Origin of the sequence: Citrobacter sp. CtB7.12 (assembly GCF_001297795.1) — a bacterium.
GTDB lineage: Bacteria > Pseudomonadota > Gammaproteobacteria > Enterobacterales > Enterobacteriaceae > Citrobacter_A > Citrobacter_A amalonaticus.
In genome coordinates, this window is record NZ_LIFT01000002.1 from 115,344 (window position 1) to 346,029 (window position 230,686).

Consider the following 230,686-nt stretch of genomic DNA (forward strand, 5'->3'; position numbering starts at 1 on the left):
AGGTTGATGTACATCATCATGTTGCCGCCCATATCGTTGGTAAAGAAATGGGTGCCCAGATAACGATCCAGGGTAAGCAACGCGACGGTAACCGTCAGAATCGGGAAGGAGGCGATAATCAGGATGTTTGCGCATAGCGATGCCCAGGTAAAGACCGGCATCTTGAACATGGTCATGCCTGGCGCGCGCATCTTAATGATAGTCACAAAGAAGTTGATACCGGTCAGGGTTGTACCAATACCGGACAACTGGACTGCCCATATCCAATAGTCGACCCCGACGCTTGGACTGTACTCAATTCCCGAGAGCGGCGGGTACGCCAGCCAACCGGTCTGCGCGAATTCACCCACACCCAGAGACAGGTTAACCAGGATAACGCCGACAACGGTGAACCAGAAGCTCAGGTTGTTCAGGAATGGGAACGCAACGTCACGCGCACCAATCTGCAGTGGAACCACCAGGTTCATCAGACCGATAACAAATGGCATTGCCACGAAGAAGATCATGATCACGCCGTGAGCCGTGAATATCTGATCGTAGTGGTGAGGCGGCAGGAAGCCCGCTTCACCTGCAGACGCCAGCGCTTGCTGACTACGCATCATGATGGCGTCAGCAAAGCCACGAACCAACATGACGATAGCGACGATGACATACATGATGCCAAGGCGTTTGTGGTCAACCGAAGTTAGCCACTCTTTCCACAGGTAGGTCCACTTACCAAAGTAAGTAATCAGGCCAAGTAAAGCCGCACCACCGATGATAATTGCAGCGATCGTAACCATGACGATGGGTTCATGGAACGGAACTGCATCCAGTGTCAATTTTCCGAACATCGTATTCTTCCTCAGCCCCTTGAGTTGGCGGCTTCCGCGTGGCTCATGTCCATGCCTTCCATTCCTTCGTGCGAGCTGTGCTCACCTTCCGGTTGGGTCATGTCCATGCTCTGACCGTGAGCCATAAATTTGTTAATCACGTCTTTAAACAAATCGGGTTTCACGTTGGAGAAGTATTCCACCTGGTTGTATTCGCTTGGCACAGCCACTTTCTCGAACGCAGCCATGTCGCTCATGGTGTTCGGTGACTGTTTCGCTTTAGCAACCCATTGGTCGAATGCGGCGCGGTCCTCTGTTGCGATAGCCTTGAACTTCATACCGGAGAAGCCAGGTCCGCTATAGCTTGCGGAGATACCGTCATAGGTACCGGCTTCATTGGCGATCAGATGCAGGCGAGTCTGCATACCGGCCATGGCATAAATCTGGCTGCCCAGACGTGGGATGAAGAAGGAGTTCATCACGGAGTTAGAGGTCACTTTGAAGTACACCGGAGTGTTCGCCGGGAAGGCGATTTCATTCACGGTAGCAATGCCCTGTTCCGGGTAGATGAAGAACCATTTCCAGTCCATGGAAACCACTTCGATGGTAATGGGCTTCTCGTCATGCGCCAGCGGCTTGCTTGGCTCAAGAGCGTGAGTGGTTTTCCAGGTCAGCACGGCAAGGAAAATGATGATTAAGATAGGAACCGTCCAGACCACCGCTTCCACTTTATTGGAGTGTGACCAGTTCGGGCTATACTTCGCATCTTTATTGCTTGCACGGTACTTCCAGGCAAAACCTACAGCCATCAAGATTGCAGGAATAACGACGATCAACATCAGGCCAAATGCCGTCAGTATCAGCGAACGTTGCTCCAGTCCAATCTGTCCTTTGGGATCTAACAGCGCAGAATTACAGCCACTGAGTAATGCAGTGCCTGCAATTAATGACAACCATCCCAAACTTTTATTGTATTTCCTGAGTCTCATTTAACGACCTCAATTCCACGGGACCGGGTGGCGTTTAAAGTGTGTGGGCATTTTACGGGAAGGTTACATTACTGTAAACATCATTGGATCTGTGTTACCGGGTTCTGCCGCACGTGTCACATATGTTGCAAGATATGTCGTTTCAGCATTAAGAACCTGTTGCAACATCACGTTATAACGAAAGGGGACTTCAGGGAGGCGACGCGAGGGTAATTGGTATAACCAATGTAAAAATAAAACAATTGGTTAACAAGTGGTTATCAATAAAGAGACAAATAAAATACAAAAAATAAATGTGTTTCGGCTGAATCGAGTAAGGAAAATAAAACCTATAAAAGGCGTCAATAATTTCCAGATTCTATTGCGCACAAAACAACAAATATTAATTTTTTCAGTTGTTGTTTATTTAGCCGATATAATTACGCAAGGTGATTACAACGGCTAAATAAAGGGGCGCTTACACCAGCCGCGTTTTGCGTAGCGCCAGATAGTCGAGCAAGCCGCCAAACACGATGCCGAAAATGGCGATAGTCACTGCGACTTCCAGCAGTCCGGCGAGGAAGGAGAAGTTAGTGAACGCCAGCGCGTTCAGCGACAGCAACAGCAGCCAGACGGCAAGCAACACGCATCCCGCCATCAAAATCCATAACGCCAGACGGTAGGCCGAACGGAATTCTGTTCGCGGCAGGAAACTTTCGCTCTGTCGCGTGTACTCCAGCGTTTGCCGACACACCAGCAGCAATATCAGGCCCGGAACGGCGGCCACGACGGAGAAAAGATAAAACGTCGACCAGCCATGCGCCTCGACAAACCAACCGGCAACCGGGCCAACATAGACGCGCCCCACGGCAGAAAGCGCTGACAGCAGGGCAAACTGGGTGGCGGAAAATGACTTATTACACAGCGTCATCAGTAGCGCGACGAACGCTGACGTCCCCATTCCCCCGCACAGGTTCTCGAAAAACACCGCCGCAGCCATGCTGAACATGTGCTTGTCGGTCACCGACAGGAGCCAGTATCCGGCGTTAGAGACGCCCTGCAGAATGCCGAAAATCAGTAAAGCGCGAAACAGCGTCAGCCGTTGCATCAACACCCCGCCGTACAGCGCGCCAATAATCGTGGCGATAAGCCCCAGCGTTTTATTGACGACGCCCACTTCTCCGGCGTCAAAGCCCACACCACGAATCAAAAAGGTGGTGGTCAGGCTCATGGCGAAGGCATCACCCAGCTTATAAAGGATGATGAGCAGCAAAATCAGCCAGGCGTTGTTACGTCCGAAGAAATCGCGTAGCGGGGCTGCGACTGCCTGCTCCAGCGTTTTTGGCACCGGAATGCTGTCGGTCGGTTCGGGGGCGAGCAGAGTGGAAATAATACAAGGGATCAGTAATGCTGCCATCAGCCAGTACATGCCTTGCCAGCCGAGCCAGCGGTCGGCCATCCACAGCGCCAGTCCACCGGACACCAGCATGCCGAGGCGATAGCCGAGCACGCTGATTGCCGCACCGGTTCCGCGCTCTTCTGCGGCTAAGACGTCCGTTTTCCAGGCGTCAAACACAATATCTTGCGACGCTGAACAAAAGGCGATCACTACCGCCAGCGCCGCCATCCATCGCAACTGGCTACCGGGCTCCAGAAAACCCATCGCAGCGATGGAGACCAGCAACAAACATTGCGTCGTCAGCAACCAGCCACGACGACGACCTAAAAAGGGCGGTGTGTAGCGGTCCATGACCGGAGACCAGAGAAATTTAAAGACGTAAGCCTGACCGACCAGCGAAAAGAAACCGATGGTTTTCAGGTCGATATTCTCGACGGTCATCCATGCCTGAAGCGTACCGGAGGTCAACGCGAGCGGCAGGCCGGAGGCAAAACCTAACATCAGCAAAATGGCTGATTTCGGTTGTTGAAAAATGCGTAAGTAGTGACTAGGCATGGGCATATAAAGCTGACCCGGCGCGGAGCCGGGTCAGGGGGCAGAAATTAACGAGCGTTCTGTTTGATGAAGTCGTGGACGCTAGTGTCCTGAGACATATCAGTAATCGTATCGGTCAGCACGCTGTTAACCGCGTTGGCGATATTCTTGTTGGTCGCCTGGAACGCGCCTTCAACGGAGTAGCTGGCGCGGTAGTTTTTGGTCATCTTGTTGCCGTTGGCCGCCGTCGCGATGATCGCGATATCGGCCTTGGTGGCGATGTTATAACGCACGTTGCCCTGAGACACATCCGCGTATAGCTGGTTAACAATGATCTGCAGGTTCACCGCACCGTTCGGGCCAACCATATAACCGCGCGAGGTCATCTGTTTTTCCAGTACTTCTTGTAACAGGAAGCGCAGATCGCGGGAGGCCGTCAGTGTCACCAACTGATTGTCGCGGGTCACTTTTGCCAGCGCCTGGTCCGGACGCTGATCGGCGCCGTTGATGCTAACGGTCACGCCCATCAGGCTAGGATCCTGTTGTGGGAGCGTGATTTTAGGCGAAACGTCAATCGTGGTTGGTGGTGTCGCACAGCCCGCCAGCATGAAAAGCGCGATTAACGGGAAGAGGATTTTTTTTAACATGTTCGTGCTCTCAGTAACTCTTAATCATATGGATAGAGAAAAATTCCCGCCATCATAACATCGCCAACGGCGAGGGGAAGTGGGTAACGCATGTAAATTCATCATGTTGTCGGAATAATGAAGTTATAGAGACCAAATTGGGCATTTATGCCATCCCCCAACGGGTTGAATCAGTAAACTTCATCGCGTTGATGGCGAAAATCAGACGAAGGCTAAATTTTTGTTGTAATGGTGCAATGGAACCGGTAAAAGCGGCTAATATTTAAAGGGATGGGTGACATCTCAGCGCCGTTTGAGGAGATATATCATGATGATACGTGAGCAAATAGAAGAAAAATTAAGGGCAGCGTTCCAACCCGTGTTCCTCGAGGTCGTGGATGAAAGCTATCGTCATAATGTCCCGGCTGGCTCAGAAAGCCACTTTAAGGTCGTTCTGGTTAGCGATCGCTTTACCGGCGAGCGTTTTTTGAATCGTCATCGGATGATCTACGGTACATTAACCGCAGAACTGTCTACGACGGTTCACGCGCTGGCTCTGCATACTTATACCATTAAAGAGTGGGAAGGGTTGCAGGATACGATCTTTGCGTCACCTCCCTGTCGTGGTGCGGGAAGCATCGCGTAAAAACGCATTTGCAACTGCTGGCGTTTTTCCAGTATGTTGCTAAAGATTATGTGAAAACGGCCTGCGGGCCGTTTTGTTTTGTCTGAATTTTGCACGAGTCAAACCCTTTTCAGGGCAAGAATAGCCGGGAATTGTGAAAAATGCCGCAGCAACGCGTAATAACCGTTCTCGACTCATAAAAGTGATGCCGCTATAATGCCGCGTCTTATTTGAATGTCTTCGGGATGATTCTGACGACAGGGAATGTGATTGATTAAGAGAACATCCCGGTTCCGCGAAGCTAATAATCTGTGCTTGCGGAGTAGAGTTGACCGAGCACTGTGATTTTTTGAGGTAACAAGATGCAAGTTTCAGTTGAAACCACTCAAGGCCTTGGCCGCCGTGTAACGATTACTATCGCTGCTGACAGCATCGAGACCGCTGTTAAAAGCGAGCTGGTCAACGTAGCGAAGAAAGTGCGTATTGACGGCTTCCGTAAAGGCAAAGTACCGATGAATGTTGTTGCTCAGCGTTATGGCGCGTCCGTTCGCCAGGACGTTCTGGGTGACCTGATGAGCCGCAACTTCGTTGATGCCATCATCAAAGAAAAAATCAATCCGGCTGGCGCACCGAACTACGTTCCGGGCGAATACAAACTGGGTGAAGATTTCACCTACGCGGTAGAATTCGAAGTCTATCCGGAAGTTGAACTGACCGGCCTGGACACAATCGAAGTTGAAAAACCGGTTGTTGAAGTCACCGATGCGGATGTTGACGTGATGCTGGATACCCTGCGCAAACAGCAGGCGACCTGGAAAGATAAAGACGGCGCCGCGGATGCAGAAGACCGCGTTACCCTCGACTTCACCGGTTCTGTAGACGGCGAAGAGTTCGAAGGCGGTAAAGCGTCTGATTTCGTACTGGCGATGGGCCAGGGTCGTATGATCCCGGGCTTTGAAGACGGTATCAAAGGTCACAAAGCGGGCGAAGAGTTCACCATCGACGTGACTTTCCCGGAAGACTACCACGCTGAAAACCTGAAAGGTAAAGCGGCGAAATTCGCCATCAACCTGAAGAAAGTGGAAGAGCGTGAGCTGCCGGAACTGACTGAAGAATTCATCAAACGTTTTGGCGTTGAAGATGGTTCCGTTGCCGGTCTGCGTACTGAAGTCCGTAAAAACATGGAACGCGAGCTGAAAGGCGCGGTGCGTAACCGTGTTAAATCTCAGGCAATCGACGGTCTGGTGAAAGCGAACGACATCGACGTTCCTGCTGCACTGATTGACAGCGAAATCGACGTTCTGCGTCGTCAGGCTGCTCAGCGTTTCGGTGGTAACGAGAAACAAGCGCTGGAACTGCCGCGTGAACTGTTCGAAGAACAGGCTAAGCGTCGCGTAGTTGTGGGTCTGCTGCTGGGCGAAGTGATTCGTACCAATGAACTGAAAGCGGATGAAGATCGCGTGAAGGGCCTGATCGAAGAGATGGCTTCTGCTTACGAAGATCCGAAAGAAGTGATCGAGTTCTACAGCAAAAATAAAGAGCTGATGGACAACATGCGTAACGTCGCTCTGGAAGAGCAGGCGGTTGAAGCGGTTCTGGCGAAAGCCAAAGTGACTGAAAAAGCCACGACCTTCAATGAGCTGATGAACCAGCAGGCGTAATTCCGCTTAAACGCGCGAATTTCGCTCAAAGGCCCGTCACCGTCAGGTGGCGGGTCTTTTTTTTGTCATGACTTTTGCATGGAAGCGTGCGAAAAAGCCCTTTTCGGTGTTAGCGTTCAGGCAAAAGATTGTTATGCTTGAATTATGGCGATGCCGTACCCATAACAGAGGGACTAGCTGATAATCCGTCCATAAGGTTACAATCGGTACAGCAGGTTTTTTCATTTTTTATCCAGGAGACGGAAATGTCATACAGCGGCGAACGAGATAACTTTGCACCCCATATGGCGCTGGTGCCGATGGTCATTGAACAGACCTCACGTGGTGAGCGCTCTTTTGATATCTACTCTCGTCTACTTAAGGAACGTGTCATTTTTCTGACCGGCCAGGTCGAAGATCATATGGCTAACCTGATTGTGGCGCAGATGCTGTTCCTGGAAGCCGAAAACCCGGAAAAAGATATCTACCTGTACATTAACTCTCCGGGCGGCGTAATTACCGCAGGCATGTCGATTTATGACACCATGCAGTTTATTAAGCCAGACGTCAGCACCATTTGTATGGGCCAGGCGGCCTCAATGGGCGCGTTCTTGCTGACGGCCGGGGCGAAAGGTAAACGTTTCTGCCTGCCGAACTCCCGCGTAATGATTCATCAGCCGTTGGGCGGTTACCAGGGCCAGGCAACGGATATTGAAATTCACGCCCGTGAAATCCTGAAAGTTAAAGGGCGCATGAACGAACTTATGGCACACCATACGGGTCAATCTCTTGAGCAGATTGAGCGTGATACTGAGCGCGATCGCTTCCTCTCTGCCGCTGAGGCAGTTGAGTATGGCTTAGTCGACTCGATTTTGACCCATCGTAATTGATGCCCGGGGCGCAACTGTGCCGCTATACTTACCAGGGGCGGCACAACGCGACAAAGCGAGTTGCGCCTGAGAATGGCATTTTGCGTCGTCGTGTGCGGCACAAAGAACAAAGAAGAGGTTTTGACTCATGACAGATAAACGCAAAGATGGCTCGGGCAAATTGTTGTACTGCTCTTTTTGCGGCAAAAGCCAGCATGAAGTGCGTAAGCTCATCGCCGGTCCATCCGTGTATATCTGCGATGAATGTGTCGATCTGTGTAACGACATCATTCGCGAAGAGATTAAGGAAGTAGCACCGCATCGTGAACGCAGTGCGCTGCCGACGCCACACGAAATTCGTAACCATCTTGACGATTACGTCATCGGTCAGGAACAGGCCAAGAAAGTGCTGGCGGTCGCGGTATACAACCACTACAAACGTCTGCGCAACGGCGACACCAGTAATGGCGTCGAGTTGGGCAAAAGTAATATTCTGCTGATCGGTCCGACCGGCTCCGGTAAAACGCTGTTGGCGGAAACGCTGGCGCGCCTGCTGGATGTTCCGTTCACGATGGCGGATGCCACCACGCTGACCGAAGCGGGTTACGTGGGTGAGGACGTTGAGAACATCATCCAGAAACTGTTGCAGAAGTGCGACTACGATGTGCAGAAAGCGCAGCGTGGTATTGTCTATATCGATGAAATTGACAAGATTTCCCGTAAGTCTGACAACCCGTCGATCACCCGTGACGTTTCCGGTGAAGGCGTACAGCAGGCGCTGCTGAAACTGATCGAAGGGACGGTTGCTGCCGTTCCGCCGCAGGGTGGACGTAAACATCCGCAGCAGGAATTCTTGCAGGTGGATACCTCTAAGATCCTGTTCATCTGTGGCGGTGCGTTTGCCGGCCTGGATAAAGTGATCGCCAACCGCGTTGAAACCGGCTCCGGCATTGGTTTTGGTGCAACGGTGAAAGCGAAATCCGACAAGGCCAGCGAAGGCGAACTGCTCTCGCAGGTTGAGCCGGAAGATTTGATCAAGTTTGGTCTGATTCCTGAGTTTATTGGTCGTCTGCCGGTTGTGGCAACGCTGAGCGAACTGAGCGAAGAAGCGCTGATCCAGATCCTGAAAGAGCCGAAAAACGCGCTGACCAAGCAGTATCAGGCGCTGTTCAATCTGGAAGGCGTTGACCTGGAGTTCCGCGACGAAGCGCTGGATGCGATTGCCCGCAAAGCCATGGCGCGTAAAACCGGTGCCCGTGGTCTGCGTTCCATCGTAGAAGCCGCGCTGCTGGATACCATGTATGATCTGCCTTCGATGGAAGACGTCGAAAAAGTGGTGATTGATGAGTCGGTGATCGGCGGTCAGAGCAAGCCATTACTGATTTACGGCAAGCCGGAAGCCCAGCAGGCATCTGGTGAATAATTAGCCAATCCATACAATCAGTTAATCAAAAAGGGGGGATTTTATCTCCCCTTTACTTTTTCCGTAATCATGGCGTTGAATGTGTGGGAAACATCCCCATATACTGACATACATGTTAAAGGTGGCATGAAGCACAGCTATGCCATCTGATTACCTGGCGGACACTAAACTAAGAGAGAGCTCTATGAATCCTGAGCGTTCTGAACGCATTGAAATCCCCGTATTGCCGTTGCGCGATGTGGTGGTTTATCCGCACATGGTCATACCCTTGTTTGTAGGGCGGGAAAAATCTATCCGTTGTCTGGAAGCGGCTATGGACCATGATAAAAAAATCATGCTGGTCGCCCAGAAGGAAGCATCAACGGATGAGCCGGGTGTAAACGATCTTTTCACCGTCGGGACCGTGGCCTCTATTTTGCAGATGCTGAAACTGCCTGACGGCACCGTCAAAGTGCTGGTCGAAGGGTTACAGCGTGCGCGTATTTCTGCGCTGTCTGATAACGGCGAGCACTTCTCTGCGAAAGCGGAATACCTTGATTCGCCTGCTATTGACGAGCGCGAACAGGAAGTGCTGGTACGCACGGCGATCAGCCAGTTCGAAGGCTACATCAAGCTGAACAAGAAAATCCCACCAGAAGTACTGACGTCGCTCAATAGCATTGACGATCCGGCGCGTCTGGCGGACACCATCGCTGCCCATATGCCGCTGAAGCTGGCGGATAAGCAGTCCGTACTGGAGATGTCAGACGTGAACGAGCGTCTGGAGTATCTGATGGCGATGATGGAGTCTGAAATCGATCTGCTGCAGGTTGAGAAGCGCATTCGCAACCGCGTGAAAAAGCAGATGGAGAAATCTCAGCGTGAGTACTATCTGAATGAGCAGATGAAGGCGATTCAGAAAGAACTCGGCGAAATGGACGATGCGCCGGACGAAAACGAAGCGCTGAAGCGGAAGATCGACGCGGCAAAAATGCCGAAAGAGGCGAAAGAGAAAGCCGAAGCTGAACTGCAGAAGCTGAAAATGATGTCGCCGATGTCAGCGGAAGCGACCGTCGTGCGTGGTTACATCGACTGGATGGTTCAGGTGCCGTGGAATGCGCGTAGCAAGGTTAAAAAAGACCTGCGTCAAGCGCAGGAAATCCTTGATACCGACCATTATGGTCTGGAGCGTGTGAAAGACCGCATCCTTGAGTATCTCGCGGTACAAAGCCGTGTGAACAAAATCAAGGGGCCGATCCTGTGCCTGGTGGGACCGCCGGGGGTAGGTAAAACCTCTCTGGGTCAGTCCATCGCCAAAGCGACCGGGCGTAAATACATCCGTATGGCGCTGGGCGGCGTGCGTGATGAAGCGGAAATTCGTGGCCACCGTCGGACATACATCGGTTCAATGCCGGGTAAACTGATCCAGAAAATGGCGAAAGTGGGCGTGAAAAACCCGCTGTTCCTGCTCGATGAGATCGACAAAATGTCTTCCGACATGCGTGGCGATCCGGCATCTGCACTGCTTGAGGTGCTGGATCCCGAGCAGAACGTGGCCTTCAGCGATCACTACCTGGAAGTGGACTACGATCTCAGCGACGTGATGTTTGTCGCGACCTCCAACTCCATGAACATTCCAGCGCCGCTGCTGGATCGTATGGAAGTGATCCGTCTGTCCGGGTATACCGAAGACGAGAAGCTGAACATTGCCAAACAGCACCTGTTGCCGAAGCAGATTGAGCGTAACGCGCTGAAGAAAGGCGAGCTGACGGTCGACGACAGCGCCATTATCGGCATTATTCGTTACTACACTCGTGAGGCTGGCGTGCGTAGTCTGGAACGTGAAATTTCCAAACTGTGCCGGAAAGCGGTTAAGCAGTTGCTGCTGGATAAGTCACTGAAACACATTGTGATCAATGGCGATAACCTGCACGACTACCTGGGTGTACAGCGCTTTGACTATGGTCGCGCGGACAATGAAAACCGCGTAGGCCAGGTGACAGGTCTGGCGTGGACGGAAGTGGGCGGCGATCTGCTGACCATCGAAACCGCCTGCGTGCCTGGCAAAGGCAAGCTGACCTACACCGGTTCGCTGGGTGAAGTGATGCAGGAGTCCATTCAGGCTGCATTGACCGTGGTGCGTGCGCGTGCGGAAAAACTGGGTATTAATCCGGACTTTTACGAAAAACGCGACATTCACGTTCACGTTCCTGAAGGGGCGACGCCGAAAGACGGTCCGAGCGCCGGTATTGCGATGTGTACCGCACTGGTTTCCTGCCTGACCGGTAACCCGGTGCGTGCCGATGTGGCGATGACCGGTGAGATCACCCTGCGTGGTCAGGTGCTGCCGATCGGTGGGTTAAAAGAAAAACTTCTGGCTGCGCACCGTGGTGGTATTAAAACGGTCTTAATTCCGGATGAAAACAAACGCGACCTGGAAGAGATTCCGGACAATGTTATTGCCGATTTGGACATCCATCCGGTGAAACGCATTGAAGAGGTTCTGACGCTCGCATTGCAAAATGAACCCTCTGGAATGCAGGTTGTGACGGCAAAATAGTGACCTCGCGCAAAGAGCACTAATAAAAACAGGGCTGGCAGGCCATTTCGTACTTGCCAGCCTTTTTTTGTATAGCTAATTTAGATGACGGATTGGGCTTGCCATCATTATCGGGTGTTGTAAGGGCATGGCAGGCCTGATATAACTGCTGCGCGGTCGCACTTTGAAGGATTCTGGTGCGATATAAATTATAATGAGGAAGAGAAGAGTGAATAAATCTCAACTGATCGACAAAATTGCTGCAGGGGCTGATATCTCCAAAGCTGCGGCAGGGCGTGCGTTAGACGCAATTATTGCTTCTGTTACCGAATCTCTGAAAGAAGGGGATGACGTTGCGCTGGTAGGTTTTGGTACTTTTGCTGTTAAAGAGCGTGCTGCCCGTACTGGCCGCAACCCGCAAACAGGTAAAGAGATCGCCATTGCTGCCGCCAAAGTACCTGGTTTCCGTGCAGGTAAAGCACTGAAAGACGCAGTAAACTAAGCGTGATCCCCTTCCGGGGACAGGACTCAGTACAAGGGCGCATCAATTGATGTGCCTTTTTTGTTTTTGCAGCGATTTTCTACATGTTGTGGGCTGACAATCGCCCCTGTTTCTTGTCACAATAGGCCTTTATGCGCAGCGTTCAGGAAACGCTATGCTGCGTAACGCGTATATACACAAGGCATTCACGTTTCATCGGGGCAGTTAACGACGAGGCCGCGTGAAAGATGCCGTGTATAGTCACCTACAGCGGAGTGTGGTTACACCATGATGGACAGCTTACGCACGGCTGCTAACAGTCTCGTGCTCAAGATTATTTTCGGAATCATTATCGTGTCGTTCATTCTGACCGGCGTGAGTGGTTACCTGATTGGCGGAGGCAACAACTACGCCGCTAAAGTGAATGACCAGGAAATCAGCCGTGGGCAGTTTGAGAATGCGTTCAACAGCGAACGTAATCGCATGCAGCAACAGTTGGGCGATCAGTACTCTGAGCTTGCGGCAAACGAAGGTTACATGAAAACCCTGCGCCAGCAGACGCTTAATCGTCTGATTGATGAAGCGCTGCTTGATCAGTATGCCCGCGAACTCAAACTGGGCATCAGCGACGAGCAGGTGAAGCAGGCGATTTTCTCCACGCCGGCATTCCAGGTCGATGGCAAATTTGATAACAACCGTTATAACGCGATTGTTAATCAGATGGGGATGACCGCTGACCAGTATGCGCAAGCCTTGCGTAACCAACTGACTACACAGCAGCTTATCAGCGGCGTCGCGGGCACCGATTTTATGCTCAAGGGTGAGACTGATGAGCTGGCGGCGCTGGTTGCACAGCAACGTGTCGTCCGTGAAGCCACGATTGACGTCAATGCTCTTGCAGCGAAGCAGTCGGTGACGGATCAGGAAGTGGCCAGCTACTACGAGCAGCACAAAAACAGCTTCATGACTCCGGAACAGTTCCGCGTCAGCTACATCAAGCTGGACGCCGCCTCGATGCAAAAGCCGGTTAGCGATGAAGATATCCAGTCTTATTACGATCAGCATCAGGATCAGTTCACCCAGGCACAGCGTAGCCGTTACAGCATCATCCAGACTAAAACGGAAGATGAAGCGAAAGCGGTACTCGACGCGCTGAACAAAGGTGGTGATTTTGCTGCGCTGGCGAAAGAGAAATCGGCCGACATCATCTCTGCCCGCAACGGCGGCGATATGGGTTGGCTGGAAGACGCCACCACGCCGGAAGAGCTGAAAAATGCCGGGCTGAAAGAGAAGGGCCAGCTTTCTGGCGTGATTAAATCCTCTGTTGGCTTTCTGGTTGTGCGTCTGGACGACATTCAGCCGGCGGTTGTGAAGCCGCTGAACGAAGTCCGTGATGACATCGCAGCGAAAGTGAAACAGGAAAAAGCGCTGGATGCTTACTTTGCTTTACAGCAGAAAGTGAGCGATGCGGCGAACAATGATACGGAATCTCTGGCGGGTGCCGAACAGGCAGCTGGCGCGAAAGCGGTACAGACGGGCTGGTTCAGTCACGAGAACCTGCCGGAAGAGCTGAATTTCAAACCGGTATCAGACGCCATTTTTGATGGTGCTCTGATGGGTGAAAACGGCGCGCCGGGCAGAAACTCCGATATCATCACCGTCGATGGCGATCGCGCGTTTGTTCTGCGTATCAGCGATCACAAGGCAGAGGCCGTGAAGCCGCTGTCTGAGGTGAAAGATCAGGTTACGGCGCTGGTTAAGCACAACAAGGCAGAGCAGCAGGCTAAACTGGATGCGGAAAAACTGCTGGTTGAGCTGAAGGCGGGTAAAGGCGCAGAAGCGATGAAAGCCGCTGGTCTGAGCTTTGGAGAGTCTAAAACGCTGAGCCGTACGGGCCAGGATCCGGTTAGCCAGGCGGCGTTTGGTCTGAGCCTGCCGGCGAAAGATAAGCCGAGCTATGGCATTGCCAACGATATGCAGGGCAATGTGGTTTTGCTGGCTCTGGACGACGTGAAAGCGGGCTCCATGCCGGAAGATCAGAAGAAAGCGATGGTTCAGGGGATCACCCAGAACAATGCGCAGATTGTCTTTGAGGCATTGATGAGTAACCTGCGTAAATCGGCGAAAATCAAAATCGGCGATGCGATGGATCAACAGCCGTAATCGTCGAGACGTCTCGCAAATCATTGCACAACCGTTGTAACACCTGAAGGCCGCTTTCGCGGCCTTTTCCATTTCTGACATTTGCCATTTGTTCGTTGGTTTTAACCTCGTTATCGTGATTCCACTGTTCACTAACAAGGAGAAAACAGTATGAAACATGGAATCAAAGCGTTACTTATCACCCTTTCCTTCGCCTGCGCGGGTATGACGCAAAGCGCGCTGGCGGCGTCATCGACAGCGGCAGTGAAAAGCCCGGCGGTGGAGACCAGCGCACAAGCACCGGTTGCAGGGCAAAACAAATCCGCGGTTCCGGCGAAAGCCAGCACCGAAGAGGGCACCAGGGTCAGCATCAATACCGCATCGGCAGAAGAGCTGGCGCGCGCGATGAACGGTGTTGGCCTGAAGAAAGCACAGGCGATCGTCAGCTATCGTGATGAGTACGGTCCGTTTAAAACGGTGGAAGATCTCAAACAAGTACCGGGGATGGGCAACGCGTTAGTGGAGCGCAATCTGTCTGCTTTAACACTTTAATCACTTGCGCACTGGCAAATATTTGCCAGACTGAGAGAGGTCATACCAGTTATGACCTCTCTACTCCTGTCTCTCTATAACAAAAACGTAAGGTCTCTGCGCTATGCAAACACAGATTAAGGTTCGTGGTTATCATCTTGATGTCTACCAGCACGTGAATAATGCCCGCTATCTTGAGTTTCTGGAGGAAGCCCGCTGGGATGGCCTGGAGAGCAGCGATAGCTTTCAATGGATGACTGCCCACAATATCGCTTTCGTGGTGGTCAACATCAATATTAACTATCGCCGTCCGGCGGTTCTGAGTGATCTGCTAACCGTCACCAGTCAGGTGCAACAGCTAAACGGGAAAAGCGGTATTCTAAGCCAGGTGATTACGCTGGAACCGGAAGGACAGGTGGTGGCTGATGCGCTTATTACGTTCGTCTGTATTGATCTGAAATCGCAAAAAGCGCTGCCGCTGGAAGGGGAGTTACGCGAAAAGCTGGAGCAGATGGTGAAGTAGGGGTGGATGATCCAACTGTTGGCCGGATAAGGTGCCAGGCACCGCCATCCGGCGAAACCCGCAATTATTTCAAGCCGGTCTTCTGCTTCATTGCCGCCATTATGACCGGTTTATCTGCCAGGTAATGATTCAGGCCATTTGCGCGTAGATTACAGGCCGCGCAGTGGCCGCAACCGTCGCCCTTGATGCCGTTATAGCAGGTCAGCGTTTCTTCACGTACCAGATCCAGCTTGCCCCAATAATCTGCCAGCGCCCAGGTTTCGGCTTTATCAATCCACATCAGTGGCGTTTCAAAGCGGATATCTTTCGCCATCCCCAGTTTAATGGCGTGATTCAGCGCCTCGACAAAATCATTGCGGCAGTCAGGGTAACCAGAGAAATCGGTCTCGCAGACGCCGGTAATCACCGCTTCTGCTTTTACCTGATAAGCATAAATCGCCGCCAGGGTCAGAAACAGAATATTACGTCCAGGGACAAAGGTATTCGGGATCCCATCGGCATCCGGTTCATAATCCGGAACCGGGATGTTGTCACGGGTCAGGCTGCTGACTGCCAGTTCACTCAGCAGCGTCACGTCCAGTACTTTGTGTGCACGTGCACCCAGTTTCAGGGCCAGATCACGTGCAACATCAATCTCCGCGCGATGGCGCTGACCATAATCAAAGGTCACGCAATGCACTTCATCATACTGATGCAGCGCCTGCACCAGACAGGTGGTGGAGTCCTGGCCTCCACTGAATACTACGACGGCACGTTTCATGGTTAATCCTGATAAGTTACTGTACACAAAGCCATTCAAATTGCATCGAGACGAAAAGTCTGAGAATCTCCTGGAGTTTACATAAGTAAATGACAGGGGTGAACAGACGTAGCCGACAAAGAGGCAGTTTGAAGAATGACGTGTATAAAGCCGCTATGGTAGCGCCAGAGTTGCCTGGCGACCAGCTTCTTCACGACGCGGGTGGTGGTAGCCAGGCTTCGGTGAACTCAAACCAGCCGCGCGGATTCAACCGCACCCCGTTCACACCAGGCGGTGCGCTGATGCGATAGTGATAGTTAAACAGCGGCGTCAGCGTCGCGTCATCCATCAGGCTGGCGAAAACTTGCCGCAGCGCGGCATAGCGATGATCCTCTTCCGGTCTGATTTGCAGCGCATCCAGCGTGGCCTGAAGATGTGAGAATGTTGGTGCATCAAGCACGTGCGGCCAAAGTGAATCACAGCGTAGCCACTGTTCGAGTGTATATTCGGGCGCTTCGCCAATCAGGCGGTCTCCCATCAGCAGATCCGCTTCGGCAAGCCGTTGGCAGCCGTCCCAGGTTTTCGCGTTATGAAAAATCAGCGTCAGTTCGCAGCCGAGGGCGGCCAGCGTGTGGCGCAGGTGTTCTGCCATAGTATGCAGTTCCACCGGCAGGTGATAAACCAGCGTCATTTTTTTCGGTAGTTCAACTGATTCCAGCCCCTCCCACTGCGGAATGGCCCAGCCAGGCAACAATTCGTTGCAGGGCGTAATCAGGTTTTCTCTCACATCCAGCGTTTGCAGCAGTGAAGAACGATGAATAAGGCTGACCAGCCGACGAGCCTGCAGTGGCGTCAGGTGGGCGCTTTTTTTCAGCGCGAGATAGCAAAAGCCGAGACTGATGCCGGTACTTACCGGGCTCACCGTGGCGAGCTCTTCGGGTTTGCCAATGGTTATCTGCACCGGATGGCGACAACTGGTGCCGAGATCTTGCTCAAAAAGCTGAGGGGTGATCCAGTATTCAATGGCTTTGAGCAGTGGATGTACGAGATGGTAATGGTCATGGCTTTCCAGACGTACCAGTTCGGGCGTAAACAGCGTCAGACGAAAAGGTCCCGTTCCGATGACGGGGTGTTCCGGATGTGCCAGCAGGCTGCCGTAGCTTGCCAGCCGGTGCGCCAGCCAGAAATCCGGGCGGTGCAGGATAAACGTCAGGCACTGCGGATGCGTCACCTCAATGTGCTTTACGCTGATAAACAGCCGGTTCAGTGCCGGGAGTTTGCGCAACATCAGCAGTCGCTGATGAAGCTGTGTGGTTTCTACCGCGTCACCGTTGTGCCAGAACAGCGTCGAGCGGATATAGAAGTCCCAGCGCAACCCGTCGGCGGAAATATCCCAGTGGTGGGCTAAATCCCCGCAGGGCCGCTGCGTCTGGCTGTCAAAACGGGTCAGTCCGGAGAAAATCTGCCCTGCGAGATGTTGCTCGGCGCGACCGGGAAGAAAACCAGAATGCAGCGGTTCAAGCTGACGGTAATAGGGAATACGCAGCGTGGGCGTGTCGTTTTGCCATTGACCCCCCATAAAGGGCTGCAGCATGGCCCGCAGTTCACCGGGTGCCAGTTGCGCCAGCTCCAGTACGCTAAGCTGTTGGCCCTTCTCCAGCGCCTGTTCCATCATCGCCGTGCGCAATGATTCCGGGGCCACCAGAAAACGCAGTTGCCCGCGCTTACCGCGTCCGGACTGCGCCTCCCAGACCAGCCAACCTGATTCCTGCGCCTGGCGCAACAACGTGCGGACGTGCCGCTCACTACAGAAGCAGCGTTCAGCCAGTTCCCCGACGGTCACGTGCTGCGGTTCGCCGTTAGAAGGCTGCCAGAGTCGCTGGTACTGATTAAGCCGATTGAGAAGTCGCATATAAACCCGGAACAATTTCTTTTATCTATTCACTATTACTTCCGTATATCTCAGGTAATACTGAATCACAAGTTAATCCGTCACCGAGTGGAGAAAGAGATGGCACGCCTGGCTGCATTTGATATGGATGGCACCCTGTTGATGCCAAATCACCTTTTGGGTGATGAAACGCTCTCTACTCTGGCGCGTCTGCGCGAACGTGACATTACCCTGACGTTTGCCACCGGACGCCATGTACTGGAAATGCGCCATATTCTCGGCACTTTTTCTCTCGATGCTTTTCTGATCACCGGTAACGGGACACGCATTCACTCGCTGGAAGGCGAGGTGCTGCACCGTCAGGATCTGGATCCGGCTGTTGCTGAGATCGTCCTGCATCAGCACTGGGACACACAGGCGAGTATGCATGTCTTCAACGATAACGGCTGGTTTACCGGACAAGAGATCCCCGAGATGCTGCACGCCCACGTCTATAGCGGTTTTCGCTATCAGATTGTGGATGTCGCGCGTATTCCGGCAGATCGGGTGACTAAAGTTTGCTTCTGTGGCGATCATGACGATTTGACGCGGCTGAAAATTCAGCTTGAAGAGGTACTGGGCGCACGAGCCCATCTTTGTTACTCGGCGATCGATTGCCTGGAAGTACTGCCGGTAGGCTGTAACAAAGGTTCTGCACTGGAGGTCCTGAGCGGACATCTGGGGCTGTCGCTGGCGGAATGTATGGCGTTTGGTGACGCGATGAACGATCGCGAAATGCTTGGCAGCGTCGGCCGTGGCCTGATCATGGGCAATGCCATGCCGCAGCTTATTGCCGAACTTCCCCATTTACCGGTGATTGGTCATTGTCGCAACCAGGCGGTATCACACTTTTTGACACATTGGCTGGACTATCCAAATCTTCCTTATTCCCCCGAATGAGAGACCCTACCAGCACCGGGCGTTCAGCCCGGTTTTTTTTGATTTAATGCGTATTCAGCAACCGCACCAGCTCTGCTTTCGCCGCGCGAAGATCGCCAATATGGGCGCTCACCCATTCAGCATGGTAGTAGGTGTCCAGATAGCGTTCGCCGCTGTCGCACAGTAGCGTCACCAGCGAACCGGTTTCTCCGGCTTCGCGCATGCGGGCGGCCAGTTGCAACATTCCCCACATATTGGTGCCCGTAGAGGCGCCGACTTTGCGGCCCAGTTGTGTTTCCAGCCAGTGCGCGGTCGCCACGCTGGCGGCATCCGGTACGCGCAGCATCTCATCGACCACGTCGGCAATGAATGACGGTTCGACGCGCGGGCGTCCAATTCCTTCAATTTTGCTGCCGACAGGGCTACGCAGCGTAGCATCACGCGACTGCCAGAAAGGCAGGAAGACGGAGTTTTCCGGGTCCACCACCATCAATTTTGTATCGTAACCCTGGCAGCGGATGTAGCGGCCAATGGTCGCGGAGGTCCCGCCGGTTCCGGCGCTCATCACAATGTGTTTCGGTACGGGATGCGGTTCACACTGCATCTGGCGGAAGATGCTGTCGGCGATATTGTTGTTACCGCGCCAGTCGGTGGCGCGTTCGGCATAGGTGAACTGATCCATATAATGGCCGTTCAACTCATGCGCCAGTTGTTCTGACGCCGCATAAATCTCGCAGGCGCTGTCCACGAAATGACAGCGACCACCGTAAAATTCAATCTGTTCGATTTTCCGTTTGGCCGTGCAGGCGGGCATGACGGCGATAAACGGCAGCCCCAGCAGGCGCGCGAAATAGGCTTCGGAGACTGCCGTTGAACCGGAAGAGGATTCGATAATAGTTGTGCCTTCCTTAATCCAGCCATTGCACAACCCATAGAGGAACAGCGAACGCGCCAGCCGGTGCTTCAGGCTACCGGTCGGGTGGGTGCTTTCATCTTTCAGATAGAGCTGGATATCCGGAAATACCGGTAATGGCAGGCGGATAAGATGAGTATCCGCCGAGCGCTGATAATCCGCGTTAATCTCATTGATGGCATTTTTAACCCAGGTGCTGTTCATCATTAATATCCATTTGTCATTTTGTGCCAAGAGTAGCGAAAAGCACGGAAAAAATTGTTGCCATTTAGCCTTTAAAATAGAATGTAAGGAGAAAATTCTTCTCTGAGGTGCCGGTATGTTAGATAAAATTGACCGTAAGCTGCTTGCATTGTTGCAACAGGACTGCACCCTCTCTTTGCAGGCGCTGGCGGATGCCGTTAATCTGACCACCACACCCTGCTGGAAACGCCTCAAACGACTGGAAGATGAGGGAATTCTGGTCGGTAAAGTCGCACTGCTGGATCCGGAAAAACTGGGGCTGGGATTAACTGCCTTTGTGCTCATTAAAACCCAGCATCACAGCAGTGACTGGTATTGCCGCTTCGTGACGGTGGTCAGTGAGATGCCGGAGGTGTTGGGCTTCTGGCGCATGGCCGGGGAGTACGACTACCTGATGCGGGTTCAGGTGGCCGACATGAAGCGCTATGACGACTTCTATAAACGTCTGGTCAATAGCGTTCCCGGTCTGTCGGACGTCACGTCGAGCTTTGCCATGGAACAGATTAAATACACCACTGCGCTGCCAATCGAATAACTCTCCCGGCACGATTTGCCGGAAAATCAGGTCAGGACATAATACGTGCGATTATTTGCTCAATTAAGCTGGTATTTTCGCCGGGAGTGGCGTCGCTACCTCGGGGCGGTTGCCTTGCTTATCCTCATCGCTATTCTGCAACTCATTCCACCAAAAGTGGTCGGTATTGTGGTGGATGGCGTATCTACACAACGCTTTACGCCGCAACAGATCATGCTGTGGATTGGCACCATCGCCCTGATTGCCGTGGTGGTCTATCTGTTGCGCTATGTCTGGCGCGTGCTGCTGTTTGGTGCGTCTTACCAACTGGCGGTGGAGCTACGCGAAGATTATTACCGCCAACTCAGCCGCCAGCATCCTGAATTTTATCTGCGCCACCGCACTGGTGATCTCATGGCGCGCGCCACCAATGATGTCGACCGCGTGGTCTTTGCCGCCGGGGAAGGGGTTCTGACGCTGGTGGATTCGCTGGTGATGGGCTGTGCGGTGCTGATTGTGATGTCCACGCAGATCAGCTGGCAGCTTACGCTGTTTGCTCTACTGCCGATGCCGGTAATGGCGCTGATGATCAAACGCTACGGCGATCGTCTGCATGATCGTTTCAGACTGGCACAGGCGGCGTTCTCCAGTCTCAATGACCGTACCCAGGAGAGCCTGACCAGTATTCGTATGATCAAAGCCTTTGGTCTGGAGGATCGGCAGTCCGCACTGTTTGCGGCTGATGCGGAAGATACCGGGAAGAAAAACATGCGCGTGGCGCGTATTGATGCCCGTTTTGATCCGACGATTTATATCGCCATCGGCACGGCGAACCTGCTGGCTATCGGTGGCGGCAGTTGGATGGTCGTACAAGGTTCGCTGACGCTGGGACAACTGACCAGCTTCATGATGTACCTCGGGCTGATGATTTGGCCGATGCTGGCGCTGGCGTGGATGTTTAACATCGTGGAACGCGGTAGCGCCGCTTACGGTCGTATTCGCGCGATGCTGGCCGAAGCGCCGGTGGTGAATGATGGCAGCGAACCGGTGCCGGAAGGGCGGGGCGAACTGGCGGTGGCGATCCGTGCGTTCTGCTATCCGCAAACCACGCACCCGACGCTGGAAAACGTCAATTTTCAGCTTAAGCCTGGGCAGATGCTCGGCATCTGCGGGCCGACAGGCGCGGGTAAAAGTACTGTGTTGTCGCTGATTCAGCGCCATTTCGATATCACCGAGGGGGATATCCGCTTTCATGACATCCCTCTGCCACGCCTGCAACTGGATAGCTGGCGCAGTCGGCTGGCGGTGGTCAGTCAGACGCCATTCCTGTTTTCAGATACCGTGGCGAATAACATTGCGCTGGGCTGCCCCAGCGCCACGCAACAGGATATTGAACATGTGGCGCGTTTAGCCAGCGTACATGAGGATATTCTTCGTCTGCCGCAGGGCTACGATACCGAGGTCGGCGAGCGCGGCGTGATGCTTTCTGGCGGACAGAAACAGCGTATCTCCATTGCGCGGGCGCTGTTGCTGAATGCCGAAATCCTGGTCCTGGACGACGCCCTGTCGGCGGTGGACGGGCGAACGGAGCATCAGATCTTGCACAATCTGCGCCAGTGGGGAGAAGGGCGAACGGTGATTATCAGCGCGCACCGCCTCTCGGCGCTGACTGAAGCGAGCGAAATCATCGTGATGCAGCATGGGCATATCGCGCAGCGCGGCGATCACGAGGCGCTGGTGCAGCAGGCGGGGTGGTATCGCGATATGTACCGTTATCAGCAACTGGAAGCGGCGCTTGATGATGCACCGGAAAATAACGAGGAGGCGGCAAATGCGTAGTTTTGGGCAGTTATGGCCGACCCTCAAACGCCTGCTGGCCTATGGATCGCCATGGCGAAAACCATTAGGCGTTGCAGTGATTATGCTGTGGGTCGCGGCGGCCGCAGAAGTCAGCGGGCCGCTACTGATAAGCTACTTCATCGACAACATGGTGGCTAAAAATAATCTGCCGCTGGGGAGGGTGACCGGACTCATTGCCGCCTATCTTGGGCTGCAGATTCTCGCCGCCAGTCTGCACTATGCTCAGTCGCTGTTGTTTAACCGCGCAGCGGTCGGCGTGGTGCAGCAATTGCGTACCGACGTGATGGATGCCGCGCTGCGCCAGCCGTTGAGTGAATTTGACACGCAGCCCGTCGGACAGCTCATTTCGCGCGTCACCAACGATACCGAAGTGATCCGCGATCTGTATGTCACGGTAGTCGCGACAGTTCTGCGCAGCGCGGCCCTGATTGGCGCGATGCTGGTGGCAATGTTCAGTCTCGACTGGCGCATGGCGCTGGTGGCGATCCTGATTTTCCCGGCGGTGCTGGTGGTGATGATTATCTATCAGCGTTACAGCACGCCGATAGTCCGCCGCGTGCGGGCTTATCTCGCCGATATTAATGACGGTTTCAACGAAGTGATCAACGGCATGAGCGTGATCCAGCAGTTTCGCCAGCAGGCGCGCTTTGGCGAGAGGATGGGGGAAGCCAGCCGCTCGCATTATCTGGCGCGTATGCAGACGTTGCGTTTAGATGGCTTCTTATTACGGCCTCTGCTGAGCCTGTTTTCCGCGCTCATTCTCTGCGGTCTGTTGATGTTGTTCAGTTTTACGTCGGCAGGGACAATAGAAGTCGGGGTGCTCTACGCCTTTATCAGTTATCTGGGACGCCTGAATGAACCGCTGATCGAACTGACCACTCAGCAGTCGATGCTGCAACAGGCCGTGGTGGCCGGGGAGCGCGTGTTTGAACTGATGGACGGGCCGCGCCAGCGTTACGGGCAGGACCCGCGACCGCTGGCGTCCGGGCAGATTGACGTTGAGGATGTGTCGTTCGCCTACCGCGATGATAATCTGGTGCTGCAAAATGTCAGCCTTTCCGTACCGTCCCGCAGTTTTGTTGCACTGGTTGGGCATACCGGCAGCGGTAAAAGTACGCTTGCCAGTCTGCTGATGGGCTATTACCCACTGAGTCAGGGGGAGATTCGCCTTGACGGGCGTCCATTACGTTCACTGAGTCACAGCGCGTTGCGTCAGGGCGTCGCGATGGTGCAACAGGATCCGGTGGTCATGGCGGATTCATTCCTGGCAAACGTGACGCTGGGGCGGGATATCTCTGAAGAACAAGTGTGGCAAGCCCTGGAGACGGTGCAACTGGCGGAACTGGCTCGCGGGATGAGCGAAGGCATTCATACCCAACTTGGTGAGCAGGGGAACAATCTCTCCGTCGGGCAGAAACAGCTGCTGGCGCTGGCGCGGGTGCTGGTGGCAACGCCGCAAATTTTGATCCTCGACGAAGCGACTGCCAGTATCGATTCCGGTACCGAGCAGGCCATTCAACATGCGCTGGCCGCCGTGCGCGAACACACCACGCTGGTGGTGATTGCGCACCGACTGTCGACCATTGTTGAGGCGGACACCATTCTGGTGCTTCATCGTGGACAGGCGGTAGAGCGTGGTACTCATCAGCAACTGCTTGCGGCGCAAGGGCGCTACTGGCAGATGTATCAGCTCCAGCTCGCTGGCGAAGAGCTTGCCGCCAGCGTTCGCGAGGAGTCGCTTCCCGCCTGATGCACCGCCACTGCCGGGTCGCTTCGGCGGTGGTGCAAAAATGTAACGCATCATGCACTGCCATGGTGCGTTTTTCTTTTCCCGTTCCGTTTTCCATTCTGAATCGCCCGTCAGACGGCCTGTAGAACAGACATCGGCCCCGCTTTTTCAATTCTGGCATACCCCTTGCAATACCTCAGTCGTGTAGTCGCACCATATGCCGAATTCTGACTGGAGGGGATCTATGAAGCTGGTTACCGTGGTAATCAAACCGTTCAAACTGGAAGACGTTCGCGAAGCGCTCTCTTCTATTGGTATTCAAGGGCTGACCGTCACCGAAGTGAAAGGGTTCGGACGTCAGAAGGGTCATGCCGAGTTATATCGGGGTGCAGAGTACAGCGTCAACTTCCTGCCTAAAGTGAAGATTGATGTGGCCATTGCCGACGACCAACTGGATGAAGTGATCGATGTCATCAGCAAGGCGGCCTACACCGGAAAAATTGGCGACGGCAAAATTTTCGTCGCGGAGCTGCAACGCGTCATTCGTATTCGCACCGGCGAAGCTGACGAAGCGGCGCTGTAAAGCCTGGCACACAGTAACGGGAAACGACAAAATGAAGATAGCAACGATGAAAACGGGCCTTGCTTCGCTGGCGCTGCTGCCAGGTCTCGCGATGGCTGCTCCGGCAGTGGCGGATAAAGCCGATAACGCCTTTATGATGATTTGTACCGCGCTGGTGCTGTTTATGACCATACCGGGTATCGCCCTGTTTTACGGCGGTTTGATCCGCGGGAAGAACGTCCTGTCGATGCTGACGCAGGTCACCGTCACCTTTGCGCTGGTGTGCATCATATGGGTGGTGTTTGGTTATTCACTGGCATTCGGCGAAGGGAACAGCTTCTTCGGTAACTTCAACTGGGTGATGCTGAAAAACATTGAACTGACCGCCGTAATGGGCAGTATCTACCAGTATATTCACGTTGCTTTCCAGGGATCGTTTGCCTGTATTACTGTCGGCCTGATCGTCGGTTCGCTGGCGGAACGCATCCGTTTCTCGGCCGTCCTGATCTTCGTGGTGGTCTGGCTGACCCTCTCCTACATTCCGATTGCTCATATGGTGTGGGGCGGCGGCCTGTTGGGATCGCACGGTGCGCTGGACTTTGCCGGCGGTACCGTCGTGCATATCAACGCCGCCATCGCTGGCCTGGTGGGGGCCTACCTGATTGGCAAACGTGTGGGCTTCGGCAAAGAGGCGTTCAAACCGCATAACCTGCCGATGGTCTTTACTGGTACGGCGATCCTCTATATCGGTTGGTTCGGCTTTAACGCCGGTTCCGCAGGGACGGCGAACGAAATTGCTGCGCTGGCCTTTGTGAACACCGTTGTTGCCACGGCCGCCGCGATCCTCGGCTGGATCTTCGGCGAGTGGGCGTTGCGCGGTAAACCGTCTCTGCTGGGGGCATGCTCAGGGGCGATTGCCGGTCTGGTTGGCGTGACGCCTGCCTGTGGTTACATCGGTGTCGGTGGCGCGTTAATCATTGGCGTGGTGGCTGGCGTGGCCGGGCTGTGGGGCGTGACAATGCTCAAACGTCTGCTGCGCGTTGATGACCCGTGTGATGTGTTTGGCGTTCACGGTGTCTGCGGGATTGTCGGTTGTATTCTTACCGGGGTCTTTGCCTCAAGCGCACTGGGCGGTGTGGGCTTTGCTGAAGGGGTGACGATGGGGCATCAGCTGCTGGTTCAGCTTGAGAGCATCGCCATCACGATCGTCTGGTCTGGCGTCGTGGCCTTCATCGGCTACAAGCTGGCGGATATGACCGTTGGTCTGCGCGTCCCGGAAGAGCAAGAGCGCGAAGGGCTGGATGTGAACAGTCACGGCGAGAATGCCTACAACGCATAACAGAAAAATGCCCGGTGAACTTAACCGGGCAACGCGGGATATCGCCGGATGCGCAGCAATGCCATCCGGTTTTTTATTCGTTGTGATTACGCATTACCCCTTCCTGCACGGTCGAGGCCACCAGTTTGCCATCCTGCGTGTAGAACTCGCCGCGAACAAATCCGCGCGCGCTGGAGGCCGACGTGCTTTCCACGCTGTACAGCAGCCATTCATTCAAATCAAACGGACGGTGGAACCACATGGAATGGTCGATCGTGGCAATCTGAATCCCTTTTTCCAGGAAACCAATGCCGTGAGGTTGCAGGGCAACCGGCAGGAAATTGAGATCGGAGGCGTAGCCCAACAGATACTGATGGACGCGAATGTCGTTGGGTAACGTACCGTTCGCGCGGATCCACACCTGGCGCGTGGGTTCTGCCACATGGCCTTTTAACGGGTTATGAAACTCAACGGGACGCACTTCCAGCGGGCGATCGCAGAGAAATTTATCTTTTAAAATCGGCGGCAACTGATGCGCGACTGACCGGGCAATGTCGGTTTCTGATGTTAATCCTTCCGGCGCGGGGGCGTGCGGCATGGTTTTTTGATGTTCGAAACCGGGCTCTGGCGCCTGGAATGAAGCGGTCATATAAAAAATAGGCTTTCCGTTCTGAATAGCGGCAACGCGGCGAGCGCTGAAGCTGTTGCCGTCGCGCAGAACTTCCACGTCATAAATAATCGGTCGCTGGCTATCACCAGGGCGTAAAAAATAGCTATGAAACGAGTGGACCAGGCGTTCTTCTGGTACCGTTTCTTTCGCTGCATACAGCGCCTGACCGACGACCTGTCCACCAAATACCTGGCGCAGCCCTAAGTCTTCACTTTGGCCCCGAAAGAGTCCTTCCTCAATTTTTTCCAGATTCAACAATGTCAGCAAATTGTTCAGTGCCTGACTCATACATGCTCTCCAGGTAACAACGACGCCGAAGCGAGATAGGCAGAGTATAACGCAATTTTGGAAGTGGTCCGATGGGTGCAATAGTCTGAAAAACTGGCCAATTCCAGGCAAAAATAAGTGATATGTGCCACACTTAGCTACGTTACGTTTTTGTTAACCACTCTTCCGGCGGGAGGAAAACCCGCTGGTGCAGAGATGATAAGGAGAATTTAATGAAGCTCATGCACATGGTAAGTGGTTTAGCGGTTGCGGTTGCTCTGGCCGCCTGCGCGGATAAAAGCGCGGATATCCAGACGCCAGCGCCAAACCCAAACACTTCAGCAACGGCCACACAGCCTGCTATTCAGCAACCTAATGTCTCGGGTACCGTATGGATCCGTCAGAAAGTGGCATTGCCGCCTGACGCCGTGCTTACCGTGACCCTGTCGGATGCGTCGCTCGCCGACGCCCCGTCGAAAGTGTTGTCCCAGAAAGCGGTTCGTACCGAAGGGAAACAGGCGCCATTTAGCTTCGTTCTGCCGTTTAACCCGGCTGACGTGCAGCCGAATGCCCGCATTTTGCTGAGTGCGGCAATTACGGTGAATGACAAACTGGTGTTCATTACCGATACCGTTCAGCCGGTCATCAACCAGGGCGGCACGAAAGCCGATCTGACTCTGGTGCCGGTCCAGCAAACGGAAGTGCCTGTACAGGCAAGCGGTGGGGCAGCGACAACGGTGCCTTCAACTTCGCCAACGCAGGTCAACCCGTCTTCAGCGGTGCCTGCTCCGACACAGTACTAAGGCCTGTCTGACCCTCTCCATCCGGAGAGGGTCAATAATTCCAGCGATACCGTTGCAAATCAATCAGCCCGCTCCCTGATACCACAATACCTTCCGCCAGTAATGCCTGCCGTTGTCGCTGTAGATCGGGACCGGTGAGTGAAATCGCGCCGTGCCGATTCACCACCCGATGCCAGGGCAGGGTGCTGCCTTCGGGTAAACGTTTGAGTACGCCGCCAACCTGTCTGGCCGCGCGCGGAGAACCTGCTAGCAATGCGATGTCGCCATAAGTGGTGACACAGCCTTCGGGAATGGAGGCAACAATTTGCCAGACGCGCTGAGGGAAAGTGTCTTGTCTGTCCATGGTCTCTTCCTGCGGTAATCCTTCAGCATAATCTGGAATGGCGGGCGCGGGAAGTTCCATTGCGCAAGAAACCAGCATCTGACCGCCGATGGCTTGCAATTACAGGGGGCAGCAGTGATAATGCGCCTGCGCGTTGGTTAACAACGCTCTCAATGGGGGCTCTGTTGGTTCTCCCGCAACGCTACTCTGTTTACCAGGTCAGGTCCGGAAGGAAGCAGCCAAGGCAGATGACGCGTGTGCCGGGATGTAGCTGGCAGGGCCCCCACCCATTTGTGCCATCTGGCATCACATCTTCGTTTTTCTTCTTGTTGTTGTCATAGTTTTGTCATTTTTTTGTCATCAAATGCTGGCAAAGTGTTTTTGGGATGTTAAATCCTGGCGCTCAATTCGCTTATCACGCCATGGCGATCCTGTCGTCGCCGGAACCGTGCTTTTGCCTGTCCACAAGGATTCTTACGATGGCTACTGCAGTACTGAATGTCAAAATTGATGAGACGTTAAAAGAAAAACTTCGTCATTACGCTGAACTGAATAATGAGAATTTAAGCGTCACGACAGAAAAACTGCTGCTGATTGCCTTCGACGTTGCGGCAGAGGCGGGGGTCTCGGCTGGCGATATCGATAGCCAACACACGGAAGAGTCGTTTGTTGAGCCACTGACTCCTAAAGAAATCAAAGGATTGCGCAGACTACTGAAGAAGAAAAAATGAAACAGCAAACGCTCTCCATCGCCAGTAACTATGGCGAAGCCTGTGAACTGCTCCGCTCGGGTTATGTTAAGCATGTTTGCCTGAGCTGGAACGTCGGTAGTGATGAATTTTTCCGTATAGCCTCTGACTGGTGCGATGCCGGTGCCAAAATAAAGAAAGAGGGCGATAATTTTGTGATTTCCCTCAAGGGGTTTCCGGTTCCTCGTCAGCATTAAATAATCTTACGCACCTTAGCGTTGCCGGACTGCAGACGCAGTGTTTCCCAGATCGGTTCCAGGGTGTTAAACGCCGCGCGCAGAGGCTCTTCCGGTAAGGCAAACGGCATACGTAAGAAACGATCAAACGCGCCCGCGAGCCCAAAACGGGTGCCTGTTCCGAGTTGGATCCCGACGCTTTCCGCCCGCGTGGCGAAAAGCGTCGCCAGCGTATCCGGCAGTTCTACCCAGAAGGATAATCCGCCCTGTGGTTGCTGATAGCGCCACTCGGGAAAGTGTTTGCGCATCAGGGTGTCGCAGAGTGCGCGCCGCGCGGCGAGCTGTTGTCTGCGCTGCGGCAAAAATGAATCAGCATTATCAAGGAGCCACGTGGTGGCAAGTTGTTCGATGACCGGCGAGCCCAAATCGACCGTATCCCGTGTTTGCACCAGCGCGGCGATGGTAAGTGATGGCGCCCGCACCCAGCCCAGACGCAGTCCTCCCCAGAAACTCTTGCCCGCTGAACCCAGCATAATTACCGGGGCGTCGCAGTGATACGCCGCCAGTGGCGGGGGCGGTGGGGCGTCGTACCAGAGGTTCACCATCGTTTCGTCAATCACTAGCGTTGTACGCGTACGGGCAGCGATATCCACGATGACGTGCCGCGTCTCATCATCCATACACCGCCCGGTGGGATTATGAAAATCCGGCATCAGATAGGCCATTCTCGGTGAGGTCTGGGCGATGGTTGCGGCCAGTCCATCCGTATCCCAACCCTGTTCGGGTAATGACACGCCCACCGGTCGACAGGAGGCGCCCTGAATGGCCGCAATTGCCAGCGGGTACGTCGGATGATCGACCACTACCCGATCGCCGGGGCCAGTCAATAAGCGCAGGATCAGCGCCAGACCACTGACCGCGCCGTTGACCACCATGATTTCATCCGCCGTTGTCGGCAGGCCTCGCGCACAGTAATGACGGGCGAGCGATTCACGCAAGCCGAGTAATCCCTGTGGTTGATAGCCCGACGTCAGCAAATGCGGTGGCATCGCAATCAGCGCCTGTTGATAAGCCTGATGGATTTCAGGTCCCGCACTGAGGGCAGCGGTGGAGAGATCCAATGCCATCGTGGTACCGGTTCGCGTCGGCACTTCGCGGATATGACCTGGCAGAACCACACGCGACCCACTGCCGTGCCGACTCTCCAGATATCCCTCTTCCCGCAATTGCGCCAGCGCGCTGGCCACGGTGGTCCGGCTGACGTCGAGTACCGCAGCCAGTTCGCGTTCTCCGGGCAAACGGCTGTCGAGTGCCAGACGCCCGTCGAGGATCAGCAGACGCAACGCTTCTGCCAGTTGCCGCCAGAGCGGAGTTCTTGCGGCGCTGTCCTGCCAGTGCCCAAGCAGGCGCTGGAGAGATTGACTTCCATAACGACGTGATGACATTGCAGTCCACTTTTTCAAAACTGGTCATTAATCATAGTGCCAATTACAGAGATGATGAAGACTATCTGAACGGGGAGGGTGAAAATGGGACGTCGTCTGGTTCAACTTTATTTTGGGCTGGCTTTGTATGGGGTATCAACCGCGATGTTTGTGCGCGCGGATTTAGGTGCCGATCCGTGGAACGTGTTCCATCTGGGGCTGGCGAATCTGTTGTCGATGAAGATTGGCGTGGTGATGATTATTGTCGGCGCGCTGGTACTCCTGCTGTGGCTCCCCCTGCGTCAGCGCCCAGGATTGGGGACGCTCAGTAACGTGATTGTGATCGGGCTTGCCGCCGATGCCGCGCTGGCGATGATACCAACGTTTTCCTCTCTCGCGGTGCGTAGCCTTGTGCTGGTGGCGGCCGTGGTAGTGAACGCCCTGGCGACGGGGATGTACATTGGCGCGGGGTTTGGCGCCGGGCCGAGAGACGGTCTGATGACCGGTATTCACGCCCGCACGGGATGGTCGGTGCGTACGATCCGAACGGCGATTGAAGTTTCTGTTTTACTGAGCGGTTGGCTGCTCGGCGGTACGCTTGGCGTCGGAACCGTGCTGTATGCGCTGGCGATTGGACCGCTGATCCAGATCTGCCTGCCGTGGTTTCGCTACAAACCCAGGGCGCGGATTCATACGGCGTAGACAGGAGAGGGCGACTAAACTTATTCACGACTGACGCGGCTGGAATAGGCTTGTCGCGCGGTGGACTTCGGAGGTTTTTCTCATGAAGTACGTGGATGGATTTGTCCTTGCCGTACCTGCCGAAAACAAGGAGGCTTATAAGGCGATGGCGGCAAAAGCAGCACCGCTGTTCAAGGAATTTGGCGCGCTCCGCATTGTGGAATGTTGGGCCGAGGATGTGCCCGATGGCAAACTCACCGATTTTCGTATGGCGGTGAAAGCCGAGGAGCACGAAGAAGTGGTATTCAGTTGGATTGAATACCCGTCGAAAGAAGTGCGGGATGCGGCGAATCAGAAGATGATGAACGATCCGCGCATGAAAGCGTTCAGTGAGTCGATGCCGTTTGATGGTAAACGTATGATTTACGGCGGATTCTCCCCCATTATCGACGATTAGCGTGACTGGCTGTGCGGCGTGCCGCCAGCCATCTTTGCGTTATAAGCGTTTTTCCGCCCACAGAATAAATGCTTCTTTGGGCAGTGCTTTGCTGTAAAGCCAGCCCTGCCCATAATGGACGCCGTGCTGGCGCAACCAGTCTTCCTGATTAGCCGTTTCAATTCCTTCCGCCACCATTTTCAGCTTCAGCGTTTTGGCCATTTCGATGATATGCGGCGTCACGTTTTTATATTCGAGCGCATCGACAAACGATTTGTCGATTTTCAGGATATCTACGTCCAGATTCTGCAAATAACTAAGACTGGAATAGCCGGTGCCAAAATCATCAATATAGATAGCATGCCCCGCCTTACGATAGCGGGCGACAATGGGTGAACTGGTTTTCGGATCGGCAAATCCCCGTTCCGTCAGTTCCAGCGCAATCTGTGAGGGGGCAAGCTGATACCGGTTAAGCCGTTTACTGAGCAACGTCGGGAGCTTTTCAGAGGCGAGATCCGCCGCTTCAACATTTATGGAAATATGCTGTTCGGGATGCTGCTTCAGCCATTTCCCCATATCCTCAAATACCGTTTCAATGATTAAGCGGGTGAGAGGTTCGGTAAGACCAGTCTCTTCGGCCAGAGTGATGAAAATGTCGGGCGACAGGTCGCTGCCGTCAGTTTGCGGCCAGCGCGCCAGCGCTTCCGCCCCTACGATTTTGCCGGTGCTGAGTGACACAATAGGCTGATAATGGACCTTAATATCGCGGTTATTGATGGCATCCTGCAATCGGTGATGGGGTGACTGGAGACGGCGCAGAATGCGCAAAATAAAGGCGGCGGCCAGCAGACCGATCAGAGTGCCGGCGGGAACCCAGATCAGCGCCTGCCGGTACCAGATTTTTTGTAGTGGGAGGGTCGACGCCCAACTGACAATGGTAATGCCCATCTCCGGGAAAGGGCGAATCTCATAAATAATGCCATGACTTTCCATGTGGCGAGGCGTGGTTTCCTGAGTAAATTGCAGAATATTCGGTGCGAGCGCGCTGCTGCTGGCAATGACGGTATTGCGTTTTACGCCAATAATCGCGACATCGATCTGCCAGGCGCCAAAAGGAACCACGTCGATAAAAGAGGCGGGATCAATCATCACGATATAGTCGCCATAGCCCAGTGCTGCCATGTAACGCTCGATCCCCAGATCGTTATGCGCGGTAAACCAGGCGCGGTAGCCATCGTTAGTGATTTTCATGGGCGGCGGGAAGGCCGAGGTATAACTTTCCTGCTCCAGAGAGGAACAGCGTGGTATGTTGTTTCGCAGATACAGTACTTCCTGGACATAGCGATAGCTGAAGGAAAGTCTCCGCATCGCCAGTAAGTGTTCACGCGAGCACGGTGCGCTGTTCACGGCGTTAATCTGCTGTAATGCCTGTTTTGCCTGGGCCACCACGCGTTCAGTACGTTCAGAGACGCGCGATGAGTAGGTATCCAGCTCCTCGATGAATTTCTTTTCGACCTGGCGATGAGCGAGCCAGACACTCAAACCGACCGGAACCAATACGGCGAGGATAAGCACTCCTGTTACCAGACTGACCAGATGTCGTGTTCTCACGCAAATATCCTTAATAACGCATTGTAGAGAAAGTATATCCGATCGGGAAAAAAGCCCTGTAAATGATGTCGTTAATCTGCAGAATTTTTTGTGGGGAGTCCGACTTTTCGCCGTCTTCAATGCAAAAGAACGCGCGTTAATGCGGAAAGGATTGAACTGTCATGCGTTCAGCGATAAAGTAATGTTATATTATAACATAATATCAACGATGATGAGGATATCATGCAGGTCTTGAATTCATTACGTAGCGCAAAGCAGCGCCATCCCGACTGTCAGATCGTAAAGCGGAAAGGGCGTTTATATGTGATTTGTAAGAGCAACCCGCGTTTCAAAGCGGTACAGGGAAGGAAAAAACGACGTTAGAGAGAAGAGGGCCGGATAGAGGGAAAGTCTATCCGGCAATACCAATTGGCTATGGTGTGGCTTCTGCGCGGGCAAGAGTGAAGATATCGTAAAACGACAGTTCGCCTTTACGCGTCAGCATCTTCTGTAATTGCGCCTTACGTTCATCGTCAACGTCCGGGGAGTGAAGGATGGTGCTAATCAGTGTAGGAGGCACAAAGCGGGTGTTGTACCACTCGCCGTTGTAACACACCCTGAAATCCAGTACGTCGATATCTTCATAGCGATAGCGCGGGGCGACATCAAAAAAGAAAAAACCGTTGAGGATGACAAACAGCACCACCAGCAGCCAGACGGAGTCAACCAGCGTTTCTGATTGCAGCATGACCGCCAGCGTGGCAAACCACGCAACATACATCCCGATAAACAGGCCTGGATGTTTACGAATAAAGCTGATGCTAAAGCGGGGCTTATTATCGCGCTTCTCACGCACATTTAGATCGTCGATGGTTTCAGTGAGCAGGCGTTGTATTTCTGTCATTTTTTGCCTTCGTGATTTCGCAACTTACAGGGGAACGCCCTATTTTAAGTGGGCGATTAGCCTGAAAAAAGTAACAGATTAACCACAATTTAGCATAACAGTTACAATTCTATTTACAGTGTTTTAATAATCCGTGCTGGATTACCCCCCACCACGACGTTGGCGGGTACGCTTTTGGTCACTACGGCGCCGGAGGCAACCACCACATTGTCACCAATGCTGACGCCGGGATTAATGACCGCACGCCCACCAATCCAGACATTGTTGCCAATCGTGACGGGTTTGCCGAACTCCAGTCCGCTATTGCGTTCTGTCGCATCCAGCGGATGCGTGGCGGTATAGATATGAACGCCGGGAGCCAGCATGCAGTTATCACCAATAATAATGGGGCAGACGTCGAGCATGACGCAGTCGAAGTTGGCGTAGAAGTCTTTACCCAGGAAGATATTGTAACCGTAGTCACAGCGAAATGAAGGCTCGATGTAGGGGCGGTCGCACTGACCTAACAGGGCGTGGAGAATAGCCTGGCGTTCGGCCTTTTCATCCGGGGCGGTGTGATTGTAGCGGTGAACGAACCGACGCGCCTGCAATCGGTCATGGCGCAGAGTCTCATCTGCCGGGTGATACCGTTCACCCGCTATCATTTTACGCTTCTCTTCACTCATTCTGCGCTCTCTGCCTGTTCACTGGTGAGGCAATACAGTAGAGGGTCTGCGTTAATCAGGGAACGATCCCTGAACTATACCGTGACAGAAGTCACAATAGCCATGCTATTGTTATTGCAAATAAGATAAATGTTCTCCAGGAAAACATCCGTATTTCCTGATATTCAGTAATCAAATTAACGAATGAATTTCCAGACGGAGGAGGGGATCTTGTCGTAAAGTTTATTCATCGTCAATTCTGCAAGACGGTGATCGGCGGCTGAGTAAAATACAGCCAATTCATTGTCAGATAATTCATATTTATTTTTCTCAATCACGCGTTCAAGTGTGTCAATTGTCTGACAGCGTCGCAAGCGCATCAAATAATCAGTTTTAGTTAATGGTTTATCAGACATAAATCTTACCTATGATTGTAATAATTTTTAACAAGACAAACTAACAGGGTTAGCTCTGGTGGCATTCACAAAGCAGCGGAACAAGCGATTACCTGATTTCCGCCATTTCTGCAGATCCTGCGCATTAATGCCATAACTGCTGAACAACATAAATGTGTCGTCCAGATATTCATCAATCTGCTCAATCAGCTTATTGTCCTCATTATACTTAATTTTATAATTAAGTGCGAAGGTTGCAATATGCTCTATCAGTTCGTTGAGTTGAAGGTTGATCGCCGAGGTTGGGTCGTTTACCCAGCCATGATTGCTTTCTTCAAGGTTTGCAAGACAGTCGTGATAAAGCGTTTCACAAAGAAATTTAAGCTGCGCTATATCATGTCTTTTGGGTGAGTATTCATCCATAACGCATCCCCTTCTTAGTGGCTTGAACTAACCGAACACCTTTCGGGATGGGTACAACTAACTGACCTGGTACTTGCCTTCTACGCTTGATGATTTAACTATAATCTACTCTAAAAAAGATTTCATCGTTATATTACGAAAAATTACAATTAATGTAATATGAGAGAAAGTGAAGGTTTGTGGATTTTTCTCATTATAGCATGTCGCCAACCCATACCGAAATGAGATAATTACGTGATTATTTTGAAATTCATCAGATTATCCTCTCTTTCCATCCTCGTCGCTTACCTCCGGCACGAAACCAGAAACGGATGCCCCCCAGGAATTGTCTTAATAATGAGTGGTTAAGCAGGGAATAAGCCATAAGCCAAATGGCCAGAAATAGCCTTCATCCTCTTGTGGATTATAACCTTTATTATCTACAACCAAAAGTCAACAAGGTATCAATAAGCCCTTTTGCTGATTTCATTCGAAAAAAAGGCCGCTTGCGCGGCCTTTTATCAGATGAGCATCAGCGATGTTCTACGGAATGGCTGTGTTCAATATCTTCACTTTTCCGGCTGAAGCGGCGGCGTACCACCACAAAGAAGACCGGGACGAAGAAGATAGCCAGAACCGTTGCGGTGACCATCCCGCCCATAACGCCGGTACCTACGGCGTTCTGCGCGCCGGAACCGGCACCGGAGCTGATAACCAGTGGCATAACGCCCAGAATGAACGCCAGAGAGGTCATCAGGATCGGACGTAAACGCATACGAACCGCATCCAGCGTCGCTTCAATCAGGCCTTTGCCCTCTTTATCCATCAGATCTTTGGCGAATTCGACGATCAGTATCGCGTTCTTCGCCGACAACCCAATGGTGGTGAGCAGGCCCACCTGGAAGTAAACGTCGTTGGTCAGACCGCGGAAAGTGGCCGCTAACAGCGCACCAATTACCCCCAGCGGAACCACCAGCATAACGGAGAACGGAATCGACCAGCTCTCATACAACGCCGCCAGACACAGGAAGACGACAATCAGTGAGATGGCATACAGGGCAGGGGCCTGGTTACCGGACAGACGTTCCTGGTAGGACATCCCCGTCCAGTCGTAGCCGATACCGGATGGCAGCTTACTGGCCAACTGCTCCATCATTGCCATCGCTTCACCGGTACTCTTACCCGGTGCCGCCTGACCTAAGATCTCCATAGAAGGCAGACCGTTATAGCGTTCCAGACGCGGTGAACCGTATTCCCAGCGTGAAGACGAGAAGGCTGAGAACGGCACCATTTGACCATCGCTGCCGCGCACATACCAGTTACCGATATCTTCCGGCAACATACGGTATTTGGCTTCGGACATGACGTAAACTTTCTTCACACGACCGCGGTCGATAAAGTCGTTCACATAGCTTCCGCCCCATGCGGCACCCAGCGTGGTATTAATGTCGCTAATGGAAACACCTAGCGCCTGTGCTTTTTCCTGGTCGATATCAATCTTGAACTGCGGCGTATCTTCCAGACCGTTCGGACGAACGCCGACCAGCAGATCCGGATGTTTTGCCACTTCACCGAACAACTGGTTACGCGCCTGGGTCAGTTTTTCGTGACCGAGTCCCGCCTGGTCAATCAACTGGAAGTCAAAACCAGTCGCGGTTCCCAGTTCCACAATCGCGGGCAGGTTAAAGGCGAATACCATGGCGTCTTTAATCTGCGAGAAGGCGGCTGAAGCGCGTTGGGTAATGGCTTCAACCTTGTTCTCTTCACCCGGACGGTCAGCCCAGTCTTTCAATGAGACGAACGCGATACCGGTGTTCTGACCACGACCTGCAAAGCCGAAGCCGTTAACCGCAAACACCGATTCAACGTTGTTCTTCTCTTTGGTAAGGAAGTAGTCGGTCATCTCATCAAGCACTTTCTGCGTCCGTTCCTGGGTCGCACCAGCAGGCAACTGGGCCATGCTCAGGAATACGCCCTGGTCTTCGTCCGGCAGGAAGGAGCTTGGCAGACGGACGAACAGGAACGCCATGCCGACGACGATGATCAGATACAGCAGCAGATAACGACCGGTGCTGCGCAGAATATTACCCACGCTGTCGGTGTAATGGTGCGTGCTCTTATCGAACATGCGGTTAAACCAGCCGAAGAAGCCTTTCTTGCCTTCACCGTGGTCGCCTTTAGCAACCGGTTTAAGCATGGTGGCGCACAGCGCCGGCGTCAGGATCAACGCAACCAGTACGGACAGCGCCATTGCGGACACAATGGTGATGGAGAACTGACGATAAATCGCACCGGTAGATCCGCCAAAGAAAGCCATCGGGATAAATACCGCAGACAGCACCATCGCAATACCCACCAGTGCGCCCTGAATCTGGCCCATGGATTTACGCGTGGCTTCTTTCGGCGGTAGCCCCTCTTCGGACATGACACGTTCGACGTTCTCGACCACCACGATGGCGTCATCTACCAACAGGCCGATGGCGAGCACCATCCCGAACATCGTCAGGGTGTTTATCGAGAAGCCAAAAGCGGCAAGCACCGCAAAGGTCCCCAACAGAACGACCGGTACTGCAATAGTCGGGATCAGCGTCGCGCGGAAGTTCTGCAGGAACAGATACATCACGAGGAACACGAGGATGATCGCTTCCGCCAGCGTTTTCACCACTTCGTGAATAGAGATTTTCACGAATGGGGTAGTGTCATACGGGTAAACGATTTTCAGGCCTGACGGGAAGAAAGGTTCCATCTTCACCAGTTCGGCACGGATCGCCGCGGCGGTATCCAGCGCGTTCGCGCCGGTCGCCAGTTTGATCCCCAGACCGGAGGCCGGTTTACCGTTGAACTTCGCGATGATGTCGTAGTTCTCGCCGCCCAGTTCAATTTTCGCGACGTCACGCAGGCGAACCTGAGAGCCGTCCTGGTTCACTTTCAGCAGGATTTTGCCGAACTCGTCGGTTGACGTCAGACGGGTCTGGGCAATAATCGATGCGTTAAGCTGCTGGCCTTTCACCGGCGGCGTACCGCCTAACTGACCGGCAGCTACCTGGGCGTTCTGCGCTTTGATAGCCGCAATGACATCGACCGGGGTCAACTGATACTTGTTGAGTTCGGTCGGGTCCATCCAGATACGCATCGCATACTGCGAACCAAACAGCTGAACGTCACCCACGCCGGAAGTACGGCTGATGGTGTCTTTCATGTTGGCGGCGACGTAATCCGAAATATCTTCCTGCGTCATGGTGCCGTCGGTATTGATAACCCCGACAACCATCAGGAAGCTACTGGACGACTTCTCAACGCTCACACCCTGTTGTTGTACTTCCTGCGGCAGTAACGGCATCGCCAGCTGCAGTTTGTTCTGCACCTGAACCTGCGCGATATCTGCATCCGTACCGGATTCAAACGTCAGGGTGATCTGCACGGTACCAGTGGAGTCACTGTTTGAGGACATGTACATCAGGTTATCGATACCGTTCATATTCTGTTCGATAACCTGCGTGACCGTATCCTGCACGGTTTTGGCATCAGCGCCAGGGTAGGTTGCGGAGATCGTCACTGCGGGCGGCGCAATCGTCGGATATTGCGCGACCGGCAGCTTGAGGATCGCAAGCCCCCCTGCCAACATGATGATGATGGCGATCACCCATGCAAATATGGGGCGATCGATAAAGAAATTAGGCATGTCTTAACGGCTCCTGTTTAAGTTAAGACTTAGACTGCTCAGGCTGGCTACCGCTAGCGGCTTGCTGGTTGTTCTCTGCGGTAATCTCTTGTGCTTTCACCTGCGCACCAGGACGCACTTTCTGCAGCCCACTGATAATGACGCGTTCGCCTGCTTTCAGACCACTGGTCACCAGCCATTTGTTGCCAATCGCCTGACTGGCCACGATTTGACGGTTTTCCACTTTGTCATCCGCACCCACAACCAGCACGGTAGCATCGCCGCGCGGCGTACGGGTCACGCCTTGTTGCGGCACCAGTAACGCAGTAGGGTTGGTTCCTTCTTCCAGACGCGCGCGAACAAACATTCCCGGCAATAAGGTGTGATCCGGGTTAGGGAAGACGGCGCGGATGGTGATAGAACCGGTAGTCTGATCGACGGTCACGTCTGAAAACTCAAGTGTACCGGTCTGCGGGAATTTGATGCCGTCGCTGGTCACCAGCTCGACTTTCGCCTTGCCGTTTTCCTGCTTCAACGTTCCATTAGCCAGTTCTTGTTTCAGACGCAGGAAGTCGTTGCTCGACTGCGTCACGTCAACATAGATAGGATCGAGCTGCTGCACGGTTGCCAGCGCTGTCGCCTGACCGTTTTGCACCAGCGCGCCTTCCGTCACGGCAGATTTACCAATACGGCCGCTAATCGGAGAGGTTACTTTGGTGTACGCCAGGTTAATGCGCGCGGTTTCAACCGCGGCTTTCGCGGCAACGACAGCGGCATTCGCCTGTTGCGCATCGGCCAGCGCCTGATCGTAATCTTGTTGACTGATGTACTGCGTGCCGAGCAGCTTTTTATAACGGTTAACCGTTACCTGAGCGATGCTGGCAGCGGCCTGGGCTTTCGCCAGATCGCCTTTCGCGCTTTCATAAGTGGCTTGATACGTCGCAGGATCAATCTGATAGAGAGACACTCCTGCTTCGATATCACTACCTTCCTCGAAATTACGCTTCAGGATAATCCCGCTTACCTGAGGACGAACTTCCGCAATACGGAAAGCACTGGTGCGACCCGGCAGTTCAGTTGTGATCTGTAGAGGTTCGGTTTTGAGCGTCACAACCCCAACTTCTGGCATCTGCTGGCCCCCTTGTTGGGCCTGTTTGTCGTCACATCCTGTAAGCGCTAAGCTGCCTGAGAGCATCAGAACGACCGCCAGAGGCGTAAACCCTCTGTTTTTGTTCATATGTAAACCTCGAGTGTCCGATTTCAAATTGATCAATGGTCAAAAGTCCACAAACCCATTGCTGCGTTTATATTATCGTCGTGCTATGGTACATACATCCATAAATGTATGTAAATCTAACACCTGTAAATTCACCGACATATGGCACGAAAAACCAAACAACAAGCGCAGGAAACACGACAACACATCCTGGATGTAGCGCTACGGTTGTTCTCGCAACAAGGGGTATCTTCCACCTCGCTGGCGGAGATTGCAAAAGCCGCTGGCGTAACTCGCGGTGCAATCTATTGGCATTTCAAAAACAAGTCGGATTTATTTAGTGAAATCTGGGAACTATCAGAATCCAGTATTGGTGAGCTTGAGACTGAGTATCAGGCAAAATTCCCCGACGATCCACTATCAGTGTTAAGAGAAATACTCGTTCATCTCCTTGAATCTACCGTGACAGAAGAACGGCGACGTTTATTGATGGAGATTATATTCCACAAATGTGAATTTGTGGGAGAAATGACTATAGTTCAGCAGGCGCAAAGAAACATCTGTCTCGAAAGCTATGATCGGATTGAACAAACTTTAGATCATTGTATTCATTCAAAAATGTTGCCTGCAAATTTGATTACGCGGCGGGCGGCGGTGATGATGCGCGCCATGATTTCAGGTCTGATGGAAAACTGGCTTTTTGCCCCCCAATCGTTTGATCTCAAAAAAGAAGCGCGGGATTACGTCGCCGTTTTGCTGGAAATGTTAACATTTTGTCCCACCTTACAGTCGACGGGGCCTGACGCCGTATCCTGACGCTACTCCAGGAATAATCCTGGTCGGTTTCGCTGCCGCTATTCTGTCTGACAGAGCCGTGATATTCTTGCGCGTTGACTATTTTCGGTCGTCTTTTCGGTTCAGAAACCTTCATTCACATGACTATGTTGCCGCTCTATAAACGTGCTCAGCACCGAGTTTTTATCACGGTGGCTGTTTTCATCTTAATGCTGTTCTGCCAGTCTCTGGCGCTTGCTCGCGCATCGTCAAACAGCGATCTGCCCTCGAAGGCGGATGTGCAAAGCCAACTGGATACGCTCAATAAGCAAAAAGACCTCTCCGCGCAGGATAAACTGGTTCAGCAGGATCTCGTCGAGACCATTGCAACGCTTGAGAAAATCGAGCGGGTGAAAGACGAGACGACCCAGCTCCGTCAGCGCGTGGCGCAGGCACCAGAAAAAATGCGTCAGGCGACAGAGGCGCTGAGTGCGCTCAGCGATGTGGATAATGATGATGAAACGCGTAAGACGCTCAGTACGCTTTCATTACGCCAGTTAGAACTGCGCGTGGCGCAGGTTCTGGATGATTTGCAGAACGCGCAAAACGATCTCGCCACCTATAACAGCCAGCTCGTTTCCCTGCAAACACAGCCCGAGCGTGTACAAAATGCGATGTATACGGCTTCTCAGCAGCTTCAGCAGATTCGCAACCGACTGGACGGCACCAGCGTGGGCGAAGCGGCGTTACGACCGACTCAGCAGGTGCTTTTACAGGCCCAGCAGACGTTACTGAACGCCCAGATCGATCAACAACGTAAAAGCCTGGAAGGCAATACGGTGTTGCAGGACACCCTGCAAAAGCAGCGTGACTATATTACGGCAAACAGCAACCGGCTCGAGCACCAGTTACAGTTACTGCAGGAAGCGGTCAACAGCAAGCGTCTGACCTTAACGGAAAAAACGGCGCAGGAGGCCATTTCCCCGGATGAAACCGCGCGGATCCAGGCCAACCCACTGGTGAAACAGGAGCTGGAGATCAACCATCAGCTCAGCCAGCGCCTGATCACCGCGACGGAAAATGGCAACTCGCTGATGCAGCAAAACATTAGGGTCAAAAACTGGCTGGACCGCGCGCTGCAATCTGAACGCAATATCAAAGAACAAATCGCGGTGCTGAAGGGCAGTCTGCTGCTGTCGCGTATTCTCTATCAACAGCAGCAAACGCTGCCGTCGGCGGATGAACTCTCGGACATGACCAACCGCATTGCGGACCTGCGTCTGGAGCAGTTCGAAATTAACCAGCAGCGTGACGCGTTGTTCCAGAACGATGCGTTCGTGGCTAAGCTGGAAGAAGGCCACAGCAACGAAGTGAATGACGAAGTCCACGATGCGCTGCTACAGGTTGTCGATATGCGCCGTGAACTGCTGGACCAGTTGAACAAGCAACTGGGTAATCAGCTCATGATGGCCATTAATCTGCAAATTAATCAGCAGCAGTTAATGAGCGTCTCGAAAAGCCTGAAAGAGATCCTGACCCAGCAAATCTTCTGGGTAAACAGCAACCGGCCAATGGACTGGGACTGGATCAAAGCCTTCCCGCAGTCGCTGAAAGATCAGTTCAAGTCGATGAAAATCACGGTGAACTGGGAAAAAGCGTGGCCAGCGGTGTTTATCGCCTTCCTGGCCGGGTTGCCGCTACTGCTCATTGCCGGGTTGATTCGCTGGCGTCTGAAGTGGCTGAAAGCCTGGCAGCAGCAACTCGCCGCCGCGGTGGGATCGCTGCGCAATGACAGTCAGCTAAACACACCGAAAGCGATTCTGATCGATCTGATTCGCGCGCTGCCAGTATGTCTGCTGATTCTGGCGGTCGGCCTGATTTTGCTGACCATGCAGTTAAACATCAGCGATCTGCTGTGGGCATTCAGTAAAAAACTGGCAATCTTCTGGCTGGTTTTCGGACTGTGCTGGAAAGTGCTCGAAAAAGACGGGGTGGCGATTCGCCATTTTGGTATGCCTGCGCAACTGACCAGCCACTGGCGTCGCCAGATTGTGCGCATCAGCCTGGCGCTACTGCCGCTGCATTTCTGGTCAGTCGTGGCAGAGCTTTCTCCCTTGCATCTGATGGACGATGTGCTGGGGCAGGCGATGATTTTCCTCAACCTGCTGCTGATCGCGTTTCTGGTCTGGCCGATGTGCCGCGAAAGCTGGCGTGATAAAGAGTCACATGGCCTGCGCCTGGTGACGATCACCATCCTGTCTATCATCCCGATTGCGCTGATGGTGCTGACGGCAACTGGCTACTTTTACACCACGCTGCGCCTGTCGGGCCGCTGGATTGAAACCGTTTATCTGGTCATCATCTGGAACCTGCTCTATCAGACGGTGCTGCGCGGTTTAAGCGTCGCGGCGCGGCGTATCGCCTGGCGTCGTGCACTGGCGCGTCGGCAGAATCTGGTGAAAGAGGGGGCCGAAGGAGCGGAACCACAGGAAGAACCCACCATCGCGCTGGAGCAGGTGAACCAGCAAACGTTACGCATTACGATGCTGCTGATGATTTCACTGTTTGCGGTGGTGTTCTGGGCGATTTGGTCCGATCTGATCACCGTGTTCAGCTATCTCGACAGCATTACGCTCTGGCACTACAACGGCACCGAAGCGGGCGCAGCGGTAGTGAAAAGCGTGACGATGGGCAGCCTGCTGTTTGCCATTATCGCGTCGATGGTCGCCTGGGCGTTGATCCGTAACCTGCCGGGTCTGCTGGAAGTGCTGGTGCTGTCGCGTCTTAAAATGCGCCAGGGCGCCTCGTACGCCATCACCACGATCCTGAACTACATCATCATTGCCGTCGGGGCGATGACGGTCTTCGGTTCGCTCGGCGTGTCGTGGGATAAACTGCAATGGCTGGCGGCGGCCTTATCGGTCGGTCTCGGTTTCGGCTTGCAGGAGATTTTCGGTAACTTTGTCTCGGGTTTGATCATTTTGTTCGAACGCCCGGTGCGGATTGGCGATACGGTGACGATCGGCACATTCTCCGGTACCGTCAGCAAGATCCGTATCCGCGCAACCACCATTACCGATTTCGATCGCAAAGAGGTGATCATCCCGAACAAGGCGTTTGTAACCGAGCGCCTGATCAACTGGTCGCTGTCTGATACCACCACCCGTCTGGTGATCCGCATTGGCGTGGCGTACGGTTCGGATCTGGATAAAGTGAAGAAAGTCCTGCTTCAGGCCGCGATGGAGCATCCGAAGGTGATGCACGATCCTGAGCCGGCGGTGTTCTTCACTACCTTCGGCGCCAGTACCCTGGATCATGAACTGCGTCTGTACGTGCGTGAACTTCGCGATCGTAGCCACACGGTTGATGAACTGAACCGATCAATCGATCGTCTGTGCCGTGAAAACAACATTGATATCGCCTTTAACCAGCTTGAAGTGCATCTGCGCAACGAGAAGGGCGATGAGGTCACAGAGGTGAAACGCGAGATCAAAGGCGACGATCCGACGCCTGCGGTTTAATCAAACGATCGCATGCCTGATGGCGTCACTTGCGTCTTAATCCGGCCTACAACGCAGGGTAAATTCCAATACCCGCTCAGAAATGTAGGCCTGATAAGCGCAGCGCCATCAGGCAAAAATCAATCAAGTTTGTCAGCAGTTTGAGCCACTTTTTTTTCATAGTCCCGTTTAACCATTTCCAGCGCTTTCAAGACGGTATCCGGGGCGACATGGTTTTCTTCCAGCAATACAATCAAATCGACGGCCAGTTTGACCTCATCCGGGGCGTTTTCAAGTGACATAGCGTCTCCAGGGATTAGCGAGTTAAACGCGCCAGGACACGTTCAATATTGTCCAGCGCCTTACGACAGCGCGCCAGACGACCTTCATAGATTTCCACTTCGCGTTGCAGCGTTTGTTGTTCGTCCAGACGGGTGACCTGAGCCAGCCGCGCTTTGCGCTGCGCGGTCATTTCCTGCAAACGTCGCTCAAATTCCTGATGCTGGATGCGTCTGCGTTGCCAGTGTGCCAGACCCGGCGAGGCGCTGTCCCACTCCCGCAGCGACCAGCTGGCGGTTTCGCGGGAGATTGCTTCCAGTTGCGACGCCAGATGTTCCGCCAGCCAGGCCACTTGCGGCAGTTGCTGCTGTTCAACCGCCTGACGTAGCGCCTGAAGGTGGCCTTCAGCTTCATCCAGACAGGCCTGGAGCAGGGTGCTACGCGTCTGAAAAAGATGGCGATCGAAACGGGCGCTGATCGTGGCATGCTGCGCCACCGGCGCACAGCGTTGGCGCAGGAGGGCGAGCTGATCTTCCAGCTTTTGCAGCAGCATGGCGGTTTTCACTGTAACACTCCGATGAAAATGATAACTGTTATGCTAAAGTAACGTTCTGGTTTGCGATATGCCTTTATTATGCAACGAATCCTTTTAATCATCACGGGTTGGCTGGCGGTTGTATTGGGGACGCTGGGTGTCGTGTTGCCTGTATTGCCGACGACACCGTTTATCCTGCTGGCTGCCTGGTGCTTTGCCCGCTCATCGCCGCGTTTCCATAACTGGTTACTCTACCGCTCGTGGTTTGGCAGCTATTTGCGATTCTGGCAGAAATATAAGGCTATGCCGCCGGGCGTTAAGCCCCGCGCGATCGTAATGATCCTCATCACCTTCGCCGTATCGCTGTGGTTGACCCCGATGTGGTGGGTGCGGATCCTGCTGCTGGTGATCCTGGCTTGCCTGCTGGTATTTATGTGGCGAATACCTGTGATTGACGAAAAGCAACAAAAGCACTGAAGCATAATAATCGCGGTTGCAATTGCGAGCGGTAGCCAGTAAATTCGACCGTTTTCGAGCACAGGCGCACTGGGTCAAATTAATGCAGCCAATAAAGAGGCCGCTTGAAGGATGAAGTGTATAGTGCGCCGTGAAGTAACACCGTATTAATCAGGCACAAACTTATGACCGCAACTGCACAGCAGCTTGAGTTTCTCAAAAATAGCATTAAAAGCATTCAGGACTACCCGAAACCGGGCATTCTTTTCCGTGATGTCACCAGCTTACTGGAAGATCCGAAAGCTTACGCACTCAGCATCGAATTGCTGGTTGAGCGTTACAAAAATGCAGGCATCACCAAAGTTGTCGGTACCGAAGCTCGCGGCTTTCTGTTTGGCGCGCCGGTAGCGTTGGGTCTGGGCGTTGGCTTTGTGCCGGTGCGTAAACCGCGCAAGCTGCCGCGTGAAACGATCGCTGAAAGCTACGAACTGGAATACGGCACCGATCAACTGGAAATCCACCTTGATGCGATCCACGCCGGTGATAAAGTGCTGGTGGTTGACGATCTGCTGGCAACCGGCGGTACGATTGAAGCGACCGTGAAACTGATCCGTCGTCTGGGCGGCGAAGTGACCGATGCGGCGTTCATCATCAACCTGTTTGACCTCGGCGGCGAACAGCGTCTGGCGCAGCAGGGCATCAACTGTTATAGCCTGGTTCCTTTCCCGGGGCACTAATCGGCTCAACAGCACCTGACGTATTAGCTGAAGACATGACCTCGCTGAATTAGTGAGGTTGTGTTAGCATTCCCCCCTATGAATCCACCTTCCAGCGTTTCAGAGCCAGCCAATGAGTTATCAGGTTTTAGCCCGAAAATGGCGCCCACAAACCTTTGCTGACGTCGTCGGCCAGGAACATGTGCTGACCGCACTGGCGAACGGCTTGTCGTTAGGGCGTATTCACCATGCATATCTTTTTTCCGGTACCCGGGGTGTCGGTAAAACCTCCATTGCCCGTCTGCTGGCAAAGGGACTGAATTGCGAAACCGGCATTACCGCCACGCCGTGCGGCGTGTGTGATAACTGCCGTGAAATCGAACAGGGGCGATTTGTCGATCTGATTGAGATCGATGCTGCCTCGCGCACTAAAGTTGAAGACACCCGGGATCTGCTGGATAACGTCCAGTACGCCCCGGCGCGCGGTCGATTCAAAGTTTATCTGATCGACGAAGTGCATATGCTGTCTCGCCACAGTTTTAACGCGCTGCTCAAAACGCTTGAAGAGCCGCCGTCGCACGTCAAATTCCTGCTGGCGACAACCGATCCGCAGAAGCTGCCGGTGACCATTCTGTCCCGCTGCCTGCAGTTCCATCTTAAGGCGCTGGATGTCGACCAGATCCGCCATCAGCTTGAACACATTCTTAACGAAGAGCAGATAGCCCACGAGCCGCGCGCACTGCAACTGCTTTCCCGTGCGGCCGATGGCAGTCTGCGTGACGCGCTGAGTCTGACCGATCAGGCGATAGCCAGCGGTGATGGCCAGGTTTCCACCCAGGCGGTGAGCGCGATGCTCGGCACGCTGGATGACGATCAGGCGCTGTCGCTGGTGGAGGCGGTAATCGCTGCCGACGGTGAACGGGTGATGACGCTGGTCAACGAGGCCGCAGCGCGGGGAATTGAGTGGGAAGCACTGCTGGTCGAAATGCTTGGTCTGCTACACCGTATTGCATTGGTCCAGTTGTCTCCTGCCGCACTCGGCGGCGACATGGCGACGATCGAAGTGCGCATGCGTGAACTGGCGCGCACCGTGCCGCCAGCGGACGTTCAGCTTTATTACCAGACGTTATTGATTGGCCGTAAAGAACTGCCGTACGCGCCAGACAGACGCATGGGCGTTGAAATGACCTTACTGCGGGCGCTGGCGTTTCATCCGCGTATGCCGCTACCAGAACCTGAGGTTCCGCGACAATCATTTGCCCCTGTCGCGCCAACGGCGGTAATGACGCCGACCCAGGTGCCGCAGCAGTCTGCACCCGCGCAACCGGCCCCGGCAGCACCGCTACCGGAATCCACCAGTCAGGTGCTGGCGGCGCGCAACCAACTGCAACGTGCGCAGGGAGCAACCAAAGCAAAAAAGAGTGAACCGGCAGCCGCACCCCGCGCGCGGCCGGTGAATAACGCTGCGCTGGAAAGACTGGCTTCGGTATCAGAACGCGTACAGGCTCGTCCTGCACCGTCTGCGCTCGAGCAGGCGCCGGCGAAGAAAGAGGCCTATCGCTGGAAGGCGACCACGCCGGTTGCTGAAGTGAAAGAGGTGGTGGCGACACCGAAGGCGCTGAAGAAAGCGCTGGAGCATGAGAAAACGCCGGAACTGGCAGCTAAGCTTGCCGCAGAAGCGATTGAACGCGATCCGTGGGCGGCGCAGGTCAGCCAGCTCTCGCTGCCAAAACTGGTTGAGCAGGTCGCGCTCAACGCCTGGAAAGAAGAGAACGATAATGCGGTCTGTCTGCATTTGCGTTCCAGCCAGCGTCACCTGAATTCCAGCGGTGCACAACAAAAGCTGGCGGAAGCACTGAGTCAGCTTGCGGGCTCAACGGTTGAACTGACCATCGTAGAAGATGATAATCCGGCGGTGCGAACGCCGCTGGAGTGGCGTCAGGCGATTTATGAAGAGAAACTTGCGCAGGCGCGTGAGTCGATAGTTGCGGATAACAACATCCAGACCCTGCGTCGGTTCTTCGATGCGGATCTGGATGAAGAGAGTATCCGCCCCATTTGATCGTAAGCGACGCTTATGATTGTCATCCCTTAACGTGATTGAGAGAGAAGCCTATGTTTGGTAAAGGCGGTCTGGGTAACCTGATGAAGCAGGCCCAGCAGATGCAGGAAAAAATGCAGCAGATGCAGGAAGAAATCGCGAAGCTGGAAGTGACCGGTGAATCCGGTGCGGGTCTGGTGAAAGTGACCATTAACGGCGCGCATAACTGCCGTCGCGTGGAGATCGACCCAAGCCTGCTCGAAGATGACAAAGAGATGCTGGAAGATCTGGTTGCTGCTGCGTTTAACGATGCTGCCCGTCGCATTGAAGAGACCCAGAAAGAAAAAATGGCCTCTGTCTCCTCCGGTATGCAACTGCCGCCAGGCTTTAAGATGCCGTTCTGATGCAAACCAGCCCGCTGTTAACTCAGCTTATGGAAGCACTGCGTTGCCTGCCGGGCGTTGGCCCGAAGTCGGCGCAGCGCATGGCGTTTACGCTGCTTCAGCGTGACCGCAGCGGCGGGATGCGTCTGGCGCAAGCGCTCACCCGGGCGATGTCGGAAATCGGTCACTGCGCCGATTGCCGCACCTTCACCGAGCAAGAGGTTTGCAATATCTGTTCAAATCCGCGTCGTCAGGAAAATGGCCAGATTTGCGTGGTCGAGAGTCCTGCGGATATCTATGCGATTGAACAGACCGGGCAGTTTTCCGGGCGCTACTTCGTGCTGATGGGGCATTTGTCGCCGCTCGACGGCATCGGGCCAGATGATATCGGTCTCGACAGACTTGAGCAGCGCCTGTCCTGCGAGCAACTCAGTGAAGTGATCCTCGCGACCAACCCGACGGTCGAAGGGGAAGCCACGGCGAACTACATTGCTGAACTCTGCGCGCAATATGGCGTTGACGCCAGCCGTATCGCACACGGCGTGCCGGTCGGCGGTGAACTGGAGATGGTGGACGGTACCACGCTGTCGCATTCTCTGGCAGGACGCCACAAGATTAAATTCTGAACAAACGGAGGCTGTGCTCGCGGCCTCCGCTTGAAATCCCCCCCGGTTGTCCCCATTTCACCCTCAACGTGTTTTTACCATTGAAAATGGCATTGTTGAGGTAGATCTACATGAAAGGACAAGAAACTCGTGGTTTTCAGTCAGAAGTAAAACAGCTTCTGCATCTGATGATCCATTCTCTGTATTCCAATAAAGAAATCTTCCTGCGTGAGCTTATCTCTAACGCCTCCGATGCGGCAGACAAGCTGCGTTTTCGCGCGCTGTCGAACCCGGACCTCTATGAAGGCGACGGTGAACTGCGTGTACGCGTCTCCTTCGATAAAGATAAGCGTACGTTGACCATCGCCGATAACGGCGTGGGGATGAACCGTGATGACGTGATCGATCATCTGGGGACCATCGCGAAGTCCGGGACCAAATCCTTCCTTGAATCCATGGGCTCCGATCAGGCGAAAGACAGCCAACTGATTGGTCAGTTTGGCGTAGGCTTCTATTCGGCCTTTATTGTCGCGGATAAAGTCACAGTCCGCACTCGTGCCGCAGGCGACAAGCCGGAGAACGGCGTGTTCTGGGAATCAGCGGGCGAAGGTGAATACACCGTTGCCGATATCACCAAAGACGATCGCGGAACGGAAATCACGCTGCATCTGCGTGAAGGCGAAGACGAGTTCCTCGATGACTGGCGCGTACGTTCCATCATCAGCAAATATTCCGACCATATCGCCCTGCCGGTTGAGATAGAAAAACAGGAAGAGAAAGACGGTGAAACCGTCGTTACCTGGGAGAAAATCAACAAGGCGCAGGCGCTGTGGACCCGTAACAAGTCGGAAATCAAAGATGACGAGTACAACGAGTTTTACAAGCATATCGCGCACGATTTTACCGATCCACTGACCTGGAGCCACAACCGCGTAGAAGGGAAGCAGGAGTACACCAGTCTGCTGTACATCCCGTCGCGGGCACCGTGGGACATGTGGAACCGCGATCACAAACATGGCCTGAAGCTGTACGTCCAGCGCGTCTTTATCATGGACGACGCCGAGCAGTTCATGCCGAACTATTTGCGCTTCGTGCGAGGGCTTATTGATTCCAACGATCTGCCGCTGAACGTTTCTCGTGAGATCCTGCAGGACAGCACCGTCACCCGCAACCTGCGTAGCGCACTGACTAAGCGTGTTCTGCAGATGCTGGAAAAACTGGCGAAAGAGGATGTGGAAAAATACCAGACGTTCTGGCAGCAGTTTGGTCTGGTGATGAAAGAAGGGCCGGCGGAAGATCATGCTAACCAGGAAACCATCGCCAAACTGATGCGTTTCGCGTCGACGCATACTGACTCTTCTGCGCAGACCGTCTCTCTGGAAGACTACGTCTCTCGCATGAAAGAAGGGCAGGAGAAGATTTACTACATTACCGCTGACAGCTATGCGGCAGCGAAGAGCAGCCCGCACCTGGAACTGCTGCGTAAGAAAGGCATCGAAGTGCTGTTGCTCTCCGATCGCATTGACGAGTGGATGATGAACTACCTCACCGAGTTTGACGGTAAGGCGTTCCAGTCCGTCGCCAAAGCGGACGAGTCTATCGACAAGCTGGCCGATGAGGTTGATGAAAGCGCGAAAGAAGCGGAAAAAGCGCTGACACCGTTTGTTGAGCGCGTGAAAAACCTGCTGGGCGACCGGGTGAAAGACGTACGTCTGACGCACCGTCTGACCGATACGCCGGCGATTGTCACCACCGACGCGGACGAAATGAGCACCCAGATGGCAAAACTGTTTGCCGCAGCGGGTCAGAACGTACCGGAAGTGAAATACATCTTTGAACTCAATCCGGACCACGTGCTGGTGAAACGCACGGCGGATACCCAGGATGAAGCGCAATTCAACGAGTGGGTTGAACTGCTGCTGGATCAGGCGCTGTTTGCCGAGCGTGGCACGCTCGAAGATCCAAACCAGTTCATCCGCCGCATGAACCAACTGCTGGTTTCCTGATAACTGCGATGTGAATGCCGGATAAGCGTGATTGCAATCCGGCATTTCTTTTAATCGCCTCTCTTTTCTAAATTTTCCCTCATTAACCGTTTCAGCGCTGGCACCTTCCTTGAGACAAATGCGTGATGGTGGTATCGTTTAGCGCTTTTTTAAAAATATCGACAACCTTTAAGGGGATTTTCGTAATGCGTATCATTCTGCTTGGCGCTCCGGGCGCGGGTAAAGGAACTCAGGCTCAGTTCATCATGGAGAAGTATGGTATTCCGCAAATCTCCACCGGTGATATGCTGCGTGCCGCCGTGAAATCTGGCTCCGAGCTGGGCAAACAAGCGAAAGACATCATGGACGCCGGTAAGCTGGTGACGGATGAGCTGGTGATCGCGCTGGTAAAAGAGCGTATCGCGCAGGAAGATTGCCGTAACGGTTTTCTGTTAGATGGTTTCCCGCGCACGATTCCGCAGGCTGACGCCATGAAAGAAGCCGGTATCGTGGTAGATTATGTTCTCGAATTCGACGTACCGGATGAGCTGATCGTTGACCGTATCGTTGGTCGTCGCGTACACGCTGCGTCTGGCCGCGTTTACCACATCAAATTCAACCCGCCTAAGGTTGAAGGTAAAGACGACGTGACCGGCGAAGAGCTGACCACCCGTAAAGACGACCAGGAAGAGACCGTGCGTAAGCGTCTGGTGGAATACCATCAGATGACGGCGCCGCTGATTGGTTACTACCAGAAAGAAGCGGCAGCAGGTAACACGCAATACGCGAAAGTTGACGGGACTCAGGCCGTTGCTGACGTGCGCGCCGCGCTGGAAAAAATCCTCGGTTAAGTTTTTCGCGTAGTGAACCTTTTATCAGGCCTGCCATTATCGCGTAGGCCTGATAAGCGTAGCGCCATCAGGCAAATTCTCGTTTTACCTCTCACAGCAATTAGTTCTTCTTACTCACTTTTCCGCTACAATTATCAACAATTTGAATCGATAAGAGGCGGTAATGCGTCAGACGAAAACCGGTATCCTGCTGGCAAATCTTGGCACTCCCGATGCCCCCACTCCGGCGGCAGTAACACGCTATCTCCGGCAATTCTTAAGCGATACACGCGTTGTCGATACGCCCCGCGTGTTGTGGTGGCCGCTGCTGCGCGGCGTGATTTTGCCGCTTCGCGCCCCGCGTGTGGCAAAGCTTTATCAGTCTGTCTGGATGGAAGGCGGCTCTCCGTTAATGGTCTACAGCCGTCAACAGCAGCAGGCGCTTGCTGCGCGCCTGGCGGACACGCCCGTCGCGCTGGGCATGAGCTATGGCTCGCCGTCACTGGAAAGCGCGGTGGACGAGCTGCTGGCGAACCACGTGGATCATATCGTCGTGCTGCCGCTGTACCCGCAATATTCCTGCTCAACGGTTGCTGCGGTCTGGGATGAGCTGGCGCGCATTCTGGCGCGTAAACGTCGTATTCCCGGCATTTCGTTTATTCGCGATTACGCCGACGATCGCGCTTATATTGACGCGCTGGCGAACAGTGCGCGGGCTTCGTTCGCCGAACACGGCGAACCGGATTTGCTGCTGTTGTCCTACCACGGCATTCCGCAGCGCTTTGCTGATGAAGGCGACGACTATCCGCAGCGCTGTCGTGATACCACCCGTGAGCTGGTCTCAGCGCTCGGTCTGCCACCAGAAAAAGTAATGATGACCTTCCAGTCGCGTTTTGGTCGTGAACCGTGGCTGACGCCCTACACTGATGAAACGCTGAAGATGTTAGGCGAGAAGGGAACGGGCCATATTCAGGTGATGTGTCCGGGCTTCGCGGCGGATTGTCTGGAGACGCTGGAAGAAATTGCGGTGCAGAATAAAGAGATCTTCCTCGAAGCGGGCGGTAAAAAGTATGAATATATTCCGGCGCTAAATGCCGCGCCGGAACATATCGATATGATGCTGAAACTGACAGCCCCGTACCGCTAACGTGCAGCGTTAATCTGCTGAGTGAAGAAACGCGCACCATCGCGTAAGGCGTCATCGGCAGATTTCATCATGCGTGAGTAGTGCAGAAAGGCGTGTAGCGTGCCGGGATACATTTTGTATTCGCAGGGCTGTTGGTGCGCCTGAAGCGTCTCGAAGAGCAGACGGCTGTCGTCGATCAGCGGGTCAAACTCCGCACCGGCGATAAAGCAGGGCGGCACGTCGCGCGTCAGGTCGTTGTTGAACAGGCAATAGTACGGCGACTCGCGATCGTCGGCATCACGCAGATACATTCTTTCGTACATCTCCAAATCCTGGCGGCTGAGGCCGTCCCACTCACCGCCCATCAGCCGACGACTTACCGAGTCCTGCAAGCCATACAGGCCGTACCACAACAGCACGCCTGCCACCTTTCCACAAAATATGTGCTTATCGCGCAGCCACAGCGCGCTGGCGAGCGACAGCATCGCGCCAGCGGAATCACCGGCAAAGCCAATGTGCGTCATATTCAACTGATAGTCGTCCGCCTGCTGATAAAAGAACTGACAGGCGGCAATGGTCTCTTCAATGGCCTGCGGAAAGCGCGCCTCAGGTGAGAGTGAATAGTCGACGCCGATTACCGTGCACTGGGTATAGCTTGCCAGCAGACGCATGATTCGGTCATGGGTATCCAGATTCCCGAGAATACAACCGCCACCGTGCAGGTAAAACAGCGTGGCCTGACTGTCTGGCGTTGGGCTGTACAGGCGCGTTGTCACCTCTCCCCAGGGCGTGGGGAGGGCATATTCCCGCGTTGGCATTTGCGGTGCATCCGCATTCCAGAAGCGCCGTTCAAGAATGTAGTGTTGGCGCATCGCTGGCACATCATCGGCGGCAGGCCAGGGAGGCAAATCGTCCTGCCGGACATTCAGCACCGCGCGCATCTCGTCTGAAATGCTGGCCAGTACGGGAAGTTTATTCTCTGGTTTCATAAAACGCTCCTTGTGAAATCGACCCATTGTAAAAGCTTCCGTCGTGGAAACTGCGATCCGTTCGTCTGTTATTGAAACTCTGTCGTCCAGAGGGGAATGTGCTACCATGCACCGCTCAGTTATCCACCTGTAAAAACAGCTATGAAATTTCCCGGTAAACGCAAATCCAAACACTATTTCCCTGTCAACGCACGCGATCCACTGCTGCAACAAATCCAGCCTGAAAATGAAACCAGCGCCGCATGGGTGGTGGGGATCGATCAAACGCTGGTCGATATTGAAGCGAAAGTGGATGACGCGTTTGTACAACGTTATGGACTGAGTGCCGGGCATTCACTGGTGATTGAAGACGATGTGGCCGAAGCGCTGTATCAGGAACTGGTGCGTGACAATCTGATCACCCATCAGTTTGCCGGTGGCACGATTGGTAACACCATGCACAACTACTCCGTGCTGGCCGATGACCGTTCGGTGTTGCTGGGCGTGATGTGCAGCAACATCGAAATTGGCAGCTACGCTTACCGCTATTTGTGCAACACCTCCAGCCGGACCGACCTCAACTATCTGCAGGGCGTTGACGGGCCGATTGGCCGCTGCTTTACCCTGATAGGCGAATCCGGTGAGCGTACCTTCGCCATCAGCCCAGGGCACATGAACCAGCTGCGCGCGGAAAGCATTCCGGAAACGGTGATTGCCGGGGCATCGGCGCTGGTGCTGACCTCCTATCTGGTACGCTGCAAGCCGGGCGAGCCGATGCCGGAAGCCACCATGAAGGCCATTGAGTACGCTAAAAAGCACAATGTGCCCGTGGTGCTGACGCTTGGGACCAAATTCGTGATCGCCGATAACCCGCAATGGTGGCAGGGTTTCCTGAAAGAGAACGTCTCAATCCTGGCAATGAATGAAGAAGAGGCCGAAGCGCTGACCGGTGAAAACGATCCGCTGCTGGCATCTGATAAAGCGCTGGACTGGGTCGATCTGGTGTTGTGTACCGCCGGACCGGTAGGGCTGTACATGGCGGGCTTTACCGAAGAGGAAGCCAAACGCAAAACTCAACACCCGTTGTTGCCTGGGGCGATTGCCGAATTTAACCAATATGAGTTCAGCCGCGCGATGCGCCATAAAGACTGTCGCAATCCGCTGCGCGTCTATTCCCATATCGCGCCGTATATGGGCGGTCCGGAAAAGATCATGAACACCAATGGCGCAGGTGACGGCGCGCTGGCGGCGCTGCTGCACGATATTACCGCCAACAGCTATCACCGTTCGAACGTGCCGAATTCCAGTAAGCACAAGTTCACCTGGCTGACCTATTCGTCATTAGCTCAGGTGTGTAAATATGCCAATCGTGTGAGTTATCAGGTACTGAACCAGCACTCTCCGCGTCTGACGCGTGGACTGCCGGAGCGTGAGGATAGCCTCGAAGAGTCGTACTGGGATCGTTAAGTCATTATGCCGGATGGCGACGTAAACGTCCTATCCGGCCTGGCGTAACCATCATCTGTGTCATCACGTAGGCCTGATAAGCGAAGCGCCATCAGGCAAACGAGCCGATGCCACGACGATCACCCGGTCACGATTTCACCCGCAGGGGGTGTTTCCAGCAATTCCAGCATCGTACGGGCGATTTCACGCTCGCCCATCACGACCTGATTAGCGCCGCGTTCGGTAATGTACTCGACCTCATCGTCATAATGCGCACGAGCAATAATCTCAATATTCGGGCATTTCTCGCGGGCAGACGCAACAATTTCACCGGCCTCATAGCCGTTCGGAATCGTGAGGATTAGCCAGCGGGCGCAGTCCAGATGCGCCAGATTCATAATCTCTTCATTGGCGGCATTCCCCAGCACCGCGCGGATCCCGCGCTCGCGTAGCTCATCCACTCGTGTCCGCGACGTTTCGATAACCACTAACGGCATCCCGGCCGCCATCAGTTTTTCACCGAGCAGACTGCCGACACGGCCAAAACCGACCAGCAGCGCGTGGTTGCAGATATCCACCGGAATTTGTTTCTCTTCCTCGATAGCCTCTTCCAGCGTTTGTTCTTCCAGCGTCTCGGTTTTTGCCAGATATTTTTCCAGCAGAGCAAACAGCACCGGGTTGAGCATAATCGACAGAATCGCCCCTGCCAGCACCAGATTTTGCCCTTCCTGCGGCAGCAGGTTCAGCGCCATCCCCAGACCGGCGAGAATAAAGGCGAATTCACCAATCTGCGCCAGGCTGGCGGCGATGGTCAGTGCGGTGCGCGGCGAGTGGCCAAACAGACGCACCAGGAAAAAGGCGGCGACCGACTTACCAAAGATAATGATGGCAAGCGTTGCCAGCACGGCCAGCGGTTGTTGGATCAGAATCAGCGGATCAAACAGCATACCGACGGAGACAAAGAACAGGACGGCAAACGCGTCGCGCAGCGGCAGGGTATCGTGGGCCGCGCGGTGGCTCAGTTCCGATTCATTCAGTACCATCCCGGCAAAGAACGCGCCCAGCGCGAAGGAGACATCAAACAGTTCCACCGCGCCGAAAGCGATACCTAATGCCAGCGCCAGTACGGAAAGGGTAAACAGTTCGCGGGAGCCGGTTGCCGCGCTGCGCGCCATAATCCACGGTACCAGACGGCGGCCAACCAGCATCATAATGGCGATAAAGGCGATAACTTTACCGATGGTAATGCCCATGTCGACGGCCAGCGAGGCGAAGCCGACGTTACCTTTTTCCACCATTCCGGCGACGGCTGGCAGCAGAACCAGCGTCAGTACCATTACCAGATCTTCAACAATCAGCCAGCCGATGGCAATCTGCCCTCGCTGACTGTCGACCAGTTGTCGTTCTTCAAGCGCGCGCAGCAGCACCACGGTACTGGCGGTTGAAAGACATAAACCAAAGACGATACCGGTCATCAGCGACCAGCCCAGCATGGCGGAAAGGGCCATACCCAACAGCGTCGCCACGGCTATCTGGGCGATCGCGCCGGGAATGGCTATCGACTTTACCGCCATCAAATCCTTCAGTGAAAAGTGCAAACCGACGCCGAACATCAGCAGAATAACGCCAAGCTCAGCGAGCTCCGGCGCAAGTTTGGTATCAGCCACAAAGCCTGGCGTAAAAGGACCGGCCAGAACGCCCGCTAACAGATATCCCACCAGAGGAGAAATACGCAGTTTATTGGCAAGCATGCCGAGTATAAAAGCGAGCACAAGGCCGCCAACAATGGTGGTGATAAGCGGGGTGGCGTGATGCATTCCGTCTCCTTTGGTAGCTGATTTCCAAAATTCCAGGTAATAGTTTATGACAATTTTGACTATTATGTTTATGAATAATTATTGAATTTTGAAGAAAACTGCAATTTGAGCTGAAAAAAGCACGGATCGGAAAACGAATGGGTTGTAGACAGAGCAAAGGCTTATGGCAGCAGGCTGAGAGGGCGGCTAAAGTTTAGCTTTAGCCGCAAAAACTCAGGCTTTATGCCGGTTATCAGGTAGGAATATGGTCAAGATCCCCAGAAGTGGCAGGAAAGCACAGATTTTATAGACTAACTCGATGCTGGTATGGTCAGCGAGCAGACCTAACACCGCGGCTCCCAGGCCACCCATCCCAAAGGCAAAACCAAAAAACAGACCAGAAACCATGCCGATACGACCCGGCAGTAGCTCCTGGGCATACACCAGAATGGCGGAAAACGCCGAGGCGAGAATAAAACCAATGATCACCGTTAAAATGCCGGTCCAGTGCAGGGTGGCATAAGGTAAAATCAGCGTAAACGGCGCGACGCCGAGGATAGAGCCCCAAATGACATATTTTCTGCCAATCTTATCGCCTAAAGGCCCGCCAATTACCGTTCCTGCAGCAACCGCAAACAGGAAAGCAAAGAGGTGAAATTGCGCGTTTTGTACCGATAATCCGAATTTTTGCATCAGATAAAAGGTGTAATAGCTGCTGATGCTCGCCATATAGAAGTATTTCGAGAAAATCAGGATCAGCAGGACGCTGACCGCAAGCACCACCTTATTGCGCGGCAGTGGATTGATAATCGTTGCTTTTGGTTTCCCCTTGCTCATTCGATGCTGCGCGGCATACCAGCGGCTGATTTGCGCCAGCACGACAATGGCCAGCAGCGCCGCAAGAACGAACCAGGCCACATTACCTTTGCCGTAAGGGGCGATAATCACTGCCGCCAACAACGGACCGAGGGAGCTACCAAAATTACCGCCCACCTGGAAGATGGACTGGGCAAGACCGTGGCGTCCGCCTGAGGCCATACGCGCCACACGGGACGATTCCGGGTGGAATACCGAAGAACCGGTGCCGACCAGCGCGGCAGCCAACAGCACGGTGCCAAAACTGCCGGCCATTGCCAACAGCACCAGACCGCTTAGCGTAAAGCACATGCCAATCGGCAGCGACCACGGCATCGGGTACTTATCGGTCCAGTAACCAACCACCGGTTGTAGTAGCGAAGAGGCCAACTGGAAGGTCAGGGTGATCATCCCTATCTGCATAAAGGTCAGTGAAAATTCGGACTGTAATAGCGGATAGATCGCCAGAATTAACGACTGAATCATATCGTTAAGCAGATGTGAAAGGCTGATCGCGCCTAAAATGCCGAACGACGTGCGTGCCTTAGCGACTGGCGCGGACGCACCAGGTGCTGGCTGGGTTTGTTCACTCATTGCCATAGAAAGTCACTTCTGTCTGATTTGCGATGTATGCGCTTTATCCTTCACGCTACCCGGATGCAACGTGAATGATGTTGCGCACAGGGGAATATCGTCATTGTGATTATTACCTGACTAACATACCTGCGGATGAGGTTTGAAGGAAGTCTCAATTCTGAAAACTTATTCGACTATTATTTCAGATAATTGTAATTTCAGCCGAGTGAAGGAATCAGGGAGAGAAACATGAAATTTTTGAAACGGGGTGTGGCGCTGGCACTGTTCGCCGCATTCACGCTGGCAAGTCAGCCTGCTCAGGCTTATGAAAAAGATAAAACCTATAAAATCACCATTCTGCATACCAACGATCACCATGGCCATTTCTGGCGCAGCGAATACGGCGAGTACGGTCTCTCAGCGCAAAAAACGCTGGTAGACGGGATTCGTCGCGAGGTGGCTGCCGAAGGGGGCAGCGTCCTGCTGCTGTCCGGCGGTGACATCAACACCGGCGTACCCGAATCGGATCTACAGGATGCTGAGCCCGACTTTCGCGGGATGAACCTGATTGGTTATGACGCGATGGCGGTCGGTAACCACGAATTTGATAATCCGCTCACCGTCCTGCGTCAGCAGGAGAAGTGGGCGAAGTTCCCGTTTCTCTCAGCCAATATTTACCAGAAAAGTACCGGCGAGCGCCTGTTTAAACCCTGGGCCATTTTTAAACGCCAGGATTTGAAAATCGCGGTGATCGGTTTGACCACCGACGACACGGCGAAAATCGGTAACCCTGAGTTCTTCACCGATATTGAATTTCGCAAACCAGCGGAAGAGGCAAAGGTGGTGATTCAGGAATTGCAGATGAATGAAAAGCCGGACGTCATGATTGCCACCACTCATATGGGGCATTACGACAACGGCAACCACGGTTCGAACGCGCCGGGCGACGTTGAAATGGCGCGCAGTCTGCCGGAGGGCGCGCTGGCGATGATTGTGGGTGGTCACTCACAGGACCCGGTGTGCATGGCGGCGGAAAATAAGAAACAGGTGGATTACGTTCCCGGTACGCCGTGTGCACCGGACAAACAGAATGGTATCTGGATCGTGCAGGCTCATGAGTGGGGGAAATACGTGGGTCGCGCGGACTTTGAGTTCCGTAACGGCGAGATGAAAATGGTCAACTATCAGCTGATTCCGGTGAACCTGAAGAAGAAAGTGACCTGGGAAGACGGGAAAAGTGAGCACGTACTTTACACCCCGGAAATCGCGGAGAATGCGCAGATGCTCTCGCTGTTGTCACCGTTCCAGAATAAAGGAAAAGCGCAGCTGGATGTGAAAATTGGTGCGGTGAATGACCGACTGGAAGGCGATCGCAGCAAGGTCCGTTTTGTACAAACCAACATGGGGCATTTGATTCTGGCTGCGCAAATGGCGCGCACCGGTGCCGATTTTGGCGTCATGAGCGGCGGCGGCATTCGTGACTCGATTGACGGCGGGGATATCACCTATAAAAGCGTGCTGAAGGTTCAGCCATTCGGCAACGTTGTCGTATATGCCGACATGAACGGTAAGGATGTGACGGATTATCTGACGGCCGTGGCGCAAATGAAACCGGACTCCGGCGCCTATCCGCAGTTTGCCAGGGTTAGCTTTGTGGCAAAAGAGGGCAAGCTCAACGATTTGAAAATCAACGGCGAGCCGGTTGACCCGGCAAAAACCTACCGTATGGCGACGCTCAGCTTTAACGCGACCGGCGGCGACGGCTATCCGCGTATTGATAACAAACCGGGGTACGTCAACACCGGGTTTATTGATGCGGAAGTGCTGAAGGAATACATTCAGAAAAACTCACCGCTGGATGCCAGTGCGTATGAGCCGAAGGGGGAAGTTAGCTGGCAGTAACAGGGCGGAGTGCCGGATGGCGGTGCGGGCACCTTATCCGGCCTACAGGTTAGTGCGGTTTCCTGGCCTGATAAGCGTCGCGCTATCAGGCCATCATTCTATAATCACTTAATCCCGGCGGGCGATATCGGCGAATTCAGCCTCCAGAATCGCGGCTAAATCAACCGCCGCCAGTTCAATATCCAGCCCGCGTTTGCCGCCAGAGACAAAAATGGTGTCAAACGTCCGGGCTGGCGCATCAATCAGCGTCGGTAGACGTTTTTTTTGTCCCAGTGGGCTAATGCCGCCGACCAGATACCCGGTCGTGCGTTGCGCAACCAGCGGATCGGCCATATCGACCTTTTTCGCGCCGAGTGCTTTGGCGACTTTTTTCAGATCCAGTTGTCCGGCCACGGGCGTGACTGCAACCGCCAGATGTTTCATATCGCCATTCACCGCCACCAGCAGCGTTTTGTACACCTGATCGGCATTCAGCCCTAACTTGCGCACCACCTCATCGCCGAAGTTGGTCTCGGCGGGATCGTGGTCGTAGGTATGGATCCTGAACGTAATTTTGTTTTTTTCGAGTAATTTAACGGCGGGTGTCATAGCTATTTTTCCTGGCTAAACCAAATGACGAGTCAAGCATATCTCTAACGAATGTTCGAAATATAGTACCATCTTGCGCAATTATGTTGGCAGGATGCAGAGTTTGAGCGACAATCGACATACACCGTCGCATTAAGCGGCGGCATAATAATAATGATGAAATTCCTCTTTGACGGGCCAATAGAAATATTGGCCACTTTTTTTATCGCATCAGCTCCGGTAGATTTCCCTCTCCATAAAGGTGCAGCGCGCCGACGGCCACCACATAGCGACCCGCAGGCAGTGCCGCCAGACGATCCCGCCAGGCGATATTGCGTTGATGCATCAGCACATCGTACAGCGACTGACTGAAGGTGTTGGGAAGCGTCAGGTGATTGTCCTGCGGCGGGGAGTCAAGCCACCAGCTCATCATCTGTTGCAGTAGCCGGGCGTTGGTGTGCCAGTGCGTTAGTGTGTCCTCCAGCAGCGCCAGGCCGTTGTCTGGCAGTTCACACAACAGTGCAATCTGGCTGGCGGCACCTTCCAGTTCAATCACCGGTTTTTCTGCCTTTTTCGCGGCCTGCAACAGCTGATAATCAATACCGTATTCCGGGCGTAATCCCAACTGTTGCGCCTGGGTGGCCTGCAACACCATCGCGATTTGCCACAGCGGTTGTGTGGAAAACAGCGTCGGAGAGATCCCCAATTCATCGGTCGCGCGATGCAGATTGCGCAACTGCTCCTCGCTGATGCGCTCTTCCAGTGCGGCAAATTCGGGTAGATCGGCAAAAGGGCTGTCATTGCCGGAGACGTCGGCCTCAACAATTAGTGCATCGGCGCTGTTAAGCTTTTTGAGCAGTCTGGCAGGGAGAGGGGACATATCGCGACTGCCCATATGAATACTGCCAATCAGGTGGAAATGGCGGTTGCCGGGCAACGAAACATCAATGGCGGGCCAGGTATAGCGATTGCCGGATAGCGTAGCGAAGAATGTTTTTACCCGGTAAAACAGATCCATGCGACCTCCCTAATCAGAAGCCCATGCTAACGCGTGGCCCAGGGGTGTGCAATGTGTGAATTGCCGGATGGCGGCGCTAAAACGCCATCCGGCATCGCTTACTCTTTCGGTTTAAAGCGCAGCAGTCGGTTCGCGTTGCTCACCACGGTAATGGACGAGAGCGCCATCGCCGCACCGGCAACCACCGGGTTCAGCAACGTACCGGTAAACGGCCACAGAATACCGGCTGCAACAGGAATACCGATGCTGTTGTAGATGAATGCGCCAAGCAGGTTTTGCTTCATGTTTCGAAGCGTTGCGCGGGAAATAGACAGTGCATCTGCCACGCCCATCAGGCTATGACGCATCAGGGTAATTGCAGCGGTTTCGATAGCCACATCGCTGCCGCCGCCCATTGCGATCCCGACATCGGCTTGCGCCAGCGCCGGTGCATCATTGATGCCGTCACCGACCATCGCCACCTGACGCCCCTGGCTTTGCAGACGTTTAATGGCATCGGCTTTACCGTCCGGCAGAACGCCGGCAATCACCTCATCAATTCCCGCCTCTTTGGCGATGGCGTTAGCCGTCGTCGGGTTATCGCCGGTTAACATCACCAGACGATAGCCGGCGCGGTGCAGTCGCTGAAGGGCGGCCACGCTGTCGCTACGCAACGGATCGCGCACGGCCAGCAGCGCTGCCGCTTTACCATCAATCGCCAGCAGCACCGGCGTAGCGCCCTGAGAAGCCTGGGCCGATATCTCGGTTTCCAGTTCGCGAGTGTCAACCTGCTGCTCGTTCAGCAGGGCCTGGTTGCCCAACAACAGCGTATGCCCTTCGGCTTCACCGCTAACGCCTAATCCACGCAGGGTGCGGAAACCGTTGACCTGCGGCAGTGCACCATCACCGGCTTTGTCGAGAATCGCTCGCGCCAGAGGGTGGCTGGAGCCTTGCTCAAGCGCCGCCGCCAGACGCAGCACCTGCGCCTCGTCAGTCTCGCCTACGGTTTTAATCGCCACCACCTGGGGTTTGCCTTCGGTCAGTGTCCCGGTTTTGTCGAAGACCACGGTATCCAGAGTGCTGGCGCGCTGCAGCGCATCGGCATCACGCACCAGTACGCCAAACTCAGCCGCACGACCCACGCCGGAAATAATAGACATTGGTGTTGCCAGACCCAGCGCACACGGACAGGCAATAATCAGTACTGTGGTTGCAATCACCAGGGTGTAGACAATTTGTGGCGCCGGGCCAAAGAAGTACCAGATACCCGCGCTGACCAGCGCAATCACGACCACAACCGGAACAAACACGGCGGAAATCTTATCGGCCATCTGACCGATTTCCGGCTTACTGCTCTGGGCCTGGCGCACCATACGGATAATGCGCGACAGCGTAGTATGGCTGCCGACTGCGCTGGCGCGGAACAACACGCTGCCATCCTGCACAACGGTACCGGCATGCACACTGTCGCCTTCACCTTTTTGCTGTGGGATAGGTTCGCCGGTAAGCATCGCCTCATCCAGCCAGGCTTCGCCCTGGGTGATTTCACCGTCAACCGGTACGCGGTCGCCGGTGGTCAGACGCAACAGCATCCCCGGTTGAACCTCTGCCAGCGGTACGCTCTTTTCACCGTCTTCTGTCACCACTCGCGCCGTTGGCGGCGTGAGATCGAGTAATTTTTCCAGCGCCTTAGACGAGCGCTGACGCGCGCGGGCTTCCAGCATGTGTCCGAGGTTAATCAGACCAATGATCATCGCGCTGGCTTCATAATAAAGATGACGCGCTTCCATCGGGAACCACTGCGGCCACAGGTTGACGCTCATCGAGTACAACCAGGCTACGCCGGTGCCCAGCGCCACCAGGGTGTCCATCGTGGCGGTGCCGTTCATCAGGCTCTTCCACGCGCTGCGATAAAAATGGCCGCCGGCAAAAACCATCACGGCGAGCGTCGCCAGACCTATCGCCAGCCACAGGCTGCGGTTGTCGGCGGTCACCATCATGTTATCGCCCATCATCCCCCAGACCATCACCGGCACACCCACCAGCAGGGCGACAATCGCCTGCCAGCGGAAGCGTTTCATTGTCGCGACGGCGGTTTCCTGCTGGCGCTCACGGCGTTTGAGATCGTCTTCAATCGCTTCCGCGCCATAGCCGGCTTTTTCCACCGCCTGGACTAAATCGGCGGCGGACGCACTGCCCATCACCAGCGCAGTACGTTCCGCGAGGTTTACCCGTGCCTGCGTGACCCCGGGAACGCTTTGCAGCGCATTTTGTACCCGGGAAACACAGCTGGCGCAGCTCATGCCGCTTAACAGCAGCTGTTGGCTCTCATCTTCAGCCGTCGCTGCCGGAAGCTCAGGAGGGACCGCTGCCAGTGCTTCCGACGGGATTGATGACTCCGCCAGCGGTTTAGCCTTTGGGTGGCTTAACTCTGCGCCGTAACCGGCTTGTTTGATGGTGTCGATAAGCGCTTCGGCGCTGGCAGTGCCGGTGACGTGCGCTTCAGTCACGGTAACCTCAGCCTGTTCAACATCCGGGCGTTGTTCAAGACTCTCTTTTACGCGTTTGACGCAGTGACCGCAGGACAGGCCGTCCAGGGTCAGGTCGATAGTGTGAGACATCACTTCACTCCTTTATTACAGGGATTAATTGACTGTGATAAAGGTTAAACCTTCCAGCAAGGGGAAGGTCAAGGGATTTGTTTTCACCCTGTTTTTTTAATGTTCCAGTGCGATGGCGCAGACATGTTCGAGGGTGGAAAGGTTGTTGTAAAGTTCCGGTAAGGTCATTTTTTTTCTAATCACGACTTTAAGATTAACCTCTATTTTCCCCTTTTTGACATCGCGGATGGTGATAGCTTCAATAATGTTTTTTTGCTGATTAATACTTTCCACCAGTGTTTGTAGCCCTGATTTTTCGTCAAGAATAATGCGAATCTTAACTTTACCGGGCAATTGATTTTTAGTTTGTAAAAAGATGACAAAATAGCTGAGCTTTATGGCCAGCAGGAACAAGCCTGTGGCAAGAAGCGCATGCATATAAAAACCGGCGCCACTGGTAATTCCCACTCCCGCAGAAGCCCATACAATGGCTGCGGTTGTCAGCCCGGAGATGGCGTCGTCATGGCGATGAAGGATAACACCTGCACCGAGAAAGCCTACGCCGCTGATAATTTGTGCGGCCAGGCGCATCGGATCGCTACGTATATTCATCGAGATTTCCGCGTAATACTCCGCTGACTGAATAGAGACGATGGTCAGAACGCAGCTGGCGACGGAAATAATGACGCACGTTTTAAATCCGACAGGCTTTCCTTTCGATTCTCTTTCAAGACCGATGATCCCGCCGAGGATAAAAGCGACGCAAATTTTGCCCAGCGTAATTAACAGAGATTCTCCTTCACCGGATAAGAGGAAGGATAACGTATTCATATTTCCTCCGGAAAACTCACCTCAAACAGCGTAAAAAGGTCTCCTTTTCTGACCCGTAACGCTAGGCGCGGTAGGTATGGATATAGTGCTCAATCAGCGAAAGAAGACGCCGGTTATCGATGCTCTGCAGAATTTTTACCCGCGCACCTTTTGGTTCAGGGATCCCTACATTGAGACGCAACGTGTCACGTCCATAGCGACAGGTCATACCGCGCGTGATGCCTTCCAGTGAGACATCCAGGTAATCTTCCTCCATTGTTGCCAGAGAGGGATCCAGTAACCAGGCAACGGTTAACGCATCATGGATCCAACATCCGGGCAGATGGCGGGTTTGCATAGAGTAGGTGATCCACGGACGAATGGTTTGCGCCAGATAACGGCTAAGCCCGTTTTCTGTTTTTGCCAGACGATCCAAATCGGCGTGAAGCATTTGAGTTTTCGTTGTCACATCCATCGGGACCAGCGTGACGGGCGCGCCGCTGGTAAGCACCGCATGAGCCGCCTCAGGATCCAGACCAAAATTGGTATCTTTCAGGTAGCCCGGCACATTGAATACGCCGCCCATAACAACGATATTTTTGACCGCGTGAACAATCTGCGGGTAAAGCTGCAGGGCAATGGCCACATTGGTGAGGGGACCGGTAGCAACCAACGTGATTTCACCAGGGTTATTACAGATGAGTTCACCTATCGCCTCGGGTGCATGGGGGGGCACCTGCTGGCACAATGCCGGGGCAGGAACTTCCGACCAGAGTTGCCGTAAGCCAAACTGATCGACACCCTGATCCAGTTTTTCACGCCAGGGAAGCGGATCTTCCCGGAGCGCACGCGAGGCTCCACGGTAAACAGAAACGGGAATAGCCAATTGCGCAATGAGATCTTTAGCGACGGCATATCCCACATCTGCTGGCGTATTTCCTGCGACAGTAGTGATCATCTCCAGAGTGATTTGCGGAGCGGCAATCGCCAGCGCTAGCGCCAGGCCGTCATCAATATTCGCGCCGGGAATGCCATTGCCTGGATCGCAGTCAATTATGATACGCATCGATGTATTTTCACGTTGTCTCGGGTTGTACTTCATGTCCCTGGCAGCCACACGATTCTCCTGTTCGTAAATAAAACTCAAATTCAACGCGGCGAACCTCTCCATCCCAATTTTTCAGCATGTCAATTGCCGCACGGGCCATCTTATCGACCGGTTGCAGAACGGCGGTCAAAGAAGGGACGTTGTAAGCCGATTCATGTGTTGCGTTAAAACAGACCAGTGCAACATCTTCAGGGACGCGCAGCCCATGTTCCGCCAGGGCGCGTAAGCAACCCAGTGCCTGCTGTTCATTCGTCGCGAACAACGCGCGCGGTGGCTGGCGTTGCAGCATACGTTTTGTCGCCTCGTAACCTCCGGCGCGGGTATAGTTGGTCGAAAAAATCCATGAAGGATTGACCATTAGCGATGAGGCTTCCAGCGCCTGCTGCCAGCCCCGGATACGATCCTGAGTATTCAGCATTTCACGCGGGCCACAGATGATGCCGATGTCGCGATATCCGTGATCAATCAGATGTTGGGTTACCTGCATCGCCGCCTGTTGTTCATCAACCTGGATAACGCTGACGTTAAGTCCAGGATCCACGCGATCGAGCATAACGCAGGGCGTACCGCTCTCCTGAATCAAATTGATATAAGGATGGCGATCCACACTGGTGTAGATCAGCCCGTCAACCTGGCGGTGCAACATATTATTAATCAGTTCACGTTCACGGCAGCTGCTGTCGCCCGCATCACCCAGCAGGAGTACTTTGCCATCAGCAAATGCTTCGTGTTGCAGAGCATGAGCCATAGAGGCGATAAACGGGTTCGAGATATCCGGTGCGACAAGCCCATAAGTTTGTGTACTCCCTGAAGCCAGCGCACGCGCGATGCCATTGGGTCGATAGCCGGTTTTCTTAATGGCCTGTAGTACACGTTGCCGGGTCGCTTCGGCAACGGGACGTGGACCATTATTAATAACGTAACTAACGACAGCGACGGACGTTCCCGCTTCTTTTGCCACGTCAGAACGTGTTACGCGTTGCGAATGTGATTGAGTCACGAGGCACCTACCTGATTGCGTTCAGAGTGATTTTTTCCAGACAGCATAAGGCGTTATGACCCAAAAATCTTTGGTAAAGAACGCGCATCTCACGTTCTCTGGCCTCAAATTGCATCCTCGGGTAAGTTAAGATCCCGTCCACGGGTTTCTGGTGCAAAGAACGTGGTTACCAGTCCAATTGTGGCCATCAGAGCGAAATAGAGAGCGATTGGCCACCAGTGCCCATAAAACGAGAGCAATGCCGAGGCGATAAGTGGCGCTGTCCCGCCAGACATAATCGAACCGAGCTCTTTTGCAAATGCCATTTTGGTATAACGATTCTTGACACCGAAAAGCTCAACGCCCCATGCAGCCTGAACACCAAAAATACCCAGTGACGCGATTCCCATCCCGGTAATGATCGTTGGGATGACAATCCATGGCTCACGAGAATCCAGCAGCATGAATGCCGGAAAAGCATACAGGATCAGTAACAAGCAGAACCAACGATAGACGATCCGTCTGCCGAATCGATCGGAAAGCCAGCCCGCCAGAGGAATAATGGCAAATCCCAGAACCGATGCGATAAACACCGCCACGGTCGGCACTGATTTATCCACCATCAGCACTTTAGCGACATAGCCAATGATAAATCCCTGTGCCAGGTAGGAGGGGCCATTCTCGCCAATGCGTAAGCCGACCATGGTCCAGAACGCACGGGTCCGTTTCCAGAAGCTACGTGTATCATGCTGTTGCTGCGCTTTTCCCTCGCGAAGAACTTTTTCTCGCTCGGCCTGCAGGAGGGCCTTTTGACGTTCAAAAACGGGCGTTTCACGCATATGGCGACGAATGAATAGCGCAGCAGCGGCGATAAGAATGCTGCAAAGAAAAGGAATACGCCATCCCCAGCTTAATAAGTCATCTTTGTCCATTTGCAGGACGATGAGCCAAACCAACGAAGCCAGTAATGTTCCGCTGTTTGAGCCCAGCGCGATAATCGAGGAAACCAGCCCACGGCGTTTAACGGGAGCATATTCACCGAGCATCACGGTACCCCCTGAAAGTTCCGCTCCGGCCCCCAGGCCCTGAGAAAATCGAAGGATAACCAGGCATACCGGCGCCCAGACGCCAATCTGGGCGTAGCTGGGGATCAAACCTATTAACATGGTCGACATGCCCATCAATCCAATCGTGATAACCATGACAATCTTCCGACCATGTTTATCGCCTATCCAGCCAAACAGAAGCGCACCGATGGGGCGAGCAATAAACCCAACGGAATAGGCGGCAAAGCTGGAAAGTAACGCCATGACAGGTGTCGCTTCCGGAAAAAAGACATCGCCAAAGATAATGCCTGCGGCAAGACCGTACAGGGCAAAATCGGCATACTCCATCGTGGTGCCTAACCAGCAGGAAAATGTCGCTCGCCAAAATTCGCGGCGTCCTTCGGGGGTTTCCAGCCGCTCCTGAGCGGCTTGTTGGTTATCCGTCAGGGGAACAGAGGATGAATGCGTGTTCATAAGAACTCCTTGAAGTTATCTGTCGACATACGTCGCAGGCTTGTGCTCTTCACGTTCTACTCGCGTAGATATTATATTTTTACCGGAGATTAATAAATCTACCCGCGTAGAATGATCAAGGAAAAGAGTTAAAATTGCGAAAGCGATCACTTATAACAGGCAATTGTTACAAAAAAAGGTACGCCTGCTTCGATGTTCTTCACTGTTTATGAAGTACGAACGTTCGACGGTTCCGGAAATGTGAAAGTGGCAGTGGTAACGCCCGCGACCTGTGAAGTGACAGGAGGTTACTGGCATCTATTGGATGGGTGTGTGGTGTCAGCCACAAGTACGTTATAATGACACCATGCCACAGCTTAAGGTGCGGAGGACGTGTGAATATCAGCGATGTAGCAAAAAAAACCGGTTTAACCAGTAAAGCGATCCGCTTTTATGAAGAAAAAGGGCTGGTCACGCCGCCGCTGCGTGGTGAAAACGGTTATCGCACCTACGGGCAACAGCATCTCAATGAACTGACGCTGCTGCGCCAGGCGCGCCAGGTCGGATTCAACCTTGAAGAGTGCGGTGAACTGGTAAATCTGTTCAACGATCCGGGGCGTCACAGCGCGGATGTCAAAAAGCGGACGCTGGAGAAAGTGGCTGAAATTGAGCGCCATATCAGCGAATTACAGTCAATGCGCGTACAGTTGCTGGCGCTGGCGGAGTCGTGTCCGGGCGATGACAGCGCGGAATGCCCTATTATTGATAACCTTTCTGGCTGTTGCCACCACAAGGCGCAGGTTTAACGCGCGTCGGGATTAAGCATAAAGACCACCGTGCCGCGATACCACGGGGATGTGCGTAACTGCGCTTCCGCCTGGCTGTCCCGCTTACCGTGCTGTACCAGACCAAGCTTAAAGGGAATTCGCAAGCGGGAGAGGGCGGGCAGGTAGTCCTGATAATTCGTCACCGTGTGCCGTCCCTGATAGCTCTGCACTACCAGTTCATCGATTGGCAGCGCGTTCAGCGTTGCAATGTCACCGGTTTTCGCCCAGTCCAGCAATCCGGTTACCCCAAGAGCAAAATCGGGTGGCAGTTGTTGGCGCAATACCCGCAGAAAGCGGGCGTAGTCGGCGAGTTGATGCGTCTCGGCGTCAAAATCGACCTGTAGCCCTACCACCTGATTTCCCGCCCCCTGCCAGCGCTGCATCAGCCGCACGATGCGTGCCGGAATCGCGTCCGGAACGTCGAGCGTGGTAAAGCGCACGGTAAGCCAGATGGACGGAAACGTCAGGCGGCTGACGGGAAGCCCCAGACGCTGAAACTCCGCGCCCTTTGCCCGCATCAATACTTCCCCCTGATGCAGATAGACCGTTTGGGCGCCTCTCAGTTCATCGCTGGCTTTCACCCCTGACCAGAGCCAGAAGGCGGGATGTTCGCGGGCGATAACCGTCTCATCCGCCTGCGCCTGTCCCGCCAGTAGCGCGATTACCAGTAGTATTTGAGTTTTTGCGCCCACGGACTGCCCGGATACTGGGTTTTCAACTGCGTGAACCAGCCTTTGCGCTGCTGTTTGTCCACCTCTTCTCCGCCACACTCATTCGTGCCGGACGGGGCGTAACACATGATGGCGCGATACAGTGCGTAACTTCTGTCTTCGTGCTCGGCTTTTGGCGAGGTGATGACCTGCTGGTAGTAACTCTGGCGATCATACTGCCCAACCGGACGCTTGCGGTCGATAGCGGTCTCCAGCACGCCATTCCCTGCGCTGTCTTTCCACAAATCGACATGGGTTTGTGACGTGCGGAAGAACTCACCCAGACAGTTCAGCGCATGGGCATCATCGGGATTTTTGCTCAGCGTGCCGACGGTCTCATTGAGGCTGCGGCACACGTAACCGACTTCAGCGGCGTCACCGTTCCAGTCAAACGTGCTCAGATTGACGTCGTCGAATGCTTCGCCGATCACCGGCTGTGTGATGGCGCTGGCGAGTTTGCGGTCCTGCAGCCAGTCGCTAAAGCGGTTTTCTGTGAGATCGCGCACCAGCAGCGTATGCAGCGCGATAGTGCGTTCTTCGTTATTCGGTCCCTGGCTGACCTGCTGACGCAACTGTTCAGGCGTCGCCACGGTTTTCAGTACCCGGGAACGATAACGCAGGTTGGTGACCGCGCTGTCCGGGGCAAAAACCGCCTCCGTATCGCCACTGTACACCAGCGTGGCCGCCAGTTTTGCCTGCACATACTGCTGCTGTTCGTTATCCTGGCTCAGCTTCAGCAATGTCGACCAGAAATCACGCGCTTCTGACCACTGCTTTTGACCCATCAGCGCGTTACCGTAGAGAACCTGTTCGCTGAAAGCGAGGATATCGTGAGCCGGAAGTTGTTTCGCCGGGGTAACCGCCTGAAGAATCGCAGCATTGTTTTCTGTCGCCAGCCACAGGTTGAGTTGCAGATCGCGCCACAGCGGCAGTTTTCCGCTTTTTTCAAAAACCGGTTTGCTGGCATCCAGGTTAGCCTGCGTCAGGGTTGGCTTCTGGTCGCTGTTCAGACGAAGGGCGCGTAGCATCTCGGTATAGCTGACGAGAGGGGCGTCGGCGAACGCCTCCTGTACCGATTGATCGTAAAACTGCCTGCCATAGACATTATCGTATTCAATCACCCGGTTTCGCAGCGTCTGCGCATCGGCGGCCTGCCGGAATGCCTGCTCATACAATCCTGCAAGCGACGCCCAGTCCTGCAAATACCAGTGGATGCGACGCAGCATGCCGTGTGCGGAATCGGCATAGCGGCCTTCAGGCCAGCGCTGAAGATAGGTCTGCGCCTCTTTTTTCGCGCGTAAGGCGTCTTCACGATTTATTCGTGCGATATCAAAATCGCCATATTCGCCGACGCTGTTTTGGCTGCTTTTGTTCAGCGCCGTGCGCATCAGCATATATTGCGCGGTTTCCGCCAGCCACGGGCGATCGCTCTTAAGCAGCGACGTGAAAACCTGCGCCGCGCTTTCGTATTCACCCGCGTAAAAATGGGCTGCGGCGATCAGATAGGTTTTATACGCCAGGGCAGGTGAGTCCGCCGGGAGCGTAGTGAGAGAGGCCGTGATTTGCTCTGCGCTGGCCCCGGAATAGAGTCCCAGACGTGCCTGCGCCAGCGCCTGCTTTTGTTCTGCTGTCAGCGTAGCATCGCTCAGTAGCGCGGCAAAAAACTGACTGACGCTGTCGGCATTATTGGAGACAAAACGGTTTTCCTGCTCACCGTCGTGGTTGAATTCAACCGCCGCTACCTGCAGCGTTGCCATCTGCTGGGCGAGTGTATTGGGTGCATTCTGCGTTTGTGCAGGCGAGTCCGTGCGGACATCATCGTCATCCCATTGCGGGTGATAAGCAAAATAGAAATCGCGTGAGCGGGTGATATCCGCAGGCATCGACTGAACGGGCACAGCAAACGACTTTGCCTCACTCAGCAGACGCAACAGGTTATCGCGTGAATCATTATCGGGCGTCAGAATAGGGGCGCCTTTTAGCAGACAGCGCGCGTCGCTCCAGGTGCAGTCTGCGATATCAAACGAGGCGAATGCCTGAGGGGCGGCGCTCGCCAGTAATGCACAAAAGCTAAATGCCAGAGGCGTCTTCCTGACCATCATGCGATTCCTGTCATCGATTTTATCGGGTAAGGGGTCTGATATAGAGCGTGATGCCTTCAACGGCAATCACTTCAACGTGCGTGCCGGCGGGCAGATCGTCGCTGGCGTTGACCGGCCATGAACTGTCGCCAACCCGCATGTGTCCACGACCATTGACCAGAGACGACTCCAGGACAAACCGACGGCCGACCAGTTGCTGGCCGCGCTGGTTGAGCTGACTGTCTACCGGTTTTTGTTCACGAACGCGTTTCGCCATCCACTTCCACCAGAACCAGGCGGCAAGCAGCGTTAAGACGGCAAAGATAACACCCTGCCATTCCCAGTCGACGGGCAACAGCCAGACCAGAATGCCGGTAATGACCGCCGCGACGCCGCTCCACAACAGATAACCGTTGCCGCCCAACATCTCAGCGGCCAGAAGCAGACCGCCAAGGCTGAGCCAGAAAATATGGGGATGCCCCACAATCATCTCGATCATTATTTATTCCGTTCGCTGGCGCTGTCCTTGATCAGTTCAGTGATCCCGGCAATGGAACCCATCAGGCTGCTGGCATCCAGTGGCATCATCACCACTTTACTGTTACTGGACGAGCCGATTTGCTGTAGCGCTTCGGTATATTTCTGCGCCACAAAGTAATTCACCGCCTGAATATCACCGGAGGCGATCGCTTCAGACACCATTTTGGTCGCGCGGGCTTCCGCTTCAGCGGAACGTTCGCGGGCTTCTGCCTGTAAGAAGGCGGATTGACGTTCCCCTTCAGCTTTCAGGATCTGCGACTGTTTTTCCCCTTCGGCCTTAAGGATTTCTGCCTGGCGCACCCCTTCGGCTTCCAGAATATACGCACGTTTAGTACGTTCCGCTTTCATCTGGGCGTTCATGGAGGAGATCAGTTCAGCCGGTGGGCGGACATCGCGAATCTCGATACGCGTGACTTTAATGCCCCAGGGATTGGTGGCCTCATCGACGATATGCAGCAGTCGGGTATTGATGCTGTCACGCTGGGAGAGCATTTCATCGAGCTCCATCGACCCCAGAACGGTACGGATGTTGGTCATGGTGAGGTTGATGATCGCCAGTTCCAGATTGCTGACCTCATAGGCTGCACGCGGCGCGTCAATCACCTGAATAAAGCAGACGGCATCAATGGTGACGTTGGCGTTATCTTTCGAGATCACTTCCTGCGAGGGAATATCCAGCACCTGCTCCATCATATTGATTTTGCGTCCAATCCGGTCCATGAACGGCACAACGATGCTTAAGCCCGGTTGCAGCGTTTTGGTATAGCGGCCAAATCGCTCTACCGTCCACTGATACCCCTGGGGAACAATTTTCACGCCGGCGCCGACGATGACCAGCGCGACAAAAATGAGAATAGGAATAACAATAAGCATTGAAAAACCTCCTGTTGAACTGTCCATGATGTCGAGATTGGCGATGTTACTCTTGAAATTATACCTGATTCATTAAAGAGAGTTCCCCTCCTGTTAATTAGAGGGATACACTATTTTGCGATAAAACGCGAAAACAGGATAGATAATGCGTGAAAATAGCAGGTTGTTGCAGGTAAACAATGTGGGTTACCAGGTCGGGACCATCAAAATTCTGAATAACATCAGTTTTGACTTACGTCCTGGTGAATTTAAATTAATCACCGGCCCTTCCGGCTGCGGAAAAAGTACCTTACTGAAGATTATTGCGTCGTTGCTCAGTCCGAATAGCGGTGAGATCCGCTTTGGTGGAGAGGATATCGCTACTCTCAACCCGGAGCATTATCGTCAACAGGTTTCGTATTGCGCCCAGACGCCCGCGCTGTTTGGTGATACGGTCTACGATAATCTGATCTTCCCCTGGCAAATCCGTAACCAGCGTCCAGATCCTGGGGCTTTTCTGGCGGACCTGGCCCGCTTTCAACTGCCGGAGTCGATTCTGGCGAAAAATATCAATGCGCTCTCCGGCGGAGAGAAACAGCGCATTTCCCTGATCCGCAATTTACAGTTTTTGCCGCAGGTTTTACTGCTTGATGAAATCACCAGCGCACTGGATGAAAGCAATAAGCGCAATGTGAATGAGATTATTCATCACTATGCTCGCGATAAGCAGATAGGGGTGTTGTGGGTGACTCACGATAAAGACGAAATTAATCATGCGGATGAAATAATCACTCTGATGCCGCATGCCGGAGAAATGCAGGAAGCGCGTAATGAATGAACATAATATTACTAACGAGTCACTGGCATTAGCGATGATGCTGGTGGTGGTGGCGATGCTGATAAGCCATAAAGAGAAACTGGCGCTGGAGAAAGATATTCTCTGGAGCGTCGCTCGCGCCGTGGTTCAACTTATTATCGTCGGCTATGTCCTGAAATATATCTTCGCGGTCAATCATGCTGTCCTGACGTTAGTGATGGTGTTATTCATCTGTTTTAACGCCGCGTATAACGCGCAGAAGCGCAGTAAATATATTGATAAAGCGTTTGTTTCCTCGTTTATTGCCATCACGACGGGGGCAGGGTTAACGCTGGCGGTGCTGGTGCTGTCGGGGTCGATTGAATTTATCCCGATGCAGGTGATCCCCATTTCCGGGATGATCGCTGGTAATGCGATGGTGGCCGTCGGATTGTGCTACAACAATCTCGGTCAGCGTTTCAGCAGCGAACAACAGCAGATTCAGGAAAAACTCAGTCTTGGCGCCACGCCGAAAATGGCGTCTGCGGGCTTGATCCGCGACAGTATTCGCGCCTCGCTGATCCCAACGATCGACTCCGCGAAAACGGTCGGACTGGTGAGTTTGCCGGGGATGATGTCAGGGCTGATCTTTGCCGGTATCGATCCGGTCAAAGCGATTAAATATCAGATTATGGTGACCTTTATGTTGCTCTCAACGGCGAGCCTGTCGACCATCATTGCTTGCTATTTAACCTATCGGAAGTTTTACAACTCGCGCCACCAACTGGTGGTGACGCGTTTGAAGAAATCGTAACCAGCGACTTGCGTAGGCCCGATAAGCGTAGCGCCATCGGGCAACGTAAATCAGTACAACAGCGCGTAGAGCTGACGACGATATTTCGACGCCAGCGCGTCGCCGGTACCCAGCGCGGCAAGAATTTCCTGGAACGTTTTACGTGCCTGACCGTCTGCGGCGGCAAGATCTTTTTTCAGATGACTGAACAGCAGTTCCAGTGCTTCTTCGTTGCGTCCCACCTGATGCAGTTGCAGCGCCAGCTGTGCGGCCAGTCCGGCGTCCTGCGGATTTTCCGCCACCTGTTGTTGCAGTAGCTGAATCTCTGGCGTATCCGCCGCCTGTTTCAACAGTTCAATTTGCGCGACCAGCCCCTGATAACGGGTGTCCTGATCCTGAAGCGGAATGGTTTTCAGCACGGCTTCTGCATCTTCAGAGCGGTTGAGGGCAATCTGCGTTTCCGCCAGTAGCAGGCCGATTTCACTGCTCTGGTTAGATAGCTGCCAGGCGTCTTTCAACAGCGGCAGCGCTTCAATGTAGTTGTCTTCCTGCATCAGCTGCATGGCCTGTTGCGCTTTTAGCTCTTCTTCACGCGGCAGCACTTTGTCGAGCAGGGCGCGAATCACCTCTTCAGGCTGCGGTCCCTGGAAGCCGTCAACCGGCTGACCGTTCTGGAACAAATAGACGGTTGGAATAGCGCGCAGACCGAACTGAGAGGCAATCATCTGCTCGGCATCGCAGTCGAGCTTCGCCAGAATGAACTGGCCGTTGTACTGTGCGGCAAGGCTTTCCAGCACCGGCGTCAGTTGCAGGCAGTGCTGGCTGCGTTCAGACCAGAAGTAGAACAGGACCGGCGTGGTCATCGACAGTTCTAAGGTCTGCTGCAGGTTCGCTTCGTTAATGTTGACAATATTCTGTGTGGACATGGAGTCACTCTCTTGTGTCGATTTCTTTTTTACATGGGGGCTGACGCGTGCGCTTCAACTCATCCGTGCAAAATTTTGTCCATCAGGCGTCCCGGCAGCAGACGTTTGAGCAGCATGACGGCCCAGGTTACCAGCGTGACGGGATAGCGGAGTTTGGGTTTATCGCTGATAAAAGCATGGCGCACTTTGGCGACGACGGCTTCAGGATCGAGCGTAAAACGTGCGGCAATACCGGGGTTTTCCACCGGTTTGTCGTTCTGGGTCTGGTTAACGTTTTCCGTAAAGCGCGTGCGAATAGGGCCGGGTTCAATCAGGCTGACCTTAATTCCGCTGTGACGTAGCTCCATGCGTAACGCATCTGACCAGGCTTCCAGCGCGTATTTACTGGCCGCGTAGGCGCCGCGTCCGGGTGTGGAGATAAGCCCCATCACCGAGGAGGTCATCACGATCCGACCTTCGCCGTGCGGCAGCATGGCCGGTAACAGACGCATCGTGAGCTGATGAGCGCCAAAGAAATTGGCGGAAAATTGCTGCTCCATCTGCGCGCGGCTGATGGTGGGCAGCGGACCGTAGACGCCGTACCCGGCATTGTTAAAGATCCCGTATAAGCAGTTATCGGTCAGGGCGATCACCTCGTCAGCGGCGCGATCCACGCTCTCAGGCGAGTCGAGGTCGATCAATACGCCGGTGAATCCCATATTATTCATGCGCGTGACATCGTCGGGTTTGCGGCAGCCGGCGAGAACCTGAAAACCCTGACGCTTCAGCTCAAGCGCGCTTTCCAGGCCGATACCGCTGGAACATCCTGTTATTAAGACCGATTTTTGCATAACTTTACCTGTCAGGATCTCCGTTGAATTAAGACTCGTGTTTTACTAAAGGACTCAGCTGCTTCGCCATCCAGTCAGCGATAAACGGCTGGGCATCGCGGTTAGGGTGAATACCATCATCCTGCATCCACTGCGGTTTTAGATAGACCTCTTCCATAAAAAAGGGTAACAGAGGAATATCAAATTCTTTGGCGAGCTTTGGATAGAGCGCGCTAAAGGTTTCATTATACCGACGGCCATAGTTTGCGGGCAGGCGAATTTGCATCAGCAACGGCTCGGCGTTCGCCGCCTTCACGTCCTGCACGATGGTACGCAGCGTTTGTTCGGTCTGTTGCGGCGCAAAGCCGCGTAGCCCGTCGTTGCCGCCCAGCTCAACCAGCACCCAGCGCGGTTGATGCTGTTTGAGTAGCGCAGGCAGGCGCGCCAGCGCTTGCTGGGAGGTGTCGCCGCTGATGCTTGCGTTCACCACGGTGGTTTTGCTCTGCCATTTGTCGTTGAGCAGTGCAGGCCAGGCGGCACTGGCGGACATTCGGTACCCGGCGCTCAGGCTGTCGCCGAGGATTAACAACGTGTCAGCCGCAGCGGCCCGACAGGTAAACAGGATCAGGAACAGGAAAGGCAAATGCCAGCGGAAAACATTGTTGAAGTTCATCATCTTAAGAAGTCCGTCGGTCAGGGGGAGCACGAGCTTTCCATCCTTACCGGAGTTGACCTGGTTGTCAAACGCGCCGAGACCATTGCGCTGATTGGCGAGTCGGGTTCAGGGAAATCTACGCTACTGGCGATCCTCGCCGGACTGGACGATGGCACCGACGGCGCCGTCAATTTGGTGGGGAAACCGTTGCATCAGATGGATGAAGAGGCCCGGGCTCAACTGCGTGCACAGCATGTCGGTTTTGTCTTTCAGTCATTTATGTTGATTCCCACGCTGAATGCACTGGAAAACGTCGAACTTCCCGCACTACTGCGCGGCGAAAACAGCGGACAAAGTAAAGCGGGAGCGAAAGCCCTGCTGGAACAACTGGGTCTGGGCAAGCGTCTGGACCATCTTCCGGCGCAGCTTTCCGGTGGTGAGCAGCAGCGCGTGGCGTTGGCGCGCGCTTTTAATGGTCGCCCGGACGTCCTGTTTGCCGATGAACCAACGGGGAACCTCGACCGGCAGACCGGTGAAAAAATTGCCGATCTGCTCTTTTCGCTTAACCGCGAACACGGCACCACGCTGATTCTGGTGACTCACGATCCGCAACTGGCGGCGCGCTGCAACCGACGACTGCGCCTGGTGAATGGACAGTTGCAGGAGGAGGCATGATCGCACGCTGGTTCTGGCGCGAATGGCGCTCGCCGTCGCTGTTGATTGTCTGGCTGGCGCTGAGTCTGGCGGTGGCCTGCGTGTTGGCGCTGGGCAACATCAGCGACCGGATGGAAAAAGGGTTAAGTCAGCAAAGCCGCGAGTTCATGGCGGGGGACCGGGCACTGCGCAGCTCACGCGAGGTGCCGCAGGCGTGGATTGACGATGCGCGTCAGCGCGGTCTGAAGGTCGGAGAACAACTGACCTTTGCCACCATGACCTTTGCTGGCGATACGCCACAGCTGGCGAACGTCAAAGCGGTCGATGACATCTATCCGATGTACGGCGAGCTGGAAACCAATCCGCCGGGGCTCAAACCACAGCAGGGAACGGTACTGTTGGCGCCGCGACTGATGGCGTTGCTGAACCTGAAAATCGGCGACATTATTGATGTCGGCGACGCCACGCTGCGCATTGCTGGGGAAGTGGTGCAGGAGCCAGACTCCGGCTTTAACCCCTTCCAGATGGCGCCGCGTCTGTTAATGAATACAGTGGATGTTGCGAAAACCGGTGCCGTGCAGCCCGGCAGTCGCGTCACGTGGCGCTATAAATTTGGTGGCACGCCGCAACAGCTTGACGGCTATGAAAAGTGGCTACTACCGCAGCTGAAGCCGGAACATCGCTGGTACGGACTTGAACAGGACGACGGCGCGCTAGGCAAATCCCTGGAGCGTTCGCAACAATTTCTTCTTCTTTCGGCACTGTTAACACTGCTGCTGGCCGTCGCTGCCGTGGCGGTGGCGATGAATCACTACTGTCGCAGTCGTTATGATCTGGTGGCGATTCTGAAAACGCTCGGTGCGGGCAGGGCACAACTGCGAAAACTGATTGTCGGGCAGTGGCTGATGGTACTGGCGCTTTCCGCCGTGACGGGCGGGGCTATCGGCCTGTTATTCGAAAAGATGCTAATGGTACTGCTTAAACCGGTGCTGCCCGCCGCGCTGCCGCCTGCCAGTTTCTGGCCGTGGATCTGGGCGTTGGGCACCATGACGGTGATCTCGCTGCTGGTCGGTTTGCGTCCCTATCGCTTGTTATTAGCTACCCAGCCGCTGCGCGTCTTGCGTCGTGACGTGGTGGCCAACGTCTGGCCGCTGAAATTCTATTTGCCGATCGTGACCGTGGTGGTGGTGGTGTTACTGGCCGGGTTAATGGGCGGCAGTCCACTGCTGTGGGCGGTGCTGGCGGGGGCGGTCGTGCTGGCGCTGCTGTGCGGCGTGTTGGGCTGGATGCTGCTGAACGTTCTGCGTGGGATGACGCTGTCGTCGTTGCCGCTGCGCCTCGCGGTAAGTCGTCTGTTACGTCAGCCGTGGTCGACGCTGAGCCAGCTGTCAGCGTTTTCGCTGTCGTTTATGCTACTGGCACTGCTGCTGGTTTTACGCGGTGATCTGCTGGATCGCTGGCAGCAGCAGCTTCCGCCGGAAAGTCCCAATTATTTTCTGATCAACATTGCCCCGGAGCAGGTGCCGCAGGTGAAGGCATTTCTCTCCGAGCATCAGGTGATCCCGGAAGCGTTCTACCCGATCGTGCGGGCGCGGTTGACGGCGATAAACAACACGCCGACAGAAGGGGGACAAGATGAGTCTCTGAATCGTGAGCTGAATCTGACCTGGCAGGATACCCGTCCGGATCACAACCCCATCACCGCCGGTAACTGGCCGCCAGGAAAAGGCGAGGTATCGATGGAAGAGGGGCTGGCAAAACGGTTGAACGTTTCACTCGGCGACAGCGTCACTTTTATGGGTGACACTCAGGCGTTCAGTGCGAAGGTGACCAGTTTGCGCCGGGTCGACTGGGAAAGCCTGCGCCCTAACTTTTTCTTTATCTTTCCGTCCGGCGCGCTGGATGGTCAGCCGCAAAGCTGGCTGACCAGCTTCCGCTGGGAAAACGGCAACGGCATGCTGACGCAACTTAATCGTGAGTTCCCGACGATTAGCCTGTTAGACATCGGCGCGATCCTTAAGCAGGTAGGGCAGGTGCTGGAGCAGGTTAGCCGGGCGCTGGAGGTCATGGTTGTGCTGGTAACCGCCTGCGGCATGCTGTTGCTACTGGCGCAGGTGCAGGTCGGCATGCGCCAGCGCCATCAGGAACTGGTGGTCTGGCGTACGTTAGGCGCGGGCAAAAAACTCCTGCGCACTACGCTGTGGTGTGAATTTGCCATGCTGGGGCTGGTCTCCGGGCTGGTGGCGTCCATCGGCGCGGAAACCGCGCTGGCGGTGCTGCAAACGCAGGTGTTTGACTTCCCGTGGGAACCTGACTGGCGCTTGTGGATTGTCCTGCCTCTTTGCGGCGCGCTTTTACTTTCTCTTTGCGGGGGCTGGCTCGGTGTCCGTCTGCTGAAAGGGAAAGCGTTGTTCCGTCAGTTTACTGTTTAATCCCGTGATAATGACGCGCCGGTTTTTATGCTGGCGCGTACTTTCTTAGTAGCATAAATTGATAACCCCTCGCTGTTTAACGGCACAGATCATTAAAAACCCGCCAACACGTCAGTGTTAATACCAGTTAATATTCAAGCGCTGAATAATTAGCAGGAAATCTATCAAGGAAAAATAATGACTATAAAAACAACAGCGCTGGCGGCATCGATCGGCGCAGCAGTGGCATTAACGTCTTTCGCCTCTCAGGCGGAAATCACCGTTCTGAAACAAGATCCGCAGGCGGGCAATCCGCTGAGCCGTCTCAACTTTACCGTTGGCGGGAGTATTCGTCCTCAGTTCCAGAACATGACGGGCGATGACGGCGCAAATGGCTATAAACGTAATGGCTTCGACGGCGGTACCCGTTTCCGCTTCGCGGCAGATTACTATCTGTTTGATGACATCAGTTGGATCAGCTTCTACGAGCTGGGCGTTAACATTCCGGCGCAGTTCAACTGGGACAATCACTATGCTGACGGCGCGCATGACACCACGCGTCGTATGCTTTACACCGGTCTGAAGAGCGATACCTGGGGTACGCTGACCTTCGGTCAACAGAACAGCATCTACTACGATGTGGTCGGTGCGAAAACCGATATCTGGGACTACGACATGATTGGTCAGGCACCGGGTAACGGGATTAACGGCGACTATGATGGTTCTTACCGTTCCCGCAAAATGCTGAAATATAAGAAAACGGTTGGTGATGTTGATCTCTACGCATCTTATCTGTTCAGCGACGACTACAACCCGAATAATGGCCTGAACTACAAGCGTAAAGGCGGTGGTTCACTGGGTGCGGATTATCACATTACTGACGATCTGAGCTGGGGTACGGCGTGGAACTACACCCGTGCGGAAATGCGCGGTAACGGCAGCAAAACGTACGATCAGAACATCGTGGGTACTGCCCTGAGCTGGACCCCGGATAGCTGGACCTTCTCACTGGGCGGCGGCTGGTACCAGAACTTTATGACCACCAAAAAAGTGTCTGTTAACGACTACTTTGCCGGTGATGCGTGGGGTCTGGAATACTTTGCGGGCTATACATTCCCAATCAACCAGTATGCGTTGAAATCCGTTCAGCCGTACTTCATGGGTGACCGTATTGAATACGTGAATGGTCGCAACTACCTGCGTACCGACAACGGCGTGGGTATCAGTTTCCAGCTGGATTATGGTTTCCGTGTTGATTACGAACACGTCTTTACCTCCAGCACCGATAACCTGGGTGATATGAACCTGGTGCGTCTGCGTTACGACTTCTGAGTCTGATGCTGTGCCCGGTGACGCTAACGCTTACCGGGCCTACAAATCATCACCCTCCGGCGTTTTTCAACCGCGCAACCACGCCTCAACCTCTTCAAATGTTCCACGAAAGGCAATCTGTCCGGCTTTCTTTTCCAGTTGATAGCGATACATCGGATCGTAATATTCTTCCAGCAGCGGCACTAACCAACTGAAATGCACTTCGGTGCTGCCGGTCTGACGCTGTGCCTCCAGCGCCACGTCCAGCCTGGCGGTTAACTCGTTAAACCGCTGCAAACCCAGACGCCGTTGAATTGCAAAAAGCCCATGATGCAGATAGTTGCTGTATTCCTGCCATCCCGGCTCTTCGCCATACGCATGGGTGAAATCATGATGCATCCGCACGAAATACTCTTCCCGCAGGCGCTCAAGACGGCGCCCGAACGGATCGTCAATCACGGCGATAGCGGCCTGCGTCATGCGTTCGCGCAGGCATTCCGGCAGATGGTTAGCGCCGATCATCCGGCCTTCATCTTCCAGCACCCAGCGCGTGGCCTGCTTTTTGAGCAGCGTCACCGCCAGCAGATTTTCAAAACTGGCCTGACTGAGCTGGGGTTCCAGCGTGCGCCCAAAAGAGGAGCCGCGATGGTGGGCTAATCCCTCAAGATCTACGCCGCTTTCCTGCTTTTGCACCAGTTGCGTTTTGCCATTGCCGGTACAGCCGCCAATCAGCACGATCGGTTTTTGGACCTGTTCTTCCGTGGCGGCAATCGCGGCCTGGCGTAGCGCTTTGTAGCCACCGTTGATCAACGGGTAATCCACGCCGGATTCACGTAGCCACTGCTGGACAATGTGCGAACGCTGACCGCCCCGGGCGCAGCAGAGATAGCCCTGCGGGTGTTGCTGGCAGGCTTTGCGCCAGGCAGCCAGACGCTGCTGGCGAATCTCGCCGCTGACCAGTTGATGGCCGAGCTCAAGTGCAGCTTCTGGCCCCTGGCGTTTATAGCAGGTACCCACGGCGGCACGCTCGTCATCATTCATTAAGGGTAAATTTATCGCGCCCGGTATGGCACCTTGCTGAAATTCAACCGGCGCGCGGACATCGATTAAGGGCGTATCGGCGGTAAGGATCGCGCGATAGTCCGTTCCATCGTTCATGAGAAATCCTGAAGAAGACAAACAGCAATGGACGGGATTTTACGCGCGGAACGAGAGGGCGGGGAAGTATAAGTTAAACTTCCCCGCATTTTAGGCTTACTTGAGCTGAGTTTGCGCCCAGAGGATACCGCTGGCGTATTCCGGCGGCAGCAGCGGCGCGAGGGCTTCCAGCGTGGCGCTCAGGCGCGCAGTATCGCTGTCGGTCAGATTCAGATGACCCACTTTACGCCCCGGACGCACCTCTTTGTCGTACCAGTGCAGGTGCACTAACGGCAGTTTCAACCAGTCGTAGTTCAGATCGCTGCCAATCAGATTCACCATTACCGACGGACTGTCCACCACCGGTGACGGCAGCGGCAGGCCGGTAATCGCCCGCAGATGCAGCTCAAACTGGCTGATGCTGGCGCCGTTTTGCGTCCAGTGACCGCTATTGTGCACGCGCGGGGCCAGTTCGTTGATCAGCAGACCTTCCGGCGTAACAAAGCACTCCATCGCCATCACGCCAACGTAACCCAGCTCCTGCATGATGGCCGAAAGCATGGCTTCGGCCTGTGCCTGTTGCTTCGCGTCGGCTCGAGGGAAGGCGACGCTGGTGCGCAGAATACCGTCCTGATGCAGGTTACGCGTCAGCGGGTAGAACACCGTGCTGCCGTCATGCGCGCGTGCGCCAACGAGCGACACTTCACCCGAGAAATTTATGCCTTGCTCAACAATGCATTCGCCGTAGTTGTCGTCAGGCAGTTGATTGGTTTCACTGGCGCGTAAACGCCACTGACCACGACCGTCATAACCACCGACACGACGTTTCACGATCGCCAGTTCGCCTAAACGCTGAAAGACAGCAGGCCATTCGCTTTTGTCGGCCAGCAACTGCCATGGCGCGGTCGCCAGGCCGAGCTTATCGAAAAGCTGTTTTTGCGTCAGGCGATCAGCAATAATTGGGAATACATCACGGTTAACGAAAGCCGGATGACGCGCCAGTTCACGTGTTAACGCAGTTTCCGGCCAGCGCTCGATTTCTGCGGTAATCACGCTTTGCTGAAAAGGCACGGCAGCCGGTTCCGCATCCAGCCCCACCGGCCAGACGGCGATACCCAGCGGTTCACCGGCCTGACGGAGCATCCGGCCTAACTGCCCGTTGCCCAGTACGCAAACCTGTTTCATGCCGCACCTCGCGGATCCGGATTCTCCAACACCTCATCCGTTTGCGCCTTGCGCCAGTCGTTCAGGCGCTGATGCAATGCCTTATCATGCGTCGCCAGAATCTGCGCCGCCAGCAGCGCCGCGTTAGCCGCGCCCGCTTTACCAATTGCCAGTGTACCGACCGGAATACCGCGCGGCATCTGCACGATCGAGTACAGGCTATCGACGCCGCTCAGCGCCGCGCTTTGTACCGGAACGCCCAATACCGGCACCAGCGTTTTCGCCGCAATCATACCTGGAAGATGGGCAGCGCCACCTGCGCCAGCAATAATTACCTGATAGCCGTTCTCTTCGGCGCTTTCGGCAAAGCTAAACAGTTTATCGGGGGTGCGGTGGGCAGAAACCACTTCTACGTGATGTGGGACATCCAGGATTTCAAAGATTTCGGCGGCGAACTGCATGGTAGCCCAGTCGCTTTTGGACCCCATCACGATGGCGACACGCGCCGGATTATTGCGGGAAGACATGCGTCTGAAAACTCCTGTGGTGCGGGACACGCTGCTTTTGAGGCCACAGAGAATAGCACGATACAACGCCAAGGAAAACGGTTGCGTAGCTGGATTTTAAGGCTTCCTGCGATGTCAAAAGAGATTTCGCTGGAAACGTACCGGTTCTAACAGAAGCGGATCAACCCCCTCTGTGCCCCCTGACAAAAAGGGACTCTGTGGATCATGCGTTTTGAAATTGCTGTTGGCTTGATGTTGATTGTAAGTCGCGTAGCAATATTGACATCCACTCACTGTTGAAAGCGGGTATATCGGTGCGACGGCTGGCACTAATGATCATCGCGAGTATTCCAGTCAATAATGAGGGGGCTTTTTCTCAAAACGGGAAAGCGATCAGTTCCACATCGTCCGGCGTGACTTTAACCATCGATCCTTCCGTATGCCAGGCACCTAACACGACGCGAAAGGCGGGTTCGCCATTAGCCGTGAGCGGGTGGACATCAGGACGGTGAGTATGGCCGTGAATCAGCCACTGGACATGATGTTTTTCCATCTCCGCGATCACCGCATGTGGGTTGACGTCCATGATTTCCAGCGATTTGCTGCGGTTAGCGGCTTTACTGTCGGCACGCATTCGGGCAGCCACGCGTTTGCGAATACACAGCGGCAGGGCGAGGAACAGCGTTTGCAGCCAGCGTTGATGGACTTTTGCGCGAAATGCCTGATAACCCGCGTCATCGGTGCACAGCGTATCGCCGTGCAGGATAAGCACCCGGCGACCGTACAGATTGAGTACTTTTTCCTCGGGGAGCAACGTCATGCCGCTTTCGCAGGCGAAGCGTTTGCCAATCAGGAAGTCACGATTACCGTGGATGAAGAAACAGGGGACGCCGGAATCAACAACCGCTTTAATGGCGGTGGCGATTTCACGATGTAACGGGTTGGGATCGTCATCGCCAATCCACGCTTCGAACAGGTCGCCCAGGATATACAGGGCGTCAGCCTGACGGGCTTCACCCGCTAAAAAACGCAGAAAACCGGCGGTGATCGCCGGTTCTTCCGTGCAGAGATGAAGATCTGCAATAAACAGTGTCGTCACGATTACTCGCTGACGGTCACGTTTTCGATAATGACGTCTTCTTTCGGTACGTCCTGGTGCATGCCGCTGCGACCGGTAGAAACGCCCTTGATTTTGTCAACCACGTCCATCCCTTCAACCACTTCCGCAAAGACGCAGTAGCCCCAGCCCTGCATGCTTTCGGCGGAGAAGTTCAGGAAGTCGTTGTCGGCAACGTTGATGAAGAACTGCGCCGTTGCGGAGTGCGGAGCCTGAGTACGCGCCATTGCCAGCGTACCACGGGTGTTTTTCAGACCGTTGTTGGCTTCGTTTTTGATAGCGTCTTTGGTGGCTTTCTGTTTCATGCCAGGCTCAAAACCGCCGCCCTGAATCATAAAACCATTGATCACACGGTGGAAAATGGTGTTGTTGTAAAAACCTTCGCGGCAGTAGTCCAGGAAGTTTTTAACTGTTTCAGGCGCTTTATCATCAAACGTTTTGATTACGATATCGCCGTGATTAGTGTGGAAAGTAACCATTTTTGCATCCTGTTCCGATATAGTAGTGCTTTAACCCAACTAAGGGTCAGAGTTAGGGAGGTGTTATAGCATAACCGCACGCTGCGATCACCTCGCAAAGTGTGCTGCTTCCCGTCCGAATTATGGGTATTATACAGACTTTGTTATCCACACACGTCTTACACGGAATCTTCGATGTTAAAAATCTTTAATACACTGACGCGCCAAAAAGAGGAATTCAAACCCATTCATGCCGGGGAAGTCGGCATGTACGTGTGTGGTATTACCGTTTACGATCTCTGTCATATTGGTCATGGCCGTACGTTTGTGGCGTTTGACGTGGTGGCGCGCTATCTGCGCTTTCTGGGCTACAAGCTGAAGTACGTGCGTAACATCACCGATATTGACGATAAAATCATTAAACGCGCAAATGAAAACGGCGAAAGCTTTGTCGCGCTGGTGGATCGTATGATCGCCGAAATGCACAACGACTTTGATGCGCTAAATATTCTGCGTCCGGATCTGGAGCCGCGCGCGACTCACCATATCGCTGAAATCATTGAAATCACTGAACAGCTGATTGCCAAAGGTCACGCCTATGTGGCGGACAATGGCGACGTGATGTTCGATGTCCCGACCGACCCAAACTACGGTCAATTGTCGCGCCAGGATCTGGATCAACTGCAGGCCGGCGCGCGCGTGGATGTGGTCGATGTGAAACGTAACCCGATGGACTTCGTGCTGTGGAAAATGTCCAAAGAGGGCGAGCCGAGCTGGCCGTCACCGTGGGGCGCAGGCCGTCCTGGCTGGCATATTGAATGTTCCGCGATGAATTGCAAACAGCTGGGTAATCACTTTGATATCCACGGCGGCGGTTCTGATCTGATGTTCCCGCACCACGAAAACGAAATTGCCCAGTCCACCTGTGCGCATGACGGTGAGTACGTGAATTACTGGATGCACTCCGGGATGGTGATGGTTGACCGCGAAAAGATGTCCAAATCGCTGGGTAACTTCTTTACCGTACGCGACGTGCTGAAGTATTACGACGCGGAAACCGTGCGCTACTTCCTGATGTCCGGCCACTATCGCAGCCAGTTGAACTACAGTGAAGAGAACCTGAAGCAGGCGCGTTCTGCGCTGGAGCGCTTGTACACCGCGCTGCGCGGGACGGATACGTCGGTCGCGCCAGCCGGTGGCGAGGCGTTTGAAGCGCGCTTTGTTGAGGCGATGAATGACGATTTCAACACCCCGGAAGCCTATTCCGTACTGTTCGACATGGCGCGCGAAGTGAATCGTCTGAAAGGCGAAGACATGGCCGCCGCGAACGCGATGGCCTCACATCTGCGTAAGATTTCTGGCGTGCTGGGACTGCTGGAGCAGGATCCGGAAGCGTTTCTGCAAAGCGGTGCGCAGGCGGATGACGGTGAAGTCGCGGAAATTGAAGCGCTGATTCAACAGCGCCTGGATGCTCGTAAAGCCAAAGACTGGGCGGCGGCGGATGCGGCGCGTGACCGTCTGAACGAAATGGGCATCGTGCTGGAAGATGGCCCGCAGGGGACGACCTGGCGTCGTAAGTAACGTTCTTGCCGGATGGCGGCTAACGCCTTATCCGGTCGACAACATACCTGAGCCGTGCCGGATAAAACGTTTTGCGTCGTTATCCGGCAATTCAATGCTTCCGGTACCACCGCAGCATCCCCATCAGCAGTACACCCGGCAACCACACCCACAGTAACTCGGACATAATCACCTGATGCCCATACGGCGTGGTGTAGCGCGACAGGGCAAACGGCGCGACTTTTATCACCTGCCATGGTGCGAAAAAGCGCTCGTCCGACCACGGCCACAGCCAGCCAACTCCTTTGCCGCCGGTAGTGATTGCGTCCAGCAGACTGTGCGACAGCAGCGAAACCGTCAAAAACAACCAGCAGCGCATTAACCCGGCTTTAAACCATCGCCGCCCCATCCACACGCAGAGCAGCGGAACCACCAACGCAAACAGTAGCGAATGGGTAAACCCTCGGTGTCCGAACACGTTCCCGTAGGACACGCCGAGTTTGAATGAAAGGACGTCGGCATCCGGTAGCATTGCCAGCGCGATCCCGGCAAACAGTAAACGTGGAGGAATGACTTTCAGTCCCAGACCCAGCCCAAGGCAAATCGGGACGGCGGCGTGCGTGATAACGGTAGGCATTGTCATTATCCCTGGCAAATCATAGCAATATAGCAGTGGCAAGCGGGGAGAGGAGGCGGGTGAATTCCGAATTTACGCCGATTCGCGCACGACCAGTTGACCGGAAAGGGTAATGCGCTGGATTTGTAGCGCCGGCTCTTTCAGTTTGCGCATCATAAGGACTGCCGCCTGGCGTCCGGTCTCTTCACTGGCGGATGAAACATAGGTCAATGACGGCGAGGTCAGATTCACGTGGAGCATGTCTTCGAACCCAATCAGGGCAACCTGTTGCGTGAGGAAAACATCTTTCCCGACCGTGCGCCCAACCTGATGAATGCCGGAGAACGAGCCAATCATCGCGGCGGGAGAATGGCAAAGCAGGGCGGTGAAGGTGTTGTTTTTTTCCAGTAACTGGCGTGTGGCGAGCCCCGCCGCCTGAGTGTCGTCACTACAGGCTGGTGCGGACTCTTCGCGATACACCAGGCCGTTCTGCGTCATCGCGCTGCGAAAACCCAGCAGTCGTTGCTCACGAATGTGGCAGCCTTCCTGACCGCCGATATAGGCGATATTACGGTGCCCGCGCTCGATGAGGTAGCGGGTCGCCAGATTCGCGGCCTGGCGATTATCGCGCATCACCAGATCGCATTTGTCTTCCAGCAGCGACTGAGACACCACCACCAGCGGTAGCGGGCAGTGGCGGATTTTCTCTGGCAATGTTGAGGCGCGATTATCAGAGGCGAGGTAAATCACCCCGGCGACGCCCTGCTGCTTAAACGACAGCAGACAGCGCTCCAGGTGATCGCCATCGTTAAGCGGTTGGCCGAGAAAAACCATAAAACCGTTTTTTTCCAGTTCCTGAACAATGCTTGCCATTACCTTGATGGAAAAGCTGTCGCTAAAATCGCGCAGGATCAGGCCGATCAAATTAGAGGTGTTAGCGCGAAGATTCGCCGCGGCGATGTTATGGACATAGCCAAGCGTATTGATGGCGGCATGAACCTTCTCAATGGTTGCCTCTGAGATTTTCCCTTTCTGGCGTAACACCAGCGAAACGGTTGAGACCGAAACGCCCGCCAGCTTTGCCACATCAATAATGCTGACTTTCTTCAAAATCGCTCCCTGAAAATTACCGGTTATCAGCCTGATACAACAACGTCTCCCAGCGTACAGGAGACGTGTCACTCAGACATCTTATTATTTGCCGATCATCGTGGACATGGTCTGGGCGATAAACTGTGCTCTGGCACCGAAAATCACCTGGATACCGTTGTCGCCGACAAAGACCACGCCGCGCGCGCCGAGGCCGTTGAGACCGTCTTTATCGACCACGTCGCTTTTCGCCACTTCCAGACGCAGACGGGTGATGCAGGAGCCGACGGAGTCGATATTTTGCGCACCGCCCAGCAGGCCGATGATTTCAGTGGCAATTTCCGTATCCGTCTTGTCGTTGGCATTGGCGGTCACTTCGGTTCGACCTGGCGTTTTGATATCGAAACGGCGAATGACAAAGCGGAAGGTAAAGTAGTAAATCAGCGCCATCGGCACACCGATGATAATGGCGTTCAGGAAGTTGGTCTGATAACCATTGAAGGACGGCAGAATGCCAAACGACAGGTAGTCGATGAAACCGGCGGAGAACGATTTGGCAATATGCGCATGCAGCAGGTACATGGTCATATAGGCCAGACCCGCCATCACGGCGTTGAAGACGTACAGAATCGGTGCCACGAAGATAAAGGTGAACTCAACCGGCTCGGTGATCCCTGTCAGGAAGCAGGTGAGTGCCGCCGAGAACAGAATACCGGCGGCAATTTTCTTATTCTTCGTGTGTGCTTCGTGATACATCGCCAGACATGCCGCAGGCAGCGCGAACAGCATCAGTGGGAACTCGCCCTGCATAAACTTACCGGCGTTTTGATAGGTATCGCTACTGAAGGATTTGACCCCTTCCTCCAGCATTTTGAACCAGATGGTCTGATCGCCGTGGATCACCTGGCCGGCCTGAGTGGTGTAATCTCCAAAGGAATACCAGAAAGAGGGATACCAGATGTGATGTAAACCGAGCGGGATCAGCGCGCGTTCAACCAGGCCAAAGATAAAGGTTGAGACCGCTTGATTATCGCCGTTAACCACCACCGAGAGCGCATCGATACCGGACTGAATATGTTGCCAGACGTAGGGCAGCAGCAGACCGAGTACGAAGGAGAGAAACGCGGTGGCGATGGCCACAAAACGTTTACCAGAGAAGAAACCGAGGAATTCCGGCAACTGCATGGTGTGAAAGCGGTTGTAACACCAGGCGGCGAGAATACCGCAGATCAGACCGCCAAAGACGCCCATCTGCAGGGTCGGGATTCCGACCACCATCGCGTATTTGCCGCCCTGGGAGGCCATCTCCGGCGTGATGCTCAGCACCGTACTGATGGTGATATTGGTGACAAACACGGAGACCGCCGCCGACAGCGCGGCAATACCCGATTCTGAAGCGAGACCGACGGCAGAGCCGATAGCAAACAACATCGGCAGGTTATCAAAGATAACGCCGCCTGCGTTCATCATCAGCGGCAGATGGAATTTATCTCCGAAGGCCAGCAGCAGGCCCGCAGCAGGAAGTAGTGAAATTGGCAGCATTAAAGCGCGACCAATCATTGATAATTTAGACAACGATTTAACAAACCCTGATATCAGACTCATGCTGATTCCCCCGAGTAGCGTTTTTATTGACGCTGTTATTGTAAGTAGAACGTTATAGTAGAACGTTATAGTAGAACGTTCTACTTATCGTGATGAAGGCGTGGATTTTGCGCAACTGAAATTTCACGCTTCATCAAATGAAATCGTGATTCTTTGAAGTTGATCGATAATTAACCGCTATGGTCCTAGGGTGATAGGGGAGGAGAAGGGGAGCCTCAACCCGACATCTCCGAAAGAGAGATCGGGTTGAGGTGTCAGACCGCTCAGGCTGTTACGGTGATGGTCTGTCCGGCAAAACTCACGGTTTGGCCGGCCACGATTTTACAGCGCTTGCGGGTTTCTACCGCGCCGTCAACTTTTACCTGACCTTCGGCAATCGCCATTTTCGCCTGGGCGCCGCTTTCACTCCAGCCTTCCAGTTTCAGCAAATCGCACAGTTCAACGTGAGGATGCTTGCCTAAAGAAAAGGTTGCCATATTAATTGTCCTGAGGATCGTGATATTCAACGCACGCCTGTAGCGTGTTTTCGATAAGTGTGGCGACCGTCATTGGCCCCACGCCGCCCGGTACGGGCGTAATGTACGAGGCACGTGCGGCAGCGTCTTCAAATACCACGTCGCCGACGACTTTTCCATTTTCCAGACGGTTGATGCCGACATCAACCACGATCGCGCCTTCTTTGATCCACTCACCTGGAATAAAGCCCGGTTTCCCGACGGCAACGATCAGCAGATCGGCATGCTCAACGTGATGACGCAGATTTTTGGTGAAACGGTGGGTCACCGTAGTGGTACAACCGGCCAGTAGCAGTTCCATACTCATGGGACGACCCACGATGTTAGAGGCACCGATCACGACCGCATTCAGACCATAGAGATCGATGTTGTAACGTTCGAGCAGGGTGACAATCCCGCGCGGCGTGCAGGGGCGCAAACGCGGGGCGCGCTGGCACAGGCGACCGACGTTGTAAGGATGGAAACCGTCCACGTCTTTATCCGGATCAATTCGTTCCAGCACTTTGACATTATCGATGCCTGCCGGAAGTGGCAACTGCACCAGAATACCGTCGATAGTGTTGTCGGCGTTGAGCGTATCAATCAGCTCAAGCAGTTCCGCCTCGCTGGTGGTTTCCGGCAGGTCATACGAGCGGGAGACGAATCCCACTTCGTCACAGGCTTTACGCTTGCTTGCCACATAAATCTGCGAAGCCGGGTTGCTGCCTACCAGCACTACCGCCAGGCCAGGGGCTCGACGCCCGGCCTCAATACGCGCCTGAACTTTTTGAGCAACCTCAGAGCGCACCTGCTGCGCAATCGTTTTACCGTCAATAATCTTTGCTGCCATCAGAGAGAGGATTCCATCTGTTACTTCACGTCAAAGGGGATGGCGCTATTTTGTCAGAAGTGAAGGCGGTTGTCAGTTACCGCTTACTATTGGCGTTGTTTTAGAGGGTTATCTGAAGGGGATTTGCCCTGCAAACAGACGGGATGCTCATAACTCAAGCAGTTGAGAGGAAAGCCATTGACCGCTAAGGTTGTGAACGTATAATACCGACCAGTTTTGTGTCAGTCCGCATTACAGTTCAATGCTCCCTTAGCTCAGCTGGATAGAGCAACGGCCTTCTAAGCCGTCGGTCACAGGTTCGAATCCTGTAGGGGGCGCCATTTCGAAGTCAATACACCTCTACTGAATTCGCTTTTTATCCGTTATATTCCCTGAAATGAGAAAAAATTCCCTGTCGGTGTTAATCCTGATATATCTCTGGATGAGGCTCGCTTGAAGCGAGAGGATGCCCGGAAGATATAAAAAAACCACCTCTTTTTTAACGAACCAGCGACCATACGGCTGCCGGCACTTTGTCATACAGGGTGTTCGTTATTATCTCCGCCAGTCGGTGGTCGGCTGCTGCGTAAAAATTCGCCAGTTCATCTTCTGCCAGTTCATCGTTATTTTTTTCGATGACTTTATCCAGCGTCGCCTGACAGGTACATTTCCTTAACTGGAAAAGCCATTCCTGCTTTGTTTTTGACATCATCTCTCTTCCTGATAAATGCATATTCCTGATTACGGCTCCGGTGATTTCACGAAAAACGGAGCCGGGTTTCCCGGCTCCGCCTATTTCAGACACATGACTTACCAGCTGTATTTTACCCCCACCATGCCCTGGGTATCACTGTAGCCTTTATCGCCCATCTGCACACCCACGTTGCCCCACACGCTCAGATGGTCGTTCAGCTTGCCTTCCACCCCGGTGCGGACTTCGCCCAGATTACGCGCGCCATCGCGGCTGACTTTTGTCCCGTCCATCTTCACGCCCCAGGTTTCCGTATTGTGGATCCAGTTCACTTCCACGAATGGCTGGAAGGTACGCTGTTTACCGTCATCCATTTTGTGGTGACTGCTCAGATACGTTCTCACCCCGAGGCGAGTCTGAATATTGCCGTCGCCCTGCGTTTCGATGCGGGTTCCGTCTTTACGGCGATGCGCATCATCTTTCACGCCCATCCAGGTGACCTGCGCCTGCGGCTGCACATACCAGGTGTTCAGTGTGCCCTCGCTGCCGTAAAACTCTCCGGCTTTCAGGGTATAACCCGCTTCGACGGATGCGGTCAGACCTTTCGATTTGTAGCTGTCGCTGTCCCGGTGGTCTGATTCCACGCTGCTGTCAAACCAGTTGTACAGCATCCAACTGTCCACATACATGCCGGTTTTGTCCGCATCGTTCTGGTACCAGGTGCCGTACAGACCGGCGCTGTAGCCGCTGACGCGTCCGTCAGAGCCGTAGCCAACACGGTCGCTGCGGGTGTTGCTGTGCTCGTTCGCATAGCCGCCCATCACGCCCAGGTGCCAGCGGTCCAGTCCGTCAGAACTCCACTGCGCGATGTCGCCACCAATCTGCAGCACATAGCGGTTGCTCTGTGTTTGCAGCTGGCCGTCACCGGAAGATGAACGTTCGTGACCGCCGACGTGGCGCATCCACATGCTGCTGACGTTCTCCTCACCGTTATACAGCGCATCGGTGTACTGCGGTTCACCGAGACGGTCGTGCAGGCGGTGGTGAAACAGCGTGTTGGCTGCCGCGATATTGCTGATATAGCTGCCGGCTTCCGGGCGCAGCGCGTCCGGGGCGGTCGGATCGACTACCGGTGGTGTCGGTTCCGACGGGTCAACGTCAATCGGATCTGGCTCATCCTGCGGCGGTGTGCTGTCTTTCCATTTACTGGTCAGGTACCAGTTCTTCGCCGCTGCTCCGGCCCCTTTCGCCAGGGTATAGACGTAGGCCCCGGCTTCCACGGTCCCGGTGGTCAGGGCGAAGCTCCCCGCTGAGTTGCCGTCGACCTGGATGACCTCGATACCGTTCACCGTCTGTGCACCGGTCCCGCCGGTATTGGTCACGCTGACACGGGTATTGCCAGCCGTGTCGCCCTCTACCGTCAGTTTGTCCGTCACTGAGCTGTCATCGCCAAGTACGGTGTTGAGCGCCAGCAGACCGTTGTTCCCGGTGTAGTTGCCGTTCACCGTCAGGGTGTTACCCGGCGTTCCGTCTTCACGGGTCAGCAGGACTGAGCCGCTGTTGGTCAGGCTGCCGCCGACCAGAAAATCGGTCATCTGCATGGTACCGCCCTGCATGACGTTCACATCCCCGGCGGTGCTGCCGTAACCGGTGAAGGTGCCTCCGTTGTGCACGTTCACCAGACCACTCGCCATATCCACGGCGGAGTCCGCGTCACTGCCCAGCGCCAGTTCACCGGCGTTAATGCCGGTGGCGCCGGTGTACGCCGCAGCGTCCTGTGTTAGGGTCAGGGTGCCGGTACCGGCTTTGGTCAGGTCACCGCTGCCGCTGACACTGTTACTGAGTGTCCAGTCGCTGCCGGTGTTCACGGTCAGCAGACCGTTATCGTTGACGGATGCGGTACCGAGGTGGTTCTGTTTGTTGACGGTCAGGTTGCTGCCGTCATCAATGTTAAACAGGCCGCTGAAGCCGCTGTTGTCACGGGTGACGGCGGCGTTTGTGGTGTTAGTCGCGTCAACATGACCAGTACCGCTGATATTATTTGCCAGTGTGCCGGTTGCACCGTCCAGCGTCAGGGTCCCTTCATCGGCGATGGCCCCGGTACCCGCACCCTGAGCATCGTTGATGACGACTTCCGCACCGCTGCTGATGGTGGTGGTGGCGCTCAGGTTGCTGTTGGCACCGTCGATGGCCAGCACGCCGCCGTCCACGTTCAGCTTACCGCTGCCGGTCAGGCTGCCATTGCTGTAGCCGCCGTTTGCCAGGCTCAGCGAGCCGCCGTTAACATCAAGGACTGAACTGACATCGCCGGCCAGCTCGCCTGCGGTCTGGGCGGTGCCGTTCAGGTCCGCTTTCGCGTCGCTGTTAATCGCCAGTTTTGCGGTGTCGCCCAGCGCGCCGTCCACGTCGGTACGCAGGGTGCCGCCCACCACGGTGGTGCTGCCGGTGTAATCGTTGCTGCTGTTCGACAGCGACAGCACGTCGCTATCGGTGGTGCTGACAGCCAGATTACCGCTGCCGGTGATGCGGGCGGACTGGTCTGCCGCCGCGCCGGTGGCCCCCGGGGTTCCGTCAAGGGTCAGGGTCTGGTCCTGCAGCAACTCAAGCTCTGTCAGGCCGTAGTTCACGTACAGGCCGTCACCTGGTGCGGTGGTCAGGCGGTAATCGTAGGTACCTTTCGCCACGGTGTTCCCGCCCTGGGCAATATCGACCTGCATCGCAGCCGGGATGTCGAGGCCGTACTGGTCCACAAGTGTCAGGTTACCCCCGCTGCCGGTGACGTTCGCTGCGCTGACCAGTTGTACACCAACGTTGGCGTCATCCTGGGTCATCAGGGACGAGGTGGTGTCCGTCGCTATTTCCGGTACATACGGGTCGGGAATGTTCACCTGTACCGTGCCGCTGCCTGAGGCATCCAGCGTGTTCACCGTCACATGGCTGGCGGCCACGATGTCATGCGGCGCGGTGGCGTTAAAGGCCATATTGCCGCCCTCAAAACTGAGCCCGCCAATCGCCTGTTCACCGTCACCCACCGTGGTGAAGCTGCCGGTATTCACGTTCAGGGTGGCATTCGTCATGGCCGTGGTGTTCACACCGTCAAGCGACAGGGCCGCATTGCTCAGGTCCACGGTCCCGGCAAAGGCACTGCCGGTGGTGGTGGCAAAGTTAAACGCCGACCCGCTGGCATCCACCGCCATGGTCCCGGTGCCGGTCAGTTTATTGGTGAAGGTACGGGCTGCCGGACTGTTCACCGCCAGAACCGAGGTGGCATCAATATCAAACGCCGCCCCGCCTGCCGGTTTACCGCCCAGCGCGTAGCCACTGGCCAGCGTGAACAGGGATGCCTCACGCAGGTTCACCAGGTTGTAGTTGTTGATTCGCGCACCGGTGCCGTCCATGGTGAAGCCTTCGGTCACCCCTTTAAAGGCTACCGTGGCGTTACCTGTGCCACCGTTCAGGGCGTTAAAGGTGTTGCCGTTGCCCAGTACGGTGACCGTATCCACACCCGCAGAGCCGCTGACGGTGTTCACATCCGCGCCGTTTGTCAGCAGGACGGTGTTGGTGCCGCTGCCGTTGAGCGCAATGTTGCCGCCCACGGTACCCGCATCCACCGTCACCGCATTATTGCCGGTGCTCGTGGTGATGTTGTTCGTGACGGTGCCGGTGTTGTTCACCGTGGCATTCGCCCCGTTCATCACCACGTCACCGTTAATCAGCCCGGCGTTGTTCATCGTGGCATTCGCCGCGCTCATCGCCAGCGTCGGTGTGCCGGAGGCGGAGGCGGTAATCACCCCGGTGTCCGCGTTGGTGAAGGTGGTGGCATTCGCCGTATCAACCGTGGAGGCCGTGGCACTGGCCGATTCCAGTATGCCGCGGTTGGTGGCAGACGTGACGCCGCTGCCCAGTTTCAGGGCAGGGCCGCCCGCCGCGTTGCCCACGGTGACGTACGCCGCCGTGTCCACAGTGCCGGTGGTGTTGGCATAAATGCCGGTACCGCCCGCGCCGGTGACGTTAATGGTCAGGCCGGAGGAGCCGGACAGGTCGAGGTTACCGGTGGTGGCGCTGCCGTCGGCATTTTCGAACGCAATCCCCTCACCGTTACCGCTGACGGTGATGAGACCGCTGTTGGTTTTGTCGATGGTCACCGAGGTACGCACCCCGGCACCGTTCGCCACGTCAATGGTGGTGTTCGTCAGTTGCAGGTCGGTCAGGTTCGCGGCGTTCTCAATACCGTTCCCCGTGGCGCCTGCCGCGTTAACGATGATGTGTGCCCCGTTCACATCAAGCCCGGTGGCACCGGTGCTTACCAGCACACCATCAGCCGTGCCGCGGGCTTCAACCGTGCCCACGCCGCTGCCGACCAGGTTCAGCGCCCCGGCGGCCAGGTTGATGGCTGCAGTCCCGTCCGTTGCCAGCACGGTTCCGCTGTTGGTCACCGAAGAGGCCTGCCCCTGGTCACCGGCACCGACATACAGTGCGGTACCGTTAGCGGTGATATTGCCGCTGTTACCGACTTCACCGCCCAGCACCTTCACCGCCGTTGATCCGGTACCAGTGAGGACAATGTCGCCGCTGTTATCAAGGGTACCGCTGTTCTGCGCGGTAAAGGCAGTGGCACCGTTGACCGAAGAGGTGATGGTGGCCGCGTTGTTCAGTACTGCCCCACTGTTGGTGGAAATCAGCGAACCGTCAGAACCGTAGGTGTTGCCGTCCACAATCCCGGCGCGTGCGCCGGTGCCGGTCAGGGCAAGCGAGGCACCGCTTTCGATGTCAATGGTGGCCTCGCCGGAGGCAATCACCCCCGTGGCGCCTGCGCCGCTGATATCCAGCGCACTGCCGCTGCCGATCGTGGCGTGGGTTCCGGGGCCGGTGGCATAGAGCGCCGTCGCTTCCTGGCCGCTGGCCGCCACCTGGATATCGCCGTCCATTGTCGCCCCGTCTTCGAGACGGAACAGGGTGGAACGCGTTCCGGATGCATCCAGGATTGTACTGGCCGGTACATCAGTATTAATGATGGAGCCAGCACCGGAAATGGCAAACAGGATCTGGTCGGTGGCCGACTCAGAGAAGTCCGGCGTGGCGGTGCCGGACAGGTTCACCGTCGCCCCGTCAGAGGCGCGGACCCCGATGGCGCCATCGCCGTTGAGGGTCACGGTGCCGCCGGTCATATTCACGGTGGTTTGTGCGCCGCTGGCACGGATGCCGGTGGTACGGTTTGCTACATCGCCGCCGTTAAGCACAATATTGCCCGAGTTGTTGACCACGGTGGTGTGGGTGCCGGTTGCATCCTTCGCCACGATACCGGTGCCGCCTGCACCGATGGTGATGCTGCCGGTATTCCCCCCACGGGCACCCGCTTCAACCAGCAGGCCGGTGGTGTCTTCACCGGTGAAGGTGATGTTGCCGGCGTTGCTGATTTCAGCGCCATTACGGGCAATAAACCCGGTCACCGCATCCAGCGCGGAGTTGAGTGCGGCTTCCGTGACCAGCAGGGTGCCGGTCCCGAAGCCCGCGGCCCCTGCTGCCAGCGCCGCATTGGCCAGTACGCCGGAAACAGGCGTGCCCAGCGCGTTACCGTTGATATCATAGCCCTGGCCGTCAACAATCCCCGCCACTGCGCCTTCGGCAGTCATGTTGATGATGGCGTTCGAAGTGATTTTGCCCTGCGCACCGCCCTGGACCAGCACGCCGGTGGAGTCTTCACCGGACAGGTTGAGGGTCATGCCGCCGGAATTAAAGGCAGACACATTGCCGCTGGTCGCGTCTTTACCATTGGCAACAATCGTGGTTGACCCCTGACCAGAGGCAGTCAGTTCCGAGGCTGCACCCGCACCACCGGTGAAGTCAGCCCCGCCGTCCACGCGGAACAGCACGGATTCCTGGGTGCTGACATTCTGGGCACCAGTGCCGTTGTTGATGATAGAGGCAGTGGGGCCGTAGACATAATAGCCGAGTTGGTTGGTGCCACCGGCAAAGTTAATATCTCCGCTGCCGGATAACGTAACAGAGCCACCATCACGGGCATGAACACCTATTGCACCATCACCGCTCATATTGATCTGGCCAGAAATATCGACCTGAGAACCGTTACCTTCTGACCAGACGCCATAGTTGCGCAGGCCGGTTGAGGTATCTGCTCCGCCAGCAATATTAATATCGCCTGATAAAGAAGCTTTACCGCCGGTAAGCGCTTTAATACCGGTATTATTAACGCCGTTTAGGTTGATAGTACCTGAGCTGGCTACGGTACCTGCAGTTTTACTGAGGGAATAAATACCAATACTTTCAGAAGGAACAAATTCACCGTCACCGCCGTTGCTGTTAACGTCAATCACGCCGCTATTTTGCAGCAATGTCGTTCCATTGACCGCATACAGGCCATAAACACCATTGGCGGTAGTACTAAGTGTTATCGTCCCCTGGTTTTCGCCACTGCCTCCAGATTCGGTACGAATACCGGCACTTTCAGTATTTAGATAGGCTTTGCTACTTCCGTCCTGGGTATAACCTAAATTGATATGGCCCGTCGAGGTATTAACGAATGTAGTTCCGTTGAACGTTCTGGCAACATAAACATTACCGGACTGGAGCTTGTCGATTGAATTCGCCCAGTAACCAGTATTAATGATTCCCTCGTTTTCAGCGGAGGCACCGTTTGTTGTCGTTATTCCTGATACATAAGAGTTCTGGGCTTTATTCGTATAGTTATAACGTGGAGATACAGTGTATATCCCTTGCGCACTATTTTTAAACTGACTATTAGTGCCATCAACCTGGATACTAACATTTTGATATTCACCAGTTAAGACATTACCACCCAGACTCAAGAAACCATTGTTAATAAAGGATGAACCACTATTGACTTGGGCGATTTTACTGGTGCTCATCGCCGTGCCGTTATTGATAAATGTGGCGTTATGATCCAGTTGAATAAGTTTAAACGCAGGAGTGCTACTAACACTCACATCGATCGAGCCTCCTTCAGCAATAGTAATTAGAGCATTCTGACCATCTGCACGGAAGAACGCTGTATCAGGGTTTCCATAAACAGAAACATCAAATCCATCCGGAGACTGGGAGACCTGGTAAGACTGCGTGGTGGATATGTATGCTTTTTGCAGTTCACTCTGATAACTGGCGTAGGCTAATTCTCCTGATGACAATTTACTGACAAGCCAGTCATTCCATACTTTAAAGTCCGACAGGGAACTGACAGTATGTGATGTACCATCAAACGCGGTAAAAGTACCTGAATAACTGTCGCTCTGAATGTCTACTATGCTCGGTGTCGAATACCCAGATAAATCATCTACAAATCTGGCCTGGATTTTCTGTTGTGAAACCCAGTTAGCAGTAGATTTATTTGCTGTAGTACCGTCAACAAATACGAGGGAACTGTCCCTTACTTCGCCAATGTTATACTCATTCTGATTCAATGCAATATTTGCAACGCCATTGGTGACCGTTGCCAGTCGGGTATCAATATAGGGGGTTGCATTCGGCAAAACAAACCTCATACCTGGACTAAAGGTATAGGCATCCCGTTCGTTAAATGCCTCAGAACTGTAAACCATGACAGTTTTGTTACTTGCGGTAATAGGATCATACACTGTCACTGCGGTGGTCAAACCGGGATAAATAAGTTTGTTTCCGACATAAGGTAATGACGTTACCGCAGAACCGCCGAGCGTTACGTTATAACCAGCGTCAATAATTTCTTGAAGGGTGGAAATTATCTGAAATGTGGCGCCTCCTGCTGTCCATGTGTTTACACCGGCAACAGACCACGTATTCCAGTCAGAAATGACAGCAGCCCCGTTCTGGTTATTATCTGTAGTTGGGGTCCATGCAGCACCAAGCTGACAATTAAAGGTGGCAACATCACAGGTGGCAGCAAAAGCTCCCGCTGACATTGCAGCCATCAAACCCGCCGCTTTCACTGACTTATTAACTGCACGTTTAATTTTTCCACGGCCTAACTCAGAGGTGACAACCCACTGCATCAGTGTGCTGTTCCATATAACGCGATAAATTTTGTTCATAATGGACACCTCTTATACCGTGCCAATACTGACTACACAGGTGTCGGCTCTGTCACTGTACTGAGCCTTCCCTGTACCACTACGCATCATTGGCGCAGTCTTTTTATTTGTCCGGATGAGATTATTGCCTCTTCCAGAGTAATTCTCCGGTACTGAAATCAGCCCCCAAGAATTATTGATATTGCGAATTTTAAGTTGTTCCATGCTATATACTCGTTGGTGATTTTTTATGTTTTTTTTGTTGTTCAAGCGAATGCTTTCTTTTCCGTAAGAGCGATAAAAGACTTCCGGTGCCTCTCAATATCTGAAGCACGAAAAAAATAATCTTAGAGAGGGTAGTTATATTTCCTATTACCTACATTAAGGTTTTATATAAGGGGTAATGAAATGACATTACTGCCCTTACAGGCACCTGAACGGTGCCTGGTCGGCAAATATAACTACTCATTACGTATTGCAGTCTGCTGACAAACTGCATTCTCGGAGAATGGTCTACATTTCTACGACCTCTGTAAAATAAAACAACAAGGGAACAAATAAGAAAGTATCATAAAGACATTTTCTTTTTCTGTTTATGATATCGACACACTACCAGTTGAAATGGTTTTATGGATCTGTCCTTTTGCTATTCCCCAATAGCAGTTTTGCACTGTGTTAAAAGAGAGTCAAGCAGCGCTAAAATGTTAAAAAAGTAATATTAACGCAGCTGGACAAACCAGTTATATAATTCCTGGTGGTCGTTTTAAATGAGGGGCGTCTTTTCAGGAAATATCACTCACTTGCTCTTTTGAGGTTGAGATATTTGCATCTGACAATAAGAATATTACAAACATTAGATGAGGCTGGAAGTAGTCACCCGAGAGCACAATTTGCTAAAAAGTAATGGGCGTGGTTTGTAATTTTAATTTAAGTGATTGTATATAATAATATTTTTCTAAGTTGTTGTTATAATTTAATAATCTCCATTTTTATATCATTTAAAAAACACAACTTTATGATTGTATTATTGTTTTTTTGTTTTTTCGTTAGATATGAAAATTTGTTAAAAAAACAGTGTTACGAGAGGGTAGCAGCCGTAATTCGTAATCTGACCGGGTAAATTTTATAAAATTCAGATTTTTCTTTCTGAACAATAACCTGATAAAGGGGGACGTATCAGTAAATTAGCCTTATGCCATGCCCATTTTTTTTGTGTATTAAGCGTTTCTCATTGTTTCGTGTCTCTGCAACCCAGAACATTTCCATCCCGTTAGATAAATGGATGGATCATCAAGTCAGAAACCTCGGACAAAAAAGCTGGTGCGGTTCACCGGATCCCGTTCTTTGCAGGCCAGCAGCACACGTCCGAATCCGCGCGAGAGGGAGATAATCCCTATTGCAACCAGAAAGGGTGAAGCCTAAGAACGGCCAAGGGATTCAATATCCTGCAACAACGTGTCGAGCGTGGCGCGCTCTGTGAAAGGTTCTGGCGCGCCTGCAGGTGCTGTCAGCCCAACCCTGTTATGCCAGTACGTGGGCACTCCCACTTTTTGCGTCCCAAGCATGTCATAAGCAGAGCCTGCGACAAATATAGCCTCGGCAGGAACAAAGCCTGTATTACACAACGCCAGACGATACGGCTCAGGATGCGGCTTGTAAAAATCAGCCTGTTCGGAAGTCACGACGACATCGAAGGGAACGCCGATAAGATCCGCAGCAATGCGCCTGAGGCGCGCCGAACAGTTAGTGACCACACTTAATCCCATCAGCTCAGAATAGACCCTGTTAACCGATTACACTGACGTGATTTGCTCCACCAGCATTGAACGCATCATCACCGGACGTAATGCTGCGCTGAGCCTGACAGAAATCCTTATTCATCAGCTCAGTGATATTTTTGCACTCACCGACAGCATTGGCTGGGGCAACGCGAATGAATGACGACTGCGCACATTACCTTTAAGCGGTCAGAACTTGTTGAAAAACTGAATGACATTTTCACTAAGCATTATCCGGGGATACTGGTAGCACGATAGTTCATCGTTACCATAACCGGGCTCGAAATCACGGGTGTTTTTAGCGAAATACGATTGTGGGCTTCGGCGTTTTTCGAACTGCTAAAAATGCTGTAATAACAATGGTTATATGGCCTGTATTCGAATCCGGTAGGATCTCAGACCCACTCTTTCGGTAAACTCAACGTAAACCGGGTCATGTTTGTATCCGACGTCACCGACACTTTTCCGTGGTGTGCGGTCACAATCGATTTCACGATCGCCAGTCCGATGCCGCTGCCTTCGCCTTTACGCTGGCGGGATGGATCCACGCGATAAAAGCGATCAAACAACCGTGGTAAATGTTCGGCAGGGATAGGTGTTCCCGGGTTTTCAATGATGATGTGCACCTGTTCGTCCGCCTCTGTCAGCTGGACGGTAATGCTCTGGCCCAATGGCGTGTAGCGCATCGCGTTGGAGAGGAGATTGCTGATCGCCCGGCGCAGCATACCTGAATCGCCGGATACCAGGCATGGATGCCCTTCAAAATGCAACCCGACTTCCCGTTCTTCCGCCAGCGCCTCAAAAAAGTCGAATACTTTACTGACTTCATCCGCCAGATTGATCGTTTTTTTCTCCGGGATCAGCTGGTTGTTATCGGCCTGCGCCAGAAACAGCATGTCGCTGACCATTTTCGCCATATGGCTAAATTCTTCGAGGTTGGAATAGAGCACCTCTTCCAGCTCCTTCTGGCTACGGGGCTGGCTGAGGACAATTTCTGTTTGCGTCACCAGGTTGGTGATAGGGGTACGGATCTCATGGGCAATATCAGCTGAAAAATTGGACTGGCGGGTAAAAACGTCTTCGATACGCTCGATCATGTGATTAAACGAGAGCACCAGCCGTTCCAGTTCAATAGGCACCGACCGGGGATCCAGTCGGACGTCGAGATCTTTCGAGGTGATGTTCTGAATCTGTCGGCTGACGCTGCGGATCGGTTCGTGGCCTTTATACACGGCAAACAGCACGATAAAAATGATCAACATGCTGATGATCGAGGCGGTCATGATGAGCTTGTTTTTCAAATCGTTAATGTAATGCAGGTGAAAATCGATCGACAGCGCCAGATACAGGGTATAGGCCGGTTTTCCGTCGATCAGCGGCCCGACCGGCAGGCGGATCATGCGCCAGCTGGAATGGGTGCCGTGGCTTGCCATCTGCATCGACGGACCATTAATCAAATAGACGTTGCCGCCCGGAACGGTTTTATCCACCGTGGCGCGGGCAAGAAACTGGCGGATATCCGGCATATGAGGGGAATGAAAGAGCGCCTGCTGGTTAGCATCTTCCAGCGAAATAATGACGTTTGAGTAACCGGCTACCACGTTTTTCAGGATCTCCAGACGGCGGGATTCCGGCTCGTCGGAGGGGCTAAGGATACGTTCGAGGGTGGCGCTGATTTCGCTTAAATCGTTGATGTCCTGTTCGGCAAAATGCACTTTTACCGACTGAATCATGATCCAGGCAAAGGCAAAAAAGGAGGCAATGGTCACGAGGCTGATAAAAAAGGTCAGGCGCGTCGCCAGCGAAAAAGGGCGGGATAACCGCTTACTGACCATCTGGCACCTCAAGCACATATCCCACGCCACGCACGGTCTGAATCAGCTTAGGCTCAAAGTCGTTATCAATTTTGCCGCGCAGGCGCTTCACGGCCACGTCAATGGCGTTGGTATCGCTGTCAAAATTCATGTCCCACACCTGAGAGGCAATCAGCGAGCGGGGTAATACTTCTCCCTGGTGGCGCAGGAAAAACTCCAGCAGGGTAAATTCTTTGCTGGTGAGCGTGATGCGGGTACCGCTACGACTCACTTTGCGGCTCACCAGGTCAACGATCAGATCGGCCACCTGAAACTGGCTTTCGACGATTACCGCCGCCCCCCGGCGTAGCAGGGTTCTGACGCGCGCCAGCAGTTCGGCAAAGGCAAACGGCTTAACCAGATAATCATCCGCCCCTAATTCCAGCCCTTTTACCCGATGTTCAATGGTTCCCAACGCGGTAAGCAGCAGAATCGGCATGCCTTTATTCGCGGCACGCAGCATCCGGACGATATCCCAGCCGTTGACGTCGGGCAGCATGATATCAAGAACGAGCAGGTCGTAATCACCGGTCATCGCCAGGTGATAGCCGTTCAGACCGTTGTCAGCAAGATCGACAACAAAGCCCGCTTCCGTCAGCCCTTTAGTCAGGTATTCACCGGTTTTTTTCTCATCTTCGACGATCAAAATTTTCAACACATTCTCCTTCGCCACGCGACGGTCATGGGGCCTCTCAATTCTAGAGAAGCCAGATCGGATAGCAATCGCATTCTGGGAAAATGACAGCTTTGTCATTTTGCTGTCACGGGTTGAACAGAGAGCGCCAGGTAAAGTGGCTGATATCAACCCACATGTAAATCAGGCTTATGCGTAATTTTAAGCGTCTCACGCTCTCAATGGCGTTACTGCTGGCAGGATGTTCACTCGCCCCGGACTATCAGCGCCCGGCGCTTCCGGTACCGCAGCAGTTTTCTCTCAGTCAGAACCAACTGGTGACATCACCGACAGGTTATCAGGACAGCGGCTGGCGGCAGTTTTTTGTCGATCCGCAGGTGAAAGTGCTGATTGACGAGGCGCTGCGTAACAATCGCGATTTACGTATGGCGACGCTGAAAGTACAGGAGGCGAGGGCGCAATATCGGGTGACTGATGCCGATCGCTATCCGCAGTTGAATGCGGAAAGCAGCGGAAACTGGAGCGGGAAACTGAAAGGCGACACCCGCAGTACGCGTGAATATGAGGCCGGGCTGAACCTGAGCGTTGATCTGGATTTCTTTGGTCGGCTGAAAAATATGAGCGAAGCCGATCGACAGACCTTTTTCGCCAGCGAAGAGGCGCGCCGGGCGGTGCATATCCTGTTGGTGTCCAACGTTGCACAGAGCTGGTTCAATCAGCGTCTGGCCTTCGCGCAGCTTCAGGTGGCACAAGAAACGCTGAGCAATTATGAGCGTGCATATGCGCTGGTGGAAAAACAACTGGTTACCGGCAGTACTAATGTGCTGGCGCTGGAACAGGCGCGTGGCGTGATTGAAAGTACCCGCAGTGATATCGCGAAGCGTCAGGGGGAACTGGCGCAGGCGAATAACGCGTTGCAGCTGTTACTGGGGAGCTACGCTAAGCTGCCGGACGATGCGCGACAGAATGTCGGCGATATCAACGGCGTGACGTTACCGCCATCGCTGTCATCGCAAATCCTGTTGCAGCGTCCGGACATCATGGAAGCCGAACATGCGCTGATGGCGGCAAACGCCAATATCGGCGCGGCACGGGCGGCGTTTTTCCCCTCCATCACGCTGACCAGCGGGATCTCCGGCAGCAGCAGCGATCTCTCCAGTCTGTTCTCGGCGGCAAGCGGGATGTGGAATTTCATTCCGAAAGTGGAGTTACCGATCTTCAACGCCGGACGTAATCAGGCCAACCTCGATCTGGCTGAGATCCGCCAGCAGCAGTCGGTGGTCAATTATGAGCAGAAGATCCAGAACGCGTTCAAAGAGGTTGCCGACGCGCTGGCGCTACGCCAGAGCCTTACCGATCAGATTCGCGGTCAGCAGCGATACCTGACTTCGCTACAAATCACGCTTCAGCGTGCGAGAGCGCTCTATCGCAACGGAGCGGTGAGCTATATCAACGTACTGGACGCTGAACGTTCGCTATTTGCGACGCAACAAACCCTGCTTGACCTTAATTACGCCCGACAGATTAACGAAATTACGCTCTATACCGCGCTTGGCGGTGGTTGGCTGGAATAAACCGAAACACATCACAGGAGATTGACATGAACACAGTATGTAAAGCGGTGGTATTCGCCATTTTCTCTACGCTGGCAATTAACGCTCAGGCCAATGAACACCATCACGGCGATATGATGAGCGCCATGCCTGCCGCCGAACAAAGCCCGGCGATCAGCGCCACTGGCGTAGTAAAAAGCGTTGATACGCAAAGCAAAAAAGTCACCATTGAACATGGGCCGATCCCCGCGCTGAACTGGCCGGCAATGACCATGCGTTTTACCATCACACCGCAAACGCAGCTCAACGATATTAAACCCGGTGACAACGTGGCGTTTACATTTATCCAGCAGGGCAATCTCTCTTTATTGCAGGATATTAAAAGCCAGTAATTCTCTCTTATTTTAACGTTGAGCATGACCTCATGAAAAATATCGCGCTGATTATCGGCAGCATGATGGCGGGCGGCATTATCGCCGTGGGCGGCTACGCGTATTTCGCCGCGGCGCACCCGTCGGCGAATACACCGCCAGTCACGGAAAAAGAAGCCCGCAAGGTGCTGTTCTGGTACGACCCGATGTACCCGAATACCCGCTTCGATAAACCCGGCAAATCGCCCTTTATGGATATGGATCTGGTGCCGAAATATGCCGATGAAGAGTCTGCCAGCGATACTGCGCCGGGCGTCCGTATCGATCCGACGCAAACGCAAAACCTCGGTGTGAAAACTGAGGCTGTGCGTCGCGGACCCCTCACTTTTGCCCAGATGTTCCCGGCCAACGTCAGCTATAACGAGTACCAGTTTGTCATTATGCAGGCGCGTGCCGCCGGATTTGTCGAGAAAGTCTGGCCGCTCACCGTGGGTGATAAGGTGAAAAAAGGCGCACCGCTGCTTGAACTCACGATCCCTGACTGGGTGGAAGCGCAGAGTGAATATCTGCTGCTGAAAGAAACTGGCGGCACGGCAACCCAGGTTGAGGGGATTCTGGAGCGGCTGCGCCTGGCCGGAATGCCGGAAACGGATATTCGACGTTTGACCGCAACGCGCAAAATTCAGACCCGCTTTATCCTTACTGCACCCATTGACGGAGTAATTACCGCCTTTGATTTACGTGCTGGCATGAACATCGCCAAAGATAACGTGGTCGCGAAAATTCAGGGGATGGATCCAGTGTGGGTAACCGCTGCGGTGCCTGAATCCATCGCGTGGCTGATTAAAGACGCGTCGCCGTTTTCGCTGACCGTTCCGGCGCGTCCGGACAAGTCCTTCACCGTGCGCAAGTGGACGCTGTTGCCCAGCGCCGACGCCACCACCCGAACGCTGCAACTGCGCCTGGAAGTCGATAACCCCGACGAAGCGCTGAAACCGGGGATGAACGCTTATCTTAATCTGAAAACGGAAAGTGAGCCGATGTTGCTGATCCCGTCTAAAGCGCTGATCGATACCGGCAGCGAGCAGCGGGTGATCACGGTGGACGGTGAAGGGCGTTTTGTCCCTAAACCCGTTTCTGTCTTCCAGGCCTCGCAGGGGGTAACGGCGATCCGTTCCGGGCTGGCTGAAGGCGAGAAGGTGGTTGCCAGCGGCCTGTTCCTGATTGATTCAGAAGCCAACATCTCGGGGGCGTTAGACCGGATGCGCACGCAGCAACCGTCGGCGATGCCCGATCCTGCGGCCCATGCGCACTGAGGAGAACGCAGATGATTGAATGGATTATTCGCCGCTCGGTCGCCAACCGTTTTCTGGTGATCATTGGCGCGCTCTTTCTCAGCGTCTGGGGGACCTGGACCATCGTTAACACGCCGGTGGATGCGCTGCCCGACCTGTCCGACGTGCAGGTGATCGTCAAAACCAGCTACCCGGGGCAGGCGCCGCAGATTGTCGAGAATCAGGTGACCTATCCGCTGACCACCACCATGCTGTCCGTACCCGGCGCAAAGACTGTGCGCGGTTTCTCGCAGTTTGGCGACTCGTATGTCTATGTCATTTTTGAAGATGGCACCGATCCGTACTGGGCGCGTTCTCGCGTGCTGGAATATCTCAACCAGGTACAGGGTAAGCTCCCGGCGGGCGTCAGCGCGGAAATGGGGCCAGACGCCACCGGCGTGGGCTGGATCTTCGAGTATGCGTTGGTCGATCGCAGCGGTAAGCACGACCTGGCGGAACTGCGTTCGTTGCAGGACTGGTTTCTGAAATATGAGTTAAAAACTATCCCGAATGTGTCGGAAGTGGCCTCCGTGGGCGGCGTGGTGAAAGAGTATCAGGTGGTGATCGACCCAATGAAACTCGCTCAGTACGGCATCAACCTGTCGGAGGTGAAAGGTGCGCTGGATGCCTCTAACCAGGAGGCGGGTGGCTCATCGGTGGAACTGTCGGAAGCAGAATACATGGTCCGCGCCAGCGGGTATCTGCAAACGCTGGATGACTTCAATCACATCGTTCTGAAGTCAGGGGAAAACGGGGTACCCGTGTACCTGCGAGATGTGGCAAGAGTGCAGACAGGCCCGGAAATGCGCCGGGGGATTGCCGAACTTAACGGCGAGGGAGAAGTGGCCGGCGGGGTGGTTATCTTGCGCTCCGGTAAAAACGCGCGTGAGGTGATCTCGGCGGTTAAAAATAAACTCGAGACGCTGAAAAGTAGTCTGCCGGAAGGCGTGGAAGTGGTGACCACCTACGATCGCAGTCAGTTGATTGACCGCGCCATCGATAACCTCAGCTATAAGCTACTGGAAGAGTTTATCGTCGTGGCGCTGGTCTGCGCACTGTTTCTCTGGCACGTGCGTTCCGCACTGGTGGCGATCATCTCGCTGCCGCTGGGATTGTGTATCGCCTTTATCGTGATGCATTTTCAGGGGCTGAACGCCAACATTATGTCGCTTGGCGGGATCGCTATCGCCGTGGGGGCGATGGTGGATGCCGCCATTGTGATGATCGAAAATGCGCATAAACGGCTGGAAGAGTGGGGACACCAGCATCCGGGCGAAGTGCCGGATAACAAAACGCGCTGGACGGTGATCACCAATGCCTCTGTAGAGGTTGGTCCGGCGCTGTTCATCAGTTTGCTGATCATCACGCTCTCTTTTATTCCCATCTTTACCCTGGAAGGGCAGGAAGGACGCCTGTTCGGGCCGCTGGCGTTCACCAAAACGTATGCGATGGCGGGGGCGGCGTTTCTGGCGATCGTGGTGATCCCGATCCTGATGGGGTTGTGGATCCGCGGGGAAATTCCGGCGGAAAGCAGCAACCCGCTTAACCGCTTTTTGATCCGTATTTACCATCCGCTACTGCTGAAAGTATTGCACTGGCCGAAAGTCACGCTGCTGGTGGCGGGGCTCTCGATCCTGACGGTGGCCTGGCCGCTGAGTAAAGTGGGGGGCGAGTTCTTACCGCAGATTAACGAAGGCGATCTGTTGTACATGCCGTCCACGCTGCCGGGGATTTCGGCGGCAGAAGCGGCAAGCATGTTACAGAAAACCGATAAGCTGATCATGACCGTACCGGAAGTCGCCAGGGTCTTTGGCAAAACCGGGAAAGCGGAAACCGCCACGGATTCGGCACCGCTGGAGATGGTGGAAACCACGATTCAGCTCAAACCGCAGGATCAGTGGCGTCCGGGAATGACGATGGAAAAAATCATCGAGGAACTGGACAACACCGTTCGTCTGCCAGGGCTGGCAAACCTGTGGGTGCCGCCGATTCGTAACCGTATTGATATGCTCTCTACCGGGATTAAGAGTCCGATTGGGATTAAAGTCTCTGGTAACGTACTGGCCGATATCGACGCGATGGCCGAGCAGATTGAAGAGGTTGCCCGCACCGTCCCTGGCGTAACATCAGCGCTCGCTGAGCGTCTGCAAGGTGGTCGCTATCTCAACATCGATATCAACCGTGAGAAAGCTGCCCGTTACGGCATGACGGTGGGGGACGTGCAGTTGTTTATTACCTCTGCCGTCGGTGGGGCGATGGTTGGGGAGACCGTTGAGGGGATTGCCCGTTATCCGATCAATCTGCGTTATCCGCAGAGCTTCCGGGACAGCCCGCAGGCGCTGCGCCAGTTACCAATCCTGACGCCGATGAAGCAACAAATTACGCTGGGGGATGTCGCCACAATCAACATCACGCCGGGGCCCTCGATGCTAAAAACGGAGAACGCACGGCCCACCAGTTGGATCTACATTGATGCGCGCGACAGGGATATGGTCTCTGTGGTTAACGATCTGAAACAGGTAATTGCCGATAACGTTCAGTTGAAGCCCGGTACCAGCGTCGCGTTTTCTGGTCAGTTTGAATTGCTGGAGCGGGCGAACCATAAGCTGAAGCTGATGGTGCCCATGACGCTGATGATCATCTTCGTCTTGTTGTATCTGGCGTTCCGCCGGGTCGGAGAAGCGCTGCTGATCATCACCAGCGTGCCGTTTGCGCTGGTGGGCGGGATTTGGTTCCTGTACTGGATGGGATTTCATCTGTCGGTGGCGACGGGAACCGGGTTTATCGCTCTGGCGGGGGTCGCTGCGGAATTTGGCGTGGTCATGCTGATGTACCTGCGCCATGCCATTGAGGCCGATCCTTCACTGGACAACCCGCAGACGTTCAGCGCAGAGAAACTGGATGACGCGTTATATCACGGGGCGGTGCTACGGGTACGACCCAAAGCGATGACCGTAGCGGTGATCATTGCCGGTCTTCTGCCGATTTTGTGGGGGACAGGGGCCGGTTCGGAAGTGATGAGCCGGATTGCTGCGCCCATGATCGGCGGTATGATTACGGCGCCGCTACTGTCACTGTTTATTATCCCTGCGGCTTATAAGTTGATGTGGATACATCGTCACCGTAAAATATCCCGTTAACATCTTCATCATTCGGCCTGCTGAAATGAAGCGGGCCGGAAAAATCATTTTAACGGTGATTTTTCATTCTTTCTGACATATTCTGCAATACTGTAAAATGCTTTTTCTGATGATAAGCGTTATCCCTTTATGAATCTCCCGTTATTGCTATTCGTTCCCTCTGATATTTAATTTTGCCGTTACCTCTCAGCGGGTTGTGCATAAAAAGCACAGCCCGCATCCTTGTGTTGCAAATAGTGTAAACATCAGTTTTATATTTCAGAATCGTGCAGTTAATCGCATTTTATTCATTTTTGTTATCAAGTTTTCGTTAAGTTCATTCTCTTTTACGCATAATGCGGGCCACTTTTACACTTCACTGAATGTTTTTACATATCAATTAATCAGTAAAAATAGTCAAAAACTTAATATCATGCGAAATATCTGAAAGGTAATCCCTTATGGTAATCAAAAAACCATCTGCGGGAGCCAGTTTTAGCCTTTTATCATTAAACACGAATGAGAAGTATCTGAAATATAAAATAAGGATTTTACTATGGGATTTGGGATGGCAAAGGACAATAAATTTGAGATCGTGGCCATTATTCGCGAAGAGCTTCTCAGAAAAACGAAGGTAGAACTGAAATTTAAAGACGCCAGCGTGGTCACTCAATTAGAAAAGGTTGACTTCGACTACTTCGTGATTACCAACAACAGCGACATCCCACACTCTTCTATCCAGTCTTTTATCTTGCACAGCGACAGCGGCATTATCCGGTTCAATGCCCGGTTCAGTCAGTCGCTGACCGATAAACTGGAGTGCGGACTGGCGTATCGCATACCTGAAGTGATCTTATTGGTTCAGCGCCGCCAGCATCAGCGTTTCTCCTTTTTAAAGGGGTATCATTTCTACTGTTCTGGACGCTATAAAAATGGTGAGAATTACTTGCTGCAGATTAAGAATATCTCTCGCGGCGGTTGCGCGCTGATCTCACAGAAAATAAACACCCGCTTTCTTTATAAAAATGCGCTGATTAAAGGGGCATCTCTGGATTTTGAACAGTTTGGTCGTTTGCATTGCGATCTCCGGGTCGTCAACGTTGTTGCTATCAACGAATTTGATGAAAACAATCAGCTTTATTCCTGTCAGCAGATCTCCTGCAAGTTCGAATTCAAACATCCACGCGACGCGTTGGATGTCGAAAAGGTCATTATTCATTTTTTGATGAGTAATAAATTAAAAAGTTTATAAAGGAAGGTGAACTTTATGTTGATGTGCGGAAATGAAGATTTTGTCGGTAGCAGTGTCTCAACGTATTTAAAAAGTAAAAATGCTGAGGTGACGGATGTCCCCTGGCAGGTGATGGTAGATTACTCTGCACGCTATCGCCATCGGATGATGATTTTTAATATCATCAGCCACGAACAGTCCTACGCTGATTTTGTCAGCTATTTAAATAAGAATCGCTTTAAAGTTTACGATAATGCCGTGGTGGTGATTGCCGATGACCGTCTGGCGAAATTGTGCATTGAGTTACTGTATGTCGAAAAAGTGATTGTGCTGACCGATAAATCACCGCTGCGTGATTTTGGCCGACTGACGACCCTGACGGGGGAGTGCTGGAATCCCCGCTTATTCCGTTCACAAAAACGGCTGAGCGATCGTGAACAGCAAATCCTCAGTTTGCTGGTGAGTGGATATTCACCAAATGAAATCTCGGATCTGATCAGTGTGAGCTATAAAACGATACAGACGCATAAAATGCGAATCATCACGAAGCTGGGTCTGGCCCATTCGACTGAACTGAATAAACTGATCGTCAGATTCAACCATCCGTTCTCTTTTTTATCCTGAGTTTGTCATCAGCCTGATGGCGCTTCGCTTATCAGGCCTACAGCTATCCTGAACAACGTAGGCCAGGTGAGGCATTGCCTTCACCCGGCCTGATCCCCTCAGCGGTTGTCAGAACGACTTTTTAAAGCCAATGGAGGCATTGACTGGCGCTTCCACCTGCGATTTATGCCCGCTGTTGTTGAACTGCGTTCCCAGTTCGCCGTACACCTGCAGATCGCGGTCGATGCTCCAGCTCAGACCTGCGGCCACTTCGGTACTGGAGTACTGCTGCGAAGATTCCAGCGTTGTGGTGGCAACCGCATTGCTGAAGTGGGTTTTGTCTTTTGACCCCAGTCCCTGCCACAGGTTGACGCGACCATATGGCTGAATCTTACCGTGACGGGTGTCATAGTCAGCTTTCAGTCGCAGCCCGACACGGGCGGTAAAGGCATCGGCAGTATCGAGTCTGACCTTCGTCTTCGTCGCGCCGCCCAGCGTGCTGTCATCAAAATCGCTGTACTGATAGATCAGCTGTGCCTGGGGTTCCAGACTCCATGCGCTTGCTCCTAAGCGGAACGCTTTGCCGATCTCCGTCGAGGCGGTCAGCGTATGGCCTTTCACGGTATGGGAACCCTTGTTTCCGGATGCCGACAGGCGAGCGTCATGGTTACCGTATTGCAGGACGTTATCCACATACATGCCATCGGTGGAGAACCAGGTAGCATAACCGCCCAGGTAAAACGCGTTGTCATCGATGTTACCGCCTTTACCCGCGCTACCCGCATGGCTGCCTTTGACGCTGCTGTCGATATCCAGAATGCTGGTGTAGACACCGGCTTTCCAGCTGGTATCCGCGTAAAGGTCAACCCCTGCCTGAATCCCCATCGTGTGGCTGGTGGTCTGCGTGCCGGTGATGTCGTCCAGTTTGGTTTTAGCGGAGTAGCCAATCATTCTCGCCCATGTACGGTGGTCTTCATCGAGACCCGGTCGTACGTCATCCCCCATTCGCTGGTGCATATTGCCTAACAGGCTCAGGTCGCCCTGACGCACTACGCTGGCGAGACCGGAGTAGAGCATGGTTTCCGGGCGGTATTCACTGCGCAGGTACCAGTTTTCGCCCAGGCCTTTCGCGTTGCCGGCATACAACTGGTATTCAAACGCCCCGGCAGACATCCGGTTATTCGCCAGATAGAAGCCGTCACGCGTGGATTGTGCCGTGGTGGTGGCGCCGTTTTTCGCCGTCACCACTTCGATCCCGTCTCCCACCGTCGGCGCACCCAGCCCTGAACCGTCTACTTTCAGCAGCGTGCTACCGCTGACCTTACCGCCATCGATCACCAGTCGGTCCGCAATGCCCTGACCGCCGCTGTTCTGCGCTGCGGCTAATTCAAGCGTCCCGTTTTTGCCGCTGTAATCGCCTTTCACCGTCAACGCGGAACCGATCGCCGCCCCCGTCAGCGACACATTGCCGCCGTTGGTTAATCCGGCGATCGTCTGGTCGTAGCCTTGCGTTTTCAGCGTGGTTTCGCTCGCCACAATGTGATGGGACGCTGCGCTCAACGTATTGGCGCCACCGGCCTGCAGAACCCCGTTGGCGACAAGCGTTGCGCCTTTGTAGCTGTTCGCGCCTTCCAGCGTGGTGATGCCGCTACCGGTGTGGTGGAGCTGTCCTTCGCCGCTGATATTGCCGCTCAGGGTGTAGCTGTTGCAGCGTTTCACATCCAGTATGCCGTCAGCGATGATATCGCCCTGTACGCTGCCGATCTCACCGCCATTACCCAACTGCAACGTGCCCTGCACGACGTGGGTGCCGCCAGTGTAGGAGGTGTCGAGCGTGAGCATGAGCGTACCCTGACCGGTTTTCGTTAACTGGCCGCTGCCTTCAACGTCGGTCAATAGTTCGACGTTGAAGCCGTTGGTGTCGAAGGTCCCGCCGCCGGATTCCAGCGTCACCTGGCGGGCGGTATTAAACGCATCGCCATACTTCAGCGTGCCGCCGTTAAAGGTGATCCCGGTTTTGGCTGCGCCGAGGTTTTTATCGCCCGAAACCTGTAGTGTCCCTGCCGTAATCGTTGTACCGCCGCTGTAGCTGTTCTCGCCGGTCAGGATCAGCGTGCCGAGGTCGCTCTTATTGACGCCACCGGTGCCGCGGATCTCACTGTCGATGGTGGCGATATACCCTGCGCCATCGATGGTGCCGTCGCCGACGCGAATCAGCGTATTGGCGGTGTTGGTGGTGATGGCATCGCCCGCTACGCGGTAGCCATCGGTGGCAAACTGCGCGCCGCTGATGATCACATCGCCCAGACTGTTATCCACGGTGACATTGCCTGCCACCCCCTGGAAAACGGCGAACGCGGCATCGGTGAACGGGGCGTTCAGCGCGCCTTCTGGCGTGGATTCATCGGTGGTCCAGTTATCGTTGCCGTGGCTGGATTGCCAGATACCATCGCCGCCGTTGATCACGCCGTTGTTTTTCAGTTCGCCATTTTCACCGCCGGTGCCGTCCCAGAAGCGCAGGGTCAGACCGCCGTGGTTCACCAGATTGACCTGATTGTTAACCGATGTCTGCACGTACAGACTGTCTGCCGCCGTTGGGGCGTTGGCAATGTCCATCACGTTGTTGGTCAGCGTGCCGGAGTAGTTAATGACGCGATAGACGCCAACATCAAAGCTGCCGCCGGGTGAGGTTTCAATGTTGAGCTTGCCGTCGAGTACCAGATCGCCGTTGACGTTAATCAGGTCGTTGAAGGCACCGCCCGGGGTATATGCCTGGCCAAACTGATAATCCAGTTGCGACAGGTCATTCAGCGTCAGAGCGCCGGTGGTCAGTTTGCCGACGCTGTTCAGTGTGGAACCGGCGGTAATATGGCCGTTATCCGCAACATTTACCGCGCCGCCAATAATGCCGTTGCCGCCCAGCGTCGCGCCTGCCTTGACCGTTACGTCACCGGTCGCCGCCGCCTGATTGCCGTTGACCAGCAGTACGCCCTCATCGACCGATGTGGTGCCGGTCCAGGTGTTGTCACCGGTTAAGGTCAGTATGCCGTCGCCGATTTTCACCAGATTGCCGCTGTCACCGCTGATGATGCCGCTGATGGTGTCGTTGAGACCCAGATTACCGAGGGAAAGGGTTTTATCGCCCAGCTCAACGTTACCCGCGCCGGACAGCGAACCGATGGATGTCGCGCTGTCGACATGGCTGATATCCACTCTACCGGTGGAGAGGTTTTTCACCGTGGTCATTTCCGCCAGTGCGCGATCGGCAAAGGACATCAGCCCGCTGTTGGTGACCGTTGCGCTGCCGCCGCTGGCATCCTCTTCCAGCGCCAGTGTGCTCGTTTCTGAAACGTTAATCGTGGATTGTCCGGCTGTTGCATTGCCTGCAATCAGCGCCTTTGCGGTGCCGTTCAGATTCAGCGTCGCGTCGGCGGCAGTGACCGTGTCTTTTAGCGTTAACAGGCTGTCGGTAATCTCCATCGTCAGGGATTGCAGACTGGTTGCCGCGCCGCTGACGTTCAGCGCCGCGCCTTTCGTTACGCTCACCGTGCTGCTGGCATTGCTACCAAATGTTCCCGTCTGGCTGGCATTGACCGTAACGTTGTGAGCTTGTCCGGTACCTTCAATCAGCGTCGTGCCCTGATAGCGGTTTGCCCGATCGAGCGACAGCGTGCTGGCCGCATCATGGGTACTGCTGGTGACTTTCAGGTTACCCGCGCCCGTGATATCGCCGACAGGGGAGAAGTGGTGCGAATTCAGATCGAACACCGCATCCGCGCCAGACGTCCCCAGGGTGAGGGTGCGCTGAGTGGTGAAATCCGCGCCCAGCTGGAACGTTGAGCCGTTGTTGATAGTGACGCCGGTTCCGGACTGGCCCAGGTTGTTATCCGCCGAGATTTGCAGCGTACCGCCGTCTATGCGCGTGCCGCCATGATAGGTATTATCACCGCTCAGGATCAGACGCCCCTGGTCAGTCTTGACCAGCGTCAGGCTATCCGTACTGTCGCCTTCGCGGATCGTCGATTCGATCGTTGCGGTGAAGTTTTCGCCTGCGCCACCAGCACCGACGCGGAGCATCAGCTCATTGCTGCCTGCGGTGGTCTCCCATGCGTTCAGCGCATCGCCTTTGATGACATAGCCGTCCGCGTCAAACTGCGCGCCGGAAAACTGAACGTTACCCGCGCTCTGATCGACCTCGACCGTACCGGCGTTGCCGGTAAAAACCGCGAAGGCTTTTTGCGCCCACGGCGCGTTGCCGATACCGTCCTGCTGCGTCCAGTTGTTATCGCCCAGGCTGCCGATAGCCATCCATTTGCCATCGCCACCATCGATTTTACCGTTGCCTTCAATCCCGGTTTTACCGTGGTTTTCACCCGTCTGCGCGCCGTCCCAGAACTGCAGCGTGACGCCGTTGGCGTTAACCAGGTTGACCTGCTTATCCAGCACCGTCTGGACGAAAATATTGCGCTTATCCTGACCCGCCGGAACGTCGCCTAATTCCAGCGTCTGGTTGTCGAGGGTGCCGCCGTAGTTATAGAGACGGTAGACGCCTGGGCCAAACGTGCCGCCTGTGCTTTGGCTGACGTTCAGCGTGCCATCGAGCAGTAGATTGCCGGTGACATCGACCAGATCGTTTTGTGCGCCACCGGGCACGAAGGCTTCTCCCAGTTCAAACGCGGAGGTGGTTTTGCTGCCCAGTTGCAGACTTCCGTTGATCTTCAGCGTCCCCGCGCCGCCGTCGCCTGCGCTAAGAGTGGTGGCGTCATTCATCACGACGTCACCGCCGAGGGTGCCGGTGCCGCCCAGGGTTGCAATGCCGTTCACGGTTGTCATGCCCGTCGCGGCAGACTGATCGCCATTGACCAGCAGTGTGCCGTTGTCGACGGTAGTCACTCCTTTATAACTGTTGGCGCCGGTTAAACGGGTAATACCTTTACCGATTTGCTCCAGCGCGCCGATACCGGAAATCACCCCGTTAAGCAGGACGTTATTGCTGCGATTCACGGTCAGAATACCGTCATCAATGATCTGCGAAACCGGGTTGATACCGCCCGTTGTACCGCCCTGACCAAGATGTAAAATCCCGCCCTGTTTGATCGTCGTAGAACCGCTGTAGCTATTGTCAGTGGTGAACACCGTCGTGCCACCCGTTGCGCGGACAAAGTTGCCGCTACCGCTGATGGTGCCCTGATAAATCTGGCTGTCAGCGTCATTGCCCTGCGTATCAAAGATGATGTTGCTGGCTATACTGCTGGTGGTAATGCTGTAGTTGCCAATGGTCGCGCCGGTATTACTGGCATCGCGATGGTCGCCTGTGCGCAGCGTCGCACCGTCGTTAACAGCCAGGGTGCCGTCAGCCAGCGTCAGGCTATCCACAATGCGCATATCCGCCTGTGCGCCCGTCAGCGTTAAGGTATTCCAGCCGCTGCCGATGTGGGTTCCCAGACTGAGATCATCCGCCAGCAGTGTACCGATATTACCCCGGGTGTTTGTGAAGGTGAGGGCGTTACCCGTACCAGCGAGCGTGGTGATGTGACGCGTGTTCGCCAGCGATACGTTGCCGATGTTGGCCTTGTTGTTGGTTGTCCCGGCGAAGTTCACCTCCCCGGCGAACGTTCCGCTGTTCCAGATAAAACGATCGCTACCGGCGCCAGTATTGATGACGCCCCGCATATTGCCGCCGCTGATGTTGATAGTGTCATTGCCTTTACCAGACTGAATCGCGACATCCCTGTCGGTAGTGGCGAGGATCGTCCCGGTGTTGCTGATGGTTTTGCTACTGTCGCCACTGGCATCCACCACCGGACCGTTCACGCTATTGGAGGTGACTTTGCCACTGTTGGTGATGGCGGAAACGTCTTTTGCCAGGATCGCTGAGCCGCCCGTCGCGTCCTGAATGGTAATATCGGCGCGGGTGGTCAGTCTGCCGTTGGTGCGGGCATCAATCCCGTTCCCCGTGGCGTTTCCGGTATTGTTGTGTACCAGCACGGTGTAACCCGTGCCGATAACCAAATCGCCGGTTGCGTTGTCGCCGTTCTCTTTCATGAAGGCAAAACCTGAACCCGCACCGGTGACGTTGAGTAGATTATTGGCGCCGTTTTTCACGTTCAGCGCCACGCTGGTGCGGATCCCCGGACCGTCGTTGGCGTTAATCGTTACGTTGTTCAGCGTGATATCCGAACTTTCGGCATGGTTTTGAATCCCTGCGCCGCTGCCCAATGCGCTAATAGTGACGCCTTTGGCGGTCAGCGACCCCGCACCGGCGGCAAGGCGAATTCCATCCGCCGTGCCGTTGGTCGTAATGGTATCGGCTACTCCACCGGTTCCCGTCGTGATATTCAGCGTTGCGCCATTGGTCAGCAGCACGCCTGCGGTACCGTCATCGACCACAATGGCGCCCAGCTTTTTGATCTGCGCATCTTTGCCAGAGGCGCGAACGCCAATCCCATTGCTGACATGCAATGCCTGGGATGCGTTGTTGGTTAACCGTCCTCCTTCCTGCACGTCGACACCGATACTGTCTTTACTGGCGAGATCGATAACCGCGTCCTGTTGCAGAACAATGTTGCCAAGATTCTTCGCCACATAGGCGATGACGTTCAGCCCGGTATCCAGGGATTTAATAATGGCGCTGGAGTTAAGAATGGTTTCAACAGGGGCGTTCTGTTTATTACCGTTCAACTGGTGCGCCTGACCATCGACAATCCCGGCTGTGGTATTTGATCCGGTCAGTTCAATAAGAGTCTTATCGCTGATGGTGCCTTCTGCACCCCCTTCGAGCAGCAGCGCCGCCGCGCCGTCGCCGCTTACCGTAAATGTCGCTTCACCCGTATCCACGGTGCTGCCTTTACCGGTCGCAAAGACGCCAATCGATTTTTCGCCCGTTAGGGTCATCTCGAGTTTAGATGGCTGGAGCGTCAGCGGGTCGAACGTATTGCCGGCAAAGTTTGCGCCATTAGCAATGCGGAACAACGTGGTGCGCGCCTGACCGTTATCGTTCATCACGGCTTCGCCGATATTGGCGGTCGCACCTTTGCCGTACAGATAGTAGCCAATTTGATCGCTATTTTTGAATAGCGGACTGCTGGTACTGTTAACGTTAGCCACCGCATTATCGCGGACATGAACGCCAATATTGCCGACTTCTTTGAGTGTGATCGAAGAAGACACGTCAACGGTGGCCTGAGCAGTGTTACTCCCTTCTGCCCAGATTGCATAGTTACGGTTCGACGTGCCACCGTCGCCCGCGACCGTGATTGCCCCTGTATTGCTGGATGTCACATGCGCGTTCTTCGAACTGGCGGTCAGATGGATCCCGATGTTGTTGTGGCCGTTGACGTTAATCTCACCGTCGTTACGGATCTGCTGGCCGTTTTCGCTGCCGCTGTCGCGCACGGAAATACCGAAGTTATGGCTGGTGCCGGATGACGAGTCGCCGTTGAGGGTGATTTTACCGGTGTTGGTCACATTCCCGGTGGCGTTACCGACCAGGATCCCCGCCGCGTTACGTACGCCTGTTCCAAGGGTGATTGCCCCGTCATTGGTGACATCACCTGAACTGCGGGTCAGGATCCCGGCGCTGGGGCTGGCACCACCTGCCATATCGACATCCTGTGTGAGATCGTTAGCGTTACGCCCAAGATAGATGGCGGCATCAAGGGTGTTTGTGAAGGTGGCCTCACCGGACACTTCAACGCCGTAAGCCGTTCCCTTACCAAATGAGTCGTCGTTACTGCGTCCGTCCACGACGTTAATCTCACCCCTGTTGATCCCGCTGGTTTGATCGGACAACTGCATACCGATAGCGAGCGTCAGAGAACTGTCCGGTTTATCCGTTGACCACGGATCGGCCGCCGCCGCCGTACCGTAGTTGTTGGTCGTGATGGCCTGGTTAATGGTCCCTTCGTTCACGACGGTGCTGTTTCCCAGCCCCTGCATACCGTAGGCACCGTAACTGTTGACCTTCCGATTCCCATCCTTATCGATAAACAAACCGGAGTTGATCGTGCCGTGGTTAATGGCGCTGGCATCACTGGCCAACATGCCAATCGCCAGCCCCTGTCCGGTAGACGTTCGCAGCACGTTCAGGGCGCCTTCATTGACGACAGAACCACCGCCATCGGCCTTCATTGCCCCATTGATACTGCCATCGACAGCCAGAGTCGCGCCCGCAACCAATGTACCGGTGGTGCCTTGTCCGTTAGCATAGATGGCATGCAGTTCCCCAGTGGCCGCTGTGGTGTTATTGGTGTGCGCCTGTCCGTCAGTCCAGACATCGTAATCCCAGGTCAGCAGGTCGGCATTGGTGCTGGAGGTCAGCAGTTGGTTGATCAGGCTCGCGTAGTAGGTCTGTGCGTCAGAAACTTTACTGATAGCGCCAGAATCCAGCCATAGCTGGATCTGGCTGATATCTTGCCCGTCGGGTGTTTTGGCGCTCTCACTGCCGGCGCCAATCAGCCAGTTGTTGAAATTCGCCAGATCCGCCGTGTTTTTGATGGAAAAGGTGCGGTTACCCGTTTCAACGACATTCCCCTCTTCGTCGTAGCCGTAGGTCATTAAGGTAATGTCTTTGCCAAATACGGTGGTCTGTTTCGAACCCGCAAAGATTTTGCTCGGAACGACTGGCGCAGCACCAAACTGGATATAGTTATCGGATTGCCAGTTGACCTTGCTGTTCGGTTCTTGCGCTTTGAGCAGAGAAGAGTCTTTTGCCAGCAGACGGATAGCATTTTCTCTTACGTTCAGTGAATTATCGCCAATATTGAGATTGGCGGTTGCGCCATCTTTGGCAAGGGCAAAGCCAAACTGCTTATAGATTTGCGACACATTGGCATCAAACGTGTTAAGCACTGCATCGCCAATCTGCGAAACGCTAATAAAGTTTGCCAGGCTTGTGGTATCAAACACCTTCAGTGTGGAGGTTGTTTCGGGATCGGCCGGGTCAATCACCTGAAATTCCACGCTTTGCTGCGGCGTAGACGACTGCGTATGACTCAGGTATTCCGCCAGTTCTTCAATGGTGGTGACAGATTTTTGCTCGTGGGCGAGGTTGGTCGCGGTAATAATAATTTTGCCGCTTTCCAACAGATCCCGGATGGTAGACGATTCCACAATGCCGGTCTGTCCGTAGGCGATGTTGGGGATCGCGCCGGTGATATTCAGTTCACTGGCGTTGTTTTTGTTTTCATATAAAAAACCGTAGTTGAATACGTCCTGATGGACACCGGCGGAGATGACATTCGGGTAATCCACGGTGATATCGCGTGTGCCATCGGTCACGATCGGTATGGCGGCGGCTGTGAAAGAAACGCCAGCAACTAAACCGGAAACAACACGCAGTCCTGTTTTACGCGAGCTGCTTTTTTTCTTCCCTTTTGATAATTCGGAGGCGACAACCCAAAGCCCGAGTGTCGCATTCCATATGATGTTGTAAACCTTATTCATAATAACCTCGTCTGCATTTCTGTTTTTAATTGGTTGACACGTTGCGTTTGTGGTTAGGGGGGGCTCACGATGAGTTGGCCTGGGTTGTCAAATTTCGAAAACAGGAGTCCCTTCCGCAGGGCGGAATAATTTTTAGTGATTGATAACGTCTTGATTAATGCTCAGTCGTCCGTGTTGTATTTCCTTAGTAGGTTGTTAGCGATAGTGGGAGAATATATATTTCAGATGGGTGTTGTTGTGCCCTAGCTTTTTGGCAATATTGCTTTTATAGGTACCGATAGTTTTTTCGCTTTTATGCGCAATAGTGGCAATTCTGGACAGTGACCAGCCACGGGAATACATCATCATGACGTTAAATTCATTAACGCTCATGGCATTATCCAGCGGTCGGTTCACACTTGTGTTCTTGCAGTTGATGAGTTGAATCACCCGGCCGTGTAGTGCGTCAAGGCTCAATGTGCGGTCAAGAAAGTGCATCTGCATGCCGCAAATGGTCTGGAATACCGCAAAGGTTTCGACATTCGTCAGCACAAAAAGCATCAATGACGCACGCGAGGAGAGACGGCGAATGATGCTGGCGTATTTCAGAATATCCGTCTCTTCGGGATGAATAATGAGGTAATCATTATTCTGAACAACCGGGAGAGAAGAGGGCGGTGAATTGGCTGCATAATATTGCATGCCATAATAGAGTGATGTGCCGCGCAGAATATTTTTCATGCCAAGCCAGGTGTAATAATCATCACCCATAAAAATAGCTTTTGACATTAAATTCTCCTTGAGTCGGCAATAGCATCCTGCCCCTCTTTAACATTTTAAAAAAGGGTTCTTTCCCAGCCTGGGAATCTGTTTAAATCCACAACCTGTATTGGGATTATTCTTAATTGAAATATTACGCTTTGTTAAAATTTAAGATAAATCGTTTATTTCACCTCCTGAAGAATGATTGATAGATTTCACTTATGGATTGATGAAAACGGCTGGGAAAATAATGGAGCGTTTGCGGGAAAGTCTTAAAAAATAGCGGAGACCATCGGAGGTAAAGGCATGCGGTGTGGAGGTAGGGGATAAACGTGATGATGTGCGGAATCGGGAGTTAAGAATATTCCTGGGTAATGTCACCGTAAAAACACTCCCTCTGCGTAATGCTCTTGAGGTTAACGTATTTTAAGTGAATAAATCTGGTTTATTGATGTTTGTGTGGAACTAAATTCTATGAGTTTTTCAGTTAACGTTATTAAGTGTTATTTTTGATTTTTTGTGCTGTTTATGGGCGGGCAACTGGCCAGCACTCCTTCGCCACCCTTTTGTTACAAAAAAACTTAACCTGCCAGCAGATCCTGTTCAACATGTTTAACCTGGGTCTCCAGCGTATCGCGAAGCTCAGCCAGCGCGCGTTCTTGTTCTGAAAAGTATGCTTCTTTATCGCGAACCGAGGTCGCCAGACGCCAGGCATTTTCTGCTTCCAGCCCGGCGATCTCTTTTATCAGCGCATCAATCTGGATCCGCAACTGCTGGATTTTCTGCCGCAGATGGTCGAGATTGTTCAACCGGTCGCTGGCCATCATTGGCTCCAGACCGCTTTGCAACTGAGTGAGCAGGGCGCGAATGGCCGCCAGATCGGCGTTTTGCCGCGCCAGATTGAGCTGCACCATCATCTGGTGCGCTTTCTCTTTCAGTTCATCAGCGACAACGTCCGGGTGACACAAACGGCTGGCCTGACGCCACAGGCGCTTAAGCTCATTACGCTCATCCGGTGAAAGGCGCTGATCGCGTGCGAAACGGTGCTGAGCATCCTGCTGCTGTTCCTGATACTCCTCATATTCATGCGCTGCCTCTTCCTGTGCCTGCCGCGTGTCGCTGTCATCCTGGAGGGAAAAATCTGCTTCCAGTTCACGGATCTCGGCGAGCAGGTCGGTAATCAGCTCCGTTTGCTGTTGGATGCGCTGACGGATGTCGACTGCGGCACGAGAGTCTGAATCCATGCCCATCCACTGCTGTTTAAGCTGGGCTAACCGATCGACCGCCAGTGAGATGTACTGCTGACAGGAGAGGTAATCTTTCTCGCGACGTCTGCGTTCCGCTTCCTGCCGACGCAGGGCGCTGGCTGCGAGCTGTTTACGCAGCTCGAGAATACGGCTCATTAATGGCCCGAGGCGCAGATGATACTGGTCGTTAAACTCATCCAGAATCTGAATGCGGGTATTACGGGTGTCAATCAGCTCACGCAACTGATTTTCCAGCGCCTTAAGTTCCAGCTTGCTGGCGGCAATCGCCGGATCCTGCCAGTTGGTTATGGCGCGCTGATTTTGTAGCCAGGTAGCAATTTCACGCATTGCATCACTGAAGCGGCGCGTCTCGATAGCCTGGGCAATTGCCGTTATTACAGGATCGCCAGATTCCCGCTGCAGATGCACAAGCTGCTGCTGGATGATCTCCTCATCCTCAAGTTCGATGGCGCTTTTAATGATTTCGAGTCGTTTGATGATTTTATTCATGACACCGTTGCCTGGCGTGACCGACACATGAATGACGATATTTAGGTTAAGTCATTCGTTTGAAAAATATAAAAAAAGTGCAAATCGCATTCTGTGGCCTGTGGGGCCTGTTCGTCCAGAATAATTCGCAGAAATTATCGTTCACTCGCCATTTTCGTTTGAGCTCACACAATTCGAACCTCTGTTTCATTAAGGGTATTTTTTGCGCGAAAGACGCTTGCTTCGAAAAAGAGAATAAGTATAGTTCTCATTCTCTTTATTATTTAATGCGTGTCTTTTTTGGTAAGGAACCCAGGATGAAAAAAAATATTACGGCGCTGGCCGTGCTGATCGCGGCGGCATTAAGCGGTTGCGCGACCACTACGCCCGCTACTACACCGTCAAATACCGTTGAAAAAGCGGCGACGCCCGCGGTGGCGACCGATACGTTAAAACGCGATCTGGCGGATGGCCTGTATGAGATGGCATTAAATCCTGCCGGGGACGCGTTGTATGTCGCCAGTGCCGAAGGCTTTAAAGATGTTCAGGGCGGGGTGATCTACAAACTGGATGCCAAAACCCTTAAGACGATCGGTCGCAGCCACACGGATCTGAAAAACTTTGGTATGGCGATTTCGCCTGATGGCAAAACGGTGTACGTCACCAACTCGCTGGACGGTGGCCTGAGCGCGTTGAACACTGCGGATGGCAAAGTTAAAAATCGCGTCCTGTTTCCTGAGCGGAACGCGGAAGGTTTCCCGTATGGCGCTCGTCAGGTGTTGCTGCATAACGGCCTGCTGTATATCGGCGCGGTCGCCGATCCTGCGGTGATCTGGGTGGTTGATGCCGAAACGCTGAAGCTGAAAACGCGCATTAAAAATACGGGCAAATGGATGACCGGTCTGCACTACTCCGAAACGACCCAGCGCATCTACGCCGTGAATGGCGGTGGTGAAATCCTGGTAATCAACCCGCGTAACCAGCACGTTGAGAAACGCTGGAAGCCGCTGGGCGACAAGCCGGCGCTGCTGCTGAATATGGCGGAAGACCCACAAACCGGACGTCTGTTCGTGACCGATAACGCCAAAGCGAAAACCACGCTGGTGCTCGATATCCACACCGGCAAGGTGCTGAAGCAACTGGACGTTGGGGATTCTCTGGCGGTGACATTCAACGCCAAACGCAACGAAATTTACATCACCCAGCGTGATTCCGGGAAGCTGCTCAGTCTCAACGCGAGCGATTACAGCGTGAAAAAAAGCTGGGACCTGCCGCCGAATCCAAACAGCCTGTTGCTCTCTGCTGACGGCCAGACGCTGTATGTCACTGTGAAACAGAAATTTAATAAAGACCACTCAACCAATGCGCCGGACAGCGTTGTACGTATTGAGCTGAATAAATAATAAAAATCAGTCGGGGGACGGATGTTGTCCCCCGCCACATTGACTCTTTTTGATGGCATTCACATGAACAACACCAAAACTATTCTGGCGCTGACGATGGGCGCAATCTCTGGCTCGGCCTGGGCGGCAGACACCGCGAAAAAAGCGGAGGACACCATTGTGGTCCAGGCGACAACCCAAAATGATTTCAAACCGGGTGGCGACACGCCGCTGCCGGCGTTTCTTGATGGACAAGTCGCCAACGGCGGCAGACTCGGCATGCTCGGTCAACAAAGTGCGATGGACGTACCGTACAACGTCATCAGCTACACCTCTAAACTGGTTGAAGATCAACAGGCGAAAACCATCGCCGACGTCGTGGCAAACGATGCGGGCGTGCAGTATGTCCAGGGCTACGGCAACAGCGCGGAAAGCTTTCGCATTCGTGGTTTGAAATTTGATGGCGATGATATGACCTTTGGCGGGCTGTCTGGTGTTCTGCCGCGTCAGGTGGTGGATGCGCAGATGGTGGATCGCATCGAAATCTTCAAAGGGGCAAACGCCCTGATGAACGGCGCCGCGAGTTCTGCCGTCGGCGGGATGATCAACCTTGAACCGAAACATGCAGGCGACATCCCGCAGGCTAAAGTCGGCGTGGACTACACGTCGGATTCACAGATTGGCACCACGCTGGATGCCGGTTGTCGCTTTGGCGACAACGATCAGTTTGGTGCGCGGGTGAATCTGGTCCACCGTGAAGGCGAACCCCGGATTCAGGACGATCGCCGTCGTACTACGCTGCTCTCCACCGGTCTGGACTACAAAGGCGATAACTTCCGCACCTCACTGGACGTGGGTTATCAGAAAAAAACCTTCCACGGCAGCCCAACCAGCGTCAACATTTCTCTGGTCGATTTCGTTCCCGCGCCGCCAAAAAATGACCGTAACTTCTCGCAGAAATGGGCGTATAGCGACATTGAAAACGAGTTCGGCATGTGGCGTAGCGAATACGACATCACTGACAACTGGACTGCCTACACAGCACTTGGCGCTCAGCACGCGCACGAGGAAGGCCTCTACAGCGCACCGAAACTGCTGGATAAGAGCGGGACGGCCACCGCCAGTCGTCTTGATACCAACCGTATCAGCGACACGGTCAGCGGCATGGCGGGAATTCGCGGCAATTTCGCTACGGGCTTTGTCTCGCACAAGGTGAACGTTGGCTACTCGGCACAAAGCAAAAACGAAAAAATCGCGTGGAAAATGTCTAAAGCGGCGGATAACCCGTATACCAACATCTATCACAACCGCGGCGTTGACGCGCCGGCCAGTACTAACTCGAACGGTAAAGGCGGTAACTACAGCGATCCGTTGACCAGCGGGCGCACCCGGACTCAGGGCTGGTTGCTAAGCGATACGTTGGGCGTGCTGGATGACAAACTGCTATTTACCGTCGGGGCACGCCATCAGAAAGTGGTGATTCGGGGTTATGACAAAATTACCGGCGCGGAAAACGCCGCCGACGGTTTTGACGGTAGCCGCTGGATGCCGACTTACGGCGTCGTCTACAAGCCTTGGGAAGAGATATCTTTCTACGCCAACCACACCGAAGCGTTACAGCCGGGTAAAGCAGCGCCCAACACGGCAACCAACTATGGTCAGAGCACCGGTATCGTCCATTCTAAGCAGAATGAAGTGGGCGTGAAGGCGGACTTCGGGCGTGTTGGCGGTTCGCTGGCGCTGTTTGAAATCAAAATGCCATCGGCAATTCTTGACAGTGAAACCAAACATTATGGTCTGGATGCCGAGCAGCGTAATCGTGGCGTTGAGCTGAACGTCTTCGGCGAACCGATGCTGGGCATGCGTCTGAACGCCAGCGCCACCTGGCTGCAAGCCGAGATGACCAAAACCAACAACGGTTTGAACCAGGGCAATGATGCGATCGGCGTGCCGAATTTTTACGCCGTGCTGGGTGCCGAGTATGACATCAAGCAGATTGAGGGTCTGACCGCTACCGCGCGCGTGAACCATTCCGGTTCTCAGTATGCGGATCTGGCTAATAGCAAAAAGCTCGACAGCTACACTACTCTGGATCTGGGTATGCGCTATCGCTTCGCGCTTAACCAGAACCAAAATCAGATGACCGTTCGCGCGGGCATCGACAACATTACCAACGAAAACTACTGGGCCAGTGTTGATGATTCCGGCACGTACGTCACCCAGGGAGAAGCGCGCACCTTTAAAGTGTCCGTTGGTTACGAGTTCTGAGTTCCACCTCGTTATCAGGGGCAAGGATGCCCCCTCCATTCCAGTGCCTTTAACTTGCTACCTCCAGCATGAAGTGTTAAAACGTGCCCCTTCTAAAAAAGAGACAGGGGTAGGGCGTGAAAGACGCGTCATCCGCTTCAGACAACGGCCGTTTTGAAGCGTCGTCGGAACAGAGTCCGACGCTGCAACGTGGTTTGCAAAATCGACATATTCAATTAATCGCCCTGGGTGGCGCGATTGGTACCGGGCTGTTTCTCGGCATCGGGCCCGCGATTCAGATGGCGGGTCCAGCGGTGCTGCTGGGTTACGGCATCGCCGGGGTTATTGCCTTTCTGATCATGCGCCAGCTCGGCGAAATGGTTGTCGAAGAGCCGGTATCGGGTTCCTTCGCTCACTTTGCCTATAAATACTGGGGACCGTTTGCGGGCTTCCTGTCAGGCTGGAACTACTGGGTCATGTTTGTGCTGGTCGGGATGGCTGAACTGACGGCCGCCGGTATCTACATGCAGTACTGGTTACCCGAGGTTCCCACCTGGGTCTGGGCCGCGTCCTTCTTTATCATCATTAACGCCGTCAACCTGGTGAACGTCCGTCTGTACGGTGAAACCGAATTCTGGTTTGCGCTCATCAAAGTGCTGGCGATCATCGGCATGATCGGCTTTGGTTTATGGCTGCTGTTCTCGGGGAACGGCGGTGAGCGGGCGACCATCGATAACCTGTGGCAGCATGGTGGTTTTCTGGCGACGGGCTGGAAAGGGCTGATTCTGTCGCTGGCGGTGATCATGTTCTCCTTCGGTGGGCTGGAACTTATCGGCATCACCGCAGCGGAAGCGCGTGACCCGCACAAAAGCATTCCGAAAGCGGTTAATCAGGTGGTGTACCGTATCCTGCTGTTCTACATCGGTTCGCTGGTGGTTTTGCTGGCGCTCTACCCGTGGGTGGAAGTGAAATCCGACAGCAGCCCGTTCGTGATGATTTTCCACGATCTGAACAGTAACGTCGTGGCTTCAGCGCTGAACTTCGTGATTCTGGTGGCATCCTTGTCGGTTTATAACAGCGGCGTTTACTCCAACAGCCGTATGCTGTTTGGTCTATCAGTCCAGGGCAATGCACCGAAGTTTCTGACCCGTGTCAGCCGTCGTGGCGTGCCGGTGAATTCATTACTGCTCTCTGGTGCGATCACTTCGCTGGTGGTGCTCATCAACTACCTGCTGCCGAAAGAGGCCTTCGGTCTGCTGATGGCATTGGTGGTGGCGACGCTGCTGTTGAACTGGATCATGATTTGTCTGGCGCATCTGCGTTTTCGTGCCGCGATGCGTCGCAAAGGGCGTGATACCCAGTTCAAAGCGTTGCTCTACCCGGCAGGAAACTATATCTGCATCGCCTTCCTGGCGATGATCCTTGTGCTGATGTGCACCATCGACGACATGCGTTTGTCAGCCATGTTGCTGCCGGTATGGGTCATCTTCCTGTTTGTTGCGTTTAAACTTTCTCGCAAAGTACGCTGAGAGGAAGCCGATCTCATTCGCGTAATGAGATCGGCGCTTTTGCGTTATCGTTGAAATACTCCCGCCAGCGAGCGAATATCGTTGCCCGTAGGTGACTGGTGAATGCGCAATCCAAACTCGTCTACGACAGCAAAAATATGGTCGAAAATATCGGCCTGAATGCTTTCATATTCCAGCCAGACGACGGTGTTGGTAAAAGCATAAATTTCGAGGGGGAGACCGTGATCGTCTGGCGCCAGCTGACGTACCATTAAGGTCATATCTTTGCGAATGCGTGGATGGTTGCGCAGATATTCATTCAGGTAGGCGCGAAAAGTCCCAATATTGGTCATCCGCCGATGGTTCAATACCGATTCCGGCGCATCCAGTTGTTGATTCCATTCATCTATCTCCTGATGGCGCGTCTCCAGATAAGGTTTCAGCAGGCGCGCTTTATACAGTTGCTGCTTTTCATCATCATCCAGAAAATGAATACTGGTGGCGTCAATATTGATACTGCGTTTAATGCGCCGACCACCTGATGCCGACATGCCGCTCCAGTTTTTAAACGAATCAGAGACCAGCGACCAGGTCGGAATCGTAGTGATAGTATTGTCCCAGTTGCGGACTTTCACCGTCGTCAGACCAATATCAATGACCGCGCCATCAGCACCGTATTTCGGCATCTCCAGCCAGTCACCCAGTTTCAGCATGTCGTTAGCAGAAAGCTGAATGCCCGCAACCAGCCCCAGAATCGGGTCTTTAAATACCAACATCAGCACGGCGGCCATTGCGCCCAGGCCGCTAATCAGAATCGCGGGCGATTGGCCGATTAATAGCGATATCATTAATATACCGACAATAATCGCGCCGATGAGTTTTATACCCTGAAATATCCCCTTGAGAGGAAGCTGAGAGGCAGAGGGGAACTTTTGCGCCAGATTTAATATGACATCGAGTAACGAAAATAATGAAAGCAGGGCATATATCATGATCCACAATTGTGCGCAGACAGTAAGAATCTCTGCGGCTTCGCTGCCTTTTTGCAACCACAGTGCGGACTGAATATTGACGATAATACCCTGCAGGGTGAATGCCAGACGGTGAAATAACTTATTCTGCGTAATAATTTGTAGCCACAGACGGGAGCTGGCAACAGCGCGCCTTTCAAAGGTGCGCAATACCACCCAGTGCAAAATAATATGCACAATGATGGCTGTGAGAAAAATAATACCGAAAATCATCACCAGCGAGGTGGTGTGATTCATTTCAATACCCGCTAAATCCTCGACCTGAGTAATTAATTCCTGCATAACCTCTCCTTTACAAAACAGTGACCTATGATGACTGCTGTAAGGAAATTATGCAAATGAGCCAGGTCAGTACTGTTCGGGAAGACGATTGATCTTAGTAAGAATACCGCGCGCCATCTCGATATGGCCACCCAGCCGCAAGTCGCTCAAAATCTTCATCACGCGGCTACGCGAAAGATGCGTTTTTTCCTGGATGTAGTCACTCGCGTTAACCGCAAGACGCAGTTCTTCTTTCTCTGCCATCAATGCAATAAGATTGGTGCGGATCAGTTCGTAGGTTGAGAGGCCAGCAGAGGTACGATGTGCTTCGAGAAGTTTATCTATGGCATACATATAGGTATAGGATGCGTCCTGCCAAAGGTTTTTCTCCGCAATGACACTCATTACGTGTAATGTCGGAATGATTTCGAAAAGGATTTCCCCGTTGGCTTTGTAGAAGAAATCAGCATTCGTATTCATTAACGAGTTCATGCCAACAATCATAGGTGCTTTAAGATGCTTAAGTAGTAGTTGGTCGTGGCTACGGTAAACACTTACCGTGCCTTTATGTAATACAAAAGTCATCGATTCGGCATGGTGTCCGAGAGATATGATTTGCCGCTCCCGGGCATGCAAAATACGAGAAGTGTCGGAAACGGCATTGATTATATTGATGACATGAGTGTCTGGCTTCATAATGGCATAGCAATTCTAATTAAGGTATCTGAAGATTATATTATATTATAAGGTGAATATTATATGAGGAAAGTGTAAGAGCTTATTTGGCGTTAAAGTTACGACTGCGAATAATTCATGAAACTAATTAAAATTGATAAAGTTGCACAGATCGTAGTACGTGCTGTACGTACGGATTTGTACGTACGGATTATGAGTCTAAAAGGTCGCAAATAACTGACCTCAGTATTCTTGCTGCAGAGTTAAGCAACCGACAGCGCTGACTCAATAGTATCAGTTCTCACAAAAGTAAGTTGTATTAGTCGCGACTTGATCTGACACATGGCCTTGAAAGGTTGAGAGTTACCGGTTTTGATATGGGTGTCGAATCCTTATACAAAACACGAGGTAACGCTCATGCTTCATACTACCAATCCTGTCATCAAACACAAAGTCGGATTGCTCAATCTGGCTGAAGAACTCAGTAACGTGTCGAAAGCCTGAAAAATCATGGGCGTCTCGCGCGATGCATTTTACCGTTATCGCGAACTGACCGATGAAGGTGGCGTGGATGCACTGCTAAATCGTAGCCGTCGTGCTCCTAACCTAAAGAACCGTACCGATGAGGCCACTGAGCGAGCGTTGTTGATTATGCTGTCGAATTCCTGGCTCACGGTCAGCACCGGACCAGTAACGAGTTACGTAAACAGGGCGTTTTATCTCCGGCAGTGGTGTCCGTTCCGTCTGGTTACGCCATAACCTTGAGAACTTCAAAAAACGCCTGCAAGCACTGGAAGAGAAAATGGCCCGCCATGGTATTGAACTGACCGACAGCCAGGTCGCCGCGCTGGAACGTAAAGCCAGCGATGACGAGGCCTGTGGTGAGATTGAAACCGCTCATCCGGGTTATTTGGGGTCACAGGACACGTTCTATGTGGGCAATCTGAAAGGCGTCGGGCGTATCTATCAGCAGACGTCCGTTGATACGTACTCGAAAGTGGCTCACTGCAAGCTCTATGTCACTAAAACGCCGATTACAGCGGCTGATTTACTGAATGATCGTGTACTGCCGTTTTATGAGTCTCATGGCCTGCCGATGCTGAGGATACTGACAGAGGCACCGAATACTGCGGTAAAGTGGAGCAGCACGATTACCAGCTTTATCTGGCGATAAATGACATTGAGCATACGAAAACGGAGGCAATGTCACCGCAAACCAATGGTATCTGCGAGCGGTTCCATAAAACGATCCTGAACGAGTTTTATCAGGTAACGTTCCGCAAAAAGTTATATGGTGATCTTGCTTCATTACAATCGGATCTTGATGAATGGCTGGCTCACTATAATAATGAGCGAACTCATCAGGGAAAATGTGCTGTGGCCGGACGCCAGTGGAAACATTACTTGATGGAAAACGCATCTGGGCTGAGAAAAACTTAAACCAGATGTAATCTGACAGATACCTGTATAAATAACCGGTAACTGTCAGATCAGGTCTGAGCTAATACAATTTATGACAGTAAGGGGAATTTACTCCCCACCGATAAACCTTCTGAAGGCATCCCTTTAAAAGGAGGTGAGGACTCCGTTGAACTTAAATTTTCAGCGAGTTATCAGTCTGTAGTTGATGATGTGACGCCAGGAAGTGCAAATGTTTCAGTGACCTTTGTGGTGAACTATGCCTGATAAAAACTGTGTGTAGATAGGTTCGGTGTGTACACAATTTTAAAATCAGTTTGGGGGCGAAGAATGAACCTTCTGTTGGACATGCTCTTTTTGGGTGCCACAAACTGTTATGCGACCATATCGATAACCTGCACTTATTCCATTCTTCGTTACAGATAAACGCTCCCAGATAATTGTACAGCGCGATCAACCTATCTGACAGGCGCTGACAGTGTATGAATCCAGCGTAAATTGTCACTCTTAATCAACTGTATCAACGACGATGATGGCGACAGTTGCGGTCAGTGATATTCAGACTAAAGATAAAGTGAAAGCCGCTATTGCCAACGCCACGGCGATGCTAAACCTGACTTATCAGTGAAATGATGCAGGAAGCCGACTATGATGCCAGCTTCTTTTATTTTTACTCACCCGGATTAAAGCGCTCATCCCATGGCATTAAGCGTTGAGCCCGCAGCCTTAGCGCCAGTGCCTCTTCCCGCTTTTGCAGAAACATCAGAATATTAATCTGGTCGCTCCAGGCATCTTCTTCCATATGCATTGTGATCCACTCGGCATTCTCCTGAGCAAATAAATCTAGCTCATTAATATTACCGCTTTGATTAAAATGCATCAGATGTAAGCGGGAGAGATCCCGCTACCAGCGTATTTGCATCAGCCAGGGAACGGATAATTGACGAATACTTTCCGGTGGTTCAAGTCGGCCCGTTTCGAATTATCCCAGTGTCACACTGGCGCGAAAGAGCTGCATTGACAGCACAATACCGTACAGTGCGGTCGCGGCCAGGGCTGGACGCAGATATTTTACCGGCAAGGTGAACGTGGATTTACGGCTTTCAGTTGCACTCATCAGTAGCAGGATGAGAAAAAAGTGCGCAACGGAGTAATAAAGAGGAAACTCGACCTGAGTGTGTAACAAAATCGGTAGGGTGGTTAACAGTGTCACCCACTGCCACAAGCTTTTTGGGCGGCGAAATAAAATAATCCAACCCCATAAAAGAATCAGCCCGCCCAGGAGGGCGACAATTCCGCCTTCCGCCTGAATAAATAACGTCTCATTATGTGGATGCTGCATCATTTCCCGGCCAGGATTCGCGAAAGGAAGATCGGCCATAAAATTTTGATACACCGATTCAAGCATGCCTAAACCAATCCCTCTCCAGGGATGCGTCATGGTAAGGCGCACGGTGTATTCCAACGTCAGGAGTCGTTGTTGATTTGACTCTTCATGAGCCAACGAATTTAATACGGAACCCTGGAGCAAAACCGAACCCAACAGACCACCGATGAACGGTAAGAAAATAATCGCAAGGCGTTGGCAAGCCATGGTTCTATCTCGCCAACATTGTTGACAGAAAAGAAGCGACGCGCAGGCAATTCCACACAGACCGCCCAGCCAGCCAATTCGGGAACGACATAATACCAGCGTTGCAGAGATGAGGATAATTGCAAAACAGATTGCGAACCTCCGCGCAGTTTCCGCACGAAACGATTTAAGCGTTCGCTGCCTGTCCGCCATCAACACCAGCAGAAGAGATAAACCTGTCGCCAGAAATGTGGCGGTGACATTACGCTGTTGAAAAATACCCGGTGCGCCACCGGAATAATTTTCAGCCAGTGCGTTAAGCGGGAAGAGAAGCCATTGTGGGCACCAGAAACCCATCAGAGAATAAACGGTTTCAATGCAAGCTGCCGCAGCGATCATATAGCTCAGAGCAACAATTTCTTTTTCCCGCGGTGGGTACTGAAGTAAGGTGAGATAGGTAAACACGCCTCCCCAGATCCCTGTTAGTCGAGGAAGAGCGATGGCGAGTCCCTGGTCAGGCGACCAGAAGACGGGTAACGTAAATGCTATCGCACTGAGCAGCAGGCATAAAAACGTGGGTGTCAGACGTATTTTATCCGCTTGCAGCGACAGCCAGACGATCAGCGCCTGAAGCAAAATCGCAGCCCACGACAGCAGGTTCATCGGTAAATTCATGCCGTAATCGCCGCTGTTTGGCCAGGGAATATGTATCAGCACTAACCAGTAAAAACTGAGCAGGAAGTATAAAAAAAGCGGCACAAGGCGGGAAGACGTGAAGGTTTCCCCAGATTTGCAAAACGCGAGCATTCGGGCGGGCATAATATTCTTGAGTGGATAAATCGATATTGTATTTACCCACTCAAGATGGCGCTATTTAAGTCCTGTCCATTCTAAGACTGATCCATTCAGGCATCGATTTAATATTGCCATTGCACTGAAAAACCAAGTGTAAACGGACTGGTCTGCATATCATCAGGTTTCATCACCGGAACACCGGCGAAAAGATCATAGCCAACGTTGCCTTTAACACCTCGCACACCGGCAACCGCACCGGCGATGCGTGTGCCGCTCCAGTAGTCATTTTTCGAACCGCTGACTTCCCCGTAATCAAAGCCAAGATAGGGCTGCATCCCCCACCTGGGGAGATTCAGGTTAATGTCGTTACGCAGATACCAACCCTTATCAGCATAAATGGAAGATTCACCGTCGAAGCCACGTACCGTCCAGCGGTTACCGATAGTAAATTTATCCGGCTGCGTCAGTTTATCCGGTGACGTTTGCTGCATGAAATGCGGCTCATAGCTCATCGACAGATCGCCTGCCTTAAACGGAAATGTGCCGTCGACGCTCAGGGTAATAATGCGTGCCAGGGGATCGGCACTACCTACCATTTCTTCGGCATCGGCTTGTTCGCCAAACCAGTGCGCGGCATGTTGATAGCTCAGTCGGGAGGTGAGTTGCCCAAAGGGCAGATAAGCTAAATGTTCCAGGTTGAGTTGCCAGCTGCTGGTGTCCCGGCGCTGTACTTCCACTTCAACATCGTTGAGGTCATAGTGTGAATCACGTTTAATGCCTTTAAAACCCAGCGTTGTTTTTTGACTGGCGCTGCGGTAGATAACGCGTTTGATTTCTGCAGTCAGTAATTTTTCACTGCTGCTGTACTGATAGTGGTAATCACCGCTATGGATTGTCTGAACCGTGCGATATTTACTGCCATAGAGTTCAAGCAGCCAGTAGCCCCACGGGACGGAGTAGAAGGCGGAAGTGTTGTCGTTGCGACGTCCATACTCATTTTTAAAACCGCCGCCATAAGCAACATAAAAAATGTCATTCAGCGTTGTGGGGTTATTAAGGTAAAAGGCCAGACCGCCTTCATAACGCCCCGTTTTTTTACTTCCGGCGTCATCCATCCACGTCCCCAGACGCCATGCTTTATTCTGGCTGCGACTGACTTCTACGCGAGTATCGCCAGGATGTTCACCGGGAACAAGATGAATACTTGCCTGCGATCCGGGAATACGCTGCAAATTTTCCAGTCCCTGTTCCAGACCGCGTAAATCAAGAACGTCGCCTTCAGCTTCCGGGAAGTTATTCCAGCGATGAACGGTGCGGCCTTCCTGATTTTGTAACAGCCATTCACTGATACGACCGGGCAAAATTCGCAGGGTTAATGTTCCCTCTTTTAAATTTTGGTCTGGAACTAACACCCGACTGGTAATATATCCATGGGAGATTAACCGATTCTGGACGGCTTTATGTAGAGCCGTGATCCCCTGTATTCCGATACAATGCTTTTCAACCTGGCGAATAAGATCGTTAAAGGTCAGCCAGTGGGGGAGGGCGACCGTTTTATCGATAACTACGTGTTTCATGTCATAGCAGACGGATTCTTTGGGCAGGATCAGCGTATCGCTATCCTGTACATTTTCTGCCGTGAGCAATGTCTTACTTTGAGGAGCAAGCTGATTATGCCTTGCCTGATCCTGTTGTTGACTGGTGGCACCTTGGCCTGAGACGGGCTCAGCTTCCACGATGCCAGGGCGTATCGCGAACAGTGAGAAAAGAATGAGACTGAGGCTGGTACGATAAACAATCATGATATTTAACTCTTCCCTGTAGGTACTGAACCTCAGAAGCATTTCTAAAATAAATTAATAAAGCCCCATAACTTCATGGGGCTTTGGAACTAAAATATATTAAATCCCAGTACAGATAACATAACCGCCAGGATAATAGATGATATCTACCACGACGTAGCCGTAATACATGTCACCTGGTTTATAAACGACGCCATTTTCCCAAACACCATTACCTGCAGGTGTTCCATTAGGCTGTACCACGGTGTTATCATCGTTATTGGTCGAACCACCATTATCGGTATTATTGTTGTCAGGGGTATTCGCGCCATCATCCTGATTAGCCGAACCCGTTTCATTAATAACGCCCATGTTAGTGACATAACCCGTGGTATAAACGTGATCGCCCGTAATCGTACCAGTGCTTTCGTTGAACATACCGTTAGACGTATTCAGCTTAACATCACCGGTGCTGGAGATGTTGCCGCTGTTGTTCAGGTAATTAGTGGTCAGCGTAATACCGTTTTCCGCGCTCAGCGTACCGCTATTCATCAACGTTACGCGATCCATCTGGGCATTCAATTTATTACCAGCGGCAATGGTACCGTTGTTATAAGAGGTGCTCTGTGAATAACCGTAACTTCCCATCACATTGAGGTTGATATCATGCGCGGCACGGATATCACCGGTATTGTTCAGGTTGCTCATCACAGACAAGCTAGCATCTTCCCCTGCCTGAATAGCGCTTCCTGCGTCAGTCATCAGAGAAGAGGTTGTGATGTAGATGTTATGGCCAGCATTCATGTTGCCATACATCAGGTTATAGACATTGTTGGCGTTAACGTTGATGTCATTGTTACTGGAGATCGTACCGCTGTTAGCAAGATCGGACAGTTGCAGATTCATTTGATTAGCGTGGATTGCACCGCTGTTATTAAACACGCTGCTATTCATCTGCAGATTCAGATTACCGTCGGCGGTAATAGAACCACTGTTCTGGGCTGGGCCACCGTAGCTGCCCCAACCATTGGAACCGATGGTTAAAGACATATCCTGTCCCGCAGCGAGAGTCCCTGCGTTCTGGAAAGTATTTGTCACCGTCATATCAATGTTGTGACCCGCTTCCAGCTTGCTGGCAAGATCAGAATAATAAGACGAACCATACATGAAGATATCATTGCCGGCTGAAATCGTGCCGGACATGTTATCCAGTGCGCCATTGATAGAAACGGAACCGTCGCTATGAATTGTGCCGTTATGGTTAGAGAGCATGTTATTGCCGCTTACCTGCAACTGGCTGTCACGTCCCTGAGTCTGAATAACGCCGTTATCATTATTCAACATGGAGGCGTTAATCATATTCCAGCCATTACCTGCAGAAATAACCCCGTTATTGTTGGTCAGCGTATCGACGTTAACACTCATCGAGCCGTTGCTTGTCAGGCTGCCAGACGTGTTGTCCAGATTTGCTGAGTCCACGGTCAGCGAGCCTTTAGCATTGATACGACCGTTTGTATTATTGACGCCGGTCGCTCCCCAGGAGTTATAGCTGTTAGAAGAGCGAGCGATGCTCAGGGCGCCTTCGCTGGTGATTTCACCTTGGGTGTTATTCAGCGAATCCGCCATGATGGTGGTCTGCTGGTTTCCCTGAATCTTGCCATGGGTGTTTACTGTGTTTTTGCCAGACAAATCAACATAATTGCCTTTGATTTGACCATTGCTGTTGTCCAGTAATTCGTCGGCAGAAACGGAGACCATCCCATCAGACGTGATCTGGCCATTATGGTTCAGAACAGATGATCCCATTACAGCAGTGGAGTTTTTACCGCTAATATGGCCGCCGTTGTTTTCAATCACGCCATCAACATTGAGAGACAAGGTATCCGTCGCGGTCAGGTCTGCGTGATCAATACGCACGCCGACGCCACTGTCTGTCCCTTCCATGTAAATTTTATTGGCATACATGGAACCCAGCGCAGATACATCCAGCGCGACTTCCGGGCTGGTGCTGTCGTCATATTTTTTCTGTACGCGACCATTCTTATCAATACGGTTATTACCGGTAATGATGTTCAGCTCATTCGCCTGCAGTTTCGCATTGACCTTCACGGAGCGAGCGATAATGTCGGTGTACTGAGTGGAGCGGGTGTCCATACCTTTACCGGTAATAGACACCTGGCCTTTGCTGACGTCCAGTCCGGTTACGTTGCCCTGATTATCGTAGGTGGCGGTCCCCGTGGTTAGCGTTGCGTGGTTGGTGTTAATAAAACCGCAACCGTCGCAGGTAATGCCTGATGGGTTAGCAATAATGACCTGAGCGGACTGACCGGCGACTTCGATCATGCCGTTAAGCTGGCTCGGATCGGAGGAGCGCACTTCGTTAAGAATCACTTTTGCACTGCCGCTCGCCATATTAGCGTTGCCATTAATCTGGCCGGCTAACTGAGTGTTCGAATTGCTGCTACTGTTGTTCAGAATAACGCCGTTACTGTCTACGTTGAACTCAGAATAAACGTTATGTGAAACGCCACCCGCACTGGCTTTATTAATATCAACAACGGTAGTGCCATTTGCGTTGGTATGAATACCCGGTTGGTTAGTATTACCTGCTACAACCGCAGCGTGAGCTGGCATAATCATTCCAAGCGCAAGCATCGTTGCAAAGCAGGTTGGAGCCAGCTTTGCGTGTAAAACCTGACGATTATTGCGCACGATATTAATATTTTTGCTTTTCATTTACTGATCCTTGTATTTCCTTGAATATAAATTCCCCATTTCATTGGTGAAAAATGGGGGGGATATGAAACCATGCAATCCCTTTAATCCAGAAAAGGACTTGTAACGATTCGTTTTTTTTTAACAGCAATTGTTGGCTGGGGGTGAAAAGTAACACATTGATAATTGCACAAAAAAATATCGCAATTATTTATTATAAAAATGTGTTTATTAGGTAATTCATTAATATGAAAGAGAGGCATCGTCGAAAATGGGGAAATCGATTGATAAATGATATGGATAATTTCTGTTCAAGATATTTCTGAGGTGTTACACAATGTGTAAGAAACTTGAAAGAACCTTAACGAGTGGAAGGGTAATGAGAACAGGCACGTCGCGAAGCAACGTGCCTGAAGACATTAGCATTCAGTAATAATCGTGCTCAGCGGCAGGCGAGATTTTGGCAGCGAGGCATTAAAATCTTCCACGCTGTGATGACCGACTGGCACCACCACCACGCTGGTGAAGCCCTTTTCTTTCAGGCCAAATTCTGCATCAAGAATGGCGGCGTCGAAACCTTCGATTGGCACCGCGTCCAGACCCAGTGCGGCGACGCCTAACAGGAAGTTACCCACGTTCAGATACACCTGCTTTGCCATCCAGTGTGCATCGTCTTTCAGCTCCTTACGGTGCATGTCGGCAAAAAAAGTGCGACCTTTGTGATTAGCGGCTTTCGCCTCCGCGGAAGCAAAACGCCCATCGGCCTCTTCCTGATCAACCACGCGTTCCAGCCATGCATCATCCATTGCCGTTTTGGCGCAGAACACCACGACATGCGAGGCATCAAGCATTTTTCGCTCGTTGAAGACAAAGTTACCGGCGGCAGATTTCGCCACGCGCGCTTTGCCTTCCTCTGTGCTGGCGACGATAAAGTGCCACGGCTGAGAGTTAGTACTGGACGGGCTGAACTGCAGCAGTGTTTTGATTTTTTCGGCTTCTTCAGCGGTCAGCTTTTTAGCTGGGTCGAATGCCTTGGTTGAATGACGTTTTAAGGCAACTGAAACGATATCCATAACGACTCCCGGTTGGTTTTAATCTTCGCAGGTTACAGGGTTCTACCGGAGATGATAAGAGAGAAATGGCGAACACAGTTTTCGTTATTTGAGATTAATCAGACCGGGCGGATTCGTTTCTGGCTGCGTTTAGGCAGGCCATCGACCACTAAATTCCACGAGTCGTTCACCAGCTCTTCCAGTAACGACTCGGTAATATCGTCACCGGGCGCGACGGAAATCCAGTGCTTTTTGTTCATGTGATAACCGGGGGTTATGCTGGGGTAAATCTGCTGATTTAACAGGGATTTTTCCGGGTCGGCTTTCAAGTTTATTACCGCACGGCGGTTAAATTCGGTGACGATCATAAAAATCTTTCCTTCGACCTTAAACACGTCGTACTCCGGGCCGAACGGCCAGCAGTGCTCAGTAAAGGGGAAGGCTAATGCCAGGCGTTTTGCGCACTCGTGCAGCGTTTTTTCGTCCATTACTTTTCCTCGCGGGTGAGGGCGCGCCACATGGCTTCAAAACCCAGAGAAATAAACTCTTCAGCGCGAGCCGGTTCACGGGCGGCAAATTCCATTGTCGTTTCTGCCAGCGTTAAAAACAGCGCATCGCCGAAGGCGCGATATTCATCGGACATAAAGACCGGTAGCACTGAGCGGTGACAGAGATCGCGCAGTTCAGGAAACATATCGTCGGCTTTTTGTTCCGTCTCTTTGGTGATTTTTTCGCTGACGGCCAGTTGGCGTATCGCGCGATGCCCCTGCGTGTGGTTTATCCCCCAACTGATATAGCTGCGCCAGATATAAAAGGTCAGCGCTTTGGCATCGGTCAGTGAACGATCCAGATTGGCGATCATCGACTGGCAGAGACTCTGTTTAAGATGAAGATACAGTTCGTTGATTAACTCGTCTTTGGTCGCGAAATAGCGAAACAATGTCCCTTCCGCCACGCCAGCATTGCGGGCAATCACTGCGGTTGACGCCGCGATCCCGGACTGCGCAATCGCCGTGGTTGCTGCCTCCAGTAATGCCTTTTTTTTGTCTTCACTCTTCGGACGAGCCACTACACTTTACCCTTAATGTGGTCTAAAAATGTGATTGAAACACGGCGTATGCAGCGCCGCAACGGTGAATGTCAAAGATTGAAAATCATCTTGACGAGAAACGTCTGATTTCTATAATGAGTGCTTACTCACTCATAATCAAGGGTGCGTCGCGCAAACCATCGGACAGGCGCGCGTTTTCAGGTCAGGATATGAAGCGTCTCACAGTTTGCGTGGTTGTTATTATGCTCATTACCAGTGCAGCAACGTTACCGTTTGTCCTCAATGCTGGCTTCGGCCAGGCGCCACAGGGCGCTCAGCTTAGCCAGGTTGAACAATCTGCAAACTACCGGGACGGGCAATTCCATAATCAGATACCGACGCCGGGCTATACCGGAAACAAAAGTATGCTCGCGGCGTGGTGGGAGTTTCTGGTCGCGAAGCGTGAGAATGCGCGCCCCGATCAGCCCCTGCCGTTGGTTGCGACCGATCTTGCCAGTCTGCCGGTCACTGAAGACATCCTAATCTGGCTCGGGCATTCGTCGTGGTATCTGCAACTGGACGGCAAACGTATTCTGATTGACCCTGTGCTCAGCAGTTATGCCGCGCCGTTTTCCTTCCTCAATAAGGCTTTCGCAGGCGATTATCCGTGGACGGCGCAGGCGATGCCGGCGATCGATCTGCTGATCATTTCGCACGACCACTATGACCATCTGGACTACGCCACCATCAAGGCGTTAATGCCCAAAGTGAAGCGCGTGCTTACACCGCTGGGTGTCGGTTCGCATCTGCGTTATTGGGGAATGAATAGCGACATCATTGAAGAGCGCGACTGGAATCAGTCCGTGCGAATTGACGATTCGCTGATGATTCACGTTCTGCCTGCGCGGCATTTTTCTGGCCGCGGCATTAAGCGCAACCAGACGCTGTGGGCCAGTTTTCTGTTCGAAACGCCGGAACAGAAAATTTATTACAGCGGTGACTCCGGCTACGGGCCTCATTTCCGGGCCATCGGCGAGCAGTTTGGCGGCATCGATCTTGCCATTATGGAGAACGGTCAATATGACCAGGACTGGAAGTACATCCATATGATGCCAGAAGAGACCGCTCAGGCCGCTCAGGATTTGCGGGCAAAAGCGATATTGCCCGGTCATGCCGGACGCTTTGTGCTGGCTAAACATACCTGGGATGACCCTTACAAACGGCTGGCGCTGGCCAGTCGACATAAAGCGTACCGTCTGCTCACGCCAATGCAGGGTGAACCGGTAAAACTGGACGATCTGGCGCAGCCGTTCACCGTCTGGTGGGAGCAGACCTCACATTTGCAGGAGAGGAGTTCCGAATGACCATTTCTGCTCAGGTTATCGACACGATTGTCGAGTGGATAGATGATAATTTGAATCAGCCGCTGCGCATTGACGACATTGCGCGCCACGCGGGGTATTCCAAATGGCATCTGCAGCGTCTGTTTTTACAGTACAAAGGGGAGAGTCTGGGACGTTATATTCGTGAACGTAAACTGCTGCTCGCGGCGCGGGATCTGCGCGAGTCCGACGAAAAAGTGTATGACATTTGTCTGCGCTACGGGTTTGACTCTCAACAGACCTTTACTCGCATTTTCACCCGCACGTTTAACCAGCCGCCGGGCGCCTACCGCAAAGAAAATCACAGTCGGGCACACTGATCTCCCGGAAAAACGCTTTCTTTGGCAAAACATCTCCTCACTGTGGATTAAAAAACATAGGTGAGGGGTATGAAGGATTTTTGCCAATAATGGGCGATTTACTATATATAGCCTGTGGGGTTTTATTGATACGTCAGATTGAGTGTCGCCGTCGCATTTGCTTGTCCGGCCCGTACTTTATCTTTGGTCTGTATATATCGGGCGGTAATGGGGAACGGCTCCAGGCCGCCTGCCGAGCGTTTAAGATTAAGCATCTTATTCAGTTCCAGTGGCGTATCGTTGTACAGTAACTGCACGCCGATCCCCGCGGCAACCCTTTCGTCACCCTGGTTACTGAGCTCGGGAACGCTGTCGTCCGTGGTATCAGGGTTTTGTGCGCCGGTTAACGTCACATTGATATCGGCGTTCGCGTCACAGTCGCGTTTCAGGTCAGCCGTGCTGCTTTCCTGTGAATGGGTACCCAACTGGGTAAACTGATCGGCCTGCACATCCCCAATGGGGAACGCGAGATTAGTACCGGACGGTATGGTGCAGGCGAGCACAGTGATACTGCCATTGATAAGATTTCATTTCCCCATTGGCAGGGTATAGGCAGAGCCGGGACCATCGCCCACTGCCCAGCTCATTATCATGCCGTTATCACAATACGCGCTCACTTCCGGGAACGTCAGATAATGGGCTTTCAGGACGGTGCCCGCAGGCGTATCTTGCTTTCGGGTTTATTAGTAAATGATCTCTGTGCCGGAAAGATGGAATGTGTGGAAGGCGCATAGATAAGAATATTTATTGTTCTAATATTTAAATTAACAAATCACGCCTGATTGGTAATGTGGTGAGTCTCTCGGGTTCCTGTTAGTGAGCGCCAAAAGAAGTGGCGCCCGGTTGGTTCACCGGCTTAGTGAGCCAGCGAAAACCAACGACGCCACACGTAGCGAATCACGAAATATTCAACAGCGCCAAGCGCTAAGAACCACAGGCAGAACAGCAGCGTGTAGAACTGGTTGAGATCCATCAGATGGAAGGTCGCAACCAGCTTTTGTGCCAGCACCAGCCCCAGCGAAGGCGCGGGAAGCAGCAGGCAGGAGAGAAAGGCCATCAGCAGAATACCGGCGGCGGTCATCAGTGATTCAAGCGGGTGTTTCATGGCAATGTTAAACGTGAGTTAAAAAAGCCATTGTCCGGGATCTTCACCGTTAACGCAAACCGGCGCCGCTTACCCGGCCCAAATCTCACAATGTTTTTTCACCAGCCCGATGAGCGATCCGCCATCGCTGACAAACTCACGCATTTTTTGCGCTTCGCTGGCACCCTGTTTAACCTGCCGGGTCAGGGCTTCAATCGCGCTTGCGGCACCGACTTTATCAGCGGACGGCGCAACTTTTTCCAGCAGGCGCAGCGTGTCCTCTGAAAGCGAATGATGGTCGCCGGTATGCACGTCGGTCAGAATCCCCTCCAGCCCGTAGCGACAGGCCTGAAAACGGTTGAATTTATATAGCAGATAGTCACGCTCCTGATGTTTAAACGGTCGTTCCGTCAGTAGCCAGTGCGCGGTAGCCTGAATTAAACCGGCCATGTTGATTGCATGGCTGAGGGTGAGCGGCGTATCCATCACCCGCACTTCGACCGTGCCAAAATGCGGGCTGGGGCGAATATCCCAGTGCAAATCTTTAATGCTGTCGATCATGTTTGTATAGCTGAGACGACGGAATAACCCTTCAAACTCCTGCCAGTTGCTCACCCACGGCATGGGGCCGTTATCCGGGAAACCAGAGAAGATATTCAGCCGCGACGAGGCAAAGCGGGTATCGGAGCCCTGCATATAAGGTGAAGCCGCCGAGAGCGCAATAAAATGCGGGACAAAGTGCGACAGCCCGTGCAGCAGGTAAATTGCATCATCTCCGCTGGCGCAGCCGACGTGAACATGCTGGCCAAATACGGTGGCCTGCTGAATGAGATAGCCAAAGTTTTCCAGCGTGCGTTGATAGCGTTCGTTATCGCATACTTCCTGGCGCTGCCATTTCTGAAACGGATGCGTACCGCCGCCGCAAATTTCGAGGTGATGGTTAGCCGCCGCTTGCAGGATCACCTGTTGCATCGCGGAAAACTGCGCCGCCGCCTGATCGATACTGTGGCAAACGTCAGTCGCCATCTCCAGCATGCTTTCGGTGATATCGTGCTTCACTTCGCCGGCGTGTACCCGGTCTTTCACTGCGGCAATCAGCGTCGAAGAGTCCTGGCTCAGATCATATCCCGGCGGATTAACCACTTGCATTTCCAGTTCAATGCCGAGGGTGTACGGTTCAGAGACGTGAAAATCGGGTAGTGGCATAGTGTTCGCTTCTCCTTTGATTTGTCAGATGAGTATAGAAGTGAGTGCGGGTTTCGGCGTGGTGGAAGAAATCTGAATCCGGTGCTTTGAAGGCGCATCGGGAACTGCTATAACCAAATTTTATCCTTGTGTAAGGAGTAATCGGTGCCGGAAATCAATGAATACGGCCAGACGGTGGGCGATGCGCTACCGGACTGGCATGGCGCGTCCGTTCTGCAACGGACGGTGCTGGAAGGTCGCTGGTGTCGCCTTGAGCCGCTCGATCCTGAACGTCATGCCGCCGATTTGTTCGACGCTTATGCGCAGGCAGACGACGAGCGAGACTGGACGTGGCTGGCAAGCCGTCGACCCGATAGCGTTGCGGCGACGTTCCACTGGCTCAGTGGAAAAGCGAATGATGACGCGCTGGTACCTTTCACCGTGGTGGATATCCGCGCAGAACGTGCGGTGGGGTTAGTCTGCTTTATGGCGATCGAACGCGAGCACGGCAGCGTTGAAATCGGCCATGTCACCTGGTCGCTGCGGATGAAAAATAGCGTACTGGGCACAGAAGCCGTCTGGCTGCTGTTGCGCTACGCCTTCGCACAGGGATATCGCCGGGTGGAGTGGAAATGTGATTCTCTCAACCTGGCGTCGCGCCGGGCGGCAGAGCGCCTGGGATTTGTCTTTGAAGGTCGCTTTCGCCAGAAAATTGTCCGCAAAGGCCGCAACCGGGACAGCGACTGGCTATCAATGATTGATGGCGAGTGGTCTGAGTGTGACCGCGCATTGCAGCGCTGGTTAGCGGCGGAGAATTTTGACGCGCAGGGCCAGCAGATTAAAACGCTGGCCCAGTGTCGACAGTAATACGCTTACCGTCGCGCCGGTTTGCGTACCGGCGCGTCGCCTGCCATGTAATAACGCGCTGTACTTTTCGCCAGCGGAGCGCGTCCGCGAATGGCATCGGCAATTTTCTCGCCAATCATAATGGTCGTTGCATTCAGATTGCCGGTGATAATTTGCGGCATGATCGACGCATCCACGACGCGCAGATTCTCAACGCCATGCACTTTCCCTTCACCGTCGACCACTGCCATCTCGTCAAAGCCCATTTTACAGGTGCCGCAGGGGTGAAACGCCGTCTCCGCATGTTCGCGCACAAATGCGTCCAGCTGTTCGTCAGTCTGACACGCGATGCCGGGACTGATCTCTCGTCCACGGAATTTATCCAGCGCCGGCTGGTTGATGATTTCCCGCGTGATACGAATCGCATCGCGGAACTCCTGCCAGTCTTGTTCTGTTGACATGTAGTTAAACAGAATTGCCGGATGTTCGCGTGGGTCGCGGGATTTCAGATGGACGTGACCGCGGCTCGGCGAGCGCATTGACCCGACGTGGCACTGGAAACCATGTTCTTTCACTGCGTTAGAACCGTTGTAATTGATCGCCACCGGCAGGAAATGGTACTGAATGTTCGGCCAGGCAAAGGCTTCACGGCTGCGGATGAATCCTCCGGCTTCGAAGTGATTACTCGCGCCGATACCGGTTCCACCAAACAGCCATTCAGCGCCAATCTTCGGCTGATTCCACCATTGCAGAGCGGGGTAAAGCGACACGGGCTCTTTACACTCATATTGCAGGTACATTTCAAGATGATCCTGCAGATTTTCTCCGACGCCGGGCAGGTGGTGAACCAGCGGGATCGCAAAAGCCTTTAGTAACGCAGCATCACCCACGCCGGAGCGTTGCAGGATCTGCGGCGAAGCAATCGCCCCTGCGCACAGCAGCACTTCTTTGTTTGCCCTGGCGCGGGTCGGGATCGTGCTGTCGCCTTCCAGCCACTCCACGCCGACGGCTTTTTTGCCGTCAAAGACGATGTGGTCAGTCAGCGCATGGGTCACAATGGTGAGGTTAGGGCGTTTTCTCGCCTGATCCAGGTAGCCTCGCGCGGTGCTGGCGCGCCGTCCCTGAGGCGTGACGGTACGATCCATTGGGCCAAAACCTTCCTGCTGATAGCCGTTCAGGTCGTCTGTCCGCGGATAGCCTGCCTGAACGCCCGCCTCGATCATCGCTTCAAAGAGCGGATTCACGCCCGGTTTTGAGGTGGTCACGCTGACCGGGCCGTCGCCGCCGTGATAGTCATTGGCACCAATATCGCGCGCTTCTGCTTTACGGTAATAGGGCAGGCAGTTGAGGTAACTCCAGTGTTCGAGCCCGGGTGCTTGCGCCCAGTTGTCGAGATCCATCGCATTGCCACGCACGTAGCACATGCCGTTAATCAAAGACGAGCCACCGAGCCCTTTTCCGCGTCCGCATTCCATCCGGCGGTAGTTCATATGCGGTTCGGGTTCGCTTTCGTAGGCCCAGTTGTAGCGTTTTCCCTGTAGCGGAAAGGCGAGTGCCGCCGGCATCTGGGTACGGAAATCCGCACGGTAATCCGGGCCACCCGCTTCCAGCAGCAGGACGGTGGTATTGCTGTCTTCTGTCAGTCGTGTAGCCAGTACGTTACCGGCAGAGCCGGCACCAATAATGATGTAGTCAAAATGCAATGAAACCTCCTGGTTAAAATACGGACTGGAAGGGGGCCATCTCGAGCTGGATGGACTTCACCTGGGTGTAGCTTTGAAGCGTCATCAGGCCATTTTCGCGGCCAATACCGGAATGTTTGTAGCCGCCAACCGGCATTTCGGCAGGGGATTCCCCCCATGTGTTGATCCAGCAGATCCCTGCTTCAAGCTGGTGGATGACGCGATGGGCGCGGTTGAGATCCTGAGTGACCACACCCGCCGCCAGACCGTAATCAGTGTCGTTGGCGCGACGAATAACTTCGTCTTCACTCTCGTATGTCAGAATGGACATCACCGGTCCGAAGATTTCCTCGCGCACGATGGTCATGTCGTCGCGGCAGTCGGTAAACACCGTTGGCGCGACCCAGGCTCCCTCATCGAACGCGTTTCCCGTCAGTACCTCTCCGCCGCACAGCAGCGTTGCACCTTCTTTTTTACCGCTTTCGATATAGCGCAGGACGTTTTCGCGATGCGCAAAGCTGACCAGCGGGCCAAAATTGGTGGCGGGATCAAACAGATCGCCTGCGCGGATCCGCGCCACGCGGGACAAAATGGTCTGCTCAAACGCACTTTTCATCCGCGCCGGAATGAACACGCGGGTTCCGTTGGTGCAGACCTGACCGGAGCTATAGAAATTTGCCATCATCGCGATGTCTGCGGCGAGATTAACGTTAGCATCCTCGAAAACGATCAGCGGCGATTTGCCGCCCAGCTCCATCGTCACCGCTTTCAGCGACGAGGCGGCCGCGTTTGCCATCACTTTTTTACCGCTGGCGACGCCGCCGGTGAAGGAGACTTTGGCGATGCCCGGATGGTCAGTCAGATAGTGGCCCGTTTCTGCGCCTTCGCCCGGCAGGACATTAAAGACGCCGTCCGGCAGGCCGGCTTCGCTGTAGATTTCTGCCAGCTTCAGGGCAGTCAGCGGGGTGACTTCGCTGGGTTTGAAGATCATCGCATTACCCGCCGCCAGCGCCGGTGCGGATTTCCACAGCGCGATTTGAATCGGGTAGTTCCATGCGCCAATCCCGGCGACAACGCCCAGCGGCTCGCGGCGGGTGTAGACGAACGCGGTCTCGCGCAGCGGGAGTTGGCTCCCTTCCAGCGCGGGAATCAACCCGGCGTAGTATTCCAGTACGTCTGCGCCGGTGACGATATCGACGCTGGCGGTTTCGCTGAACGGTTTGCCGGTATCCAGCGTTTCCAGTCTCGCCAGTTCATCATTGCGTTCGCGCAGAATCTCCACTGCCCGGCGCAGAATGCGCGAGCGTTCCATGGCGGTCATCGCCGCCCAGATTTTTTGTCCGCGCTGAGCGCTTTTTACCGCGCGGTCGACATCCTCACGGCCTGCGGCCTGTACGGTGGCCAGAATCTCGCCACTGGCAGGGTTGATCGTCTCGAAAGTCCGACCGCTGGTGGCGGCGGTATAGCCACCATCAATGTAAAGCTGTTGTTCTGCCATTCGGGACATGCATTCTCCTCGGTGAGTCAGTGGCTTTTGGGTAAGTGCTGACTGATGAAATGGGTGGTCAGCGCCTGCGCAAGACTGAGATTAAACGGCTTACCGCTTAGCGCGGCGCGTAGCCACAGCCCGTCGATCAGCGCCGCGAGGCCATAGCCTGCCTGCTGCGCCTGTTCACGCGGCAGTTCGCGCATAAATTCATACACAATGTTCGACAACAGACGTTTACTGGCGACCTGTTGCAGGCGATACAGCATCGGCTGGTGCATGCTGCTGGCCCAGAATGCCAGCCAGGCCTTCATTGCGGCGTGGCTTATCTGGGTCTCGTCAAAGTTTCCCGCCACGATGGCGCGCAATCGCAACTCGGCGCGTGCTCCCTGTAATGCATGGAGTCGATGCAAAACGGCATGACGCAGCTGGCTGGTGATGTCGCGCATCGTTGCCTCCAGCAATCCATTCTTATCCTTAAAGTAATGGCTAATGATCCCGGTTGAAACACCGGCACGACGGGCGATTTGCGCAATCGTCGCATCGTGCATCCCGACTTCATTAATCGCTTCCAGCGTAGCGTCGATCAGCTGTCTGCGCCGAAGGGTTTGCATCCCCTGTTTGGGCATGTTGCGGCTCCATTCATCAGTAATGTTTATGTATTTAACCTTTTATTGATTGAACGTTCAATATAAATGTGTCTTAATTGTTGCGAATTTGATTTCAAATAGTTGCAAGAAAAGTGAGGATAATTGATGTCAGACCTTCCGCAGAGCAGAGAAAAGGACAAAATCAATCCGGTGGTGTTTTACACCTCCGCCGGGCTGATTTTGTTGTTTTCCCTGACCACCCTCTTTTTTAGTGATTTCTCCGCCGTCTGGATTGGCCGGACCCTGAACTGGGTCTCGCAAACCTTTGGCTGGTACTATTTGCTGGCGGCCACGCTGTACATCGTCTTTGTTGTTTTCATTGCCTGTTCGCGCTTTGGCTCGGTAAAGCTCGGCCCGGAACAGTCGAAACCGGAGTTCAGCCTGCTCAGTTGGGCGGCCATGCTCTTCGCCGCCGGGATTGGTATCGACCTGATGTTCTTCTCTGTGGCGGAGCCGGTGACGCAATATATGCAGCCACCAGAAGGGGCAGGGCAGACCATTGAAGCGGCGCGCCAGTCGATGGTCTGGACGTTGTTCCACTACGGCCTGACCGGCTGGTCGATGTATGCTCTGATGGGCATGGCGCTGGGTTACTTTAGCTATCGCTATAACCTGCCGCTGACCATCCGTTCTGCGCTGTATCCGATCTTCGGTAAACGCATCAACGGACCGATTGGACACAGTGTCGATATCGCCGCTGTCATCGGAACTATTTTTGGTATCGCCACGACGCTGGGTATTGGTGTGGTTCAGCTCAACTACGGTCTGAGCGTGTTGTTTGATATCCCGGATTCGATGGCGGCGAAAGCAGCGCTGATTGTCTTGTCGGTGGTGATCGCCACGATTTCGGTCACTTCCGGGGTGGATAAGGGCATCCGCGTACTTTCAGAGCTTAATGTTCTGCTGGCGTTGGGGCTGATCCTGTTTGTGCTGTTTATGGGCGACACCTCGTTCCTGCTCAACGCGCTGGTGCTCAATGTGGGCGACTATGTGAATCGCTTTATGGGGATGACGCTCAACAGCTTTGCCTTTGATCGTCCGGTTGAGTGGATGAATAACTGGACGCTATTTTTCTGGGCGTGGTGGGTGGCATGGTCGCCGTTTGTCGGTCTGTTCCTCGCGCGGATCTCACGTGGGCGTACCATCCGTCAGTTTGTCTTCGGTACGTTGATTATTCCGTTCACCTTTACTCTGCTGTGGCTGTCGGTGTTCGGCAACAGCGCGTTGTATGAAATTATCCACGGCGATGCGGGATTTGCCCAGGAAGCGATGGTGCATCCGGAGCGCGGATTCTATAGCCTGCTGGCACAATATCCGGCATTCACGTTTAGCGCTTCCGTCGCTACCATTACCGGTCTGCTGTTTTATGTGACGTCAGCCGATTCCGGCGCGCTGGTGCTGGGAAACTTCACCTCGAAGCTGAAGGATATCAACAGCGATGCGCCAAACTGGATCCGTATCTTCTGGTCGGTGGCCATCGGGCTGCTGACCCTGGGAATGCTGATGACGAACGGAATTTCAGCCCTGCAGAACACCACGGTGATCATGGGCCTGCCGTTCAGCTTTGTGATTTTCTTTGTGATGGCCGGGTTGTATAAATCGCTCAAGGTAGAAGATTATCGCCGCGAGAGCGCCAGCCGCCATACCGCGCCGCGCCCCATGGGCGTGCAGGATCGGTTGAGCTGGAAAAAACGCCTCTCGCGGCTGATGAATTACCCCGGTACGCGCTATACCCGAGAGATGATGAAGACGGTCTGTTATCCGGCGATGGAAGAGGTTGCTCAGGAACTGCGGTTGCGTGGCGCGAGGGTGGAATTGCAAAGTATGCCACCAGAAGAAGGGGACAATCTTGGTCACCTCGACCTGCTGGTGCATATGGGCGATGAACGTAACTTTATCTACCAGATCTGGCCTCAGCAGTATGCCGTGCCTGGTTTCACCTACCGTGCGCGCAGCGGGAAATCGACCTATTACCGGCTGGAGACCTTCCTGCTGGAAGGCAGCCAGGGCAATGACCTGATGGACTACAGCAAAGAGCAGGTGATTACCGATATCCTCGACCAGTACGAACGTCATCTGAACTTCATTCATCTGGATCGCGAAGCGCCAGGAAATGGCGTGTTGTTCCCGGGCATGTAGGACGAGCTAAACGAAGAAGTAGCCGTTATGCGGGGAGTTATCCCCGCATATCCGCGAGTCAGGTCTGGATGAGACGGCACCCGCTTAAGCACCTCGCCCGCAGTCCGTCCTGGCTGCGGGCGATTATCTGTCTACCAGCAGATAAATCCGCCATCCACAACGAGATCGACGCCAGTACAGAACGAAGCCGCATCGCTGGCGAGGAACAGCGCCGGACCTGCCATCTCCTCCACTTTTGCCATGCGCTGTATTGGTGTCTGACTTTCAAATTCACGTGTCTGATGAACCATCTCTGGACGGGTGTTCATCGGCGTGGCGGTGTATCCCGGGCTGATGGAGTTCACACGAATGCCTTTTTCAATCCATTCCATTGCCAGGCTCTTCGAGAGGTGAATAACCCCCGCTTTAGAACTATTGTAATGCGCCTGTTCAAGGCCTCGGTTGACGATGATCCCGGACATGGAGGCGATGTTGATGATAGATCCGCCGCCGGATTCGAGCATCAGTTCCGCTTCCGCTTTGCAGGAGTTCCAGACGCCCGTGAGGTTGATGTCGATAACGCGCTGCCACTGTTCGCTTTCCATTTCCAGGGCCGGGTTGGCGTTGGCAATACCGGCAGCGTTCACCGCGATATCCAGACGACCAAACCGTTCTTTGGTCAGGGCAACGGCGGCGCGAAGGTCGCTAAGCTGACGAACATCTCCCGTATAGAGTGCCGACTGCCCCCCCATCGCGTCGATATGATTAGCGGTCTCTTTCAATCCGCCGTCTTCACGCAGATCAAAACAGACGACCCGTGCACCCGCGCTGGCCAGCGCCCAGGCAATGGTTTGACCGATGCCGCTACCTGCGCCCGTGACGAAAGCGACGCGTCCTTGCAGGTTAAACAGTTGTTGAGCAAAATCTTTTGCGATCATAGTGATAACTCTCTTCATCAATACCCTGGCGGGTATTACGACATAATCAGGCCACCATCAATATTGATGGTTTGTCCGGTAAGATAGCGCGCATCGTCAGAGGCCAGGAAGGCGACCAGTCCGGCGACGTCCTCGGGTTTACCGGCGCGTTTCATGGGGATGCCCTTAACCCACTCCGCCATCAGTTCACCTTTGCCATAGCGTTTTTCATCGGTACTGAGGATCTCGCCCCATACGCGGTCGTTGTAATCCCACATTTCGCTTTCGATGATCCCTGGACAGAAGGCGTTAACGGTGATGTTCCACGGGGCCAGTTCATGCGCCAGGCTCTGCGTGATACCAATCACCCCCATTTTGCTGGCGGCATAGTGCGGGGTGTAAATGAAGCCCTGACGTCCCTGACCGGAAGAGGTGTTAATCAGACAGCCATGGTTCTGTTTCACCATATATTTCGCCGCTTCCCGGCAACAGAGCCACACCCCTGTGGTATTGACGGCAAGGGTTTTTTCAAAATCAGCTTTTGGCATCCGGTCAAAGTAATCTATGGTGATCACACCAGCGTTCTGGATGGAGACGTCAATCGTGCCAAAGCGCGCAGCGGCTTGCTCATACAGCGCCTGTACCTGCTCTTCGTTAGTGACATCAACCTGCAAAGATAAAATATCAGCCTGGTAGCGCTGGCGCAGTTGCTCTGCCGTTTCGTGAACGCGCTCCGCGTTGGAGACCATCACCAGGTTTGCGCCGTCCCGGGCGAAACGTTCGGCGATACCTGCGCCAATTCCCCGGCATGCCCCGGTGATGACGACCGTCTTACCATGAAAATCACGTTGCATATTTCTTTCCCCTGTATAAGCCGGACAGGTGATGCCCGGCGGAGTGATGCTACTTAACTGGATACGGTATTCGCTGAGGGTGCTGTCGTCTGCTTTTCTTCATGGCGACGCATCAGAATGACTTTGTTCTGTAGCTTTTGCTGGAACTGGTCGACAACCACGGCGGTGACGATAACGACACCTTTAATGACCATTTGCCAGAAATCGCTGACGCCCATCATCACCATGCCATCGGCCAGAAAGACGATGACGAAGGCCCCGATGATAGAACCGGATACCCGTCCGCGACCGCCAGCGAGCGCGGTTCCGCCCAGGACGGTGGCGCCGATGGCGTCCATCTCAAACATGTTGCCGGTCATCGGGTGCGCTGTTTGTAGCTGAGACGCGACAATCAACCCAACAAAGGCAGCGCACAACCCGGAGAAGGCGTACACGAAAATTTTCGCTTTGACGATCGGCACACCGGCCAGACGCGCTGCGGATTCGTTACCGCCGATCGCGTAGATATAGCGGCCAAGCGGGGTTTTGGTGGTGATCCAGTAGCCCAACACCAGGAAGGCAATCATTAGCCAGATTGGCAGGTAAATCCCGAGCAGCGTGCCGGAACCCAGCGTAGCAAAACCGGTATTTCCTAGCGCTTCCATACCGTTAAGGTTGGGGTAGGTGCTACCGTCGTTAAACAGCAGGGCAGATCCCCTGGCAACGTACATCATGCCGAGAGTACAAATGAAAGGAGCCACACCAAAGCGGGTGATGACGGCGCCATTTACGAACCCGACGAGAACGCCGAAGATGGCGACACAGAGGATCACTTCCGCTACGTTGAAGAAGATGATGTTACCGCCCCAGATGGGCAAGCCATTGGTGAGTAATGCTCCCGCCACCATGCCGCAGATCCCTGCAACGGCGCCGACCGACAGGTCAATGCCCCCGGTGAGGATCACCAGCGTCATTCCAATTGCCAGTAAGCCGGTAATCGCAACGTGCTGGGTCATAATCAGCAGGTTAGATGTGGTCAGGAAATTCGGTACCATCACGCTGAAGAATGCGATGACCAGCAGCAGCGCGATAAACGTTCTGGCCTTCAGCAGGTACATGTAAATCATATATTTCTGGTTCATGATGGATTCCAGCCTGATTAATCTTGCGGTGTAGAAGCCGCGATCAACTTCTCGCGGGTGACTGCATGACGGGGGACATCAGCGGTGATCCGGCCATCAGCCATCACCAGAATACGGTCCGCCAGCGCCATCACTTCGTCCAGCTCTGATGAAGAAAACATCACTGCCAGCCCCTGTTGCGCCATTTTGCCGATAAGGTGATACACGTCGGTTTTCGCCCCTACGTCGATGCCGCGGGTCGGTTCATCGAGGAACACTACCTGCGGCTGTGTCATCAATGCTTTACCCAGTACCACTTTTTGCTGGTTTCCACCGCTGAGTGAGGTGATGGGCAATGCAGGATCGCTGACTTTGATGGCAAGTTGCTGAATCATCTCCTTCACGCTGGTCTGCTCTTTATGCGGATTCAGCCATTTCCAGGCCCGACGAAAACCCTGCAGGCTGAGGTCAGAGAGCGTCATATTGGATTGAATCGACATCATCTGAACGACGCCTTCGCCCTGTCTATCTTCCGGCACCAGCGCAAGCCCTTTCTTAAGTCGAGACTGAAAGTGGGCTTTATCGATACACTCACCGTTGAGTTGAATGCTACCGCTCTGGCAGGGCATCAGACCCACCAGTCCTTTGAACAACTCGGTGCGTCCGGCACCCAGCAGACCGTAGATCCCAATCACCTCGCCTTTATTCAGGCTGAACGACACGTCATTGAGCTTATAGCCGCCGCTGGAGTGAAGCGCGGTCAGCCCTCGCACGTCGAGAACCGTATTGCCTTGCGGAGCCGGTTGATAATCGAAGTGTTTTTTCTTATCGCCCACCATCTGTTCGATGATCCACGGAATGCTGGCATCACTGACCGGACGCTCGCTGATAAAGTGACCGTCGCGGAAAATGGTGATGTAGTCGCCAATTTCCATGAGCTCTTCCAGCCGATGGGAAATATAGATAATGGTGACGCCGCGTCGTTTGAGTTGCTCAATCACGTTGAACAGGATTTTGACTTCAGACTGACTCAGCGCAGAGGTGGGTTCATCCATGATTAAGACGCGCGTATCTTTTGAGAGCGCGCGGGCAATCTCGACCAGTTGCTGGTGGCCGATCCCCAGTTCTTCTAAGGGCGTGTATGGATCAACATCCAGTTCCAGTCGCTTTAGAAGGCTTTGTGCCAACGCGTACTGGTATTTTTCGTTAATTTTCCCTTTCTGAAAAAACTCGTTAGCCATGAAAATATTATCCATGACATTCATATTCGGGAATAAATTCAACTCCTGAAAAATAATACTGATACCCAATTTTTCAGCCTGATGCGTCGAATTCATAGAAACAGGCGTACCATCCAGAAAAATTTCACCGGAGGATGGCGTTTCGACACCAGCAAGCATTTTCATCATGGTGGATTTACCTGCACCATTTTCTCCGATCAGAACATTCACTTTATTCCGATATACCCGATAATTGACGTTATCTAATGCCACCACGCCAGGATAGACACGAGACAGGCTGCGGGTTTCGATAATGACTTCCGATTCGACGGGTTGGGGAGTGACGATATCTTGCTGTTGCATGTTATTGTCCTCCTGCAGGTTCAATTTTTACGGGCGTAATATCAGGGATCGTCTGAGGAAGATCCCAGGCGGAAAATACACCATACACTTGCGCCGATTCGCCGGTTTTAAGTTGGGCCGTCTGAATCATTTTTATCGCCTGGTCGTTAATGGCACGACCATACTCGCCAAATAACACCTGGTCGTTAAAATCGCCGTAAGTCGCGCCCTTATAAGCATCACGTAATTGCGTACCGCGTAATGTTGGACCAATCTGAACAATAATATTGCTGCCGCTTTTGTCCGCGATGGTCATTTTTCCACTCCGGGAAGCGGTATCGATCGTGCCAATATTGCCTTCAACCTTTACGTAAAAGATGCAGGGGTTCTCTTCCTGAGAACGATAGCCCAGTTTTTTACAGGCGCTATCGAAGTCTTTCTCGGCCTGTAACGCAGCCATTAAATCTGCCACCGGACGAGCCTGCCCAACAATTTGCGGCACAATTTTGTTTTGCCACGTCTGGTCTATATTGGCCATATGGGGATTTGGCGGAGATTTCAGATCCGCAAGCTCCTGCTGCGAGACAATGCGGCATCCGCCCACGGTCAATACCACCAGCGCCAGCCAGGCTTTTTTAGACATAATGTTCTCCTCTGCGCCTCCGCAGAGGCGCAACTACCCGAGATCAGGACTTGATATTGAAATCCTGTACTTTATCTGCGTTATCTTTGGTGATGAGAATGCCGCGGAACATGACGCGTTGTTTCTCTGGTTTCACGCCTTTTTGCAGGTAGTTATCCAGATCGGTCACGCCCTGTGCGGCGATCGCCTGTGCCTGCAGCATGACAGTCGCCTGTAAGGTACCGGCTTTCACCGCATCGCGTTCATCGTTGCTACCATCGATACCGACGACCACAACGTCATTGCGGTTTGCGGCTTTCAACGCGGCGATAGCACCCAGCGCAACAGGACCGTTACCGCAGATGACGCCTTTCACATCCGGGTGGGCTTGTAGAATACTGTCCATAATTCGCTTACCGTCGATAAGCGTCCCTTTAGCATCTTGTCTGGCGACGCTGACCATGTCCGGGAACTGGTCAATCACCTGGTGGAAAGATTTAGAACGGGTAACGCAGTTATTATCGGCGAGGTTACAAGTCAGCTCGGCGTATTTCCCTTTTTCCCCCATTTTCTCAACAAAAACGTTGGCAACTTCAGAACCTGCCTGGAAGTTATTATGGGTAATTTGCACCAGCGCCACATCATCTACGGGAATTTCGCGGTTGATTAATATGACGGGAATACCGGCTTTCTTCGCTTTTTCAATGGCGGCGACGCTGGCCGTTGAATCCGCATTATCCAGAATGATGCCCTGAACTTTTTTGCCGATAGCGGTATCAATCAATTCATTCTGTTTTTTGACATCTTCACTGTGCGACAAAATGGTGGTTTTGTAGCCTAACTCCTGGGCTTTTTCACTGGCGCCTTTGGCTTCTGACGCGTAATACGGATTATCCAGTGAATTCACCATAATCATAATTGTCCCTTTTTCTGCCGCATGGGCAGAAAAAGACAAAGCAGTCAGGGTTGCAGCGGTTAACAGCGTTAAACGTAATTTCATGACAATGTTCTCTCTGTGTTGTTATTGTCGGGTACGGTGAAACAACGTAAAGCATGAATTCTTGTAAAACAGGGCTAATGGTCCGGGGTTCTCCTTCTGTTAATGAATAGGGGTGTCACGCATCTTCCCTGGTGAGGCGTCAGGCGGACGGGGCCGGTTTCCATCGTGTTCTGTTCACCGCATTGCGCCACTCCTGCCATCTTTTTTGCAGGCGATGATGGCGAGCCATGTCGGGCTGAAATGCGCTGTGTACGGTTAAAAAGGCTTTTAAATCAGTGAGCGAGCCGGGATGGAGCGCTTTGCGTGCCAGTAACGCGGCGCCAATAGCCGACAACTCAGGCACATCGCTGCGCATCACCGGACAGCCCAGCAGGTCTGCCTGGTATTGCATTAACCAGTCATTCTTTGTCGGGCCGCCGTCGACCATCAGTGCCGACACGCTAAAGTCCTCATGCTGTTGCATGGCGACCACGACATCGGCGATTTGATAGGTAATCGACTCCAGGGCGGCGCGGATCAGATGGGCACGCTTAACGCCGCGACTCAGCCCGCAGATCACGCCGCGCGCGCTGTCATCCCACCAGGGGGCGCCGAGCCCGGTTAATGCCGGGACGAAGTACACGCCCAGGGTGGACTCAACGGAAGCGGGAAGCGTATTCAGTTCATGAGCCAGTTCGGCGTCAGACAGTTCGCTCAGCCCGGTACTATCAGCCATCCACGCCACCGCATCGCCCGTGTGTGGAATGTTGCCTTCCAGGCCGTAAATAATCTTCTCACCATCGTGCCAGGCAATGGTGGTCGCCAGCGCGCCACTATCGCACTGGGCTGAGGTCACCGGTGCCATCACGGAGGACCCGGTGCCGTAAGTGGCTTTGACACACCCCATCTCGCCGAGGGCGTGGCCAAACAGCGCGGCGTGCGAGTCACCAACCATCGACATCACCGGGATACCATCCGCAATACCGTTCAGGCCGCGGGTATAGCCAAATAATCCACTGGAGGGTTTAATTTCCGGTAAGGCGGCGCGGGGGATGTGGAACAGTTCCAGCATGGTGTCATCCCACTGCCCGGTGTGCAGATTGAGCAACTGGGTGCGGGCCGCGTTAGAGTAGTCGCAGCAGAAAGCCTCGCCGCCGGTTAAATTCCACAGCAGCCAACTGTCGATGGTCCCCAGACAGATTTTTCCCTGGGCCGCGAGCCGTGAGCCATCGGCTACCGACTCCAGCAGCCAGCGCATTTTAGAGGCGGAAAAAAGCGGTGCAATCGGCAGGCCAGTCGTTGTTTTAATCAGGTGTTCTTTGTCGGCGTGGCGTAGTTCTTCACAGTACGCCGCACTGCGCGTGCACTGCCAGGTGATGGCGGAATTCAGCGGTTTGCCCGTCTGGCGATACCAGCCAATGGCGGTTTCACGCTGATTACTGATTGCCAGAGCCGCGACGTTATCGGCGCCAACATGATTGATCGCTTTCGCAATCACATCGAGTGATGCATCAATCAATACCTCGCCGGATTGCTCAACCCAACCTTCACGCGGCGTCTGAATGGCCAGCGGTTGAGAAAATTTGGCGACCACCTGACCCTGTGCGTCCAGTGCTATGGCTTTCGCGTTGGTAGTCCCTTCATCCAGCGCAATGATGAACTCTTTCGTTGCTGCACACATAGATTGATTATCTCCTGAGTCACATTGCGTCCCGGCGTTGAAGGGAAGAGGGACTCCCTTGCTGTCGCGTCTTTACTTAATCAGGCTTGTTTGTGACATCGTGTATTTTTAATGTCTTGAATATATATTCGATGCTGACTATTTATTTAATACCTTAGCCAGAATCTTTCAGTTGGGCTATAGAAAAAATCATCAATTGTGCTGGGAATCACACTTACACAACGGGAAGAATATCAGGTTTGTACGAAATTAACGCAGAGGTGAATCCTTTCAGTTTATTGAAATATAGGGATTTTTACACGGTCTTTGCGTTGAGTCCGTTTTACGCAAAGACCGAAGAGGAAGAGAGTTCAGGCTGTGACTAGCATGCGCGCGGTAGGATAATCCGTGATCAACACGTCGATATAACCGCCGTTAAGCGCCCCTTTGATGGCGGCAACTTTGTCCGTTCCCCCCGCCAGCGCCACGACGTTGGGGCATTTTTTGACTTTCTCGAGCGCCATGCCAATGACCGGATCTTCATCATCCTGTAAGACCGGCTCACCGTTTTTGTCGTAGTAGTGCAGGCAGATATCTCCCACGGCACCGCGATCGGCCAATACCTGGAGCATATCTTCGTGGTAGTAGTTACCCGACGTCTTAAGCAACTGGGATGGTTCCAGAATTCCCACCCCCACAATGGCGATATCGACATTATCGAAACGCGAGATCACCTCGGCGACATCCTTGCTGGCGATCAGTCTATTTTTCTCCTCAACCGATCCCTCAATACTTTGTGAAGGGAGCAGCCAGGCCTCGCAGTTAAGATGTTGCGCCAGCGTCTGGGTTAAAATAGTCGCCTGCACATTGCCGTTTGGCCCGACGCCGCCGAGGAGTTGGATCACGCCACCCGCTTTCAGATTCTGAGTATGCACTTCGTCAACCATCGCCCGGATGGTTGAACTCCATGAGGAGACGCCCACCAGATCTTTGGGCCGCAGGCGGGTTTCAAGATAGTGGGCGGCGGCGGAACCAATGGCGCGTTTGATGCTGTGGTCCGTAGCATCGTCTTCGGTATCCACCACGATTGCCTGTTTGAGTCCGTAACGATCTTCGATCCCTTTCTCAAGGTTCAGAAAGATATTTGAGGGCTGTACGACGCTGATTTTTACCACCCCTTCTTTCTGACAGCGGGTGATGGCTCGGGAGATAAACGACTGAGAAAGCGAGAGAAGTTGAGCAATATCGGACTGTTTGCGTCCTTCAAGATAGTAAAGGGTGGCGATTTTAACCAATAGCCGTTGTTCGTCCTGCTTAGCCATATATTTCCCCGAAAATCATTTACGTACAGCCATTATCTTAGAGACTTTTATCATACGCGAAAACAAAAGGCAGGTAAGTGTGATAAAGCTCTAACTTTAGTCAATCCTCAAAAACAGGGATGGACAAATACGAGAATGTGGTTGCATAATTGAATAAAGAATCATTTGTGAATATATATTCATGGTGATTTCAGGTCAACTGATTGTTCCCGACGTCAATGTGGTCGCGGTGAGGAGGCAGAATGTTCCTGAGTAAGATGCCGTGGCGTAAGCCGTGTGATGCGAAGCAAAGGGATTTCTAGTTTTTTTAGTCCCTGGTGGAATAAATATTCCATATTGAAAATAAATTCAGAGGTGTTAAATGAATCCCTGGCACTATGATATCCAGACTCTTGAGCGCACTGCGCGAGCGGTGCGCCGTCACATCGTCAAATTAAACGCCTACAGCCCTGCAGGAGGGCATACCGGTGCGGACCTCTCCCAGGTTGAATTGCTCACCGCGCTCTATTTCCGAATTTTGAATGTCGCGCCGGATCGTATCGACGATGCGGAACGGGACATTTACATCCAGTCCAAAGGTCACGCGGTAGGTTGCTACTACTGTGTTCTGGCTGAGGCCGGTTTTTTCCCTGTTGACTGGCTGAGCACCTACCAGCACGCCAACTCTCATCTTCCGGGCCACCCGGTACGGCAGAAAACGCCGGGTATTGAACTGAACACCGGCGCGCTGGGCCACGGTTTGCCTGTTGCGGTGGGACTGGCGCTGGCCGCGAAGAAAAGCAACAGTGCACGCCGTATCTTTTTAATTACCGGCGATGGTGAACTGGCGGAAGGCAGCAACTGGGAGGCTGCGCTCGCGGCTGCGCATTATGGACTCGATAACCTGGTGATCATTAATGACAAGAATAATCTCCAGTTGGCCGGACCCACGCGTGAAATCATGAATACCGATCCGCTCGCGGATAAATGGCGTGCCTTCGGTATGCAGGTAACCGAATGTCAGGGAAATGATATGGCGTCGGTCGTCAGTACGCTGGAAGGACTGAAACAGGAAGGGAAACCTAATGTGGTGATTGCCAATACCATAAAAGGCGCGGGTATTTCGTTTATCCAGGGGCGTCCAGAGTGGCACCACCGGGTGCCGAAAGGCGAAGAGATTGAACTGGCGCTGGAGGAGTTGAAAGATGAGTAATGCAGAACATCTCGCGAACGTCATGGTTCAGGCGTTTATCGATGCGGTGGAAAAGGGTGTTGATCTGGTGCCGGTTGTGGCTGACTCAACCTCCACCGCGAAAATTGGCCCCTTCATTAAGCAGTTCCCGGACAGACTGGTCAACGTGGGGATTGCCGAACAAAGTATGGTCGGGACAGCGGCAGGGCTTGCGCTCGGCGGCAAGGTTGCGGTCACCTGTAACGCGGCACCTTTCCTGATTTCTCGCGCTAATGAGCAAATCAAAGTTGACGTTTGCTACAACAATACCAACGTGAAGCTGTTTGGTCTGAACGCGGGGGCCAGCTATGGTCCGCTGGCGAGTACGCACCACGCGATCGACGACATCGCTATTATGCGTGGATTTGGCAATATTCAGATTTTCGCCCCCTCTTCACCACGAGAATGTCGGCAGATTATCGACTATGCCATTGGCTATCAGGGGCCGGTGTATATTCGCATGGACGGAAAGGTGCTCCCGGAACTGCATGACGAGAGCTATCAGTTTGTGCCGGGTGCCGTGGTGACGTTACGTGAAGGCGACGCGTTGGCGTTGGTGGCGATGGGCTCTACGGTCCACGAAATTGTCGATGCCGCCGCGCTGTTAGCCGACTCCGGTATTCAGGCGACGGTGGTGAGTGTACCGTCCATTCGTCCGTGCGATACCAAAGCTTTGTTAGCAGCAGTGAAAGACTGTAAAGCGGTGATTACCGTTGAAGAACATAATATCAACGGTGGACTGGGAAGCCTGGTGGCGGAAGTCCTGGCGGAAGGCGGCACAGGGGCGGTTCTGAAGCGCTTAGGGATCCCGGATGGTGAATACGCTGCGGCAGCAGATCGCAACTGGATGCGCCAGCACCACGGTTTCGATGCCCAGTCGATTGCGGCCCAGGCACGGGAAATGCTGTGAGGGTTAACCCGTTGCCACGGTAATGACATGGCTATTTTTTACGAGCCACTGCACATGCCAGATCTGGTCGATGGCCTGTAACCTCATCTGGTCATGCTGAACGTCGAGAATGTGATAATGCATGAATCCGCAGCCTGCCTGCGAGCGTTTTGGGGTTGCCTTAAAGGCGCTCTCTTTGGCGGAAAATGCCAGCGTGAGCGCCTGTTCAAAGGGTAATCCGCTCCCTGCCAGCCGAACTTTTTCTGCTTCTGTGACGATACTACCTGCCAGCTCAGCCGCCGTTTGCGCTGTGAATATCGCTTCTATATCAACTCCCACTGGCTGGTGGGAAACCACCGCCAGCGCGGTAGTGGCGCAGTGGCTGATGCTGCCAGACAGACCTTCCGGCCATAACGGTTGTCGTTGTTCACCCATTCCCGGCACGTTTTTATGACCCCACTCACGTAGCGCCTGAACGGCGGCAATACGACCGGCCAGGTGTTCGGCTTTACGTTTACGTCCGGCACGTGCCAGTTGCGCATGATGAGGCAGCCACAGCAGATCGTGTTCGTGGAAGGTGTCTGGTTCAAACGCCACACCATGCAAGGTGTGGTGAGCCAGAATGAGAGAGGAGTGCGTTGTCTGCATCGTGTCATTAAAACCGAAACCCCTCCTCCGCACGGAGGAGGGGAGTGGGCATCAGAAGTGGGTGTTAACGCTCATGTACCACGTACGACCCGGTTCGTTATAGGTGTGCGCGCCAGCGCCTGCCATGTAGGCGCCCGTTTTCGTATCACTCACCGTTTGCGCGTTCCCTTCACGCCACAGACGTTTGTCGAAGACGTTATCCACGCCGCCGGTCAGGCTGACATTTTTGGTCACGTCCCAGGTCGCGCTCAGACCCACAATGCTGTAGGGGCTGACAGACTGTTTATCTGAACCGGTGACCGGTTTACCCTGGTAATCGTATTTCTTCGGCTCCTGTTTGCCGTACCAGGTAAAGGTGGATTGCAGAGAAACATCCTGATGTACCTGCCAGCTCAGCGTTGAGTTCAGCGTGTACTCCGGAATTATCGACAGGCGTTCACCTGTCTCTTTGTTTTTACTCTGCAGCATGTAAGTGATGTTGTTGGTCCAGTTAACGGTGTTGCTAACCGGTACGTTCAGCGTCCCTTCCAGCCCTTCCACGACCGCTTTAGGTACGTTCTCCCACTGATAGATATCGGTGTAGGTGGTTTTGCCTTTGTTGGTGATAGACGTACGGCTCATCGGTACCGTACCGGCTTCGATCTTGTTGCGATAATCGTTGCGGAACCAGGTCACCCCTGCCAGCCAGCCATCATGTTTGAACTCAAGGCCAATCTCTTTGTTGATGCTGGTTTCTGCTTTCAGATCGTCGTTACCCATCATGTAACAGCCGATACCGGTCGCGGCACCCGTGGCATAGCAGCCCTGGCCTTTACTGTACAAAATGTAGTTCGGGTTGGTCTGATACAGGCTTGGCGCTTTATACGCCCGCGCAATGCCCATCTTCAGGGTGAAGTCATCGCCCAGACCCTGTGACAGGTTCAGCGATGGGCTCCAGTTGTCGCCCACGATGCTGTGGTGATCGAAACGCAGGCCCGGCGTTAGCATGGTGCTGTCAGTCAGCTCCATGTTGTTCTCAGCGAACAGCGAGAAAATTTCCGCTTTTGAATAAGGGCTGCGGTCGGTGCTGCTGGAGCCTGGAATATCACCGCCCATAAAGGTTTGCGAGTTGGAGAGCATATCCTTCATGCGCTGCTGGGTCCATTCAGTGCCCAGCGTCAGGTTCTGGTTAACCAGCAAATCGAACGGCATGCTGATTTCACTGTGCAACGTGACGTCGTTCAGGTCGGCATCAACATATTTCTGTGACGCTTTCGGATCGAAGATCCCTTCCGTACCGCCCGCCAGACCTTCCGGCGTACGGGAGTTACGCGTATGTTCGTATTGCACCCAGTTGGTGGTGGTGACACCGTTATCCCAACCGCCGTTCCAGGTCAGCGAGTAGTTCTGACGGTAGAGACGGTTAGTCTCTTTGCCGTAGTTATCTTTCACCAACTGGTTGGTATTGGTGTTCTGCGTGTCCCCGGCATACAGGTTACCCTGACGGCTATAGCCGGCTTCCAGTTCAATAGACTGCATCGGCGCGAAGTCCCAACGCACCACACCGTTAACGTCCTTGTTGATAACGCCTTCACGACCGGCTGGCAGCGTGTCGGCATAAGTACCGGTACGTTCAGACTGATGGCCCTGGTTGATGTTGCGCGCATCGGCCTGCGTTTTATCCAGGTTACCGAACAGGCGGAAGCTGAAATCCCCGCCCAGCGGACCGTTGAGGGTAAAGTTAGTGCGTTTGGTTGCGCCTTCCTCTTTGTGTTCCGGTGCGTTGAAATAAGTATTCCAGGAGCCGTGCCACTCGTTGCTGCCTTTTTTGGTGATGATATTTACTACGCCGCCGGCGGCACCATTACCGTAACGTGCAGCCGCAGGCCCGCGCAGGACTTCAATGCGTTCGATCATCTCCGGCGGCACCCAGGACGTATCGCCACGGGTATCGCGTTCACCGCGCCAGCCAAGGCGTACGGAGTTACGGCTGGTCACCGGTTTACCGTCAATCAGGATTAGGGTGTTTTCTGGACCCATCCCACGAATATCAATCTGACGGTTATTGCCGCGCTGGCCGCTTGTCGAGTTACCGGTCAGGTTAACGCCTGGCATGGTACGAATGATTTCAGAGACGTCGCGAGCGGGAGGGTTTTTGCGAATTTCATCTGCGGTGATAGTCGACACGCCAGGCGCCTGCAAGTTCTGCTGGGCGGCGGTAACCACAATAGTATCTTCATGAGAGACGGCGGTGCTATCAGCGGTTTCTTCTGCCATTGCGGGCAGCGCTACCCCGTAAATCCCTAAGTTGACCAATAAGGCCAGGGAATGAATCTTCTTGTTCATTGTCTTTCCTGCTTTTCTTTAGCCACGTGTACCAGACACCTGAGATCGGTATCCGGCCCGATGTCGCCCGCCTCTGCGAAAACCCTCCGTTCCAGAAAAGCCCGCAGCGCGGTTGGTTAAAAACTGTTCGCGCTTCCCACGGCGCGTCAATACGCTATTGCAAATGCAAATAGTTATCAATAATATTATCAATATATTTCATAAAACAATGAAAAAAATCACAATAAACATGAGGTTATGACGGTGACGGCGTTAACGGTAGGCAGCGAGGCCTGGTGGCAGTCAAAAAACGGTCCGCAATGGACGCGTGAAGCAGACGGAAATTACCGGGTGACCTTCTGGTGGCGCGATCCGCAGGGGAGTGAATTTCACTCAGCCATTCAGCGAGTCTGGGTATACATCACGGGCGTTACCGATCATCACCAGAATGTCTTTCCTCAGACGATGCAGCGTATTGCCGGAACGGATGTCTGGCAGTGGCAGACCGTGTTAAGCGCTAACTGGCGCGGCAGCTACTGCTTTATTCCCTCAACGCAGGAGGAGTCATTTGCCTCGTTGAAGACTGATGGCGTGTTGGATCGCGCGGCGTTGCGCGAAGGCTGGCGGCAACTGTTGCCACAGGCGATTGCCGATCCACTTAATCCGTTGAGCTGGAAAGGGGGACGAGGGCACGCCGTATCTGCGCTTGAGATGCCGCACGCCCCTGCGCAACCGGGCTGGGACTCCCCACAAACGCCAGTGTCGTCGCCGGTGGTTCTGCAATGGAATAGCGCGCGTCTGGGTAATACGCGTCGGGTATGGGTCTTTACGACCGGTGATGCGCAGCCGGATGAACGCCCCCTGGCGGTTCTCCTCGACGGGCAATTCTGGGCGCAGAGCATGCCCGTCTGGCCTGCGCTCACTTCACTCACTCAGCGGGGGCAACTTCCACCGGCGGTGTATCTGCTTATTGATGCCATCGATACCACACATCGCAGCCGTGAACTTCCCTGCAACGCGGATTTCTGGCTGGCGGTTCAACACGAGTTATTACCGCAGGTCCGGCGCGCCGCACCCTTCAGCGATCGTCCTGAGCGCACGATCGTTGCAGGGCAAAGTTTTGGCGGGTTGTCATCGCTGTTTGCCGGGTTGCACTGGCCGGAACGCTTTGGCTGCGTGCTCAGCCAGTCCGGTTCTTACTGGTGGCCCCATCGTGGCGGTCAACAGAACGGGCTGATTATTGAGCAACTCCGCGCCGGCACGCTGTCCGCGAAGGGACTACGGATTGTTCTCGAGGCGGGAGTCCGCGAGCCGGTTATCTTGCGCGCGAATCAGGCGCTCTACACACAACTACAGACGACACAGCAGTCGGTTTTCTGGCGTCAGGTTGACGGCGGACATGATGCGCTTTGCTGGCGTGGCGGACTGACGCAGGGGTTGATCGACCTCTGGACGCCGCTGCTCTGAGCGAGCGATTTTCCACGACAGGAGTTGAGTATGGAATTCAGTAATCCCTTCGATAATCCGCAGGGACAGTTCTACATTCTGCAAAATTCGCAGCAGCAGTTTAGCCTCTGGCCGCAGCATTGCGCATTACCTGCTGGCTGGCAGGTGGTATGCGAACCGCAGTCTCAGGAAGCCTGCCAGCAGTGGCTGGCGCGTCACTGGACCACGTTAATTCCCGGTTATTATGTCGTTTCGCAGGAGGCGCAATGAGCCGTCGTTTACCGCTTGTCGCCGCACAGCCCGGCATCTGGATGGCCGAAAAACTCTCCACATTACCTTCCGCCTGGAGCGTCGCACATTATGTGGCGTTAACCGGTGAACTGGATGCGCAACGACTGGCGCGCGCAGTCGTCACCGGTCTACAGCAGGCCGATACCTTACGGATGCGTTTTACTGAGGATAACGGCGACGTCTGGCAATGGGTTGATGACGCCTTTACGTTTGCTGAACCGCAGATTTGCGATCTCCGCACCGCGGCGAACCCGCATGACGCCGCGCTGGCGCTGATGCAGGCCGATCTGCAGCAAAATCTGCGCGTCGATGGCGGCAAGCCGCTGGTGCATCATCAGTTGATCCAGGTTGGTGACGACCAGTGGTACTGGTATCAGCGCTATCATCATTTACTGGTCGATGGTTTCAGTTTCCCGGCAATTACCCGCCAGATAGCTGCGATTTACAGCGCATGGCTTCGGGGTGACGCGACACCTGACTCACCCTTCACGCCGTTTGCCGGGGTGGTGGAAGAGTATCAGCAGTATCGTCAGAGTGAGGCCTGGCAACGGGACGGTGCGTTCTGGGCCGAGCAACGTAAACAGCTTCCGCCGCCAGCGTCGCTTTCACCCGCACCGTTTCCGGGACGGGCGGCGACGTCTGACATTTACCGCATGAAGTTTAACGCTGCGGAAGGCGCGTTTCGCCACCTGGCGGCGCAACTGCCAGACGTGCAGCGAACCGATCTGGCGCTGGCGCTGGTGGCCCTCTGGCTGGGACGGCTGTGCAGCCGGATGGAATACGCGGCAGGCTTTATCTTTATGCGTCGCATGGGATCGGCGGCGCTGACCGCCACCGGCCCCGTGCTCAACGTGTTACCGCTGGGCGTGCGTATTGATGCCGCAGAAAAACTGCCAGAACTGGCAAAACGACTGTCCGCCCAGCTTAAGAAAATGCGCCGTCATCAGCGCTATGATGCGGAGCAAATCGTCCGTGACAGCGGCCGGGCGGCCGGAGAAGAGCCGCTGTTTGGCCCGGTGCTTAACGTCAAAGTCTTCGATTATCAACTGGAGATCCCGGGCGTCACGGCGCAAACTCATACGCTGGCGACGGGACCGGTTAACGATCTTGAACTGGCACTGTTCCCGGATGAAGGCGGCGGGCTGAGCATTGAGCTTCTCGCCAACCAACAACGTTATGATGAAGCAACGCTCAAACAGCATGCGCTGCGTCTGATGGCGCTGATCGAACAATTTGCCGCTAACCCAGCCCTGTGCTGTGGTGATGCCGATCTGCTGCTTCCAGCTGAATATCAGCAGATGGCGCAGATCAACGCCACGGCGGTTGAGATCCCGTCCACGACGCTCAGTGCGCTGGTGGCGGAACAGGCGAGCAGAACGCCGGACGCGCCCGCGCTGGCGGATGCCCGCTATGATTTCAGCTACCGCGAAATGCGCGAGCAGGTGGTGGCGCTCGCCGGTGTGCTGCGTGAACACGGCGTGCAGCCGGGCGACAGCGTCGCGGTGGCCTTACCGCGCTCTGTATTTCTGACGCTGGCGCTGCACGGAATTGTTGAAGCTGGTGCGGCATGGCTGCCATTAGACACCGGTTATCCGGACGATCGTCTGCGAATGATGCTGGAAGACGCGCAGCCGAAACTGCTGATCACCACAGTGGAACAGTTACCACGCTTTAGCGATATTCCGGGGCTGGAAAGCCTCTGCTATAGCGAACCGCTGTCGGCAGGCGATAGCGCGCCGCTGGGGTTATCGCAACCGCAGCATACGGCGTACATCATTTTTACTTCTGGTTCAACGGGCAGACCGAAAGGGGTGATGGTCGGGCAAACCGCCATTGTTAACCGTCTGCTGTGGATGCAAAACCAGTATGGGCTGACGGCGAAGGATGTGGTGGCGCAAAAAACGCCGTGCAGCTTTGACGTCTCGGTGTGGGAATTCTTCTGGCCGTTTATCGCCGGGGCGAAGCTGGTGATGGCGGAACCGGAAGCGCATCGCGATCCGTTGGCCATGCAGCGCTTCTTTGCCCATTACGGGGTGACGACGACCCACTTTGTGCCGTCGATGCTGGCGGCATTCGTCGCGTCGCTGACGCCTGAGAGCGCCGGTGAAAGTTGCGCAACGTTACAGCATGTCTTTTGCAGCGGAGAAGCCTTACCTGCTGATTTATGCCGCGAATGGGCACGGCTGACGCATGCGCCGTTACATAATTTGTATGGTCCAACGGAGGCAGCAGTTGATGTCAGCTGGTATCCGGCCTGGGGGGATGAACTGGCAAATGTTACTGGTAGCAGCGTACCGATTGGTTTCCCGGTATGGAATACCGGGTTGCGTATCCTCGACGCGATGATGCATCCGGTTCCTGTTGGCGTGGCGGGCGATCTCTATCTGACCGGCATCCAGCTCGCGCAGGGCTATCTTGGCCGACCGGACCTCACGGCAAGTCGCTTTATCGCCGATCCATTTGCGCCGGGAGAGCGGATGTACCGTACCGGAGACGTTGCGCGCTGGCTGGATAATGGTGCTGTTGAGTATCTGGGACGCAGTGACGATCAGCTCAAGATCCGCGGTCAGCGTATCGAACTGGGCGAGATCGATCGTGTGATGCAGGCATTGCCTGATGTTGAACAGGCGGTGGTTCACGCCTGCGTCTTTAATCAGGCGGCGGCAACAGGGGGCGATGCCCGCCAGTTGGTGGGGTATCTGGTCTCGCAGTCAGGGCTTCCGCTTGATATCCCCTCGCTCCAGGCACAGCTGCGGGAAAAACTCCCGCCGCATATGGTGCCAGTGGTGCTGTTGCAGCTGGCGCAACTGCCGCTCAGCGCCAACGGTAAGCTGGATCGTAAAGCGCTACCGATGCCGGAATTAACGTCACGAACCAAAGGAAGAGCCCCGCAGCCAGGCAGTGAAACAACGGTGGCGAAGGCATTCAGTGAGCTGCTGGACTGTGACGTCAATGACGTTGAGGCCGATTTCTTTGCGCTGGGCGGCCATTCGCTACTGGCCATGAAGCTGGCGGCGCAATTGAGTCGGACTTTCTCCCGTCAGGTGACGCCGGGGCAGGTCATGGTGGCCTCGACGGTCGCGCAACTGGCGGCGCTGCTGGATACAGACGATGACGCAGAGGCACAGCGTCTGGGGTTTGAAACGCTGCTACCGTTACGCAAAAGCGACGGCCCAACGCTATTTTGTTTCCATCCGGCATCAGGGTTTGCCTGGCAGTTTAGCGTACTGTCGCGCTATCTCAGTCCGCAATGGGCCATTACCGGTATTCAGTCGCCGCGTCCGCAAGGGCCGATGCAGACGGCAGCCGATCTGGACGCGGTCTGCGAACACCATCTGGCGACGCTCCTTGAACAACAACCGCATGGCCCGTATTACCTGTTGGGCTATTCTCTCGGTGGCACGCTGGCACACGGCATTGCCGCACGTCTGCGGATGCGGGGGGAAACCGTCGCCTTCCTCGGGCTGCTGGATACCTGGCCGCCGGAAACGCAAAACTGGTCAGAGAAAGAGGCCAATGGACTCGATCCGGAAGTGCTGGCGGAGATTGATCGCGAGCGGGAAGCCTTTCTGGCCGCGCAGCAGGGGAACGCCTCTGGCGAATTGTTTAGCACTATTGAAGGGAACTACGCTGATGCGGTTCGCTTACTGACCAGCGCGCACAGCGTTCCCTTTGATGGGCGCGCGACGTTGTTTGTTGCTGAGCGCACCCTGCCGGAAGGCGTAAGTCCGGAGCGTAGTTGGGCGCCGTGGATCGCGGAACTGGATGTGTATCGCCAGGACTGCGCGCATGTGGAGATTATCTCTCCGTCAGCCTTTGAAAATATTGGTCCGATCATTGCCGCATGCTGTAATAAATATGCACATCGCTGATTAATGTTTTGATTAACTATTTCCCCCGTGACGACGGTTCATGGACACGGGGGTTATTTATAATATTAGTTTATTGCATTCGGAATATTATCTCCAGAGGTTAAATTCCGAAATTAGCCTCATTATAGAATTAACATTTCGGAATGGTCAGAGTGTTTGTTACGCTGTTGATAGGGAATATAGTCATGGAACATGTAGCGGGACATTTAGTATGCCGTCACTTAATATTCAGCAGGGTAAAAATACGGAACTTACTGATTTTCCGTTGCCTCACACTCAGCATAATGAAATCGATTCAGTAAATCTGATTGATATTTTATGGCAGGCTAAAAAACGCATTATCGTGTGCACGCTCGCGTTTGCGTGCGTCGGGTTATTTGTCACTTTCTTTTTGCCACAACGCTGGACCAGCGAAGCGGTGGTGACGCCAGCTGAGTCAATTCAGTGGCAGGATCTGCAAAGAACGCTGACGGGATTACGGGTTCTGGATGTCGATGTCAATGTGGATCGTAACAGTACCTTCAATCTCTTCATCAAGAAATTTCAGTCAACTTCACTGCTGGAGCAATATTTACGCTCGTCACCGTATGTGATGGAGCAGTTAAAAGGGGCGAAAATCGATGAACTGGATCTGCATCGGGCCATTGTCGCGCTGAGCGAAAAGATGAGTGCGGTAGACAGCAATGTCGGAAAGAAAAATGAAACAGCACTGTATACGTCATGGGTGCTGAGTTTTACGGCTCCAGCCAAAGAAGAAGCGCAACAGGTCCTGGCGGGCTATATCCAGTTTATTTCTGAGATAGTCGTGAAGGACTCGCTGGAAAATATTCGCAATCAGCTGGAGGTTAAAACCCGCTTTGAGAAAGAGCGTCTGGCTCTGGAGCGCGTCAAACTTAAAAATCAGCTGGATACCAATATTCAACGACTCAATTATTCTCTGGAGATTGCAAATGCCGCCGGAATTAAAAAGCCGGTTTACAGTAATGGCCAGGCGGTGAAAGACGATCCTGATTTTTCTATTTCTCTGGGCGCTGATGGGATCCAGCGAAAGCTGGAGATTGAAAAATCAGTCACGGATGTGGCTGAACTGAATGCGGAGCTAAAAAACCGGCAGTATTATGTTGAACAACTGGAGTCCGTCAATGTTCAGGACGTGAAATTTTCGCCGTTCAAATATCAGCTTAAGCCTTCATTACCGGTGAAAAAACAGGGGCCGGGTAGAATGATCGTGGTCGTGCTGGCGGCACTGTTGGGAGGGATTGTGGCCTGCGGTGGCGTACTTCTCCAGCACGCAATGGTATCGCGTAAACGGGATGACGCCACGATCAACGAACGTCTGGTCTGATTGCCGACCGGAAGGTTCTGCGCCTTCCGGTCAGCGGTTAACGGCGGCCCAGTGGCACCACCAACGGTGTGCCCACAACCGGGTCGTCGATAATCATGCAACGCAGCCCATAGATTTTCTCAATTAATTCTGCGGTGACAATTTCCTTCGGCGCGCCCTCTGCGACAATTTTTCCTTCACGCAGCGCGATCAAATGAGTGGCATAGCGACAGGCCTGGTTGAGGTCATGCAGCACGGCGGCGAGGGTGTAGCCTTTCTCGCGATTCAGTTCGCTCAGTAATTCCAGCAAATCAATCTGATGACTGATATCCAGCCAGGTGGTTGGTTCATCGAGCAGCATGATTGACGTTTCCTGCGCCAGAACCATCGCTATCCACGCGCGCTGACGCTGACCACCGGATAGCGTATCCACACTTTGCCCGGCCAGATGCGTAATACCAGTGGCGCGCATGGCCTGCGTCACGGCATCTTCATCTTCTTTGCGCCAACGGGTAAACAGCGGCTGATGCGGATAGCGCCCACGCGCCACCAGTTCCTGCACGGTGATATCGCCCGGCGTCGTGGCATTTTGCGCCAGCAATCCGATGCGGCGAGCGACCTCTTTGCTGGGATAGCGCTGAATCGGCTCGCCGTCCAGCCAGACGTGACCGTTTGCCGGGGTCATCAGCCGACTGAGAGTCCGCAACAGCGTCGATTTCCCGCAGCCATTGGGTCCGATTATGGCCGTGAAATGACCATCGGGAATAGTGACGTTGAGGTCTTCGGCAACGGTGAACTTTCCATAACCCAGCGTTAACTGGTCGCCACGCAAACGGGCTACTGATTCGGTCATTTTTTGCGGGACTCCTGAATTAACAAGGCGATAAGGTAAATACCGCCGATACTCACGGTGACGACACCCACCGGAAGCTGATAAGGCATAAACAGTTGCTGTGCGCACAAATCGGCTGCCAGCAGTAACAGTGCGCCGCAGAGCGCGGCCTGGGTTAATCCCCAACGTGCGGTGCCGCTCAGGCGACGGGCAATATGTGGGGCAACCAGCGCAATAAAGGAAATCGGTCCGGCCAGCGCAGTGGCGGCTGCGGTTAACACCACGGCGACCAGCATCATGGCGAGCCGCGAGCGCTCTACGCTGACTCCCAACGCGCATGCGCTGTCATCCCCCATTTCCAGCAGACGCATGCGCCGTACCAGCAGTGCAGCGCCTGCCAGCATGAGAATAATGATCGGCGCGGAGGGCCAGGTTTTCGCCCAGGTCAAACCGTTAAGCGATCCGGCATTCCACAATCCGGCAGCCAGTGCCGTGTCCAGCGAAGCTTTCAACAACAGCCAGGTGTTAAACGCAAACAGCATGGCACGAATGCCGATGCCGATAATGATCAGGCGGAAGGTTTCAATACCGTTGCGCCAGGCCAGCAGCCAGACCACCAGTGACGTCAGGATCCCGCCAGCCATTGCCGCCAGTGCGATAGCCGTCAGATGCTGGCCAAACAGCACCATCGCGATCAGTACGCCGCTCCAGGCGCCGGTGTTAAAGCCCATCACGTCAGGGCTGCCGAGCGGGTTACGCATCAGGGACTGAAAAATTGCTCCACTGACGCCGAGTGCCGCGCCAATCAGTAGCGCCATCAACACGCGTGGCAAGCGCCACTCGGTCACTATCATCGTCAGGCTGCGCGGCGCATCGCCGGTAAAAGCAGCAATAATTTGCGAGGTTTCCAGTGTCACTGCGCCACTGCGCAGACCCCAGAGTGCGAAGCTCAGGCAGCCAACCGTCAGCAGCAGGCACGCGATCAGCAGACGACGGGATACGTACATCATGCGGCACCTCGCGGACGACGACGAACCAGAAAGATCAGCACCGGAGCGCCAATAAAGGCGCTCACGACTGACACGCGCAGCTCGCCGGGAACAATCAGGCGGCCAATGATATCGGCAAAAAGCAACAGAACAGGCGTGGCGATAAGCGTCACCGGGAGCGACCAACGGTGGTCGGCACCAACCAGCCAGCGCGACATATGCGGCATCATCAGGCCGATAAACGCAATCGGCCCAACAATCGCCGTGGCGCTCCCGCACAGGACGGTGATGGCTAACAGACCAATCAGTTGCGTACGCGCGACTTTGCTACCAAGCGCGGTGGCGGTATCACTTCCCAGACTCAGGCTGTTCAATGCCCGACTGAGCATCAGCGCAGTGGTACCGGCTATCAGCACCGGCAGAATAACCACCTTGAGGGTTTGCAGATTGCGGATATCCAGTGAACCGGCCTGCCAGTAACGAAGCTGATCGTAGACGTCAGGATTCAGCAGGGAAATACCGCTGGTGAGACCTTCCAGAACCGCGGCGAGCGCGACGCCCGCCAGCGTCAGACGTACCGGGCTCAACTGACCGCCACCCTGACTGCCCGTAAACGCCACAATCAGTGACGCCACCAGCGCGCCGATAAAGGCCATCACCAGTTGTTCCTGCGGTGTGGAAAAGCCGAACAGCGCTGCCCCCAGCACGATGGCAAAACTGGCTCCGGCATTGACGCCAAGCAGCCCAGGATCGGCCAGCGGATTGCGGGTGAGCGTTTGCATTAACGCCCCGGCGAGTCCCAGCGCGCCTCCGGCCAGCAATCCTGCGAGCGTTCGCGGCAGGCGGGCGTCCAGCACGATAGTGCAATCGGCACTTTGACAGGTGCCGGTGAGCGCTTCCATCACCACGGAGACGGGTAAGGATTTTGCACCGATGGTCAGACTTAATGCCGTGGCAATAACCAGTAATAACAACAATCCGGGCACGGCAAGGGCACGCGTCACGGAAACAGAACATGACATATCAACTTCCCTGATAATGATAGTAATTATCGTTATCGATCTTATTTGATTATGTTAGCATGTGCAGCCATTGAATGGATAATGAAAAAAAGATCGCATTAAGGCGTTGTAATGAATCGACAATCCTGGCTGCTGAACCTCAGTTTGCTGAAGACACACCCGGCATTTCGCGCGGTCTTCCTGGCCCGTTTTATCTCTATTGTTTCGCTCGGACTGCTCGGCGTCGCGGTACCCGTACAGATCCAGATGATGACGCATTCCACCTGGCAGGTGGGGCTTTCGGTAACGCTGACCGGCAGCGCGATGTTTGTCGGGCTGATGGTCGGTGGCGTCCTCGCCGATCGCTATGAACGTAAAAAAGTGATCCTGCTTGCGCGCGGTACCTGCGGTATTGGCTTCATCGGTTTATGCCTGAACGCCATGCTGCCGGAGCCTTCGTTGATTGCCATTTATCTGCTGGGTCTGTGGGACGGCTTTTTTGCCTCGCTGGGCGTGACGGCATTGCTGGCGGCGACGCCTGCGCTGGTGGGGCGTGAAAACCTGATGCAGGCAGGGGCGATTACCATGCTGACCGTGCGTCTGGGCTCGGTGATTTCGCCCATGCTGGGTGGGCTGTTGCTCGCCACCGGCGGTGTGGCCTGGAACTTCGGTCTGGCGGCGGCAGGTACCTTTATCACCTTACTGCCGCTATTGAGTCTTCCGGCACTGCCGCCACCGCCACAACCGCGTGAACATCCGCTGAAATCGCTACTCGCGGCGTTTCGCTTCCTGCTTGCCAGTCCGCTTGTCGGCGGTATTGCGCTGCTCGGCGGCTTGATGACGATGGCAAGCGCTGTGCGCGTACTCTATCCGGCACTGGCGATTAGCTGGCAGATGTCAGCGGCGCAGATTGGCATGTTGTACGCCGCCATCCCACTTGGGGCGGCGGTTGGCGCGCTCACCAGCGGGAAACTGGCGCACAGCCTGCGTCCGGGGTTAATTATGCTGGCCACGACCATCGGGTCGTTTCTGGCCATTGGCCTGTTTGCCCTGATGCCTGTCTGGGCGTTAGGCGTGGTGTGTCTCGCACTGTTTGGTTGGCTGAGCGCCATCAGTTCGCTGTTACAGTACACGATGCTGCAAACGCAGACGCCGGAAAATATGTTAGGGCGCATCAACGGGTTGTGGACGGCGCAAAACGTCACCGGGGACGCCATTGGTGCGGCGTTATTAGGCGGTCTGGGAGCGATCATGACACCGGTGGCTTCGGCGAGCGTTAGCGGCTTTGGTCTGGTGATTGTGGGACTACTACTGCTGCTGTTACTCAGTGAATTACGTCGATTCCGGCAGACGCCGCCGGAACCCGCTTAGTGTGAGACTGGCCGGATAACGCGTTATCGCCGCCATCCGGCAATGACAATTAAAACAGTGTGGCGAGACGGTTTAACACCTGCATCGCGCTGTAATAATCCAGACGGAAAGACTCGGTGCCCAGGGCATAGACGCGCTTGTTCTGTACTGCAGGCAGGTGTGCCAGCAGTGGGTTGGCGTAGATCGCCTGCTCATCTTTCTCGTCACCGGCAAACAGGAACAGCGCCTCGCCGTTCAGTCCGGCCGCCAGATTTTCACCGCCAAGCTGAATGATATCGTGACGTTTCCCCTGGCTTTGGCTGGGCTGCAGCCCGCCAGGCAACGTTGCCAGCGTAAAGCCGAGTTGCTCCAGCATTTTTCCCTGCGCAGACTCTGGCGTCCACAGATTGGCTCTGTGGGCGGCGGCGGTGTAGACCAGCGCGCTCACCGGTTGTGGCGGCAACGTCAACTGCTGCTTAACGATGGTTAGCTGCTTATCAAATTCGGCAATACGTGCGGAGGCCTGTTTCTCCTGGCCGGTAATCTCGCCCAACTGCGTCAGCAGCGACTGCCAGCTTTTATCGTCGTAATTGATGATAAGCGTCGGGGCAATAGGCGAGAGCTGATCGTACAGCGCCAGGGCGGAGTCGCCGCCGGTCGCGCTAATCAGAATGAGATCGGGCATTTGTGCTGCCACCGCTTCGGCGTTCGGTTCACCAATATACAGGCGCGTCAACTTGCGTGCTTTTGCCACGTCGCCCCACTGACGTAAGAAACCCTGATCGTCAGCCACGCGGTTATTGGGGGTTGTCGCCCCGCTGGCGACCACCGGTGCATCAATCGCCAGTAATGAACCGGTCAGCGTGACGCTGGTAGAGACGATGCGTTCAGGTTTGTGTTCCAGCGTATGGTTGCCGCGAATGTCGGTCACCTGACGCGGCCAGTCCGCCGCATGAGCTGAGGAGAATCCGAAAACGAAGAGCGTAACGAGCAGGGAAGGCAGTCTCACAAATCAGTTCCTGTGCTGAGTTATTAATGCTTCTCATTTTCATTATTAAGCGTAAGGGATGCAAGCATTAGCCGCACTTTGTGCTACCTCAAGAGTTGACATGTCGCCTGTTTGCTTTTAGGTTAGCGCCCGAAAATATAAATGATAATCATTATTAAAACCTTTATCATTTTTGGAGGATGATATGGATACGTCTTTGGCCGAGGAAGTTCAGCAGACCATGGCAACACTTGCACCCCAGCGTTTTTTCTTTATGTCGCCGTATCGGAGTTTCACGACGTCAGGATGCTTCGCCCGCTTCGATGAACCCGCCATTAACGGTGATTCGCCAGACAGCCCCTTCCAACAAAAATTACACGCACTGTTCACCGATGCCAAAGCGCAGGGTATCGCAAACCCGGTTATGGTGGGGGCGATTCCGTTCGATACTCGACAGCCATCGTCGCTGTTTATTCCTCAGAGCTGGCAGACCTTTTCTCGTCAGGAAAAGCAGCGATCATCACGTTACTTTACCGATCATCAAACACTCAACGTCACGGCGCGTAACGCGATTCCCGAGCAGGAGACGTTCGAAGCGATGGTCGCGCGCGCCGCTGCGCTGACAGCGACGCCTGAAGTCGACAAAGTGGTGCTGTCACGACTGATTGACATCACCACCGACGCTGAGATCAACAGCGGCGCGCTGCTGGAACGTCTGGTGGCGCAAAATCCTGTTAGTTACAACTTCCATGTCCCACTGCGCGATGGCGGCATTTTGCTCGGCGCGAGCCCGGAATTGTTGCTGCGCAAAGAAGGCGATCGCTTCAGCTCGCTGCCGCTGGCGGGCTCCGCGCGTCGTCAGCCTGATGACGTGCTGGATCGCGAAGCCGGAAACCGCCTGCTGGCCTCTGAAAAAGATCGCCATGAACATGAGCTGGTTACGCAGGCGATGAAAACCGTACTGCGCGATCGCTGTCAGGATCTACAACTACCGTCTTCACCGCAGCTTATCACCACGCCCACGCTCTGGCACCTCGGCACGCCGTTTGAAGGCACAGCCAATGCCGGAGAAAACGCCCTAACGCTGGCTTGTCTGCTGCACCCGACGCCGGCGTTGAGCGGTTTCCCGCATCGGGTGGCAAAACAACTGATTGCCGAACTGGAGCCGTTTGATCGCGAACTGTTTGGTGGCATCGTCGGCTGGTGTGACGCCGAAGGCAACGGAGAGTGGGTAGTGACCATCCGCTGCGCGACATTACGGAAAAACCAGGTGCGTCTGTTTGCAGGCGCAGGGATCGTCCCGGCCTCTTCACCGGTGGGGGAATGGCGTGAAACCGGCGTCAAACTTTCCACCATGTTGAACGTTTTTGGATTGCATTAAGGAGCGATGATGAGCATTCCTTTCACTCGGTGGCCTGACGAATTTGCCCGTCGGTACCGCGAAAAAGGCTACTGGCAGGATCTGCCGCTGACGGATATTTTGACCCGCCATGCAGAAAGCGACCATACGGCGGTCATCGAGGGTGAGCGCCAGTTGAGCTATCGTGAACTGAACCAGGCGGTGGATAACCTCGCCTGTACGCTGCGCCGTCAGGGGATCAAATCCGGCGAAACCGCGCTGGTACAACTGGGCAACGTGGCGGAGTTGTATATCACGTTCTTTGCGCTGCTGAAGCTTGGCATCGCGCCCGTGCTTGCGCTGTTCAGTCATCAACGCACCGAACTTACCGCGTATACGACGCAGATCGAGCCCGCGCTGCTGATTGCCGATCGTCAGCACGCGCTGTTTGCCGACAATGATTTTCTGAATACGTTTATTGCTCAGCATAATTCTATTCGCGTGGTGCATCTGCTCAATGACAGTGGCGAGCACTGCCTGCAAGCGGCGATAAACCAGCCGGCAGACGCGTTTACTGCTACGCCATCGCCTGCGGATGAGGTGGCGTACTTCCAGCTCTCTGGCGGCACGACCGGGACGCCGAAGCTGATCCCGCGAACCCACAACGACTATTACTACAGCGTGCGTCGTAGTAATGAAATCTGTCACTTCACCGCCGATACGCGTTTTTTATGCGCCATCCCTGCTGCGCATAACTACGCCATGAGTTCACCCGGATCGCTGGGCGTATTTCTGGCGGGGGGAACGGTCGTACTGGCCGCGGACCCGAGCGCCACGCTGTGCTTCCCGCTGATTGAAAAACATCAGATCAACGCGACGGCGCTGGTGCCGCCAGCGGTCAGCCTGTGGTTACAGGCGATTAATGAATGGGGCAGCAATGCGCAGCTGGCTTCGCTGAAGCTGTTGCAGGTTGGTGGTGCGCGCCTCTCTGCATCCCTGGCGGCGCGGATCCCAGCCGAAATAGGCTGCCAGTTGCAGCAGGTTTTCGGCATGGCGGAAGGTTTAGTGAACTATACCCGTCTCGACGACAGCCCGGAGCGGGTAATCAATACCCAGGGGCGTCCGATGTGTCCGGATGATGAAGTGTGGGTGGCAGATGCCGACGGCAACCCGCTGCCACAAGGGGAAACGGGACGGCTAATGACGCGTGGTCCCTATACCTTCCGCGGTTATTACAAAAGCCCGCAGCATAACGCCAGCGCATTTGACGACAACGGTTTTTACTGCTCAGGCGATCTGATCGCCATCGACGAGGATGGCTACATCACCGTTCAGGGACGAGAGAAAGATCAGATCAACCGTGGCGGCGAGAAGATTGCCGCGGAAGAGATCGAAAACCTGTTACTGCGTCATCAGGCGGTGATCCATGCGGCGCTGGTCAGTATGGAAGACGAGCTGCTGGGGGAGAAAAGCTGCGCGTATCTGGTGGTGAAAGAACCGCTGCGCGCGGTACAGGTGCGCCGCTTTCTGCGTGAGCAGGGCGTCGCTGAATTCAAGTTACCGGACCGGGTGGAAACCGTTGAGTCGCTGCCTTTGACCCCGGTGGGTAAAGTCGATAAAAAACAATTACGTCAGTGGCTGGCAACACGTTCGGCCTGAAGGAGAACACGCAATGGCAATTCCTAAACTGCAGGCTTACGCGCTGCCAACCGCGCTCGATATTCCGGTCAATAAGGTCAACTGGACGTTCGAGCCGGACCGTGCAGCGCTGCTGATCCACGATATGCAGGACTACTTCGTCAGCTTCTGGGGTGAAAACTGTCCGATGATGGAACAGGTGATCGCCAATATCGCCGCGCTGCGCAACTACTGTAAAGCCCATAATATTCCGGTTTATTACACCGCACAGCCGAAAGATCAGAGCGATGAAGATCGTGCCCTGCTTAACGACATGTGGGGGCCCGGACTGACACGCTCACCAGAGCAGCAAAAAGTGGTTGCCGCGCTGGCGCCGGATGAAGCCGATAATGTACTGGTGAAATGGCGTTACAGCGCGTTTCACCGTTCGCCGCTGGAACTGATGCTGAAAGAAACCGGTCGCGATCAGCTGATTATCACCGGGGTATATGCACACATTGGTTGCATGACCACCGCGACGGACGCTTTTATGCGCGATATCAAGCCGTTCATGGTAGCGGACGCGCTGGCCGACTTTAGCCGTGAAGAACACCTGATGTCGCTGAAGTATGTTGCGGGACGTTCAGGTCGCGTCGTAATGACTCAGGAGTTGTTGCCCGCGCCGGTACCAACCAGCAAAGAGGAACTGCGCGCGCTGATTTTACCGCTGCTCGATGAGTCCGATGAACCGATGGATGACGAGAACCTGATCGATTACGGTCTCGACTCGGTACGGATGATGGCGCTGGCAGCACGCTGGCGGAAAGTGCATGGTGATATCGACTTCGTGATGCTGGCGAAAAACCCGACCATTGATGCCTGGTGGGCGCTACTCTCTCGCGAGGTGCGCTGATGGCTGGATTCGATTATCACGGCAAAACGGTGTGGGTCACCGGCGCAGGTAAAGGCATTGGTTATGCCACGGCGCTGGCGTTTGTTGAGGCCGGAGCACAGGTCACGGGCTTCGATCGTGAGTTCACTTTGCAGAATTACCCGTTTGTTACCGAGGTGATGGATGTGGCGGATGCCGGACAGGTAGCTGAGGTCTGTCAGCGCCTGCTGGTGCAAACCGACCGGCTGGACGTGCTGGTGAATGCTGCCGGGATTTTACGCATGGGCGCGACCGACGCGCTGAGTCCGCACGACTGGCAGCAGACGTTTGCAGTTAACGTTGGTGGTGCTTTTAATCTGTTCCAGCAGACGATGGCGCAGTTTCGCCATCAGCGGGGTGGGGCGATAGTGACCGTGGCTTCAGACGCCGCGCATACGCCACGTATAGGCATGAGCGCCTATGGGGCGTCGAAGGCGGCGCTGAAAAGTCTGGCGCTGACCGTCGGGCTGGAACTGGCGGGCAGCGGAGTGCGCTGTAATCTGGTGTCGCCAGGATCAACGGATACTGACATGCAGCGCACGCTGTGGGTCAGTGATGATGCGGAACAGCAGCGCATTCGCGGCTTTGGTGAGCAGTTTAAGCTCGGTATTCCTTTAGGCAAAATTGCCCGACCGCAGGAGATCGCTAACACCATTCTGTTCCTTGCCTCCGATCTGGCCAGCCACATTACGTTGCAGGACATCGTGGTGGACGGCGGCTCTACGCTGGGAGCGTAACGATGATCTGGAAACGTCATTTCACGCTTGATGAACTGAACGCCACCAGTCAGAACACGATGGTGGCGCATCTGGGTATTATCTATACCCGACTTGGTGACGACGTGCTGGAAGCCGAAATGCCGGTGGATACCCGCACACACCAGCCCTTTGGTTTACTGCACGGCGGAGCCTCAGCGGCGCTGGCCGAAACGTTAGGCTCAATGGCGGGTTATCTGATGACCCGCGACGGGCAATGCGTGGTTGGGACAGAACTGAATGCCACTCATCACCGGGCGGTTTCGCAGGGTAAGGTGCGCGGTGTCTGCCAGCCGCTGCATCTGGGGCGTCAAAGCCAGAGCTGGGAAATCGTGGTGTTTGATGAGCAAGGGCGGCGTTGCTGTACTTGCCGACTGGGAACCGCAGTGTTGGGCTGAGCACGCTTAATGTTATGTGATTGCAGCGTTAACGGGTGAATGGAGTGATCCAGTTAACAATGCAATGTAAATAGTCGGTGATACTTCAGGTTTATTGGGTTGTCAGGTTGTTAAAACCAGAAAAGATGTTATAGAAACAAAATGTAACATCTCTCTTCTCTGGAACACGCAAACGGATAACAACCATGAATAAATCAGGGAAATACCTCATCTGGACAGTGCTCTCGGTAATGGGTGCCTTTGCTCTGGGTTATATTGCGCTAAACCGTGGGGAACAGATCAACGCACTGTGGATAGTCGTGGCGTCGGTCTGTGTCTATCTTATTGCCTATCGTTTTTACGGTCTGTACATCGCCAAAAATGTGCTGGCGGTTGACCCGACGCGGATGACGCCTGCAGTACGCCATAACGACGGGCTCGACTACGTCCCCACCGATAAAAAAGTCTTGTTTGGTCACCATTTTGCGGCGATTGCCGGCGCGGGTCCGTTAGTCGGGCCGGTTCTGGCGGCGCAAATGGGCTATTTGCCGGGCATGATTTGGCTGCTGGCTGGCGTGGTTTTAGCCGGGGCGGTACAGGATTTCATGGTGCTCTTCGTGTCGACGCGTCGCGATGGCCGCTCGCTGGGTGAACTGGTCAAAGAAGAGATGGGCCCAACCGCAGGGGTGATTGCGCTGGTGGCCTGTTTCATGATCATGGTGATTATCCTTGCGGTGTTGGCGATGATCGTGGTGAAAGCGCTGACCCACAGTCCGTGGGGAACCTACACCGTCGCGTTTACGATTCCGCTGGCGATCTTTATGGGTATCTATCTGCGCTATCTGCGTCCGGGTCGTATCGGCGAAGTGTCGGTTATCGGTCTGGTGTTCCTCGTGTTTGCGATTATTTCCGGCGGCTGGGTCGCGGAAAGTCCTACCTGGGCGCCGTACTTTGACTTCACTGGGGTTCAGTTAACCTGGATGCTGGTGGGTTACGGCTTCGTGGCGGCGGTACTGCCGGTGTGGCTGCTGCTGGCGCCGCGTGACTACCTCTCAACCTTCCTGAAAATCGGGACCATTGTTGGTCTGGCGGTTGGCATTTTGATCATGCGTCCAACGCTGACGATGCCTGCGCTGACTAAATTCGTCGATGGTACCGGGCCGGTGTGGACAGGTAACCTGTTCCCGTTCCTGTTTATCACTATCGCCTGTGGCGCCGTTTCGGGTTTCCACGCGCTGATCTCCTCCGGCACGACGCCGAAGATGCTGGCAAACGAAGGTCAGGCTTGCTTCATTGGCTACGGCGGTATGCTGATGGAATCGTTTGTCGCCATCATGGCGCTGGTTTCTGCCTGCATCATCGATCCGGGCGTCTACTTCGCTATGAACAGCCCAATGGCCGTGCTGGCGCCTGCCGGCACGGCGGATGTGGTGGCGTCTGCCGCTCAGGTGGTCAGCAGTTGGGGCTTTGCGATTACGCCGGACACGCTGCATCAGATTGCTAACGAGGTGGGTGAGCAGTCGATTATCTCCCGTGCGGGTGGTGCGCCTACGCTGGCGGTGGGCATGGCCTATATCCTGCACGGCGCGCTGGGTGGGATGATGGATGTGGCCTTCTGGTATCACTTCGCCATTCTGTTCGAAGCGCTGTTTATTCTGACGGCGGTCGATGCGGGGACGCGTGCCGCGCGCTTCATGTTGCAGGATCTGCTGGGTGTCGTTTCTCCAGGCCTTAAACGTACGGACTCATTGCCTGCCAACCTGCTGGCGACCGCACTGTGCGTGCTGGCGTGGGGCTACTTCCTGCATCAGGGCGTGGTGGATCCGTTAGGCGGCATTAACACCCTGTGGCCGCTGTTTGGTATCGCTAACCAGATGCTGGCAGGTATGGCACTGATGCTCTGCGCGGTTGTCCTGTTCAAGATGAAACGTCAGCGTTATGCGTGGGTGGCGTTGGTGCCGACTGCATGGTTGCTGATTTGTACCCTGACGGCGGGCTGGCAGAAATCCTTCAGCCCGGATACAAAAGTGGGCTTCCTGGCGATTGCCAATAAGTTCCAGGCGATGATCGACAGCGGCAATATCCCGCCGCAGTACACGGAATCGCAACTGGCGCAACTGGTGTTTAACAACCGTCTGGATGCGGGCCTGACTATCTTCTTCATGGTGGTGGTCGTGGTACTGGCACTGTTCTCCATTAAGACGGCGCTCGCCGCTCTCAAAGAGGACAAGCCGACGGCAAAAGAGACGCCGTATGAGCCGATGCCGGAAAATGTGGAAGAGATCGTTGCGCAGGCCAAAGGCGCGCACTAACGTGTAATTATGCCCCTCTCCCGATCGGGAGAGGGGATTTTCTGACAGGTGGTAATGATGTTTGATACGCTTTCGAAAGCCGGGAAATATCTGGGCCAGGCCGCGAAACTCATGATTGGCGTGCCGGACTATGACAACTATGTCGAGCATATGCGGATCACCCATCCGGATCAGACGCCTATGACCTATGAGGAGTTTTTCCGTGAGCGTCAGGATGCGCGCTATGGCGGAAAGGGCGGGGCGCGCTGCTGTTGAACTCAAGGATCTTCGGGCCGGATAAGCACGTCATCCGGCATAATCAGGTTATTTCACCGTCCACGCTTTTGAAAACCGACGACTGGCAAACAGCTCCTGAAGACCGTTGATCTGTTTCAGGCGCAGGACTTCGTCCTCGTCCATCCCCAGTTCCTTACCGATTTTTTCGTCTTCCCATCCCAGTAATGCCAGTTCACGTACGATCTCTGACATCGCGTGGATCTGATGACGGCCACGAGCACGGTTATGGCGAATAGTTGCTGCCATGCGGTCATGCCGCTCCCCTTCCAGACAAGTAATGGGTAAATAGCCTTTGAGACGGGATTTAAGCGAGGCTTTGCTTTTCCCCAGTTCATGGCGGTGAAAACCGTCGACGATCTCATACTCTTCCGGACTGGATTGGGTGGCAACAATGGGTTGGGTAAAGCCATCCGCCTCAATGGATTTCAGCAGCAGCTTTTTCTCCGGTGGTGCGACGTTATTAGGATTGTAATCGTTAGGCGAAATGCGATCGTTTTTTATCCATAGCACACAGTCAACCGGCTCGTTGCGAAATGGACTGACGCTGTGAATCGCCTTTCTGAACTCATTGATGGCTTTAATTCTTTCGTCATCAGATAAGCCAGAAAGATAGCTAAGAAGGTCCTGAGTTAATCGTTGTTGCATAAAATTCCCCATTCCTTGCGTTTCGCTTTCATGCGTTCGCTATAACGCTGGTAACTTTTCGGTTTAGTTGGGCTGAAAGAGAGCGCCCGACACCAGTAATCATTGTTCAATAACACTTTGCAGATGCGTCGCCAGGAGGGAATATCTTTTGAACCGATATCACCCGTCTGCGTTTGCGGGATCTCACCGAGGCCGTTTTTTTTGTACCACTGTAAATAGACGGCGATTTTGTTGCGGTAATGCTCTGCCGTGGAGATGGGCATGCTGAGCAGTAACAGCATGGCGTAGTCCTGCCAGCTCAAGTGATCGGGCTTGAGAATTTTTCGATGGCCATAGAAGTGATTATCCTGCCCGGCGTAGATCCCGCCGCTCCTGACGCCACTCACGCGCTCGCACATCGCGGCCCATCTTTCCGGTTCAACAACATGATAGAGCCATAATCCCTGGCGCTGTTCAGGGCCAAATGGTTCACAAATACGCATGTAACGGGCCGGAACACCGGCCTGATACATCAGGTTGTAGAGCGGATTACAGGGCAAATTGGTGCGACCAAACCAGGTCCAGATATCGGCTGTTTTCCAGTCATACAATGGATAGATATACCAGGTATGTCCGCCTGGTGCGGCGGTCGTCCAGGGTTTGTCATCGGCAAAACGCTGTTTACGTAAACTGGCGATTGCCACAAAACGGTTATAGGATTCATCGGCCCGAATCCCGATCATCATCGCTGCCGGGCGTTTATTCGAAAACCAGTCGGCAAATTCACGTACAAACTGTTCGAAGGTCATGCCGGATTGATAGAAGGGAAAATAACCCGGATCGGTGATGGCGTCTGGCGGCGGTTGACGAACCCACTGGGCATTGGGTTCCCAACACTGCCATTCAGGCTGAAACTGTGACAGTGAGTTTTGGGTGGTGAGCGGAAGGGCAACCCAATAGAAATGGTCGATGACATCGGCATACATTTCGCGCAGCGCGGTAATATAGCTAATGGTACAGGAAAATTGCGCTTCCCAGTCAATGAACAACACATTGATTTTTTTGTGTAGCTTACGGGCAATATTGGCCGTCAGATGTAACATCAAGCCAGAATCTTTACCACCGGAAAAGGAGACGCATACGCGGGGAAGATTTTCGAGAGTCCAGGTGATGCGTTCTTCAGCGGCTTCAAGAACATTTTGGTTTAATGATATTTTATAAACGGACATGTATCGCTTATCCTTAAACGTTAAAGTCATTCGCCTGAAATAGATATCCCTCTATAATATAAGACTTTTTTGGGAGCGTGCAATACTTAAATAAATTCAATGAATTAATTAAATTATCTTACATATATCCGTTTTGAATATATTTTAATTGATATTACATGCTTGCTATACAAGCTGGTGTGGTTAAAAACAAAGGGTTTTTGCAAAGAAATGTTTCTTTCTGATTTGAGTGTTACTTAAGTAAAGCTTAAATGACGAAGTGATTTTTACAACATGTTATGAGAAATATTCAGGGTAATTATATCTAATGGCATATAATTACCCGTAGTACTTATGGATGTGTCATCATGGCATCCAGTTGCGCTTTTTCAGGCAAGCCAACGACCTGCTGAAGAACGTTATCTTTATTCATATAATAAATTGCGGGCGTGACGTTTGCGCCTAAATCATCCATGATTTTCTGGTTCATATTGAGGATTTTCATGTGTGCCGGAGAAATCGCTTTGGGTACCGTGAGCGCCATTTTTCCGCCAGAGGCTTCATAATCATGCCAGGTTTTTGCCGGATCGTTCGATGCCAGAATGGCAGCAGCGGTAGCTGGGCTCTCTGGTTTGATGACGCCGACGAGTAGCGTTCGCAATTGGACTTTGCCGGACTCCACCCATGGCCGAGCCTGTTGCCAGAACTGTTTGCAGTACGGACAGAAAGGATCAGCAAAAACATACAGCACCACCGGAGCCTCTTTTTTGCCATCGAGAAGCCAGTCGGCTTTTTCCATGCGCTGCCACATTTCCCGTCCGGCAGGCGCATAGATTTCTTTCTCTATCAACTGATTGCTCAGGTTTTCGCCTTTTTCATTGTACATGTAGCCTGAAATGGCCTGCTTGCCATCAGGCGTCAGGTAGATAGTGACCCCCATATCCTGATATTTACCAAGATAGCCTTTCATCCCGCCGGGCGCATCGAACGACTTTATAATGGTAATCCCTTGTTTTTCTATCGCTTTAACGGGCGCAGGCAGGTCTTCGGCCCAGGCAAAAAGAGGGAGCAGGGAGAGCAAAAGCGTACGTTTTAACATCATTTATCCTTATAAATCAGAGCGATTGCGAGAACGGTGGGGAAACCTATCACAGCCATAGATAAGACCTCAGGCTGGAACGTTGCCCTTTGAGGAGTGGGGTGGTGTAATCATTCTCGCTGTTACAGCCTTTGTTAAGGTAATGTAGAGCGCAACACATAGCCAGTTTCACTGGCGCTGAAGTTACCCACGGGTAGTTCAGGTAACGGGGCTGCCTGCAAAGGTGGCCCTTTTTACTTTGCGTCGTAGCACGTTCACAACGTTGAATTGAGAGGTTTGTTAGCTAACGCTTATTGATTTGATAAAGGAAACGCATTAGCCCTGTCAGTCAATCTTCGGTAACTTATCTCTCAACGAAAACATGGAGGAAGTACAGATGTCTTTGATTAATACCAAAATTAAACCTTTTAAAAACCAGGCGTTCAAAAACGGTGAATTCATCGAAGTGACCGAGAAAGATACCGAAGGCCGCTGGAGCGTCTTCTTCTTCTATCCGGCTGACTTTACCTTCGTATGCCCGACCGAACTGGGTGACGTTGCAGACCATTACGAAGAACTGCAGAAGCTGGGCGTAGACGTTTACTCCGTCTCTACCGACACCCACTTTACCCACAAAGCATGGCACAGCAGCTCCGACACCATCGCCAAAATCAAATATGCGATGATCGGCGACCCGACTGGCGCCCTGACCCGTAACTTCGACAACATGCGTGAAGACGAAGGTCTGGCAGACCGCGCAACGTTCGTTGTTGACCCGCAGGGTATCATCCAGGCGATCGAAGTTACCGCTGAAGGTATCGGCCGTGATGCTTCTGACCTGCTGCGTAAAATCAAAGCCGCTCAGTATGTTGCTTCTCACCCAGGCGAAGTGTGCCCGGCTAAGTGGAAAGAAGGCGAAGCGACGCTGGCTCCATCCCTTGATCTGGTCGGTAAAATCTAAAAATTCCGGCGTTTTTCATGCCACAGGTGTGTTGGCTGCGCTTATTCATCCCGGTCACTTACTTATGTAAGCTCCCGGGGATTCATAAGATTGCCGCCTTCCTGTGACAAGGAATACAGGGAATTTACCTCACATACGGGTGCTTATGGGTGCCCGTTTTATTCAGCACCATGACGCAAGTTGTATTAATGCAGACTCAGCCAAATCAGCTTGCATGATGATGTTTTCAGAGAGGGAAGAACAATGCTCGACACAAATATGAAAACCCAGCTCAAGGCTTATCTTGAGAAACTGACGAAACCTGTTGAGCTGATTGCGACGCTGGATGACAGCGCTAAATCGGCGGAAATCAAGGAACTGCTGGCTGAAATCGCTGGACTGTCAGAGAAAGTCACCTTTAAAGAAGACAACAGCCTGTCGGTGCGCAAACCCTCTTTCCTGATCACCAATCCGGGTTCAACGCAGGGGCCGCGTTTTGCAGGTTCTCCGCTGGGACACGAATTTACGTCGCTGGTTCTGGCGCTGTTGTGGACCGGTGGACACCCGTCAAAAGAAGCGCAGTCTCTGCTCGAGCAGATCCGCGATATTGACGGCGATTTTGAATTTGAAACGTATTACTCACTCTCCTGCCATAACTGCCCTGACGTGGTACAGGCACTGAACCTGATGGCGGTGCTGAACCCGCGTATCAAACATACGGCGATTGATGGCGGCACGTTCCAGAACGAGATCACTGAGCGTAACGTGATGGGCGTACCGGCTGTCTACGTTAACGGGAAAGAGTTTGGTCAGGGTCGGATGACGCTGACGGAAATCGTGGCGAAAGTGGATACTGGCGCTGAAAAACGCGCCGCAGAAGAGCTGAGCCAGCGTGATGCTTATGATGTTCTGATTGTCGGTTCCGGTCCTGCGGGTGCAGCCGCAGCGGTTTACTCCGCACGTAAAGGGATTCGTACCGGCCTGATGGGTGAGCGTTTTGGCGGCCAGGTACTCGATACTGTGGATATCGAAAACTACATCTCTGTCCCGAAAACGGAAGGGCAGAAGTTGGCTGGTGCACTGAAGGCGCACGTCGATGATTATGACGTGGATGTCATCGACAGCCAGAGCGCCAGCAAACTGGTGCCAGCGGCCAGCGAAGGCGGTCTGCATCAGATTGAAACCGCTTCCGGTGCGGTACTGAAAGCGCGCAGCATTATCATTGCTACCGGTGCGAAATGGCGCAACATGAACGTTCCGGGCGAAGATCAGTATCGTACCAAAGGCGTCACCTATTGCCCGCACTGCGATGGTCCGCTGTTTAAAGGCAAGCGTGTGGCGGTGATCGGCGGCGGTAACTCCGGCGTAGAAGCGGCGATTGATCTCGCAGGGATTGTGGAACACGTGACCCTGCTGGAATTTGCCCCGGAAATGAAGGCGGACCAGGTACTGCAGGACAAAGTTCGCAGCCTGAAAAACGTCGATATTATTCTGAACGCGCAGACGACAGAAGTGAAAGGCGATGGCACGAAAGTGGTTGGTCTGGAATACCGCGACCGTGTGAGCGGCGACGTTCACAACGTTGAACTGGCGGGGATCTTCGTCCAGATTGGCCTGTTGCCAAACACCACCTGGCTGGAAGGGGCGATTGAACGCAACCGGATGGGTGAAATCATCATCGACGCGAAATGCGAAACCAGTGTGAAGGGCGTATTTGCGGCGGGCGACTGCACCACCGTACCGTACAAGCAGATTATCATCGCGACCGGCGAAGGGGCGAAAGCTTCCCTGAGCGCCTTTGATTACCTGATTCGTACGAAGACGGCATAAAAAAAGAAAGTAAGACTACACCTGCAAAATGAAAGAGGTGCCGACTGGCACCTCTTTTTTTGTCAGTCATCAGATGATTAACGCACAACCAGTACCGGCAGCGTGGCATGACGTACCACACTTGAGGCATTAGAACCCAGCAGGTGTGTGGTAATTGACGGATTACGTGAACCAATGACCACTACGTCAGCATTCAGTTCTTCACCCAGCTCATTGACCACGTCACGGACGCTGCCAAAGCGGACATGCTGCTTAATACGGGAAGGATCGATACTGAAGTGACCGACCATCGTTTGCAGTCGGGTTTCGGCTTCATGCTGTAAGTGTTCTTCAAAACGACGAACGTCGGCGGCGAAGCGATGCAGACTCAGGCTGGCAGAACCAGGCAGCACATGCAAAAGATGAATGACGCCATCCTGCTGCGCCAGAAATTCAGCGTGGCGAATCGCCTTATCGCTGAGTTCCATTTCAAAAACATCAACCGGCATAATGATTGTCTTATACATACCCGTTTCTCCCTGTTAATTAATACTTAAATCATTCAAGCATATAATAATAATTCTGTCTGCTTTCTGCAGGGTATTTTTCACATGTGCGGCGATTCCTTGTTCATTCGCTACCAGTGATTCTCCAGGTAAAGCACGGCGCCGACGATGATCGCCGCCATAATGAAGAATCCCAGTAATATGCTGAATGTATCGTTCATGACCGCACCTGCCAATGAAACCGATTCAGTGTGGACGAGTCAGGAGAAAGGCGAACCAGGAAGAAAGGGTGATTTTACGGAAGATGCCGGAAAGAGGATGCGAGTGCATCCTCTGGGTAAAGCGGAAAGTCGCTTATGCAGATGGGATTAACGCAGGAAGTCGCCAGCAGCTTCTGGCTGGTATTCCAGCTCCAGCACTTCGAGGTGGGTGGATACGCCGCCCGGAAGTTCCCAGTGAATGGTGTCGCCCACACGCACGCCCAACAGCGCTGCTCCCACTGGCGCCATCACTGAAAGTTGCGTACTGCTGTCGGTCATCGCCGTAGGATAAACCAACGTGCGCACGCGAATTTCGCCATCGCTCAGATTGCGGAATTTAACACGACTGTTCATGGTCACGACGTCATGCGGCATGGTCTCTGGCGAACACATTTGGGCACGATCCAGCTCGGCATTTAACGCGTCGGCAATGGGTAAATCTGCATACGCGGGTTGCTCCAGTAAGCGATCGATGCGTTCTGCATCAAGGTCGTTAATGATGATAGTTGGTCTGGACATTTTTACTCCATGTCGTCAGTACTGCGTTTTGCCGCAGGTAATATTCCCAAAAGAAAACCCTCACCGTCTGGCGGCAAGGGTTTAACTCTCCCGATGATACTGAGACTTACCCTGGGTTTGAAGTGATTTAGTTCACATTCGGGTAAATAGCTAAAAAAGCATCGCTGGTATGAATTTTATTCGATAAACGTGATCGTTCTCAAATTTGCATTATGCTTTTTAAGCGCGCGCCGCGAGCGCGTCACTTTCTCAGCGTTCCGCTACAGGAGATCTCATGAGCCAGTACGACAAAATTACTCTCAAAGATGGCAGCTATCTGTATTTTAAGGACTGGGGTGATCGCAGTGGACAGCCCATTGTCTTCAGCCACGGCTGGCCGTTAACGGCAGATGCCTTTGAAGATCAAATGCTTTTTCTGGGGTCGAAAGGATATCGGGTGATCGCCCACGACAGGCGCGGGCATGGACGTTCCGCGCAACCGTGGGAGGGGCACACGATGGATCAGTATGCCGACGATCTGGCTGAACTGACCGCACACCTGAACCTGCAAAATGCGGTGCACGTCGGTCACTCGACGGGCGGTGGCGAAGTGGCGCGTTATATTGGGCGACACGGGACGCAGCGCGTGGCGAAAGCGGTATTGATTGGGGCGGTGACGCCTATCATGGTGAAAACGGATTTCAACCCAAACGGCGTGCCAAAAGAGGTGTTCGACGGTATCCGTGAAGGCGTTGTCAATGACCGTGCCGCCTTTTTCTATGAACTCACTGCCGCCTTCTACGGCTATAACCGTCCGGGAGCGAAAGAGTCGAAAGCCGTGCGCGAGAGTTTTGTTGAGCAGGGATTACAGGGCTCAATAAAAGCGCTGTACGACTGCATCAAGGCGTTCTCGGAAACAGATCTGCGCGAAGACTTGCGCAAAATGACCATTCCGACGCTGGTCATTCATGGCGATGACGATCAGATTGTCCCGCTTGAAACCTGCGGCAAAGTGGCGGCGGAAATCTTGCCCGACGCGCAACTGAAGGTCTACGCGGGCGGTTCCCACGGCATCTGCACCACCCATAAGCAGCAGATAAATCAGGATCTGCTCAACTTTATTCAGTCGTAATCTTTAACGGATTGCTCTACGCTGATCCTCTTCCATCAGGGGGATGAGCGGAGCGCATTTCGTGCTTCGCCGACGTTAAATTCATCAGAGAATACTATGTATTTCTATCAACCCTCGCAGGGACACGGCCTGCCGCACGACCCGCTGAATGCCATTGTTGGCCCCAGGCCAATTGGCTGGATCGCTTCTCAGGACACCGCTGGCCGGGATAATCTGGCGCCTTATAGCTTCTTTAACTGTTTCAATTATCATCCGCCCATTATCGGTTTTGCCAGCACTGGCTGGAAAGACAGCGTGCGTAACATCATGGAAACCGGAGAGTTTGTCTGGAACCTGACCACCCGAGAATTAGCCAGCGCGATGAATGAAACCTCTGCCAGTCTGCCGCATGGCGAAGATGAATTTTTCGCTGCCGGTCTGACGAAGGCGGAAAGTCGGCTGGTAAAAGTGCCACGCGTTGCGCAAAGCCCGGTGAATTTTGAATGTCGCCTGTCGCAGAGTATTCAACTGACGACCGCGCAAGGTGAAGCCATCGAAACCTGGCTGATCCTCGGTGAAGTTGTCGGGATTCATATTGCCGAAACGCTGTTGGAAGAGGGGATTTACCAGACCGCAAAAGCACAGCCCGTGCTGCGTGCTGGCGGCCCTACGGCCTACTATGCGATCAGCGAGTCGCACCGTTTTGATCTGGTGCGCCCGGATGCGCGTGCGAAACGTTGATTTTTGACCCGGCGCGGATTTCACGTCGGGTCAAAAGATCAGTAACCTACTTTGTCGATGACGAACTCCTTACCACAGTTTCCCGGATGGGGTTGCGGAGCAAACGAGTCGGCGGAGAGCGGCGCGTTAATGGCACTGGCCTTCAGCGAGAACTGGATCTCCGTCAGATAAGCCGGATTGCCGTGACAACTCAGTTTTACTGCTTTGACGGCCTCTTTTCCCCAGCGTTGGGCCACCGCTGCATCGAAGGCGCGGCGACTGACGCTCTTACCGTAATTCTCGCCCAGAAATGCCCCTAATTCGCTGGCCTTGATCTCTTTGTTCAACCGCACCATGGTGCCGAAGTATGCATCCGGGTCGAAGCCAAAACAGGCGCCGTGTTTCGCGTATTCATAGCGTTCGAGGCAAGAACGTCCGCCTGCTCCTGGCATAACGTCACTGAGTTTCGCGGCGGTTTCCAGCGAAAGTCCTGTTTCTGGCGCAGAACATTTGCGACTGGCACGAGCTTCCGGCAGGTTAGGGATCGGACGCGTGGCGCAGCCAAAGCGCATCCAGCGGCGTTCATCGACTCCGCGTGAAGCGACCGATTTCGGTAATCCTGGCCACAATCCGTGAACGGTCAGAAAATCGACTTTGTTGGCGGTCTCTTTTTGCAGGCGACACTCGTCAGGTTCACGGCGGTCCCGATCGTGCTGGCTCTGACAGAAGCCTGTCTGCCAGGAGAGCGCCAGCACATAACGGTCAAAGTCACCGTACTGCGTTGCCTGTAATTCGTTGGCGGTTGCGGTAGAAAGGGGGAGGAGTGGGGCGGCGAGCCACACCCATTTTTGCCAGGTCGGTTTCATGATGATTCTGAACTTATATAAAATCTGAATAGTATCTATTTAACCATAAAAAAAGCCCGCGAGGTGTCTTTACCCTGCGGGCCTTGATCCATTCAGTGTTTTACGTCAGAACTAGTTCCACATCGCCAGAATCGGCCAGCCAACCAGCAACAGCATCGCAATGTAAATCACCCCGAAGATGGCGCCAAGACGCCAGTAGTCTTTGGATTTAACATAGCCGCAGCCGTAGATAATGACCCCTGGGCCTGTTGCGTAAGGCGTCAGACAGCCCATGATCCCGATGGACAGCACCAGCAGGATACACAGATGTTCCATCGGCACGCCTGGGATTCCTTTACCGACCGCCAGAATCACCGGCAGCATGGTAGCCGTGTGCGCCGACAGGCTGGCAAACAGGTAGTGGGCAAAGTAGAACACCAGCACCAGCACAATTACCGTCGCGTTAGGCGAGAACCCTTCCAGATGGGTGCTCATAGTACTGGCGAACCAGTCAATAAAACCGGAGCGGGTTAAACCGTTTGCCATGACCACGAGGGTGGCAAGGTTCACCAGCGTGTTCCAGGCGCTGTTGTATTTGGTAATGTCTTTCCACGGCACCACATGCAGCGCCAGCATCAGTGAAACGGCTAACAAACCGACGGCGGTGGCGTCGATCATTTCACCGCCAAAGACCCATAACCCTAAGCTCAACAGAACCAGACCGATCAGCGTCCACTCTTTACGCGTCAAGGTACCCATAGTTTTGAGTTCGTCACCCGCCCACGCGGCGACTTCCGCACTGTGTGTGATTTCAGGCTTGTAGAGAACATACGAGAGCCACGGCGCAACGATCAGCAAAATGATACCGACCGGCAGGAAGCCCAGGAACCACTGCAGCCAGCTAATCTGCACACCGGCGATTTTGCTGACAAATTCCAGACCCAGTACGTTTGGCGCAGCACCCGTAACGAACATCGAAGAACTCAGACTGGTACTGATGACCATCATCCACATCAGGTAACCGCCGATACGACGTGCGGACGGATCGTTCGGGAACGATTTAAACAGCGGCGGCAGGTTTTTGATTACCGGGAACACGGTGCCCCCGGTACGGGCGGTGTTAGATGGCGTAAACGGCGCCAGCATAATATCGATGATGACAATCGCATAGCCCAGCGTCAGGGTGCGTTTGCCCATGAATTTCACCAGGAACAGCGCGATACGACGGCCAAGCCCCGTAACTTCGTAGCCCAACGCGAAGATAAACGCACCGAACACCAGCCAGACGGTGGTACTGGAGAACCCCGCCAGACCCCATTTCAGCGCCTGTTTACCGGCATCGAATGCCGGGTCCGCCAGCTCTTTGGCATCAAAGAGCAGGTAGTTGCTACCAATGACGCAGATGGTCACGGCGATAAAGCTGATCGCGGTAGCCGGAATCGGCTCCAGGATCATACCGACGATCATCGCCACGAAAACGGCGAAGTAATGCCATGCCTGCGGGGGCATGCCGTCCGGGACAGGGATAAGAAACATGACACCCATGACGACCAGGGGAGCCAACAACTTCCATATACTATCTTTCGATAAAGACATAAGTGATTCTCCGGAAAGGATCTTTTCAATAATTGTGTAAATGTTTAACTTGAGAAATCTGGGCTAAAAACCACGTGACGATCAGCAGGTCGGCACTGCCGCCAGGGCTGAGATTGCGTTCAATGCAGTGGCTGTCGAACTGATGCAGATGATCGAGATCGGCGGGGGTTCGGATGCCCCCTTGTTGTAACAATGCGTTTGCCTGCTGCTGTATCCAGCGCAGTCCTGCCGCACCGCCGCGCGAGGCCACGTTGGTATCGCCGTTGCGCGCAATCAGCAGGAGTAAGGTGTCCAGCAGCGCCAGCTCGGGATCGCGTCCCTCGGCTAACAGGTCGCGATAGTGCGGAAGCGCATGGCGGATGACTAACGGATATCCCGCTTCGGCTTCGCCACGTGCGCCGGTTAACCCAAGTTGCTGATAAAGTCGCTGGCCTGCCGTGAGTTGTTGGTTGTTGTTGCGCAGTTCGCGCTCGGTCAGGCCGCGGCAAAAGTGGGCGGCGGTGGTACAGATCGTTTCCGGGGTGATGGGCTGCTGCTGTTGATGTAGTCGACCAATGGCGGCACACAGCAGACCGAGAGAAAAAATGCTGCCTTTATGGGTGTTCACACCCGCGGTGGCGCGAAACATGTCCCCTTCACAGGCCATACCTAACGGGCGTAAGCCGGTTAATACGGCATCGGCCGGCATCTGCGCACTGCATGCACCGTATTCAATAAAACGCGGAAGCCAGGCCTGAATCGCCAGCGCGCTGCGATGAAAATCCGTCAGCGACATGTCTTTATGCGCGCCGCAGTTCAGACGATCGACCAGCCCGGGTTTTGGCGACAGATTGACTTCCGTCAGCATTGCACGCCACGCCAGATGGCCGTATGCGTCAAACAGCGTACGAGGAAGAGCGGTCGTTTCAACGGGCATATTGGGAATCGGCAGCATGCAGCAGCGCCTCCATGTGGGCGATCAGATCGGAGAGCGTGTGAGTTTTCCCACGCGCGCATTCGGCAGCGCTCTGCTCGCACAGCAGGCAGCGGCGGGCGGGAAGGGCGAAATGACGGCGGGAGAGAATGTCGCCTCCGGGTGTGAGCACATCGATGTCCCACAAACGTCCCAGAGGATGGGTATGTTCGAGCTCAATGGTCGCGAGCTTGATGTCACGGGCCGGTGCCTCAATCGAGAGCATGCCTTCCGGCCCGCTGGCTGAGGCCAGTGCAGCCTGCTCCCTGATATGCCAGTCCGCCTGTGCCGCCAGCGTACGCAGCGCAGTCACGCCATGATTAAAGAGGCGACGGGTGAGCTCGCTGTCTTTAATCGGGCCAGGCGCTACCACGGTAAAGGAGACCAGTGGAATGGGATGGCGCGCTAGCCAGACGTGTTGCCGTGCTTGTCGCGCATCCCGGCTGACGAGCAGCTCGGGAATTGAAACGGCGTGGCGGGTGGCCTGTTCAGGGAGCAGGTGCATGGCTTATTCCTTCACCTGATGAACAACATCGATCACTGAACCGTCGCGATAGCGCACCACGGCAATCACACGGTCGGTGAATTCGATGGGACGGGGTTCACCAGTGAGCTGTTGCGCACGTTCACGCAGCCACTCGATGGAGACCACCTTCATCCCGGCTTCTTTCAGGCGTTCCGCCAGTTCCTGACGTGCCGGGTTAACCGCAATACCATGATCGGTAACCAGAATATCGACGCTGGAACCCGGCGTGACGCAGGTCAACACGTTATCCACCAGCGTCGGAATGCGACCCCGCACCAGCGGTGCGACGATGATTGACAACGCAGCGGCGACGGCGGTATCGCAGTGTCCGCCGGACGCGCCGCGAATGACGCCGTCAGAACCGGTCAGCACGTTGACGTTAAACTGGGTGTCGACTTCCAGCGCACTCAGCACGACCACATCCAGACGGTCAACGGAGGCGCCTTTTGAACCCCAGTTGGCATACTGGTTCGCGCTGATTTCAATGTGATTCGGGTTGCGCGCCAGTGACTCTGCGGCATTGCGGTCGAAGCTCTGTACGTCCAGCAGTTTGCGAATCAACCCTTTTTCATGCAGATCGACGATGGTGGCCGTGATACCGCCCAGCGCGAAGTCTGCGCGGATATCGCGGCGACGCATTTTGTCTTCCAAAAAGCGCGTGACTGCCAGTGAGGCGCCGCCAGTACCGGTTTGCAGTGAAAAACCTTCTTTGAAATAGCCGGAGTGGGCGATGACCTCTGCCGCGCTGCGGGCAATCAGCAGTTCGCGCGGGTTGGTGGTCATTCGGGTGGCGTCTGCTCCGATTTTATCGGCATCGCCGACCTGGTCTATCTGGACGATCAGATCAACCTGATCCTGGGTAATGCTGGCCGGGTTGTGCGGATAAGGCAGCAGTTGTTCCGTCAGTAGCACCACCTGTTTAGCGCTTTCAGCGTCAACGCGGGCATAGCCGAGTGAACCGCAGCAGGCTTTACCGGTGTAGCCGTTAGCGTTACCGAACGGATCGCAGGACGGGACGCCGAGGAAGGCCACATCAATGTTAAGTTCGCCGCTCTGAACCAGATGCACGCGGCCGCCGTGGGAGTGAACCTGAACGGGTTCGGCGAGCAGGCCGCGAGAGATCTCTTCTGCCAGCGGTCCGCGGAGACCGGAAGTGTAAATACGGTTAACGACGCCGTTACGGATATGGTCGACCAGCGGCGCGTGGCAATCGCTCAGGGAGCTGGAAGCTAGCGTCAGGTTTTTAAATCCCATGCTGGCGAGGGTTGCCATCACCAGGTTAATGGTCAGGTCGCCGCCGCGAAACGCATGGTGGAAGGAGATAGTCATGCCATCCTGCAAACCGGAACGGCGGATTGCCTCTTCCAGGCTGGCGCACAGTTTCTGGTCGCGCGGTTTCTGTTCCTGCAAGGCCTGCTTTGCGGCGCTGGTATAGGTGGAAAGGTCGCTTTCAGCCAGGCGGCTCCAGGCTGCTACCCGTTCCTGTCGTTGAGACTGTTCGTTTTTCTGGGTCATTGTTTTTGCCTTATTCTTCGCGGATGCCGGAAAGTTCTGCACGGGAGAGCACCAGACGTGCGCGCTCGATCACCGGGCTGTCGACCATCTTGCCGTTCAGGGAGACCACCCCGAGGCCTTCACGGGCGGCGGCTTCTGCGGCTTCCACGACCAGACGCGCGTGCGTCACTTCTTTTTGCGTCGGGGCATACAGGTTGTGCAGCAGGTCAATCTGGCGCGGGTTGATCAGCGATTTGCCGTCAAAACCCAGCTGTTTGATGTGGGCGGCTTCGTGCAGGAAGCCCGCTTCGTTGTTGGCATCGGAATAGACGGTATCGAAGGCCTGAATCCCGGCAGAGCGCGCGGCCTGCAAAATAGAACAACGGGCAAACAGTAATTCAGTCCCCTCCGGCGAACGTTCCGTGCGCAGGTTGCGTACATAGTCTTCCGCGCCCAGCGCGATCCCGATCAGACGTTCAGAGGCGTGGGCGATTTCCATGGCGCGAGTGATGCCTAACGGTGACTCGATGGCGGCCAGCAGACCCGTGCTGCCCGGCTCGCGACCGCAGGCTTTTTCAATGCGCAGAATTTCGCTTTCGATATCGATAACATCCTGAGCGGTATCGGTTTTCGGCAGACGAACTACGTCAGCGCCGCCGCGAACGACGGCTTCCAGATCGTTGATTCCCCATTCGGAATCCAGTGCGTTAACGCGCACGATGGTTTCGACGTCGCGATACAGCGGATGCTGCAGTGCGTGGTAGACCAGACGACGAGCGGTGTCTTTTTCACGCAGCGCGACGGAGTCTTCCAGGTCAAACATCAGGGCATCTGCCGGATAGATAAACGAGTTGCTGACCATCGCGGCATTGGCGCCGGGAACAAACAGCATGCTGCGGCGAGTGCGCGTTTTGCGCTGTTGCAGAGAAGCGGAAATCATTGGCGATCCTCCCAGGGCAGGGCCGGGATACCGCTGGCGCGCGCCAGTAATGCTTCCAGTCGTGCACGTAAAATGCAGTCCAGTGCGCCTTTATCATCGACATTCAATTGCACGCCGCGCACGTCATACTGCGTCAGAACATCCAGAATGGTGGCGCGAATGGCCTCGCCAAACTGTTTCTCAACGCTGCTGTTGATCTGCAGGTCAATCTCCTGCGTATCGAGAGGGGCGATGCGTATCATCACATCACCGGACTCAAGTGTGCCTGCGACGGCAGCCTGGTTTATTTTCATTTTTCACCTGTTACTAATGCGGGGGTCTTTTGGCGGACTGTCGCGTGAGCGGGTGTGCGCTCAGGCATGCTTTGCAGGTAGTGCAAAGTGGCTGAAGGCACCAGCGACGCGATAGCCGTGAGATCTTTTTTCACGAGCAGTTTGCGCACCAGAGACGCAGAGATCGGCGTCCCCTGGAAACACAGTCGCTCGATTTCCACCAGTTCAATGGGCGGGGCGGGAAGAGTCGGCGTTTCCAGCCAGAAACGCATGTCGTGGTTATACTGGGCGGTTACGCCGCAAAACGGTTCCGTACCGACAAAGCGATGGGTGATCCCCAGCGCAGGTGCCAGATACTGACGAAAAATTTTTAAATCGATTTCGGTGTAGCAATGGTTGATGACGCTTTGTTCTTTAATGAAGTAACACGGGAACGTGGCGCGCGAAATGATGTATTCCGACCCGCGATGAACGGTGAGGTGCGGTATGTCTGCGGTGCCTTTGAGCACCAGGTCGAGTCGGTCCTCATACGGGAAACGGGAGGTATCTTCTTTCACCAGGAACAGATGAAGCCAGTCGCACTGCGCTGCCGCCTGTTGGATTAAATAGCGGTGTCCATTGGTGAACGGATTGGCATTCATCACGATGCAGCCGATTTTCTTGCCGTCATGACGCAGTTTGCTTAATGACTCTGCATAGCGTTTCAGACGTGTGGTGCTGTTTTCCATTAGCACCATGATGCCGGGAACGCGGGTCAGCGTTGAAAATCCGCACTGGCGGAACAACGATTCATACTCAGTTTTGGTATAAATGAAGAGATGCGTGCAGTGCCTTTCGTAGGCGAGATTGATAAGTTCTGTCGCCAGCGTGAGCGCTAACCCCTCGCCGCGTACCGATTCACTAATGGCCACACACTTGATGATATTTCCGGCGATACCGCCGCAGGCGATGAGTTTTTCATCACGAGTCACGGTAATAAAAACCTCAACGGTGGTATCGACGCTCAGATCATTTTCTTTCAGGAATTGCGTGATCGCCGCCATCTTTATATTTTCTGAGCGTTTGACGCGCGTGAACACATTATTACCAAACATAGTGGATAAGTCCTGAAGATATATTGTTGTTGCCGGTTTTGTATGTATGTTGTACGGAAATACGATTTTATAACGTTTTGTTTTCATTCCGGGGAAAAGACGATTTTGCAACGGCCTATTTCTTTTTTTCCGGAATGCATACATCGTAAGGAGTATTTTCGAGGTAAATTTTGATTTATTTCACAAACACTTAGATGGTTTTTATGAGTTTAATGGTTTTAAGTTTTTTAATTATTCTTATTACAGATTGTGACGTGGTGTTAAATGACTTAATTGATTTAATGTGGTGAATCTGTAACGATTGTCTTTATTTGCTGCCTGTCTGTATAAAACAATTTCATTACATATGCTGGCGGCTTTTACCGAATTATGCCCATTAAGGAACCGTCATGTTGGTTCAAAAAAATAAAAAGCCGTTTTCTTTTTTTCGCCGACTGGCATTTCCGTTGCGCATTTTTCTGCTTATTCTCGTTTTTTCGGTGTTCATTATTGCCGCGCTGGCACAGTATTTTTCCGCGAGCTTTGAAGATTACTTGAGTACGCACGTTCGCGATATGGCGATGAACCAGGCGAAGATTATTGCCGCCAACGACAGCATCATTGCGGCGGTGAAGGATCGCGATTACAAACGGCTGGCAACCATTGCCGGAAAACTGCAGAGCGATACTGATTTTGACTATGTGGTGATCGGCGATAGTCACTCTATCCGGCTTTATCATCCTAACCCGGAGAAAATTGGCTACCCGATGCAGTTTACCAAGCCTGGCGCGCTGGAGAGGGGAGAAAGCTATTTCATTACCGGGACGGGCTCCATCGGCCTGGCAATGCGGGCGAAAACGCCAATTTTTGATGATGACGGCAACGTTATTGGCGTGGTCTCCATCGGTTATCTGGTCAGCAAAATTGACAGCTGGCGGCTGGACTTCATTCTACCGATGGCCGGCGTGTTTGTTTTGCTGCTGGTGGTACTGATGTTGCTTTCCTGGTTTTTTGCCGCTCATATTCGCCGTCAGATGATGGGGATGGAACCGAAGCAAATTGCCCGGGTAGTTCGTCAGCAGGAAGCGCTGTTCAGTTCTGTTTATGAAGGGCTGATTGCCGTGGATCCCGACGGCTATATTACGGCCATTAACCGTAGTGCGAGAAAGATGCTCGGCCTGCGTTCGCCAGGTCGACAATGGTTGGGCAAACCGATTCATGAGGTGGTTAACCCATCCGATTTCTTTACCGAACAGATTGCCGAAAGGCGTGTGGACGCGATGGTCAACTTCAATGGTCTGAGCGTTATTGCCAACCGTGAGGCGATCCGTTCAGGGGATGAGTTACTGGGCGCGATTATCAGCTTTCGCAGCAAAGATGAGATCGCCACCCTGAACGCGCAACTGACACAGATTAAGCAATATGTGGAGAGTCTGCGAACGTTGCGCCATGAGCATCTAAACTGGATGTCAACGCTCAATGGCCTGCTGCAAATGAAAGAGTACGATCGGGTCAGGGAGATGGTGCAGGGGGAATCGCAGGCGCAGCAACAGTTGATTGACAGCCTGCGCGAGGCGTTTGCCGATCGCCAGGTGGCGGGCCTGCTGTTTGGTAAGGTTCAGCGCGCGCGCGAACTGGGGCTCAAAATGACGATCGTTCCTGGCAGTCAGCTTCAGCAGTTGCCGGAAGGGCTGGACAGTACCGAATTTGCGGCGATTGTCGGAAATCTTCTCGACAACGCGTTTGACGCCAGTTTGCGTACCGAGCAGGGGAATAAGGTCGTGGAACTGTATCTGAGCGATGAAGGCGATGATGTGGTGATAGAAGTGGCCGACCAGGGATGCGGCGTCCCTGAGGCACTGCGTGAAAAAATATTCGAACAGGGTGTAAGCACCCGTTCCGATGAGCCGGGTGAGCACGGCATCGGACTGTATCTGATTGCAAGTTATGTGGGGCGCTGTGGTGGAACGATTACTCTGGAAGATAACGATCCCTGCGGCACCTTATTCTCTCTTTTTATTCCGAAAGTGAAAAAGAACAATGACGGAACCATTAACCCTATTAATCGTTGAAGATGAAATGCTGCTTGCCGAGATGCATGCAGAGTACATCCGCCATATTCCCGGTTTTAATCAGATCTGGTTAGCCGGTAATCTGGCGCAGGCGAGAATGATGATTGAACGGTTTAAACCGGGCCTCATTTTACTGGATAACTACCTTCCGGACGGGAAGGGGATCACGCTGCTGCATGAGCTGACGGCGTCGCATTATCCCGGCGGGGTGGTTTTTACCACGGCGGCCAGCGATATGGAAACGGTGGCCGACGCGGTACGCAGCGGGGCGTTTGATTATTTGATCAAACCTATCGCCTATGAGCGTCTGGGGCAGACGCTCACCCGTTACCAACAGCGCAGACGGATGCTGGCAGAAAACGACAGCGCCAGTCAGCGACAAATTGATGAGATGTTTAATGCCTATGCGCGAGGCGAGCCGAAAGATGAGCTGCCCACCGGGATTGATGCGTTAACGTTGAATGCGGTTAAAAAGCTGTTTGCTGATCCTCAGGTACAGCACACCGCCGAAACCGTCGCGCAGGCGCTGACCATCAGCCGTACGACCGCCAGACGGTACCTCGAATATTGTGCCAGTCGGCATTTAGTTATTGCGGAAATTGTGCACGGCAAGGTGGGGAGACCGCAGCGAATTTACCACGGTTAATGGCGGCGTATGGCCGGATGAGACATAGCGCGCCCTCATCCGGCAAGGGTTCTGAATCAGCCTCCCGTTACTGCGGAAGAGGTACCCGGCACCATCACTTCGGTCGCAATGATAACGATCAACAGCCCGACCATGACCGGTACGGAGGTGCGTTTTACCACTTCAAAAGGCGAGATTTTTGCCATCCCGGCTACCGCCACGACCACGCCGGAGACCGGGGAGATCGTACGGCCCAGGTTGGATGCCTGTAGCATCGGAATCGACAGATACGCCGGGTTGATACCCGATGATTGTGCCAGCTTAGGAATCATTTCCACGAAAGCGTAGAACGGCGCGTTACCGGAACCGGTGGTCATCGCTGCCAGCATGGTCAGAATCACCAGTACCAGCATCAAAATGATGCTCGCTGAGCCAAACGAAGTGGCGATGGAGATCAGGCTCTGGATGAAGCCAATCGTGCTCAGACCCTGTGCGAAAACACCCGCCGCAACTAACAGCATCACCACGTTCGCAAACGCATCGGCCATACCGCGATACGCCACTTCCAGACCTGAATACACTTTCTGGGTGTTGAAACCCCGGACGAACTCCAGCACTGCCGCAATAAGCATACAGAGTACCAGAATCGTAATGATGTGCAATTGCGGTCCCCACTTACCATCAAAAATCAGCACTCCGATAATCGGCGTAAATGGCAGAATGGCGTAGAACGCCGGTGCCGTGGTGGTGATTTCATTTACGTCCAGCATTTCGTGGGCCGCGTTCTCTTTTTTATCCAGATAACGTTGCCAGAAATAGTGGGCTATCGCCATCCCGATGATTGCCGCAATGGAGATCGGCAGTGTGGTTTTAAAGGCAAAATCGATCAGTGGCATTTCGGCTGCTTTGGCAGCCAGCACGACGTCACCGGAGGTAGGGGAAAGGATAATTGCGGCAGGCGAGGCGCAAATGGCCGCCGCGGCACCGCGGCTGATTCCTACGTTGACCATGATCGGGAAAAGCGTCGCCATCAACAATACGCCGAGTCCGGTAGCGGATGACACTGCCAGGGACATCAGACAGGCAACAAAATAGGCGGCAATCATCAACAAATAAGGTGAATTGATGTACTGCAAAGGCTTCGACGCCAGTTTCACGACCATATCGTTCGCGCCGATGTGGGTCATATAAGCGGCAAATCCGCAGAGCATCATGATCATCATGCCAAGGTCGCCACCACGGCTCATCAGCAGGATCTTGATGTATTCAACGATATCCGTCGCGGAATAACCCGTCGTGGTCTCGCTGGAAGGCAGCACTTTATGGCCCATCAGGGCGCTGATAATCAGCAGCACCAGACCGCCAACAAAGAGCACGCCGGTTGCCGAATACCCTTTAATGATGTAGCGCGCTACACCCACAATAACCACAACTCCAATAAGGAGTTCGATAAATGTCAACATTGTTTCCCCTGTCGCGTAGACACCCAGAAGTGAAATTAAGATAATACCAATAAGTTGGTGTAAAAATGTGCCGAATAAGTGTTTGCTACTTGCTGATTAAAATCAATAAACAGAACGATTAACCGTCGGTCGGCGGCTATTTTTTTCGTTGCCGTGATGAAGGTGAAATCTTTTATTTTCCAGTCTCCAGGAAAATTCCTTATTGTTTCATTTTTGTTTTGTTTATGCAGCGTTGCTGTTAATGAGTGGCGGCGAAAGAGTGCTTTCAACGTAAGAGAGTGAAAAGCATACAATATCTGACTGATAATTCAGCGATAAATAATACTACAAAAGATAGGGTTTAATTGCAGCATTCAAAATCTTAGAACAATCTGATTCAGGTCAGCATTGCCGCTGTTAAGGTTTCATTCAAGTTATTTTTGGTATAATCAAGACTGAACTTAAGAATGGTAATAAACGTTGTGAGTACAGCTAAAAAATATTTTCTCCTTTTTTCATTTCTTTTTATTCAGTTAGCGATGCTGCCGCGTGCAGTGGCAGAAGAAAAAGGGTGGTTTAATACCTTTACAGACAATGTTGCCGAAACCTGGCAGCAACCTGAGCATTATGATTTATATATTCCCGCGATAACCTGGCATGCGCGTTTTGCCTATGACAAAGAAAAAACCGATCGTTATAACGAGCGTCCGTGGGGCGGTGGTTTTGGCCAGTCGCGCTGGGATGAAAAGGGAAACTGGCACGGCCTTTATATCATGGCTTTCAAAGATTCATGGAATAAATGGGAGCCGATCGGTGGTTATGGCTGGGAGAGCACCTGGCGACCTCTGCCGGATGACAATTTCCACCTGGGGTTAGGTTTTACCGCCGGTGTGACGGCGCGTGATAACTGGAACTACATTCCTCTTCCTGTCCTGCTGCCGCTGGCTTCCATCGGTTACGGTCCGGCAACGTTTCAGATGACCTATATCCCCGGTACTTATAACAACGGTAACGTATACTTTGCGTGGATGCGTTTTCAGTTCTGAACCAATTAATGGCAATAAATTTCATATAAAACAAAGTGATATAAGCTTATATCAAAAAATAACGCGACATTTATCACTTTTTGCCAAAGTTCGACTGGACAAAGTGAACCACAATTGGTGTACTGGTACCCGACACAGCATTTGTGTCTATTTTTCATGTAAAGGTAATTTTGATGTCTAAGATTAAAGGTAACGTTAAGTGGTTTAATGAGTCCAAAGGATTCGGTTTCATTACTCCGGAAGATGGCAGCAAAGACGTGTTCGTACACTTCTCTGCAATCCAGACCAATGGTTTTAAAACTCTGGCTGAAGGTCAGCGTGTAGAGTTCGAAATCACTAACGGTGCCAAAGGCCCTTCTGCTGCAAACGTAACTGCTCTGTAAGCTTACGTCAGCAAGATTTCAAAACCCGCTTATTAGCGGGTTTTTTTTGGTCTTTAGTGCGCGCTGGAGGCGGAAAATAGCCAGAATGCTAACGCCGTCATCGCAAATGATCCCAACAGGTTGACCAACACATTCAGCATTGCCCAGCCCACCCGACCTTCCTGCAGCAAAAAGACCACTTCCGCCGAAAAGGTAGAGAAGGTTGTCAGGCCGCCACAAAAGCCGGTTGTGATCAAGACTTTCCATACTGGATCGATATTAGTCATTCGACTAAACCATGCCAGTCCCACACCAATGATGAATGCACCCAGTAAATTTGCGGTCAGGGTTCCTATCGGAATCGCCTGATGCATGGGGTTAAACCGCATACTGAGCATCCATCTCGCTACACTTCCTGTGCCACCGCCAATAAAAACCGCTAAAAGAAGTTGTAACACTGCATAATCCTGCCTTTGGTTGGTATATAAGATAAGTGTAACGCTGAATAATCATCGTTGGCGAGCCTGATAAACCTGACCGGAGGAATTATGCTAGTTGCTGCAGGGCAATTTGCCGTCAGTCCTGTGTGGGAAAAAAACGCAGAAACCTGCGTCATGCTCATGTCGCAGGCGGCGGGAAACGGCGCGTCATTGCTGGTTCTGCCTGAGGCATTACTGGCGCGAGACGATACGGATCCCGACCTGTCGGTGAAATCCGCCCAGTCTCTCGAGGGGGATTTCCTGATACAACTGTTGCGGGAAAGCGCGTCGAATACGATGACCACTATTCTCACTGTTCACGTTCCTTCGCGTCCCGGTCGTGCGGTAAACACGCTGGTGGCGCTGCGTGGGGGGAAAATTGTGGCAAGCTACGCCAAGCTACACCTCTATGATGCTTTCTCCATTCAGGAGTCCCGCAATGTTGATGCGGGTAACGTAATCGCACCGCTGCTTGACGTGGATGGACTCAGAGTGGGGCTGATGACCTGCTACGATCTGCGTTTTCCTGAACTGTCGATGGCGCTTGCGTTGCAGGGCGCTGAAGTGCTGGTGCTACCGGCGGCATGGGTCAGAGGGGCGCTGAAGGAACATCACTGGTCGACACTACTGGCTGCCCGCGCGCTCGATACCACCTGCTATATGATTGCCGCAGGGGAGTGTGGTAACAAAAATATCGGGCAGAGTCGTATTATCGATCCCCTTGGGGTGACGATTTCGGCTGCGGCAGACGTCCCGACGCTTATCATGGCGGAGATCACCGCTGAGCGAATTCGCCAGGTGCGGGCGCAATTACCGGTATTACGCAACCGCAGATTTGTGCCACCGCAATTATTATGACGTTTTTTTAAACACTGCTTGATTCACCTTGTTACAGATTGCTATTGTGTGCGCGCGTCAAATGACCGTTAATATTCTCAGGTTACTAAGGGCGCGCTACGCTGCCTGTTTTAAGTTAAGAAGGTATCTATGGGTGAGATTAGTATTACCAAATTGCTGGTGGTGGCCGCACTGGTCGTTCTGCTGTTTGGTACCAAGAAGTTACGTACACTGGGTGGAGACCTGGGCACGGCGATTAAGGGTTTCAAGAAAGCAATGAATGATGAAGATGCGGGCGCGAAAAAAGACGCAGACGGCAGCATTCAGGCTGAGAAACTCTCTCATAAAGAGTAATACCCGGAGCTAAACGCCTGTCCGTTTTACCCTGATGAGAAAAAACCCGCGATTAAGCGGGTTTTTTATAGGCGAAATGTAAGTATTTATTTCGAAATTACTTCACTTCCATCCCTTTCGCCTGCAGGTCAGCATGGTAAGACGAACGGACGAACGGTCCGCAGGCCGCATGGGTAAAGCCCATCGCCATGGCTTCTGCTTTCATCTCTTCAAATTCGTCCGGGCTGACATAGCGCTGAACGGGCAGGTGGTGACGGCTCGGCTGCAAATACTGTCCCAGCGTCAGCATAGTCACGCCGTGACGACGCAGATCGCGCATCACTTCAATGATTTCCGCATTCGTCTCACCGAGACCCACCATCAGACCGGATTTGGTCGGGATCTCCGGATGCGCTTCTTTAAAGCGTTCCAGTAATTTGAGCGACCAGTTGTAGTCAGCGCCCGGGCGAACCTGACGATAAATGCGCGGCACGTTCTCAAGGTTATGGTTGAAAACGTCCGGCGGAGTGGCGGTCAGAATCTCCAGGGCACGATCCATACGACCGCGGAAGTCGGGGACCAGCGTTTCAATCTTTATCGTAGGACTTTTCTCACGAATAGCGGTAATGCAATCGGCAAAGTGCTGAGCGCCACCGTCACGCAGGTCATCACGGTCAACTGAGGTGATAACGACATAGCGCAGGGCCATGTCGGCAATCGTTTGTGCCAGCTTAACCGGTTCGTTGGCGTCCGGCGCCACAGGGCGGCCGTGGGCCACATCACAGAACGGGCAGCGACGGGTACAAATAGCGCCGAGGATCATAAACGTGGCGGTACCGTGGTTGAAACACTCCGCCAGGTTTGGGCAAGAGGCTTCTTCACAAACAGAATGCAGGCCATTCTTACGCATTGCTGCTTTGATGCCCTGGATACGAGTGGAGTCCGCTGGAAGCTTAATTTTCATCCATTCCGGCTTGCGCAGCAGGGCTTCGCGCTCTGTTGCCACATTTTTGACCGGGATAAGGGCCATCTTATCGGCATCGCGGTATTTAACACCGCGTTCCATCACAATGGGTTTACTCATAGCGTGCGTGTTCCAGTTGCGAATAACGAGGGAAAGCGTTTTGATTCAAGGGAATGTTGTATTTATCAACTATTTTTGAATTCACTACACGCAGTATATCATTTAAACGGGCCTGAAAGCAGCCTGAGTGACCGGCAAAATGTAAAATAGTTGTTGTTTTGTGCCATTTGCCTGGCATCAGTTTTGACCGGGTCGCAACATTTCTTTTTCAGAAGGCGTCGCGGATCACTGCGATGACGTTCTCCAGTACCGGATCGCGTAAGCTCAGCTTGTTGTAGTGCAGTGAGAAGTCGATTTTCTCATGGTTCAGGGATGGATGGGGGATCCGCTGAAGCGGCCAGCAGTGGCTGAACAGCGTGAAGAAGCGCGTGGGCATAATACCCACCAGATCGCTGTGAGCAATGAGTGATGCCAGCGTGAAAATATTGTAGCTGCTAAAGCTGATTTGCCGATCGGGGAACAATTCCTGGATACGTTGGCGCAGGAGCGTGAAGCTTTGTCCTTCGATCATCAGCAGACTATGTTCAGCGTCATCGAGGGCTTCAGGGGTCAGGGTACGCGTCAGGGAAGGGTGATTCTGGCGGCAGACCAGTTCGATTTTGTCAGAAAACAGAACATGGTTCTCTACTGCGCGGTTGCTGTAGATGTGGTTATCAATAATCAAATCACTCTGAAACTGACTGAGTTGCGTTTCGGCATCATGGACGGGAATGTTACGCAGATGCAGTTGTGGATGGCTCGTTTTGATGGCGTGATAAATTGTCGGCATGACCAGCGCGCCGATAGACGGAGTGGTCCCGATAGTTATCGTCCGTTGTTTATCGTAGCTGCCGGTGAGATCCAGCGCGCCGAGAATGGATTCCAGCCCCTGGCTGATATACTCATGCAGATGGGTGGCATAAGTCGTGGGCGTCACGCCCTGGCCTTTTCGAATAAACAGGGGATCGGGAAATATTGTGCGCAGTTTCTGAATGGACTGGCTGATCGCTGAAGGAGTCAGATTGAGAACTTTCGCGGCGTTGACGATTCCTTTATGAACATAAACGGCTTCAAAAATAGTCAGCAGGTTCAGGTCTATATTTCTCAGCGTTCTGAAAATTTGCGGCTTATCTTCGGGTCGGTGTTCGTAGAAATGTCCTTTCGGCTTACTATTTTCACTCACGTTCTAACTCCAATTTAATTCACTTTATAAATAATAGTGATGCTTGTATTTGTTGTAAGCATGCGTTTTGCACCACTATTGTTCATCTCGCGGTATCGATAACCTTTTTATAGCAATGGATTGAAGGTTTAACGTTCGTATAAAGAAAAATCCTACGTCGTTTTTTATGACGGAGAAAACTCGTTAAAAATTCAAACTAAGACAAACAGAAAATATAGAAACCAGGAGACATTGTAAAGCATTTGAGCCGGAAGGGTGACAATGGCCCCCGATTTTTTGGGCCATTGCATTCAATAAGTTAAGCGGAAATATATTCGTAAGGGGGATTATTTAGCAGTGCTAAAATATTGGCTAATAATCGTGGTCGGATATTATCTGTCGTGGCCTGGCTATCCCATTGAGATATTTTTGCCATTTCCATGCCGGCATAACCGCAGGGATTAATTCGTAAGAAAGGCGAGAGATCCATATTAACGTTTAATGCCAGTCCATGGAATGAGCAACCGCGACGAATACGCAAACCGAGGGAACATATTTTCTTTTCACCGACATAAACGCCAGGGGCATCTGCACGCGGGTGAGCGTCAATATCCAGTTCAGCCAGAGTATTCACGACAGTCTGTTCCAGCAACGTGACCAATTCCCGCACGCCCAGTTTACGTCGCTTCAGGTTCAACAAAACGTACATAACCTGTTGACCTGGCCCATGGTAAGTGACCTGCCCACCGCGATCGCTTTGAATGACCGGAATATCGCCGGGCATTAAAACATGTTCCGCTTTCCCTGCCTGACCCTGGGTGAAAACCGGATAGTGCTCAACCAGCCAGATTTCATCGGGAGTCTGTTCATCGCGGGTGTTGGTAAAGTCGTGCATGGCCTGGGAGACGGGTTCGTAGGGTTGAAGACCGAGCTGGCGGACCAGTATTTTATCCTGAGACAAAACAGCATCTCCGTAGAGAAGTAATCAATGGGGGAGAGAAGTATATCACAGTGAAGAGGAGGCGAGGTGGGCGCCCGAACATGGTCGGGGCCCGAACCTGTATTACAGAACCATACGGACGATTTCGATGTTACCGAGTTCTTCGTACAGCGTTTCAACCTGCTCAATATGGGTCGCGTTGATGGTAATCGAGACCGAGTGGTAATTGCCTTTGCTGCTGGGTTTTACCGTCGGAGAGTAATCACCTGGCGCATGGCGCTGTACCACTTCAACCACCTGTTCAACCAGCTCAGGTAACGCCTGCCCCATAACTTTGTAAGTAAAAGGAGTAGGGAATTCAAGCAGTTCGTTAAGTTTGGTTTTCATGTCAGCTCCGGCGTAACGTAAATAAATAACAACTCCCGCCAGAGGGCGGGAGTTTTACTGATGCTTAGTATATGGGGATGGAAATCACACTTTCAAGTGTTCAATTTTTAACCAAACCAGTGATGGAACATTAACTTAATGTAATCAATGATTTTGCTGAAGAAGTTACCTTCCGGGATTTCCTGCAGCACGACCAGAGGGCGCTGCTCAATGGTTTTACCGTCAAGCTGGAAGTTGATGGTACCGACCACCTGATTTTTCTGCAGCGGCGCATGCAGCTCCGTGCTGTTCAGTACATAGCTGGCTTTCAGGTCTTTCATACGGCCACGCGGAATGGTCAGATACACATCTTTATCAACCCCTAAGGAGGCGCGATCGGTATCACCAAACCAGGACGGTTCAGAGGCGAATTCTTTGCCTGCTTTCAGCGGGTTAACCGTTTCGAAGAAACGGAAACCCCAGGTCAGCAGTTTTTTGCTTTCCGTTTCACGTCCTTTATAGGTACGCCCGCCCATGACCGCGGAGATCAAACGCATCTGACCTTCGGTCGCCGAGGCCACCAGGTTGTAGCCTGCTTTATCGGTATGACCAGTCTTGATGCCATCTACTTTCAGGCTGTTGTCCCACAGCAAACCGTTACGGTTCAACTGACGGATGCCGTTAAAGGTGAACTCTTTCTCTTTATAGACGGAATATTCGTTAGGAACGTCGCGGATTAGCGCTTGTCCAATCAGCGCCATATCACGAGCGGAACTGTACTGACCGTCGGCATCCAGACCGTGAACCGTCTGGAAATGGGTATTTTTCAGACCCAGCGCATTCACATAGCTGTTCATCAGACCGACAAACGCATCCTGACTGCCCGCCGCAAAGTCAGCCATCGCGACGCAGGCGTCATTACCAGACTGCAGGTTAATCCCGCGAATCAGTTGCGATACCGGAACCTGCATGCCTGGCTTCAGGAACATCAGCGATGAGCCTTTAAAGACCGGATTACCCGTGGCCCAGGCATCATTACCGATAGTGACCAGATCCGTTTCTTTAAATTTGCCCGCTTTCATTGCCTGACCGATAACGTAACTGGTCATCATTTTGGTCAGACTGGCCGGGTCGCGACGCGTATCGGCGTTTTGTTCCGCCAGCACTTTACCGGAGTTATAGTCAATGAGGATGTAAGACTCCGCGTCGATCTGCGGAACACCCGGGATCATGGTTTTGATATTCAGGTCATCGGCATGCGCGCCTGAAATAGCGGCTGTACAAAGAGCCGTGGTGAGCGCCATGCGCTGCAGGAAACGAGCGGAAAAAGTGGTCTTCATGGTCTGAACTACGACGTCCGTGATGGAATTAAAAAAAGTGCCCTACTATAGCAAATGCAATACCGGCAGGCATCTGACTTTCCGCATGACTTTGTTAACGTAGTTAACGTCATTTACAGAAATTGACACTTCAGATGCCCTTGTTACGTTACTGTGCGCCGGTAATGAAGGACTGTAATTGGGCTTCAGATTGTAAGCGCTGCTGCAGCGCACTGGCTTGTGCTTTGCTGGCAAACGGCCCGAGCTGAATACGCCACACGGCGCCGTTCTGCGTGACGCGTCCAGGTACGCCAAACTGCTGGCCTAAGCGCTGTTGATATTGTTGGGCACGCCCCTGATCGCTCACCGCGCCGACCTGGACTACGTAACTGCCGCTGGCGGAAGCGGCGGCAGGCGCAGCCGTCGCAGCAGGTGTTGCTGCCGGTGCACTGACTGGTGCGCTAACGGGAGCTGCAGCCGCGGGCTGTGGCGCTGGCGTCGGTTCACTGCCTTCCAGTACACCTGCTGCCAGAGTCGTCGGGGCACCCAGGAACCCACTACTCTGAACCGGTGCGCCGGCATTATCTTCACTTTGTAAGGTGGAATTGCTGATGGCGCGAACGTCACCCTGAGGCTGCATCGCTTCCGGTGCGGAGGAGGCGCTGCCCATGCCGCCGCTCAGATCCGGACGTGAGGGCAGGGCATAGGTCTGTTTGGCCACGGTGGTACAGGCCATACCCGGACCAGACAATGAACCATCCTGTGCGACAATAATTGGGTCGATACGCACTTTGGTGTTATTGGAGGTGTTCAGACGGTCGGCAGCGGCACGCGACAGCGAAATCACGCGATCGTTGCCATAGGGACCTCGATCGTTAATGCGCACCACGATCATCCGTCCATTGGCGAGGTTAGTGATCCGCGCATAGCTCGGGATCGGTAACGTCGGATGCGCAGCGGTGAGCTGCATAGGATCGAACGCTTCGCCTGAGGCGGTCAGATTGCTACCGGGCTCGGCATCGTAGATCGCCGCGAACCCTGCCTGACTAAAGCGCGAGACATCCTGCACTATCTTGTAGCTCTTCCCGTCTCGCTGATAATCCTGATTAGCGCTCGGGTTGAGAGGTTCAAAACGCGGATCGGCTCCGCTGATTTCAACGACGGGCCCATTACATACCGCCGGCTGCGGCGCGACGGTGTTCTGTTGCTGACCATCATCACTCGTACATGCCGCGAGCAGCATAATTCCTGCTACGACGCAGACTCCAGGCAACTGCTTACGCATTGCGCACCCCTTACACGCTTTTCGATAACATTTTTCTGTGGGTGTGGATCGACATGACAATCCCGAACCCGGCCATCAACACGATCAGTGCTGAGCCTCCGTAACTGACCAACGGAAGCGGAACGCCTACAACAGGCAGAATCCCACTCACCATACCAATATTAACGAAGACATAAACGAATAAAATCAACATTAAGCCACCGGCCATCACGCGACCAAAGGTGGTTTGTGCGTGGGCGGCGATCCACAGGCCACGCATAATCAGCAGTATATACAGCGCCAGCAGGATCAGTATCCCAATCAGACCCAGCTCTTCCGCCAGGACAGCGAAGATAAAGTCGGTGTGGCGTTCGGGTAAAAATTCCAGTTGCGACTGGGTACCGTGTAACCATCCCTTACCGCTCAGACCGCCGGAACCAATCGCAATTTTAGACTGAATGATGTGGTAACCGGCACCCAACGGGTCGGTTTCCGGGTCGAGTAACATCATCACACGCTGACGCTGATAATCGTGCATCAGGAAGAACCACAGGATCGGAATGAACGCCGCGAGCAGCAGTACAGCGACGCCAATTAAACGCCAGCTCAGACCCGAGAGGAACAGCACGAACAGGCCGGAAAGCGCGACCAGAATCGAGGTCCCGAGGTCAGGCTGTGCCGCCACCAACAGCGTCGGCATAAAAATCAGCACCAGCGCGATGGCCGTGTTCTTCAGGGACGGCGGACAGACGTCGCGGTTGATAAAGCGGGCGACCATCAGAGGAACCGCGATTTTGGCGATTTCAGAAGGCTGAAAACGTACAATGCCGAGATCCAGCCAACGCTGCGCGCCTTTGGATATTGCCCCGAATGCATCGACCGCCACCAGCAGAATAATACAGAAAATATAGAGATACGGTGCCCAACCTTCATAGACGCGCGGCGGGATCTGGGCCATGACCACCATGATCACCAGCCCCATCGTAATCTGACCGACTTTACGCTCCATCATGCCAATGTCCTGGCCGCTGGCGCTCCAGATAACCAGTGAGCTGTAAACCAACAGCGCCAGCAAAATCAGTAACATGGTGGGATCAATATGGATTTTATCCCAGAATGTTTTTTTGTTCGGATTATCCGTCATGGTTATTGATCCTCCGCCGCTGCAACCGCCGGGTTTTCCGCTGGCAGATCGGTGTTGTTATCGCCCAACATGATGTGGTCAAGAATCTGACGCATAATGGTCCCCACCGCCGGGCCCGCTCCCCCGTTTTCCAGGATGATGGCGACGGCCACCTGCGGGTTGTTATACGGTGCAAATGCGGTCATCAGTTTATGGTCACGCAGACGCTCGGCAATTTTATGCGCGTTATAGGTTTCATTGGCTTTCAGGCCAAAGACCTGTGCGGTACCGGATTTAGCTGCAATTTTATATGGAGCGCTGGCAAAATATTTATGCGCGGTCCCGTTGCCACGGTTGGCGACGCCATACATGCCGTCTTTCGCCAGTTCCCAATAACCAGAATGAATATCGCCGACCGGTGGCTCCTGCGGTTGTACCCAGGGAACCTTCTTGCCGTTTTCTGCGGTACTCATCAGCAGATGAGGCACCTTCACGACGCCGTCATTAATCAGGATCATCAGCGCCTTACTCATCTGAATCGGCGTTGCCGTCCAGTAGCCCTGACCGATGCCGACCGGAATGGTATCGCCCTGATACCAGGGTTTTTTAAAGCGTTTGAGCTTCCATTCGCGGGTAGGCATGTTGCCGGAACGCTCTTCCGCCAGGTCGATACCGGTATAGTGACCGTAACCGAATTTGCCCATCCACTCGGAGAGGCGATCGATCCCCATGTCATAGGCGACCTGATAGAAGAAGGTATCCGCCGATTCTTCCAGTGATTTAGTAATGTTCAGATGTCCGTGACCCCATTTCTTCCAGTCACGGTAGCGTTTTTCCGAGCCGGGCAACTGCCACCAGCCAGGGTCAAACAGGCTGGTATTTCGGGTGATAACGCCCGCGCTTAATGCAGACACCGCGACATACGGTTTTACCGTCGACGCAGGTGGATAAACTCCCTGCGTTGCGCGGTTGACCAGCGGCGTGTTCGGATCGTTAAGCAAACCGGAATAGTCTTTACTGGAGATACCATCGACGAACAGGTTCGGGTCGTAACTGGGCATCGAAACCAGCGCCAGCACGCCGCCAGTGCGCGGGTCGGTGACCACCACGGCCGCGCGGCTACCGGCAAGCAGCGTCTCGATATACTGCTGCAGTTTGAGATCCAGCGTCAGGTAGATGTCGTGTCCGGCCTGTGGGGGGACTTCTTTGAGCTGACGGATGACGCGGCCACGGTTGTTGACCTCGACTTCCTCGTAGCCGGTTTGACCGTGCAGCACATCTTCGTAGTAGCGCTCAATCCCCAGTTTCCCGATGTCATGCGTCGCGGCGTAGTTGGCCAGTTTGCCGTCTTTATCCAGTCGCTCAACGTCTTTATCGTTAATCTTCGACACGTAGCCAATGACGTGGGTAAGTGCGGAACCGTATGGGTAGAACCGGCGCTTATACCCTTTCACTTCCACACCCGGGAAGCGGTACTGGTTCACGGCAAAACGCGCAACCTGTACTTCGGTGAGGTTGGTTTTGACGGGAATAGAGGTAAAGCGGTGGGAACGTGCGCGCTCTTTCTTGAAGGCGGCAATATCGTCATCGGTCAGGTCGACAACGCTGCGCAGGGCATCCAGCGTTTGCTGCACGTTATCAACCTTCTCGGGCATCATTTCGACCTGATAAATGGTGCGGTTCAGGGCGAGAGGAATGCCATTACGGTCATAAATAATGCCGCGGCTGGGGGCGATAGGCACCAGCTTAATCCGGTTCTCATTCGAGCGAGTCTGGTAATCGGTAAAACGGACGATCTGCAAGTTATACAGATTGGCGATAAGCACGCCGGTGAGCAGTAAGATACCCAAAAAAGCGACCAGCGCCCGGCGCACAAATAGCGCGGACTCAGCCGTATAGTCGCGAAAAGAATTCTGTAATTTCATCCGCTGCTTAGTCTACTCAAGCTCAATGATCACTCACGGTGATAAGGGTGATTAGTGGTAATGCTCCACGCCCGATACAGGCTCTCTGCCACCAGCACCCGGACAAGCGGATGGGGAAGCGTGAGTGCAGAGAGCGACCAACTTTGTTCTGCCGCGGCTTTGCAGGCAGGGGATAATCCCTCCGGCCCGCCAATTAACAGGCTGACATCACGACCGTCCAGTTTCCAGCGTTCCAGTTCGGTCGCCAGTTGCGGCGTGTCCCAGGGCTTACCGGGTATATCCAGGGTGACGATGCGATTTTTGCCAGCGGCAGCCAGCATCTGCTCACCCTCTTTGTCGAGAATACGCTTGATATCCGCGTTCTTGCCGCGTTTGCCGGCCGGAATTTCGATCAGCTCAAAAGGCATGTCTTTGGGAAAACGCCGCAGGTACTCGGTAAAACCGGTTTGTACCCAGTCGGGCATTTTCGTGCCTACCGCGACAAGTTGAAGCTTCACGCATTAACTCCAGAGTTTTTCCAGCTCATACAGGCGACGGCTCTCTTCCTGCATAACGTGGACAATCACTTCACCCAGGTCAACGACGATCCAGTCGGCGACGCTCTCACCTTCCACGCCCAGCGGCAGCATTCCCGCAGCGCGAGATTCCTGCACGACGTGGTCAGCAATAGACATAACGTGACGGCTGGAAGTACCGGTACAGATGATCATGCAGTCGGTGATACTGGATTTGCCCTGAACGTCTAAGGCGATGATGTCCTGACCTTTAAGGTCATCAATTTTGTCGATAACAAAATCCTGGAGTGCTTTACCCTGCAAGTTTTCCCCCTGGGTACATGAATGAGTATTAATAAGCCTGTCAGTATACCTGAACCCACCGGCTTTTCGGGACAAATGTCACCGGGCGGTTTTGGAAAGTGGGCTATCATCCCACCCCATGCAACAGAATGCATCGCCATTTTTGTAAAACAATTTCTGCAAAACGCTGAAGGGTGGGAAAAGTCTGGCAGCGGAGAATAGCAGCCTGTCCGGGGGTGTCAATGGGCGGAGCGTTGCTGGCGGTAAAAAACAGATATTTTACTCGCCGGGCGCCCATATCGCTCTGCTGTTGAGAACCCGAAGCGTGGCAAAATCGCCAGTAAAATCAATAGCACTCCAGCAGCCTTGCTCAACGCGAAAATGCCACATCGCCGCGGCGGGCATGGCAAGCAACCGGGCGATTAACAGGCTGAGAACACCCTGATGGCTGACTATCAGCACATGATCATGGTGCTGATAGTCAGCGAGGATCGAAATTGCCTGCTCAACGCGCTGGGCGAAAGCCTGAAATCCTTCCCCATTGGTGGGAACGGCATTTTGCCAGTCGTTGCACCAGGCCGCGTAGTTTTCGGCATCTTCGCGGGCCAGATCCTGGTGATGACGCATCTCCCAGTCACCAAAAAACATCTCATTGAGCTCAGGCTTCACCTGTAGCGGCAGTTCACGTCCCTGAAGCACTAAGCGCGCCGTGTGCTGCGCGCGCTCCAGCTCGCTACACAGCACCTGCTTAAAGGGAACCTGGCGAAGCAATGTATTCAGCGTTTGCGCCTGCGCCACGCCGCGCCCGGTCAACGGTGTGGGGGCATGACCGCTGTACAAACCCGCCACATTAGCCTCGGTTTCACCATGACGAACTAACCAGAGTCGCATTTATCCCTCGTGATACGTATTCGCGCAAAACATGATATTCGCCCTGAATGCGCGCGCTAATTTCTCTAAAATAGCCTCTTTTGCCAGGAGCGGCACGATGTCTCTATTCCAAAGCGCCCACGGCGGTAATATCCGTGAGGCGGCTGAGTTCCTCGGGATCTCGCCCGAGAAGTTGCTGGATTTTAGCGCGAATATTAATCCACTGGGTATGCCTGAAACGGTAAAACGCGCCATTGTCGACAATTTACACCTAGCCGAGCGCTATCCTGACGTCGATTACCGCCACCTGCATCAGGCACTGGCCCGACATCATCAGGTTCCTGTCGAATGGATCCTCGCCGGAAACGGTGAGACGGAGTCGATCTTCACCCTGGTAAACGGTTTGAAACCGCGGCGAGCGATGATCGTCGCGCCGGGATTTGCCGAATACCGCCGCGCGTTGCAGTGGAGCGAATGCGTCATTGATACGTTCATGCTGCGTGAAGAGGATGGCTGGCAACTGACCGGGGCGATTCTCGATGCGTTAACGGCAGAACTGGACTGTCTGTTTTTGTGCACGCCTAACAATCCCACCGGATTACTGCCGGAGCGGGCGTTACTCGAGGCGATTGCCGGGCGCTGTCAGGCGCTAAATATTGCGCTGATTCTTGATGAAGCATTTATCGATTTTATCGCAGACGAAGCGGGATTTATTCCGCTGTTAAAGGATAACCCGCATATCTGGGTTCTGCGTTCACTGACAAAATTCTATGCCATCCCGGGACTGCGGCTGGGATATCTCCTTAACAGCGATGTGCAGGCGGTCGCGGCGATGAGGGCGCGCCAGATGCCGTGGTCGATCAACGCTTTTGCTGCACTGGCAGGGGAACAGGTGCTGGAGGATACCGCGTATCAACAGGCGACATGGCAGTGGTTGCGGGAAGAGGGCGGACGTTTTTATCAGCAGCTGTGTGCGCTGTCGGGAATGACGGTCTATCCCGGTCAGGCGAATTATCTTCTGCTGCGTTGCGAAACCGATCTCCAGCGCGCTTTGCTGACGCGACATATTCTGATCCGCAGTTGCGCCAATTACCCAGGTCTTGATGGACGCTATTTCCGCGTGGCAATACGCAGTCAGGAAGAGAACAACCGCCTGCTGGCGGCGTTAACCGAAGTACTTAGCGATACAGTCCATGCTCATTGATATAGTCCAGCACCGCGTGCGGCATCAGATCATCACACGGTTCGCCGTTTTCCAGCCGCTCGCGGATGATCGTGGCGGAAATATTGAACCACGGCGTCTCGGCGAGATAAATTTTCCCTGCCGGTAGCTGGTGCAGATCGTCCGGCGTATTCGTCAGATGTTGATCCAGCCAATGCTGATGCTGTTCCTGCGCCATTTCAAGCGGATAGCCCGGACGGCGGCAGACAATCAGATGGGTATTGTCGAGAATGGTTTCGTAGTCGTGCCAGGTCGGGAAGGTCAGCAACGAGTCCTGGCCGATGATAAACGCCAGTGGGGCATCTGGACCTTGCTCTTCACGCCAGGCCTTTAGCGTTTGCGCCGTATAGGAAGGGGTGTCGTGCTTTAGTTCGCGCTCATCAAGGATAAACAACGGCTTGTCGGCAATTGCCAGTTCAAGCATAGTTTTGCGCTGTTCACTCGTCGCCTCTGGCTGCGGGCGATGAGGGGGAACATTATTAGGCATCACGATGACCCGTGATAAACCAATCAGATTGGCCAGCGTTTCCACGGGTTTGAGGTGACCATAGTGCACCGGATCAAAGGTGCCGCCAAAGAGTGCCTGTAACGATTTCATATCAGCCATCAATAAAAACTTCAGCCAGCGCTTTGTGGCAAATCAGCAGTGAGAGCCCTTCAAGCTCCGCCCAGACCGACTGGCCATAGTCCTGCTTCAGCGTGATTTCCGTACGTGTCAGTAACTGGACCGCCTGACGTAACTGCGCCGGACTCAGTCGGTTCAGCGCGTCGCCAATCATGCCCCGACGGTTTTGCCAGACGCGATGCTTATCAAAAAGCGTGCGCAGCGGGGTATGGGCCGACTGGCGTTTCAGCGTAACCAGCAGCAACAGTTCACGTTGCAGGGTTCGCAGCAAAATAACCGGTTCGCTGCCTTCCAGACGTAACTGCTGAAGAATGTGCAGTGCGCGCTTACTTTTGCCCATGATCAGCGCATCCACCCAATGGAATGGGGTGAAGTGGGCGGCATCATTAACGGCCTGCTCGACGCGAGGCAGGGTGAGCTTACCGTCGGGCCACAACAAGGACAAACGTTCCAGCGCCTGCGCCAGCGCCAGCAGGTTACCTTCATAGCAATAGCACAACAGTTGATTTGCTGCGTCGTCCAGCTGCAGATTATTTTGTTTTGCGCGCGCCGCCACCCAGCGGGGAAGTTGCGCCTGCTCCGGCGTCTGACAACTGATCTGTACGCTTCGATCGGTCAGCGCTTTAAACCATGCGGCATTTTCCTGGGCTTTGCTGAGCTTGTTACCGCGTACGATCAGCAGCAGATCGTCATGCAGCAACTGAACCAACGTCGCCAGTTGTTCATTAATCGCGGCATTCGGACCGTTTTCGGGCAGCAGCAACAACAGCGTCTGACGGCTGGCGAACAGACTCATCGCCTGGCATTGCGAGCACAATGCGTTCCAGTCGGTATTGTTGTCGAGAGTAAACGTGTGGTGTTCGTCGAACCCCTGCGTTGCCGCAACCTGACGGATGGCATCCTGGCCTTCCTGCAACAACAATGGGTCATTTCCAAGGAGCAGATACGCCGCGCGCAACCCTTCAGAGAGTTGCGCGCGGAGTTGTTCAGGGTACAACCGAATCATCAGTTACCCAGCGTGCTGGAGACACGCGTTGAAGAGGAAGCGGGTGCCGCTTCTTTATCGTCAACGGCAACCTCTTCTTGCGATGAGAGACGATCCGCAGCATGTACGCTTGGCAGCTTACGAATTAATTGCTCCGCCGCTCTGTCGTACATTTCTTTGATGATCATATCCTGCTCGTTATCCTTCGCCAGCGCCATCTGTGGGTTGTCGAAGAACGAACGGAATACCCGGACGCTGATAGGATAAATATCGTGACCAGGAATCAATACTGACGCATTAACCGTCATAATCATCTGATATTCCGCTGTCTGCCCATTCTGGAAGACAGATGCGGTATCTTTCGAAATGCTGACCCGACCCAGACGCAGAGACGGTACGTCTTTACGCAGCGTACTCTTATCCAGCAGCTCAACGTCGTTCAGACGCAGTTGGTTACGCACCGCACGGCTTAGCGGACCGTTCGGATCCCCCGTGTCCAGAATCATGGTTTTCATGGTGTCCGGTACCTGCGTGGTATTGCGCAGGTGCCAGCCACATCCGGCGGTGGTTAACACCGCCAGAGATAACAACAATGTTGCCAGATATCGCACGCTTCCTCCCGCGCTTAGCCAACGACCAGATTGAGGAGTTTACCCGGTACGTAAATCACTTTACGCACGGTAACGCCATCAAGATATTTAGCGACCAGATGTTCCTGTCCCGCACGTTCACGAACCTGCTCTTCTGTCGCATTCACCGGAACGGTGATTTTACCGCGCACCTTGCCGTTAACCTGAACCACGACCAGCGTGGAGTCTTCGACCATTGCGGCGTTGTCCGCGACCGGCCACGGCGCGTTGTCGATGTCGCCTTCGCCTTTCAGCGCCTGCCACAGCGTAAAGCAGACGTGCGGGGTGAACGGGTTAAGCATCCGGACTACTGCCAGCAGCGCTTCCTGCATCAGCGCGCGATCCTGCTCGTCATCCTGCGGGGCTTTCGCCAGCTTGTTCATCAGCTCCATCACGGCGGCAATCGCGGTGTTGAAGGTCTGACGGCGGCCGATATCATCGGTCACTTTGGCGATCGTTTTGTGTACATCGCGACGCAGCGCTTTCTGATCTTCTGTCAGCACGTCAACGTTCAGCGACGCAACATCGCCACGGGAAGTGTGTTCATACACCAGTTTCCAGACACGTTTCAGGAAGCGGTTAGCGCCTTCCACGCCGGACTCCTGCCATTCCAGCGTCATATCAGCCGGAGAGGCGAACATCATAAATAGACGCACGGTATCCGCGCCGTAACGTTCAACCATTACCTGCGGGTCGATACCGTTGTTTTTCGACTTGGACATTTTGCTCATGCCGGTATACACCAGCTCATGGCCCGCCGCGTCTTTCGCCTTCACGATACGGCCTTTCTCGTCGCGTTCAACGATCGCATCCACCGGAGAAACCCAGTTACGCTCGCCGTTTTCGCCCACATAGTAGAACGCATCCGCCAGTACCATCCCCTGACACAGCAACTGTTTCGCCGGTTCGTCAGAGTTCACCATGCCGGCATCGCGCATCAGTTTGTGGAAGAAGCGGAAGTAGAGCAGGTGCATGATGGCATGTTCGATACCGCCAATGTAAATATCTACCGGCAGCCAGTAGTTTGCCGCTTTGGAATCCAGCATCCCTTCCTGATACTGCGGACAGGTGTAGCGCGCATAGTACCAGGATGACTCCATAAAGGTGTCGAAAGTGTCAGTTTCGCGCAGTGCAGGCTGGCCATTAACGGTGGTTTTTGCCCATTCAGGATCGGCTTTGATCGGGCTGGTGATGCCGTCCATCACGACATCTTCCGGCAGGATCACCGGCAATTGATCTTCCGGCGTTGGCAGCACGGTGCCGTCTTCCAGCGTGACCATCGGGATCGGCGCACCCCAGTAACGCTGACGGGAAACGCCCCAGTCGCGCAGACGGTAGTTGATCTTACGCTCGCCCACGCCTTTGGCGGCCAGCTTATCGGCAATGGCGTTGAAGGCCGCGTCGAAGGCCAGACCGTCAAATTCGCCAGAGTTAAACAGAACGCCCTTATCGGTCATCGCCTGTTCGGAAAGATCCGGCTCAGAACCATCGGCTGCCAGGATAACCGGTTTAATGGTTAAGCCGTATTTGGTGGCAAATTCGTAGTCGCGCTGATCGTGACCCGGTACGGCCATGACCGCGCCGGTGCCGTATTCCATCAGCACAAAGTTAGCCGCCCAGACCGGGATTGCTTCGCCAGTCAGCGGGTGAACCGCCTTAAAGCCGGTATCGACGCCTTTTTTCTCCATGGTTGCCATGTCAGCTTCGGCCACTTTGGTGTTACGGCATTCGTCGATAAAGGCTGCCAGTTCAGGGTTGTTCTCTGCCGCTTTCTGCGCCAGCGGGTGACCAGCGGCAACCGCCAGGTAGGTGGCACCCATAAAGGTGTCCGGGCGGGTCGTGTAAACGGTCAGCGTGTTGTCATAATCGTTCACGTTGAAGGTGATTTCCACGCCTTCAGAACGACCAATCCAGTTGCGCTGCATCGTTTTCACGGTGTCAGGCCAGTGATCCAGTTTATCCAGATCGTTGAGCAGTTCATCGGCATAGGCGGTGATTTTAATAAACCACTGTGGGATCTCTTTACGCTCAACTTTGGTGTCGCAGCGCCAGCAGCAGCCGTCGATAACCTGTTCGTTCGCCAGTACGGTCTGATCGTTCGGGCACCAGTTGACCGCAGAGGTCTTTTTGTAGACCAGACCTTTTTTGTACAGTTCGGTGAAGAATTTCTGCTCCCAGCGATAGTATTCCGGGGTACAGGTCGCCAGCTCGCGGCTCCAGTCATAGCCAAAGCCCAGCATTTTGAGCTGGTTCTTCATGTAGGCGATATTATCGTAGGTCCACGGTGCCGGCGCGGTGTTGTTTTTTACCGCCGCGCCTTCTGCAGGCAGGCCGAATGCGTCCCAGCCGATAGGCTGCAGCACGTTTTTGCCCAGCATGCGCTGATAACGGGCGATCACGTCACCGATGGTGTAGTTACGTACGTGGCCCATGTGTAGTCGACCAGAAGGATAGGGAAGCATAGACAGGCAGTAATACTTCTCTTTGCTCTCGTCTTCGGTAACTTCAAATGTGCGCTTCTCATCCCAGTGAAGCTGTACTTTGGATTCTATCTCTTCCGGGCGGTATTGCTCTTGCATGGCAGCCAGTGGTCCTGTTTTCAATACAGCTACAAACGTAGCTTCGATGTGGTGTTTCAGATCCGCATAGCATAGCCCAAACGCCCGCGTCAAAACAGCCTTTCGCGCATTCAGGTTCGAATTCACGCCACGATAATCCTTGCACGAATTTACACACTCTGTGGACAGTCTTGCAAAGCGTAACCCAAATAACGTCTATTATTATAGACAGTTAACGACCCAGGAGGCGAAACGATGAACAAGGTTGCTCAATATTACCGTGAACTGGTGGCGTCATTAAGTGAACGTCTGCGCAATGGCGAGCGTGATATCGATGCGCTGGTGGAACAGGCGCGGCAGCGGGTTTTGCAGGCCGGGGAGTTAACGCGAACCGAAGTGGACGAACTGATCCGCGCGGTCCGACGTGACCTGGAGGAATTTGCCCTCAGCTACGAAGAGAGCCTGGAGGAGGAGTCCGACAGCGTCTTTATGCGGGTAATTAAAGAGAGCCTGTGGCAGGAGCTGGCGGATATCACGGACAAAACGCAGCTCGAATGGCGTGAGGTGTTTCAGGATCTAAGTCATCACGGGGTATATCACAGCGGCGAAGTGGTGGGCCTGGGCAATCTGGTCTGTGAAAAGTGTCATTTTCACTTGGCGGTGTATACGCCGGATGTGTTGCCATTGTGCCCAAAATGCGGACACGACCAGTTTCAGCGTCGTCCGTTTGAACCGTAATCTAGTCTGATGCCGAGGTTGACGCATCTTATCAGGCCTACGGTGACTCATTACGTAGGCCGAATAAGCGTCAGCACCGTCCGGCATTGGTCATGCGTAAAACTGTAGCCGTTCTGCCAGCAGGTCTACAAATCCCTGACGATTGACATCCACCATCACGGTGGCATTCGGTTTATTGCCCGTCAGGAAGTAATAGTCCACCACGGTCATCCCCTGAGTGTATTTCCCCTGAGTTTCCACCCCAACCCAGCGTTCAACGGTGGTAAACAGTTCGGGTTTCAACAGCCAGGCGATGGTGCACGGGTCGTGCAGCGGTGCGCCGGTAAATCCCCATTTCTCGTCTTTATGATACTCGAGGAAGAAGTCGAGTAGTTCAGCAACGATCGTGGAAACCGGGTTACCAATGGCGCGGAAGCGTTCGGTATCTGCGACATGAATTTGTGCTTTATGCGTGACGTCCAGACCGGCCATCACCACCGGAATCCCCGACTGGAAGACGATTTCTGCGGCTTCAGGGTCGACATAGATATTGAATTCGGCGGCAGGCGTCCAGTTGCCCAACCCCATCGCGCCGCCCATGATCACGATACGGGCGATTTTGTCACGCAGTTCAGGATGGCTGTTCAGCAACAGTGCGACGTTGGTTTGCGGCCCGGTTGAGACAAGGGTGACCGGTTGTGTGCTCTCGCGCAACGTCTTTGCCATCAGCTCAACGGCGGTGCATGGCTGCGGCGCAAAGGCGGGTTCCGGTAGCGCCGGGCCATCCAGTCCGCTTTCACCGTGGACGTTATCGGCAATGATCAATTCACGCATCAGGGGCTTGGGCGCGCCGCCCGCCACTGGAATGTCCGTGCGGTTCAGCAACGTTAACATTCGCAATACGTTGCGTAGCGTTTTATCGGGTGTCTGGTTTCCTGCGGATGA

General features: G+C 53.8%; 194 protein-coding genes, 1 tRNA gene, 1 other RNA gene, 5 pseudogenes and 1 other annotated feature (2 of these 202 only partly in view). Of the genes and pseudogenes, 85 read left to right on the forward strand and 116 right to left on the reverse strand.

Going from position 1 to position 230,686, the window contains the following annotated elements; all coding sequences use genetic code 11:
- The 4 genes from cyoB to AOY24_RS02210 form a co-directional block, all read right to left on the reverse strand.
- Positions 1-833, reverse strand: the beginning of a protein-coding gene (gene cyoB, locus AOY24_RS02195) for a cytochrome o ubiquinol oxidase subunit I (protein ID WP_043001582.1). 1,159 nt of this gene lie to the left of the window's left edge; only the first 833 of its 1,992 coding nucleotides appear in the window; the start codon lies at positions 831-833; the stop codon falls past the left edge of the window.
- A gap of 11 nt (positions 834-844) precedes the next feature.
- Complete coding sequence (gene cyoA / locus AOY24_RS02200) at positions 845-1,801, reverse strand: cytochrome o ubiquinol oxidase subunit II (protein WP_043001581.1); 957 nt, start codon at positions 1,799-1,801, stop codon at positions 845-847.
- Positions 1,802-2,258: 457 nt separating this feature from the next.
- The gene (ampG, locus tag AOY24_RS02205) at positions 2,259-3,734 is read right to left on the reverse strand and encodes a muropeptide MFS transporter AmpG (RefSeq protein ID WP_043002002.1); all 1,476 of its coding nucleotides are present in this window, start codon (positions 3,732-3,734) and stop codon (positions 2,259-2,261) included.
- Between the two features lie 47 nt (positions 3,735-3,781).
- On the reverse strand, positions 3,782-4,360 hold the full coding sequence (locus AOY24_RS02210) for a lipoprotein (RefSeq protein WP_043001580.1): 579 nt from the start codon (positions 4,358-4,360) through the stop codon (positions 3,782-3,784).
- 307 nt (positions 4,361-4,667) lie between these two features.
- Between AOY24_RS02210 and bolA the strand changes: the two genes are divergently transcribed.
- The 9 genes from bolA (at position 4,668) to fadM (ending at position 15,091) form a co-directional block, all read left to right on the forward strand.
- Entirely contained in the window at positions 4,668-4,985 is a 318-nt protein-coding gene (gene bolA, locus AOY24_RS02215; protein ID WP_042324511.1) for a transcriptional regulator BolA, read from the forward strand.
- Positions 4,986-5,326: 341 nt separating this feature from the next.
- Positions 5,327-6,625, forward strand: a complete 1,299-nt coding sequence (tig, locus tag AOY24_RS02220) for a trigger factor (RefSeq protein ID WP_043001579.1) — start codon at positions 5,327-5,329, stop codon at positions 6,623-6,625.
- Positions 6,626-6,870: 245 nt separating this feature from the next.
- Positions 6,871-7,494: an ATP-dependent Clp endopeptidase proteolytic subunit ClpP gene (gene clpP / locus AOY24_RS02225; RefSeq protein WP_002891804.1), complete on the forward strand. Its 624-nt coding sequence runs from the start codon at positions 6,871-6,873 to the stop codon at positions 7,492-7,494.
- A gap of 127 nt (positions 7,495-7,621) precedes the next feature.
- Entirely contained in the window at positions 7,622-8,896 is a 1,275-nt protein-coding gene (gene clpX, locus AOY24_RS02230) for an ATP-dependent protease ATP-binding subunit ClpX (protein ID WP_042324505.1), read from the forward strand.
- Between the two features lie 184 nt (positions 8,897-9,080).
- Positions 9,081-11,435, forward strand: a complete 2,355-nt coding sequence (gene lon / locus AOY24_RS02235; RefSeq protein WP_042285905.1) for an endopeptidase La — start codon at positions 9,081-9,083, stop codon at positions 11,433-11,435.
- A gap of 193 nt (positions 11,436-11,628) precedes the next feature.
- A complete protein-coding gene (gene hupB, locus AOY24_RS02240) occupies positions 11,629-11,916 on the forward strand; it encodes a nucleoid-associated protein HU-beta (RefSeq protein WP_152754439.1) in 288 nt (95 codons plus the stop codon).
- A 267-nt stretch (positions 11,917-12,183) separates the two neighbouring features.
- Complete coding sequence (gene ppiD / locus AOY24_RS02245) at positions 12,184-14,058, forward strand: peptidylprolyl isomerase (protein WP_054176080.1); 1,875 nt, start codon at positions 12,184-12,186, stop codon at positions 14,056-14,058.
- Positions 14,059-14,208: 150 nt separating this feature from the next.
- Positions 14,209-14,589, forward strand: a complete 381-nt coding sequence (locus AOY24_RS02250) for a helix-hairpin-helix domain-containing protein (RefSeq protein WP_054176081.1) — start codon at positions 14,209-14,211, stop codon at positions 14,587-14,589.
- Positions 14,590-14,692: 103 nt separating this feature from the next.
- Positions 14,693-15,091, forward strand: coding sequence for a long-chain acyl-CoA thioesterase FadM (gene fadM, locus AOY24_RS02255; protein ID WP_043001576.1), 399 nt, complete (start codon positions 14,693-14,695; stop codon positions 15,089-15,091).
- A 64-nt stretch (positions 15,092-15,155) separates the two neighbouring features.
- On the opposite strand, the gene queC is transcribed toward fadM, so the two are convergent.
- Positions 15,156-15,851: a 7-cyano-7-deazaguanine synthase QueC gene (gene queC / locus AOY24_RS02260; protein WP_043001575.1), complete on the reverse strand. Its 696-nt coding sequence runs from the start codon at positions 15,849-15,851 to the stop codon at positions 15,156-15,158.
- A gap of 190 nt (positions 15,852-16,041) precedes the next feature.
- Positions 16,042-17,742, reverse strand: a complete 1,701-nt coding sequence (locus AOY24_RS02265; RefSeq protein ID WP_044327292.1) for an SgrR family transcriptional regulator — start codon at positions 17,740-17,742, stop codon at positions 16,042-16,044.
- Positions 17,743-17,841: 99 nt separating this feature from the next.
- On the opposite strand from AOY24_RS02265, the gene cof reads away from it, so the two are divergent.
- A complete protein-coding gene (gene cof / locus AOY24_RS02270) occupies positions 17,842-18,660 on the forward strand; it encodes an HMP-PP phosphatase (RefSeq protein WP_043001573.1) in 819 nt (272 codons plus the stop codon).
- A 43-nt stretch (positions 18,661-18,703) separates the two neighbouring features.
- On the opposite strand, the gene AOY24_RS02275 is transcribed toward cof, so the two are convergent.
- Positions 18,704-19,759 (reverse strand): PLP-dependent cysteine synthase family protein, encoded by a 1,056-nt coding sequence (locus AOY24_RS02275; RefSeq protein WP_082010111.1) that lies wholly within the window; start codon positions 19,757-19,759, stop codon positions 18,704-18,706.
- Positions 19,760-19,871: 112 nt separating this feature from the next.
- On the opposite strand from AOY24_RS02275, the gene decR reads away from it, so the two are divergent.
- The 5 genes from decR to amtB all read left to right on the forward strand — a co-directional run bounded on the left by decR (position 19,872) and on the right by amtB (position 25,799).
- Positions 19,872-20,330, forward strand: a complete 459-nt coding sequence (gene decR, locus AOY24_RS02280) for a DNA-binding transcriptional regulator DecR (protein WP_043001571.1) — start codon at positions 19,872-19,874, stop codon at positions 20,328-20,330.
- Positions 20,331-20,375: 45 nt separating this feature from the next.
- The gene (locus AOY24_RS02285) at positions 20,376-22,148 is read left to right on the forward strand and encodes a SmdA family multidrug ABC transporter permease/ATP-binding protein (protein WP_044258950.1); all 1,773 of its coding nucleotides are present in this window, start codon (positions 20,376-20,378) and stop codon (positions 22,146-22,148) included.
- Positions 22,141-23,919, forward strand: coding sequence for a SmdB family multidrug efflux ABC transporter permease/ATP-binding protein (locus AOY24_RS02290; RefSeq protein ID WP_044258949.1), 1,779 nt, complete (start codon positions 22,141-22,143; stop codon positions 23,917-23,919). Before AOY24_RS02285 ends, AOY24_RS02290 begins: the two co-directional genes overlap by 8 nt.
- A gap of 223 nt (positions 23,920-24,142) precedes the next feature.
- Positions 24,143-24,481 (forward strand): P-II family nitrogen regulator, encoded by a 339-nt coding sequence (gene glnK / locus AOY24_RS02295; protein ID WP_002891893.1) that lies wholly within the window; start codon positions 24,143-24,145, stop codon positions 24,479-24,481.
- 31 nt (positions 24,482-24,512) lie between these two features.
- Positions 24,513-25,799, forward strand: coding sequence for an ammonium transporter AmtB (gene amtB / locus AOY24_RS02300; protein WP_043001568.1), 1,287 nt, complete (start codon positions 24,513-24,515; stop codon positions 25,797-25,799).
- Positions 25,800-25,872: 73 nt separating this feature from the next.
- Here the strand turns inward: amtB and tesB are convergent, their stop codons facing one another.
- Positions 25,873-26,736 carry an acyl-CoA thioesterase II gene (tesB, locus tag AOY24_RS02305; RefSeq protein WP_043001567.1) on the reverse strand — a complete coding sequence of 288 codons (864 nt, stop codon included), beginning with the start codon at positions 26,734-26,736 and terminating at the stop codon, positions 25,873-25,875.
- 212 nt (positions 26,737-26,948) lie between these two features.
- Between tesB and AOY24_RS02310 the strand changes: the two genes are divergently transcribed.
- Entirely contained in the window at positions 26,949-27,518 is a 570-nt protein-coding gene (locus tag AOY24_RS02310; protein WP_044267638.1) for a YbaY family lipoprotein, read from the forward strand.
- Between the two features lie 31 nt (positions 27,519-27,549).
- On the opposite strand, the gene AOY24_RS02315 is transcribed toward AOY24_RS02310, so the two are convergent.
- On the reverse strand, positions 27,550-27,861 hold the full coding sequence (locus AOY24_RS02315) for an MGMT family protein (RefSeq protein ID WP_043002001.1): 312 nt from the start codon (positions 27,859-27,861) through the stop codon (positions 27,550-27,552).
- 162 nt (positions 27,862-28,023) lie between these two features.
- Here AOY24_RS02315 and ffs point away from each other — a divergent pair.
- The 3 genes from ffs (at position 28,024) to AOY24_RS02325 (ending at position 28,786) form a co-directional block, all read left to right on the forward strand.
- Positions 28,024-28,120: signal recognition particle sRNA small type (ffs, locus tag AOY24_RS23375), an RNA gene on the forward strand.
- A gap of 199 nt (positions 28,121-28,319) precedes the next feature.
- A complete protein-coding gene (locus AOY24_RS02320; protein ID WP_054176082.1) occupies positions 28,320-28,571 on the forward strand; it encodes a hypothetical protein in 252 nt (83 codons plus the stop codon).
- A complete protein-coding gene (locus AOY24_RS02325; protein WP_043001564.1) occupies positions 28,568-28,786 on the forward strand; it encodes a hypothetical protein in 219 nt (72 codons plus the stop codon). The genes AOY24_RS02320 and AOY24_RS02325 overlap by 4 nt, the downstream gene beginning before the upstream one ends.
- On the opposite strand, the gene AOY24_RS02330 is transcribed toward AOY24_RS02325, so the two are convergent.
- Entirely contained in the window at positions 28,783-30,210 is a 1,428-nt protein-coding gene (locus AOY24_RS02330) for a PLP-dependent aminotransferase family protein (RefSeq protein WP_054176083.1), read from the reverse strand. The two genes, AOY24_RS02325 and AOY24_RS02330, sit on opposite strands and share 4 nt — an antisense overlap.
- A gap of 84 nt (positions 30,211-30,294) precedes the next feature.
- Here AOY24_RS02330 and AOY24_RS02335 point away from each other — a divergent pair, with 84 nt between their 5' ends.
- Together AOY24_RS02335 and AOY24_RS02340 are read left to right on the forward strand one after the other, a co-directional pair.
- A complete protein-coding gene (locus AOY24_RS02335) occupies positions 30,295-30,891 on the forward strand; it encodes a YitT family protein (protein WP_054176084.1) in 597 nt (198 codons plus the stop codon).
- 82 nt (positions 30,892-30,973) lie between these two features.
- Positions 30,974-31,327 carry a DUF1428 domain-containing protein gene (locus AOY24_RS02340; RefSeq protein WP_043001561.1) on the forward strand — a complete coding sequence of 118 codons (354 nt, stop codon included), beginning with the start codon at positions 30,974-30,976 and terminating at the stop codon, positions 31,325-31,327.
- 39 nt (positions 31,328-31,366) lie between these two features.
- Here the strand turns inward: AOY24_RS02340 and AOY24_RS02345 are convergent, their stop codons facing one another.
- The gene (locus AOY24_RS02345; RefSeq protein WP_054176085.1) at positions 31,367-32,917 is read right to left on the reverse strand and encodes an EAL domain-containing protein; all 1,551 of its coding nucleotides are present in this window, start codon (positions 32,915-32,917) and stop codon (positions 31,367-31,369) included.
- A gap of 222 nt (positions 32,918-33,139) precedes the next feature.
- On the opposite strand from AOY24_RS02345, the gene ykgO reads away from it, so the two are divergent.
- Complete coding sequence (ykgO, locus tag AOY24_RS23380) at positions 33,140-33,280, forward strand: type B 50S ribosomal protein L36 (protein WP_003859006.1); 141 nt, start codon at positions 33,140-33,142, stop codon at positions 33,278-33,280.
- Positions 33,281-33,329: 49 nt separating this feature from the next.
- On the opposite strand, the gene AOY24_RS02350 is transcribed toward ykgO, so the two are convergent.
- The 6 genes from AOY24_RS02350 to acrA all read right to left on the reverse strand — a co-directional run bounded on the left by AOY24_RS02350 (position 33,330) and on the right by acrA (position 40,139).
- Complete coding sequence (locus AOY24_RS02350) at positions 33,330-33,800, reverse strand: YlaC family protein (RefSeq protein ID WP_043001559.1); 471 nt, start codon at positions 33,798-33,800, stop codon at positions 33,330-33,332.
- 113 nt (positions 33,801-33,913) lie between these two features.
- Positions 33,914-34,465, reverse strand: a complete 552-nt coding sequence (gene maa, locus AOY24_RS02355) for a maltose O-acetyltransferase (protein WP_044258934.1) — start codon at positions 34,463-34,465, stop codon at positions 33,914-33,916.
- Between the two features lie 176 nt (positions 34,466-34,641).
- Positions 34,642-34,860 (reverse strand): HHA domain-containing protein, encoded by a 219-nt coding sequence (locus tag AOY24_RS02360; RefSeq protein WP_001280991.1) that lies wholly within the window; start codon positions 34,858-34,860, stop codon positions 34,642-34,644.
- A 27-nt stretch (positions 34,861-34,887) separates the two neighbouring features.
- Positions 34,888-35,262: an Hha toxicity modulator TomB gene (tomB, locus tag AOY24_RS02365; protein ID WP_042324455.1), complete on the reverse strand. Its 375-nt coding sequence runs from the start codon at positions 35,260-35,262 to the stop codon at positions 34,888-34,890.
- Positions 35,263-35,773: 511 nt separating this feature from the next.
- Positions 35,774-38,923, reverse strand: a complete 3,150-nt coding sequence (acrB, locus tag AOY24_RS02370; RefSeq protein WP_043001557.1) for an efflux RND transporter permease AcrB — start codon at positions 38,921-38,923, stop codon at positions 35,774-35,776.
- Between the two features lie 22 nt (positions 38,924-38,945).
- Positions 38,946-40,139: a multidrug efflux RND transporter periplasmic adaptor subunit AcrA gene (gene acrA / locus AOY24_RS02375; RefSeq protein WP_043001556.1), complete on the reverse strand. Its 1,194-nt coding sequence runs from the start codon at positions 40,137-40,139 to the stop codon at positions 38,946-38,948.
- Between the two features lie 141 nt (positions 40,140-40,280).
- Here acrA and acrR point away from each other — a divergent pair, with 141 nt between their 5' ends.
- Positions 40,281-40,934 (forward strand): multidrug efflux transporter transcriptional repressor AcrR, encoded by a 654-nt coding sequence (acrR, locus tag AOY24_RS02380; RefSeq protein WP_044258933.1) that lies wholly within the window; start codon positions 40,281-40,283, stop codon positions 40,932-40,934.
- Between the two features lie 119 nt (positions 40,935-41,053).
- Positions 41,054-44,413, forward strand: coding sequence for a mechanosensitive channel MscK (gene mscK, locus AOY24_RS02385; protein ID WP_054176086.1), 3,360 nt, complete (start codon positions 41,054-41,056; stop codon positions 44,411-44,413).
- A gap of 119 nt (positions 44,414-44,532) precedes the next feature.
- On the opposite strand, the gene rsmS is transcribed toward mscK, so the two are convergent.
- Positions 44,533-44,694 carry a pleiotropic regulatory protein RsmS gene (rsmS, locus tag AOY24_RS23385; RefSeq protein ID WP_043001554.1) on the reverse strand — a complete coding sequence of 54 codons (162 nt, stop codon included), beginning with the start codon at positions 44,692-44,694 and terminating at the stop codon, positions 44,533-44,535.
- A 14-nt stretch (positions 44,695-44,708) separates the two neighbouring features.
- Positions 44,709-45,236, reverse strand: a complete 528-nt coding sequence (gene priC / locus AOY24_RS02390; protein WP_043001553.1) for a primosomal replication protein N'' — start codon at positions 45,234-45,236, stop codon at positions 44,709-44,711.
- 69 nt (positions 45,237-45,305) lie between these two features.
- On the opposite strand from priC, the gene AOY24_RS02395 reads away from it, so the two are divergent.
- From AOY24_RS02395 to hemH, 8 genes are all read left to right on the forward strand, one after another.
- Entirely contained in the window at positions 45,306-45,683 is a 378-nt protein-coding gene (locus tag AOY24_RS02395) for a DUF454 family protein (RefSeq protein WP_043001552.1), read from the forward strand.
- Between the two features lie 164 nt (positions 45,684-45,847).
- Positions 45,848-46,399, forward strand: coding sequence for an adenine phosphoribosyltransferase (apt, locus tag AOY24_RS02400; RefSeq protein ID WP_043001551.1), 552 nt, complete (start codon positions 45,848-45,850; stop codon positions 46,397-46,399).
- 112 nt (positions 46,400-46,511) lie between these two features.
- Entirely contained in the window at positions 46,512-48,440 is a 1,929-nt protein-coding gene (gene dnaX, locus AOY24_RS02405; protein ID WP_044258928.1) for a DNA polymerase III subunit gamma/tau, read from the forward strand.
- Positions 47,773-47,837: a sequence feature (DnaX frameshifting element), on the forward strand. Its footprint overlaps the gene before it by 65 nt.
- A gap of 53 nt (positions 48,441-48,493) precedes the next feature.
- Positions 48,494-48,823 (forward strand): YbaB/EbfC family nucleoid-associated protein, encoded by a 330-nt coding sequence (locus tag AOY24_RS02410; RefSeq protein WP_001515903.1) that lies wholly within the window; start codon positions 48,494-48,496, stop codon positions 48,821-48,823.
- Positions 48,823-49,428, forward strand: coding sequence for a recombination mediator RecR (gene recR / locus AOY24_RS02415; protein WP_043001549.1), 606 nt, complete (start codon positions 48,823-48,825; stop codon positions 49,426-49,428). The genes AOY24_RS02410 and recR overlap by 1 nt, the downstream gene beginning before the upstream one ends.
- Positions 49,429-49,538: 110 nt before the next feature.
- On the forward strand, positions 49,539-51,413 hold the full coding sequence (gene htpG / locus AOY24_RS02420) for a molecular chaperone HtpG (protein WP_044258926.1): 1,875 nt from the start codon (positions 49,539-49,541) through the stop codon (positions 51,411-51,413).
- A 185-nt stretch (positions 51,414-51,598) separates the two neighbouring features.
- Positions 51,599-52,243 (forward strand): adenylate kinase, encoded by a 645-nt coding sequence (adk, locus tag AOY24_RS02425; protein WP_043001547.1) that lies wholly within the window; start codon positions 51,599-51,601, stop codon positions 52,241-52,243.
- Between the two features lie 163 nt (positions 52,244-52,406).
- Positions 52,407-53,369, forward strand: a complete 963-nt coding sequence (hemH, locus tag AOY24_RS02430) for a ferrochelatase (protein ID WP_043001546.1) — start codon at positions 52,407-52,409, stop codon at positions 53,367-53,369.
- Here hemH and aes read toward each other — a convergent pair.
- Entirely contained in the window at positions 53,366-54,337 is a 972-nt protein-coding gene (gene aes / locus AOY24_RS02435) for an acetyl esterase (RefSeq protein WP_054176087.1), read from the reverse strand. The genes hemH and aes overlap by 4 nt on opposite strands.
- Before the next feature lie 141 nt (positions 54,338-54,478).
- On the opposite strand from aes, the gene gsk reads away from it, so the two are divergent.
- Positions 54,479-55,783, forward strand: coding sequence for an inosine/guanosine kinase (gsk, locus tag AOY24_RS02440; RefSeq protein ID WP_044259024.1), 1,305 nt, complete (start codon positions 54,479-54,481; stop codon positions 55,781-55,783).
- A 119-nt stretch (positions 55,784-55,902) separates the two neighbouring features.
- On the opposite strand, the gene ybaL is transcribed toward gsk, so the two are convergent.
- Entirely contained in the window at positions 55,903-57,579 is a 1,677-nt protein-coding gene (ybaL, locus tag AOY24_RS02445) for a YbaL family putative K(+) efflux transporter (RefSeq protein ID WP_043001543.1), read from the reverse strand.
- A 213-nt stretch (positions 57,580-57,792) separates the two neighbouring features.
- The gene (gene fsr, locus AOY24_RS02450; protein ID WP_043001542.1) at positions 57,793-59,013 is read right to left on the reverse strand and encodes a fosmidomycin MFS transporter; all 1,221 of its coding nucleotides are present in this window, start codon (positions 59,011-59,013) and stop codon (positions 57,793-57,795) included.
- A gap of 225 nt (positions 59,014-59,238) precedes the next feature.
- Between fsr and ushA the strand changes: the two genes are divergently transcribed.
- On the forward strand, positions 59,239-60,891 hold the full coding sequence (gene ushA, locus AOY24_RS02455) for a bifunctional UDP-sugar hydrolase/5'-nucleotidase UshA (protein ID WP_043001541.1): 1,653 nt from the start codon (positions 59,239-59,241) through the stop codon (positions 60,889-60,891).
- A gap of 108 nt (positions 60,892-60,999) precedes the next feature.
- Here ushA and ybaK read toward each other — a convergent pair whose 3' ends face one another.
- The 7 genes from ybaK to AOY24_RS02490 form a co-directional block, all read right to left on the reverse strand.
- Positions 61,000-61,479: a Cys-tRNA(Pro)/Cys-tRNA(Cys) deacylase YbaK gene (ybaK, locus tag AOY24_RS02460; protein WP_043001540.1), complete on the reverse strand. Its 480-nt coding sequence runs from the start codon at positions 61,477-61,479 to the stop codon at positions 61,000-61,002.
- 202 nt (positions 61,480-61,681) lie between these two features.
- Positions 61,682-62,476, reverse strand: coding sequence for a TraB/GumN family protein (locus tag AOY24_RS02465; RefSeq protein WP_044258922.1), 795 nt, complete (start codon positions 62,474-62,476; stop codon positions 61,682-61,684).
- Positions 62,477-62,574: 98 nt separating this feature from the next.
- Positions 62,575-65,076 (reverse strand): copper-exporting P-type ATPase CopA, encoded by a 2,502-nt coding sequence (gene copA / locus AOY24_RS02470; RefSeq protein WP_054176088.1) that lies wholly within the window; start codon positions 65,074-65,076, stop codon positions 62,575-62,577.
- A gap of 96 nt (positions 65,077-65,172) precedes the next feature.
- On the reverse strand, positions 65,173-65,886 hold the full coding sequence (locus AOY24_RS02475) for an MgtC/SapB family protein (protein ID WP_054176089.1): 714 nt from the start codon (positions 65,884-65,886) through the stop codon (positions 65,173-65,175).
- A 61-nt stretch (positions 65,887-65,947) separates the two neighbouring features.
- The gene (locus AOY24_RS02480; RefSeq protein ID WP_044265276.1) at positions 65,948-66,931 is read right to left on the reverse strand and encodes a nucleoside hydrolase; all 984 of its coding nucleotides are present in this window, start codon (positions 66,929-66,931) and stop codon (positions 65,948-65,950) included.
- A gap of 10 nt (positions 66,932-66,941) precedes the next feature.
- Positions 66,942-67,973 carry a LacI family DNA-binding transcriptional regulator gene (locus AOY24_RS02485; RefSeq protein ID WP_043001534.1) on the reverse strand — a complete coding sequence of 344 codons (1,032 nt, stop codon included), beginning with the start codon at positions 67,971-67,973 and terminating at the stop codon, positions 66,942-66,944.
- A 104-nt stretch (positions 67,974-68,077) separates the two neighbouring features.
- Positions 68,078-69,472, reverse strand: coding sequence for an MFS transporter (locus AOY24_RS02490; RefSeq protein ID WP_054176090.1), 1,395 nt, complete (start codon positions 69,470-69,472; stop codon positions 68,078-68,080).
- A 374-nt stretch (positions 69,473-69,846) separates the two neighbouring features.
- On the opposite strand from AOY24_RS02490, the gene cueR reads away from it, so the two are divergent.
- Positions 69,847-70,257 (forward strand): Cu(I)-responsive transcriptional regulator, encoded by a 411-nt coding sequence (gene cueR, locus AOY24_RS02495; protein WP_043001532.1) that lies wholly within the window; start codon positions 69,847-69,849, stop codon positions 70,255-70,257.
- Here cueR and AOY24_RS02500 read toward each other — a convergent pair.
- From AOY24_RS02500 to AOY24_RS02515, 4 genes are read right to left on the reverse strand one after another with little or no spacing between them, the layout of a single operon-like run.
- Positions 70,254-70,970 (reverse strand): DUF3142 domain-containing protein, encoded by a 717-nt coding sequence (locus tag AOY24_RS02500; RefSeq protein WP_054176091.1) that lies wholly within the window; start codon positions 70,968-70,970, stop codon positions 70,254-70,256. The two genes, cueR and AOY24_RS02500, sit on opposite strands and share 4 nt — an antisense overlap.
- Entirely contained in the window at positions 70,940-73,087 is a 2,148-nt protein-coding gene (locus AOY24_RS02505) for a hypothetical protein (RefSeq protein ID WP_054176178.1), read from the reverse strand. Before AOY24_RS02505 ends, AOY24_RS02500 begins: the two co-directional genes overlap by 31 nt.
- A gap of 22 nt (positions 73,088-73,109) precedes the next feature.
- Positions 73,110-73,568, reverse strand: coding sequence for an NfeD family protein (locus AOY24_RS02510; RefSeq protein ID WP_054176092.1), 459 nt, complete (start codon positions 73,566-73,568; stop codon positions 73,110-73,112).
- Positions 73,568-74,482: an SPFH domain-containing protein gene (locus AOY24_RS02515; protein WP_043001529.1), complete on the reverse strand. Its 915-nt coding sequence runs from the start codon at positions 74,480-74,482 to the stop codon at positions 73,568-73,570. Before AOY24_RS02515 ends, AOY24_RS02510 begins: the two co-directional genes overlap by 1 nt.
- Before the next feature lie 145 nt (positions 74,483-74,627).
- On the opposite strand from AOY24_RS02515, the gene fetA reads away from it, so the two are divergent.
- Positions 74,628-75,299: an iron ABC transporter ATP-binding protein FetA gene (gene fetA / locus AOY24_RS02520; protein WP_044258908.1), complete on the forward strand. Its 672-nt coding sequence runs from the start codon at positions 74,628-74,630 to the stop codon at positions 75,297-75,299.
- Positions 75,292-76,071, forward strand: coding sequence for an iron export ABC transporter permease subunit FetB (gene fetB, locus AOY24_RS02525; protein WP_043001527.1), 780 nt, complete (start codon positions 75,292-75,294; stop codon positions 76,069-76,071). Before fetA ends, fetB begins: the two co-directional genes overlap by 8 nt.
- A gap of 50 nt (positions 76,072-76,121) precedes the next feature.
- Here fetB and AOY24_RS02530 read toward each other — a convergent pair whose 3' ends face one another.
- From AOY24_RS02530 to tesA, 3 genes are read right to left on the reverse strand one after another with little or no spacing between them, the layout of a single operon-like run.
- Positions 76,122-76,976 carry a co-chaperone YbbN gene (locus AOY24_RS02530; protein ID WP_043001526.1) on the reverse strand — a complete coding sequence of 285 codons (855 nt, stop codon included), beginning with the start codon at positions 76,974-76,976 and terminating at the stop codon, positions 76,122-76,124.
- 59 nt (positions 76,977-77,035) lie between these two features.
- On the reverse strand, positions 77,036-77,806 hold the full coding sequence (gene ybbO, locus AOY24_RS02535) for an NADP(+)-dependent aldehyde reductase (RefSeq protein ID WP_043001525.1): 771 nt from the start codon (positions 77,804-77,806) through the stop codon (positions 77,036-77,038).
- A gap of 28 nt (positions 77,807-77,834) precedes the next feature.
- On the reverse strand, positions 77,835-78,461 hold the full coding sequence (tesA, locus tag AOY24_RS02540) for a multifunctional acyl-CoA thioesterase I/protease I/lysophospholipase L1 (RefSeq protein ID WP_125339513.1): 627 nt from the start codon (positions 78,459-78,461) through the stop codon (positions 77,835-77,837).
- On the opposite strand from tesA, the gene ybbA reads away from it, so the two are divergent.
- The 3 genes from ybbA to AOY24_RS02555 all read left to right on the forward strand — a co-directional run bounded on the left by ybbA (position 78,429) and on the right by AOY24_RS02555 (position 82,837).
- A complete protein-coding gene (ybbA, locus tag AOY24_RS02545; RefSeq protein WP_044259018.1) occupies positions 78,429-79,115 on the forward strand; it encodes a putative ABC transporter ATP-binding protein YbbA in 687 nt (228 codons plus the stop codon). The two genes, tesA and ybbA, sit on opposite strands and share 33 nt — an antisense overlap.
- Positions 79,112-81,526 (forward strand): putative ABC transporter permease subunit YbbP, encoded by a 2,415-nt coding sequence (gene ybbP / locus AOY24_RS02550; protein ID WP_054176093.1) that lies wholly within the window; start codon positions 79,112-79,114, stop codon positions 81,524-81,526. Before ybbA ends, ybbP begins: the two co-directional genes overlap by 4 nt.
- A 177-nt stretch (positions 81,527-81,703) precedes the next feature.
- Entirely contained in the window at positions 81,704-82,837 is a 1,134-nt protein-coding gene (locus tag AOY24_RS02555) for a porin (protein ID WP_043001523.1), read from the forward strand.
- Between the two features lie 66 nt (positions 82,838-82,903).
- Here the strand turns inward: AOY24_RS02555 and mnmH are convergent, their stop codons facing one another.
- The 5 genes from mnmH to ppiB form a co-directional block, all read right to left on the reverse strand.
- Entirely contained in the window at positions 82,904-83,974 is a 1,071-nt protein-coding gene (gene mnmH / locus AOY24_RS02560) for a tRNA 2-selenouridine(34) synthase MnmH (RefSeq protein WP_054176094.1), read from the reverse strand.
- A gap of 96 nt (positions 83,975-84,070) precedes the next feature.
- Positions 84,071-85,138 (reverse strand): 5-(carboxyamino)imidazole ribonucleotide synthase, encoded by a 1,068-nt coding sequence (purK, locus tag AOY24_RS02565; protein ID WP_054176095.1) that lies wholly within the window; start codon positions 85,136-85,138, stop codon positions 84,071-84,073.
- Positions 85,135-85,644, reverse strand: coding sequence for a 5-(carboxyamino)imidazole ribonucleotide mutase (gene purE, locus AOY24_RS02570; protein ID WP_043001520.1), 510 nt, complete (start codon positions 85,642-85,644; stop codon positions 85,135-85,137). The genes purK and purE overlap by 4 nt, the downstream gene beginning before the upstream one ends.
- Before the next feature lie 355 nt (positions 85,645-85,999).
- A complete protein-coding gene (gene lpxH, locus AOY24_RS02575; protein WP_044328452.1) occupies positions 86,000-86,722 on the reverse strand; it encodes a UDP-2,3-diacylglucosamine diphosphatase in 723 nt (240 codons plus the stop codon).
- A gap of 2 nt (positions 86,723-86,724) precedes the next feature.
- On the reverse strand, positions 86,725-87,219 hold the full coding sequence (gene ppiB / locus AOY24_RS02580) for a peptidylprolyl isomerase B (protein ID WP_042324369.1): 495 nt from the start codon (positions 87,217-87,219) through the stop codon (positions 86,725-86,727).
- A gap of 174 nt (positions 87,220-87,393) precedes the next feature.
- On the opposite strand from ppiB, the gene cysS reads away from it, so the two are divergent.
- Positions 87,394-88,779 carry a cysteine--tRNA ligase gene (gene cysS / locus AOY24_RS02585; protein WP_043001518.1) on the forward strand — a complete coding sequence of 462 codons (1,386 nt, stop codon included), beginning with the start codon at positions 87,394-87,396 and terminating at the stop codon, positions 88,777-88,779.
- Between the two features lie 91 nt (positions 88,780-88,870).
- On the opposite strand, the gene AOY24_RS02590 is transcribed toward cysS, so the two are convergent.
- From AOY24_RS02590 to folD, 5 genes are all read right to left on the reverse strand, one after another.
- Entirely contained in the window at positions 88,871-89,395 is a 525-nt protein-coding gene (locus AOY24_RS02590; protein WP_044328451.1) for a metal-dependent hydrolase, read from the reverse strand.
- Positions 89,396-89,467: 72 nt separating this feature from the next.
- Positions 89,468-90,484, reverse strand: coding sequence for a Mal regulon transcriptional regulator MalI (malI, locus tag AOY24_RS02595; protein WP_043001516.1), 1,017 nt, complete (start codon positions 90,482-90,484; stop codon positions 89,468-89,470).
- An 84-nt stretch (positions 90,485-90,568) separates the two neighbouring features.
- On the reverse strand, positions 90,569-92,068 hold the full coding sequence (locus AOY24_RS02600) for a PTS transporter subunit EIIC (RefSeq protein ID WP_043001515.1): 1,500 nt from the start codon (positions 92,066-92,068) through the stop codon (positions 90,569-90,571).
- Positions 92,069-92,331: 263 nt separating this feature from the next.
- Positions 92,332-92,544, reverse strand: a complete 213-nt coding sequence (gene ybcJ, locus AOY24_RS02605) for a ribosome-associated protein YbcJ (protein WP_043001514.1) — start codon at positions 92,542-92,544, stop codon at positions 92,332-92,334.
- A gap of 1 nt (position 92,545) precedes the next feature.
- Positions 92,546-93,412: a bifunctional methylenetetrahydrofolate dehydrogenase/methenyltetrahydrofolate cyclohydrolase FolD gene (gene folD / locus AOY24_RS02610; RefSeq protein ID WP_043001513.1), complete on the reverse strand. Its 867-nt coding sequence runs from the start codon at positions 93,410-93,412 to the stop codon at positions 92,546-92,548.
- Positions 93,413-93,655: 243 nt separating this feature from the next.
- On the opposite strand from folD, the gene AOY24_RS02615 reads away from it, so the two are divergent.
- A tRNA-Arg gene (locus tag AOY24_RS02615) sits at positions 93,656-93,732 on the forward strand.
- 158 nt (positions 93,733-93,890) lie between these two features.
- Here AOY24_RS02615 and hha read toward each other — a convergent pair.
- From hha to AOY24_RS02630, 4 genes and pseudogenes are all read right to left on the reverse strand, one after another.
- Positions 93,891-94,100: a hemolysin expression modulator Hha gene (hha, locus tag AOY24_RS02620; protein ID WP_054176179.1), complete on the reverse strand. Its 210-nt coding sequence runs from the start codon at positions 94,098-94,100 to the stop codon at positions 93,891-93,893.
- 101 nt (positions 94,101-94,201) lie between these two features.
- On the reverse strand, positions 94,202-100,435 hold the full coding sequence (locus tag AOY24_RS02625; protein ID WP_200906160.1) for an autotransporter outer membrane beta-barrel domain-containing protein: 6,234 nt from the start codon (positions 100,433-100,435) through the stop codon (positions 94,202-94,204).
- Positions 100,436-101,992: 1,557 nt separating this feature from the next.
- Positions 101,993-102,124, reverse strand: a pseudogene (locus tag AOY24_RS25590) (ESPR domain-containing protein); the annotation flags it as partial.
- 1,397 nt (positions 102,125-103,521) lie between these two features.
- Complete coding sequence (locus tag AOY24_RS02630; RefSeq protein ID WP_369815257.1) at positions 103,522-103,869, reverse strand: HAD family hydrolase; 348 nt, start codon at positions 103,867-103,869, stop codon at positions 103,522-103,524.
- Positions 103,870-103,885: 16 nt separating this feature from the next.
- On the opposite strand from AOY24_RS02630, the pseudogene AOY24_RS25315 reads away from it, so the two are divergent.
- Together AOY24_RS25315 and AOY24_RS25595 are read left to right on the forward strand one after the other, a co-directional pair.
- Positions 103,886-104,041 (forward strand): annotated as a pseudogene (locus AOY24_RS25315) (restriction endonuclease subunit M); the annotation flags it as partial.
- A 5-nt stretch (positions 104,042-104,046) separates the two neighbouring features.
- Positions 104,047-104,139: pseudogene (locus AOY24_RS25595) on the forward strand (DUF4942 domain-containing protein); the annotation flags it as partial.
- Between the two features lie 137 nt (positions 104,140-104,276).
- Here the strand turns inward: AOY24_RS25595 and AOY24_RS02640 are convergent.
- Together AOY24_RS02640 and cusR are read right to left on the reverse strand one after the other, a co-directional pair.
- Positions 104,277-105,716, reverse strand: coding sequence for a Cu(+)/Ag(+) sensor histidine kinase (locus tag AOY24_RS02640; protein WP_054176097.1), 1,440 nt, complete (start codon positions 105,714-105,716; stop codon positions 104,277-104,279).
- Positions 105,706-106,389, reverse strand: coding sequence for a copper response regulator transcription factor CusR (gene cusR, locus AOY24_RS02645; protein WP_044256698.1), 684 nt, complete (start codon positions 106,387-106,389; stop codon positions 105,706-105,708). Before cusR ends, AOY24_RS02640 begins: the two co-directional genes overlap by 11 nt.
- 170 nt (positions 106,390-106,559) lie before the next feature.
- On the opposite strand from cusR, the gene AOY24_RS02650 reads away from it, so the two are divergent.
- From AOY24_RS02650 to AOY24_RS02675, 6 genes are all read left to right on the forward strand, one after another.
- Positions 106,560-107,942 (forward strand): efflux transporter outer membrane subunit, encoded by a 1,383-nt coding sequence (locus tag AOY24_RS02650; protein ID WP_054176098.1) that lies wholly within the window; start codon positions 106,560-106,562, stop codon positions 107,940-107,942.
- 26 nt (positions 107,943-107,968) lie between these two features.
- On the forward strand, positions 107,969-108,313 hold the full coding sequence (gene cusF / locus AOY24_RS02655) for a cation efflux system protein CusF (RefSeq protein ID WP_044256696.1): 345 nt from the start codon (positions 107,969-107,971) through the stop codon (positions 108,311-108,313).
- Positions 108,314-108,345: 32 nt separating this feature from the next.
- On the forward strand, positions 108,346-109,608 hold the full coding sequence (locus AOY24_RS02660) for an efflux RND transporter periplasmic adaptor subunit (RefSeq protein WP_054176099.1): 1,263 nt from the start codon (positions 108,346-108,348) through the stop codon (positions 109,606-109,608).
- Positions 109,609-109,619: 11 nt separating this feature from the next.
- Complete coding sequence (locus AOY24_RS02665) at positions 109,620-112,766, forward strand: CusA/CzcA family heavy metal efflux RND transporter (protein WP_054176100.1); 3,147 nt, start codon at positions 109,620-109,622, stop codon at positions 112,764-112,766.
- Positions 112,767-113,301: 535 nt separating this feature from the next.
- Positions 113,302-113,997, forward strand: coding sequence for a flagellar brake protein (locus tag AOY24_RS02670; protein ID WP_044256689.1), 696 nt, complete (start codon positions 113,302-113,304; stop codon positions 113,995-113,997).
- A gap of 15 nt (positions 113,998-114,012) precedes the next feature.
- Positions 114,013-114,600, forward strand: coding sequence for a LuxR family transcriptional regulator (locus AOY24_RS02675; protein WP_044269019.1), 588 nt, complete (start codon positions 114,013-114,015; stop codon positions 114,598-114,600).
- A 108-nt stretch (positions 114,601-114,708) separates the two neighbouring features.
- Here AOY24_RS02675 and AOY24_RS02680 read toward each other — a convergent pair whose 3' ends face one another.
- The 3 genes from AOY24_RS02680 to AOY24_RS02690 form a co-directional block, all read right to left on the reverse strand.
- Positions 114,709-124,023 (reverse strand): autotransporter outer membrane beta-barrel domain-containing protein, encoded by a 9,315-nt coding sequence (locus tag AOY24_RS02680; RefSeq protein WP_054176101.1) that lies wholly within the window; start codon positions 124,021-124,023, stop codon positions 114,709-114,711.
- A 195-nt stretch (positions 124,024-124,218) separates the two neighbouring features.
- Positions 124,219-124,791 carry a LuxR C-terminal-related transcriptional regulator gene (locus tag AOY24_RS02685; RefSeq protein ID WP_054176102.1) on the reverse strand — a complete coding sequence of 191 codons (573 nt, stop codon included), beginning with the start codon at positions 124,789-124,791 and terminating at the stop codon, positions 124,219-124,221.
- A gap of 554 nt (positions 124,792-125,345) precedes the next feature.
- The gene (locus tag AOY24_RS02690; RefSeq protein ID WP_054176103.1) at positions 125,346-126,521 is read right to left on the reverse strand and encodes a DnaJ family molecular chaperone; all 1,176 of its coding nucleotides are present in this window, start codon (positions 126,519-126,521) and stop codon (positions 125,346-125,348) included.
- A 296-nt stretch (positions 126,522-126,817) separates the two neighbouring features.
- On the opposite strand from AOY24_RS02690, the gene AOY24_RS02695 reads away from it, so the two are divergent.
- The 3 genes from AOY24_RS02695 to pheP all read left to right on the forward strand — a co-directional run bounded on the left by AOY24_RS02695 (position 126,818) and on the right by pheP (position 131,658).
- Positions 126,818-127,903 (forward strand): YncE family protein, encoded by a 1,086-nt coding sequence (locus AOY24_RS02695; protein WP_054176104.1) that lies wholly within the window; start codon positions 126,818-126,820, stop codon positions 127,901-127,903.
- Positions 127,904-127,966: 63 nt separating this feature from the next.
- The gene (locus AOY24_RS02700; RefSeq protein ID WP_054176105.1) at positions 127,967-130,150 is read left to right on the forward strand and encodes a TonB-dependent siderophore receptor; all 2,184 of its coding nucleotides are present in this window, start codon (positions 127,967-127,969) and stop codon (positions 130,148-130,150) included.
- 116 nt (positions 130,151-130,266) lie between these two features.
- Entirely contained in the window at positions 130,267-131,658 is a 1,392-nt protein-coding gene (pheP, locus tag AOY24_RS02705) for a phenylalanine transporter (RefSeq protein WP_043001498.1), read from the forward strand.
- 44 nt (positions 131,659-131,702) lie between these two features.
- Here the strand turns inward: pheP and AOY24_RS02710 are convergent, their stop codons facing one another.
- Positions 131,703-132,950, reverse strand: coding sequence for a mechanosensitive ion channel family protein (locus AOY24_RS02710; protein ID WP_043001497.1), 1,248 nt, complete (start codon positions 132,948-132,950; stop codon positions 131,703-131,705).
- 66 nt (positions 132,951-133,016) lie between these two features.
- Positions 133,017-133,625, reverse strand: coding sequence for a helix-turn-helix domain-containing protein (locus AOY24_RS24460; RefSeq protein WP_082366164.1), 609 nt, complete (start codon positions 133,623-133,625; stop codon positions 133,017-133,019).
- A 489-nt stretch (positions 133,626-134,114) separates the two neighbouring features.
- On the opposite strand from AOY24_RS24460, the pseudogene AOY24_RS24465 reads away from it, so the two are divergent.
- Positions 134,115-135,055 (forward strand): annotated as a pseudogene (locus tag AOY24_RS24465) (IS481 family transposase).
- Positions 135,056-135,693: 638 nt separating this feature from the next.
- On the opposite strand, the gene AOY24_RS25160 reads toward AOY24_RS24465, so the two are convergent.
- The 7 genes from AOY24_RS25160 to AOY24_RS02755 all read right to left on the reverse strand — a co-directional run bounded on the left by AOY24_RS25160 (position 135,694) and on the right by AOY24_RS02755 (position 144,008).
- Positions 135,694-135,831, reverse strand: a complete 138-nt coding sequence (locus AOY24_RS25160; RefSeq protein WP_157959986.1) for a hypothetical protein — start codon at positions 135,829-135,831, stop codon at positions 135,694-135,696.
- Positions 135,832-136,005: 174 nt separating this feature from the next.
- Entirely contained in the window at positions 136,006-137,259 is a 1,254-nt protein-coding gene (locus AOY24_RS02730; RefSeq protein ID WP_161804574.1) for an O-antigen ligase, read from the reverse strand.
- Positions 137,260-137,513: 254 nt separating this feature from the next.
- On the reverse strand, positions 137,514-139,193 hold the full coding sequence (locus tag AOY24_RS02735; RefSeq protein WP_054176109.1) for a ShlB/FhaC/HecB family hemolysin secretion/activation protein: 1,680 nt from the start codon (positions 139,191-139,193) through the stop codon (positions 137,514-137,516).
- A gap of 99 nt (positions 139,194-139,292) precedes the next feature.
- Entirely contained in the window at positions 139,293-141,908 is a 2,616-nt protein-coding gene (locus AOY24_RS02740; RefSeq protein ID WP_044269035.1) for a filamentous hemagglutinin N-terminal domain-containing protein, read from the reverse strand.
- Positions 141,909-142,306: 398 nt separating this feature from the next.
- A complete protein-coding gene (gene nfsB, locus AOY24_RS02745) occupies positions 142,307-142,960 on the reverse strand; it encodes an oxygen-insensitive NAD(P)H nitroreductase (RefSeq protein WP_043001491.1) in 654 nt (217 codons plus the stop codon).
- 98 nt (positions 142,961-143,058) lie between these two features.
- Positions 143,059-143,427: an MmcQ/YjbR family DNA-binding protein gene (locus AOY24_RS02750; RefSeq protein WP_044256666.1), complete on the reverse strand. Its 369-nt coding sequence runs from the start codon at positions 143,425-143,427 to the stop codon at positions 143,059-143,061.
- Positions 143,427-144,008, reverse strand: a complete 582-nt coding sequence (locus AOY24_RS02755; protein ID WP_043001489.1) for a TetR/AcrR family transcriptional regulator — start codon at positions 144,006-144,008, stop codon at positions 143,427-143,429. The genes AOY24_RS02750 and AOY24_RS02755 overlap by 1 nt, the downstream gene beginning before the upstream one ends.
- Before the next feature lie 191 nt (positions 144,009-144,199).
- Here AOY24_RS02755 and AOY24_RS02760 point away from each other — a divergent pair, with 191 nt between their 5' ends.
- A complete protein-coding gene (locus tag AOY24_RS02760; protein ID WP_043001488.1) occupies positions 144,200-145,333 on the forward strand; it encodes an MBL fold metallo-hydrolase in 1,134 nt (377 codons plus the stop codon).
- Complete coding sequence (locus AOY24_RS02765) at positions 145,330-145,671, forward strand: RamA family antibiotic efflux transcriptional regulator (protein ID WP_043001487.1); 342 nt, start codon at positions 145,330-145,332, stop codon at positions 145,669-145,671. Before AOY24_RS02760 ends, AOY24_RS02765 begins: the two co-directional genes overlap by 4 nt.
- A 122-nt stretch (positions 145,672-145,793) precedes the next feature.
- On the opposite strand, the gene AOY24_RS02770 is transcribed toward AOY24_RS02765, so the two are convergent.
- The 3 genes from AOY24_RS02770 to AOY24_RS02780 form a co-directional block, all read right to left on the reverse strand.
- Entirely contained in the window at positions 145,794-146,213 is a 420-nt protein-coding gene (locus AOY24_RS02770) for a fimbrial protein (protein ID WP_054176110.1), read from the reverse strand.
- A gap of 353 nt (positions 146,214-146,566) precedes the next feature.
- Positions 146,567-146,815 (reverse strand): DUF1158 domain-containing protein, encoded by a 249-nt coding sequence (locus AOY24_RS02775; RefSeq protein ID WP_043001486.1) that lies wholly within the window; start codon positions 146,813-146,815, stop codon positions 146,567-146,569.
- Between the two features lie 69 nt (positions 146,816-146,884).
- Positions 146,885-148,000: a YbdK family carboxylate-amine ligase gene (locus tag AOY24_RS02780; RefSeq protein WP_043001485.1), complete on the reverse strand. Its 1,116-nt coding sequence runs from the start codon at positions 147,998-148,000 to the stop codon at positions 146,885-146,887.
- 144 nt (positions 148,001-148,144) lie between these two features.
- Between AOY24_RS02780 and AOY24_RS02785 the strand changes: the two genes are divergently transcribed.
- Positions 148,145-148,846, forward strand: coding sequence for a GNAT family N-acetyltransferase (locus AOY24_RS02785; RefSeq protein ID WP_054176111.1), 702 nt, complete (start codon positions 148,145-148,147; stop codon positions 148,844-148,846).
- A gap of 5 nt (positions 148,847-148,851) precedes the next feature.
- On the opposite strand, the gene betA is transcribed toward AOY24_RS02785, so the two are convergent.
- Genes betA through betI form a run of 3 tightly spaced genes read right to left on the reverse strand, consistent with a single transcriptional unit; the run spans position 148,852 to position 152,622 of the window.
- Positions 148,852-150,528 (reverse strand): choline dehydrogenase, encoded by a 1,677-nt coding sequence (betA, locus tag AOY24_RS02790; RefSeq protein ID WP_044256662.1) that lies wholly within the window; start codon positions 150,526-150,528, stop codon positions 148,852-148,854.
- A gap of 13 nt (positions 150,529-150,541) precedes the next feature.
- On the reverse strand, positions 150,542-152,014 hold the full coding sequence (gene betB, locus AOY24_RS02795) for a betaine-aldehyde dehydrogenase (RefSeq protein WP_043001482.1): 1,473 nt from the start codon (positions 152,012-152,014) through the stop codon (positions 150,542-150,544).
- Between the two features lie 17 nt (positions 152,015-152,031).
- Positions 152,032-152,622, reverse strand: a complete 591-nt coding sequence (gene betI, locus AOY24_RS02800; RefSeq protein WP_044266442.1) for a transcriptional regulator BetI — start codon at positions 152,620-152,622, stop codon at positions 152,032-152,034.
- 126 nt (positions 152,623-152,748) lie between these two features.
- On the opposite strand from betI, the gene AOY24_RS02805 reads away from it, so the two are divergent.
- Positions 152,749-154,782: a choline transporter gene (locus tag AOY24_RS02805; RefSeq protein WP_043001480.1), complete on the forward strand. Its 2,034-nt coding sequence runs from the start codon at positions 152,749-152,751 to the stop codon at positions 154,780-154,782.
- 131 nt (positions 154,783-154,913) lie between these two features.
- Here AOY24_RS02805 and AOY24_RS02810 read toward each other — a convergent pair whose 3' ends face one another.
- The 8 genes from AOY24_RS02810 to AOY24_RS02845 form a co-directional block, all read right to left on the reverse strand.
- Positions 154,914-155,699, reverse strand: a complete 786-nt coding sequence (locus AOY24_RS02810) for an SDR family oxidoreductase (protein ID WP_044266441.1) — start codon at positions 155,697-155,699, stop codon at positions 154,914-154,916.
- 35 nt (positions 155,700-155,734) lie between these two features.
- Positions 155,735-156,532, reverse strand: a complete 798-nt coding sequence (locus tag AOY24_RS02815; RefSeq protein WP_043001478.1) for an SDR family oxidoreductase — start codon at positions 156,530-156,532, stop codon at positions 155,735-155,737.
- 53 nt (positions 156,533-156,585) lie between these two features.
- Positions 156,586-157,653, reverse strand: coding sequence for an ABC transporter permease (locus tag AOY24_RS02820; RefSeq protein WP_044256655.1), 1,068 nt, complete (start codon positions 157,651-157,653; stop codon positions 156,586-156,588).
- A 17-nt stretch (positions 157,654-157,670) separates the two neighbouring features.
- On the reverse strand, positions 157,671-159,215 hold the full coding sequence (locus AOY24_RS02825) for a sugar ABC transporter ATP-binding protein (protein ID WP_044256653.1): 1,545 nt from the start codon (positions 159,213-159,215) through the stop codon (positions 157,671-157,673).
- 1 nt (position 159,216) lies between these two features.
- Positions 159,217-159,837, reverse strand: coding sequence for a DUF2291 family protein (locus AOY24_RS02830; protein ID WP_054176112.1), 621 nt, complete (start codon positions 159,835-159,837; stop codon positions 159,217-159,219).
- 43 nt (positions 159,838-159,880) lie between these two features.
- Entirely contained in the window at positions 159,881-160,816 is a 936-nt protein-coding gene (locus tag AOY24_RS02835; protein ID WP_043001474.1) for a D-ribose ABC transporter substrate-binding protein, read from the reverse strand.
- A gap of 139 nt (positions 160,817-160,955) precedes the next feature.
- A complete protein-coding gene (locus AOY24_RS02840; protein WP_044256649.1) occupies positions 160,956-162,476 on the reverse strand; it encodes a glycerol kinase GlpK in 1,521 nt (506 codons plus the stop codon).
- 350 nt (positions 162,477-162,826) lie between these two features.
- Positions 162,827-163,777 (reverse strand): sugar-binding transcriptional regulator, encoded by a 951-nt coding sequence (locus AOY24_RS02845; protein ID WP_043001472.1) that lies wholly within the window; start codon positions 163,775-163,777, stop codon positions 162,827-162,829.
- Positions 163,778-164,138: 361 nt separating this feature from the next.
- Between AOY24_RS02845 and AOY24_RS02850 the strand changes: the two genes are divergently transcribed.
- Positions 164,139-164,969 carry a transketolase gene (locus tag AOY24_RS02850; RefSeq protein ID WP_043001471.1) on the forward strand — a complete coding sequence of 277 codons (831 nt, stop codon included), beginning with the start codon at positions 164,139-164,141 and terminating at the stop codon, positions 164,967-164,969.
- Positions 164,962-165,897 carry a transketolase family protein gene (locus AOY24_RS02855; RefSeq protein ID WP_044266432.1) on the forward strand — a complete coding sequence of 312 codons (936 nt, stop codon included), beginning with the start codon at positions 164,962-164,964 and terminating at the stop codon, positions 165,895-165,897. Before AOY24_RS02850 ends, AOY24_RS02855 begins: the two co-directional genes overlap by 8 nt.
- A gap of 3 nt (positions 165,898-165,900) precedes the next feature.
- On the opposite strand, the gene entD is transcribed toward AOY24_RS02855, so the two are convergent.
- Positions 165,901-166,524, reverse strand: a complete 624-nt coding sequence (gene entD, locus AOY24_RS02860) for an enterobactin synthase subunit EntD (RefSeq protein ID WP_044266430.1) — start codon at positions 166,522-166,524, stop codon at positions 165,901-165,903.
- Between the two features lie 51 nt (positions 166,525-166,575).
- Complete coding sequence (locus AOY24_RS02865) at positions 166,576-168,849, reverse strand: TonB-dependent siderophore receptor (protein ID WP_054176113.1); 2,274 nt, start codon at positions 168,847-168,849, stop codon at positions 166,576-166,578.
- 234 nt (positions 168,850-169,083) lie between these two features.
- On the opposite strand from AOY24_RS02865, the pseudogene fes reads away from it, so the two are divergent.
- The 4 genes and pseudogenes from fes to wzz(fepE) all read left to right on the forward strand — a co-directional run.
- Positions 169,084-170,295 (forward strand): annotated as a pseudogene (gene fes / locus AOY24_RS02870) (enterochelin esterase); the annotation flags it as partial.
- Between the two features lie 30 nt (positions 170,296-170,325).
- Positions 170,326-170,544, forward strand: coding sequence for an MbtH family NRPS accessory protein (locus AOY24_RS02875; protein WP_054176114.1), 219 nt, complete (start codon positions 170,326-170,328; stop codon positions 170,542-170,544).
- Complete coding sequence (gene entF, locus AOY24_RS02880) at positions 170,541-174,437, forward strand: enterobactin non-ribosomal peptide synthetase EntF (RefSeq protein WP_054176115.1); 3,897 nt, start codon at positions 170,541-170,543, stop codon at positions 174,435-174,437. The genes AOY24_RS02875 and entF overlap by 4 nt, the downstream gene beginning before the upstream one ends.
- Positions 174,438-174,648: 211 nt before the next feature.
- A complete protein-coding gene (wzz(fepE), locus tag AOY24_RS02885; protein ID WP_054176116.1) occupies positions 174,649-175,782 on the forward strand; it encodes an LPS O-antigen length regulator Wzz(fepE) in 1,134 nt (377 codons plus the stop codon).
- Between the two features lie 37 nt (positions 175,783-175,819).
- On the opposite strand, the gene fepC is transcribed toward wzz(fepE), so the two are convergent.
- The 3 genes from fepC to fepD are packed head-to-tail and all read right to left on the reverse strand — an operon-like array spanning position 175,820 to position 178,604.
- The gene (gene fepC, locus AOY24_RS02890) at positions 175,820-176,614 is read right to left on the reverse strand and encodes an iron-enterobactin ABC transporter ATP-binding protein (RefSeq protein ID WP_044326710.1); all 795 of its coding nucleotides are present in this window, start codon (positions 176,612-176,614) and stop codon (positions 175,820-175,822) included.
- Positions 176,611-177,603 (reverse strand): iron-enterobactin ABC transporter permease, encoded by a 993-nt coding sequence (gene fepG, locus AOY24_RS02895; RefSeq protein WP_043001463.1) that lies wholly within the window; start codon positions 177,601-177,603, stop codon positions 176,611-176,613. The genes fepC and fepG overlap by 4 nt, the downstream gene beginning before the upstream one ends.
- Entirely contained in the window at positions 177,600-178,604 is a 1,005-nt protein-coding gene (gene fepD / locus AOY24_RS02900; protein ID WP_044256630.1) for a Fe(3+)-siderophore ABC transporter permease, read from the reverse strand. The genes fepG and fepD overlap by 4 nt, the downstream gene beginning before the upstream one ends.
- A gap of 111 nt (positions 178,605-178,715) precedes the next feature.
- Between fepD and entS the strand changes: the two genes are divergently transcribed.
- The gene (entS, locus tag AOY24_RS02905) at positions 178,716-179,954 is read left to right on the forward strand and encodes an enterobactin transporter EntS (protein WP_054176117.1); all 1,239 of its coding nucleotides are present in this window, start codon (positions 178,716-178,718) and stop codon (positions 179,952-179,954) included.
- Positions 179,955-180,003: 49 nt separating this feature from the next.
- Here entS and fepB read toward each other — a convergent pair whose 3' ends face one another.
- Positions 180,004-180,942, reverse strand: coding sequence for a Fe2+-enterobactin ABC transporter substrate-binding protein (gene fepB, locus AOY24_RS02910; RefSeq protein ID WP_043001460.1), 939 nt, complete (start codon positions 180,940-180,942; stop codon positions 180,004-180,006).
- 184 nt (positions 180,943-181,126) lie between these two features.
- On the opposite strand from fepB, the gene entC reads away from it, so the two are divergent.
- The 7 genes from entC to AOY24_RS02945 all read left to right on the forward strand — a co-directional run bounded on the left by entC (position 181,127) and on the right by AOY24_RS02945 (position 188,507).
- Positions 181,127-182,302, forward strand: coding sequence for an isochorismate synthase EntC (gene entC, locus AOY24_RS02915; protein ID WP_054176118.1), 1,176 nt, complete (start codon positions 181,127-181,129; stop codon positions 182,300-182,302).
- A 9-nt stretch (positions 182,303-182,311) separates the two neighbouring features.
- Positions 182,312-183,919: a (2,3-dihydroxybenzoyl)adenylate synthase EntE gene (gene entE / locus AOY24_RS02920; protein WP_054176119.1), complete on the forward strand. Its 1,608-nt coding sequence runs from the start codon at positions 182,312-182,314 to the stop codon at positions 183,917-183,919.
- A 13-nt stretch (positions 183,920-183,932) separates the two neighbouring features.
- Positions 183,933-184,790, forward strand: a complete 858-nt coding sequence (locus AOY24_RS02925; RefSeq protein WP_043001457.1) for an isochorismatase — start codon at positions 183,933-183,935, stop codon at positions 184,788-184,790.
- Positions 184,790-185,545, forward strand: coding sequence for a 2,3-dihydro-2,3-dihydroxybenzoate dehydrogenase EntA (entA, locus tag AOY24_RS02930; RefSeq protein WP_043001456.1), 756 nt, complete (start codon positions 184,790-184,792; stop codon positions 185,543-185,545). Before AOY24_RS02925 ends, entA begins: the two co-directional genes overlap by 1 nt.
- A 2-nt stretch (positions 185,546-185,547) precedes the next feature.
- On the forward strand, positions 185,548-185,961 hold the full coding sequence (gene entH, locus AOY24_RS02935) for a proofreading thioesterase EntH (protein WP_043001455.1): 414 nt from the start codon (positions 185,548-185,550) through the stop codon (positions 185,959-185,961).
- Positions 185,962-186,146: 185 nt separating this feature from the next.
- Positions 186,147-188,252 carry a pyruvate/proton symporter CstA gene (gene cstA, locus AOY24_RS02940; protein ID WP_043001454.1) on the forward strand — a complete coding sequence of 702 codons (2,106 nt, stop codon included), beginning with the start codon at positions 186,147-186,149 and terminating at the stop codon, positions 188,250-188,252.
- Positions 188,253-188,309: 57 nt separating this feature from the next.
- Positions 188,310-188,507, forward strand: coding sequence for a YbdD/YjiX family protein (locus tag AOY24_RS02945; protein ID WP_043001453.1), 198 nt, complete (start codon positions 188,310-188,312; stop codon positions 188,505-188,507).
- A 48-nt stretch (positions 188,508-188,555) separates the two neighbouring features.
- Here the strand turns inward: AOY24_RS02945 and AOY24_RS02950 are convergent, their stop codons facing one another.
- The 3 genes from AOY24_RS02950 to dsbG all read right to left on the reverse strand — a co-directional run bounded on the left by AOY24_RS02950 (position 188,556) and on the right by dsbG (position 191,459).
- A complete protein-coding gene (locus AOY24_RS02950) occupies positions 188,556-189,173 on the reverse strand; it encodes a ParB/RepB/Spo0J family partition protein (RefSeq protein WP_043001452.1) in 618 nt (205 codons plus the stop codon).
- Positions 189,158-190,381, reverse strand: a complete 1,224-nt coding sequence (locus tag AOY24_RS02955) for a phosphoadenosine phosphosulfate reductase (protein ID WP_043001451.1) — start codon at positions 190,379-190,381, stop codon at positions 189,158-189,160. The genes AOY24_RS02950 and AOY24_RS02955 overlap by 16 nt, the downstream gene beginning before the upstream one ends.
- Before the next feature lie 331 nt (positions 190,382-190,712).
- A complete protein-coding gene (dsbG, locus tag AOY24_RS02960; protein WP_043001450.1) occupies positions 190,713-191,459 on the reverse strand; it encodes a thiol:disulfide interchange protein DsbG in 747 nt (248 codons plus the stop codon).
- A 376-nt stretch (positions 191,460-191,835) separates the two neighbouring features.
- Here dsbG and ahpC point away from each other — a divergent pair, with 376 nt between their 5' ends.
- Both ahpC and ahpF read left to right on the forward strand, forming a co-directional pair.
- A complete protein-coding gene (ahpC, locus tag AOY24_RS02965; protein WP_004859485.1) occupies positions 191,836-192,399 on the forward strand; it encodes an alkyl hydroperoxide reductase subunit C in 564 nt (187 codons plus the stop codon).
- Positions 192,400-192,642: 243 nt separating this feature from the next.
- Positions 192,643-194,208: an alkyl hydroperoxide reductase subunit F gene (ahpF, locus tag AOY24_RS02970; protein ID WP_044256621.1), complete on the forward strand. Its 1,566-nt coding sequence runs from the start codon at positions 192,643-192,645 to the stop codon at positions 194,206-194,208.
- Between the two features lie 77 nt (positions 194,209-194,285).
- Here ahpF and uspG read toward each other — a convergent pair whose 3' ends face one another.
- The 3 genes from uspG to rnk all read right to left on the reverse strand — a co-directional run bounded on the left by uspG (position 194,286) and on the right by rnk (position 195,472).
- On the reverse strand, positions 194,286-194,714 hold the full coding sequence (gene uspG / locus AOY24_RS02975) for a universal stress protein UspG (protein ID WP_043001448.1): 429 nt from the start codon (positions 194,712-194,714) through the stop codon (positions 194,286-194,288).
- 110 nt (positions 194,715-194,824) lie between these two features.
- Positions 194,825-194,914 carry a small membrane protein YldA gene (yldA, locus tag AOY24_RS25565; protein WP_272482625.1) on the reverse strand — a complete coding sequence of 30 codons (90 nt, stop codon included), beginning with the start codon at positions 194,912-194,914 and terminating at the stop codon, positions 194,825-194,827.
- A 147-nt stretch (positions 194,915-195,061) separates the two neighbouring features.
- Positions 195,062-195,472 (reverse strand): nucleoside diphosphate kinase regulator, encoded by a 411-nt coding sequence (gene rnk, locus AOY24_RS02985; protein ID WP_054176120.1) that lies wholly within the window; start codon positions 195,470-195,472, stop codon positions 195,062-195,064.
- A 274-nt stretch (positions 195,473-195,746) separates the two neighbouring features.
- Between rnk and AOY24_RS02990 the strand changes: the two genes are divergently transcribed.
- Together AOY24_RS02990 and AOY24_RS02995 are read left to right on the forward strand one after the other, a co-directional pair.
- Positions 195,747-196,583 (forward strand): alpha/beta fold hydrolase, encoded by an 837-nt coding sequence (locus AOY24_RS02990; protein WP_054176121.1) that lies wholly within the window; start codon positions 195,747-195,749, stop codon positions 196,581-196,583.
- A gap of 96 nt (positions 196,584-196,679) precedes the next feature.
- Positions 196,680-197,303, forward strand: a complete 624-nt coding sequence (locus AOY24_RS02995; protein ID WP_054176122.1) for a flavin reductase family protein — start codon at positions 196,680-196,682, stop codon at positions 197,301-197,303.
- A 38-nt stretch (positions 197,304-197,341) separates the two neighbouring features.
- Here the strand turns inward: AOY24_RS02995 and rna are convergent, their stop codons facing one another.
- The 8 genes from rna to citC all read right to left on the reverse strand — a co-directional run bounded on the left by rna (position 197,342) and on the right by citC (position 205,001).
- Positions 197,342-198,148, reverse strand: a complete 807-nt coding sequence (rna, locus tag AOY24_RS03000; protein WP_054176123.1) for a ribonuclease I — start codon at positions 198,146-198,148, stop codon at positions 197,342-197,344.
- 111 nt (positions 198,149-198,259) lie between these two features.
- Positions 198,260-199,723 carry a citrate/succinate antiporter CitT gene (gene citT, locus AOY24_RS03005; RefSeq protein ID WP_054176124.1) on the reverse strand — a complete coding sequence of 488 codons (1,464 nt, stop codon included), beginning with the start codon at positions 199,721-199,723 and terminating at the stop codon, positions 198,260-198,262.
- A 25-nt stretch (positions 199,724-199,748) separates the two neighbouring features.
- On the reverse strand, positions 199,749-200,657 hold the full coding sequence (citG, locus tag AOY24_RS03010; RefSeq protein WP_054176125.1) for a triphosphoribosyl-dephospho-CoA synthase CitG: 909 nt from the start codon (positions 200,655-200,657) through the stop codon (positions 199,749-199,751).
- Positions 200,629-201,180 carry a citrate lyase holo-[acyl-carrier protein] synthase gene (gene citX, locus AOY24_RS03015; RefSeq protein WP_043001441.1) on the reverse strand — a complete coding sequence of 184 codons (552 nt, stop codon included), beginning with the start codon at positions 201,178-201,180 and terminating at the stop codon, positions 200,629-200,631. The genes citG and citX overlap by 29 nt, the downstream gene beginning before the upstream one ends.
- A gap of 3 nt (positions 201,181-201,183) precedes the next feature.
- Positions 201,184-202,716: a citrate lyase subunit alpha gene (gene citF, locus AOY24_RS03020; RefSeq protein ID WP_054176126.1), complete on the reverse strand. Its 1,533-nt coding sequence runs from the start codon at positions 202,714-202,716 to the stop codon at positions 201,184-201,186.
- Positions 202,717-202,726: 10 nt separating this feature from the next.
- Positions 202,727-203,635: a citrate (pro-3S)-lyase subunit beta gene (gene citE, locus AOY24_RS03025; protein ID WP_054176127.1), complete on the reverse strand. Its 909-nt coding sequence runs from the start codon at positions 203,633-203,635 to the stop codon at positions 202,727-202,729.
- Positions 203,632-203,928: a citrate lyase acyl carrier protein gene (gene citD / locus AOY24_RS03030; protein WP_043001438.1), complete on the reverse strand. Its 297-nt coding sequence runs from the start codon at positions 203,926-203,928 to the stop codon at positions 203,632-203,634. The genes citE and citD overlap by 4 nt, the downstream gene beginning before the upstream one ends.
- The gene (gene citC / locus AOY24_RS03035; RefSeq protein WP_043001437.1) at positions 203,925-205,001 is read right to left on the reverse strand and encodes a [citrate (pro-3S)-lyase] ligase; all 1,077 of its coding nucleotides are present in this window, start codon (positions 204,999-205,001) and stop codon (positions 203,925-203,927) included. Before citC ends, citD begins: the two co-directional genes overlap by 4 nt.
- Before the next feature lie 389 nt (positions 205,002-205,390).
- Between citC and dpiB the strand changes: the two genes are divergently transcribed.
- Together dpiB and dpiA are read left to right on the forward strand one after the other, a co-directional pair.
- Positions 205,391-207,052 (forward strand): sensor histidine kinase DpiB, encoded by a 1,662-nt coding sequence (gene dpiB / locus AOY24_RS03040; RefSeq protein WP_043001436.1) that lies wholly within the window; start codon positions 205,391-205,393, stop codon positions 207,050-207,052.
- A complete protein-coding gene (gene dpiA / locus AOY24_RS03045) occupies positions 207,021-207,698 on the forward strand; it encodes a two-component response regulator DpiA (RefSeq protein WP_043001435.1) in 678 nt (225 codons plus the stop codon). Before dpiB ends, dpiA begins: the two co-directional genes overlap by 32 nt.
- Positions 207,699-207,754: 56 nt before the next feature.
- On the opposite strand, the gene dcuC is transcribed toward dpiA, so the two are convergent.
- A complete protein-coding gene (gene dcuC, locus AOY24_RS03050; protein ID WP_043001434.1) occupies positions 207,755-209,140 on the reverse strand; it encodes an anaerobic C4-dicarboxylate transporter DcuC in 1,386 nt (461 codons plus the stop codon).
- Between the two features lie 446 nt (positions 209,141-209,586).
- Here dcuC and pagP point away from each other — a divergent pair, with 446 nt between their 5' ends.
- Together pagP and cspE are read left to right on the forward strand one after the other, a co-directional pair.
- Positions 209,587-210,165, forward strand: a complete 579-nt coding sequence (pagP, locus tag AOY24_RS03055) for a lipid IV(A) palmitoyltransferase PagP (RefSeq protein WP_043001433.1) — start codon at positions 209,587-209,589, stop codon at positions 210,163-210,165.
- 173 nt (positions 210,166-210,338) lie between these two features.
- On the forward strand, positions 210,339-210,548 hold the full coding sequence (cspE, locus tag AOY24_RS03060) for a transcription antiterminator/RNA stability regulator CspE (protein ID WP_000034826.1): 210 nt from the start codon (positions 210,339-210,341) through the stop codon (positions 210,546-210,548).
- 53 nt (positions 210,549-210,601) lie between these two features.
- Here cspE and crcB read toward each other — a convergent pair whose 3' ends face one another.
- Positions 210,602-210,985: a fluoride efflux transporter CrcB gene (gene crcB / locus AOY24_RS03065; protein WP_043001432.1), complete on the reverse strand. Its 384-nt coding sequence runs from the start codon at positions 210,983-210,985 to the stop codon at positions 210,602-210,604.
- A 90-nt stretch (positions 210,986-211,075) separates the two neighbouring features.
- Here crcB and AOY24_RS03070 point away from each other — a divergent pair, with 90 nt between their 5' ends.
- Both AOY24_RS03070 and tatE read left to right on the forward strand, forming a co-directional pair.
- Positions 211,076-211,864, forward strand: a complete 789-nt coding sequence (locus AOY24_RS03070; RefSeq protein WP_054176128.1) for a deaminated glutathione amidase — start codon at positions 211,076-211,078, stop codon at positions 211,862-211,864.
- Positions 211,865-211,993: 129 nt separating this feature from the next.
- The gene (gene tatE / locus AOY24_RS03075) at positions 211,994-212,197 is read left to right on the forward strand and encodes a twin-arginine translocase subunit TatE (RefSeq protein WP_043001430.1); all 204 of its coding nucleotides are present in this window, start codon (positions 211,994-211,996) and stop codon (positions 212,195-212,197) included.
- Positions 212,198-212,294: 97 nt separating this feature from the next.
- On the opposite strand, the gene lipA is transcribed toward tatE, so the two are convergent.
- The 10 genes from lipA to rsfS form a co-directional block, all read right to left on the reverse strand.
- Positions 212,295-213,260 carry a lipoyl synthase gene (gene lipA, locus AOY24_RS03080; RefSeq protein ID WP_042320707.1) on the reverse strand — a complete coding sequence of 322 codons (966 nt, stop codon included), beginning with the start codon at positions 213,258-213,260 and terminating at the stop codon, positions 212,295-212,297.
- Between the two features lie 208 nt (positions 213,261-213,468).
- Entirely contained in the window at positions 213,469-214,422 is a 954-nt protein-coding gene (locus AOY24_RS03085) for a YbeF family transcriptional regulator (RefSeq protein ID WP_054176129.1), read from the reverse strand.
- A 298-nt stretch (positions 214,423-214,720) separates the two neighbouring features.
- Positions 214,721-215,362, reverse strand: a complete 642-nt coding sequence (gene lipB / locus AOY24_RS03090) for a lipoyl(octanoyl) transferase LipB (RefSeq protein ID WP_054176130.1) — start codon at positions 215,360-215,362, stop codon at positions 214,721-214,723.
- Between the two features lie 102 nt (positions 215,363-215,464).
- Positions 215,465-215,728 carry a DUF493 family protein YbeD gene (ybeD, locus tag AOY24_RS03095; protein WP_042320704.1) on the reverse strand — a complete coding sequence of 88 codons (264 nt, stop codon included), beginning with the start codon at positions 215,726-215,728 and terminating at the stop codon, positions 215,465-215,467.
- A 107-nt stretch (positions 215,729-215,835) separates the two neighbouring features.
- Positions 215,836-217,047: a D-alanyl-D-alanine carboxypeptidase DacA gene (gene dacA, locus AOY24_RS03100; protein ID WP_043001427.1), complete on the reverse strand. Its 1,212-nt coding sequence runs from the start codon at positions 217,045-217,047 to the stop codon at positions 215,836-215,838.
- Positions 217,048-217,195: 148 nt separating this feature from the next.
- Complete coding sequence (rlpA, locus tag AOY24_RS03105; protein ID WP_043001426.1) at positions 217,196-218,311, reverse strand: endolytic peptidoglycan transglycosylase RlpA; 1,116 nt, start codon at positions 218,309-218,311, stop codon at positions 217,196-217,198.
- 10 nt (positions 218,312-218,321) lie between these two features.
- Positions 218,322-219,434 carry a peptidoglycan glycosyltransferase MrdB gene (mrdB, locus tag AOY24_RS03110; RefSeq protein ID WP_043001425.1) on the reverse strand — a complete coding sequence of 371 codons (1,113 nt, stop codon included), beginning with the start codon at positions 219,432-219,434 and terminating at the stop codon, positions 218,322-218,324.
- A gap of 2 nt (positions 219,435-219,436) precedes the next feature.
- Positions 219,437-221,338 carry a peptidoglycan DD-transpeptidase MrdA gene (mrdA, locus tag AOY24_RS03115; RefSeq protein ID WP_043001424.1) on the reverse strand — a complete coding sequence of 634 codons (1,902 nt, stop codon included), beginning with the start codon at positions 221,336-221,338 and terminating at the stop codon, positions 219,437-219,439.
- A 29-nt stretch (positions 221,339-221,367) separates the two neighbouring features.
- The gene (rlmH, locus tag AOY24_RS03120; RefSeq protein WP_003022725.1) at positions 221,368-221,835 is read right to left on the reverse strand and encodes a 23S rRNA (pseudouridine(1915)-N(3))-methyltransferase RlmH; all 468 of its coding nucleotides are present in this window, start codon (positions 221,833-221,835) and stop codon (positions 221,368-221,370) included.
- Between the two features lie 3 nt (positions 221,836-221,838).
- Positions 221,839-222,156 carry a ribosome silencing factor gene (rsfS, locus tag AOY24_RS03125; RefSeq protein ID WP_012904988.1) on the reverse strand — a complete coding sequence of 106 codons (318 nt, stop codon included), beginning with the start codon at positions 222,154-222,156 and terminating at the stop codon, positions 221,839-221,841.
- A 21-nt stretch (positions 222,157-222,177) separates the two neighbouring features.
- Here rsfS and AOY24_RS25320 point away from each other — a divergent pair, with 21 nt between their 5' ends.
- On the forward strand, positions 222,178-222,357 hold the full coding sequence (locus tag AOY24_RS25320) for a hypothetical protein (protein WP_154294381.1): 180 nt from the start codon (positions 222,178-222,180) through the stop codon (positions 222,355-222,357).
- A 57-nt stretch (positions 222,358-222,414) separates the two neighbouring features.
- Here the strand turns inward: AOY24_RS25320 and AOY24_RS03130 are convergent, their stop codons facing one another.
- The gene (locus AOY24_RS03130; protein ID WP_044328080.1) at positions 222,415-223,026 is read right to left on the reverse strand and encodes an adenosylcobalamin/alpha-ribazole phosphatase; all 612 of its coding nucleotides are present in this window, start codon (positions 223,024-223,026) and stop codon (positions 222,415-222,417) included.
- A 97-nt stretch (positions 223,027-223,123) separates the two neighbouring features.
- Between AOY24_RS03130 and cobD the strand changes: the two genes are divergently transcribed.
- Positions 223,124-224,209 carry a threonine-phosphate decarboxylase CobD gene (cobD, locus tag AOY24_RS03135; protein WP_054176131.1) on the forward strand — a complete coding sequence of 362 codons (1,086 nt, stop codon included), beginning with the start codon at positions 223,124-223,126 and terminating at the stop codon, positions 224,207-224,209.
- Here the strand turns inward: cobD and nadD are convergent.
- The 4 genes from nadD to leuS are packed head-to-tail and all read right to left on the reverse strand — an operon-like array spanning position 224,184 to position 229,045.
- Positions 224,184-224,825 (reverse strand): nicotinate-nucleotide adenylyltransferase, encoded by a 642-nt coding sequence (gene nadD, locus AOY24_RS03140; RefSeq protein WP_080343225.1) that lies wholly within the window; start codon positions 224,823-224,825, stop codon positions 224,184-224,186. The two genes, cobD and nadD, sit on opposite strands and share 26 nt — an antisense overlap.
- Position 224,826: 1 nt before the next feature.
- Complete coding sequence (holA, locus tag AOY24_RS03145; protein WP_044266379.1) at positions 224,827-225,858, reverse strand: DNA polymerase III subunit delta; 1,032 nt, start codon at positions 225,856-225,858, stop codon at positions 224,827-224,829.
- Complete coding sequence (gene lptE, locus AOY24_RS03150; protein WP_043001418.1) at positions 225,858-226,448, reverse strand: LPS assembly lipoprotein LptE; 591 nt, start codon at positions 226,446-226,448, stop codon at positions 225,858-225,860. Before lptE ends, holA begins: the two co-directional genes overlap by 1 nt.
- 14 nt (positions 226,449-226,462) lie before the next feature.
- Positions 226,463-229,045: a leucine--tRNA ligase gene (gene leuS, locus AOY24_RS03155; RefSeq protein WP_082366166.1), complete on the reverse strand. Its 2,583-nt coding sequence runs from the start codon at positions 229,043-229,045 to the stop codon at positions 226,463-226,465.
- Positions 229,046-229,279: 234 nt separating this feature from the next.
- Here leuS and AOY24_RS03160 point away from each other — a divergent pair, with 234 nt between their 5' ends.
- Positions 229,280-229,762, forward strand: a complete 483-nt coding sequence (locus tag AOY24_RS03160; RefSeq protein ID WP_044266378.1) for a zinc ribbon-containing protein — start codon at positions 229,280-229,282, stop codon at positions 229,760-229,762.
- 90 nt (positions 229,763-229,852) lie between these two features.
- On the opposite strand, the gene rihA is transcribed toward AOY24_RS03160, so the two are convergent.
- A protein-coding gene (gene rihA / locus AOY24_RS03165) for a pyrimidine-specific ribonucleoside hydrolase RihA (RefSeq protein ID WP_044266376.1) crosses the window boundary here: on the reverse strand, positions 229,853-230,686 show its 3' portion. It continues 102 nt past the right edge of the window; the window shows 834 of its 936 coding nt (coding positions 103-936); its start codon lies beyond the right edge, outside the window; the stop codon is at positions 229,853-229,855.

Bases quoted from the DNA above. Each gene is read 5' to 3' on its own strand.
- dacA (WP_043001427.1), bottom strand. From the start codon at position 217,047: ATGAAGACCACTTTTTCCGCTCGTTTCCTGCAGCGCATGGCGCTCACC.
- queC (WP_043001575.1), bottom strand. From the start codon at position 15,851: ATGAAACGTGCCGTCGTAGTATTCAGTGGAGGCCAGGACTCCACCACC.
- rnk (WP_054176120.1), bottom strand. From the start codon at position 195,472: ATGTCCAGACCAACTATCATCATTAACGACCTTGATGCAGAACGCATC.
- mnmH (WP_054176094.1), bottom strand. From the start codon at position 83,974: ATGAACGATGGAACGGACTATCGCGCGATCCTTACCGCCGATACGCCC.
- tatE (WP_043001430.1), top strand. From the start codon at position 211,994: ATGGGTGAGATTAGTATTACCAAATTGCTGGTGGTGGCCGCACTGGTC.
- AOY24_RS02850 (WP_043001471.1), top strand. From the start codon at position 164,139: ATGAATCCCTGGCACTATGATATCCAGACTCTTGAGCGCACTGCGCGA.
- dnaX (WP_044258928.1), top strand. From the start codon at position 46,512: ATGAGTTATCAGGTTTTAGCCCGAAAATGGCGCCCACAAACCTTTGCT.
- fetB (WP_043001527.1), top strand. From the start codon at position 75,292: ATGAATGAACATAATATTACTAACGAGTCACTGGCATTAGCGATGATG.
- citC (WP_043001437.1), bottom strand. From the start codon at position 205,001: ATGTTTGGTAATAATGTGTTCACGCGCGTCAAACGCTCAGAAAATATA.
- acrB (WP_043001557.1), bottom strand. From the start codon at position 38,923: ATGCCTAATTTCTTTATCGATCGCCCCATATTTGCATGGGTGATCGCC.
- dsbG (WP_043001450.1), bottom strand. From the start codon at position 191,459: ATGTTAAAACGTACGCTTTTGCTCTCCCTGCTCCCTCTTTTTGCCTGG.
- AOY24_RS02315 (WP_043002001.1), bottom strand. From the start codon at position 27,861: ATGGACAGACAAGACACTTTCCCTCAGCGCGTCTGGCAAATTGTTGCC.
- tig (WP_043001579.1), top strand. From the start codon at position 5,327: ATGCAAGTTTCAGTTGAAACCACTCAAGGCCTTGGCCGCCGTGTAACG.
- AOY24_RS02665 (WP_054176100.1), top strand. From the start codon at position 109,620: ATGATTGAATGGATTATTCGCCGCTCGGTCGCCAACCGTTTTCTGGTG.
- AOY24_RS02475 (WP_054176089.1), bottom strand. From the start codon at position 65,886: ATGAATACGTTATCCTTCCTCTTATCCGGTGAAGGAGAATCTCTGTTA.
- AOY24_RS02740 (WP_044269035.1), bottom strand. From the start codon at position 141,908: ATGAAAAGCAAAAATATTAATATCGTGCGCAATAATCGTCAGGTTTTA.
- fadM (WP_043001576.1), top strand. From the start codon at position 14,693: ATGCAAACACAGATTAAGGTTCGTGGTTATCATCTTGATGTCTACCAG.
- AOY24_RS02805 (WP_043001480.1), top strand. From the start codon at position 152,749: ATGTCAGACCTTCCGCAGAGCAGAGAAAAGGACAAAATCAATCCGGTG.
- AOY24_RS02865 (WP_054176113.1), bottom strand. From the start codon at position 168,849: ATGAACAAGAAGATTCATTCCCTGGCCTTATTGGTCAACTTAGGGATT.
- ampG (WP_043002002.1), bottom strand. From the start codon at position 3,734: ATGCCTAGTCACTACTTACGCATTTTTCAACAACCGAAATCAGCCATT.
- AOY24_RS02690 (WP_054176103.1), bottom strand. From the start codon at position 126,521: ATGAATAAAATCATCAAACGACTCGAAATCATTAAAAGCGCCATCGAA.
- AOY24_RS02765 (WP_043001487.1), top strand. From the start codon at position 145,330: ATGACCATTTCTGCTCAGGTTATCGACACGATTGTCGAGTGGATAGAT.
- AOY24_RS02775 (WP_043001486.1), bottom strand. From the start codon at position 146,815: ATGAAACACCCGCTTGAATCACTGATGACCGCCGCCGGTATTCTGCTG.
- ybbO (WP_043001525.1), bottom strand. From the start codon at position 77,806: ATGCAAAAATCGGTCTTAATAACAGGATGTTCCAGCGGTATCGGCCTG.
- entD (WP_044266430.1), bottom strand. From the start codon at position 166,524: ATGCAGACAACGCACTCCTCTCTCATTCTGGCTCACCACACCTTGCAT.
- rsmS (WP_043001554.1), bottom strand. From the start codon at position 44,694: ATGTCACTTGAAAACGCCCCGGATGAGGTCAAACTGGCCGTCGATTTG.
- betB (WP_043001482.1), bottom strand. From the start codon at position 152,014: ATGTCCCGAATGGCAGAACAACAGCTTTACATTGATGGTGGCTATACC.
- cspE (WP_000034826.1), top strand. From the start codon at position 210,339: ATGTCTAAGATTAAAGGTAACGTTAAGTGGTTTAATGAGTCCAAAGGA.
- citD (WP_043001438.1), bottom strand. From the start codon at position 203,928: ATGAAAATAAACCAGGCTGCCGTCGCAGGCACACTTGAGTCCGGTGAT.
- ahpC (WP_004859485.1), top strand. From the start codon at position 191,836: ATGTCTTTGATTAATACCAAAATTAAACCTTTTAAAAACCAGGCGTTC.
- AOY24_RS25160 (WP_157959986.1), bottom strand. From the start codon at position 135,831: ATGCATATGGAAGAAGATGCCTGGAGCGACCAGATTAATATTCTGATG.
- tomB (WP_042324455.1), bottom strand. From the start codon at position 35,262: ATGGATGAATACTCACCCAAAAGACATGATATAGCGCAGCTTAAATTT.
- AOY24_RS02630 (WP_369815257.1), bottom strand. From the start codon at position 103,869: ATGGGATTAAGTGTGGTCACTAACTGTTCGGCGCGCCTCAGGCGCATT.
- hemH (WP_043001546.1), top strand. From the start codon at position 52,407: ATGCGTCAGACGAAAACCGGTATCCTGCTGGCAAATCTTGGCACTCCC.
- entA (WP_043001456.1), top strand. From the start codon at position 184,790: ATGGCTGGATTCGATTATCACGGCAAAACGGTGTGGGTCACCGGCGCA.
- cstA (WP_043001454.1), top strand. From the start codon at position 186,147: ATGAATAAATCAGGGAAATACCTCATCTGGACAGTGCTCTCGGTAATG.
- lon (WP_042285905.1), top strand. From the start codon at position 9,081: ATGAATCCTGAGCGTTCTGAACGCATTGAAATCCCCGTATTGCCGTTG.
- AOY24_RS25320 (WP_154294381.1), top strand. From the start codon at position 222,178: ATGAGTATTAATAAGCCTGTCAGTATACCTGAACCCACCGGCTTTTCG.
- bolA (WP_042324511.1), top strand. From the start codon at position 4,668: ATGATGATACGTGAGCAAATAGAAGAAAAATTAAGGGCAGCGTTCCAA.
- AOY24_RS02275 (WP_082010111.1), bottom strand. From the start codon at position 19,759: ATGATGAACAGCACCTGGGTTAAAAATGCCATCAATGAGATTAACGCG.
- citT (WP_054176124.1), bottom strand. From the start codon at position 199,723: ATGTCTTTATCGAAAGATAGTATATGGAAGTTGTTGGCTCCCCTGGTC.
- AOY24_RS02600 (WP_043001515.1), bottom strand. From the start codon at position 92,068: ATGAGTCTGATATCAGGGTTTGTTAAATCGTTGTCTAAATTATCAATG.
- htpG (WP_044258926.1), top strand. From the start codon at position 49,539: ATGAAAGGACAAGAAACTCGTGGTTTTCAGTCAGAAGTAAAACAGCTT.
- AOY24_RS02350 (WP_043001559.1), bottom strand. From the start codon at position 33,800: ATGACAGAAATACAACGCCTGCTCACTGAAACCATCGACGATCTAAAT.
- AOY24_RS02815 (WP_043001478.1), bottom strand. From the start codon at position 156,532: ATGCAACGTGATTTTCATGGTAAGACGGTCGTCATCACCGGGGCATGC.
- aes (WP_054176087.1), bottom strand. From the start codon at position 54,337: ATGAAACCAGAGAATAAACTTCCCGTACTGGCCAGCATTTCAGACGAG.
- cysS (WP_043001518.1), top strand. From the start codon at position 87,394: ATGTTAAAAATCTTTAATACACTGACGCGCCAAAAAGAGGAATTCAAA.
- entF (WP_054176115.1), top strand. From the start codon at position 170,541: ATGAGCCGTCGTTTACCGCTTGTCGCCGCACAGCCCGGCATCTGGATG.
- cyoA (WP_043001581.1), bottom strand. From the start codon at position 1,801: ATGAGACTCAGGAAATACAATAAAAGTTTGGGATGGTTGTCATTAATT.
- fepC (WP_044326710.1), bottom strand. From the start codon at position 176,614: ATGACCGAATCAGTAGCCCGTTTGCGTGGCGACCAGTTAACGCTGGGT.
- AOY24_RS02395 (WP_043001552.1), top strand. From the start codon at position 45,306: ATGCAACGAATCCTTTTAATCATCACGGGTTGGCTGGCGGTTGTATTG.
- AOY24_RS02990 (WP_054176121.1), top strand. From the start codon at position 195,747: ATGAGCCAGTACGACAAAATTACTCTCAAAGATGGCAGCTATCTGTAT.
- clpP (WP_002891804.1), top strand. From the start codon at position 6,871: ATGTCATACAGCGGCGAACGAGATAACTTTGCACCCCATATGGCGCTG.
- maa (WP_044258934.1), bottom strand. From the start codon at position 34,465: ATGAGTGAAGAGAAGCGTAAAATGATAGCGGGTGAACGGTATCACCCG.
- AOY24_RS02320 (WP_054176082.1), top strand. From the start codon at position 28,320: ATGGCTACTGCAGTACTGAATGTCAAAATTGATGAGACGTTAAAAGAA.
- citF (WP_054176126.1), bottom strand. From the start codon at position 202,716: ATGACCCAGAAAAACGAACAGTCTCAACGACAGGAACGGGTAGCAGCC.
- AOY24_RS02840 (WP_044256649.1), bottom strand. From the start codon at position 162,476: ATGTGTGCAGCAACGAAAGAGTTCATCATTGCGCTGGATGAAGGGACT.
- adk (WP_043001547.1), top strand. From the start codon at position 51,599: ATGCGTATCATTCTGCTTGGCGCTCCGGGCGCGGGTAAAGGAACTCAG.
- AOY24_RS02650 (WP_054176098.1), top strand. From the start codon at position 106,560: ATGCGTAATTTTAAGCGTCTCACGCTCTCAATGGCGTTACTGCTGGCA.
- AOY24_RS02505 (WP_054176178.1), bottom strand. From the start codon at position 73,087: ATGGTCAGGAAGACGCCTCTGGCATTTAGCTTTTGTGCATTACTGGCG.
- AOY24_RS02335 (WP_054176084.1), top strand. From the start codon at position 30,295: ATGGGACGTCGTCTGGTTCAACTTTATTTTGGGCTGGCTTTGTATGGG.
- ybbA (WP_044259018.1), top strand. From the start codon at position 78,429: ATGCCAGCGGAAAACATTGTTGAAGTTCATCATCTTAAGAAGTCCGTC.
- ybaK (WP_043001540.1), bottom strand. From the start codon at position 61,479: ATGACACCCGCCGTTAAATTACTCGAAAAAAACAAAATTACGTTCAGG.
- folD (WP_043001513.1), bottom strand. From the start codon at position 93,412: ATGGCAGCAAAGATTATTGACGGTAAAACGATTGCGCAGCAGGTGCGC.
- mrdA (WP_043001424.1), bottom strand. From the start codon at position 221,338: ATGAAATTACAGAATTCTTTTCGCGACTATACGGCTGAGTCCGCGCTA.
- fetA (WP_044258908.1), top strand. From the start codon at position 74,628: ATGCGTGAAAATAGCAGGTTGTTGCAGGTAAACAATGTGGGTTACCAG.
- tesB (WP_043001567.1), bottom strand. From the start codon at position 26,736: ATGAGTCAGGCACTGAACAATTTGCTGACATTGTTGAATCTGGAAAAA.
- citE (WP_054176127.1), bottom strand. From the start codon at position 203,635: ATGATTTCCGCTTCTCTGCAACAGCGCAAAACGCGCACTCGCCGCAGC.
- copA (WP_054176088.1), bottom strand. From the start codon at position 65,076: ATGTCTCACACTATCGACCTGACCCTGGACGGCCTGTCCTGCGGTCAC.
- AOY24_RS02555 (WP_043001523.1), top strand. From the start codon at position 81,704: ATGACTATAAAAACAACAGCGCTGGCGGCATCGATCGGCGCAGCAGTG.
- betI (WP_044266442.1), bottom strand. From the start codon at position 152,622: ATGCCCAAACAGGGGATGCAAACCCTTCGGCGCAGACAGCTGATCGAC.
- apt (WP_043001551.1), top strand. From the start codon at position 45,848: ATGACCGCAACTGCACAGCAGCTTGAGTTTCTCAAAAATAGCATTAAA.
- AOY24_RS02995 (WP_054176122.1), top strand. From the start codon at position 196,680: ATGTATTTCTATCAACCCTCGCAGGGACACGGCCTGCCGCACGACCCG.
- AOY24_RS02510 (WP_054176092.1), bottom strand. From the start codon at position 73,568: ATGATCGAGATGATTGTGGGGCATCCCCATATTTTCTGGCTCAGCCTT.
- AOY24_RS02750 (WP_044256666.1), bottom strand. From the start codon at position 143,427: ATGGACGAAAAAACGCTGCACGAGTGCGCAAAACGCCTGGCATTAGCC.
- mscK (WP_054176086.1), top strand. From the start codon at position 41,054: ATGACTATGTTGCCGCTCTATAAACGTGCTCAGCACCGAGTTTTTATC.
- gsk (WP_044259024.1), top strand. From the start codon at position 54,479: ATGAAATTTCCCGGTAAACGCAAATCCAAACACTATTTCCCTGTCAAC.
- entS (WP_054176117.1), top strand. From the start codon at position 178,716: ATGAATCGACAATCCTGGCTGCTGAACCTCAGTTTGCTGAAGACACAC.
- AOY24_RS02835 (WP_043001474.1), bottom strand. From the start codon at position 160,816: ATGAAATTACGTTTAACGCTGTTAACCGCTGCAACCCTGACTGCTTTG.
- recR (WP_043001549.1), top strand. From the start codon at position 48,823: ATGCAAACCAGCCCGCTGTTAACTCAGCTTATGGAAGCACTGCGTTGC.
- rna (WP_054176123.1), bottom strand. From the start codon at position 198,148: ATGAAACCGACCTGGCAAAAATGGGTGTGGCTCGCCGCCCCACTCCTC.
- AOY24_RS02730 (WP_161804574.1), bottom strand. From the start codon at position 137,259: ATGAACCTGCTGTCGTGGGCTGCGATTTTGCTTCAGGCGCTGATCGTC.
- tesA (WP_125339513.1), bottom strand. From the start codon at position 78,461: ATGATGAACTTCAACAATGTTTTCCGCTGGCATTTGCCTTTCCTGTTC.
- AOY24_RS02710 (WP_043001497.1), bottom strand. From the start codon at position 132,950: ATGCAGGAATTAATTACTCAGGTCGAGGATTTAGCGGGTATTGAAATG.
- holA (WP_044266379.1), bottom strand. From the start codon at position 225,858: ATGATTCGGTTGTACCCTGAACAACTCCGCGCGCAACTCTCTGAAGGG.
- AOY24_RS02955 (WP_043001451.1), bottom strand. From the start codon at position 190,381: ATGTCCGTTTATAAAATATCATTAAACCAAAATGTTCTTGAAGCCGCT.
- AOY24_RS02660 (WP_054176099.1), top strand. From the start codon at position 108,346: ATGAAAAATATCGCGCTGATTATCGGCAGCATGATGGCGGGCGGCATT.
- ppiD (WP_054176080.1), top strand. From the start codon at position 12,184: ATGATGGACAGCTTACGCACGGCTGCTAACAGTCTCGTGCTCAAGATT.
- ybeD (WP_042320704.1), bottom strand. From the start codon at position 215,728: ATGAAAACCAAACTTAACGAACTGCTTGAATTCCCTACTCCTTTTACT.
- glnK (WP_002891893.1), top strand. From the start codon at position 24,143: ATGAAGCTGGTTACCGTGGTAATCAAACCGTTCAAACTGGAAGACGTT.
- AOY24_RS24460 (WP_082366164.1), bottom strand. From the start codon at position 133,625: ATGAAGCCAGACACTCATGTCATCAATATAATCAATGCCGTTTCCGAC.
- ybaL (WP_043001543.1), bottom strand. From the start codon at position 57,579: ATGCATCACGCCACCCCGCTTATCACCACCATTGTTGGCGGCCTTGTG.
- entH (WP_043001455.1), top strand. From the start codon at position 185,548: ATGATCTGGAAACGTCATTTCACGCTTGATGAACTGAACGCCACCAGT.
- clpX (WP_042324505.1), top strand. From the start codon at position 7,622: ATGACAGATAAACGCAAAGATGGCTCGGGCAAATTGTTGTACTGCTCT.
- AOY24_RS02780 (WP_043001485.1), bottom strand. From the start codon at position 148,000: ATGCCACTACCCGATTTTCACGTCTCTGAACCGTACACCCTCGGCATT.
- AOY24_RS02685 (WP_054176102.1), bottom strand. From the start codon at position 124,791: ATGTCAAAAGCTATTTTTATGGGTGATGATTATTACACCTGGCTTGGC.
- ppiB (WP_042324369.1), bottom strand. From the start codon at position 87,219: ATGGTTACTTTCCACACTAATCACGGCGATATCGTAATCAAAACGTTT.
- AOY24_RS02465 (WP_044258922.1), bottom strand. From the start codon at position 62,476: ATGGATCTGTTTTACCGGGTAAAAACATTCTTCGCTACGCTATCCGGC.
- fsr (WP_043001542.1), bottom strand. From the start codon at position 59,013: ATGGCAATGAGTGAACAAACCCAGCCAGCACCTGGTGCGTCCGCGCCA.
- fepG (WP_043001463.1), bottom strand. From the start codon at position 177,603: ATGATGTACGTATCCCGTCGTCTGCTGATCGCGTGCCTGCTGCTGACG.
- AOY24_RS02515 (WP_043001529.1), bottom strand. From the start codon at position 74,482: ATGCTTATTGTTATTCCTATTCTCATTTTTGTCGCGCTGGTCATCGTC.
- acrR (WP_044258933.1), top strand. From the start codon at position 40,281: ATGGCACGAAAAACCAAACAACAAGCGCAGGAAACACGACAACACATC.
- AOY24_RS02210 (WP_043001580.1), bottom strand. From the start codon at position 4,360: ATGTTAAAAAAAATCCTCTTCCCGTTAATCGCGCTTTTCATGCTGGCG.
- leuS (WP_082366166.1), bottom strand. From the start codon at position 229,045: ATGCAAGAGCAATACCGCCCGGAAGAGATAGAATCCAAAGTACAGCTT.
- AOY24_RS02735 (WP_054176109.1), bottom strand. From the start codon at position 139,193: ATGATTGTTTATCGTACCAGCCTCAGTCTCATTCTTTTCTCACTGTTC.
- cusF (WP_044256696.1), top strand. From the start codon at position 107,969: ATGAACACAGTATGTAAAGCGGTGGTATTCGCCATTTTCTCTACGCTG.
- AOY24_RS02830 (WP_054176112.1), bottom strand. From the start codon at position 159,837: ATGTCTAAAAAAGCCTGGCTGGCGCTGGTGGTATTGACCGTGGGCGGA.
- AOY24_RS02410 (WP_001515903.1), top strand. From the start codon at position 48,494: ATGTTTGGTAAAGGCGGTCTGGGTAACCTGATGAAGCAGGCCCAGCAG.
- entC (WP_054176118.1), top strand. From the start codon at position 181,127: ATGGATACGTCTTTGGCCGAGGAAGTTCAGCAGACCATGGCAACACTT.
- AOY24_RS02490 (WP_054176090.1), bottom strand. From the start codon at position 69,472: ATGAACACGCATTCATCCTCTGTTCCCCTGACGGATAACCAACAAGCC.
- AOY24_RS02325 (WP_043001564.1), top strand. From the start codon at position 28,568: ATGAAACAGCAAACGCTCTCCATCGCCAGTAACTATGGCGAAGCCTGT.
- acrA (WP_043001556.1), bottom strand. From the start codon at position 40,139: ATGAACAAAAACAGAGGGTTTACGCCTCTGGCGGTCGTTCTGATGCTC.
- cobD (WP_054176131.1), top strand. From the start codon at position 223,124: ATGTCTCTATTCCAAAGCGCCCACGGCGGTAATATCCGTGAGGCGGCT.
- AOY24_RS02950 (WP_043001452.1), bottom strand. From the start codon at position 189,173: ATGCAACAACGATTAACTCAGGACCTTCTTAGCTATCTTTCTGGCTTA.
- AOY24_RS02590 (WP_044328451.1), bottom strand. From the start codon at position 89,395: ATGCCTACCGTTATCACGCACGCCGCCGTCCCGATTTGCCTTGGGCTG.
- AOY24_RS02810 (WP_044266441.1), bottom strand. From the start codon at position 155,699: ATGATCGCAAAAGATTTTGCTCAACAACTGTTTAACCTGCAAGGACGC.
- uspG (WP_043001448.1), bottom strand. From the start codon at position 194,714: ATGTATAAGACAATCATTATGCCGGTTGATGTTTTTGAAATGGAACTC.
- AOY24_RS02265 (WP_044327292.1), bottom strand. From the start codon at position 17,742: ATGCGACTTCTCAATCGGCTTAATCAGTACCAGCGACTCTGGCAGCCT.
- rlpA (WP_043001426.1), bottom strand. From the start codon at position 218,311: ATGCGTAAGCAGTTGCCTGGAGTCTGCGTCGTAGCAGGAATTATGCTG.
- pagP (WP_043001433.1), top strand. From the start codon at position 209,587: ATGGTAATAAACGTTGTGAGTACAGCTAAAAAATATTTTCTCCTTTTT.
- hha (WP_054176179.1), bottom strand. From the start codon at position 94,100: ATGTCAAAAACAAAGCAGGAATGGCTTTTCCAGTTAAGGAAATGTACC.
- purK (WP_054176095.1), bottom strand. From the start codon at position 85,138: ATGAAACAGGTTTGCGTACTGGGCAACGGGCAGTTAGGCCGGATGCTC.
- entE (WP_054176119.1), top strand. From the start codon at position 182,312: ATGAGCATTCCTTTCACTCGGTGGCCTGACGAATTTGCCCGTCGGTAC.
- fepD (WP_044256630.1), bottom strand. From the start codon at position 178,604: ATGTCATGTTCTGTTTCCGTGACGCGTGCCCTTGCCGTGCCCGGATTG.
- AOY24_RS02700 (WP_054176105.1), top strand. From the start codon at position 127,967: ATGAACAACACCAAAACTATTCTGGCGCTGACGATGGGCGCAATCTCT.
- AOY24_RS02530 (WP_043001526.1), bottom strand. From the start codon at position 76,976: ATGTCCACACAGAATATTGTCAACATTAACGAAGCGAACCTGCAGCAG.
- AOY24_RS02875 (WP_054176114.1), top strand. From the start codon at position 170,326: ATGGAATTCAGTAATCCCTTCGATAATCCGCAGGGACAGTTCTACATT.
- nfsB (WP_043001491.1), bottom strand. From the start codon at position 142,960: ATGGATATCGTTTCAGTTGCCTTAAAACGTCATTCAACCAAGGCATTC.
- AOY24_RS02845 (WP_043001472.1), bottom strand. From the start codon at position 163,777: ATGGCTAAGCAGGACGAACAACGGCTATTGGTTAAAATCGCCACCCTT.
- hupB (WP_152754439.1), top strand. From the start codon at position 11,629: ATGAGGAAGAGAAGAGTGAATAAATCTCAACTGATCGACAAAATTGCT.
- nadD (WP_080343225.1), bottom strand. From the start codon at position 224,825: ATGAAATCGTTACAGGCACTCTTTGGCGGCACCTTTGATCCGGTGCAC.
- AOY24_RS02310 (WP_044267638.1), top strand. From the start codon at position 26,949: ATGAAGCTCATGCACATGGTAAGTGGTTTAGCGGTTGCGGTTGCTCTG.
- lipA (WP_042320707.1), bottom strand. From the start codon at position 213,260: ATGAGTAAACCCATTGTGATGGAACGCGGTGTTAAATACCGCGATGCC.
- dpiA (WP_043001435.1), top strand. From the start codon at position 207,021: ATGACGGAACCATTAACCCTATTAATCGTTGAAGATGAAATGCTGCTT.
- ushA (WP_043001541.1), top strand. From the start codon at position 59,239: ATGAAATTTTTGAAACGGGGTGTGGCGCTGGCACTGTTCGCCGCATTC.
- ybbP (WP_054176093.1), top strand. From the start codon at position 79,112: ATGATCGCACGCTGGTTCTGGCGCGAATGGCGCTCGCCGTCGCTGTTG.
- AOY24_RS02360 (WP_001280991.1), bottom strand. From the start codon at position 34,860: ATGTCTGATAAACCATTAACTAAAACTGATTATTTGATGCGCTTGCGA.
- AOY24_RS02925 (WP_043001457.1), top strand. From the start codon at position 183,933: ATGGCAATTCCTAAACTGCAGGCTTACGCGCTGCCAACCGCGCTCGAT.
- AOY24_RS02290 (WP_044258949.1), top strand. From the start codon at position 22,141: ATGCGTAGTTTTGGGCAGTTATGGCCGACCCTCAAACGCCTGCTGGCC.
- AOY24_RS02340 (WP_043001561.1), top strand. From the start codon at position 30,974: ATGAAGTACGTGGATGGATTTGTCCTTGCCGTACCTGCCGAAAACAAG.
- AOY24_RS03160 (WP_044266378.1), top strand. From the start codon at position 229,280: ATGAACAAGGTTGCTCAATATTACCGTGAACTGGTGGCGTCATTAAGT.
- AOY24_RS02640 (WP_054176097.1), bottom strand. From the start codon at position 105,716: ATGGTCAGTAAGCGGTTATCCCGCCCTTTTTCGCTGGCGACGCGCCTG.
- amtB (WP_043001568.1), top strand. From the start codon at position 24,513: ATGAAGATAGCAACGATGAAAACGGGCCTTGCTTCGCTGGCGCTGCTG.
- AOY24_RS03130 (WP_044328080.1), bottom strand. From the start codon at position 223,026: ATGCGACTCTGGTTAGTTCGTCATGGTGAAACCGAGGCTAATGTGGCG.
- decR (WP_043001571.1), top strand. From the start codon at position 19,872: ATGTTAGATAAAATTGACCGTAAGCTGCTTGCATTGTTGCAACAGGAC.
- dpiB (WP_043001436.1), top strand. From the start codon at position 205,391: ATGTTGGTTCAAAAAAATAAAAAGCCGTTTTCTTTTTTTCGCCGACTG.
- purE (WP_043001520.1), bottom strand. From the start codon at position 85,644: ATGTCTTCCCGCAATAATCCGGCGCGTGTCGCCATCGTGATGGGGTCC.
- cof (WP_043001573.1), top strand. From the start codon at position 17,842: ATGGCACGCCTGGCTGCATTTGATATGGATGGCACCCTGTTGATGCCA.
- citX (WP_043001441.1), bottom strand. From the start codon at position 201,180: ATGCACCTGCTCCCTGAACAGGCCACCCGCCACGCCGTTTCAATTCCC.
- ahpF (WP_044256621.1), top strand. From the start codon at position 192,643: ATGCTCGACACAAATATGAAAACCCAGCTCAAGGCTTATCTTGAGAAA.
- AOY24_RS02675 (WP_044269019.1), top strand. From the start codon at position 114,013: ATGTTGATGTGCGGAAATGAAGATTTTGTCGGTAGCAGTGTCTCAACG.
- citG (WP_054176125.1), bottom strand. From the start codon at position 200,657: ATGCTGCCGATTCCCAATATGCCCGTTGAAACGACCGCTCTTCCTCGT.
- AOY24_RS02250 (WP_054176081.1), top strand. From the start codon at position 14,209: ATGAAACATGGAATCAAAGCGTTACTTATCACCCTTTCCTTCGCCTGC.
- AOY24_RS02945 (WP_043001453.1), top strand. From the start codon at position 188,310: ATGTTTGATACGCTTTCGAAAGCCGGGAAATATCTGGGCCAGGCCGCG.
- AOY24_RS02820 (WP_044256655.1), bottom strand. From the start codon at position 157,653: ATGAACCAGAAATATATGATTTACATGTACCTGCTGAAGGCCAGAACG.
- mrdB (WP_043001425.1), bottom strand. From the start codon at position 219,434: ATGACGGATAATCCGAACAAAAAAACATTCTGGGATAAAATCCATATT.
- ykgO (WP_003859006.1), top strand. From the start codon at position 33,140: ATGCAGGTCTTGAATTCATTACGTAGCGCAAAGCAGCGCCATCCCGAC.
- AOY24_RS02825 (WP_044256653.1), bottom strand. From the start codon at position 159,215: ATGCAACAGCAAGATATCGTCACTCCCCAACCCGTCGAATCGGAAGTC.
- AOY24_RS02670 (WP_044256689.1), top strand. From the start codon at position 113,302: ATGGGATTTGGGATGGCAAAGGACAATAAATTTGAGATCGTGGCCATT.
- AOY24_RS02330 (WP_054176083.1), bottom strand. From the start codon at position 30,210: ATGTCATCACGTCGTTATGGAAGTCAATCTCTCCAGCGCCTGCTTGGG.
- ybcJ (WP_043001514.1), bottom strand. From the start codon at position 92,544: ATGGCAACCTTTTCTTTAGGCAAGCATCCTCACGTTGAACTGTGCGAT.
- AOY24_RS02480 (WP_044265276.1), bottom strand. From the start codon at position 66,931: ATGCGTATCATAATTGACTGCGATCCAGGCAATGGCATTCCCGGCGCG.
- AOY24_RS02695 (WP_054176104.1), top strand. From the start codon at position 126,818: ATGAAAAAAAATATTACGGCGCTGGCCGTGCTGATCGCGGCGGCATTA.
- dcuC (WP_043001434.1), bottom strand. From the start codon at position 209,140: ATGTTGACATTTATCGAACTCCTTATTGGAGTTGTGGTTATTGTGGGT.
- AOY24_RS03070 (WP_054176128.1), top strand. From the start codon at position 211,076: ATGCTAGTTGCTGCAGGGCAATTTGCCGTCAGTCCTGTGTGGGAAAAA.
- yldA (WP_272482625.1), bottom strand. From the start codon at position 194,914: ATGAACGATACATTCAGCATATTACTGGGATTCTTCATTATGGCGGCG.
- AOY24_RS02855 (WP_044266432.1), top strand. From the start codon at position 164,962: ATGAGTAATGCAGAACATCTCGCGAACGTCATGGTTCAGGCGTTTATC.
- AOY24_RS02760 (WP_043001488.1), top strand. From the start codon at position 144,200: ATGAAGCGTCTCACAGTTTGCGTGGTTGTTATTATGCTCATTACCAGT.
- AOY24_RS02680 (WP_054176101.1), bottom strand. From the start codon at position 124,023: ATGAATAAGGTTTACAACATCATATGGAATGCGACACTCGGGCTTTGG.